The organism is Microbacterium sp. LWH13-1.2 (genome assembly GCF_038397735.1).
Taxonomy (GTDB): domain Bacteria; phylum Actinomycetota; class Actinomycetes; order Actinomycetales; family Microbacteriaceae; genus Microbacterium.
The window spans coordinates 3,035,261-3,258,947 of record NZ_CP151635.1; the positions used below are offsets into that span (position 1 = coordinate 3,035,261).

221 protein-coding genes and 1 tRNA gene (2 of these 222 cut by a window edge) are annotated in these 223,687 nt (G+C 68.5%); 97 read left to right on the plus strand and 125 right to left on the minus strand.

Going from position 1 to position 223,687, the window contains the following annotated elements:
• From MRBLWH13_RS14620 to MRBLWH13_RS14630, 3 genes are all read left to right on the plus strand, one after another.
• Positions 1–941: the 3' portion of a hypothetical protein gene (locus MRBLWH13_RS14620; protein WP_341955672.1), read on the plus strand. It extends 265 nt beyond the left edge of the window; only the last 941 of its 1,206 coding nucleotides appear in the window; its start codon lies beyond the left edge, outside the window; its stop codon occupies positions 939–941.
• 116 nt (positions 942–1,057) lie between these two features.
• Positions 1,058–1,954 (plus strand): ATP-binding cassette domain-containing protein, encoded by an 897-nt coding sequence (locus tag MRBLWH13_RS14625; protein ID WP_341955673.1) that lies wholly within the window; start codon positions 1,058–1,060, stop codon positions 1,952–1,954.
• A gap of 47 nt (positions 1,955–2,001) precedes the next feature.
• Positions 2,002–3,057, plus strand: coding sequence for an ABC transporter permease (locus tag MRBLWH13_RS14630; protein ID WP_341958324.1), 1,056 nt, complete (start codon positions 2,002–2,004; stop codon positions 3,055–3,057).
• Positions 3,058–3,154: 97 nt separating this feature from the next.
• Here MRBLWH13_RS14630 and MRBLWH13_RS14635 read toward each other — a convergent pair whose 3' ends face one another.
• Positions 3,155–6,631, minus strand: coding sequence for a bifunctional proline dehydrogenase/L-glutamate gamma-semialdehyde dehydrogenase (locus MRBLWH13_RS14635; RefSeq protein ID WP_341955674.1), 3,477 nt, complete (start codon positions 6,629–6,631; stop codon positions 3,155–3,157).
• A gap of 115 nt (positions 6,632–6,746) precedes the next feature.
• Here MRBLWH13_RS14635 and MRBLWH13_RS14640 point away from each other — a divergent pair, with 115 nt between their 5' ends.
• Complete coding sequence (locus MRBLWH13_RS14640; RefSeq protein ID WP_341955675.1) at positions 6,747–7,703, plus strand: LysR substrate-binding domain-containing protein; 957 nt, start codon at positions 6,747–6,749, stop codon at positions 7,701–7,703.
• Positions 7,704–7,834: 131 nt separating this feature from the next.
• Positions 7,835–8,422: a nitroreductase family protein gene (locus MRBLWH13_RS14645; RefSeq protein WP_042536804.1), complete on the plus strand. Its 588-nt coding sequence runs from the start codon at positions 7,835–7,837 to the stop codon at positions 8,420–8,422.
• 89 nt (positions 8,423–8,511) lie between these two features.
• On the opposite strand, the gene MRBLWH13_RS14650 is transcribed toward MRBLWH13_RS14645, so the two are convergent.
• Positions 8,512–10,734 carry an AAA family ATPase gene (locus tag MRBLWH13_RS14650; RefSeq protein WP_341955676.1) on the minus strand — a complete coding sequence of 741 codons (2,223 nt, stop codon included), beginning with the start codon at positions 10,732–10,734 and terminating at the stop codon, positions 8,512–8,514.
• 78 nt (positions 10,735–10,812) lie between these two features.
• On the minus strand, positions 10,813–12,027 hold the full coding sequence (gene coaBC, locus MRBLWH13_RS14655) for a bifunctional phosphopantothenoylcysteine decarboxylase/phosphopantothenate--cysteine ligase CoaBC (RefSeq protein WP_341955677.1): 1,215 nt from the start codon (positions 12,025–12,027) through the stop codon (positions 10,813–10,815).
• Between the two features lie 70 nt (positions 12,028–12,097).
• Here coaBC and MRBLWH13_RS14660 point away from each other — a divergent pair, with 70 nt between their 5' ends.
• Positions 12,098–12,943: an NRDE family protein gene (locus tag MRBLWH13_RS14660; RefSeq protein ID WP_341955678.1), complete on the plus strand. Its 846-nt coding sequence runs from the start codon at positions 12,098–12,100 to the stop codon at positions 12,941–12,943.
• On the opposite strand, the gene MRBLWH13_RS14665 is transcribed toward MRBLWH13_RS14660, so the two are convergent.
• On the minus strand, positions 12,892–13,866 hold the full coding sequence (locus MRBLWH13_RS14665; RefSeq protein ID WP_341958327.1) for a helix-turn-helix domain-containing protein: 975 nt from the start codon (positions 13,864–13,866) through the stop codon (positions 12,892–12,894). The two genes, MRBLWH13_RS14660 and MRBLWH13_RS14665, sit on opposite strands and share 52 nt — an antisense overlap.
• A 90-nt stretch (positions 13,867–13,956) precedes the next feature.
• Between MRBLWH13_RS14665 and MRBLWH13_RS14670 the strand changes: the two genes are divergently transcribed.
• From MRBLWH13_RS14670 to MRBLWH13_RS14680, 3 genes are read left to right on the plus strand one after another with little or no spacing between them, the layout of a single operon-like run.
• Positions 13,957–14,118 (plus strand): hypothetical protein, encoded by a 162-nt coding sequence (locus MRBLWH13_RS14670; protein ID WP_341955679.1) that lies wholly within the window; start codon positions 13,957–13,959, stop codon positions 14,116–14,118.
• 54 nt (positions 14,119–14,172) lie between these two features.
• Positions 14,173–14,673, plus strand: a complete 501-nt coding sequence (locus tag MRBLWH13_RS14675) for a hypothetical protein (protein ID WP_341955680.1) — start codon at positions 14,173–14,175, stop codon at positions 14,671–14,673.
• Between the two features lie 15 nt (positions 14,674–14,688).
• Positions 14,689–15,291 carry a hypothetical protein gene (locus tag MRBLWH13_RS14680; protein ID WP_341955681.1) on the plus strand — a complete coding sequence of 201 codons (603 nt, stop codon included), beginning with the start codon at positions 14,689–14,691 and terminating at the stop codon, positions 15,289–15,291.
• 9 nt (positions 15,292–15,300) lie between these two features.
• Here MRBLWH13_RS14680 and MRBLWH13_RS14685 read toward each other — a convergent pair whose 3' ends face one another.
• Together MRBLWH13_RS14685 and MRBLWH13_RS14690 are read right to left on the minus strand one after the other, a co-directional pair.
• A complete protein-coding gene (locus tag MRBLWH13_RS14685) occupies positions 15,301–16,506 on the minus strand; it encodes a glycosyltransferase (RefSeq protein WP_341955682.1) in 1,206 nt (401 codons plus the stop codon).
• A gap of 11 nt (positions 16,507–16,517) precedes the next feature.
• On the minus strand, positions 16,518–17,744 hold the full coding sequence (locus tag MRBLWH13_RS14690) for a glycosyltransferase (RefSeq protein WP_341955683.1): 1,227 nt from the start codon (positions 17,742–17,744) through the stop codon (positions 16,518–16,520).
• Positions 17,745–17,864: 120 nt separating this feature from the next.
• On the opposite strand from MRBLWH13_RS14690, the gene MRBLWH13_RS14695 reads away from it, so the two are divergent.
• Positions 17,865–18,455 (plus strand): hypothetical protein, encoded by a 591-nt coding sequence (locus tag MRBLWH13_RS14695; RefSeq protein ID WP_341955684.1) that lies wholly within the window; start codon positions 17,865–17,867, stop codon positions 18,453–18,455.
• A 166-nt stretch (positions 18,456–18,621) separates the two neighbouring features.
• On the opposite strand, the gene MRBLWH13_RS14700 is transcribed toward MRBLWH13_RS14695, so the two are convergent.
• Positions 18,622–20,193: a DUF222 domain-containing protein gene (locus tag MRBLWH13_RS14700; RefSeq protein WP_341955685.1), complete on the minus strand. Its 1,572-nt coding sequence runs from the start codon at positions 20,191–20,193 to the stop codon at positions 18,622–18,624.
• Positions 20,194–20,357: 164 nt separating this feature from the next.
• On the opposite strand from MRBLWH13_RS14700, the gene MRBLWH13_RS14705 reads away from it, so the two are divergent.
• From MRBLWH13_RS14705 to MRBLWH13_RS14715, 3 genes are read left to right on the plus strand one after another with little or no spacing between them, the layout of a single operon-like run.
• Positions 20,358–20,855, plus strand: a complete 498-nt coding sequence (locus MRBLWH13_RS14705) for a MarR family transcriptional regulator (RefSeq protein ID WP_341955686.1) — start codon at positions 20,358–20,360, stop codon at positions 20,853–20,855.
• Entirely contained in the window at positions 20,852–21,511 is a 660-nt protein-coding gene (locus tag MRBLWH13_RS14710; RefSeq protein WP_341955687.1) for a hypothetical protein, read from the plus strand. The genes MRBLWH13_RS14705 and MRBLWH13_RS14710 overlap by 4 nt, the downstream gene beginning before the upstream one ends.
• Positions 21,512–21,562: 51 nt before the next feature.
• Positions 21,563–22,336, plus strand: a complete 774-nt coding sequence (locus MRBLWH13_RS14715; RefSeq protein ID WP_341955688.1) for a hypothetical protein — start codon at positions 21,563–21,565, stop codon at positions 22,334–22,336.
• 47 nt (positions 22,337–22,383) lie between these two features.
• Here the strand turns inward: MRBLWH13_RS14715 and MRBLWH13_RS14720 are convergent, their stop codons facing one another.
• Both MRBLWH13_RS14720 and MRBLWH13_RS14725 read right to left on the minus strand, forming a co-directional pair.
• Positions 22,384–22,794, minus strand: a complete 411-nt coding sequence (locus MRBLWH13_RS14720; protein ID WP_341955689.1) for a hypothetical protein — start codon at positions 22,792–22,794, stop codon at positions 22,384–22,386.
• A 68-nt stretch (positions 22,795–22,862) separates the two neighbouring features.
• Entirely contained in the window at positions 22,863–25,856 is a 2,994-nt protein-coding gene (locus MRBLWH13_RS14725) for a glycoside hydrolase family 38 C-terminal domain-containing protein (RefSeq protein WP_341955690.1), read from the minus strand.
• Between the two features lie 164 nt (positions 25,857–26,020).
• Between MRBLWH13_RS14725 and MRBLWH13_RS14730 the strand changes: the two genes are divergently transcribed.
• Positions 26,021–27,052 (plus strand): LacI family DNA-binding transcriptional regulator, encoded by a 1,032-nt coding sequence (locus MRBLWH13_RS14730; protein ID WP_341955691.1) that lies wholly within the window; start codon positions 26,021–26,023, stop codon positions 27,050–27,052.
• Between the two features lie 32 nt (positions 27,053–27,084).
• Here the strand turns inward: MRBLWH13_RS14730 and MRBLWH13_RS14735 are convergent, their stop codons facing one another.
• Positions 27,085–28,395 (minus strand): glycosyl hydrolase, encoded by a 1,311-nt coding sequence (locus tag MRBLWH13_RS14735; RefSeq protein ID WP_341955692.1) that lies wholly within the window; start codon positions 28,393–28,395, stop codon positions 27,085–27,087.
• A gap of 212 nt (positions 28,396–28,607) precedes the next feature.
• On the opposite strand from MRBLWH13_RS14735, the gene MRBLWH13_RS14740 reads away from it, so the two are divergent.
• From MRBLWH13_RS14740 to MRBLWH13_RS14755, 4 genes are read left to right on the plus strand one after another with little or no spacing between them, the layout of a single operon-like run.
• Complete coding sequence (locus MRBLWH13_RS14740) at positions 28,608–29,909, plus strand: extracellular solute-binding protein (protein ID WP_341955693.1); 1,302 nt, start codon at positions 28,608–28,610, stop codon at positions 29,907–29,909.
• 3 nt (positions 29,910–29,912) lie between these two features.
• Positions 29,913–30,839 (plus strand): sugar ABC transporter permease, encoded by a 927-nt coding sequence (locus MRBLWH13_RS14745; protein WP_341955694.1) that lies wholly within the window; start codon positions 29,913–29,915, stop codon positions 30,837–30,839.
• Positions 30,836–31,771: a carbohydrate ABC transporter permease gene (locus tag MRBLWH13_RS14750; protein ID WP_341955695.1), complete on the plus strand. Its 936-nt coding sequence runs from the start codon at positions 30,836–30,838 to the stop codon at positions 31,769–31,771. Before MRBLWH13_RS14745 ends, MRBLWH13_RS14750 begins: the two co-directional genes overlap by 4 nt.
• Positions 31,768–35,028, plus strand: coding sequence for a GH92 family glycosyl hydrolase (locus MRBLWH13_RS14755; RefSeq protein ID WP_341955696.1), 3,261 nt, complete (start codon positions 31,768–31,770; stop codon positions 35,026–35,028). Before MRBLWH13_RS14750 ends, MRBLWH13_RS14755 begins: the two co-directional genes overlap by 4 nt.
• Positions 35,029–35,047: 19 nt before the next feature.
• On the opposite strand, the gene MRBLWH13_RS14760 is transcribed toward MRBLWH13_RS14755, so the two are convergent.
• Both MRBLWH13_RS14760 and MRBLWH13_RS14765 read right to left on the minus strand, forming a co-directional pair.
• On the minus strand, positions 35,048–36,256 hold the full coding sequence (locus tag MRBLWH13_RS14760) for an endo-beta-N-acetylglucosaminidase H (RefSeq protein ID WP_341955697.1): 1,209 nt from the start codon (positions 36,254–36,256) through the stop codon (positions 35,048–35,050).
• A 180-nt stretch (positions 36,257–36,436) separates the two neighbouring features.
• Positions 36,437–38,068, minus strand: a complete 1,632-nt coding sequence (locus MRBLWH13_RS14765; RefSeq protein ID WP_341955698.1) for a fucose isomerase — start codon at positions 38,066–38,068, stop codon at positions 36,437–36,439.
• 182 nt (positions 38,069–38,250) lie between these two features.
• On the opposite strand from MRBLWH13_RS14765, the gene MRBLWH13_RS14770 reads away from it, so the two are divergent.
• Positions 38,251–38,604: a hypothetical protein gene (locus tag MRBLWH13_RS14770; RefSeq protein ID WP_341955699.1), complete on the plus strand. Its 354-nt coding sequence runs from the start codon at positions 38,251–38,253 to the stop codon at positions 38,602–38,604.
• Between the two features lie 16 nt (positions 38,605–38,620).
• Here MRBLWH13_RS14770 and MRBLWH13_RS14775 read toward each other — a convergent pair whose 3' ends face one another.
• The 15 genes from MRBLWH13_RS14775 to MRBLWH13_RS14845 form a co-directional block, all read right to left on the minus strand.
• A complete protein-coding gene (locus MRBLWH13_RS14775) occupies positions 38,621–39,616 on the minus strand; it encodes a LacI family DNA-binding transcriptional regulator (RefSeq protein ID WP_341955700.1) in 996 nt (331 codons plus the stop codon).
• Positions 39,617–39,681: 65 nt separating this feature from the next.
• The gene (locus MRBLWH13_RS14780) at positions 39,682–41,379 is read right to left on the minus strand and encodes a long-chain-fatty-acid--CoA ligase (RefSeq protein WP_341955701.1); all 1,698 of its coding nucleotides are present in this window, start codon (positions 41,377–41,379) and stop codon (positions 39,682–39,684) included.
• Positions 41,380–41,441: 62 nt separating this feature from the next.
• Entirely contained in the window at positions 41,442–42,353 is a 912-nt protein-coding gene (locus MRBLWH13_RS14785; protein ID WP_341955702.1) for a dihydrodipicolinate synthase family protein, read from the minus strand.
• Positions 42,347–43,174: an SDR family oxidoreductase gene (locus MRBLWH13_RS14790; RefSeq protein ID WP_341955703.1), complete on the minus strand. Its 828-nt coding sequence runs from the start codon at positions 43,172–43,174 to the stop codon at positions 42,347–42,349. The genes MRBLWH13_RS14785 and MRBLWH13_RS14790 overlap by 7 nt, the downstream gene beginning before the upstream one ends.
• Positions 43,175–43,189: 15 nt before the next feature.
• Positions 43,190–44,275 (minus strand): mandelate racemase/muconate lactonizing enzyme family protein, encoded by a 1,086-nt coding sequence (locus tag MRBLWH13_RS14795; RefSeq protein ID WP_341955704.1) that lies wholly within the window; start codon positions 44,273–44,275, stop codon positions 43,190–43,192.
• 44 nt (positions 44,276–44,319) lie between these two features.
• On the minus strand, positions 44,320–45,177 hold the full coding sequence (locus MRBLWH13_RS14800; RefSeq protein ID WP_341955705.1) for a carbohydrate ABC transporter permease: 858 nt from the start codon (positions 45,175–45,177) through the stop codon (positions 44,320–44,322).
• Positions 45,174–46,130 carry a sugar ABC transporter permease gene (locus MRBLWH13_RS14805; RefSeq protein ID WP_341955706.1) on the minus strand — a complete coding sequence of 319 codons (957 nt, stop codon included), beginning with the start codon at positions 46,128–46,130 and terminating at the stop codon, positions 45,174–45,176. Before MRBLWH13_RS14805 ends, MRBLWH13_RS14800 begins: the two co-directional genes overlap by 4 nt.
• A 7-nt stretch (positions 46,131–46,137) precedes the next feature.
• Positions 46,138–47,388 carry a sugar ABC transporter substrate-binding protein gene (locus MRBLWH13_RS14810; protein ID WP_341955707.1) on the minus strand — a complete coding sequence of 417 codons (1,251 nt, stop codon included), beginning with the start codon at positions 47,386–47,388 and terminating at the stop codon, positions 46,138–46,140.
• 95 nt (positions 47,389–47,483) lie between these two features.
• The gene (locus tag MRBLWH13_RS14815) at positions 47,484–48,164 is read right to left on the minus strand and encodes an FCD domain-containing protein (RefSeq protein WP_341955708.1); all 681 of its coding nucleotides are present in this window, start codon (positions 48,162–48,164) and stop codon (positions 47,484–47,486) included.
• A 220-nt stretch (positions 48,165–48,384) separates the two neighbouring features.
• Entirely contained in the window at positions 48,385–49,254 is an 870-nt protein-coding gene (locus tag MRBLWH13_RS14820) for a dihydrodipicolinate synthase family protein (protein WP_341955709.1), read from the minus strand.
• A complete protein-coding gene (locus tag MRBLWH13_RS14825) occupies positions 49,251–50,906 on the minus strand; it encodes a tripartite tricarboxylate transporter permease (RefSeq protein WP_341955710.1) in 1,656 nt (551 codons plus the stop codon). The genes MRBLWH13_RS14820 and MRBLWH13_RS14825 overlap by 4 nt, the downstream gene beginning before the upstream one ends.
• Entirely contained in the window at positions 50,903–51,457 is a 555-nt protein-coding gene (locus tag MRBLWH13_RS14830) for a tripartite tricarboxylate transporter TctB family protein (protein WP_341955711.1), read from the minus strand. Before MRBLWH13_RS14830 ends, MRBLWH13_RS14825 begins: the two co-directional genes overlap by 4 nt.
• Before the next feature lie 79 nt (positions 51,458–51,536).
• Complete coding sequence (locus MRBLWH13_RS14835; RefSeq protein ID WP_341955712.1) at positions 51,537–52,505, minus strand: tripartite tricarboxylate transporter substrate binding protein; 969 nt, start codon at positions 52,503–52,505, stop codon at positions 51,537–51,539.
• A gap of 109 nt (positions 52,506–52,614) precedes the next feature.
• Entirely contained in the window at positions 52,615–53,280 is a 666-nt protein-coding gene (locus MRBLWH13_RS14840; protein ID WP_341955713.1) for a GntR family transcriptional regulator, read from the minus strand.
• A gap of 105 nt (positions 53,281–53,385) precedes the next feature.
• On the minus strand, positions 53,386–53,826 hold the full coding sequence (locus tag MRBLWH13_RS14845) for a DoxX family protein (protein WP_341955714.1): 441 nt from the start codon (positions 53,824–53,826) through the stop codon (positions 53,386–53,388).
• Between the two features lie 206 nt (positions 53,827–54,032).
• Here MRBLWH13_RS14845 and MRBLWH13_RS14850 point away from each other — a divergent pair, with 206 nt between their 5' ends.
• Entirely contained in the window at positions 54,033–54,677 is a 645-nt protein-coding gene (locus tag MRBLWH13_RS14850; RefSeq protein WP_341955715.1) for a Pr6Pr family membrane protein, read from the plus strand.
• 55 nt (positions 54,678–54,732) lie between these two features.
• Here the strand turns inward: MRBLWH13_RS14850 and MRBLWH13_RS14855 are convergent, their stop codons facing one another.
• The 5 genes from MRBLWH13_RS14855 to dnaK all read right to left on the minus strand — a co-directional run bounded on the left by MRBLWH13_RS14855 (position 54,733) and on the right by dnaK (position 60,207).
• Complete coding sequence (locus MRBLWH13_RS14855) at positions 54,733–56,142, minus strand: FAD-dependent oxidoreductase (RefSeq protein ID WP_341955716.1); 1,410 nt, start codon at positions 56,140–56,142, stop codon at positions 54,733–54,735.
• A 72-nt stretch (positions 56,143–56,214) separates the two neighbouring features.
• Complete coding sequence (locus MRBLWH13_RS14860) at positions 56,215–56,646, minus strand: MerR family transcriptional regulator (protein ID WP_341955717.1); 432 nt, start codon at positions 56,644–56,646, stop codon at positions 56,215–56,217.
• Positions 56,647–56,703: 57 nt separating this feature from the next.
• A complete protein-coding gene (locus MRBLWH13_RS14865) occupies positions 56,704–57,693 on the minus strand; it encodes a DnaJ C-terminal domain-containing protein (protein WP_341955718.1) in 990 nt (329 codons plus the stop codon).
• Between the two features lie 7 nt (positions 57,694–57,700).
• The gene (locus MRBLWH13_RS14870) at positions 57,701–58,342 is read right to left on the minus strand and encodes a nucleotide exchange factor GrpE (protein ID WP_341955719.1); all 642 of its coding nucleotides are present in this window, start codon (positions 58,340–58,342) and stop codon (positions 57,701–57,703) included.
• Positions 58,343–58,344: 2 nt separating this feature from the next.
• Positions 58,345–60,207 (minus strand): molecular chaperone DnaK, encoded by a 1,863-nt coding sequence (gene dnaK / locus MRBLWH13_RS14875; protein ID WP_341955720.1) that lies wholly within the window; start codon positions 60,205–60,207, stop codon positions 58,345–58,347.
• 179 nt (positions 60,208–60,386) lie between these two features.
• Between dnaK and MRBLWH13_RS14880 the strand changes: the two genes are divergently transcribed.
• Genes MRBLWH13_RS14880 through MRBLWH13_RS14890 form a run of 3 tightly spaced genes read left to right on the plus strand, consistent with a single transcriptional unit; the run spans position 60,387 to position 62,846 of the window.
• A complete protein-coding gene (locus MRBLWH13_RS14880) occupies positions 60,387–61,118 on the plus strand; it encodes a tyrosine-protein phosphatase (RefSeq protein ID WP_341955721.1) in 732 nt (243 codons plus the stop codon).
• 49 nt (positions 61,119–61,167) lie between these two features.
• The gene (locus MRBLWH13_RS14885) at positions 61,168–62,115 is read left to right on the plus strand and encodes an NAD(P)/FAD-dependent oxidoreductase (protein ID WP_341955722.1); all 948 of its coding nucleotides are present in this window, start codon (positions 61,168–61,170) and stop codon (positions 62,113–62,115) included.
• Positions 62,116–62,171: 56 nt separating this feature from the next.
• Positions 62,172–62,846 (plus strand): hypothetical protein, encoded by a 675-nt coding sequence (locus tag MRBLWH13_RS14890; protein WP_341955723.1) that lies wholly within the window; start codon positions 62,172–62,174, stop codon positions 62,844–62,846.
• A gap of 97 nt (positions 62,847–62,943) precedes the next feature.
• Here the strand turns inward: MRBLWH13_RS14890 and MRBLWH13_RS14895 are convergent, their stop codons facing one another.
• The gene (locus tag MRBLWH13_RS14895) at positions 62,944–63,405 is read right to left on the minus strand and encodes a DUF3817 domain-containing protein (RefSeq protein WP_341955724.1); all 462 of its coding nucleotides are present in this window, start codon (positions 63,403–63,405) and stop codon (positions 62,944–62,946) included.
• Between the two features lie 69 nt (positions 63,406–63,474).
• Between MRBLWH13_RS14895 and MRBLWH13_RS14900 the strand changes: the two genes are divergently transcribed.
• Positions 63,475–64,392, plus strand: coding sequence for an AraC family transcriptional regulator (locus MRBLWH13_RS14900; RefSeq protein WP_341955725.1), 918 nt, complete (start codon positions 63,475–63,477; stop codon positions 64,390–64,392).
• A gap of 57 nt (positions 64,393–64,449) precedes the next feature.
• On the opposite strand, the gene MRBLWH13_RS14905 is transcribed toward MRBLWH13_RS14900, so the two are convergent.
• Positions 64,450–65,652, minus strand: coding sequence for an MFS transporter (locus MRBLWH13_RS14905; protein ID WP_341955726.1), 1,203 nt, complete (start codon positions 65,650–65,652; stop codon positions 64,450–64,452).
• Between the two features lie 296 nt (positions 65,653–65,948).
• Here MRBLWH13_RS14905 and MRBLWH13_RS14910 point away from each other — a divergent pair, with 296 nt between their 5' ends.
• The 3 genes from MRBLWH13_RS14910 (at position 65,949) to MRBLWH13_RS14920 (ending at position 69,317) form a co-directional block, all read left to right on the plus strand.
• On the plus strand, positions 65,949–66,854 hold the full coding sequence (locus MRBLWH13_RS14910; RefSeq protein ID WP_341955727.1) for an RIO1 family regulatory kinase/ATPase: 906 nt from the start codon (positions 65,949–65,951) through the stop codon (positions 66,852–66,854).
• 75 nt (positions 66,855–66,929) lie between these two features.
• Positions 66,930–68,342: an MFS transporter gene (locus tag MRBLWH13_RS14915; protein ID WP_341955728.1), complete on the plus strand. Its 1,413-nt coding sequence runs from the start codon at positions 66,930–66,932 to the stop codon at positions 68,340–68,342.
• 27 nt (positions 68,343–68,369) lie between these two features.
• Positions 68,370–69,317, plus strand: coding sequence for a cation diffusion facilitator family transporter (locus tag MRBLWH13_RS14920; protein ID WP_341955729.1), 948 nt, complete (start codon positions 68,370–68,372; stop codon positions 69,315–69,317).
• 5 nt (positions 69,318–69,322) lie between these two features.
• On the opposite strand, the gene MRBLWH13_RS14925 is transcribed toward MRBLWH13_RS14920, so the two are convergent.
• Entirely contained in the window at positions 69,323–71,005 is a 1,683-nt protein-coding gene (locus MRBLWH13_RS14925) for a DUF222 domain-containing protein (RefSeq protein WP_341955730.1), read from the minus strand.
• 65 nt (positions 71,006–71,070) lie between these two features.
• Positions 71,071–71,643, minus strand: coding sequence for a MarR family winged helix-turn-helix transcriptional regulator (locus MRBLWH13_RS14930; protein WP_341955731.1), 573 nt, complete (start codon positions 71,641–71,643; stop codon positions 71,071–71,073).
• Positions 71,644–71,748: 105 nt separating this feature from the next.
• Between MRBLWH13_RS14930 and MRBLWH13_RS14935 the strand changes: the two genes are divergently transcribed.
• Positions 71,749–72,555 (plus strand): hypothetical protein, encoded by an 807-nt coding sequence (locus tag MRBLWH13_RS14935; RefSeq protein ID WP_341955732.1) that lies wholly within the window; start codon positions 71,749–71,751, stop codon positions 72,553–72,555.
• Between the two features lie 112 nt (positions 72,556–72,667).
• Here the strand turns inward: MRBLWH13_RS14935 and MRBLWH13_RS14940 are convergent, their stop codons facing one another.
• Genes MRBLWH13_RS14940 through dcd form a run of 3 tightly spaced genes read right to left on the minus strand, consistent with a single transcriptional unit; the run spans position 72,668 to position 73,926 of the window.
• Positions 72,668–72,886 carry a DUF2283 domain-containing protein gene (locus MRBLWH13_RS14940; RefSeq protein ID WP_341955733.1) on the minus strand — a complete coding sequence of 73 codons (219 nt, stop codon included), beginning with the start codon at positions 72,884–72,886 and terminating at the stop codon, positions 72,668–72,670.
• A gap of 1 nt (position 72,887) precedes the next feature.
• Positions 72,888–73,319, minus strand: a complete 432-nt coding sequence (locus MRBLWH13_RS14945) for a hypothetical protein (RefSeq protein WP_341955734.1) — start codon at positions 73,317–73,319, stop codon at positions 72,888–72,890.
• A 1-nt stretch (position 73,320) separates the two neighbouring features.
• Positions 73,321–73,926 (minus strand): dCTP deaminase, encoded by a 606-nt coding sequence (gene dcd, locus MRBLWH13_RS14950; RefSeq protein ID WP_341955735.1) that lies wholly within the window; start codon positions 73,924–73,926, stop codon positions 73,321–73,323.
• A 93-nt stretch (positions 73,927–74,019) separates the two neighbouring features.
• Between dcd and MRBLWH13_RS14955 the strand changes: the two genes are divergently transcribed.
• Positions 74,020–74,093 (plus strand) — tRNA-Gly (locus MRBLWH13_RS14955).
• A 56-nt stretch (positions 74,094–74,149) separates the two neighbouring features.
• Here MRBLWH13_RS14955 and MRBLWH13_RS14960 read toward each other — a convergent pair.
• Positions 74,150–75,289, minus strand: coding sequence for a zinc-binding alcohol dehydrogenase family protein (locus MRBLWH13_RS14960; RefSeq protein WP_341955736.1), 1,140 nt, complete (start codon positions 75,287–75,289; stop codon positions 74,150–74,152).
• A 126-nt stretch (positions 75,290–75,415) separates the two neighbouring features.
• On the opposite strand from MRBLWH13_RS14960, the gene MRBLWH13_RS14965 reads away from it, so the two are divergent.
• On the plus strand, positions 75,416–75,931 hold the full coding sequence (locus MRBLWH13_RS14965; protein WP_341955737.1) for a helix-turn-helix domain-containing protein: 516 nt from the start codon (positions 75,416–75,418) through the stop codon (positions 75,929–75,931).
• A 33-nt stretch (positions 75,932–75,964) separates the two neighbouring features.
• Here the strand turns inward: MRBLWH13_RS14965 and MRBLWH13_RS14970 are convergent, their stop codons facing one another.
• Positions 75,965–76,282, minus strand: coding sequence for a hypothetical protein (locus MRBLWH13_RS14970; RefSeq protein WP_341955738.1), 318 nt, complete (start codon positions 76,280–76,282; stop codon positions 75,965–75,967).
• Between the two features lie 107 nt (positions 76,283–76,389).
• Here MRBLWH13_RS14970 and MRBLWH13_RS14975 point away from each other — a divergent pair, with 107 nt between their 5' ends.
• The 3 genes from MRBLWH13_RS14975 to MRBLWH13_RS14985 all read left to right on the plus strand — a co-directional run bounded on the left by MRBLWH13_RS14975 (position 76,390) and on the right by MRBLWH13_RS14985 (position 80,537).
• Complete coding sequence (locus tag MRBLWH13_RS14975; protein ID WP_341955739.1) at positions 76,390–77,670, plus strand: S8/S53 family peptidase; 1,281 nt, start codon at positions 76,390–76,392, stop codon at positions 77,668–77,670.
• A gap of 96 nt (positions 77,671–77,766) precedes the next feature.
• Entirely contained in the window at positions 77,767–79,596 is a 1,830-nt protein-coding gene (locus MRBLWH13_RS14980; protein ID WP_341955740.1) for an AMP-dependent synthetase/ligase, read from the plus strand.
• A 17-nt stretch (positions 79,597–79,613) separates the two neighbouring features.
• Complete coding sequence (locus MRBLWH13_RS14985) at positions 79,614–80,537, plus strand: DUF1295 domain-containing protein (protein WP_341955741.1); 924 nt, start codon at positions 79,614–79,616, stop codon at positions 80,535–80,537.
• Here the strand turns inward: MRBLWH13_RS14985 and MRBLWH13_RS14990 are convergent.
• Both MRBLWH13_RS14990 and MRBLWH13_RS14995 read right to left on the minus strand, forming a co-directional pair.
• The gene (locus tag MRBLWH13_RS14990; protein ID WP_341955742.1) at positions 80,503–80,916 is read right to left on the minus strand and encodes a DUF2809 domain-containing protein; all 414 of its coding nucleotides are present in this window, start codon (positions 80,914–80,916) and stop codon (positions 80,503–80,505) included. The genes MRBLWH13_RS14985 and MRBLWH13_RS14990 overlap by 35 nt on opposite strands.
• A complete protein-coding gene (locus MRBLWH13_RS14995; RefSeq protein ID WP_341955743.1) occupies positions 80,906–81,274 on the minus strand; it encodes an alpha/beta fold hydrolase in 369 nt (122 codons plus the stop codon). Before MRBLWH13_RS14995 ends, MRBLWH13_RS14990 begins: the two co-directional genes overlap by 11 nt.
• A gap of 60 nt (positions 81,275–81,334) precedes the next feature.
• Between MRBLWH13_RS14995 and MRBLWH13_RS15000 the strand changes: the two genes are divergently transcribed.
• Positions 81,335–81,958, plus strand: a complete 624-nt coding sequence (locus MRBLWH13_RS15000; RefSeq protein ID WP_341955744.1) for an HD domain-containing protein — start codon at positions 81,335–81,337, stop codon at positions 81,956–81,958.
• A gap of 25 nt (positions 81,959–81,983) precedes the next feature.
• Here MRBLWH13_RS15000 and MRBLWH13_RS15005 read toward each other — a convergent pair whose 3' ends face one another.
• The 8 genes from MRBLWH13_RS15005 to MRBLWH13_RS15040 all read right to left on the minus strand — a co-directional run bounded on the left by MRBLWH13_RS15005 (position 81,984) and on the right by MRBLWH13_RS15040 (position 85,735).
• On the minus strand, positions 81,984–82,823 hold the full coding sequence (locus MRBLWH13_RS15005; protein WP_341955745.1) for a hypothetical protein: 840 nt from the start codon (positions 82,821–82,823) through the stop codon (positions 81,984–81,986).
• Positions 82,824–82,910: 87 nt separating this feature from the next.
• Positions 82,911–83,084: a CsbD family protein gene (locus tag MRBLWH13_RS15010; RefSeq protein WP_053098095.1), complete on the minus strand. Its 174-nt coding sequence runs from the start codon at positions 83,082–83,084 to the stop codon at positions 82,911–82,913.
• Between the two features lie 100 nt (positions 83,085–83,184).
• Complete coding sequence (locus MRBLWH13_RS15015; protein WP_341955746.1) at positions 83,185–83,397, minus strand: hypothetical protein; 213 nt, start codon at positions 83,395–83,397, stop codon at positions 83,185–83,187.
• 44 nt (positions 83,398–83,441) lie between these two features.
• The gene (locus MRBLWH13_RS15020) at positions 83,442–84,056 is read right to left on the minus strand and encodes a hypothetical protein (RefSeq protein ID WP_341955747.1); all 615 of its coding nucleotides are present in this window, start codon (positions 84,054–84,056) and stop codon (positions 83,442–83,444) included.
• Entirely contained in the window at positions 84,053–84,637 is a 585-nt protein-coding gene (locus MRBLWH13_RS15025) for a DUF6286 domain-containing protein (RefSeq protein ID WP_341955748.1), read from the minus strand. The genes MRBLWH13_RS15020 and MRBLWH13_RS15025 overlap by 4 nt, the downstream gene beginning before the upstream one ends.
• Entirely contained in the window at positions 84,634–85,026 is a 393-nt protein-coding gene (locus MRBLWH13_RS15030) for a hypothetical protein (RefSeq protein ID WP_341955749.1), read from the minus strand. Before MRBLWH13_RS15030 ends, MRBLWH13_RS15025 begins: the two co-directional genes overlap by 4 nt.
• Entirely contained in the window at positions 85,026–85,214 is a 189-nt protein-coding gene (locus tag MRBLWH13_RS15035; RefSeq protein ID WP_056512003.1) for a DUF2273 domain-containing protein, read from the minus strand. The genes MRBLWH13_RS15030 and MRBLWH13_RS15035 overlap by 1 nt, the downstream gene beginning before the upstream one ends.
• Positions 85,211–85,735, minus strand: a complete 525-nt coding sequence (locus MRBLWH13_RS15040) for an Asp23/Gls24 family envelope stress response protein (RefSeq protein WP_341955750.1) — start codon at positions 85,733–85,735, stop codon at positions 85,211–85,213. The genes MRBLWH13_RS15035 and MRBLWH13_RS15040 overlap by 4 nt, the downstream gene beginning before the upstream one ends.
• Positions 85,736–85,898: 163 nt before the next feature.
• Between MRBLWH13_RS15040 and MRBLWH13_RS15045 the strand changes: the two genes are divergently transcribed.
• Entirely contained in the window at positions 85,899–86,804 is a 906-nt protein-coding gene (locus MRBLWH13_RS15045) for an SDR family NAD(P)-dependent oxidoreductase (protein ID WP_341955751.1), read from the plus strand.
• Between the two features lie 21 nt (positions 86,805–86,825).
• On the opposite strand, the gene MRBLWH13_RS15050 is transcribed toward MRBLWH13_RS15045, so the two are convergent.
• From MRBLWH13_RS15050 to MRBLWH13_RS15060, 3 genes are all read right to left on the minus strand, one after another.
• Positions 86,826–86,975, minus strand: coding sequence for a hypothetical protein (locus tag MRBLWH13_RS15050; protein WP_341955752.1), 150 nt, complete (start codon positions 86,973–86,975; stop codon positions 86,826–86,828).
• A gap of 135 nt (positions 86,976–87,110) precedes the next feature.
• The gene (locus MRBLWH13_RS15055; protein ID WP_341955753.1) at positions 87,111–90,050 is read right to left on the minus strand and encodes a DUF5107 domain-containing protein; all 2,940 of its coding nucleotides are present in this window, start codon (positions 90,048–90,050) and stop codon (positions 87,111–87,113) included.
• A gap of 15 nt (positions 90,051–90,065) precedes the next feature.
• Positions 90,066–92,339 carry a beta-galactosidase gene (locus tag MRBLWH13_RS15060; RefSeq protein WP_341955754.1) on the minus strand — a complete coding sequence of 758 codons (2,274 nt, stop codon included), beginning with the start codon at positions 92,337–92,339 and terminating at the stop codon, positions 90,066–90,068.
• A 138-nt stretch (positions 92,340–92,477) separates the two neighbouring features.
• Between MRBLWH13_RS15060 and MRBLWH13_RS15065 the strand changes: the two genes are divergently transcribed.
• Positions 92,478–93,422, plus strand: coding sequence for an AraC family transcriptional regulator (locus MRBLWH13_RS15065; RefSeq protein ID WP_341955755.1), 945 nt, complete (start codon positions 92,478–92,480; stop codon positions 93,420–93,422).
• 3 nt (positions 93,423–93,425) lie between these two features.
• Here MRBLWH13_RS15065 and MRBLWH13_RS15070 read toward each other — a convergent pair whose 3' ends face one another.
• Positions 93,426–93,797 (minus strand): DUF4406 domain-containing protein, encoded by a 372-nt coding sequence (locus MRBLWH13_RS15070; RefSeq protein ID WP_341955756.1) that lies wholly within the window; start codon positions 93,795–93,797, stop codon positions 93,426–93,428.
• A gap of 70 nt (positions 93,798–93,867) precedes the next feature.
• On the opposite strand from MRBLWH13_RS15070, the gene MRBLWH13_RS15075 reads away from it, so the two are divergent.
• Positions 93,868–94,617 carry a DeoR/GlpR family DNA-binding transcription regulator gene (locus tag MRBLWH13_RS15075; RefSeq protein WP_341955757.1) on the plus strand — a complete coding sequence of 250 codons (750 nt, stop codon included), beginning with the start codon at positions 93,868–93,870 and terminating at the stop codon, positions 94,615–94,617.
• Positions 94,618–94,623: 6 nt separating this feature from the next.
• On the opposite strand, the gene MRBLWH13_RS15080 is transcribed toward MRBLWH13_RS15075, so the two are convergent.
• Both MRBLWH13_RS15080 and MRBLWH13_RS15085 read right to left on the minus strand, forming a co-directional pair.
• On the minus strand, positions 94,624–95,295 hold the full coding sequence (locus MRBLWH13_RS15080) for a GPP34 family phosphoprotein (RefSeq protein WP_341955758.1): 672 nt from the start codon (positions 95,293–95,295) through the stop codon (positions 94,624–94,626).
• A 130-nt stretch (positions 95,296–95,425) separates the two neighbouring features.
• Positions 95,426–96,070 (minus strand): aquaporin, encoded by a 645-nt coding sequence (locus tag MRBLWH13_RS15085; protein WP_341955759.1) that lies wholly within the window; start codon positions 96,068–96,070, stop codon positions 95,426–95,428.
• 206 nt (positions 96,071–96,276) lie between these two features.
• Between MRBLWH13_RS15085 and MRBLWH13_RS15090 the strand changes: the two genes are divergently transcribed.
• Together MRBLWH13_RS15090 and MRBLWH13_RS15095 are read left to right on the plus strand one after the other, a co-directional pair.
• Entirely contained in the window at positions 96,277–97,665 is a 1,389-nt protein-coding gene (locus tag MRBLWH13_RS15090) for an APC family permease (protein ID WP_341955760.1), read from the plus strand.
• Entirely contained in the window at positions 97,652–97,900 is a 249-nt protein-coding gene (locus MRBLWH13_RS15095; RefSeq protein WP_341955761.1) for a multidrug transporter, read from the plus strand. Before MRBLWH13_RS15090 ends, MRBLWH13_RS15095 begins: the two co-directional genes overlap by 14 nt.
• Before the next feature lie 7 nt (positions 97,901–97,907).
• Here MRBLWH13_RS15095 and MRBLWH13_RS15100 read toward each other — a convergent pair whose 3' ends face one another.
• From MRBLWH13_RS15100 to MRBLWH13_RS15110, 3 genes are all read right to left on the minus strand, one after another.
• A complete protein-coding gene (locus tag MRBLWH13_RS15100; RefSeq protein ID WP_341955762.1) occupies positions 97,908–99,572 on the minus strand; it encodes a hypothetical protein in 1,665 nt (554 codons plus the stop codon).
• 65 nt (positions 99,573–99,637) lie between these two features.
• Positions 99,638–100,654, minus strand: a complete 1,017-nt coding sequence (corA, locus tag MRBLWH13_RS15105) for a magnesium/cobalt transporter CorA (protein WP_341955763.1) — start codon at positions 100,652–100,654, stop codon at positions 99,638–99,640.
• A gap of 50 nt (positions 100,655–100,704) precedes the next feature.
• Entirely contained in the window at positions 100,705–101,985 is a 1,281-nt protein-coding gene (locus tag MRBLWH13_RS15110; protein WP_341955764.1) for a serine hydrolase domain-containing protein, read from the minus strand.
• Between the two features lie 89 nt (positions 101,986–102,074).
• On the opposite strand from MRBLWH13_RS15110, the gene MRBLWH13_RS15115 reads away from it, so the two are divergent.
• Together MRBLWH13_RS15115 and MRBLWH13_RS15120 are read left to right on the plus strand one after the other, a co-directional pair.
• Positions 102,075–102,389: a DUF2470 domain-containing protein gene (locus tag MRBLWH13_RS15115; protein ID WP_341955765.1), complete on the plus strand. Its 315-nt coding sequence runs from the start codon at positions 102,075–102,077 to the stop codon at positions 102,387–102,389.
• A gap of 54 nt (positions 102,390–102,443) precedes the next feature.
• Positions 102,444–103,091: a biliverdin-producing heme oxygenase gene (locus MRBLWH13_RS15120; protein WP_341955766.1), complete on the plus strand. Its 648-nt coding sequence runs from the start codon at positions 102,444–102,446 to the stop codon at positions 103,089–103,091.
• Positions 103,092–103,102: 11 nt separating this feature from the next.
• Here MRBLWH13_RS15120 and MRBLWH13_RS15125 read toward each other — a convergent pair whose 3' ends face one another.
• Positions 103,103–104,497, minus strand: a complete 1,395-nt coding sequence (locus MRBLWH13_RS15125; RefSeq protein WP_341955767.1) for an AAA family ATPase — start codon at positions 104,495–104,497, stop codon at positions 103,103–103,105.
• Positions 104,498–104,660: 163 nt separating this feature from the next.
• Here MRBLWH13_RS15125 and MRBLWH13_RS15130 point away from each other — a divergent pair, with 163 nt between their 5' ends.
• On the plus strand, positions 104,661–105,731 hold the full coding sequence (locus tag MRBLWH13_RS15130) for a hypothetical protein (protein ID WP_341955768.1): 1,071 nt from the start codon (positions 104,661–104,663) through the stop codon (positions 105,729–105,731).
• A 27-nt stretch (positions 105,732–105,758) separates the two neighbouring features.
• Here the strand turns inward: MRBLWH13_RS15130 and MRBLWH13_RS15135 are convergent, their stop codons facing one another.
• The 3 genes from MRBLWH13_RS15135 to MRBLWH13_RS15145 all read right to left on the minus strand — a co-directional run bounded on the left by MRBLWH13_RS15135 (position 105,759) and on the right by MRBLWH13_RS15145 (position 109,052).
• Entirely contained in the window at positions 105,759–107,768 is a 2,010-nt protein-coding gene (locus MRBLWH13_RS15135; RefSeq protein WP_341955769.1) for a cytochrome c oxidase assembly protein, read from the minus strand.
• A gap of 85 nt (positions 107,769–107,853) precedes the next feature.
• On the minus strand, positions 107,854–108,141 hold the full coding sequence (locus MRBLWH13_RS15140) for an HU family DNA-binding protein (RefSeq protein WP_042541574.1): 288 nt from the start codon (positions 108,139–108,141) through the stop codon (positions 107,854–107,856).
• Between the two features lie 302 nt (positions 108,142–108,443).
• Positions 108,444–109,052: a helix-turn-helix domain-containing protein gene (locus tag MRBLWH13_RS15145; RefSeq protein WP_341955770.1), complete on the minus strand. Its 609-nt coding sequence runs from the start codon at positions 109,050–109,052 to the stop codon at positions 108,444–108,446.
• Positions 109,053–109,201: 149 nt separating this feature from the next.
• Between MRBLWH13_RS15145 and MRBLWH13_RS15150 the strand changes: the two genes are divergently transcribed.
• Positions 109,202–110,029 carry an alpha/beta fold hydrolase gene (locus MRBLWH13_RS15150; RefSeq protein ID WP_341955771.1) on the plus strand — a complete coding sequence of 276 codons (828 nt, stop codon included), beginning with the start codon at positions 109,202–109,204 and terminating at the stop codon, positions 110,027–110,029.
• 116 nt (positions 110,030–110,145) lie between these two features.
• Here MRBLWH13_RS15150 and MRBLWH13_RS15155 read toward each other — a convergent pair whose 3' ends face one another.
• The 9 genes from MRBLWH13_RS15155 to MRBLWH13_RS15195 form a co-directional block, all read right to left on the minus strand.
• Positions 110,146–110,835 (minus strand): DUF559 domain-containing protein, encoded by a 690-nt coding sequence (locus tag MRBLWH13_RS15155; protein WP_341955772.1) that lies wholly within the window; start codon positions 110,833–110,835, stop codon positions 110,146–110,148.
• 370 nt (positions 110,836–111,205) lie between these two features.
• A complete protein-coding gene (rpsN, locus tag MRBLWH13_RS15160; protein WP_017829734.1) occupies positions 111,206–111,511 on the minus strand; it encodes a 30S ribosomal protein S14 in 306 nt (101 codons plus the stop codon).
• A gap of 3 nt (positions 111,512–111,514) precedes the next feature.
• Positions 111,515–111,685, minus strand: coding sequence for a 50S ribosomal protein L33 (rpmG, locus tag MRBLWH13_RS15165; protein ID WP_017203558.1), 171 nt, complete (start codon positions 111,683–111,685; stop codon positions 111,515–111,517).
• On the minus strand, positions 111,685–111,921 hold the full coding sequence (gene rpmB / locus MRBLWH13_RS15170; protein WP_042540533.1) for a 50S ribosomal protein L28: 237 nt from the start codon (positions 111,919–111,921) through the stop codon (positions 111,685–111,687). The genes rpmG and rpmB overlap by 1 nt, the downstream gene beginning before the upstream one ends.
• 179 nt (positions 111,922–112,100) lie before the next feature.
• The gene (locus MRBLWH13_RS15175) at positions 112,101–114,221 is read right to left on the minus strand and encodes an alpha-galactosidase (protein WP_341955773.1); all 2,121 of its coding nucleotides are present in this window, start codon (positions 114,219–114,221) and stop codon (positions 112,101–112,103) included.
• A 61-nt stretch (positions 114,222–114,282) separates the two neighbouring features.
• Positions 114,283–115,614 (minus strand): sugar ABC transporter substrate-binding protein, encoded by a 1,332-nt coding sequence (locus tag MRBLWH13_RS15180; RefSeq protein ID WP_341955774.1) that lies wholly within the window; start codon positions 115,612–115,614, stop codon positions 114,283–114,285.
• A gap of 88 nt (positions 115,615–115,702) precedes the next feature.
• On the minus strand, positions 115,703–116,611 hold the full coding sequence (locus MRBLWH13_RS15185; protein ID WP_228528018.1) for a carbohydrate ABC transporter permease: 909 nt from the start codon (positions 116,609–116,611) through the stop codon (positions 115,703–115,705).
• Positions 116,608–117,537 (minus strand): sugar ABC transporter permease, encoded by a 930-nt coding sequence (locus MRBLWH13_RS15190; RefSeq protein ID WP_194762285.1) that lies wholly within the window; start codon positions 117,535–117,537, stop codon positions 116,608–116,610. The genes MRBLWH13_RS15185 and MRBLWH13_RS15190 overlap by 4 nt, the downstream gene beginning before the upstream one ends.
• The gene (locus MRBLWH13_RS15195; protein WP_341955775.1) at positions 117,534–119,543 is read right to left on the minus strand and encodes a beta-galactosidase; all 2,010 of its coding nucleotides are present in this window, start codon (positions 119,541–119,543) and stop codon (positions 117,534–117,536) included. The genes MRBLWH13_RS15190 and MRBLWH13_RS15195 overlap by 4 nt, the downstream gene beginning before the upstream one ends.
• A 140-nt stretch (positions 119,544–119,683) precedes the next feature.
• On the opposite strand from MRBLWH13_RS15195, the gene MRBLWH13_RS15200 reads away from it, so the two are divergent.
• A complete protein-coding gene (locus tag MRBLWH13_RS15200) occupies positions 119,684–120,694 on the plus strand; it encodes a LacI family DNA-binding transcriptional regulator (protein WP_341955776.1) in 1,011 nt (336 codons plus the stop codon).
• Positions 120,695–120,703: 9 nt separating this feature from the next.
• Here the strand turns inward: MRBLWH13_RS15200 and MRBLWH13_RS15205 are convergent, their stop codons facing one another.
• The 12 genes from MRBLWH13_RS15205 to MRBLWH13_RS15260 all read right to left on the minus strand — a co-directional run bounded on the left by MRBLWH13_RS15205 (position 120,704) and on the right by MRBLWH13_RS15260 (position 133,187).
• Positions 120,704–121,399, minus strand: a complete 696-nt coding sequence (locus MRBLWH13_RS15205; protein ID WP_341955777.1) for a DNA-3-methyladenine glycosylase — start codon at positions 121,397–121,399, stop codon at positions 120,704–120,706.
• 5 nt (positions 121,400–121,404) lie between these two features.
• Entirely contained in the window at positions 121,405–123,195 is a 1,791-nt protein-coding gene (locus MRBLWH13_RS15210; RefSeq protein WP_341955778.1) for a hypothetical protein, read from the minus strand.
• Positions 123,185–123,988: a TIGR03943 family protein gene (locus MRBLWH13_RS15215; RefSeq protein WP_341955779.1), complete on the minus strand. Its 804-nt coding sequence runs from the start codon at positions 123,986–123,988 to the stop codon at positions 123,185–123,187. Before MRBLWH13_RS15215 ends, MRBLWH13_RS15210 begins: the two co-directional genes overlap by 11 nt.
• The gene (locus MRBLWH13_RS15220; protein WP_341958329.1) at positions 123,981–124,988 is read right to left on the minus strand and encodes a permease; all 1,008 of its coding nucleotides are present in this window, start codon (positions 124,986–124,988) and stop codon (positions 123,981–123,983) included. Before MRBLWH13_RS15220 ends, MRBLWH13_RS15215 begins: the two co-directional genes overlap by 8 nt.
• Before the next feature lie 23 nt (positions 124,989–125,011).
• Entirely contained in the window at positions 125,012–125,428 is a 417-nt protein-coding gene (locus MRBLWH13_RS15225) for a transcriptional repressor (RefSeq protein WP_341955780.1), read from the minus strand.
• Positions 125,429–125,472: 44 nt separating this feature from the next.
• Positions 125,473–126,342 (minus strand): metal ABC transporter permease, encoded by an 870-nt coding sequence (locus MRBLWH13_RS15230; protein ID WP_341958331.1) that lies wholly within the window; start codon positions 126,340–126,342, stop codon positions 125,473–125,475.
• Positions 126,343–126,347: 5 nt separating this feature from the next.
• Positions 126,348–127,202 (minus strand): metal ABC transporter ATP-binding protein, encoded by an 855-nt coding sequence (locus tag MRBLWH13_RS15235; protein ID WP_341955781.1) that lies wholly within the window; start codon positions 127,200–127,202, stop codon positions 126,348–126,350.
• Entirely contained in the window at positions 127,199–128,203 is a 1,005-nt protein-coding gene (locus tag MRBLWH13_RS15240) for a zinc ABC transporter substrate-binding protein (RefSeq protein WP_341955782.1), read from the minus strand. Before MRBLWH13_RS15240 ends, MRBLWH13_RS15235 begins: the two co-directional genes overlap by 4 nt.
• Positions 128,204–128,346: 143 nt before the next feature.
• On the minus strand, positions 128,347–130,026 hold the full coding sequence (locus MRBLWH13_RS15245; protein WP_341955783.1) for a glycoside hydrolase family 13 protein: 1,680 nt from the start codon (positions 130,024–130,026) through the stop codon (positions 128,347–128,349).
• Between the two features lie 49 nt (positions 130,027–130,075).
• A complete protein-coding gene (locus MRBLWH13_RS15250; RefSeq protein WP_341955784.1) occupies positions 130,076–130,954 on the minus strand; it encodes a carbohydrate ABC transporter permease in 879 nt (292 codons plus the stop codon).
• The gene (locus tag MRBLWH13_RS15255; RefSeq protein ID WP_341958333.1) at positions 130,954–131,847 is read right to left on the minus strand and encodes a sugar ABC transporter permease; all 894 of its coding nucleotides are present in this window, start codon (positions 131,845–131,847) and stop codon (positions 130,954–130,956) included. Before MRBLWH13_RS15255 ends, MRBLWH13_RS15250 begins: the two co-directional genes overlap by 1 nt.
• 59 nt (positions 131,848–131,906) lie before the next feature.
• The gene (locus MRBLWH13_RS15260; RefSeq protein WP_341958334.1) at positions 131,907–133,187 is read right to left on the minus strand and encodes an ABC transporter substrate-binding protein; all 1,281 of its coding nucleotides are present in this window, start codon (positions 133,185–133,187) and stop codon (positions 131,907–131,909) included.
• A gap of 146 nt (positions 133,188–133,333) precedes the next feature.
• On the opposite strand from MRBLWH13_RS15260, the gene MRBLWH13_RS15265 reads away from it, so the two are divergent.
• Together MRBLWH13_RS15265 and MRBLWH13_RS15270 are read left to right on the plus strand one after the other, a co-directional pair.
• The gene (locus tag MRBLWH13_RS15265; RefSeq protein WP_341955785.1) at positions 133,334–134,554 is read left to right on the plus strand and encodes an ROK family protein; all 1,221 of its coding nucleotides are present in this window, start codon (positions 133,334–133,336) and stop codon (positions 134,552–134,554) included.
• A 4-nt stretch (positions 134,555–134,558) separates the two neighbouring features.
• Entirely contained in the window at positions 134,559–135,110 is a 552-nt protein-coding gene (locus MRBLWH13_RS15270) for a 2'-5' RNA ligase family protein (RefSeq protein WP_341955786.1), read from the plus strand.
• On the opposite strand, the gene MRBLWH13_RS15275 is transcribed toward MRBLWH13_RS15270, so the two are convergent.
• Positions 135,101–136,015, minus strand: coding sequence for an aldo/keto reductase (locus tag MRBLWH13_RS15275; protein ID WP_309692119.1), 915 nt, complete (start codon positions 136,013–136,015; stop codon positions 135,101–135,103). The two genes, MRBLWH13_RS15270 and MRBLWH13_RS15275, sit on opposite strands and share 10 nt — an antisense overlap.
• A gap of 49 nt (positions 136,016–136,064) precedes the next feature.
• Positions 136,065–137,087 (minus strand): LacI family DNA-binding transcriptional regulator, encoded by a 1,023-nt coding sequence (locus tag MRBLWH13_RS15280; protein WP_341955787.1) that lies wholly within the window; start codon positions 137,085–137,087, stop codon positions 136,065–136,067.
• 133 nt (positions 137,088–137,220) lie between these two features.
• Between MRBLWH13_RS15280 and MRBLWH13_RS15285 the strand changes: the two genes are divergently transcribed.
• Positions 137,221–138,156, plus strand: a complete 936-nt coding sequence (locus MRBLWH13_RS15285) for a dihydrodipicolinate synthase family protein (protein WP_341955788.1) — start codon at positions 137,221–137,223, stop codon at positions 138,154–138,156.
• 200 nt (positions 138,157–138,356) lie between these two features.
• Positions 138,357–139,601: an Nramp family divalent metal transporter gene (locus MRBLWH13_RS15290; protein WP_309692128.1), complete on the plus strand. Its 1,245-nt coding sequence runs from the start codon at positions 138,357–138,359 to the stop codon at positions 139,599–139,601.
• A 15-nt stretch (positions 139,602–139,616) separates the two neighbouring features.
• Here MRBLWH13_RS15290 and MRBLWH13_RS15295 read toward each other — a convergent pair whose 3' ends face one another.
• From MRBLWH13_RS15295 to MRBLWH13_RS15310, 4 genes are all read right to left on the minus strand, one after another.
• A complete protein-coding gene (locus MRBLWH13_RS15295; protein WP_341955789.1) occupies positions 139,617–140,972 on the minus strand; it encodes a dihydrolipoamide acetyltransferase family protein in 1,356 nt (451 codons plus the stop codon).
• 123 nt (positions 140,973–141,095) lie between these two features.
• Positions 141,096–142,061, minus strand: coding sequence for an alpha-ketoacid dehydrogenase subunit beta (locus MRBLWH13_RS15300; RefSeq protein ID WP_341958335.1), 966 nt, complete (start codon positions 142,059–142,061; stop codon positions 141,096–141,098).
• A gap of 11 nt (positions 142,062–142,072) precedes the next feature.
• The gene (pdhA, locus tag MRBLWH13_RS15305) at positions 142,073–143,200 is read right to left on the minus strand and encodes a pyruvate dehydrogenase (acetyl-transferring) E1 component subunit alpha (RefSeq protein ID WP_341955790.1); all 1,128 of its coding nucleotides are present in this window, start codon (positions 143,198–143,200) and stop codon (positions 142,073–142,075) included.
• A gap of 95 nt (positions 143,201–143,295) precedes the next feature.
• Positions 143,296–144,363: a histidinol-phosphate transaminase gene (locus MRBLWH13_RS15310; RefSeq protein ID WP_341955791.1), complete on the minus strand. Its 1,068-nt coding sequence runs from the start codon at positions 144,361–144,363 to the stop codon at positions 143,296–143,298.
• 59 nt (positions 144,364–144,422) lie between these two features.
• On the opposite strand from MRBLWH13_RS15310, the gene MRBLWH13_RS15315 reads away from it, so the two are divergent.
• Entirely contained in the window at positions 144,423–144,827 is a 405-nt protein-coding gene (locus tag MRBLWH13_RS15315) for a phage holin family protein (protein WP_259161376.1), read from the plus strand.
• 64 nt (positions 144,828–144,891) lie between these two features.
• Here MRBLWH13_RS15315 and MRBLWH13_RS15320 read toward each other — a convergent pair whose 3' ends face one another.
• Together MRBLWH13_RS15320 and MRBLWH13_RS15325 are read right to left on the minus strand one after the other, a co-directional pair.
• The gene (locus tag MRBLWH13_RS15320) at positions 144,892–146,169 is read right to left on the minus strand and encodes a hypothetical protein (RefSeq protein ID WP_341955792.1); all 1,278 of its coding nucleotides are present in this window, start codon (positions 146,167–146,169) and stop codon (positions 144,892–144,894) included.
• Entirely contained in the window at positions 146,166–146,429 is a 264-nt protein-coding gene (locus MRBLWH13_RS15325; RefSeq protein ID WP_341955793.1) for a hypothetical protein, read from the minus strand. Before MRBLWH13_RS15325 ends, MRBLWH13_RS15320 begins: the two co-directional genes overlap by 4 nt.
• A gap of 230 nt (positions 146,430–146,659) precedes the next feature.
• Here MRBLWH13_RS15325 and MRBLWH13_RS15330 point away from each other — a divergent pair, with 230 nt between their 5' ends.
• Positions 146,660–147,136: a low molecular weight protein-tyrosine-phosphatase gene (locus MRBLWH13_RS15330; protein ID WP_341958336.1), complete on the plus strand. Its 477-nt coding sequence runs from the start codon at positions 146,660–146,662 to the stop codon at positions 147,134–147,136.
• On the plus strand, positions 147,133–148,515 hold the full coding sequence (gene purB, locus MRBLWH13_RS15335; RefSeq protein ID WP_341958337.1) for an adenylosuccinate lyase: 1,383 nt from the start codon (positions 147,133–147,135) through the stop codon (positions 148,513–148,515). Before MRBLWH13_RS15330 ends, purB begins: the two co-directional genes overlap by 4 nt.
• Positions 148,516–148,521: 6 nt before the next feature.
• On the opposite strand, the gene MRBLWH13_RS15340 is transcribed toward purB, so the two are convergent.
• From MRBLWH13_RS15340 to MRBLWH13_RS15350, 3 genes are all read right to left on the minus strand, one after another.
• Entirely contained in the window at positions 148,522–149,955 is a 1,434-nt protein-coding gene (locus MRBLWH13_RS15340; RefSeq protein ID WP_341955794.1) for an MFS transporter, read from the minus strand.
• 106 nt (positions 149,956–150,061) lie between these two features.
• Entirely contained in the window at positions 150,062–150,415 is a 354-nt protein-coding gene (locus MRBLWH13_RS15345; RefSeq protein ID WP_341955795.1) for a hypothetical protein, read from the minus strand.
• Positions 150,412–151,062, minus strand: coding sequence for an acyl-CoA synthetase (locus tag MRBLWH13_RS15350; protein WP_341955796.1), 651 nt, complete (start codon positions 151,060–151,062; stop codon positions 150,412–150,414). The genes MRBLWH13_RS15345 and MRBLWH13_RS15350 overlap by 4 nt, the downstream gene beginning before the upstream one ends.
• Positions 151,063–151,504: 442 nt before the next feature.
• Between MRBLWH13_RS15350 and MRBLWH13_RS15355 the strand changes: the two genes are divergently transcribed.
• Positions 151,505–152,281 (plus strand): hypothetical protein, encoded by a 777-nt coding sequence (locus MRBLWH13_RS15355; protein WP_341955797.1) that lies wholly within the window; start codon positions 151,505–151,507, stop codon positions 152,279–152,281.
• Between the two features lie 64 nt (positions 152,282–152,345).
• Here the strand turns inward: MRBLWH13_RS15355 and MRBLWH13_RS15360 are convergent, their stop codons facing one another.
• On the minus strand, positions 152,346–153,182 hold the full coding sequence (locus MRBLWH13_RS15360) for a sulfurtransferase (RefSeq protein WP_341955798.1): 837 nt from the start codon (positions 153,180–153,182) through the stop codon (positions 152,346–152,348).
• A 113-nt stretch (positions 153,183–153,295) separates the two neighbouring features.
• On the opposite strand from MRBLWH13_RS15360, the gene MRBLWH13_RS15365 reads away from it, so the two are divergent.
• Positions 153,296–154,195 (plus strand): DMT family transporter, encoded by a 900-nt coding sequence (locus tag MRBLWH13_RS15365; RefSeq protein WP_341955799.1) that lies wholly within the window; start codon positions 153,296–153,298, stop codon positions 154,193–154,195.
• 3 nt (positions 154,196–154,198) lie between these two features.
• Here the strand turns inward: MRBLWH13_RS15365 and MRBLWH13_RS15370 are convergent, their stop codons facing one another.
• Positions 154,199–155,218, minus strand: a complete 1,020-nt coding sequence (locus MRBLWH13_RS15370; protein ID WP_341955800.1) for a zinc-dependent alcohol dehydrogenase family protein — start codon at positions 155,216–155,218, stop codon at positions 154,199–154,201.
• Between the two features lie 116 nt (positions 155,219–155,334).
• Between MRBLWH13_RS15370 and ribA the strand changes: the two genes are divergently transcribed.
• The 3 genes from ribA (at position 155,335) to MRBLWH13_RS15385 (ending at position 157,044) form a co-directional block, all read left to right on the plus strand.
• Complete coding sequence (ribA, locus tag MRBLWH13_RS15375) at positions 155,335–155,994, plus strand: GTP cyclohydrolase II (protein WP_341955801.1); 660 nt, start codon at positions 155,335–155,337, stop codon at positions 155,992–155,994.
• Between the two features lie 14 nt (positions 155,995–156,008).
• Positions 156,009–156,467 (plus strand): MarR family transcriptional regulator, encoded by a 459-nt coding sequence (locus tag MRBLWH13_RS15380; protein WP_341955802.1) that lies wholly within the window; start codon positions 156,009–156,011, stop codon positions 156,465–156,467.
• Positions 156,468–156,687: 220 nt separating this feature from the next.
• Positions 156,688–157,044 (plus strand): helix-turn-helix transcriptional regulator, encoded by a 357-nt coding sequence (locus tag MRBLWH13_RS15385; protein ID WP_341955803.1) that lies wholly within the window; start codon positions 156,688–156,690, stop codon positions 157,042–157,044.
• A 137-nt stretch (positions 157,045–157,181) separates the two neighbouring features.
• On the opposite strand, the gene MRBLWH13_RS15390 is transcribed toward MRBLWH13_RS15385, so the two are convergent.
• Both MRBLWH13_RS15390 and MRBLWH13_RS15395 read right to left on the minus strand, forming a co-directional pair.
• Positions 157,182–157,775 (minus strand): ATP-dependent Clp protease proteolytic subunit, encoded by a 594-nt coding sequence (locus MRBLWH13_RS15390; RefSeq protein ID WP_341955804.1) that lies wholly within the window; start codon positions 157,773–157,775, stop codon positions 157,182–157,184.
• Positions 157,772–158,386, minus strand: coding sequence for an ATP-dependent Clp protease proteolytic subunit (locus MRBLWH13_RS15395; protein WP_341955805.1), 615 nt, complete (start codon positions 158,384–158,386; stop codon positions 157,772–157,774). The genes MRBLWH13_RS15390 and MRBLWH13_RS15395 overlap by 4 nt, the downstream gene beginning before the upstream one ends.
• A 138-nt stretch (positions 158,387–158,524) precedes the next feature.
• Here MRBLWH13_RS15395 and MRBLWH13_RS15400 point away from each other — a divergent pair, with 138 nt between their 5' ends.
• Positions 158,525–158,992 (plus strand): hotdog domain-containing protein, encoded by a 468-nt coding sequence (locus MRBLWH13_RS15400; RefSeq protein ID WP_341955806.1) that lies wholly within the window; start codon positions 158,525–158,527, stop codon positions 158,990–158,992.
• Here the strand turns inward: MRBLWH13_RS15400 and MRBLWH13_RS15405 are convergent.
• Positions 158,989–160,221, minus strand: a complete 1,233-nt coding sequence (locus MRBLWH13_RS15405; protein WP_341955807.1) for a PLP-dependent aspartate aminotransferase family protein — start codon at positions 160,219–160,221, stop codon at positions 158,989–158,991. The two genes, MRBLWH13_RS15400 and MRBLWH13_RS15405, sit on opposite strands and share 4 nt — an antisense overlap.
• A 113-nt stretch (positions 160,222–160,334) precedes the next feature.
• Between MRBLWH13_RS15405 and MRBLWH13_RS15410 the strand changes: the two genes are divergently transcribed.
• The 4 genes from MRBLWH13_RS15410 (at position 160,335) to MRBLWH13_RS15425 (ending at position 166,122) form a co-directional block, all read left to right on the plus strand.
• A complete protein-coding gene (locus MRBLWH13_RS15410) occupies positions 160,335–160,802 on the plus strand; it encodes an Lrp/AsnC family transcriptional regulator (RefSeq protein WP_341955808.1) in 468 nt (155 codons plus the stop codon).
• Positions 160,803–160,948: 146 nt separating this feature from the next.
• A complete protein-coding gene (locus MRBLWH13_RS15415; protein WP_341955809.1) occupies positions 160,949–162,487 on the plus strand; it encodes a LuxR C-terminal-related transcriptional regulator in 1,539 nt (512 codons plus the stop codon).
• Positions 162,488–162,929: 442 nt separating this feature from the next.
• Positions 162,930–165,881, plus strand: a complete 2,952-nt coding sequence (locus MRBLWH13_RS15420; RefSeq protein ID WP_341955810.1) for an LPXTG cell wall anchor domain-containing protein — start codon at positions 162,930–162,932, stop codon at positions 165,879–165,881.
• A gap of 118 nt (positions 165,882–165,999) precedes the next feature.
• Positions 166,000–166,122, plus strand: coding sequence for a hypothetical protein (locus MRBLWH13_RS15425; RefSeq protein WP_341955811.1), 123 nt, complete (start codon positions 166,000–166,002; stop codon positions 166,120–166,122).
• A gap of 24 nt (positions 166,123–166,146) precedes the next feature.
• Here the strand turns inward: MRBLWH13_RS15425 and MRBLWH13_RS15430 are convergent, their stop codons facing one another.
• On the minus strand, positions 166,147–166,539 hold the full coding sequence (locus tag MRBLWH13_RS15430; RefSeq protein ID WP_341955812.1) for a hypothetical protein: 393 nt from the start codon (positions 166,537–166,539) through the stop codon (positions 166,147–166,149).
• A gap of 131 nt (positions 166,540–166,670) precedes the next feature.
• Positions 166,671–168,143: an MATE family efflux transporter gene (locus MRBLWH13_RS15435; protein ID WP_341955813.1), complete on the minus strand. Its 1,473-nt coding sequence runs from the start codon at positions 168,141–168,143 to the stop codon at positions 166,671–166,673.
• Positions 168,144–168,469: 326 nt separating this feature from the next.
• On the opposite strand from MRBLWH13_RS15435, the gene chvE reads away from it, so the two are divergent.
• The 11 genes from chvE (at position 168,470) to MRBLWH13_RS15490 (ending at position 180,608) form a co-directional block, all read left to right on the plus strand.
• Entirely contained in the window at positions 168,470–169,624 is a 1,155-nt protein-coding gene (gene chvE / locus MRBLWH13_RS15440; RefSeq protein WP_341955814.1) for a multiple monosaccharide ABC transporter substrate-binding protein, read from the plus strand.
• Between the two features lie 65 nt (positions 169,625–169,689).
• A complete protein-coding gene (gene mmsA, locus MRBLWH13_RS15445) occupies positions 169,690–171,231 on the plus strand; it encodes a multiple monosaccharide ABC transporter ATP-binding protein (RefSeq protein WP_341955815.1) in 1,542 nt (513 codons plus the stop codon).
• Positions 171,228–172,406 carry a multiple monosaccharide ABC transporter permease gene (gene mmsB, locus MRBLWH13_RS15450; RefSeq protein ID WP_341955816.1) on the plus strand — a complete coding sequence of 393 codons (1,179 nt, stop codon included), beginning with the start codon at positions 171,228–171,230 and terminating at the stop codon, positions 172,404–172,406. Before mmsA ends, mmsB begins: the two co-directional genes overlap by 4 nt.
• Positions 172,407–172,443: 37 nt before the next feature.
• Positions 172,444–173,622: an ROK family transcriptional regulator gene (locus tag MRBLWH13_RS15455; RefSeq protein WP_341955817.1), complete on the plus strand. Its 1,179-nt coding sequence runs from the start codon at positions 172,444–172,446 to the stop codon at positions 173,620–173,622.
• Entirely contained in the window at positions 173,619–174,395 is a 777-nt protein-coding gene (locus MRBLWH13_RS15460; protein WP_341955818.1) for an ATP-binding cassette domain-containing protein, read from the plus strand. The genes MRBLWH13_RS15455 and MRBLWH13_RS15460 overlap by 4 nt, the downstream gene beginning before the upstream one ends.
• A gap of 133 nt (positions 174,396–174,528) precedes the next feature.
• On the plus strand, positions 174,529–175,989 hold the full coding sequence (gene cycA / locus MRBLWH13_RS15465) for a D-serine/D-alanine/glycine transporter (protein ID WP_341955819.1): 1,461 nt from the start codon (positions 174,529–174,531) through the stop codon (positions 175,987–175,989).
• Positions 175,990–176,087: 98 nt separating this feature from the next.
• Complete coding sequence (locus tag MRBLWH13_RS15470; protein ID WP_341955820.1) at positions 176,088–177,074, plus strand: aldo/keto reductase; 987 nt, start codon at positions 176,088–176,090, stop codon at positions 177,072–177,074.
• 31 nt (positions 177,075–177,105) lie between these two features.
• Positions 177,106–177,759, plus strand: a complete 654-nt coding sequence (locus MRBLWH13_RS15475) for a YigZ family protein (RefSeq protein WP_341955821.1) — start codon at positions 177,106–177,108, stop codon at positions 177,757–177,759.
• A 90-nt stretch (positions 177,760–177,849) separates the two neighbouring features.
• On the plus strand, positions 177,850–178,779 hold the full coding sequence (locus MRBLWH13_RS15480) for a DnaJ domain-containing protein (RefSeq protein WP_341955822.1): 930 nt from the start codon (positions 177,850–177,852) through the stop codon (positions 178,777–178,779).
• 57 nt (positions 178,780–178,836) lie between these two features.
• Positions 178,837–179,793, plus strand: coding sequence for a squalene cyclase (locus MRBLWH13_RS15485; RefSeq protein WP_341955823.1), 957 nt, complete (start codon positions 178,837–178,839; stop codon positions 179,791–179,793).
• 149 nt (positions 179,794–179,942) lie between these two features.
• Positions 179,943–180,608, plus strand: a complete 666-nt coding sequence (locus MRBLWH13_RS15490) for a histidine phosphatase family protein (RefSeq protein ID WP_341955824.1) — start codon at positions 179,943–179,945, stop codon at positions 180,606–180,608.
• 91 nt (positions 180,609–180,699) lie between these two features.
• Here the strand turns inward: MRBLWH13_RS15490 and MRBLWH13_RS15495 are convergent, their stop codons facing one another.
• Together MRBLWH13_RS15495 and MRBLWH13_RS15500 are read right to left on the minus strand one after the other, a co-directional pair.
• Positions 180,700–181,296, minus strand: coding sequence for a class I SAM-dependent methyltransferase (locus tag MRBLWH13_RS15495; RefSeq protein WP_341955825.1), 597 nt, complete (start codon positions 181,294–181,296; stop codon positions 180,700–180,702).
• A gap of 3 nt (positions 181,297–181,299) precedes the next feature.
• On the minus strand, positions 181,300–181,830 hold the full coding sequence (locus MRBLWH13_RS15500; protein ID WP_341955826.1) for a hypothetical protein: 531 nt from the start codon (positions 181,828–181,830) through the stop codon (positions 181,300–181,302).
• Between the two features lie 93 nt (positions 181,831–181,923).
• On the opposite strand from MRBLWH13_RS15500, the gene MRBLWH13_RS15505 reads away from it, so the two are divergent.
• The 3 genes from MRBLWH13_RS15505 (at position 181,924) to MRBLWH13_RS15515 (ending at position 184,765) form a co-directional block, all read left to right on the plus strand.
• Positions 181,924–182,346 carry a Fur family transcriptional regulator gene (locus MRBLWH13_RS15505; protein WP_341955827.1) on the plus strand — a complete coding sequence of 141 codons (423 nt, stop codon included), beginning with the start codon at positions 181,924–181,926 and terminating at the stop codon, positions 182,344–182,346.
• A gap of 63 nt (positions 182,347–182,409) precedes the next feature.
• Positions 182,410–183,873 (plus strand): catalase, encoded by a 1,464-nt coding sequence (locus MRBLWH13_RS15510; protein WP_341955828.1) that lies wholly within the window; start codon positions 182,410–182,412, stop codon positions 183,871–183,873.
• Between the two features lie 91 nt (positions 183,874–183,964).
• Positions 183,965–184,765, plus strand: coding sequence for an alpha/beta hydrolase (locus tag MRBLWH13_RS15515; protein WP_341955829.1), 801 nt, complete (start codon positions 183,965–183,967; stop codon positions 184,763–184,765).
• A gap of 56 nt (positions 184,766–184,821) precedes the next feature.
• Here MRBLWH13_RS15515 and msrA read toward each other — a convergent pair whose 3' ends face one another.
• The gene (msrA, locus tag MRBLWH13_RS15520; protein WP_341955830.1) at positions 184,822–185,367 is read right to left on the minus strand and encodes a peptide-methionine (S)-S-oxide reductase MsrA; all 546 of its coding nucleotides are present in this window, start codon (positions 185,365–185,367) and stop codon (positions 184,822–184,824) included.
• Positions 185,364–185,837 carry a peptide-methionine (R)-S-oxide reductase MsrB gene (gene msrB / locus MRBLWH13_RS15525; RefSeq protein WP_341955831.1) on the minus strand — a complete coding sequence of 158 codons (474 nt, stop codon included), beginning with the start codon at positions 185,835–185,837 and terminating at the stop codon, positions 185,364–185,366. Before msrB ends, msrA begins: the two co-directional genes overlap by 4 nt.
• A 151-nt stretch (positions 185,838–185,988) precedes the next feature.
• Here msrB and MRBLWH13_RS15530 point away from each other — a divergent pair, with 151 nt between their 5' ends.
• A complete protein-coding gene (locus MRBLWH13_RS15530) occupies positions 185,989–186,906 on the plus strand; it encodes a DUF808 domain-containing protein (protein ID WP_341955832.1) in 918 nt (305 codons plus the stop codon).
• 22 nt (positions 186,907–186,928) lie between these two features.
• Here the strand turns inward: MRBLWH13_RS15530 and MRBLWH13_RS15535 are convergent, their stop codons facing one another.
• On the minus strand, positions 186,929–188,278 hold the full coding sequence (locus tag MRBLWH13_RS15535) for a DUF222 domain-containing protein (protein WP_341955833.1): 1,350 nt from the start codon (positions 188,276–188,278) through the stop codon (positions 186,929–186,931).
• 70 nt (positions 188,279–188,348) lie between these two features.
• Entirely contained in the window at positions 188,349–189,101 is a 753-nt protein-coding gene (locus tag MRBLWH13_RS15540) for an NAD-dependent epimerase/dehydratase family protein (protein ID WP_341955834.1), read from the minus strand.
• A 148-nt stretch (positions 189,102–189,249) separates the two neighbouring features.
• Here MRBLWH13_RS15540 and sigJ point away from each other — a divergent pair, with 148 nt between their 5' ends.
• On the plus strand, positions 189,250–190,176 hold the full coding sequence (gene sigJ / locus MRBLWH13_RS15545; protein WP_341955835.1) for an RNA polymerase sigma factor SigJ: 927 nt from the start codon (positions 189,250–189,252) through the stop codon (positions 190,174–190,176).
• A 17-nt stretch (positions 190,177–190,193) separates the two neighbouring features.
• Here the strand turns inward: sigJ and MRBLWH13_RS15550 are convergent, their stop codons facing one another.
• Positions 190,194–191,114, minus strand: coding sequence for a serine hydrolase (locus tag MRBLWH13_RS15550; RefSeq protein ID WP_341955836.1), 921 nt, complete (start codon positions 191,112–191,114; stop codon positions 190,194–190,196).
• An 83-nt stretch (positions 191,115–191,197) separates the two neighbouring features.
• Between MRBLWH13_RS15550 and MRBLWH13_RS15555 the strand changes: the two genes are divergently transcribed.
• The 3 genes from MRBLWH13_RS15555 (at position 191,198) to MRBLWH13_RS15565 (ending at position 193,922) form a co-directional block, all read left to right on the plus strand.
• A complete protein-coding gene (locus tag MRBLWH13_RS15555) occupies positions 191,198–191,725 on the plus strand; it encodes an N-acetyltransferase family protein (protein WP_341955837.1) in 528 nt (175 codons plus the stop codon).
• Positions 191,722–192,453: a nicotinamide riboside transporter PnuC gene (gene pnuC / locus MRBLWH13_RS15560; RefSeq protein ID WP_341955838.1), complete on the plus strand. Its 732-nt coding sequence runs from the start codon at positions 191,722–191,724 to the stop codon at positions 192,451–192,453. The genes MRBLWH13_RS15555 and pnuC overlap by 4 nt, the downstream gene beginning before the upstream one ends.
• A gap of 83 nt (positions 192,454–192,536) precedes the next feature.
• Positions 192,537–193,922: an LLM class flavin-dependent oxidoreductase gene (locus tag MRBLWH13_RS15565; protein ID WP_341955839.1), complete on the plus strand. Its 1,386-nt coding sequence runs from the start codon at positions 192,537–192,539 to the stop codon at positions 193,920–193,922.
• Here MRBLWH13_RS15565 and MRBLWH13_RS15570 read toward each other — a convergent pair.
• The gene (locus tag MRBLWH13_RS15570) at positions 193,889–194,356 is read right to left on the minus strand and encodes a hypothetical protein (RefSeq protein ID WP_341955840.1); all 468 of its coding nucleotides are present in this window, start codon (positions 194,354–194,356) and stop codon (positions 193,889–193,891) included. The two genes, MRBLWH13_RS15565 and MRBLWH13_RS15570, sit on opposite strands and share 34 nt — an antisense overlap.
• Positions 194,357–194,401: 45 nt before the next feature.
• Positions 194,402–194,581, minus strand: a complete 180-nt coding sequence (locus MRBLWH13_RS15575) for a hypothetical protein (protein WP_056311101.1) — start codon at positions 194,579–194,581, stop codon at positions 194,402–194,404.
• A gap of 100 nt (positions 194,582–194,681) precedes the next feature.
• Here MRBLWH13_RS15575 and MRBLWH13_RS15580 point away from each other — a divergent pair, with 100 nt between their 5' ends.
• From MRBLWH13_RS15580 to MRBLWH13_RS15590, 3 genes are all read left to right on the plus strand, one after another.
• Positions 194,682–195,131, plus strand: a complete 450-nt coding sequence (locus MRBLWH13_RS15580; RefSeq protein WP_341955841.1) for a carboxymuconolactone decarboxylase family protein — start codon at positions 194,682–194,684, stop codon at positions 195,129–195,131.
• A gap of 105 nt (positions 195,132–195,236) precedes the next feature.
• The gene (locus MRBLWH13_RS15585) at positions 195,237–196,277 is read left to right on the plus strand and encodes an iron-containing redox enzyme family protein (RefSeq protein WP_341955842.1); all 1,041 of its coding nucleotides are present in this window, start codon (positions 195,237–195,239) and stop codon (positions 196,275–196,277) included.
• Positions 196,274–196,480: a CDGSH iron-sulfur domain-containing protein gene (locus MRBLWH13_RS15590; protein ID WP_341955843.1), complete on the plus strand. Its 207-nt coding sequence runs from the start codon at positions 196,274–196,276 to the stop codon at positions 196,478–196,480. Before MRBLWH13_RS15585 ends, MRBLWH13_RS15590 begins: the two co-directional genes overlap by 4 nt.
• Positions 196,481–196,499: 19 nt before the next feature.
• Here the strand turns inward: MRBLWH13_RS15590 and MRBLWH13_RS15595 are convergent, their stop codons facing one another.
• Positions 196,500–197,036, minus strand: coding sequence for a hypothetical protein (locus tag MRBLWH13_RS15595; protein ID WP_341955844.1), 537 nt, complete (start codon positions 197,034–197,036; stop codon positions 196,500–196,502).
• Positions 197,037–197,132: 96 nt separating this feature from the next.
• Here MRBLWH13_RS15595 and MRBLWH13_RS15600 point away from each other — a divergent pair, with 96 nt between their 5' ends.
• From MRBLWH13_RS15600 to MRBLWH13_RS15625, 6 genes are all read left to right on the plus strand, one after another.
• Positions 197,133–197,810, plus strand: a complete 678-nt coding sequence (locus MRBLWH13_RS15600; RefSeq protein WP_341955845.1) for a response regulator transcription factor — start codon at positions 197,133–197,135, stop codon at positions 197,808–197,810.
• Positions 197,803–199,134, plus strand: coding sequence for a HAMP domain-containing sensor histidine kinase (locus tag MRBLWH13_RS15605; RefSeq protein ID WP_341955846.1), 1,332 nt, complete (start codon positions 197,803–197,805; stop codon positions 199,132–199,134). The genes MRBLWH13_RS15600 and MRBLWH13_RS15605 overlap by 8 nt, the downstream gene beginning before the upstream one ends.
• Positions 199,135–199,186: 52 nt before the next feature.
• Entirely contained in the window at positions 199,187–200,470 is a 1,284-nt protein-coding gene (locus tag MRBLWH13_RS15610) for a glutaminase (RefSeq protein ID WP_341955847.1), read from the plus strand.
• A gap of 79 nt (positions 200,471–200,549) precedes the next feature.
• On the plus strand, positions 200,550–201,386 hold the full coding sequence (locus tag MRBLWH13_RS15615; protein WP_341955848.1) for a hypothetical protein: 837 nt from the start codon (positions 200,550–200,552) through the stop codon (positions 201,384–201,386).
• Between the two features lie 162 nt (positions 201,387–201,548).
• Positions 201,549–201,851 carry a hypothetical protein gene (locus MRBLWH13_RS15620; RefSeq protein WP_341955849.1) on the plus strand — a complete coding sequence of 101 codons (303 nt, stop codon included), beginning with the start codon at positions 201,549–201,551 and terminating at the stop codon, positions 201,849–201,851.
• Between the two features lie 62 nt (positions 201,852–201,913).
• Positions 201,914–202,141, plus strand: coding sequence for an RNA-binding S4 domain-containing protein (locus MRBLWH13_RS15625; protein ID WP_056311088.1), 228 nt, complete (start codon positions 201,914–201,916; stop codon positions 202,139–202,141).
• Between the two features lie 15 nt (positions 202,142–202,156).
• Here MRBLWH13_RS15625 and MRBLWH13_RS15630 read toward each other — a convergent pair whose 3' ends face one another.
• Positions 202,157–202,714 carry a dihydrofolate reductase family protein gene (locus MRBLWH13_RS15630; RefSeq protein ID WP_341955850.1) on the minus strand — a complete coding sequence of 186 codons (558 nt, stop codon included), beginning with the start codon at positions 202,712–202,714 and terminating at the stop codon, positions 202,157–202,159.
• A gap of 148 nt (positions 202,715–202,862) precedes the next feature.
• On the opposite strand from MRBLWH13_RS15630, the gene MRBLWH13_RS15635 reads away from it, so the two are divergent.
• The 3 genes from MRBLWH13_RS15635 (at position 202,863) to MRBLWH13_RS15645 (ending at position 205,435) form a co-directional block, all read left to right on the plus strand.
• On the plus strand, positions 202,863–203,759 hold the full coding sequence (locus MRBLWH13_RS15635) for an SDR family oxidoreductase (protein ID WP_341955851.1): 897 nt from the start codon (positions 202,863–202,865) through the stop codon (positions 203,757–203,759).
• A gap of 99 nt (positions 203,760–203,858) precedes the next feature.
• The gene (locus MRBLWH13_RS15640; RefSeq protein WP_341955852.1) at positions 203,859–204,644 is read left to right on the plus strand and encodes a DNA/RNA non-specific endonuclease; all 786 of its coding nucleotides are present in this window, start codon (positions 203,859–203,861) and stop codon (positions 204,642–204,644) included.
• The gene (locus MRBLWH13_RS15645; protein WP_341955853.1) at positions 204,605–205,435 is read left to right on the plus strand and encodes a hypothetical protein; all 831 of its coding nucleotides are present in this window, start codon (positions 204,605–204,607) and stop codon (positions 205,433–205,435) included. The genes MRBLWH13_RS15640 and MRBLWH13_RS15645 overlap by 40 nt, the downstream gene beginning before the upstream one ends.
• A gap of 182 nt (positions 205,436–205,617) precedes the next feature.
• Here the strand turns inward: MRBLWH13_RS15645 and MRBLWH13_RS15650 are convergent, their stop codons facing one another.
• From MRBLWH13_RS15650 to MRBLWH13_RS15670, 5 genes are all read right to left on the minus strand, one after another.
• Entirely contained in the window at positions 205,618–206,391 is a 774-nt protein-coding gene (locus MRBLWH13_RS15650; RefSeq protein WP_341955854.1) for a signal peptidase I, read from the minus strand.
• A gap of 74 nt (positions 206,392–206,465) precedes the next feature.
• Positions 206,466–207,200: a SipW-dependent-type signal peptide-containing protein gene (locus MRBLWH13_RS15655; protein WP_341955855.1), complete on the minus strand. Its 735-nt coding sequence runs from the start codon at positions 207,198–207,200 to the stop codon at positions 206,466–206,468.
• An 80-nt stretch (positions 207,201–207,280) separates the two neighbouring features.
• Positions 207,281–208,195 (minus strand): hypothetical protein, encoded by a 915-nt coding sequence (locus tag MRBLWH13_RS15660; RefSeq protein ID WP_341955856.1) that lies wholly within the window; start codon positions 208,193–208,195, stop codon positions 207,281–207,283.
• The gene (locus tag MRBLWH13_RS15665; RefSeq protein ID WP_341955857.1) at positions 208,192–208,842 is read right to left on the minus strand and encodes a SipW-dependent-type signal peptide-containing protein; all 651 of its coding nucleotides are present in this window, start codon (positions 208,840–208,842) and stop codon (positions 208,192–208,194) included. Before MRBLWH13_RS15665 ends, MRBLWH13_RS15660 begins: the two co-directional genes overlap by 4 nt.
• On the minus strand, positions 208,839–211,673 hold the full coding sequence (locus MRBLWH13_RS15670) for a hypothetical protein (RefSeq protein WP_341955858.1): 2,835 nt from the start codon (positions 211,671–211,673) through the stop codon (positions 208,839–208,841). The genes MRBLWH13_RS15665 and MRBLWH13_RS15670 overlap by 4 nt, the downstream gene beginning before the upstream one ends.
• Before the next feature lie 475 nt (positions 211,674–212,148).
• On the opposite strand from MRBLWH13_RS15670, the gene MRBLWH13_RS15675 reads away from it, so the two are divergent.
• Entirely contained in the window at positions 212,149–214,722 is a 2,574-nt protein-coding gene (locus MRBLWH13_RS15675) for a LuxR C-terminal-related transcriptional regulator (RefSeq protein WP_341955859.1), read from the plus strand.
• Between the two features lie 211 nt (positions 214,723–214,933).
• Here the strand turns inward: MRBLWH13_RS15675 and dnaB are convergent, their stop codons facing one another.
• Positions 214,934–216,307: a replicative DNA helicase gene (gene dnaB, locus MRBLWH13_RS15680; protein WP_056311057.1), complete on the minus strand. Its 1,374-nt coding sequence runs from the start codon at positions 216,305–216,307 to the stop codon at positions 214,934–214,936.
• A gap of 550 nt (positions 216,308–216,857) precedes the next feature.
• Here dnaB and MRBLWH13_RS15685 point away from each other — a divergent pair.
• The 3 genes from MRBLWH13_RS15685 (at position 216,858) to MRBLWH13_RS15695 (ending at position 220,629) form a co-directional block, all read left to right on the plus strand.
• Positions 216,858–217,880, plus strand: coding sequence for a hypothetical protein (locus MRBLWH13_RS15685; protein ID WP_341955860.1), 1,023 nt, complete (start codon positions 216,858–216,860; stop codon positions 217,878–217,880).
• A gap of 109 nt (positions 217,881–217,989) precedes the next feature.
• The gene (locus MRBLWH13_RS15690; RefSeq protein ID WP_341955861.1) at positions 217,990–219,816 is read left to right on the plus strand and encodes a chaplin family protein; all 1,827 of its coding nucleotides are present in this window, start codon (positions 217,990–217,992) and stop codon (positions 219,814–219,816) included.
• 387 nt (positions 219,817–220,203) lie between these two features.
• A complete protein-coding gene (locus MRBLWH13_RS15695; RefSeq protein WP_341955862.1) occupies positions 220,204–220,629 on the plus strand; it encodes a hypothetical protein in 426 nt (141 codons plus the stop codon).
• Positions 220,630–220,689: 60 nt separating this feature from the next.
• On the opposite strand, the gene rplI is transcribed toward MRBLWH13_RS15695, so the two are convergent.
• Genes rplI through rpsF form a run of 4 tightly spaced genes read right to left on the minus strand, consistent with a single transcriptional unit; the run spans position 220,690 to position 222,345 of the window.
• Complete coding sequence (gene rplI / locus MRBLWH13_RS15700; RefSeq protein WP_056511701.1) at positions 220,690–221,142, minus strand: 50S ribosomal protein L9; 453 nt, start codon at positions 221,140–221,142, stop codon at positions 220,690–220,692.
• A gap of 11 nt (positions 221,143–221,153) precedes the next feature.
• Entirely contained in the window at positions 221,154–221,408 is a 255-nt protein-coding gene (rpsR, locus tag MRBLWH13_RS15705; protein ID WP_042541518.1) for a 30S ribosomal protein S18, read from the minus strand.
• A gap of 50 nt (positions 221,409–221,458) precedes the next feature.
• Positions 221,459–221,971 carry a single-stranded DNA-binding protein gene (locus MRBLWH13_RS15710; protein ID WP_056311050.1) on the minus strand — a complete coding sequence of 171 codons (513 nt, stop codon included), beginning with the start codon at positions 221,969–221,971 and terminating at the stop codon, positions 221,459–221,461.
• A gap of 5 nt (positions 221,972–221,976) precedes the next feature.
• Positions 221,977–222,345 carry a 30S ribosomal protein S6 gene (gene rpsF, locus MRBLWH13_RS15715; protein ID WP_341955863.1) on the minus strand — a complete coding sequence of 123 codons (369 nt, stop codon included), beginning with the start codon at positions 222,343–222,345 and terminating at the stop codon, positions 221,977–221,979.
• A gap of 223 nt (positions 222,346–222,568) precedes the next feature.
• On the opposite strand from rpsF, the gene MRBLWH13_RS15720 reads away from it, so the two are divergent.
• A complete protein-coding gene (locus tag MRBLWH13_RS15720; RefSeq protein WP_341955864.1) occupies positions 222,569–223,267 on the plus strand; it encodes a hypothetical protein in 699 nt (232 codons plus the stop codon).
• A 78-nt stretch (positions 223,268–223,345) separates the two neighbouring features.
• Here the strand turns inward: MRBLWH13_RS15720 and MRBLWH13_RS15725 are convergent, their stop codons facing one another.
• A protein-coding gene (locus MRBLWH13_RS15725; protein WP_341955865.1) for an iron chelate uptake ABC transporter family permease subunit crosses the window boundary here: on the minus strand, positions 223,346–223,687 show its 3' end. It continues 687 nt past the right edge of the window; 342 of the gene's 1,029 nt are visible here — the last part of the coding sequence; the start codon falls outside the window, past its right edge — the gene reads right to left on this strand; the stop codon is at positions 223,346–223,348.

Consider the following 223,687-nt stretch of genomic DNA (forward strand, 5'->3'; position numbering starts at 1 on the left):
GGCTCCTCGCCCTGCTGCTGTTCGCGGGGCTCACCCTGGGAATCGTGATGCTCGTGCGTCGAGGCATCCGCACGCGCAATCTGACACGATTCCGCCTCGCGCGCTTCGCCGGAGCGAACGCGATGAGCTACTTCGAACGGATCGACGACCCGCCTCTGCCGGGGATGATCTTCTCGAGCGGATCGAGCCGGATGTCGACCGACGTGCTCCGAGGGGTCGCACCCCGGTTCGTCGAGTTCGGCAACTATCAGTACACGACGAGCAACGGCAAGCAGTCGCAGACGCACCGCTGGGGCTACGTCGCCGTCAAGCTCGACGTCCCCCTGCCGAACATCGTGCTCGACGCACTCGGCAACAACACCCTCGGCAGCACCGTCGCCGGCGCGTTCAGCGGCGATCAGCGACTCTCGCTCGAGGGTGACTTCGACCGGTACTTCTCGCTGTTCTGCCCTGCGGGCTACGAGGTCGACGCCCTCTACCTCTTCACGCCCGACGTCATGGCGCGCTTCATCGATCATGCCGCGCAGCTCGATGTCGAGATCGTCGACGACTGGCTCTTCCTCTACGCACGCCGCGAGGTGTCGACGCTCGACCCGGCGACCTGGGCGTGGCTGTTCGGAGCGGTCGGTGCGCTGCTGACGAAGCTCGACCAGTGGGCGCGCTGGCGCGACGACCGGCTGCGGCTGTCCGCGCCCGTCGCGCAGCATCCGCCCCTCCCCGCCGACGGGGCCGCGGCCCCGGTGCCCGCGGGATCCCCCGCGCTGCCGTTCGCGGCTCCGCAGGGTCTGCTCACCCCTCCTCCTCCCGGCGTCGCCCCTCCCGGTCAGCGCCTCAAGCGACGAAGCCCGTGGCTGATCGTCGGCATCATCGTCGGGGTCATGCTCGTGGTGACCATGGCCCCGTTCGCGATCGGCATCTTCTCGTTCCTGTTCCTGGGCTGAGTCGGGAAGCTCCCCCGCACGGCGGACGAGCACGACCTCGGGTGCGTGCAGATCCCCCGCACAGATCCGCCACAGGGGGGATGCCGCGGTGACGCGCCCGGCCATAGCGTGAGCGTATGACCACAGGAAAGCTCGTACTGAGCGGCATCACCAAGAGCTACGGCTCGCGGCGCGTGCTCGACGACGTCTCGTTCGAGGTGGCCCCCGGGCGTCTCACCGGGTTCGTCGGCGGCAACGGCGCAGGCAAGACCACGACCATGCGGATCGTCCTCGGGCTGCTCGGCTCCGATGGCGGCCGTGTCGAACTCGACGGCACGGCGCTCACCAGCGCCGACCGCCGCCACTTCGGCTACATGCCCGAGGAGCGTGGCCTGTACCCCAAGATGAAGGTGCTCGAGCAGATCGTGTACCTCGCCCGACTGCACGGGATGAGCAAGGCGGATGCCACGGCACGGGCGACCGCGCTGCTCACCGAGCTGGGACTCGAGGAGCGCCTCGGCGACACGATCGAGTCGCTGTCGCTCGGCAACCAGCAGCGCGCGCAGATCGCGGCAGCCCTCGTGCACGACCCCGAGGTGCTGATCCTCGACGAGCCGTTCTCGGGCCTCGACCCGCTCGCGGTCGACGTCGTGGCGTCGGTGCTGCAGTCATCTGCCGCGAAGGGTGCCTCGATCCTGTTCTCCTCGCATCAGCTCGACGTCGTCGAACGGTTGTGCGACGACCTGGTGATCCTCGCCGCGGGGACCATCCGCGCGTCCGGTTCCCGCGACGCGCTCCGCGCGCAGCACGCCGGCAGCCGGTACGAGCTGGTCTCCGCCGGGGACGCCGGGTGGCTGAGGGCCGAGCCGGGCATCACCGTCCTCGACTTCGAGGGCGGCTACGCCCTGTTCGACGCAGACGACGCCGAGGTCGCCCAGCGTGTGCTGCGCACCGCCGTCGAACGCGGCGACGTGGCGAGCTTCGCCCCCAAGCATCCCTCTCTCGCCCAGATCTTCAAGGAGGTCATCCAGTGAGCACCTCGAACAGCACCGGAACTGCCGGCACGAGCTCGCAGGCCTCGATGATCTGGCTCGTCGCCGAGCGGGAGATCGGCTCGAAGCTGCGCAGCAAGGCGTTCCTGATCTCGACGGGCGTCCTGCTGCTCATCGCGCTGGCCGGCATCGTGCTCGGCGGCTTCGCGAGCAAGAACACCGATGCGATGCCAGTGGCCGTGACCTCCGAGACGGCATCCCTCGTGTCTGCCCTGCCCGACACCGAGATCACCGAGGTGTCGGATCAGGCGGCAGCCGAGCAGCTGCTGCGCGACGAGAAGGTCGATGCTGCGGTCCTGCCGGGCGACGGTCCGACCGGCGTCACGGTCGTCGCGCTCAAGGACGCCCCGACGAGTCTCGTGTCGGCGCTGTCGCAATCCCCGACGGTCGAGATCCTCGAACCCGCGACGACCAACCCGCTGCTGCGCTACTTCATCGCGATCGCGTTCGGCATCGTGTTCATGGGAGCTGCCGCGACGTTCGGCGGCACGATCGCCCAGAGCATCGTCGAGGAGAAGCAGACGCGCGTCGTCGAGATCCTGCTGTCGACCATCTCGGCGCGCACGCTGCTCGCCGGCAAGGTGATCGGCAACACGATCCTCGCGATGGGGCAGATCCTCGCCCTGGCCGCGGTCGCGACGATAGGACTCATAGCGACGGGTCAGCGCGAGGTGCTGTCGACGCTCGGCGCCCCGATCATCTGGTTCGCGGTGTTCTTCCTGTTCGGGTTCATCCTGCTCGCGGCGCTCTTCGCCGCAGCGGCGTCCATGGTCTCCCGCCAGGAGGACATCGGCTCGACGACGACCCCGATCACGATGCTGATCATGGCGCCGTACGTGCTCGTGATCATCTTCAACGACAATCCGCTGGTGCTGACGATCATGTCGTACGTGCCGTTCTCGGCTCCGGTCGGTATGCCGATGCGACTGTTCGTGGGCGAGGCGCAGTGGTGGGAGCCGTTGCTGAGCCTGGTGATCCTGCTCGTGAGCTGCGTCGCCGCGATCGTGGTCGGCGCGAAGATCTACGAGAACTCGCTGCTGCGCATGGGCTCGCGGGTGAAGCTCGGCGAGGCGCTGCGCGGCTGATCACCGCCCCGCCCCGGACGCCCGCTCCGACGACGAAGCCCCACCCTGCAGATGTCTGCGGGGTGGGGCCTCGTCGTTCAGATGGTCGCGGACCGGTTCAGATCAGGCCGTCCGACAGGGTGGTGGGGTTGCCGAACCGGTGGTTGGTGATCGACACGGCCTGCTCGTGCAGGAACGGCAGCATCTCGACGCGACCGGCACCCGTGACGGCGTGCGACCAGACGGCGACGTCGGGGGTGCCGCCCAGGGCTTCGAACAGAGCAGACGCGTCGCCTCCGACGAGGCGCACCCGCTGCCAGCTGTGCTCGGCCTTCGCGGCGGCCTTGGCGAAGCGCTTGACCCACGCCGCATCCTTCTCGTGGGTCACGGTGATGCCCTGGGCGCGCAGCGCCTTCTCGACCCGCGACGGCAGCGCAGGAGCAGACACCGTGAAAGGGCTGCCACTGCGCAGAGCGGCGGCGACCACGCGGATGCCGTCGGCCAGAGCCGCGGTCTCCCCGATGCGCACGTCGGCGGCGACGGGACGATAGCGGAACACGTTGCGCTCGACGCCGAGGCCGGATCTGTCGCTGACGGTGCCGAACTCGGTGGTCCACGCACGCTCGTCGGCGGCGGCCGCGCGGTGCAGCCACTCGATCTCGACGGCGCCGAGGTCGGAGCCCGCGGCAGCGAGCAGGGCCTCGACGGCGGGGATCACGGCAGCGCCGGGGGCCGAGGCGGGGAGCTCTGCAGGGGCCCAGTCGCCGAGGCCGAACAGGTAGTTCGGTCCGCCGGCCTTCGCACCTGCGCCCACGGCCGACCGCTTCCAGCCGCCGAACGGCTGGCGCTGCACGATCGCGCCGGTGATGCCGCGGTTGACGTAGAGATTGCCGGCCTCGACGCGGTCGAGCCAGGTGGCGACCTCGTCGGAGTCGAGCGAGTGGATGCCCGCGGTGAGGCCGTAGTCCACGGCGTTCTGCAGACGGATCGCCTCGTCGAGGTCCTTCGCGCGCATGATGCCGAGCACCGGTCCGAAGAACTCGGTCAGATGAGTGGTCGATCCGGGTGCGACGCCGATCTTGACGCCGGGCGTCCACTGCTTTCCTTCGTCGTCGAGCCTCTTCGGCTCGACGAGCCAGCGCTCGCCCTTCTCGAGGGTCGTCAGTGCCGTCAGCAGCTTGCCGTTCGCCGGCTCGATGATCGGACCCATCTGGGTGGCCGGGTCGTCGGGCAGGCCGACGCGCATCGAGGTGACGGCGTCGACCAGCTGACGCTCGAACCGCTTCGAGTCGGCGACCGATCCGACGAGGATCGCCAGCGACGCCGCCGAGCACTTCTGCCCCGCGTGACCGAAGGCGCTGCGCGCCACGTCGGCGGCCGCGAGGTCGAGGTCGGCCGACGGCGTGACGATGATCGCGTTCTTGCCGCTGGTCTCGGCGAGCAGCGGCAGGTCGGAGCGGAACGAGCGGAACAGCTGCGCCGTCTCGTACGCACCGGTGAGGATGACACGGTCGACCTCGGGGCTTGCGACCAGGCGGGTGCCGAGGTCACGGTTGGCGAGGTCGACGAGGGCGAGCAGGTCGCGGGGAACGCCCGCCGCCCACAGCGCCTCGACCATCACGGCGCCGCAGCGCTGCGTGAGCTTCGCGGGCTTGATGACGACGCCCGATCCCGAGGCGAGGCCTGCGAGCACGCCACCCGCGGGGATCGCGACGGGGAAGTTCCACGGCGGCGTGACCACGGTCACCTTCGACGGCACGAACTCCGCACCGTCGACGGCCTCGAGGTCGAGCGCGCGCTCGGCGTAGTAGTGCGCGAAGTCGATCGCCTCCGAGACCTCGGGGTCGGCTTCGGCGATGGTCTTTCCCGCCTCGTGCGCCATGATCTCGATCAGCTGACCGCGACGGGCGGCGAGCTCGTCGCCTGCGCGGTGCAGCACGGCGGCGCGCTCTGCCGCAGGCAGCGCGGCCCACGTCGCGGCGGCGGCGGATGCGGCGGCGAAGATGCCGTCGAGCTCGTCGGTCGTCTCGACCTTGGCGAGCGCGATCGAGTCGAGACCCAGCGTCGAGTCCACCGAGCGCGCCAGGATCTCGCGACCCCAGGCTCGGTTGGCGGCGATCGCCGGGTCGCTGTCCGCCTGGTTCTCGAAGCCGTCGGTCACGGCGTCGCTCGCGGCAGCCTCAGCCGCGCGATCCTGCACGCGGTTCGACGACGGCACCGAGCGGTCGGCCTCGAGACCTGCGAGCGACCGTTCGAAGCGCTCGCGCTCGCGGGTCAGCAGAGCGGGGTTCGAGGCCAGCTCGAACACGGCCGACATGAAGTTCTCGGGGCTCGCGTTCTCTTCGAGACGACGCACGAGGTAGGCGATCGCGACGTCGAACTCGGCGGGGTTCACCACGGGCGTGTACAGCAGCAGCTGACCGACGTCCTTGCGGACCGCCTCCGCCTGGCCCGTCGCCATGCCGAGGAGCATCTCGTACTCGACGGCATCCGTCACCCCTCGCGCCTGAGCGAGCAGCCACGTGTACGCGATGTCGAACAGGTTGTGGCCCGCGACGCCGATGCGCACGGCATCCAGTCGCTCGGGCGTCATCGACCAGTCGAGCACGCGCTTGTAGTTGGTGTCGGAGTCCTGCTTGGTGCCGTAGGTCGCGAGCGGCCAGCCGTGCACCTTCGAGTCGACCTCTTCCATCGCGAGGTTCGCGCCCTTGACGACGCGCACCTTGATCGGTGCTCCGCCCTTCGCGCGGCGGGCGGCGGCCCACTCCTGCAGCTGCTGCATCGCGCCGAGCGCGTCGGGCAGGTAGGCCTGCAGCACGATTCCGGCCTCGAGGTCCTCGAAGCCCGGCTGGTCGAGGATGCTGGTGAACGCCGCGATCGTGAGGTCGAGGTCGCGGAACTCCTCCATGTCGAGGTTGATGAACTTGGTCTTGCCTGCGGCCTCAGACGTCGCAGCGAGCTCGTACAGCGGCGTGAGCTTGGTCACGACGTCGGCCACGGCCTCGTCGAACGACCACATCGACAGCTGGCTGACGACGCTCGAGACCTTGATCGAGACGTAGTCGACGTCCTTGCGGGCGAGGAAGTCGTAGGTGCCCTGCAGACGACGACCGGCCTCGCGCTCACCGAGCACGGCCTCGCCGAGGAGGTTGAGGTTCAGGCGGTTGCCGCTCTTGCGCAGCTTCGCGATCGCCGGTCCCAGCTTCGACGGCGTCGCGTCGAGCACGAGGTGCCCGACCATGGCGCGCAGCACGCGGCGGGAGATCGGCACGACGACGCCCGGCAGCTTGGGGGCCCAGAAGCCACCGGTCTTGATCGCGGCGCGGAGATACCCGGGCAGCAGCGAGGGGGTGATCTCCGACAGCTCGGCGAGCGCCCGGCCCGCGACGCTGAGGTCTTCGGGACGCATCACACCATCGACGAAGCCGACCGTGAACGCGAGGCCGTTCGGGTCCTTCAGGACTTCGGAGAGGCGCTGGGCGGCGGGCTCGACGGGGTGGGTCTCGCTCTCGGTGAGCCAGCGCTGCACGAGGGCTGCGACCTCTTCGGTGCGCGGCGTCGTGTCGGGAGTGGTGGTGTCGGCGACGACAGTCATCAGGGTGAACCTTCCGGGGGATCGCACACCCGGGATCGTGTGCGGCTCGATCATTCTCAGACGCGCGAGTAGGCTACGTCTATCAACCGATTCGAGTGATTTCTGTTCAGTGTGGATGAACGATTTCACCGCTGCGAAAGAAGTGCGGATGCTCGAGGTCAATCGACTGCGGATGCTGGTCGAACTGTCCCGTCGAGGCACCCTCTCGGCGGTCGCCGACGCGCTCTCGTACAGCAAGGCGTCGGTCTCGCAGCAGCTCAGCGCGCTCGAACGGGATGTCGGCGTCCCTCTGCTTCGTCGTGTCGGCCGCGGCGTGCAGTTCACGCCTCAGGGAAACGTGCTCGTGGCAGAGGCCATCGGCATCCTCGATCAGCTCGAGCACGCCGAGGTCGCCGTCGCCGAGTCGTTGACCGAGGTCACCGGCACCGTGCACATCGCCGTCTTCCAGTCGACGGCTCACTCGCTGCTGCCCGGCGCTCTCAACACCCTGCGGGAGCAGCATCCGGCCCTGCGCGTCGAGGTCACCGAGAGCGACCCCGAGACCGGGCTCGTCGGAGTCTCGAGCCGTGACTTCGATCTGATCCTCGCCGAGCAGTACCCCGGTCGCACTCGCCCCATCCATGCCGACCTCGACAGGGTGGTGCTCGTGCACGACTCGATCGCACTCGCGCGCAAGCCCGGGGCGGAACAGGCGACGGATGCGACCGCCGCCGACGCCACGGCCGCGCTGTGGTCGACGAGAGACGACCCATGGGTGCTCGAACCCGCAGGCACCGCGTCGCGGGCATGGGCCGAGCAGCTCTGCCGCACGGCCGGCTTCGAACCCGATGTACGCTTCGAGGTCGCCGATCTCACCGCTCATGTGCGCCTGATCCGCGCGGGGCTCGCGGTCGGCCTGCTGCCCGAGCTCGTGTGGGCAGGCGAGCCGCCGACCGTCGCACTCACCGCGCTCCCCGATGAGCCGCGTCGGGAGATCTTCTCCTCCGCCCGCCGAGTGTCAGCTGCCGCCCCGTCGATCCGTGCGGTGCGGCGAGCGCTCGCCTCCGCCGCCTCCCGCAACCTGCTCGACTGAGCCTGCTCCTGCCTCATCCACAGTCCGACGACGTCATATCCCGTCATCGGGAATATGCATTCACATGCATCTGTTGAGATCCTCGTACCCGGACGAAGGAGTCCGATCGATTCCTTCTGAAAGGCACTTCTGTGAGCACTCCCGTGATCGACCGCACCGCCCCCACCGAGCACCCCGTCCTCGACGTCCTCGCCGGGCGCTGGAGCCCGCGCGCGTACGACGCCGAGAACTCGATCGACGACGCCAAGCTGAACGCCGCCCTCGAGGCCGCTCGCTGGTCGCCCTCCGCCTACAACCTGCAGCCGTGGCGCTTCATCGTCGCTCGGCGCGGCACCGCTCTGTTCGACCAGGTCGTCGACTCCCTGGTCGAGTTCAACCAGCTCTGGGCCTCGAAGGCCTCGGCTCTGATCGTCGCGATCGCCGAGACCGAGTCCGAAGACGGCAAGGCCATCAGCCACGCCGTCTACGACCTCGGCCAGGCCGTGGCGCACTTCTCGGTGCAGGCCCACCACGAGGGTCTCCTCGTGCACCAGATGAGCGGTTTCGACCCCGAGGCCGTCCGCGAGTTCGCCGACCTGTCGCCGCGGTTCTCCGCCATCACCGTGATCGCGGTCGGCGAGCTCGGCGACGCTTCGGGCCTTCCGGAGGGTCTCCAGCAGGGCGAGACGGCGCCGCGCGTGCGTCGCCCGATCGCCGAGACGGTCATCCTCAGCGCCTGACACAGCGCCAGACACAGCAGTCGCCCCCGTCAGGGGGCACACAAGAGGGGCGGATGCCGCAGCATCCGCCCCTCTTGACGTACCCGGTTCTACTCGTCGAGCAGCTCGGCCTCGATCACATCGTCGTCTTCGCCGGATCCCAGGTCGGAATCGGGCTCCGGCGCGGTCGACGTGAGCACGAGCCCCGCGCCGTCGACCGCGACATCGACCCTCACCAGGTCGCCGTCGTGCACGCCGCCGGAGAGCAGCGCCGTGGCCAGCTTGTTCTGCACCTCGGTCTGGATGAGACGGCGCAGCGGGCGAGCACCGAACATCGGGTCGTATCCGCGCTCGGCGAGCCACGCCCGAGCATCGGGAGTGACCGCGAGCGTGAGTCGGCGGTCGCGCAGCCGGTCGTGCAGCTGATCGATCGACAGCTCGACGATCTGGGCCAGGTCGTCTTGGCTGAGCGCCGAGAACATCACGATGTCGTCGAGACGGTTGAGGAACTCGGGCCGGAACGCCTGGTGCACGAGAGCCATCACCTGCTCGCGCTTCTCATCGGGTGACAGCGTCGGGTCGATGAGGATCGGTGAACCGAGGTTCGAGGTCAGGATCAGGATCACGTTCGTGAAGTCGACCGTTCGCCCCTGCCCGTCGGTCAGACGACCGTCGTCGAGAACCTGCAGCAGCACGTCGAACACCTCGGGGTGCGCCTTCTCGACCTCGTCGAGCAGCACGACGCTGTACGGACGCCGCCGCACGGCCTCGGTGAGCTGCCCACCCTGCTCGTAGCCGACGTATCCCGGAGGGGCGCCGACGAGCCGCGAGACCGAGTGCTTCTCGCCGTACTCCGACATGTCGATGCGCACCATGGCGCGCTCGTCGTCGAACAGGAAGTCGGCCAGAGCCTTCGCCAGCTCGGTCTTTCCGACGCCTGTCGGCCCGAGGAACAGGAACGATCCGGTCGGCCGACCGGGGTCGCTGATGCCCGCCCGCGAACGGCGGACCGCATCGGACACCGCCTTGACGGCATCCTTCTGACCGATGAGGCGCTTGCCGAGCTCGGATTCCAGGTGCAGCAGCCGCTCGCTCTCACCCTGCAGCAGTCGACCGACGGGGATGCCGGTCCACGCGGCGATCACGGCGGCGATGTCCTCGTCGGTGACCTGCTCGTTGACCATGCGCCCCTCTGTCGAGACCGCGGCCTCGGCCTGCTCGGCTTCGGCGATGTCGCGCTCGAGGCGCTTGATCGTCTCGTATTCGAGCTTCGAGGCACGCGTGTAGTCGGCCTCGCGCATGGCGAGGTCGCGCTGCGTGATCGCGTCGTCGAGCTGCTTCTTGAGTTCGCCGACCCGGTTCAGCCCCTGGCGCTCGCGCGCCCAGCGGGCTTCGAGCTCGGCCAGCTGCGCTTCCATGCCCACGAGCTGCTCGCGGAGAGCCGCGAGTCGCTCTTTCGAGGCGGCGTCCTTCTCGCGCTTGAGAGCCAGCTCTTCGAGCTTCATGCGGTCGACCTGGCGCTTGAGCTGGTCGATCTCGACGGGAGACGAATCGATCTCCATCTTGAGACGCGACATCGACTCGTCGATCAGGTCGATCGCCTTGTCGGGGAGCTGCCGCGCGGGCAGGTACCGGTTCGACAGTGCAGCGGCGGCGACCAGCGCGCTGTCGGCGATCGTCACCCCGTGGTGCGCCTCGTAGCGCCCCTTGAGCCCTCGCAGGATCGCGATGGTGTCTTCCACCGTGGGCTCGCCGACGTAGACCTGCTGGAAGCGCCGCTCGAGAGCGGCATCCTTCTCGATGAACTCGCGGTATTCGTTGAGGGTCGTCGCGCCGATCAGTCGCAGCTCACCCCTGGCGAGCATGGGCTTGAGCATGTTCGACGCGGCCACCGAGCCTTCACCACCGCCGGCGCCCATCAGCACGTGCAGCTCGTCGATGAAGGTGATGATCTGCCCGTCGGACTCGGTGATCTCCTTGAGCACGCTCTTCAGCCGCTCTTCGAACTGCCCGCGGTACATCGCACCGGCGACGAGGGCCGAGATGTCGAGCGACACCAGCTCCTTGTCCTTGAGCGACTCTGCGACGTCGCCCGCGACGATGCGCTGGGCGAGGCCCTCGACGACGGCGGTCTTGCCGACGCCCGGCTCGCCGATCAGCACCGGGTTGTTCTTCGTGCGGCGCGTGAGCACCTGACTGACGCGGCGGATCTCGCTGTCGCGTCCGATCACGGGGTCGAGCTTGCCCTGGCGGGCGCGGTCGGTGAGATTGATCCCGAACTGCTCGAGGGCGGACTGCTGGTCGTCGTTCTGCGTGCTCTGTGGGCTGGGCATGGGTTCCTCCTGGGGAGACTCCTTCTGATCACTGTCTTGTTGTCATGGTCCGCAAAGTTGAGTGGACTTGACTCAAGTTTAGCGCATACTGCGCACGGCATCCAGGATCGCTCGTGCGACCGCGTGCTTAGAGCCTGACGCGGATGACACGACGGCGCCACCCCCTCCTAGGATCTCGACGGCGTTGTCCCTCTTCTCGAAACCGTGATCGGCATTCGCGAGGTTGACGGCGAGCAGATCGACGCCCTTGCGCTCGCGCTTGCGGCGAGCACGTTCCCGGCGCTCGACCGGATCCTCCGAGGTCTCGGCGGCGAAGGCGACGATCGTCTGGCCCTGCGGCGATCGGCCCTCGGCGCGCGATGCGGCGAGGGCGGCGACCACGTCTTCGTTCTCGACCAGATCGAGGCGCGTCAGCACGCCCTGCTCCTTGGTGAGCTTGTGCTCCGACACCGTCGCGGGGCGATAGTCGGCGACGGCTGCGGCCATGATCACGATGTCGGCCGCCTGCGCCGCCTCCTTCATCGCGTCGGCGAGCTCCGCTGCGGTCCCGACCGGGACGACCCTGATGGACGGATGCCGCGCATCGGCGAGCACATCGGCCGAGATGCCTGCAGCGACCACCGTCACGTCGGCGCCGCGCGCCGCGGCATCCGCGGCGAGCGCGATGCCCTGCCGACCACTCGACCGATTGCCGAGGAAGCGCACCGGATCGATCGGCTCACGCGTGCCGCCCGCCGAGACGACCACCCGAAGCCCTTCGAGGTCGCGCGGCGCGAGCAGCGCGAGGGCCGCCTCGAGGATCTGCTCGGGCTCCGCCATGCGGCCGGGTCCGCTGTCGCCGCCGGCGAGCTCGCCGTCGGCCGGGCCGACGAGGTGCACTCCGCGCGACGTCAGCGTCGCGATGTTCGCCTGCGTGGCGGCGTTGCGCCACATCTCGGCGTGCATCGCCGGCGCGAGCAGCACCGGCGCTTCGGTGGCGAGCAGCGTGGTGCCGAGCAGGTCGTCGGCGATGCCCGCGGTGATCTTCGCGATCGAGTTGGCCGTCGCAGGGGCGACGATCACCAGATCGGCCCCCTGACCGAGCGCCACGTGTCGGACGCGCGCGACGTCGTCGTGCACGCTCGTCGTGACCGGGTGCCGGCTCAGCGCCTCCCATGTCGGCGTGCCCACGAAGCGCAGTGCGTCCTCCGTCGGCACCACGGTCACATCGTGACCCGCCTTGGTCAGCAGCCGCACCAGGTGCACTGTCTTGTATGCGGCGATGCCACCCGTAACTCCGACGACGATGTTCACGGTTCGATTCTGCCCCAGCATCCGAGGCCGCGGGCCCGAGACTGCTCGACCCGCTTCTAGACTGAAACGCGTGTGCACCGTGGTGATCGATGTGGCCGGCCCCGAGACCGCGCGGCTGCTCGCGGTGCGAGATGAAGACCCTCAGCGCGAGTGGGACGCCCTCGGCGAATGGTGGCCCGACGCCTACCCCGGAGTCTCGGGCATCCGCGACCGGCGGGCGGGCGGCGCCTGGCTCGCGGTGAACCCCGCCGAGCGACGACTCGCGGTGCTCCTCAACCGCGCCGACGTCGTCGACCTCGCCGCCGACGTCGCGGTGTCGCGCGGTTCGCTCGCCTTGGAGTCGGTCATGGGCCGCTCGCCGGCCGCTCCGCCGCCCATGCACGGCTTCAACCTGCTCGAGGTGCGGCCGGAGGGAACGCGCGTGCTCAGCTGGGACGGCGCCGAACTGCGAGAGACATCGCTCGCCGACGGCATCCACATGATCGCGCACGATGACCTCGACGATCTCGACACTCCGCGCATCGCCGCCTGGCTGCCTGAGTTCCGCGCTCTGGGCGCGACCGCCGACAGCCCCGACTGGTCAGGCGCGTGGACCTCGCTGCTCGCCTCGTCCGCTCGGCTCGACCCAGAGGATGATCGGGCGATCATCCGCGACAACCGTCCGCATGGCTATCCGACGCAGTCGCTGCTGTACTGCACCGCGTCGGTCACCCCCGAGGGCGTCGACGTGGACTATCGCGCCCTCCCGAGCCCAGGACACTGGGACACTGGGACCACTGAGCGCAGCGCTCGTCACAGCGCCGTTCACGGGGCTCGTCAAGCGCTCGTTGCGCGCTCGTCGCCGCGCGGCAGGCGATCGAGCGATCAGGCCGCAGACGACTCCGACTCCTCCGCGCACGAGAAGCGCGCGCGGTAGGCCGTCGGGGTGGTTCCGAGCACCCGCGAGAAGTTCTGCCGCAGCACCGCGGCCGACCCGAAGCCGCATTCGTCAGCGATCTGCTCGAGCGACAGATCGCTGCGCTCGAGCATCCGCTGGGCGTGCAGCACGCGCTGTCGCGCGAGCCAGGCCGCAGGAGTCGCACCGTACTCGGCCTTGAACCGGCGGGCGAAGGTGCGGGGAGACATGAGAGCGCGGGCCGCGAGCTGATCGACGCCCAGGTCGTCACGCAGATGCTCGACCGCCCAATCGGCGACGGCAGCGAGCGAGTCGTTCTGGGCGACCGGGATCGGGCGGTCGATGAACTGCGCCTGACCGCCGTCGCGCTGCGGCGGAACGACCATGCGGCGGGCGATGCGATTGGTGAGCTCGGCGCCGAGCTCGATGCGCAGCAGATGCAGGCACGCGTCGATGCCGGCCGCGGTGCCTGCGCTCGTGATGATCCGGTCGTCCTGCACGAAGAGCACGTCGGGATCGATGTCGATCTGGGGATACATCTCGGCCATGACCTCGGAGTACATCCAGTGCGTGGTCGCCCGCCGCCCGTCGAGCACACCGGCGGCACCGAGGATGAACGATCCGCTGCAGATGGTCAGCACCCAGGCCCCCCGCGCCACCGCGTCTCGCGCGACCTCGAGAAGCAGTGGATCGATCTGCGTCCAGTACTCGCGGGGCAGGGGGCAGAAGATGACGAGGTCGGCCTCGTACGCGAAGGACAGGTCGTGCTCGACGTTGATCGAGAAGCCCAGCTTCGACGTCACGACGCCGGGATGCGGCGCGATGACCCGGAAGTCGAAGTTCGGCACGCCGTCGTTCGACCGGTCGAGGCCGAAAGCCTCGCAGGCGAGACCGAACTCGAACGGCGCGAATCCGTCTTGGACGATGCAGGCGACGGTCTTCATCATGGCTCTCTCCCGGTGTGGCAGTTTTCCTACGAAGAGAGTCTATTCTGCCACTCGTGGCAGATCAAGAGTGATCGTAGCGTTTCTGCCATGATCCTCCTCATCGCACTTGTCGCCCTCGCCATCTGGGCCATCGTCGCCACCGCCATCGAACTGCGCCGCGACGGACATCGTCGCGTTCCCACCGACTGGACTCGCGTCGCCGAAAGGGATGCCCTCGACCGCGCGGAGGCCGGTCACGTCTATCGGTGACCCGGAGCGAGCGATCTCCCCCATCCGACGACGCGCACGGCTACGCTCGGGAGCATGAGCGAGCCTCAGCAGCCTCCCGCGCAGCCACACGGAACTCCCCCGCAGTTCGCGGGCTCGCACTATCCGCCGCAGCCGCCGCAACCGTCACAGCCGGACACCCGCCAGCCCTACGGTGGGCAGGCGTACGCGGGGCATCCATACCCGGCGCAGCCTTATCCTGATCCACAGCGTGCGGCTTCCTCTGGCAGCTCAGGACTCGGTCGTCTCGCCTTCCTCCTCGCCGTGATCTCGCTCGGGATCGGACTCCTCGTCACGCTGTCGTTTCCGCTGATGTACCGGATGATGGGGGATCCATCAGCCATCGGCGCGTTCGGAGCGGTCGGCAACGGGCTCGTGCTGATCATCGCCGTCGTGGGGCTCATCCTCGGTCTGATGTCGGTGCGGCGACCAGGGCCGCAGATCCTCGCGGGCATCGCGATCGGCGTCACCGCCTCGCAGCTCGCCGGGATCGTCATCTCGTGGGTGTCGAACCTCTTCTACGCGTTTTCCTTCTGATCGTCCGGAGAATCGATGAGCGAGCAGCAACAGAATCCAGACCGGCCGCAGAACGACGGACAGATCCCGTATCCGTCGCAGCAGCCCGGCCAGCCCTACGCACAACCGGGCCAGCCGTATGCCCAGCCCGGCCAGCCCTACGCACAATCGGGCCAGCCGTATGCCCACCCCGGCCAGCCCTACACGCAACCCGGTCAGCCGTATGCCCGACCTGGCCAGCCGTACGCACAACCCGGCCAGCCGTATGCCCGACCTGGCCATCCCGATGGAGTCGCGGCGGCGGCCTATGCTCCGGGCCAGGCGACCGCACGCCGTTCCGGAGGCCTCGGACGCACGGCATTGGTGGTCGCCGTGAGCGCCGTGGCGATCGGGCTGCTCTGGCAGCTCGTCACCCCGTTCATGTATGCGAGCGTCGGCTTCGGCGTCGACCTGCTGTCGAACCTCGTGAACCTGGTCGTGATGGCAGGCGCAGGTGTCGCCCTGGTGCTCGGAATCATCGCGCTTCGACGCCCGGCGCCTCATCTGCTCCCGGCGATCGCCATCGGCGTGGGAGGCAGCACGGTCATCGGCACGCTCGTCGCGTGGGTGTCGAACGTGTTCTACTACCTCGGGTTCTGAGTCCGAGGATCAGCCCGCGAGCACGCGCTCGTAGACCTCGATCATCGCGGCCGTGCGCGACGACTGTCGGAACGCCTCCGAGACCTCGCGCATCGGCGTCGGTGCGGTGCCTGCGGCGATGTCGGATGCCGCACGGCGCAGCGTCTCGACGAGACCGGCCTTGCGCTGCGCCTCAGTGCCCGCGGCTCCGGGGACGGCCCAGAGCCCGCCTCCGAGCTCGGATGCGATGTCGGGGTCGCTGATCACCGACGGCGTACCGAGGGTCGCGGCTTCGAAAGGCGTCATGCCCTGGGTCTCGAAACCGATCGAGGTCTGCACGAGCGCGTCGGCCGAGGCGATGCGGGCGAGGGTGTCCTGGTAGCTGAGCTTGCCGGCGAAACGCACATTCGAGTGCCCGGCCACGGTCTTCTCAGCCGCCGCGCGCTGCGCACCGCCGCCGATGATCTCGAGCTCTGCGTCGACACCCGAGGCGACGAACGCCTCGAGGAACGGCAGCAGGCGCTTCTCGGGGCTCATGCGTCCCAGCCAGACGAAACGAGGCCTGCCCGGCGCGCGGTCCGTCGGCGCGGCGGCGAGCGTCGCCTCGCGCACGTCGTCGTCGATGCCGTTCCAGACGACGTCGACCGGGATGAACACCCCGTGCTCCTCGATACGACGAGCGAAGTGGGTCGATGGGGCGGTCACGGCAGACGCACCGCTCGCGATGCCGCGCAGGAACGCCCAACCGTCGGAGCCGCCCACCGGCGCCGCGACGCCGTGCAGCGCTCGGCGCCGCCAGAGGTTCAGCACTCCGAGCACGGGGCGATGCAGCGGGGTGACCGCGGCGATGCCGACGTCGACCCGATTGTGCAGGGTGTGCACGACGGGGATGCCGTGGCGTGCCGCGTACCGGTGCCCGATGAACGCGCCCCAGAAATCGGCCTGCACGTGCACGAGGTCGACCGGCGGACGATGAGTCATCGCGCGATCGAGGAAGCGATCCGTCGCCCGCCCGGGCCAGCTCATCGAGTACTCGCGGTCGACCGTGATCGGCACGGACGGCAGGTCGATGTTCGAGGGGTCCGCGACATCCGACGTGCGCGATCCGTGCATCTTCGGGGCGACCACGGTCACCGTGTGGCCTGCTCGCTCGAGGAACTCGCGTTGCAGCCGCATCGACACCTGCGCCCCACCGAGGGAGTCCAGGTGCTGATCGCCGAAGAAGACGATGTGCATCGCGCCTGCCTTCACTCGGGCAGGGGCTCGTCGCGGTACAGCGCCTCGAAGGTGTCGAGCGTGCGGTTGATGTCATGGATCGCGACGCCGTCGAGCGATGCCTTCTGCATACGCGCGTACTCTCCCGGCGATGCGGTGAGCACGTCGGTCAGTCGTGCGGCGAGGGCATCGGCGTTGCCGGGCTCGAACAGGTATCCGTTCTCACCGTCGTGCACGAGGTGCGGCAGGGCGACGGCATCCGCTGCGACGATCGGCAGAGCCGAGGCCATGGCCTCCATGGTCGCGATCGACTGCAGCTCGGCGATCGAGGCGATCGTGAAGACGGACGCGCGTGACAGCAGTGCCCGCAGCTCCTCGTCGGTCGTGCGTCCATGGAAGGTCACCCGGTCACCGAGACCCAGCTGGGTCGCGAGACTCTCGAGTTGCTTGCGCTGGTCGCCACCGCCGACGATGTCGAAGGTCGCGTCGAGCGCCGGGTCGAGCTTCGTCATCGCCTCGAGGATCACCTCGACCTGCTTCTCGGCGGTCAGACGGCCGACGAAGATGATGCGGTTCTTCTCGCGCGGGGCGATGACCGGGGTGTACTGGGTGCGATCGATGCCGCAGCTGACGGGGATCACGTTCTCGACGGCGACGGTTCGCTCGAGGAAGTCGGCTGCACGACGCGTCGGCGTGGTGATCGCGCGCGTCAGGGCGAATGTGCGCTTCGCGTCGCCCCAGGCCCAGCGCAGCACGAGGTCATCGACCCATTTGGGCATGGTCGTGTGGTCGAGGATGTTCTCGGCCATCACGTGGTTCGTCGCGATCACCGGGATGCCGCGCTCGTGCGCGATGCGGGCGAGGCCGCGGCCGATCACGATGTGCGACTGGATGTGCACGACGTCGGGCTGCACGCTGTCGAAGATCTTGCGCGCGTAATGCTTCACGCGCCACGGCCAGACGAAGCGCAGCCAGTCGTGGGGAGCCCACCGCACCGATGGGAGGCGGTGCATCGTCATCGGCTCACCTTCGATGACCTCGGTCTGCGCGGGCGTGCGGCGGTAGGCCACGTTCGGGGCGACCACATGCACGTCTTCTCCCCGCTGCACGAGACCTGCCGCGAGGCGTTCGGCGAAGCGGGCGGCGCCATTGATGTCGGGCGCGAAGGTGTCGCATCCGATCAGGATGCGCAGCGGGCGCTGCCCGGGGTCGGGGGCGACGTCGGGTGCACTCGTCGGATCGGAGGTAGAGGAGGACATTCTGCCTTACGGTACGGCGGTCAAAGAGCCCGATCGGGCGCTGGCCACTCTACCCGAGGGGTCTGTTCGAGCCGCCGAGGCATACCGGCATCCCTCAGCCTCACCCCCTAGCGTGGAGGCATGCGACTGACAGCCGACGCCGACCCGCAACTGTGGATCCCCGTGACGGATTCGCTCGGCTGGAAGGGCCGGCGGCACCGTAAGGCCGCCATCCGGATGCTGCTGGGGCAGGTGAACTCGGCGATCGGCGTCACGGAACGGCCGGGTTCCCGGTTCGGCGCGTGGGCGATGAGCCAAGCCGCGCCGATGTTGATGCGCCGGGCGGACGGTCGCGTGCTCGTGTGGACATGGAAGGCGGATCCGGAGTTGGTCGTCGCCATGGCCACCGCGCAGGCGCTGACGCCCGAGGTGCGGATCGCGCGCGCATCCATGCCGATGGACTACGACGACACGGTGTCGTTCTCTAGCCGGTGGTTGGGTGCGGGCGAGAAGCTCGTGGTTTCGATGCCGCCGTCGCCCGCGAGCCCTCCGTTCGCGACGTACACGTGGGACACCGGCACGCATCTGGTGACACTGACCGCGATGTGCAGCGACCGCGAGCGGTTCGGCACGCTTGACGGCGCGCTCGACGATCTGGCCCGCAGCATCCGGATCGCGGACGAACTGTCCGGAGGCGAGTCACCCGAGGTGCTCCGCCTCGGGCCTGCGTGATCGCGGTTCTACTGCCCGGCGCGCGGTTCTCCTGCCCGATGGGCGGTTGCCAGAGTTCGAACGTAGGACCTTCACTGATGCGAGACCTTCACTGATGTGAGACCTTCGCTGACGCCTGTGACGGTTGTGCTCATGGCCGTGTTCCACTCCTGACGGCTCCGTCGGGTCAGACCCGAATCGGGGCGCCCCGAACGTGTGCGTTCACCGGCAGGCTGAGTCTCGGGGTGCGCCATCGCTGCTCGGGATCCCACCATCGCGGTCCCCGCACCTGCGGAAGGCCCTCGTCCATGCGGATCTCCCACCCGGAGGATCCGAGGGATCGGTGATGCCACCAGCACAACGGCACACCGTTGTCCGTATGCGTCGGCCCACCCCGCGCATGCTCGGTGACGTGGTGAATCTCACACCACGACGCGGGAACATGACAGCCAGGGATCAAGCATTCCTTGTCGCGGGCGATGATCGCCCGCCGTTGGTGCACGGTGAAGACCCGATCCGTGGTGGTGATGCCGATGATCCGGCCCTCATCCATCAGCACCCGTTGGATGGTCCCGGCGCAGGCGACGTGCGCGGCGACCGGGACAGGGATGTGAGCACCGGATCCGGGGATCGTCGCCCAGCCGCCGTTCCCGTGGGGGCCGCCCGTTCCGGACGCAGCGTTCCCGAATGCCGCACCGGCTGCGTGCGAGCCGTGAGCGGCGAGGTCTTTCGCGTCGACGGTGACGACGAGCACCGGTGATGACCCACCAAGGGTGGGCATGTCCCTGTGGCGGGCCGCGATCGCGAACACCATCGCCAGGGCATCGTGGCGTTTCTGCGACGCGGTGCGCTCATCGAGCACGCACCGCGGATCCGAGTTGAACGGATCGGCACCCGCCCCCGCACGGGCACCCGCACCCGCACCCGCACCCGCACCCGCACCCGCGTCGGCATCGTCGCCGTCGCCGTCGCCGTCGCTGGGGGCGAAGTGGACTCCGGGCATCGGCGGGCCGTCACCCTTGGGGTTGAGGATCGCGTCCATGATCACCTGCAGTTGCGCCGCGACGTCCGGGGTCAGATACCCCCGGATCGCGTGCACACCGTCCGCCAACCGGCCGATCGTGATGCCTCGGCGACGGCGGGAGTCCTCATCCTTCGGTTCTTCCCCGTCCGGGTCGAACATCGACGCGAGATCCTCCGCAAGAGCCTTCAAGTCCTGCGCCGTCGGCGCCGGCCCAGCATCCGCATCATCCCCCTCGACGCCCGTGTCGACCCCGTGCCCGCGCGCGCACCCCGCCAACGCGACATCCGCCGCCAACCGTTGATCCACGCTGAGGCGGTCCCACACCCGCTCGATCGGGCCCGTCGCCGCGAGAAACCCCGCCACCCCGACCACGCCGTCCAACAGTGCGAGCCGCAACTCCGACCAGCGGGCCGGCATCCGCTCCCCCGCCAGACTCACCGGGCGCCGCACCAGATCGACGACCCTGTCGACCCGGGACGCACCCCGCACATCCACCCGCACCGTCCGCTGCAACAACTCATTCACACCCCGACACCCCACCGAGTGCGGAAAGTCACCCGCATCACCCGTCGCGATCGTCTCGACGATCACCGCTTCGACCCGCCGGAAGACGGCCCCGGCACCCTGCAGCACCGTGACCCGATCCGCGTCCGACAGCCCGGCGAGCGCGTCGTCGGACAGCACCGTGTCGAGGTCGGCGATGACCCGATCCAGAAGCTCCACGGTGCTGTTCATACCCCTTAGTCAACACGGGACCACCGACATTCACGACCCGAAACCACCCCGAATTATCCCAGATCAGAGGCGTATTCCGATCTCCCAGAATGATGCAGAAAAGAGCAGCGCCACCTGAGATCACATACTGTGAATACTGGTAACAATGTAGTAAGGTAACCACTATGGAACCCCTCTTCGTCGACCGCCTCCTTCAGATCGCCGATCTGTTTCAGAAGGACATGGCACGTGCGTTCGCCGGCACAGATCTCACACCGACTCGCGTGCACCTTCTCTGGGTCCTGCAGCACGCCGGTCCGTCGACCCAGCAGACGCTCGCTGCGCTCTGCGAGGTGACGCCTCGCAACATCACCGCTCTCGTGGACGCACTCGAGGGCTCGGGCCACGTCCGTCGCACCCCGCATCCCTCCGATCGCCGTGCCGTGCTGGTCGAGCTCACTCCGGCCGCAGTCGAGACCATGGCCCGGATGCAGGAGGAGCACACCCAGCTCAACGAGACGCTGCTGAACGCGATCGCCCCCGACGACCGCGCCGCGGTCGAGCGCGGCCTGACAGCCGTCGCCGCACATCTCGAGAACCTCGTCACCTCCGCAGCGAGCGCACAGACGCCGGCACAGGCACAGACACAGGCACAGGCACAGGCACAGGGCGACACCCCATGACCGAGCAGCTGCGCGACAACACCACTGACACCCCGACGCCCCTCGCGCGCGTCCTCAACTTCCTCCATCGCGCATGGATCGCCGAGCTCCGCGTCTACTCGAGCATCGCGCGTGCGATCGCCCGCCGCCCGGCGATCCCGCAGGGCGGCACCGGCATCGGCTACCACCGCCCCGTCCTCACCATTCTGTTCATCTTCATCGGGCTCTCGGCGGTGGAGATCCCGATTCTCGACCTGATCGTGCACCCCTGGCCCACCGTGCGCATCACGCTTCTCATCCTCGGCATCTGGGGAGTCACCTGGATGGTCGGCCTGCTCTGCGCGATGCTCATGCGTCCGCACACGGTGGGGCCCGACGGCATCCGCGTGCGCAGCGGTCTCGAACTCGACGTGCCGGTCAGCTGGGCCGACATCGCGTCGGTCGCGATCGATCGCCGCGTCGATGAGCCCAAACAGCCGCGCGTCACAGGCTCGGAGTATGCCGAGCGGATGCAGGACGAGACCAACATCGAGATCGAGCTCGAACGCCCGGTCGCGATCCGGCTCCCCGGTCTCGCGCCGAAGGGCGGGACGCATCGTGTCGACCGCATCAGGTTCTGGGCCGACGACCCGCGGGCCTTCCTCGACGCCGCTCGGCCGTTCCTCATGGCAGTCTGAGACGGAAGTCTGCGGTGTGAGTCGACCGCAGTCAGATGACCGGGGGACGAGATGGCTGAACCGATTCCGATGAGGACTGTCGCCAGATCGCCCCGCATCGTCGACGGCTCACGGCTCGTGCATCCGCGTGGCCGCCTTCCGACCGGGGCACTGGTACTGCTCGGGCTCCTCGCGCTTCTGCCCCTGCTGCTCGCCGTCGTCGACGACCGGTCGGGCTTCCGGCTCGTCATGCTGTCACTCGCTCTCTACGCGGGGATGCTGGTCGTCGCCCTCTCTCTCTGGGCGCGATCGCTGCGCGAACGCCTCGTGCGGATCGCGACGTCAGGCCCACTGCGCTTCACGCCTCCCGTCCGCGTCCGCGTCGCCCTCTGGCTCGTCCCCACGATCGGGATGCTCCCCGCGGTCGCGAACCTTCTCGTCCACACGCTCGGCCTCCCGACGATGGGCGGCCGACTCCTCGAGTGGGGGCCATACGCCCTCGGCCTCGTCTCCCTGGTCGGGCTCGTGCGAGAGCTCGTGACCCTGCGCACGCCGCTCGGCCTGCTCGTCGACGGACGAGGTCTGCACGGCGTGCGCGGGTCGGCGTCGATCGAGGCGTCGTGGGACGAGATCGACACCGTCGACGTCGTCGGACCGCACGGCCCGAGACTGGCGATCTCGATCGTCGGTCAGACGCCCGCGATCATCGACGCGCATCGTCTCGGCTCGGATCCGGCATCGGTCGTGAGGATCCTCGCCTTCTTCCGCGACCACCCCGAGCACCGCCCCTCCTTGGCAGACGGCGGCACGGCGATGCAGATCGTCACGGGCGAACTGCATCCCTGACGCACGACGCGCCGGCGCACCCCGGACGAGCCCCGGACGAGCCCCGATCAGTCCAGCCCGCGCTCCGCGAGCCACTGCTTCGCGACGAGCACCGGAGCCCGCACGAGCCAGGCGTCCGCGATGATCTCCGCGAGCCGATCCCTCTCGACAGTGTCGAGCTGCACCAGCAGCCCCGGGTACCCGTCGAAATGAGGGATGGAGAACAACCCATCGGGCTCCGCAGCGAGCAGCGCCGCCTTCTCCTCCAGGCTCGCCACCCGCACACCGAGCACGGGGCCGTCGGGCCATACGAGTCCGAGATCCGCGAGCTGGCGGAGGTCCACCTTGCTCGGCCCGCGCACCCAGGCGATCTGACCGCTCGGCAGCCGCCAGGAGGGCTCGCCGGTGTGACCGCCGACGCGCTCGGTCACACCGGGCAGCGCGAGAGCGATCTCACGGACATCGTCGACGGTCGCCATCCGCCCATCGTCCTCCCCTGACGCGACCCGCCACAATGGCCTCGTCAGGTCACACGGATTCCGTCGCCTCAGCGCACGATGCGCAGCGTCCGCACTTCGAACGGCCGCAGACGCAGCTCTCCACCCTGGCGCCCATCGTCGAGCGCATCCTCGATCAGCGACACTTCACGGATCTCCTGGTGCTCGAAATCGGCCACGATCGAACCCACCGCCCTCCGTCCGAGCGCCTCGTAGAGGCGCACGATGACGTCGCCTGAACCGTCATCCGCGAGCTTCACCCCCGAGACCACGATGCCCTCGCCTTCGACGGTCACGAGTGGAGCGACCTCGCGGGCGCCGTGCACGAGCGTCGCCGGGCTGTTGAGCGCGATGCCCTCGGCCGTCGCGATCGCGGCATCCGCTCCGATCACGAAGCCCACCTCGATCGCATGGTGACCGTGATCGGTGTCGGGGTCGGGGAACCGCGGCGCCCGCAGCAGAGAGAGCCGCACGGTCGTGGCGACCGCGTCATCCGACACCTCGCGCGAGGTGTCGTAGCCGTAGATCGAGTCGTTCACGAGCGCGACGCCGAAGTCCTGCTCGCGCACCAGCACGAACCGGTGCATCGAGGTCTCGAACTTCGCCGCCTCCCAGCTGGTGTTGGTGTGCGTCACCCGCGACTGGTAGCCGAACTGCGTCTCGGCCTCGGTGTGCGTGGCCTGGATGTCGAGCGGGAACGCGAGCTTGAGCAGCTTCTCGGTCTCGTGCCAGTCGATATCGTTGCGCAGCAGCACGGTGCGCTGACCGGGCGCGAGGGTGATGGTCTGCTCGATCGTCGACTCCGAGAACGACCGCGTCACGACGACGGATGCGGTGCCGTCGACGACGGAGGCCGAGATCGAGTCGACCGCGGTGAGGTCGTCGACGCTGTTGCGGTAGTACTTGTCGATGTCCCACGCGTCCCACATGTTCGGGAAGTCCTGGTGCAGCTGGAACAGGTTCGCCGCGCGCCCCTCGGCCACGGCCTCTCGGCCGGATGCCTTGTCGACGGCCGAGACGATGAGCCCCTCGGCGGAGACGAGCACGGAGACGAGCTCGTTCTCGAGCCGCCATCCGCCGGCCTCCTCCGACAGCGAGACGGATGCCGCACCCGGCGCCTCGACGAACGCGGCCCCCAGAGAGCGTCCCCCTCCCACCGAGTTCGGCACGAACCTGAGCTCGCGCTCTCCCTCGCCTGCGAGCGACCGACGTGCGGCATCCGCGAGATCCTGCGCATCCGAGAGCACAGCGGAGAGCACCTCGACGGCCTCACGATGCACCCACGCTATGGAAGTGCCGGGCAGGATGTCGTGGAACTCGTGCAGCAGCACGGTCTCCCACAGGCGGTCGAACTCGGTCTGGGGGTATGCGGCGCCGGTGCGCACGGCATCCGTCGCGGCCCACAGCTCGGCCTCGACCAGCGCGTGCTCGGCCCAGCGGTGCAGCGCCTTCGTGGCGTGCTGGCTGGTGAGGGTTCCGCGGTGCAGCTCGAGGTAGAGCTCTCCGACCCACACGGCCGGATTCGGGATCTCCGCGCGAGCGGCCTCGAAGAAGACATCAGGATGCTCCCACTCGACCCGCGCGCTGCCCTCGAGGTTCTGCAGTCGGGTCGCCTTGCCTGTCATCTCACGCGTGGTGCCTCCACCGCCGTCGCCCCAGCCCACCGGGGCGATCGACCGCGATGTCACGCGGTTCTCCTTGAACTGACGCGAGGCCTTGGCGACCTCCATACCGCTGAGCTGGGAGTTGTAGGTGTCCATCGAGGGGAAGTGGGTGAACACCTGCGATCCGTCGATGCCCTCCCACAGGAAGCTGTGGTGCGGGAACACGTTCTGCTGATTCCACGAGATCTTCTGCGTGAAGAACCACTCGAACCCGGCGCGGCGCATGAGCTGCGGCAGAGCAGGCGAGTAGCCGAAGCTGTCGGGAAGCCAGACGCCCTTCGAGCGGATGCCGAATTCCCGCTCGAAGAACCGCTGTCCGTACGAGAACTGGCGCACGAGCGATTCACCCGTCGGCATCACCGTGTCGGATTCGACCCACATTCCGCCGAGCGGCAGGAAGCGCCCCTCGGCGACGGCGGCCTTGACCCTGGCGTAGACCTCGGGCCGGTGCTCCTTGAGCCACGCGTACTGCTGCGCGCTCGACATGCCGTAGAGGAAGTCGGGCTGCTCGTCGATCAGCGTCGTCATCGACGAGGTGGTGCGGGCCACCTTGCGGATCGTCTCGCGCACCGGCCACAGCCAGGCGGAGTCGATGTGCGCGTGCCCGATCGCTGAGATGCGGTGTGCGCTCGCCTCGGCGGGGGCTGCGAGCACGCCCGCCAGGCGAGCGCGGGCATCGGATGCCGTCTGCACGATGCGCTGCAGATCGAGCACGTCGAGGGCGTCGTCCATGGCCTGCAGGATCTGCATGCGTCTCGGCGACGTCGCCGGCAGCTCAGCCTCCAGCTCGAACAGCACCTCGAGGTCGAGGGACAGCTCGAAGACCTCCTGCTCGAAGACGGCGAGGTCGATGCGGCGGGTGCGATAGAGCGGCTCGCGGGACGACGTCTGGACGTCACCCTCCTGCGTCGGCAGGAAGGGGTGGTAGTCGAGCAGCACGGGGTTGGCAGCCGCCTCGAGATACAGCTCGACGGGCTCGTCGCCGTGAGCGTCCTCGGTGATCGGCAGCCACTGGTTGCGCGGGTTGATGCTCTTGACCGGGCTGCCGTCAGGCCGGTAGACGAGCGCCTCGCACTGGAAGCCGGGCATGTTGATGTCGAATCCGAGGTCGATGACGGCCTCGACCCGGCGGCCGGCCCATTCCGCGGGCACGCGACCGGTGATCTTGAACCAGGTCGTCGACCAGGCAGGGCCCCACATGCTCGGCACGGAGGCCGGGGCGAAGTCGAGAGCCAGCCCGTCGACGGGGCTGATCGGCTCACCCGGGAGCTGGTTCACCTCGATCGTGAGGGGCACGGATGCGGAGTGGACGGCCGGGCGGATGCGCTCATCGAGCACCCGCTTGACGCGGCCGACGGTGAGCGAGGTGTCGTCATGCATGGTGTGATTCTCCGGGCTCGGCGGTGAGTGGGGCGTGGCTCGCGCCCAGGAGCGGGGCGGTCGCCGACAATGCTATCGGATTTACTAAAGCGATCTAGTAACACGCCCGAAAACCGAGTTCGGTGGCTTCCGAGCGGCTAAACCGATCAAGTAGTGTGAGGCGCATGACTTCGGGCAAACGCGTCACCATCGCGGACATCGCGCGTATGGCCGGAGTCTCGCCCGGCGCCGTGTCGTTCGCACTCAACGGGCGCCCCGGCGTGAGCGACGAGACGCGCCAGCGGATCCTCTCGATCGTCGAAGAGAACCACTGGCAGCCGAGCTCCGCGGCACGCGCCCTGGTCGGCGCCCGGGCCAACACGGTCGGCTTCGCCCTCGCACGCCCCGCCCGCTCGCTCGGGTCCGAGGCCTTCTTCACCGACCTCATCGCCGGAATAGAGTCGCGGCTCTCCGAGAGCAAAGTCAGCCTCCAGCTGCGCCTGGTCACCGACATCGCCGAGGAGATGGAGGTGCATCGGCAGTGGCGGTCGTCGAATCAGGTCGACGGCATCATCCTCATCGATCCCCGCGACGACGATCCCCGCAGCGACCGGATCGCAGCACTCGACGCTCGCGCGGTCCTGATCGGCTCGAAGCCCTCCCCCGACGGAGCAGTGCCGAGCGTCTGGATCGCCGACGACGAAGTCGCCGAGACGCTCTTCTCCTACCTCGCAGCCCTGGGGCACACGCGCATCGCCTATGTCGCGGGCCCCGCCGAACTCGAGCACACCCGACTGCGCGCCGAGGTGCTCGACCGCATGGCGGCCGATGGCATCTCGGGCGACGTGATCACCACGGACTTCTCCCCCGCCAGGGCATCAGCCGTCACTCGCTCCCTGCTCTCGGGCCGCCTGCGCCCGACGGCGATCGTGTACGACAACGATGTGATGGCCGTGGCGGGCCTCAGGGTCGCACAGGAGATGGGCCGCGCGGTTCCCCGCGACGTCTCGATCGCATCGTTCGACGACTCGGTGATCGCCGGCCTGATCAATCCGTCGATCACAGCGATGACCCGCGACACGTTCGAGCTCGGCGAGCAGGCCGCCACACTGCTGCTGCAGCAGATCGTCGCCGGGACGAACCTGCCCAGCGCTCAGGGCCCGACGCCGACCCTCACCGCCCGCGAGAGCACGGCTCCGCCGGCGGCAGCATCCTGACGACGGTTCTCCGGCGTCTGGCGACGACGTCGTCAGCCGCTGACGACGGTGTTGACGGAGCCGTAGGGGTCGACCCCGCTCGTCGACAGATCAGGACGGATGAGGCGACGGATGCCGCGCGCGGCGAGCGCTGCATCGTCGAGGGCCGTCTGCGAGGTCACGAACGCCGGGTCGAGGCCGGCCGCGCAGGCATCCACCCAGGCCTGGAAGACCGCACCCCCGGGGCTGAGAGCCGCGCGACTCACGGGCACCTCGTGCTCGTCGACGTCGACCACGATCGCCGTCTCGCGCGCTGGCGCCGCAGCGCGCGCGCGCAGTTCGGGGATCAGCTCGGCGAACCGCAGACCGAGAGGCTTGGCCGCACCGCTCTGGTCGATGAGGCCGAGCGAGTACTCCAGCTCGGGGAAGTCGCCGAGATCGCGGCTCACATCGTGCGAGCACCACCAGGTCACGCCCCAGAGGTTCTCCGTGCGCGCCGCCGATCGCAGGGTCGCCTCGAGGAAGCCGGGCATCTCGCGCTCGTCGAGGCAGTTCGACGGCGCGCCCACCTCCTGCAGCCAGATCGGTCGCTCGTGATCGATGGCGAAGGCGCGGGAGAGCTCGATGAGGTACTCGGCGTGGCGGTCTGCGGCGACCGACCTGCCGCCGTAGCGCTGAGCCGTGCCGTTGAAGATCCAGGAGTGGATCGTGGTCATCTCGCCCAGACGCGATGCGTGCGCGGGGGTGAACCCATGCCCGTCCATGTACCAGACCGCGTCGTACTCGCTGTGGACGTGCGAGAGACCGGGTGCCGCCCTCTCGGCCGCGGCGAGCAGCGACTCGATCCAGTGCCCTGCTTCGTCGGTCGTGACCGGCCATGGCGACGGGTGCGTGTGCGCCGAGAACTGGTTCGTCTCATTGCCGAGAGTCAGCCCGAGGAAGTTCGGGGCGTCGCGCAGCGCGCCGGCGAGCGTCTGCACGAGGTCGACCTGCCCGCTGAGCGCGGTCGGGTCTGTGAACATGTTGCGGTCGTGCCAGGTGTAGAGCCAGGAGGGCACGAAGTCGAAGCTCGACAGGTGTCCTTGGATCACGTCGACGCTGGCGTCGAGTCCGAACTCGGCCGCGATGTCGACCATGGCGCGGACATCGTCGATCGCCTTCGTGCGGATGAGCGTACGGTTCGGCTGCAGCACCGTCCACAGCGGGAAGACCCGCACGTGATCGAGGCCGAGCTCGGCGAGCGCCGCGAAGTCGCGCCGCACGTCATCGGGCGTGAAGTCGAGCCAGGAGTGCATCCAGTCCTTCGACGGCGTGTAGTTCGCCCCGAATCTCAGGCGAGCATCGAGAGCGCGGCGCTGCGTCATGTGTCCGGACCTTTCCGACTGAGCCCTCCAGCGAGGACATTTCGCACCACTATAACGCTTGAGCACCATATCGCTACCCGGAATACCGCCACTTGGCAGCGAGCGGAGTGGCGAGACCTTGACAGACACCGCATCCGATGGTTTCATCTGCTAAAGCGTTGTAGTCCATCTCTGTGGGCACCGCGAATCGCCCGCCTCGAGGAAGAAGCACGATGAAAGTTCCCGCACGCATTGTCGCTCTGGCAACATTCACGATCGGCGCCCTGGTGCTCGCCGGCTGCACCGGAGGCGGTGCCACATCCGGCGCATCCGGTCCGATCGACACCTCCGGCGAACTGAGCGGAACGATCCAGTTCCAGACCTGGTCGCTGAAGAACGAGAAGTTCACGCCGTACTTCGAAGACCTGATCGACGCGTTCGAGAAGGAGCACCCCGACGTCACGGTCGAGTGGCTCGACCAGCCGGGAGACGGATACCAGGAGAAGATCCTGAGCCAGGCGAACGCCGACACCCTCCCCGACGTGCTGAACCTGCCGCCGGACATCGCCTACCCGCTCGTCGCGGCTGGAAAGCTCGTCGACCTCGAGACGGCCGATCCCGACCTGAAGTCCGGGTACAACACCGGCGCATGGGACGCATACAGCCAGTACCCCGACGTCGAGGGCACCTACGGACTGCCCTGGTACCTCTCCAGCGACGCGTCATGGTGGAACCTCGCCCAGCTCGCCCCCTTCGGCGTCACCGGGGACAACCTCCCCACCACGGTCGATGAGCTCCTCGCTCTCGCCAAGGACGTCGCGACGGAATCGGGCGGCAAGGTGCAGCTGCTCTCGTCGATCCCGGCCCTCGACACCTTCACCTCCGCAGGGATGGAGGTGATCAACGACGACGGCGAGTTCGACTTCAACACCGCCGAAGCCGCCGAGATCATCGAGAAGTACGCCGACGCGTACGCGGCAGGAGCGATGCCCGCCGAGGCCCTGACCGGCGACTACGGCGGAAACGCCGAGGCCTACATCCAGCAGAAGGTCGCCTTCACCACGGGTGGCACCGGCTTCACTACCGATCTCGCCAAGGACGCGCCGGCACTGCTCGAGAGCACCGTCGCGACGCAGCGGCTCGGCATCCCGCCGCTCTATGTGCAGGGACTGAACGTCTCCGCCGACTCCGACAACAAGGAGGCCGCTCTCGCGTTCGCCGAGTTCGCGACGAACGAGGAGAACCAGGTCGCGTTCTCGTCGCTCGCCGTCGGCACGGCGCCCGGCACGTCGTCGGGTGGTGACGCCGTGGTCGAGAACATCTCGTCGTCGATCACCGACGAGAAGCAGCTGTCGGCGATCGACACCGTGTTCACCGCGATGGAGGACGCGAAGGCCATCCCGTTCCAGTGGACGTCCGACATGGCGACGTACATGACCCAGCAGATCGCCCTCGCCGTCAACGGTGAAGCCGACGCTCAGACCCAGCTCGACAAGATCGTCGAGTACGCCAACGCGAACCGCGTGGACCAGTAAGCCATGAGCGCGGACACCAGCATCCGGAGCCGGAGGAAGAGCATCACGTCCCACCGGTGGTTCACCCCGTGGCTCCTTCTCGGCCCCGCCGTCATCTGGGTGCTGGTGTTCGCGCTCTGGCCCTTCCTCAACACCGTCTTCCTGAGCTTCACCGACGCGCGCCCCCTGCGGACTCCCGAGTTCGTCGGCGGCGCGAACTACGAGCGGATGTTCGGCGACGAGATGTTCTGGAACGCCCTGACCACCTGCATCATCTACGTGGTCGTCTGCGTGCCGCTGCTCACGGTGCTCCCGCTGCTGCTGGCCCTGCTCGTGCAGAAGAAGCTCCCCGGCATCGCGTTCTTCCGCACGACGTTCTACTTTCCGGTCATCGCCTCGGTGGTCGTGGTCGCGCTCATCTGGACCTGGCTGTTCGACAGCAGGGGCATCATCAACCAGACCCTCGAGTTCCTCGGACTCGTCGACAAGCCGATGGCCTTCCTCGTCGACCGGTGGCTGCTGCTCGGCTGCGCGATCCTGCTGACGGTGTGGAAGGGGCTCGGCTACTACATGGTCGTGTACCTCGCGGCCCTCGGCAACGTCGGCAAGGAGCTGCACGAGGCCGCGATGCTCGACGGAGCAGGATCCTTCCGCCGCTTCCTCTCGGTGACGATCCCCTCGGTGCGCGGAGCGATGCTCCTGATCGCCGTGCTCATAGCGGTCTCGGCGATGAGGGTGTTCGCCGAGCTCGACGTGCTCTCCAAGAGCACCGGCGGCCCCGGCGGCTACGACATGTCGCTCGTGATGCTGATCCGTCAGGTGGGCTCCGGCCTGAACGGCAACATCGGCTACGCCTCCGCGATCAGCGTCGCGCTGTTCCTCCTCACCCTCATCCCGCTGGCCGCGATCGCCTTCATGAATCGCGAGAAGAAGGCGAAGGTCTCCGCATGACCACACTCACTCCGCCCCGGGTCGACGATGACCGCCGGCCCGACGAGCAGCCCGCTCCGCCCACGCGCGAGCGCATCTTCCGTCGCCGTGGTTCGGGAGACTTCAGCAAGCCGACGCTCGGTGGCCTGATCGGTCGCTACGCGCTCCTGCTGCTTGTTCTCGTGCTCGTCATCGGTCCGTTCATCTGGCAGCTGTCGACCTCTTTCAAGGGACCGCAGGAGAACATCTACTCGTTCCCGCCCGACCTGATCCCCCGCGATCCGACGCTGCAGAACTATGCCACTGTCGCCGATATCGTCCCGGTCTACCTGTATGCCTGGCACTCCCTGCTCGTCTCGGTCGGCACGGTGCTCAGCAACGTGGTGCTGGCCACCTTCGCGGGCTATGCGCTCGGATGCATGCGGTTCCGCGGCAAATGGATCGTCATGGCCATCCTGCTCTCGACCCTGCTCTTCCCCGGCGAGGTCACGGTCACGAGCAACTTCCTCACGATCCGCGCGCTCGGGCTCGCCGACACCCTGTGGGGCGTGTTCCTTCCCGGCGCCATCAGTGCCATGAACGTACTGCTCATCGCCACGGCCTGCCGCATGATCCCGAAGGACGTCCTCGACGCCGCGACCGTCGACGGGGCCACCACCTGGCAGCGGATCCGTCACATCGTGTGGCCCAACATCCGCGGCATGGTCTCGGTCGTCGCCATCTTCGCCTTCATCGGCGCATGGGACGACTACCTCTGGCCGCTGATCGTGCTCTCCGATCCGGCGAAGTACACACTCACCGTCGGCATGGCCTACCTGAACAGCAGCTTCTCTGTCGATCCTCGCCTGATCGCGGCGGGCACCATGATCGCGCTCGTGCCGATCGTCATCATGTTCTCGTTCACTCAGCGGTTCTTCTTCAAGGGCGTGCAGGAGGGTGCGATCAAGGGGTGAGCATCGTGCATCTCGTGCCGGCGGACGGCCCGGCCGACCCTCCCTCGTCCCGTCCGCGGGCAGGAGTGCTGCGCGGTCAGGTCTTCGCCTTCGCCTTCGACCCGTCGGCCGGTGTGCAGCGGATCGATGTTCCCGGGCTCGCAGACATGCCCGTCACGCCTGACACCGTGTTGCACTGGGCGTTCTACGCCGACGGCTCCGACGCCGCCCTCGCCCCGCACGCGGCGCTCGCGGTGACGGTCGATGTGCGCGGCGCCGACGACTCGAGGCTCGGGGAGATCGCCGCCGTGCGTGATCGGTACGACTTCCCCATCACCGCTGGCGCGCAGTTCGCAGCACGCTGGAGCCTGCCGGAGCAGTGGAACGCCGACACCGTGTCGCTGGCCCCGATGCTCAGTGACTCGGCGCCGCAGACCTCGGTCACGGTCGAGCTCGTCTTCGGCACCGCGTCACTGGCCTCAGAGCCGCACCTGCCGTCACGCGTCAGCGGCTTCGTGCAGTGCGTCGTCGACGAGATGCCGGATTCGGCTGCGGCGGAGGACACTCCTCCCGTCGAACGCGTGGACACCCGTCGAGGCACGCACTCGGGCCCGCGCTTCTCGCGCGGCAACACGATTCCTGCGGTCGCCGTTCCACACGGCTTCACGTTCGTCACCCCGGCCACCGATGCGTCAGACACGCGCTGGCCCTACCGCCCGAGCATCCATGACGACGCACCGGGGCGCCGCCTCGAAGCACTCCAGTTCTCTCATCAGCCGAGCCCGTGGATCGGCGACCGCTCGGTGCTCCAGCTGATGCCGTTCGACGGGCGCCCGCTGTCTGACCGTGCGGAGCGTCGACGCTGGATCACGCCCGGCACCGAGCGCGCCCGCCCGCACGAGTACTCGGTCGACCTCGGCGGACTGCGCGCAGAGATGACCGCGACCTCGCACGCCGCCGCCTTGCGGGTGCGCGGCGCCGAGGCCGACGCCGTCGTCGGGTTCGTGATCGATCAGCCGACCGACGAGGGGCAGCTGGAGTGGACGGATGACGGGGGCTTCGAGGGGTGGACGCCCGAGGGTCCCGCGGACTGGGGCAACGCTCCGCGCTGCTACTTCGCCGGCATCGTGCTGCGGGGCGAGGGCGACGACGCCCCGGGCCCGCATGGCACGCTCGACGACGACGGGCGAGCCCGGGTCACCGGCTACGTCGGCGGCCGAGGGTCGCTCGAGGTGCGGGTGGCGGTGTCGTTCGTGTCGGTGGAGCAGGCCAGGCGCAGCCTCACGCTCGAAGCACCGGCTGAGGTGACCTACGAAGAGTTGCGGGCGGCATCCGCAGCATCCTGGAACCGTGTGCTGGGGCGCGTGACCATCCCGCCCCTCCCCGAGGCGGAGGCTCCGTATCGCCGACTGGCGCACGACGAGCATGTGAGCCGGATCGCCGCGGCCCTGCACCGGATGCATCTCTATCCGAACACCGCCGCCGAGAACGCGGGAACCACCGACGCCCCGTACCTTCGGTTCGCCGACGTCTTCGCGGCGCGCGAGCCGTTCGGCGAGCGCGCCACCAGCGCCCCGATCGTCGATGGCGAACTCGTGGTGAACAACGGATATTGGGACACCTACCGCACCGAATGGCCGGCGCTCGCGATGCTGGATCCTGCGCTGACCGGCAGGCTGCTCGATGGGCAGCTCGAGCAGTATCGCCGCGGAGGCTGGATGGCCCGGTGGAGTGCTCCGGGATACGTCGACAGCATGGTGGGAACGTCGAGTGACCAGATCTTCGCCGACGCCGCCCGGTGGGGCGTGCAGTACGACCGCGCGGAGGCGTTCGAGAGCGGCTGGCGCAACGCCTGCGAGGCGGGGCCCGATGCGCTGCGCGGTCGCAAGGGCATCGCCCGCGGGCGCTTCACCGGATTCATCTCGTCGGACGTGCCCGAGGGCATGAGCTGGACCATCGAGAACGCCGTGAGCGATGCCGCACTCGGCCGGTTCGCCGCGCAGCTCGCCGCCGACGCGGAGCAGCACTCCGACGCGGAATCTGCACAGGATGCCGCGCGCTACCGCTCCTTCGCCCGCTACTTCGCGAACCGGGCACTGTCGTACCGCACTCTGTTCGATGCCGACTCCGGGTTCCTCCGCGGCAAGGACACCGCCGGAGACTTCGCCGCCGGCTTCGATCCGCGCCTCTGGGGCGGCGACAATGTCGAGACGAACGCATGGGGCATGTCGGTCGGTGCCGTGCACGACGGAGCCGGACTCGCGGCGCTTCATGGCGGCGGCGACGCCTTCGGTCAGCACCTCGACGCGCTCTTCTCGGAGCCCGAGAGCGCCGACGAGCGATTCGGCGGGGCTTACGGCACCGTGATCCACGAGCAGCGCGAGGCTCGGGCTCTGCGCTCGGGTATGTGCGCGATCTCGAATCAGCCCGCCCACCACATCCCCTTCATGTACGCGTTCAGCGACCGGCCGTGGCGCACCGCGGCGATCGTGAACGACCTCGCCGGCCGTCTCTTCGCGGGCGCGCACATCGGTCAGGGATTCCCCGGCGACGAGGACAACGGCGAGATGAGCGCGTGGTGGCTGTGGGCTGCCCTCGGGCTCTACCCGCTCGAGCTCGCGTCGGGAGTGCTGCGGATCGGGTCTCCCCTGTTCGACGACATCCGCGTCGATCGCGGCGACGGCTCGTCGCTTCGCATCCGCTCTCATCGCAGCGCGCCGGGCGCCCATGTGCTGCAGAGTGCGCGACTCGACGGGGTCGCGCTGCCGCGAGCCGAACTGCCCGTCGAGGCGCTCGTCGGCGACGCCGAGCTGGAGCTGGTCTTCGGCGCCGACCCTTCGGATGCCCTCGAGACGAGCGATCACGAACCGGCAGATGTCGCAGCCTGGTGTCGCGATCTGACGGCCGACCGAGCAGACGTGATCGCGTCAGCATCCGTCGTCGATGCCTCGCGTCTCTTCGACGACGGCGATCCGAGCGGTTCGAGCGGCGTCGCCCTGGCTGCCGGCGAATGGGCGGGGTGCCGCTTCACCGAGCCCCGCGCCGTCAGCGACCTCACCGTGACGATGGTCGCTGCAGCCCCGTCGTCGCGCCTGCAATGGGAGGTCATCGATGAGGACGGATGCTGGACCGCGACGCCGACCACGCACGACGCGGAGCTTGCCGCAGACCGCACCACCCCGTTCGCGCTGGCGTCACGGGCTGTGACCCCGGCGATCCGCGTGCGGGCGGAGGCCGGGGTCACGATCCGTCAGATCGAGGTCTTCGACCTCGGGTGATCATTTCGATCTCAGGGGATCACTTCGACAGGATGAACGACACCTCGGTGGTGTTCCCGGCGACGTCGACGACCTGCAGCGTGTTCGCGCCAGTGACCGCTCCGAAGGCGCCCGACTTCACGAAGTTCAGGTCGCTCCACTCGTTGTCTGTGAGATCCTTCTCGACGCCGTTGACGTAGAGCCTGTCGATCTTGCCCTCGTCGTAGAGCGTGAAGCTGACCCGCTGATAGCCGACCGCCGCATCGCCCTTCGTGAACCGCGCGCCCTCCTTGACCGTGACGGTCGGGGGCGTCGTGTCGCGGGGCGCCGCCCGATACTCGGTCGCCTCGCCCTTCAGCGCCTCGGTGATGCCCGAGAGATACGCCGACTGGTCGGTCGCGGTGAGGTTGTACGCGACATAGACGCCGTAGCCGTCGGCGACGGTGCGGGTCGCGAAGTCCGCGGCGGTGGCTGCGCTCGTGTTCGCCAGGTCGATGGCCGCAGCCCCGAGCAGACCGCGGTCCTCAAGGCCGGGAACGACGGGCGCATCGTAGGTCGGGTAGTAGGGGTTCCAGGCGTAGTCGAGCACGCTCGCGGCATCGAACAGCGTGAAGTCGGTCGTCGTATAGGTCGGGCCGATCGCGTACAGGCTGATGATCTTGTCGGGGCCGAGTCGATCGCGCAGCGCGGTGGCCAGCCATCCGAACGACTCCGCATTGGGCTGCGGCGTGCCATTGGCGCCGTAGTTCGTCCACTCGTCGTCGAAGTCGATGCCGTCGAGCCCGTAGGTCGTCACGGCGTCGGCGAGCTGAGCGGCGAACGCATCGGCCTGCGCGAACGAGGTGAAGTTCGCGAAGCCGGCACCCTGGTGGTTGCCGAGCACCGAGAGCAGCACCTTGGTGCCCTTCGCCTGCACAGGACGGATCTGCGTCTCGGCATCGTCGAGCGTCTCGGTGACCCGCTCGTTGAAGTGCAGGTATGCCTTCTCACCGTCGTAGTTGATGTTCGCAGCGAAGATCATCGCCATGTCGATGGCTGCATCGCCGGACTCGGCGAGCGTGTAGTCGGCGACGTTGGCTAAATCGTTCGAGTTCACCTCGACGTAGACGGCGAGCTTCGGGTCGACGGGCTCAGCGCTCTCGGCGGCGGCCCCCAGCGAACCGGTGAGAATGCCTGCAGCAGCGGTCGCGAACACCCCCAGCCCGGCGATGCCCTTTCGCAATCGGTGATTCCTGACGTTCTGACTCATGACGGATCGTCTCCTTCGGCGTCGTTGTCGAATCCGGCCGCACCGTCGCGACCTGCGGCCGACTATAGCGCTTAAGTACGCCATCCGGAAGAAGTCCGGTCCGACGGCCAGGAGGGGGCGGATGCTGCAGCATCCGCCCCCTCCCCCGGCCGCCCTCCGGAGTCCGCCCTCACCCAGCGGTCAGATCGTCACGTCTCCGACCAGGTTGACCTTGATGCCCATGCCCGCGAACATCGCAGCCTTGGCGATCAGCGCCTTGTCTGCCGTCTCGGCATCCGGCGCGTAGACGAGCTGAGCGTGATTGGCCTTGTGCCGGGCCATGAACTGATCGCGCGAGATGCCGTGCAGGACCACGTGCGCGATCGGCCACTCCGGGTTCGTCGCGTCCTTGCGGCGCTGGGTCTCCTCGGTCGGGAGCTCGACGACGGAGGCGCGGAAGATGTCGGCCTGCAGGATGCCGTCGGCGATGAACACGCGCGACAGCACGATCTCGCCGGGCTTCGAGACGCCGTTGATCGTGGCGCCGCCCGCGGGGAAGAAGACATGGCCCTGACGCCATCCCTCGGCGTTCTGCCACCCGCCGAGGTGCGACGCGGGGACCGAGCCCGAGATCTCGTAGACCCAGACGAACCGACCGTCGAAGTCCTCACCCCACCGCACGTCGTGCAGCGTGTTGTCTGGCACGAGGCCCATCGCGCGCCACACCCGATCGGTGACCAGCGCATCGACCGCGACGCCCTCGTCGGCCTCGTTGAAGTGGGGGAAGGCTCGGCCCTCGTGCAGCACGCGCGAGCCGTCACGGGATGTGACGGGCGGGCGCTCGGTCGAGTTGAGGATCCCCTCGGCCAGATCCGATGCCGGAACGAGGTCCTTGAGTCCCTGCTGGTACTGGATGCCGACGGCGTCGAGGCCGAAGTCGTCGGCGATGCGGAGCGCGGCGATGTACATCTTCAGCTGCCACTGCACCTGCTCGCGGGTCAGCTCGGTCTCGGCATCCTCGCCGTACCGGAACGTCATGCCCGCGTCGATCAGCCAGTCGTAGGCGGCATCCGCCTCGCCATCGGTGACGTTCAGCATCTCGGCATACAGAGCCGACTGCGAGAGACGCTCCTTGTAGATGCCGGTCTTATTGAGCAGCTCGTCGTCGAAGATCGCGTTGTACATGCCCATGCAGCCCTCGTCGAAGACGCCGATGATGGCCTTCTCGGCGAGCAGCTCTGCGGCGAGCGCCTCACCCAGCGCCTTCTCGGGGCCGTCGGGCAGCTCGGGCAGCGGACGCACGTGGGACGCGTCGTGCGTGATCGAGCCGGTCTCGGTCCACTCCACGATGCCTCTTCTGAACCACTCGTCGGTGAAATCGACCGACCAGATCGTGGCGTACGGCTTGTCCATCTTGGTGAGGCCCGCGTTCAGGCCGAGGAGTCCGACGAGGCCGGGCCAGTCGCCGGCGAAGTTCGCGACGGTGAGGATCGGCCCCTCGTGCGTGCGCAGGCCCGCGAGCACGTGGTGCGAGTACTGCCAGACCGCCTCGGCGACGATCAGCGGAGCATCCGTCGGGATGTTCTTGAAGACCTCGAGACCCATGCGCTGGCTCGAGATGAAGCCGTGGCCGGTCGCCGGGTCGACGTCGTTGGCGCGGATGACAGTCCACCCCAGGTCGTTGAAGACGCCGGTCACGCCCGCTTCGAGCTCGACCTGCACGGGCCAGCCGCCGGTGTTGGCGGCCTCGCGCAGGTCGCCCGAGGCGATCAGGTACGCGGTCTTCGGCGCGGACGCCGGTCGGGATGCCGGTGCCGGCAGGGTGTAGGTCATGACTCGCGTCCTCCTTGATCGCACGTGTTCTGCCACTGTATGTGAAATCGGTTTCAGACTGCAACCGGTCATCCGTTCTGCACTGTCGCCAACTTCGCCGACTTGTGCACACCGAGTGTGAACTCCGGCATACAGCGCGGGACCCCGGTGACATCCTGAGTTCCGCGCCGAACAATGGAGGTATGGACTTGAGCGATCCGCAGGCCTGGACGATGATCGGCATCTTCGCGAGCGCGATGCTCGGCGGCATGACCCTGATGACGACACAGTTCAGCCGGGTGCTTCGCGCCGAGATCGGGGGCCTTCGCGGCGAGCTCGGCGGCGAGATCGGCGGCCTTCGCGGCGAGCTCGGCGGGCTTCGCGGCGAGTTGCGCGGCGAGATCGACGTGCTGCGCACTGAGATGCGAGCCGGTTTCGAGGTGATGAACGTGCGGCTCGACTCCCTCGACACCCGACTCACTCGTGTCGAGGGCAAAGTCGACGACCTCGACACCGAGCTCACGCACCTCGCGACTCGGTTCTGGCGGTCTCAGTGAGGGACCGCGGGTGCTGTCAGCCCCTGGCCGCGGCGACGGCGCTGGCCGGCTGGATCTCGTTGCGCAGCACCACCGTGCGCGACGGCTGATCATCGCCGCCGATGCGCTCCAGCAGCATCCGCGCCGCCGTCACTCCCATATGACGTGCGGGCAGCCGCACGACCGTCACGGCTGTGGGCGAGAGCGTCGTGAAGGGCAGCGAACCGATCACCGCCACGCCGACCTGCGGCGGAGTCAGTCCCTGCTCGGTCAGCACCTGGATCGCTCCAACGCCGATGAGGTTGTTGCCGGCCACCACCGCGTCAGGCGGCTCGGGGAGGGCGAGCAGCTGCTCCATCGCCTCTCGCCCGCCGTCGACGCGGAACGTGGTGAACCGCTCGAGGTCGTCGAGGTCGAGATCCGGGTGCGCTGCGCTCAGCGCCTGGCGCCAGCCCGCGGCCCGCTCGGCCGCAGTGTCGATGTGCTCGGGGCCGCCGATGTAGGCGATGCGCCGGTATCCGGCATCGATGAGATCTTCCGCGGCCGAGGCACCGGCCGCCCGGTTCGCCATGACGACGCCGTCGATGTCGTAGGTCGTGCTGCGGTCGACGGCGACGACCGGCCGCCCCGTCGCGAGGATGCCGCCGAGGTCGGAGCGCTCGTCGGCGGTCGCGATGATCACGCCGGACATGTGCTCGGAGATCGCGATCTGCAGATAGGTCGCCTCCTTCTCGAGCTGTGAGTCGGAGTTGCAGAGTACGACCGAGTACCCGGCCTCCGAGGCGACGTCTTCGACACCTCGGGCCATCTCGGTGAAGTACGGGTTCTCGATGTCGGGGATCACGAGGCCGATGACCTCGGAGCTCTGCCGCCGCAGGGTGCGAGCGGTGCGGTTGGGGGTGAAGCGCAGCTGTTCGGCGGCTCGACGCACCGCCTCGACCTTCGACGCCGAGACGCTGGTGCCGTTGAACACGCGCGAGACGGTGGCCGGCGAGACCTGCGCGAGTCGAGCGACGTCGTAGATCGTGACCATCGGCACACTGTAACCGATTTCAATCGCGTCGGGGAGCTCGCGATCAGGCAGACGAGGCCCGACGGTCAGCCGGCGAGCATCCGATCCCGCACCTGGCGGCGCAGCACCTTGCCGATCAGTGAACGAGGAAGATCATCGACCGCCGTGATGCGCTTGGGCACCTTGTAGGGGGTCAGCCGGGTGCGACAGAAGTCGCGCAGCGCGCCCGAGTCGAGTGTCGCACCCTCGCGGAGCACGACCGCGGCGGCGACCTCTTCGCCCCCGCTCGCTCTCGGAAGGCCGACCACGGCGGCGGCGACCACGTCAGGGTGCGCCTCGAGCGCATCCTCGACCTCGCTGGGCGAGACGTTGAACCCGCCTGTGATGATGAGCTCCTTGAGGCGGTCCACGATCGTCACGAAGCCGTCGGCAGAGACCTCGGCGATGTCCCCGGTGCGCAGCCAGCCGTCGGCGAGCAGCACGTCGGCGGTGTCACCCGGTCGACGCCAGTATCCCTGGAAGACCTGCGGACCGCGGATCAGCAGCTCGCCGCTCTCACCCGACGGCATGTCGATGTCGGTGTCCGCAGGATCGACCACGCGGATCTCGGTGCTCGGGAACGGCACGCCGACCGTGCCGGGGCGACGGCTGCGGCCCATCGGGTTTCCGAGCGCGACGGGCGAGCTCTCGGTCATGCCGTATCCCTCGACGAGCAGGCCGCCGGTCGCCTCCTCCCACCGCTGCACGGTCGCGACCGGCAGGCTCATCGCACCGGAGATCGCGAACCGGACTGTGGAGAGGTCGATGGTCCCGCGTGACGCGGCACGCGCGAGCTGGTCGTAGATCGGCGGCACGGCAGGGAGGAAGGTCGCAGGGCTCGTGCGCGCCGCCTTCGTGACGAGGTCGAGGTCGAAGGTCGGGAACAGCACGAGCTTCGCGCCGATGCTCATCGCGAACGTCAGGCACAGCGTCATCCCGTAGGCGTGGAACAGCGGCAGCACACCGTAGAACGTCTCCTTGCCGTCGACGAGTCCTGGCACCCATGCGCGACCCTGCATCGCGTTGGCGCGCAGGTTCGCGTGAGTGAGGATCGCGCCCTTCGGGTCGCCCGTCGTCCCACTCGTGTACTGCAGCAGCGCGGTGTCGTCCAGCGAAGGGCCCTCGATGCGACGCGAGAGCGGACGATGGTCGACCAGCTTCTTCCAGGCCAGCGCGCGACGCGTCTTCGGGGTGGCTGTCAGCTTGGCCCTCGACGCCCGCGCCTTGGGTATGGGCAGTCGCAGGAGCAGCCGCTGCGGGGCGGGCATGGCCTCGGTGAGGTCGACGCTCACGATGTGCTCGACCCGCAGGTCCGAGGGGAAGTCCGCGATCGTGTCGACCGTCTTGTCCCAGACGATCGCGACCTTCGCGCCGTGATCCTCGAACTGATGCCGCAGCTCCCTCGCCGTGTAGAGCGGGTTGTGCTCGACGACGATGGCGCCGAGGCGGAGTGCCGCATAGAAGGCCACGACATGCTGGGGGCAGTTGGGCAGCACAAGTGCGACCCGGTCGCCCTTGCGCACACCGAGGCGCCGGAGACCCTCGGCAGCGCGCGTGATCTGGTCGCCGAGCTCGCGGTAGGTCGTCACCGCGCCGAAGAACTCGAGCGCCGGTCGACGCGCGAATGCGGAGACGCTGGCCGCCATCATCTCGGGCAGCGTCTGAGTCGGAGCCTCGATCTCCGCGGGAACGTCATCTGCGTAGGAGGCGAGCCATGGCCGGGATTCGTGCGGGTTGACGGACATGTCCTCCATCCTGCCCCGGGCGGCTGTGAGGCGCCCCCGCGCTGCGCCCGAGGCCGGCCCGGTCACAGCTCGGCGAGATACCCGTCCAGCGTCTCGGCGAGCCTGTCCAACCTGATGCGATCGTCTGCCGTCAGCGGTCGGAACGGCATCCGGCAGTCTCCGAGCACCCCTGCGCCGCCCGCGCTCCGTCCGGAGAGGTACTTGGCCGCCGGGAACACGTCGACCGCAACGAGTTCCGAGATGACATGGTTGATCCGTCGCTGTACGCGCTGAGCTGCCGGCAGATCACCGGCGTCGAGCAGGCTCCGAGCAGCACGGAAGAGCTCGATCTGCAGGCCGACCGTGGTTCCGATCGTGCCCCGTGCCCCCGCTGCGACAGCGGGGACGTAGACCTCGTCGAAGCCGTTGATGTATGCCTTGTCCGGGTAGGCGGCCTTCATCCGCTCGAGGGCGTACATGTTGTGCGCAGTCTGCTTGATCCCTATCACGCGCGGATCGTCGAGGAGCGCTCCTGCGGTGACGACATCGAACTCCGTGCCCGTGAACTGCGGGATGTTGTAGACGATCAGCGGAAGATCGACGGCGTCCAGTACCGCTCGGTAGTGCGCGACTATCGTCTCCGCGTCGAAGGAGTAGTAGATCGGAGGGATCATCGACAGGGCGCTCGCCCCTGCCTGTTCGGCGCGCTGCGCGAGAGCGATCGCCTCGCGCGTCGACAGAGCGCCCACATGAGCCACGACAGGCAGCCGACCCTCGGATGCGGCCACGACGGTCTCGACGACAGCTGTGCGCTCGTCAGGGGAGAGAAGCAGCCCTTCGCCGGACGACCCGCAGCAGTAGATCCCCTCGACGCCCCTCTTCGCATAGTCATCGACGAGTGCTGTGAGGAGCCCCATGTCCACCTCGCCATCCGCGTCATAGGGCGTCGCGACCGCGGCCATCAGCACGCCGATATCTGCGGCCGTGGTCACCATGCCGTCCACCCGCCGTCGACCACGAGGTTCGCACCCGTCATGTATCGGGAGGCATCCGAGAGGAGGAAGACGGCCGCGCCGTTGAAGTCCGTAGCCTCGGCCATGCGTCCGATCGGGATGCGGTCGGTGTAGTTCTTCTGGAAGGTGGCGTCCTGCGTATCGCGCCCCACGCCGGAAGGAGTGAGAGTGTTCACGCGGATCCCCTGGCGCCCCCAATACGTCGCGCAGTAGCGGGTGAGGTTGTAGAGCCCGGACTTCGCCGCGGAGTATGCGACGGGCTTCACGAACGGCACACCGGTCTCCTCCTCCCGGTAGGCATAGATGTCCTGCACAGGCGAGACCATGCCGTAGATCGAGCCGACGTTCACGATGGAGCCGGCTCTCCCCGCCGCACGCATGCGTGCCCCGGCCGCCTGGGTGACCACGAAGGTGCCCACGAGATTCACATCCACGACTTCACGGAAGATGTCGATCGGGAATTCCTCGAACGGCCCGGACACCTCCGCGGGAGCGCTCGGCTGCGTATCGAGCCCCGCGTTGTTGATCACCGCATCGGGGCAGGCCCCCCACTGCTGTTCGATGGCGTCGAGGGCCGCTTCGACGCTGGGCTTCGAGACGATGTCCATCGCCAGGGGCATCAGGCGATCACTGCCCACGAGGTCAGGGAACACCGCGTTCAGGCGCTCGGCGTCCGCCGTGCGAGACGCCACGGCTACCCGAGCGCCACGGCCATGCAGTTCACGCACGAAGGCGGCGCCGATCTGACCGAGGCCTCCGGTCACCAGGACGATGCGTTCGGCGACGTCGAAGATGTCTGTCATGAGTCGTCCTTCCACTCAGAGCACCGCGAGGCGCGCGAGATTCTCTCGGTCGTACTCCAGGCCGTTGCCCGGAGCTCGGTTCGGCACGAAGAAGCCGTTCTGCGGCAGTTGAGGCTTGATGACCCCGAGATCGGACAGCGTTCCGCCGTCGGTCATCTCTCCGAACAACGCGTTCGGCACCGCGCACAGCACGTTCGCGGTGAGCTCCATCACGAAGTGCGGGGTCATCGGCGCGCTGAACGCACGCCCGAGTGCAGCGATGTCCATGTAGGGAGTGATCCCGCCCACGCGACCGACGTCGGCCTGGATGAAGTCGCACGCATCGGCCACGAGGTACTGGTTGAACTGCTGGAGCGTGTAGACGTTCTCTCCGAGACCGATCGGGATGGGCGACCGAGCCCGGAGCCGCGCATGAGACTGGACATCGTCGACTCGCAGCGGCTCCTCGACCCAGTACAGGTTGAGGTCGCGGAAGCGGGTGACAGCCCGTACGGCCTCGCCATACGTCCAGCCCTGGTTCGCGTCGACCATCAGCGGGTATTCGCCGACCGCTTCGCGGATCTTGGTCAGGCGGTAGACGTCTTCCTCGAGGTCCGGCTTGCCGACCTTCACCTTGCCTGCCGCGTATCCGTCTGCCTTCCACGACTTCACCTGCTCGACGACCTCCTCCGCCGACAGGTTCAGGTTGATCCCGCTGCCGTAGAGAGCCACCCGATCACGGACCTGTCCGAGGAGCTTCGCAAGAGGCTCCTGATAGTGGAGACCCAACAGGTCCCACAGCGCGATGTCGATCGCCGCCAGCGCGAGGGTCGTCGTGCCACCGGGGCCGTTGTCCCGCAGGTACTGCCAGGAGTGCTGCCAGACGGCGCGAGGATTGACCTCCCGACCGATGAGCGTGGGGATCAGCTCGCGCAGGGCTGCCATCATCATCTGACCGCCCACACCGGAAGTGTGGCTGAATCCCGTGCCCACCAGACCGGAGTCGGTCGTGATGTCGGCGAGGATGATCTCGATGTGGGTGACCTTGTGGATCTGATCTCCCCATGGCCCCTTGGGGAGGGGGATCCGGGAGAGCTGGAGGTCGATGGATTCGATTTTCACGCGTGGTCCTTCCGATGTGTGCGTCGTGGATGTGGGGTGCGCGGTCAGCCCTTGACAGCACCGGCTGCGAGGCCGGCGACGAGGCGCTTCTGCACGATGAGGAAGCCGATCACGACCGGAAGCACGGAGAGCACTCCGCCCGCAGTGAGCAGATCCCAGCGGATCTGGTACTCCCCGATGAACAGGTGGAGTCCGACGGGAAGCGTTCGCGTCGCGGTCTGCGACGTGAAAGTCAGGGCATAGAGGAACTCGTTCCAAGTGAGGATGAATGCGTAGGTTCCCGCCGCGACCATCCCCGGGCGCAACAGCGGCAGCAGCAACATCCTGATCACCTGCGCGGATGATGCGCCGTCGATCTGCCCGGCCTCCTCGATCTCGCGGGGGATGGAATCGGCGAAGCCCTTCAGCAGCCAGGTCGCGAACGGCGTGGCGAAGGCGGCGTGCACGAGAGCGAGCCCGACAGTGGTGTCCATGAGCCCCATGCCGCGCAGCTGGCCCTGCAGCGAGATGACCAGGAGCACGGCAGGGAACATCTGCGCGAGCAGCAGCCCGATCATGACCGCCCCACGACCCCGGAAATCGAATCGTGACATCGCGATGGCCGCTCCGGTCGAGACGACAAGGGTGATCGGAACCGCGATCGCCGCAACCAGAAGACTGTTGCGAAGGTAGGTCAGGAACGGTGTGGTGGTGAGCAGCTCCTCGTACGAGGCTGTCGTGAATGCCGAGGGGATGAGGTTGGCCCCTGCACCCGCGAGTTCCGTACGCGGAGTCAGGGATGTCAGCAGCATGACGATGTACGGTCCGAGGACGAGCGCGAGCACGCCGATGAGGGCGATCGCGAAGCCTGTCCGGCCCGCGTTGCGTACGACGCGAACGCGTATGGGTGTCGTGGCGCTCATGAGCGGCGGGCATCCTTCCGGGTGAGGCGCACGTAGAGCGCGATGAAGACCGCAAGGAACAGTGCCTGGATCACGGCGTATGCGGCTCCGGCGCCGAAATCACTGGACTTGTATGTCGTGAGGTAGGACTCGAGAGCCAGCGTCGTCGATGACGTGCCAGGACCGCCTCCCGTGAGGATGAAGATGAGGTCGACGTAGTTCGACGTCCAGATCAGACGCAGGAGCGTCGTGATCAGGATGGTCGGAAGGATCGCCGGGAGCACGACATGTCGGAAGACACCCACAGGCCCGCATCCGTCGATCTGCGCCGACTCCTTCAGTTCACCGGAGACGCTCTGGAGCGCCGCGAGGATCATGATCGCGAACAGCGGGATGCCCTGCCAGACGTCGATCATGACGAGTGTTGGGAGCGCGGTGCTGTTCTGCGACAGGAACTCGATGGGTGCATCGACGATCCCTGCGCCGAGGAGCCACTGGTTCAGGACACCGTTGTTCGGGTCGAGCACCCACTTCCACATCAGCGCGACGAGCACGCTGGGCGTAGCCCACGGGATCATGATCAGACCGCGGTAGACGCCCCTCATCGGGAAACGGTTGTTGAGCATGAGCGCGAGGCAGAGGCCCCCGACGAGCTGAAGCATCACGGCACCGAACGTCCAGATGGCCGTGCGACCGAGCGTCGGGACGAACTCCGGCGTGCCGATCACCGCAACGAAGTTGTCGAAGCCGACGAAGTCGAGCACGCCGGTGAAGACGCTCACGTCGTTGAGTGAGAACCAGATCGAGCGGACGAGCGGATATCCGGCGAAGACAGCGACCAGCACGATGGCCGGCGCCAGCAGGACCAGCGGCGCGACCGTTCCGCGCCGGGCCCTGCGCGGCGGTCGTGCGCCCGACCGGCGCGGCGCAGGACGCCCCGTGACGACGGCCTCTGTGAGAGTTGAGCTTGTCACGTCGACCTCAGCGCAGTACGTCGGCCATCGACGTCAGCGCGTCCTGGCTTGTGAGCTCGCCCTGGAACGCCTTCTGGATGATGGGGTTCCACTCTTTTGCGGCGAGCTCGGCCACTCCGGCGAGAGCCGGCCACGTCTTCGCGGTCGGGATCGCGTCCACGGCCACCTTCAGGTTGGGGTCGGAGCTGTACGCCTCTGAGTCGATGACCGATTCCAGCACGGGGAGCTGACCCTGTGGTGATGCCGACATCTGGTCGACCTGCGCCTCCTCGGTGAGCCACGAGATCCACGCCCATGCCGCATCCTGCTTCTCGGAACCGGCCATGATGACGTTGCCGCTCATGCTGCCCAGCGTGGCGCCGGGCTCACCGTCGGCCGTCGGAATCGGGACCACGCCGAGCTTGTCGCCGAAGACGCCCTCGAGCTCCTTGAGAGAACCGGGGTGATGGATCATCATTCCCGTGAGGCCCTCGACGAAGTTGGTCTTCACATCGGCGAAGGCTGCAGTGATCGATCCGGGCGGAGCCGCTTCGAGGTCGTTGACGATGCTGAGGTAGTCCTCGTTGACACTCACAGCGGTCTCATCGTCGAGCACCACTTCCCCGCTGTCATCGACGACAGACGCACCGCCCGCGTACATCCACGCGAGCCACTGATCCTGGCCGCCCGCTCCGCCGCGCACGTCGATGCCGTAGCGACCGTCGCCCGTGAGGGCTTCGGCCGCGTCAAGGAGATCCTGCTGGGTCTGCGGTGCGTCGAGGCCGAGTGCTTCGAAGTAGTCCACGCGGTAGTACAGGTAGAGCGTCGTGTACTGGTGAGGCAGCATGTAGACGGCGTCCTCGCCCGGAATCTGCCCGGTCGCCCACAGCGAGTCGACGACGTCATCCGACGCCTCCCACTCGTCGATGTACGGGCTGAGGTCGGCGATCGCACCCTCGGGAGCGAACTGGCCGAGCCACCAGTCCTTGCTGCGTGCCGCGTCCGGACCGGTGCCGTTCATCGCCGAGGACACCAGCTGATTCTGGTATTGATCGAGCGGGATCGTCTCCAGAGTGACCTCGACGTCGTCCTGCGACGAGTTGAACTCCTCAGCGAGTTCGGTCCACGTCCCATCGGTCGCGTCGTCCTGCCACAGCCAGTAAGTGATCTCGACTGTGCCGCCTTCTTCCGTGGGTGCCGCGCCACCCGCACAACCCGCCGTGAGTGCCGTGATGCCCAGCACAGCGACTGCGGGGAGGATCCTCTTCGTGAAACGCATGATGTGTACTCCTTCGTTCATCATTCGGTGGTCATATGGACGGTGAAATCGATTTCATTACCGTCCGGCAAAATGGTCCGATATTCGGACCGGTGTCAGACTGCGAAGCCGCCCGGCACCCCGAACGCGATGTCCGGATAGCGATTGCGCACGCCGTAGAAGTGCGCGTCGAGTTCGTGCACCGCGCGGCGCGCATCTCCCGCTTCGATGGCTTCGATGATGCGACCGTGCATCGCCGCGATCGCAGGGTCCTCCTCGACGTTCTCACCCTTCGCCGACGAGAACACCGCCCAGAACGAGTGGAGGAATTCGTCGACGACAGCGTTCTGCATCGGCGCGAGCAGTCCTCGATGGAACTGCTCATCCTGCTCTGCGAAGCTCTCCCCCCGCACAGCCCGCTGCACCATCTCTTCCGAGAGCGCTCGCAACCGGGCGAGGTCCTCGACGGTCAGCCTCGGAATCACCGTCGGGAGCAGTGAGGTCTCGAGAGCGTGGCGCACCTCGAGGAGCTCTCGTGTCGCCACGTCGCGATCCGTGACGAAGCCCACCCAGCGAGTGGCGAAGTCCGCCGCACGGATACCCAGCCAGACGCGTCGAGCACCCTGTCTGGCAACGACGATGCCGAACGCCTCGAGCACGCTGAGCGCTTCCCTGATCCGCTGGCGCCCGACTTCGAGCTGTGCACCGAGCTCGGCCTCGGTCGGCAGCGGATCGCCGACCTGAACCCCTGAGGACTGCAGATGCTGCGCGAGGCGCCGATAAAGCGCATCAGACAAGTCAGGTTCCACCGGAACTTGGTTGTCTGACATATTCTGTCCACTTCGTCGTGTTTTGGCGGGGATGCCGTTGTCTTCACGCTATAGCACAGGCGAGAACTGATCAAGATGTCGACATGATTGCATGTCAAACAATAAACTTGTCAGACAAATTACGGGTTCTCCGGGACAGAAAAGGGCGGCAGGGCCTGAGCCCTGCCGCCCTTTCCGACGAACGCGTCTAACGGTGCGCGGCCACCACCTGCGCGACGGCCTGTCGCTCGGCATCCGTCGGCTCCGCGATCGCCATGCGGCAGTGCGTGTCGACGACGTCGAGCACGCGGTAGGCCTCCTTCATGCGTGCCATGTCGCCACCGATCAGCGACACGACATCGTCGACGGCGGCCTGGGCTGCGGCGATCGCGTCCGCATCGCCGGAGCGGCCGGCGTCGGCCAATGCACGGAACGGCTTCGGAGTGACGGAGGAGACCCCGGAGACGACCCCTTGCGCGCCCGAGCGGACCGCCGCGATCAGGTCGCGGTCAGCGCCGGTGTAGAGGTCGAAGTCGGCCGGGACCGCAGCCCGGTAGGCGGCGATCTCGTCGAGAGACAGTTCGCTGACCTTCGCGCCCACGATGTTCGGCAGCGCGGCCAGGCGCGTCAGCAGCTCGACCGACACCGGATTGCCGCTGCGGGCCGGGTAGATGTAGACGTAGAGCCGACCGTCGCCGACCGCCGCCGACAGCGCTTCGAAGTACTCGAAGATCGACTGGTCGGTGGCCTTCAGGTAATAGGGGGTGAGCGCGGCGAACTCGGTCGCACCGAGGCCCTTCGCGATCTCGACGAGACGCAGCGCCTCGAACGCACTCGGCTGACCGACATGCACGACGACGCGCATGCGATCCTTCAGCTCGGCCAGCGCAGCCTCGACGATCGCGGCGAACTCGGTCGCGTCGATCGCGGGGAATTCGCCCGTGGTGCCGAGGATGAACGCACCCTCGTTGCCTGATCCGGCGACGAAGCGGAAGATCGCTCGTGACCCCTCGAGGTCGAGTGCACCGTCGCTGTGGAAGGCGGTCGGCACGGCGGTGAGGATGTCGTAGCGGGTCACTTCTCGTTCTCCTTGGGGTTCTTTCGGGTCTTTCGCGGCCGCCGCGCGGGAGCGTCGACGTTGCGGACGGTCGAGGTGAGCAGATCCGGATCTGCGGCGAGCTCGCCGTGCGCCTTCTCGATCTGCTCGCGGCTCTCGGCCTGCAGGATCGAGTCCTCCAGCGAGGCGCGCTCCGCACGGGGTGTACGGGCGGCGCGGATGGCCGGCATCACGATCGAGAGCACCGCGAGAGCGAGCAGCACGATCGCGATCGGGCTCACGACCTCGAAGAACGGTCGGGTCGGGAGGATCGCCAGCGTTCGAGCCAGGTTCTCCTCGGCGAGCGGGCCGAGGAGAAGGCCGAGCACGATGGGACCCGCGGGTACCTGCATCCGCTTGAGCAGAACTCCGATCACGCCGAAGACGAGCATCGTCACGACGGTCGAGAGACTGTTCGAGGTGGCATACGTGCCGATGATGCAGAAGATCAGGATGCCGCTCCACAGGTACGGCTGCGGCACGTCGAGCAGCTTCACCATGCCCTTCATCCGGACGAGGCTCAGCGCCAGGGACAGCAGCGTCGCGACGAGCATGATGCCGACGATCGAGACGACGAGGTCGGGACGGTTGGTGAAGAGCGTCGGCCCGGGCGTGATGCCCCAGATGATCATCGAGCCGATCATCACGGCCATCACCGAGTCACCCGGGATGCCGAGCGCCATCGTGGTCGTGAGCGAGCCGCCGAGCGTCGCGCTGGACGCCGTGTCGGAGGCGGCGACGCCCTCGATGGATCCCTTGCCGAACATCTCGGGGTGCTTCGACGCCTTGCGCGCGCGTTCCCATCCGATGAGGCCTGCGATGTCGCCACCGGCCGCGGGGATGAGCCCGACGCCGAGTCCGACGGCGCCGCCGACGGCAGTGGCGCGTCCGCTCTGCTTCAGCTCCGAGCGATTCGGCCACCAGCGCCCGAGGCTCGAGATGGGGCGCACGTTCGACTTCCGGTACGTGAGCAGCTGGTCGAAGAGCTCGGCGATGCCGAAGAGACCGATGATCACGGCGATGAAGTTCACGCCCTCGACGAGTTCGAGCACCCCGAACGTGAAGCGCTGGTCTGCGGTCGCGGCGTACGTCCCGACGGTGCCGAGCATCAGACCGAAGAGGCCGGCGAGGATGCCCTTGAGCATCGACTTCGACGAGATGCCGATCATGATCGAGATGCCGAAGATCACCAGCGCGAACAGCTCGGGCGACTTGAAGTAGTCGCGGGCGAAGCTCGCGATCGGCACTGCGGCGACCGCGAAGAGCACGAGCGAGGCGAGGATGCCGACGGCCGAGACGATCGCCGAGATCGTGAGCGCGAGACCTGCACGTCCCTGTTTCGCCATCGGATAGCCGTCGAGAGTCGTCGCGATCGAGGCGGGAGTGCCCGGGGTGTTGATGAGGATCGAGGGCACCCGGTCGCCGAAGTTGGCTGCGACGTAGATCGTCAGCAGCACGGCGAGACCCTGGACGGGCTCGAGGGTGAGGGTGAAACCTGCGGCGAGCGCGACCGCCATGGTCGCAGTGATGCCGGGGAAGGCTCCGACCATGAAGCCGAGCAGGAGTCCCACGAGCATGTAGAGCAGGATCGAGATGTCGAGGAGCGAGTTCAGCCCCTCCATGAGCGCGTTCACAGCGGGATCCTCAGGAGCATGCCGAACACGACGTAGACGAACGCCGTGACGGAGGCGGAGTAGATGATCAGGCTCAGCCAGCGGCGGTGACCGTAGAGGAGCATGAGGGCGGCCATCAGCACGGCGGCGGCGATCGGGAAGACCTCGATGCGGTAGCCGAAGAGGATGACGGATCCGAGCGACCACACGGCGATGAAGGCTGAGGCGATCGCGAGGGTGAGGATGACGCGGGTCGTGCCACCCGGCTGGATGCGGTCGAGGTCCTCGCGGCCGGGAGCCGGACGCGTGATCGCGATCGCCAGGACGGCGAGGGAGATGACGACGGCCGTGACGGCGATGACCATGGGCCAGAAGCGTGCGTCGATCTGGCCGGGGAGGGCTTCACGGCGCAACGGGATCTGCGTGGTGAGGAACAGATAGCCCGCGCTGAAGGCCAGGGAGACGACCCCGAAGACGATCTCGAGCGGTCTCGACGCGGGCGCACCCTGGTGTTCGTCCTGCTCGACCCGATCGGTGTGGTCGACCGCGGGGGTGGACTCGGCGTGGGACATGGTTCTCCTTCCCTGGTCTGGCGTGCGGCGGGGACGGTGCGGGGCCGGCGATGAGACCGGCCCCGCATTCCCGGGCCGGTCAGCCCAGGAGGTCCTTGAAGAGGTCGAACTGCTCGTTCACGAAGGTGGTCCACTCGGCGGAGTCGCGGTAGACCACGAGGTTGCCGGCGTCCTTCTGGAACTGCTGGTAGGTGTCGGACTCGACGGCCTCCTTGACGGCCGCCTCGAGCTCGCTCTTCACGTCGTCCGGCAGGCCCTTCGGAGCGTAGATGCCGCCCCAGCCGCCGAAGACCACGTCTTCGCCGATCGCCTCGTCGACGGTGGGGACGTCTTCGGCATCCGGGTGGCGCTCGTCGTTCATGACGCCCAGGATGCGCACGGCCTCGCCCTGCGCGAGTGCCTCACCGAGACCGGAGACGGCGGCGACGGTCTCGCCCGAGGCTGCGGCTGCGACGGCCGTGGCTCCTCCGTCGTACGGCACGGGCGTGAAGGTCGAGTCGGTCGCATCGCCGAGGCCGATGGTCGCGGCCTCCCAGATCGAGCCGGCGCCGGAGTTGGCCACAGTGACGGCCCCGGACTTCGCCTGGGCGACCAGGTCTTCCAGAGTCTCGATGCCGCTGTTCGCGCCGACCGTGACGACACCGGGCGCGAGCATGATCTGGCCCAGAAGGTCGAAGTCCTCCGGCAGCACGTTCGCGCTCTGCGTGGTGTTGAGCATCGCGATCTCGACCGGAGCGAAGCCGATGACGTAGCCGTCCGGATCCTGCGCGCCGACGTACTCCATCGCGAGGGCGCCGGCTGCGCCCGGCATGTTCTCGGGGATGACGCTGACGCCGAGGATTCCTTCGAGCTCGGTCGCGAGTGCACGCGACGACAGGTCGGATCCGCCGCCGGGGTTCGCCTGGATGATCAGGCGGATGTCGTTCTCGGGAAAGGCGGATTCCGCGTCTTCACCCTCTTCGACCTTCGTGCAGGCCGACAGGACGAGAGCGGTGGCGGCGACGGCCGCGAGTGCGGCGGCGGCACGGGTGATGCGCGTGCGGGGCATCTTTGCTCCTCTACGTGGGTCGACCGTGTTGTCGACACCATGACCGTAGCAGTGTTGACTGTTAACAGTCAACACTTACAGGGATGACCATCGTTCAGACCGTGCGCGATCAGGTCTGGCGGTCGGCGAGCTCGCTCAGCATCCGATCGCGGGCGCCGTCGAGATGGGCGGTCAGCACCGCGGCGGCCTCCTCCGGGGTGCCGGAGCGCATCACGTCCATCAGTTTCCGGTGATCCTCCGACGACTCGTGGAGGTCGTCGTCGTGGTTGATCGTGACTTCGAGGAGCGAGGCGAACGTCGGCAGGTACTGGCTCCAGGCACCCTGCAGTCGCGGGTGGTCGGCCAGCGCGTAGATCTCGGAGTGGAACTCGAGGTCGGCGGCGACGAAGGCCGCGTGATCACCGCTGTCGGCCGCGGCCCCCATGCGCCCGACGGCGGCGACCATCGCCGCCCAGCGCGCGTCGTCATCGACCCTCATGGCCCGGGAGAGCGCCAGCTGCTCGAGCGCGCCGCGCAGGCTGTACAGCTGATCGACGTCGTCCTGCGAGAGTCCGGTGATGTACACGCCGCGCGGTCGCTGCACCTCGACGAGCTTCTCGAAGCTGAGCTGGGTGAGTGCGTCGCGGATCGGCCCTCTGCTCACCGAGAACTCCTCGGCGAGCGCCTCTTCGGTGATGCGCGCACCGCGCGCCAGCTCCCCGCGGACGATTCGCTGGCGCAGCACCTGCGCCACCTGCGCGCCGAGTGACTCCCCACGCTTGACGGTGTCTGTCACGGTGACCTCCTGTTAACTGTTGACAGGATACACACGGGCGAGACAGCAGAGGGAGCGCCTCGACGGCGCTCCCTCCCTCGACTCCCGCCGAGCACGACCTCGCGGTCAGCTGAGCCAGGCCGGCACGCGACCGCGCAGGAACGCGCCGTCGAGTGAGAAGCGCCCGGCGCCGGTGAACGCCAGCGCGAGTGCGGCGACGCCGAGCACGGCGACGAACTCGTAGCCGCCCTCACCGACCCAGAGTCCGGCGGGAAGGTGCACGGCGAAGAGGGCGACGATCATGTCGACCGCGAGCAGGATCCCGACAGGCCGCGTGAAGAGGCCGAGCGCCAGAAGGATTCCGCCGATCAGCTCGACGAACGCCACGACGGGTGCGGCGATCTCGGGCAGGGGCACCCCCATGCCTGAGAAACTGCCGATGGTTCCCGGGATCGTGTATTCGAAGATCTTCTGCGCTCCGTGAGCGGCGAAGACGGCGCCGACGACCACGCGGAGGACGAGGAGTCCGAGCGAAGTGGCGGCAGAGGGGGCGGTGGTGTTCGTCATGAGGAGGTGTTCCTTCGTGGCAGGACACCGCGCGCCAGGCGCGGAGCAGGGTCGATCCCTGCTCTCACGCTAGGAAGAGCACTTTTCCATCTCCTGAACGCGGGTCGCCGCAGCCTTCGCCCCCGCGGGCTTCCGTAGACTCGCCGGATGGCGCGATTCGCGTCGGGGAGGACGATGGGCGAAGCCGGGAAGGGGCAGGGGCGAAGGTGAGGGCACGATCGCTCTTCGGCGTGCTGCGCCTGGCCACAGCCACCGTCTGCACGGTCGCACTCGTGCATCGGCTCTTCTGGGGGCTGAGCTCGCGGACGATCGCCGGAGAGAACTTCTTCGCCTACCTCACCGTGCAGTCCAACTGCGCACTCGTCGTGGTGCTGCTGACCGGGGCGGTGCTGGCTTTCATCCGCGCCACCGATCCGCGGTGGTTCACGGTGTCGCTGGCACTCGTGCTCACCTGGACGATCACCGCCGGTCTCGCCTTCGCTCTGATCGTCTGGCAGGCGGGTCTGCGCGGCATCCGGGTCGACGTGCCGTGGTCGGATCAGGTGCTGCACTTCTGGCTGCCCGCGTGCACGGCGATCGCCTGGGTGCTCACGCCCGGGCATCGTGGAGTGCCGTGGTGGGTGGTGCCGACCGCGCTCGCATTCCCCCTCGCATGGGGTGGCGTGACACTGTGGCGCGGCCCCTCGGTGGGCTGGTATCCGTACTACTTCCTCGACCCGCGGCAGGTGTCGGGCCCCCCGGAGTTCCTGATCACCAGCGGCATCGCGCTCGCGATCTTCGCCCTGGTCGCCACCGTGATCGTGCTCGTCAGCAGGATGCGACGGCGAGGGCACGAGCGCCCCGAGGTCTGAGGTCTGCCGTCTGTGGCGGGCGGCGTGAGGGATGCGGTCTGCGGCGGGATGCCGGTCAGGCAGGCGCCGTCAGGAAGGGCGCGAGCGACGCGATGGCCGCCTCCAGCGCTTTCTGATCGTCGAGCTCGGCGAAGTCCGCCGCCGCGTCTCCCCCGACGAGGCCCACCACGACGTTCTCGCCGGTCGCCGGGGCGAGGTTGATCCAGGTGCGGATCAGGGCGTCACCGCCGACGACATGCCAGAGCGACGGGTCGACGGCGGCATCCGTCTCGGCATCCGTGTCACCCTCCGCAGGCGGGGCCGCCGCAGTGAGCGGATCGTCGAAACGCAGCCACACGGTCTCGATCCGCCCCATGCCCAGGTCGTCGATCGCGCCACGGTGCCCGAACGGCAGCGCAGGGGCGAACTGCAGCCCCTCGCTCTTGAGCACGCCGAGCGGCACCGTGATGAGCACCCGGTCGAACGACAGCGATTCTCCCGACGCGATGCCGAGACTGACCCCGGCCTCGTCATACGCGACCCGGCCGACCGGCGACGACAGACTGAGCTTGGCGCCCTCGAGCAGGCCCTCGATCACGGGTGTCAGGTCACCCAGAGGTGCGCTGTACTCGTCGGCGGGGAGGATCGGCGGGAACCAGGTCGACGCATCCGCGGCGTCGGCCCCGGACGACGCCGAGATCGCGGCAAGCAGGGCCGCGAGCCCCGGCTCGGTCGGATCGGCACCGGCCGCCGTGAGCGCATCCTCGAGCGAGGTGTCGGTCAGCCCCTGCTGGGCCGTGGCGATCGCGGCCTGCACGGGCTCGGCGGATACCGCGTCGACGTCGCCCTCGCTCGATCGCCACAGGGATCCGGCGATCTGTGCGGTGCGGATGTCGAGCGCGTTCAGAGAATCGAGCAGAGCGCCGTCGGAGGCGCCGACGAGCCAGCCGCCCAGCTGCGCAGGAAACGGCCAGGCCTTGTCGTCGACGACCGAGTGGATGCGCCCCCCGACACGGTCGCGCGCCTCGAAGACCGTGACCTGCAACCCCTCGGCGACGAGTCTCGAGGCGGCGGTCGCACCCGCGAGTCCCGCACCGATGACCGCGACGCGTTCACCGGCGTCGGCGGCGCGCAGAAGCTGCTCGGCGGCCCGCTCCCCCGATCGGAGCGCAGCGGCCATCGTGCCGGGCCCCTCCGAGTCGGTCGCCTCGCCCGACAGGAACAGGCGGCCATCGATCGGCTCGGCCAGCGCGTCGCGGGCCGTCGCCTGAGTGCCGACGGGCGTGAAGCTCGCGGCGCCGAGCGCGAAGGGGTCCGTCGACCAGGAGCTGCGGGCGAACGCCGCCGGGCTGATCGCGTCGCTCGTCGGCTTCGGTGTCGGCGAGCGGTCGGGCGTGGGTGACGGCGCCGGCTCGGGCGTGCAGGAGGCCAGCAGGACTCCCAGGACACCGGCTCCGGCGCCGATCAGCAGTGTGCGACGCGTCATCCTCATCGTGTCGCAACGATACCGCGCGCGGATGGATGCGCGGGTGCGGGGAAGATGCGATGAAGCGGGAGGTCAGTCCCGCCCGCCACCCGGGCGCCAGAGGACGACCTCTGCCGAGCGGCGCATGCGGCGGCCGTTCGGCATCGGGATGACTCCCGACGCACCGGCGGCGAACACACGGACACCGGGGCGGCTTTCTCGCTCGGCCCGCAGGGCGGCATCGAGTTCGACGACGCGGCGGCGCAGCATCCGGTTCTCATCCTCGAGGTCGAGGAGTCGCGCGATGGCCGGAAGACTCACGCCTTCAGACGACAGCTGGGCGACCTCGCGGAGCTGCTCGATGTCGCGTGTGGAGTACCGGCGCGAGCCGCCGGATGTGCGACCGGGCACCACGAGTCCGATGCGGTCGTACTGTCGCAGAGTCTGCGGGTGCATTCCCGCGAGCTCGGCAGCGACGGCGATCGCGAACACCGGGGTGTCGGCGTCCATGCGCTGGTCAGCCACAGGGGATCACCTCTTCCTCGGTGTTCGCGTTCGTCATCTGTCTCTTCCGCTGATTCTCTATCGGCGCGCTTTCGCAATGAGGTCGGCGCGCGGATTCTCGGCGGGCTCGAGGGACTGGAACTTCTCCAGCGCCTCACGAGCGGCATCGTCGAGGTGCGACGGCACCGCGATCTGCAGCTCGGCGAGCAGGTCGCCCGTGCCCTTGCTGGTCGTCACTCCCCGACCCTTGACGCGCAGCACGCGTCCTGACGGGGTGCCGGGCGCGACGCGGAGCTTGACCGTGTCGCCGCTGAGCGTGGGGACCTCGATGGTCGCACCGAGCGCGGCCTCGGTGAACGTCACCGGTACGACCACGCGCAGGTTCAGCCCTTCGCGGGTGAACACCGGATGCGGTCGCACCGCGATCTGCACCACGACGTCGCCGTTCTCCCCGCCGTCGGGCGAGGGGCGACCGCGTCCGCGGAGCCTGATCTTCTGACCGTCGGCCACACCGGCCGGGATCTTCACCTTGAACGGCTTGCCGTCGTCGCCCTGCAGGCTGATGGTCTCACCCTGCACGGCGGTGGCGAAGTCGAGCGTGGTGCGCGCCGTGACGTCGGCGCCCTTCTGGGGGCCGCCGAAGCCTCGGTACCCGCCGGACGTCTGCCCGAACCGACCGGAGCCGAACGAACCGCCCTGACCCTGGTTGAACATCGCGAAGATGTCCTCGAAGTCAGCGGACTGCTGCTGCCCGCGCCCCTGCTGCCCGAACCGGCTGAAGACGTCTTCGAAGCCTCCTGCACCCGTGCCGCCCGCCGTGAAGCGTGCGCCCGAGCCCATCGCGCGGATCTCGTCGTACTCCTTGCGCTGTTCGGCGTCAGAGAGCACCGAGTACGCCTCGCTGATCTCTTTGAACTTCGCCTCGGCCTTCGAATCGCCCTGATTGGAGTCGGGGTGATACTTGCGAGCGAGCTTTCGGTACGTCTTCTTGAGATCGGCGTCGCTGACGTCTTTCGAGACCCCGAGGGTCTTGTAGAAGTCCTTGTCGAACCAGTCCTGGCTAGCCATCGATCACCTACTCTGCGGGTACGGCGACGACGACCTTCGCGGGACGCAGCTCGACGTCACCGAGGCGGTAACCCACCTCGACGACCTCGAGCACCGTGGTCTTGTCGGCGCCCGGCGTGGGCTGCTGGAAGATCGCCTCGTGGCGCTGCGGGTCGAATTCCTCGCCCTTCTCGCCGTACGAGACGACACCGAGCCGCTCCACCACCGTGCGCACCTTGCCGGCGATCACGGCGAAGGGAGTTCCCTCGACCAGATCACCGTGCTGAGCGGCGCGGTCGAGATCGTCGAGCACGGGGATGAGGCCCTTGGCGGCCTCGCCCTTGGCGCGCTCGATCTCGACCTGACGCTGCTCTTCGGTGCGGCGGCGGTAGTTGGCGTACTCGGCCTGGAGGCGCTTGAGGTCGTTCAGCAGCGTCGACTCCAGGTCGGCGAGCACAGCGTCTTCTGCTGCGGCCTCGCCGGTCTGGGTGGCGCCGAGGATGTCGTCGACCGTCAGATCGTCGGGCGCGCCGTCGATCGGCGTCTCGTCGGATCCTTCTGCGGCCGCGGCCTCGCGCGAGTCGGGATTCTGCGGCGCGGGGCCGGATGCCTGAGCATCCGACCCCTCGCTGCGAACCTCGTCGTCACCTTCGAAGTTCTTGTCCGTCATGATTACTTCTTCTCGTCCTCGTCGTCGACGACCTCGGCGTCGATGACGTCCTCGTCGGAGGAGCTGTCATCGGCCGGAGCCTCGCCCGCGGCGTCGGCGCTCGGGGCGCCCTCTGCCTGGGACTGTGCGTAGATGGCCTCGCCGATCTTGCCCTGCGACTGGTTCAGCTTGTCGAACGCGGTCTTCACGGCCTCGTCGTCTTCGCCGGCCAGAGCCGTCTTCAGAGCGTCGACGTCGGCCTTGACCTCGGTCTTGACGTCTTCGGGCAGCTTGTCGTCGTTCTCGGTGATCAGCTTGTCGATCGAGTACGCGAGCGTCTCGGCCTGGTTGCGGACCTCAGCGGCCTCGCGGCGCGCCTTGTCTTCTGCCGCGTGCTCCTCGGCCTCGCGCACCATGCGCTCGATGTCCTCCTTCGACAGCGACGAGCCGCCGGAGATGACGATCGACTTCTCGGTGCCGGTGCCCTTGTCCTTGGCGGACACGTGCACGATGCCGTTGGCGTCGATGTCGAACGTGACCTCGATCTGCGGGATGCCACGGGGAGCCGGGGCGATTCCGGTGAGCTCGAACGTTCCCAGCGGCTTGTTGTCGCGGGTGAAGTCGCGCTCGCCCTGGAAGACCTGGATCGCGACGGACGGCTGGTTGTCGTCTGCCGTGGTGAAGGTCTCGCTGCGCTTGGTCGGGATGGCCGTGTTGCGCTCGATGAGCTTGGTCATCATGCCGCCCTTGGTCTCGATGCCGAGGCTGAGGGGGGTGACGTCGATGAGCAGGACGTCCTTGCGCTCGCCCTTGAGGACACCTGCCTGGAGGGCGGCACCCACGGCGACGACCTCATCGGGGTTGACGCCCTTGTTGGCCTCCTTGCCGGTCTCGCGCTTGACGAGCTCGGCGACGGCGGGCATGCGGGTCGATCCACCCACGAGCACGATGTGATCGATGTCGGCGACCTTGATGCCGGCTTCGCGGATGACGTCCTCGAACGGCTTCTTGGTGCGGTCGAGCAGGTCCTTGGTGAGGTCCTCGAACTTCGCGCGGGTGATGGTCTCGGAGAGCGAGACGGGGCCCGACTCGGTCAGCGACAGGTACGGCAGGTTGATGCTGGTCGAGGTCGAGGAGGAGAGCTCCTTCTTGGCCTGCTCCGCAGCCTCCTTCAGGCGCTGCAGGGCGATCTTGTCGCCCGAGACGTCGACGCCCGTGGTCTCCTTGAACTGCTTGATCAGGTGGTCGACGAGGCGCTGGTCCCAGTCGTCACCGCCGAGGCGGTTGTCACCGGCGGTGGAGCGCACCTGGATGGTCGAGAAGTCGTCGTCCTTGCCCACCTCGAGCAGCGAGACGTCGAACGTTCCGCCACCGAGGTCGAAGACCAGGATGAGCTCGTCTTCCTTGCCCTTGTCGAGGCCGTAGGCGAGAGCTGCCGCGGTGGGCTCGTTGATGATGCGCAGGACGTTGAGTCCCGCGATCTCGCCGGCCTCCTTGGTGGCCTGACGCTCGGCGTCGTTGAAGTACGCGGGGACCGTGATGACGGCATCCGTCACCGTGTCACCCAGGTAGGACTCGGCGTCGCGCTTGAGCTTCTGGAGGATGCGCGCGGAGATCTCCTGCGGCGTCCACTTCTTGCCGTCGACGTCGAACGACCAGTCGGTGCCCATGTGACGCTTGACGGATGCGATGGTGCGGTCGACGTTCGTGACGGCCTGGCGCTTCGCGGTCTCGCCGACGAGCACCTCGCCGTCCTTCGTGAAGGCGACGACCGACGGGGTGGTGCGGAAGCCCTCGGCATTGGCGATGACCTTCGGCTCGCCACCCTCGAGGACGCTGACGACGGAGTTCGTCGTACCGAGGTCGATTCCAACAGCACGTGCCATGTGATTCTCCTTTGTTGCTGAGGTTGATGTGGTCTGGAAATCCGGGGCGATCAGGGAAACCTGAGTCGCGATGACTCAACTGTACTCCGACCTCCGGATGCTGTCAAACAAAGTTGATATGAACTGGCTCAACTTTGGATTCGAGGTTCGGAATCAGGCCGTCGTGCAAGAATCCCGGCGTGAGCCAACTGCCCCTCGACATCCCCGGCCTCGCGAATGCGCGCGACCTCGGGGGTCTGCCACGCCGGGACGGCAGCGTCACCCCGCATGGCGTCTTCATCCGCTCCGATGCCCCTGATCTCGTGTCGTCCGAGGGATGGAACCTCCTACGCGAACACAGGGTCACGACCGTGATCGACCTGCGGCGACCGGATGAGCGGACGACCGGCGTGCCCGACGACATCGACCTGATCGCCGTCGATCTCGACGGGGACGAACGCGCCTTCTGGGAGCCGCTCGAGGCCGACGGCCGCTGGGGCACTCCCCTCTACTACGGGCCGCATCTCACCGATCTGCCCCATCGAATGGCGGGGGTGCTGCAGGCGATCGCGACGGCGCGCCCCGGCGGCATCCTGTTCCATTGCGCAGCCGGATGGGATCGCACCGGTCTCGTCGCGATGATCCTGCTGCGCGCGCTCGATGTGACGACCGAGGCCGCGCGCCGTGACTATGCGACCTCGTTCGCGAACGCGACCAGGATGGAGGCGCTCCGCAGCAGATCGCAGCACGCCGAGGAACGCCGAGCGGTGCTGACGCGCTTCGGCCACACACCGGAGTCCGCGTTCGCCGACGCGTACGAGTCGCTGGACCTCGAGGAATGGTCGAGGTCGGCAGGGCTCGACCGGGGCGTCGTGGTCGCACTGCGCACGTGGCGGAACTCCGTGCCCAGCCGCGGTCGCAACCCGAGTTAGGTGACCCTCAGTCGCGAGGTGGCAGACTGGACGTGACAGAAGGGCACTGATGACTGACACGGACGCCTACGACGTGCTCGTGATCGGCGGCGGCCCCGCCGGGCTCTCCGCCGCGCTGAATCTCGGACGCTCGCTCATGCGCGTGCTCGTCGTCGACGCGGACCGTCCCCGCAACGCCGCCACTCTGAACTCGCACGGCTTCCTCACCCGCGACGGGGTGCCCCCTCACGAGCTGCGGCGCATCGCGCGCGCGGAGCTCGCCGCCTACCCGAACATCGAGGTGCGCACCCGCGTGCGAGTGCTCGAACTGTCGAGAGCGGACGCCGCCGGCGGGGGGCGACGCCGGTTCACGGCGTCCATCGGTCGCAAGGACCCGACCGACATCGTCACCGCGCACTCGGTGCTGCTCGCCACCGGGCTGCGCGAGACCCTCCCCGACGTGCCCAACCTGCGCGGCTTCTACGGCATCAGCCTGTTCAGCTGCGCGGCCTGCGACGCGTGGGAGATGCGCGGGAGACGACTCGCGCTCATCGGCACGACGGGCGACCTCGCCGACCGCGCCCGGCTCATCGCACGCTGGACCGAGGATCTCACCGTCTTCACGCTCGGCGCCGACACCGTGACGAGCGCGCAGGAGGCCGAGCTGGCCGCGGCGGGCGTCGCGGTCGCGCGTCATCCGATCTCCGAACTCGTCGGCGATCGCGGCCGCATCGAGGCGATCAGGCTCGACGACGGAGCCGTCATCCCGGTCGAGGGCGGGTTCGTGCGGCCGGAGTGGGAGACCGATCTGTCGTTCCTGCGCGGCTTCGCGCCGTCGATCGATCCCGACGGCCATCTCGTGACCGACCGCTCGGGGCGCACCGACGTCCCCGGGCTCTACGCCGCCGGCGATGCGGCGATCCCCGGCCCGCAGCAGCTGATCGTCGCGGCGGGAGCGGGGGCGCGCGTCGCCTCGGTGATGGTGCAGGATGCCGTCGGCATCGCATCCGCGCACTGACAGCCCTGCCCGGAATCGTCCCGCAGGGGCGCGCAGGCCCGGCTAGGCTGACCGGCATGACGCGCATCTCGCAGGTCTCCCCGCTCGTCCGCCTCGCCGCAGCCTCCGCGGTCGCCCTGGCAGTGCTGCCGCTCAGCGGATGCCTGTACGCGCAGATCCCCGTGAACACCCCCGACGGCGACGGCCCCGACCCGGCCCCCACCGCGAGCCCGACCGAGCAGCCGTCCGGAGACCTGCCCTCGTCGCTGACCTTCGCTGCGGGGGCCGACCTGCCCGCCACGGCCTACATCCAGTGGGGAGACGGCTTCGTGGTCGACGACGGCTGGAAGATCGTCAAGCCCGACGACGGCAACGGCGGCTGGACCTACGGCACGGTCGACGACACATGCACCGCGCAGTTCTGGCAGGGGCTCATCCCCGATGTGCCGACGGTCGCGGGCGATGACAGCGTCAGCTCCGACGCGATGCTCGCCGTGATCCTGGGTGAGGCGGATGCAGCGGCCATCACACCGCTCTCGACGACCGGCGCCTTCAGCTACCAGATCGGCGGCAACACCGACGTCGAGAACCGTCAGGTCGAGGGCGAGGCCGGCGAGCGCACCTGGAGCATGGCCGCGCGGGCCTTCACCGCGACCGGCGTCGGACTCTACGTGATCGTCGACTGCACGGGTGGCGACATCGACGCGACCATGGCCGAGGTCATCGACAAGAACGCCGTCGTCGTGCAGTGACGCGCGCCGGGCGTCACTTGCCTCGGGGCGGACGTCACTTGCCGCCGGGCGGACGTCACTTGCCGCCGGGCGGATGTCACTTGCCTCGGGGCGGACGTCACTTGCCGCCGGGTGGACCGACCAGCAGCAGGATCACGTACAGCGCGACGATTCCGACGACGAGCAGGATCGCGAGCACCCACGGACGGCGCAGGAACCACCGCATGAGCCGGTCGTACCACCGGGCGTCCCGTGGGTCGGCGGTGTGCTCCAGCCGCCAGTCGCCGGCCAGTCTCCCGGTGCGGTGCAGCCAGATCTCCATGGGGATCGTCGCGTAGGGCACGATCGCGCTGACCACGGCGAGGATCGCGACGCCGAGGTGCCAGCGCTGGTTCAGCGCGACGAGCACGGCGGTCGCCGCATACGCGAGGAACACGAAACCGTGGATGCCGCCGCCCACCGTCACGACGATGCCGGGCGCACCGACGGCACGGGCGATGATCGCCGAGATGAGAATGGTCCAGGTGATCGCCTCGGCGATCGCGAGGACTCGGAACAGGCGGTCGGGTGTGCGGAACACGGGACTCCTCGGGTGGGGTCCTTCCAGAGTATCCGGAATAGCTATGAGCCCCTGGGCGTTGCCGAAGGCATGGTGACCGTCGATTCCGCAGCCCTCGGGCACGTGCTCGACTCCGTCGACCTGCGGGTCGGCATCGCCCGACGCGTGCCGCTCGCCGCCGGAGGGATCCTGCCGATCCCCGCAGGCTCTGCCACCCTCGTGTACATCGCGGACGGCTCGGTGCACGGGCATCCGCCGCTGACCACGGGATGCCGCCTCGACGTCGACCGAGCAGCGCAGATCATCGCAGTGGACGATCGACCGCTGCACGCGAACCTGGTCGCCGGAGATGCGTTCCTCACGCTCGGGCGCGCGTCGATCGCCCTCGAAGCCGACGGGGTCACGGACCTCGTGGTCGTCGACCTGGAGTTCTCGGACAGTGCCGCGATGATCGCCGCGCTTCTTCCCGATCCGATCACCGTCATGTCGTTCGCAGCGCTGGAACCCGCAGCCGCCGCACTCGCCGGCAGCATGGGTCCCACCGATCCCGCCACGTGCCCCTCACGCCAGGGCGATCCGGTGATCTGCCGGATGATGGCCCAGACCGTGCTGCTCTCCGTGATCCGCGCGTGGGCGGCGAACGGCTGCGCGCCGGCAGGCTGGCCCTCCGTGACGAAGGATCCTTTCCTCGACCGCGTGATCGACGCGATCCACGAGCAACCAGGCCGCGACTGGACGGTCGAGCGCCTCGCGAGCGTCGGAGCCATGTCGCGCTCGGTGTTCGCCGAGCGCTTCCGCGCCGCGATCGGCCGATCGCCCGCCGACTACGTCACCGAGGTGCGCGTCGACGCGGCGAAGCGGATGCTGGGCTCCGGCCGATCCGTCAGCGAGACCTCACGCGAGCTGGGCTATGCCTCGGACGAGGGATTCAGCCGCGCGTTCCGCCGCCGCACCGGGCTGACGCCTTCGGCCTGGCGTGCGGCGGAGCTGACCGCGGTTCCCGCCTGAGGCCGCCGGCCCGCGAGCGGGAGACGAGGCGACGAGCGAACGAGCGAACGAGGCGACTCAGACGAGCGCCGCCGCCGTGTTCCTGCGGTTCGACATTCCGAAGAGCACGGCGCCGACCAGCAGCGAGATCGCCCCGAGCACATAGACGAACTCGACGTCGAGGGTGTCGACGAGCAGACCTCCGAGACCGGCCGCGATCGTGATCGCTCCCTGGAAGCCGACCACGACGAGGCTGCCGCCGGCTTCGAGGCGGTCGGGGGTGCGATGCCCCACCCAGGTGTTGATCACGAGCAACCACGACGAGAAGAAGAATCCCCACACCAGCACGACGATTCCGATGCCGAGGACGGACCCGGAGAGGAAGATCATCGACAGCACCGAGGCGGCGATCACGAGCGGGGCGAACACCGCGAAGAACGCGAAGGTGCGGTCGATGAAGAATCCGAGCCCGAGGTTGCCGGCGAGGCCGCCGACGCCGAAGAGGGCGAGCAGCAGGATGATCGTCGACGGCTCGACCTCGGGGATGCGCTCGAGCGCGAGCCGCACGTAGGTGTACGCGAGGAAGTGCCCGAGCACCACGAGCACGTGCCCGACCATGCCGAGCCCGATGCCGGGGCGACGCAGGGTGTCGACGAGCAGACGGATGCTCGACGCCTGCTCGGCAGGTACCGACGGCAGCATGAATCGCAGCGCCACCGCGAGCACCACCATGAGCACGCCGGCGATCGCGAACACCGTCTGCCAATCGACGATCTCGCTGAGCATGACGCCGAGCGGCACTCCCGCGACCGTCGCGAGCGAGACGCCGGCGGAGGTGAACATGACCCCTCGCCCGAGGTGCTCGGGGCCCGCGAGCCGCACGGCCACCGTGATGGACATCGCCCAGAACGCGCTGATCGCCGCTCCCAGTAGGAACCGTGCGAGCAGGACGATGAGGAGGTTCGGCGCGACCGCGACGATCAGATTGGATGCGGCGGCGGCGAGCGCCATCCAGATGAGCAGCGACCGACGGTCGAGACGGGGGAAGATCAGGCCGACCGTGGGGGCGACGATCAGGCCGACGAGAGCGGTGACGGTCACGGTCTGCCCGGCCTGGCCGGGCGTGACACCGAGCGCGTCTGCCATCTCGGTGAGCACGCCGTTGGGCAGGAACTCCGCGGTGACGAGCAGGAAGCCCATCAGCATCAGCACGATGAGCCCGCCGTAGCGGATGCCCTCGGTGCGGGCGGTCGTCACGGGTACGGGCGCGGTGGTGGTCATGCGTCAACACTCGCAGTCGCGGGGATGCTGCACCCGACGCTGCGTCCACGGCATCCGACCATTCGTCCGGACCGCGCCCGGAGCACCGGACCGGCCCTGGGAGTCAGTCGATCGGGTCTGGACACGATCCGCCCGTGACCTCTAGGCTCGACGACGCGCCGGGGTTCTCCCGGAAGGTCTCAGCGAGAGGAGTGGATGACATGAACGCATTCTCTGTCGCGCCCCTCGCCGACATCCTTCCTCTCGAGGCCGCCCGCTCCTGATCCGCGGTGGCCTCCTTCTCTCGGAGCCACACCGTGTCTGATCTCTTCGCTTCTTACGAAGCATCCTCGTCCCGTCTCTCCCCCGCCCCTTCGTCGACCGGGTCGGCGTTCGACGCCTCTCCCTTCGAGTCCGTCCCGACGTTCGCCGATGTCGAACCCGGCGACAACCAGCGATGGAGCACATGGCCGGCGGTCACCCCATCGGAGCGCGGCCCCCTGCCGTGGCCTGCCTGGGTCGTGACGAGCGCCGGCGCGCTCGACACCGAGCTCGGCATCCTCAAGACCGGCAAGGAGGCCGATGTGTTCCTGCTGGAACGGGCGGTGCCGGACGACGCCGCCCAGCGCACGTTGCTCGCCGCCAAGCGCTATCGCGGCACCGACCACAGCAGCTTCCACCGCTCGGGCGTCTACACCGAGGGTCGCAGCACCAGGAACACCCGCGACACCAGGGCGCTCGCCAAGAGGTCCGAGCACGGCCGGGCGGTCGCCGCCGCGCAGTGGTCGTTCGCCGAGTTCGATGCGCTGTGCCGAATGTGGGAGCTCGGCGCGCCCGTTCCCTACCCCGTGCAGGTCAACGGCACCGAGCTGCTCATGGAGTTCGTCGGCGACGCGAACGGCGTCGCCGCTCCCCGACTCGCGGCGGTGCGCAGCGACCGCGCCGCGCTGGCCGATCTGTACGACCAGATCGTCGACCTGATGCGCATCTTCGCCGCGGCCGGCTTCGCGCACGGCGATCTCTCGGCCTACAACCTGCTCGTGCACGACGGCCGGGTGCGGGTGATCGACCTGCCGCAGATCGTCGACATCATCGCCAACCCGCAGGGCCTCGATCTGCTGCATCGCGACTGCGTCAACATCTGCGACTGGTTCACCCGCCGACGCGTCGAGCGGGACGCTGAGGAGTTGTTCGCCGAGATGCTCGCCGCGTCGTACGCGTGAGGTCGGCAGCTGAGCAGGAGGGATCGCGCGGCGCGCCGTCACCGTCCGTTCATCCCACGACGCCAGACTTCGAGCATGAGCGAATCCCCGCAGAGCGGCGCGGTGCCCGAGCCCGCTGCGACGGCCAACAGCGGCGCGGTCGGAGTCATCGGCCTCGACCTGCGCGGCGAGACACCGGCCCCCAAGAAGCAGGTCTACTCGTGGGCGCTGTGGGACTGGGCGACGCAGCCCTTCAACACCGTCATCCTCACCTTCATCTTCACCGCCCTGTACCTCACGACCGAGGCGTTCCTGCCGGCGTCGATCGCGGGACTCGACGCGAAGGACCCGATCCGCGAAGCCGCCGAGGCCGACCTCGCCTCGGGGCTCGGCCTCGGGTCGACGATCGCCGGAATCGCGATCCTCCTGATCGCACCGGTGCTCGGCCAGCGAGCGGATGCCGCGGGCCGTCAGAAGCTCTGGCTCGGGATCGGCACCGGCGCGCTCATCGCCTGCATGCTCGGCCTGTGGTTCGTCGAGCCGGCACCGGCGCTGTTCTGGCTCGGCGTGGCGCTGATCTCGGCCGGATCCGTGTTCGGTGAGATCGCCGCCGTGAACTCGAACGCGATGCTCATCGGCATCGCGAATCCGAAGACCGTCGGACGCATCTCGGGCCTCGGCTGGGGCTTCGGCTACATCGGCGGCATCATCGCTCTCGTCCTCGTCGTCGTCTTCTACATGCTCGACTGGTTCGGCCTGCCCGAGGACGGCGGCCTGCCGTTCCGCATCATCGCCGTCGGCTGCGCGATCTGGGCGATCGTCTTCTCCATCCCGATCTTCCTCAACGTGCCGGAGCCCTCGCTCGGACGCCCCGAGCGCAAGGTCGGCTTCTTCGCGTCGTACGGGCTGCTCGTGAAGGACGTCACGGGCCTCTACCGCAACTCCGAGACCCGTCAGACGTTCTGGTTCCTGCTGTCGAGCGCGGTGTTCCGCGACGGACTCGGCGGCGTCTTCGCGTTCGGCGCGGTCATCGCCAGCCAGGTGTTCGACTTCGCGTTCCTCGACCTCGTGATCTTCGGCATCGCGGCGAACCTCATCGCCGGGGTCTCCACCATCATCGCCGGACGCTACGACGACCGCTTCGGCCCGAAGCGGATCATCCTCATCTCCCTCGCATCCATGGTGATCGCCGGCCTCGCCGTGTTCTTCCTGGTGGATGCGGGCACGATCGTGTTCTGGATCGGCGGTCTGCTGCTCTGCGCGTTCGTCGGCCCCGCCCAGGCGGCGTCGCGGTCGTTCCTCGCCCGCATCACCCCGGCCGGGCGCGAGGGCGAGATCTTCGGCCTCTATGCCACGACCGGGCGGGCGGCGAGCTGGATGGCATCCGGCGCGTGGACCCTGCTGATCGTGCTCTCGGGGTCGACGTCCTACGGCATCCTGGGCATCGTGATCGTGCTGATCGCGGGCTTCCTGCTGCTGCTCCCGGTGAAGGCGACGCAGAACGCCTGAGCGCGTGGCGGGGAGTAGCCTGACCGCGTGACGGTCATCATCGCTTTCCTCGCCAACGTCCTCGTCGCGATCGCCAAGACGATCGCGGCGGTGCTCACGTCTTCGGCGTCGATGGTGGCGGAGGCGGCTCACTCGTGGGCGGATGCCGGTAACGAGATCTTCCTCCTGATCGCCGATCGCCGCGGCGCCCGCGCGAAGGATGAGCGGCACCCGCTCGGCTACGGTCGCGCAGCGTTCGTCTGGTCGCTGATCGCCGCGTTCGGGATCTTCACCGCCGGGTCGATCGTGTCGATCATGCACGGCGTGCAGGAGCTGTCCGAGACCGGACCTGTCGAGAGCCCCGCCGTCGCGTACACGGTGCTCGGCATCGCGTTCGTGCTCGAGGGGGCGTCGTTCACACAGGCGATGGTGAAGTCTCGACGGCTCGCGCGTGAGCGCGGATCGTCGACCTGGGACTATGTGCTCGACACCAGCGACACGACCTTGCGCGCGGTGTTCTTCGAGGACATGGCTGCCCTGATCGGTCTCGTCCTCGCCGCCGGCGCGATCGCGATGCATCAGATCACCGGGGTCGCCGCCTGGGATGCGGTGGGATCGATCCTCGTGGGAATCCTGCTCGGTGTCGTGGCGATCATCCTGATCGGACGCAACATCGCGTTCCTCGTCGGCTCGAACGCGTCGCCGGCACTGCGCGACCGCGTGGGACGTGCGCTGCTCGGTTCGCCGCAGATCCAGCGCCTCACCTACCTGCACATCGAATACGTCGGACCGAACCGCCTGTTCATCGTCGCCGAGATCGACCTGGCCGGCGACGCCCGGGAACACGATGTCGCCCGACGGCTGCGCGAGATCGAGCAGCAGATCGAGGCGCACGAGGTCGTCGAGACCGTGGTGCTGTCCCTCTCCGTCGACGACGAGGAATCGCTCGCCTTCGGCACAGGCGCAGGCACCGGCGCGCCCGTGCGGCCGTCGTAGCCACGTCATCCTGCGTGCGCGAAGAGAGGCGGACTCTGCGCCTGTCTCGCCCCGCGCGTTCGCCTCGACTCTCGCCGCTGTGTCGAAGAGCTGAGTCGCGGGGTGCGCCAACGTTGGTCGGGGTCCCACCATCTCGGACCTCTTACCTGCGGGAGACCGTCGTCCATGCGGATCTCCCACCCCGAGGTGCCCAGGGATCGGTGATGCCACCAGCACAACGGCACACCGTTGTCCGTGTGCGTCGGCCCACCCCGCGCATGCTCGGTGACGTGATGGATCTCGCACCACGACGCCGGAACATGACACCCCGGGATCAGACATTCCTTGTCGCGCGCCACGATCGCCCGGCGTTGATGCACCGTGAACACCCGATCCGTAGTCGTGATCCCGGTGATCCGACCCTCCTTCATGAGCACCCGCTGGATCGTTCCCGAGCATCCGACGTGCGCGGCGACGCTCACCGGAAGCTGTCCCCAGGCACCACTGACACTCGCGCGCCCGGTGCCCGTCTCGAGGTCCTTCGCATCGACAGTCACAACCAGCACCGGACCCGCACCGCCGAGCGTGGGCATGTCCCTGTGGCGGGCGGCGATCGCCAGTGCCGCGGCGAGAGCATCATGCCGTTTCTGCGCGGCCGTGCGGTCGTCGATGACGAAGCGCGGATCCGAATTGAACGGATCTTCTTCGCTATCGCGCTGGTCAGCATCGCCCTCGTCGGCATCGCCCTCGTCGGTATCGCGCTGGTCGGTATCGCCCTGGTCAGCATCGCCCTCGTCGGCATCGCCCTCGTCGGCATCGCCCTCGTCGGCAGCGCCGTCGCACTGAGTGAACACAACGCCCGGCATCGGCGGTCCGTCGCCCTTGGGGTTGTTCTGCGCATCGAGGATCAGTTCCAACTGCGCGGCGACCTCGGGCGTCAGATACCCCTTGATCGAGCGCAATCCGTCGCGCACCCGCCCCAGAGTGATTCCCCGTCGGCGAGCGGGCTCGTCGCCGGGTCCGTCTCCGTCGGGGTCGAGCAGCGCGACCAACGTTTCGGCAAGCAGCTTCAGCTCTTCGAGAGTGGGCGCCGGACCCTGAACGTCGTCATCGGGGCCGCCGTCGGGATCGGGTCTGAGGCCCCGTGCCGCCCGGGCAAGGCACATATCGGCCTCGAGCCGATCATCGACGCCGATACGATGCGACACCTTCTCGAGTGGTTCGGTCGCCGCAAGCATGCCCGCGACTCCGATCGCGCCGTCGAGCATCGCCTCTCTCAACGCCGGCCAGCGCGCGGGCAGTCGATCGCCGGACACCAGGTTCACGTTCCGTCGGACGAGGGCGACGACCTTCTCGAACCGTGACGCCCCGCGCACGTCTGTCAGCAGGGTGCGCTGCAGCAGTTCATTCGGTGTGCGGCAGCCCGTGGAATGCGGGAAGTCCACCGCATCGGTCGAAGCGATCGTCTCGACCATGACGGCCTCGACCCGCCGGAACGCCGCACCGGCCGCCTGCAGCACCTCTACCCGCTCAGCGTCGGACAACCCCGCGATCGCATCGTCGGACAGCACCCGATCGAGGTCGGCGACGACCTGATCGACAAGGATGCGAGTGCGGGATGACATGCCTCCATCCAACTCGGGGCCGCCGACATTCGAAGCGCGGAACCAGTCACTTTTCGACCAGATCAGAAGCATATTCTGGAACACCGGCGCAGCGTTCCGGAATGCCGATCGCGAACGCCACCGCGCCCAGCGAGACCGCGATAGAGCGCTCAGCTCTCCCAGTTGTCGGCGAGCTTGTTCAGCAGCGCCGCGAGCTGCTCGCGCTCATCTTCGGTGAACGCCGCGAGCGCCTTGCCCAGCGCTTCACGCCGCTCGCCTCGCATGCCTCGAGCGACCGTGCGCCCCTCATCCGTGAGCGCGATGCGCGTGCGTCGCGCGTCGTCGGGATCCGCTTCACGCCGCACGAAACCGTGCGCGACCCCCTGCTGCACGAGGCGCGAGGCGCGAGGCTGATCGACGCCGATCGCCGCACCGAGGTCGCTCACGCTGAGGGGCGCGGATGCCGCGGCGAGCGCCTCGAGCATCCGCATCCGCGCCGGCCCGCCGAAGCGTCCGGACGGGTCGTTCATCCACGGAGGCATGCCGGAATGCCCTGAATGCGCGTGACCACGACCATGATCGTGGCCACCCTGCTCGAAGTGATCAGGATGCGGGCCGCCATGCCAGCCGTGCGGCCCGCCCATTCCGCGGGGGCCGCGACCGCGTTCACCAGGACGGCGTCCGCGCAGACGGGACAGGGCGCGGGCGATGGCCTCGGCGGGATCGTTCTCTTCGGCGCTCACCCGTCGATTTTACATGCGACTTGACATGTATCGATACTGCATGTCACACTACATATACATGCATAGTGACAAGCACATGCTCCATGACATCTAAGGAATCACCCCATGAACACCTCTGACATTCAGAACACAGACACCACCCCCCGCCCGTTCGGCTTCTGGATCAAGGCGGTCGACCGCCTGATGGCCTCCGAGTTCGCCTCGGCCTTCGAGGGCGAGCAGGCGAGCCGCCGCGACTGGCGGATCCTCAATGTGATCGATGACACGGCCCCTGCGCGCCGCCCGCTGAACGCCCACAAGCTGCGCGACCTCGTCGAGCGCGGATGGGTCGTCGCCGACGGCGACGGCTGGACGCTCACCGACGACGGCCGCGCCGCCAAGGAACGCCTCGGCGGCATCGTCGACGGCATCCGCGCCAAGGTCACGGACGCCGTGAGCTCCGAAGACCTCGCCACCACGCTCGCCTCGCTCGAGCAGATCGCCCGCGCATTCGGCTGGGACGAGGAGACCCCTCTTCCCCGTGGACACGGCCGTCGCCACGGCTCCGACCCTCGCGGATTCGGACGCGGCTTCGGACGCGGGCACGGCTTCGGCCCTGGCTTCGGCCGTCGCCACGGCCGACCGTTCGGACGCGGTCGCGACTTCGGCTCGGACTTCGGTCCGGGTCGCGAGCACGGGCATGAGCACGGTGCGGATGCCGAGTTCGGCGCCGACTCCGACTTCGCGGACCGCGCGTGCGCGCACCGCGGACACCGCGGGCACGACCGCTTCGCCGACGAACACCGCGGCCACGGGCACGGCTTCGGTCCTGGCCACGGCCACAGCCACGGCGACCACCGCGCCGCCCGCGCGGCGCAGCATGCCTACGAGCGCGGCTTCGACGCCGGGTTCTCCCGCGGTCGCGACGCCTGATCGCATCCGATCACCGGAACGCCCCGTCTGACCCCGGTCAGGCGGGGCTTTTCTGTGTGCGCACGGGTGAACGGCGCTCTTTCAGAAGGGACCCGGTCGTGACCCCGGTGCGTCACCGGCCCCGGACATCCTCCGGCCGGAGCAGCCCTGACGCACCGAGTATCTCCACCCCGAGCAGGTGCCCGTCGCGATCGAAGTCGAGGATCAGCTCGCCGGATATTCCGTCGGGCAACGCCACCGGCACCTGCCGCGCCGCCTCGCCGGGCCGGATCGGCCGCCCGATCGTGGCGTAGGCCGCGTCGACCTCGGCGTCGTATGTCAGGTCTCCCACGTCACCCGGTCCAGGATGCCGAAACGGCTGCGACAGAGGAGGAATCGACGGCCGACAGCCCGAAGGTCGTGACCCCGAGGTAGATCGCGCCGATGATCGCCGCGGCGAGGAGCAGCAGCAGGAATGCGAAGATCACGAAGGTCAGTGCGCGGTATCCGCCGGACGTCGGAACCTCGGGGGCGACCGACGGCTGAGCCCAGTCGTCTGCGACGGGGGCGGGCTGGTCGCCCGTGAGGATCGCCGGCTTCGGCCGAGTCCGACGGGTGGCCGGGAGCATCGCCTCGGGCGGAGGCGGAGGGATCACGACATCCGGAACCGACGATTCGGGCGGAGGCGGAGGGATCGTCGCATCCGGAACCGCGCCCGCGAACGGAGGCGGCGGGACGACAGCATCCTCCGACGGATCGTACGGATCTTTGCTGTCACCGCTCATGTCAGCCCCCTGCGGCTCCGACGTCGGTCGTGCCGACGTCCGTCTTGTGGAAGTTCTGGAACGACCGGGAGGCCGTAGGCCCGCGCTGCCCCTGATAGCGGTTGCCGTACGGGCCGGAGCCGTACGGGTTCTCGGCCGGAGAGGTCAGGCGGAAGAAGCACAGCTGGCCGATCTTCATTCCCGGCCACAGCTTGATCGGCAGCGTGGCGACGTTCGCGAGTTCGAGCGTCACGTGCCCGGTGAAGCCGGGGTCGATGAACCCGGCGGTCGAGTGCGTGATGAGGCCGAGGCGACCGAGCGACGACTTGCCCTCGAGACGCGCCGCGATGTCATCGGCCAGCGAGACCTGCTCGAAGGTCGCACCGAGCGCGAACTCGCCTGGGTGCAGGATGAACGGCTCGTCGGGGTCGACCTCGATGAGCCGCGTGAGCTCCGGCTGATCGACCGACGGATCGATGAACGGGTACTTGTGGTTGTCGAAGAGACGGAAGTAGCGGTCCAGGCGCACGTCGATGCTCGACGGCTGGATCATCTCCGGCTCGTGCGGATCCAGGCCGATGTGGCCGGATGCGAGTTCTGCTCTGATGTCGCGGTCGCTGAGAAGCACGGCCCCAGCCTAGTTGCCGTACGCGGCCGACACTTTGGCCATGACGGATCAGACCGGTAGGCTGGCGTTCACCCGCTCCTCGGATGCAGGTACGGGGCTGTAGTTCAATGGCAGAACTTCTGCTTCCCAAGCAGATAGCGCGGGTTCGATTCCCGTCAGCCCCTCCATATGTGACGCCCCGCTCACTGTTCCCGCAATGCGCTTGGACACCCCCATGGATCCATCACGGGTTCGTCGGTGGGTGATCGAGGGTGACCACGAGCTTCCGTGCCGATACGCCGCGGCGAAGGGTGTCGATGGCTTCTTGGACGGCCGAGAGCCCGTGTCCTGCGATGTGGGCCTCCGGGTAGAGGCGGTGGCTGCCCGAGGCGAGAGCGGCAGGGAGATACCCGCCCCACACGGCCGGACCCACGGGAGAGGCGGCGATGGCGCTTCCCCAGATGAATGATGCCCTGATGCCGCGAGCGCGACTGCGCACCTGCAGGAGCGCCGTTCTCATTCCGAGCGTCGCAAAGAGGCGGATGCGGGCGAGGGAGAAGCCGCCGCGGCGGGGCTGTTCGTAGAACGAGACGGGAGGGCTCGCCATCGCGATCCGCGTGGCGCCGGTGGCGCGCGCGATCCTCAGGCACGGGTCGGCCGATCCCACGGCGACGGCGAGGATCCCCGCCACCGCGGAGCCGCCGACGGCTTCGACGATCCGATTCGCCGCTTCCGGGTCGCGATAGTCGAAGGCGGATTCTGCTCCCAGCCGCCTCATCCGGTCATGGTTCTTCGCAGAGGCTGTCGTGATGACGCGATAACCGGCCGCTCGGGCGAGTTGGATCGCATTGCCTCCGACGGCTGTCGCGCCGCCCCAGATCACCACGACCTCATCGCGATGCGCCGCGTCTCCGAGACGGGAGTAGTCCAGTCCCAGCTGCTCCTTCTCGAACAGTCCGGCCGCCGCTGTGGACACCGCCAGCGGCAGGACGGCGGCATCCTCGAAAGCGGTGGTGGCCGGCAGAGCGGCGGCCAGGCTCGCGTCGACCGCGACATAGGTCTGGAAGCCGCTCTCGGAGACGGCATCCCGCCCCTTCTCCAGGCCCATCGCGTACGCCACGACGCGGTCTCCGACGACGAAGTCGTCCACGCCCGCTCCGGTGTCGACGACCACGCCCGCGACGTCCTCCCCGAGAATCACCGGGTAGCGCAACCATCCGTACATGACGGTGCCGTTGGATTGGATGATCGCATCGAGCGGATTCACCGCCACCGCATGCACCTCGAGCACGAGCTGCCCCGCTCCTGGCTTCGGCATCGGGGCATCTCGGATCGTCAGGTCCGCATAGGCGGAATCGATCCACGCCGCAGTGTTGTCGCTCATCTTCTCCTGCTCTCCCAATCCGATGACATTCCGTGTCATCACAATCGAGCTTACGACAGTTCGTGTCATCATTGCTGTATGCCTCGTTGGTCACCGGATGCTGCATTGCGGTTGGAAGCTGCAGCGATGAACCTGTTCACCGATCAGGGGTACTCGGGAACCACGGTTCCCCAGATCGCCGAAGCGGCGGGACTGACCACGCGGACGTTCTTCCGCCACTTCTCGGACAAACGCGATGTGCTGTTCCTCCGAGATCGCGAGTTCCCCCGAGCGGTGAGCGACTCCATGGAGTCCATCCCGCACGAACGCGGCGGGACGGCGACCGTGCGCGCTGGCCTCGCGGCCGCATGCCGCGGCCTCCAGGACTGGCGAGAGCAGATCGCACGTCGACGCGGCATCATCCGCAGCGAACCCGCGCTGCACGAACGCGATCTTCTGCGCAGTCACTACCTCGCGCGCGCCATCGAACGGTCACTGCACCAGCGCGGCATCGCCCCTGAGAACGCACATACCTTGGCCGCCCTCGCCGTGACCTGTTTCGACCTCGCGATGGACCGATGGCTGGAAGGCCCCTCTGATCTCTCACTCGAGGATGCCCTGACTGCGGTGTGGACCGACATGCAGGGATGGATCAACGGGTGACATCGCCGACTGGAGCGAGCAGGCTTCAGCGCGTCACGCGCTGATCGAGGTCAGAGGCCTTCCCACCGAGGTTCCGGGTTCGACACAGGCGTCGGCTTGGACGCTCGCCGCATCCAGCAGAGCCGTCTGCAGCGCCTCCGTCGCCGCCACCGAGAGTTCGGCCGTCGCTGTCGGCGGGATGGCTGACATCTCATCGGGAGCGACGGTGAAATAGTCGCCCAGGTCTGGGCCGGTCAGCTCGTAGACGGCGGGGTACACCTGCACCGGCTCCGACCGGGAGTTCGCGGACACTCCGGCGACATCTTTCACGGCCAGCCCGAGTTCGGTCCCGCCCAGATCGACCTGCTCCACACCCGTGAGGGAGACACAGCCGTCACCTCCGCGGTGTCGGCCTCATGCGCGTTCGTCGACCATGACGACCATGACGCCAGCCCGTGACATCTAGGCTGATACCCGGCATGACCCGGGGGGAAAAGATGATGGCGAATCGCGCACGACGATGGATCGCGGCCGGAGCAGCACTGGTGGCATTGGCGACCGCGGCAGTGGTTCCGAGCGCGGCATCCGCGCAGGACTTCTCCGGCGGCGGGCCCAACTGGTACATGGACGCGATGAAGATCGCGCCGATCCACGAGGCCGGCATCACCGGCGAGGGTGTGACGATCGCGGTGTTCGACGGTGGTCTCTACCTCGACGCGCCGACGCTGCAGGGCGCGGACATCGAGGTCCCCGACTTCGATGGATGCCACGACCCGCTGGATTATGCGCCGACCCAGTACGAGGAGTTGAAGCACGGCACCTCGGTGACGTCGCTCATCGTCGGCAACGGCACGTCCGATAGTGGCGAAGGGCCGAAGGGCATCGCACCGGAGGCCCACATCTTGTACTACGGAGCGCTGCAAGGCGGGGACAGCCTGGGTCAGTCTCCATATACGTGCAAGGCCCCGTTCGAGGATGTCCTTGACGATGCCGTCACCCGCGGGACGGACATCGTGACGATGTCTGGCGGCTCGGCGAAGCTCGCCGAAGAACTTTCCGAAGGCGCGTACGAGAGCGTCGCGAAGGCCCTGAGGGCCGGGGTCGTCATCGTCGCAGGCCTGCCCAACGACGACACCGTATGGACATTCGAGTTGGACGAAGGCAACGGGGTCATCAATGTCGCCTCGGTCGACGCCACCGCTGCTCCCGCGAAGAAGAGGTACTCAGAGGAGGACATGGCCGACCCGAACACCGACGTCACGGCCCCCGGAATCGGTGTCGCGGGCGTCGGGTTCAACGACACGTGGGGCATGACCACCTGGCAGGGAAACTCCGCAGCGACACCCCTCGTCGCGGGGCTCATCGCTCTCGGCATGCAGAAGTGGCCCGATGCGACAGCCGCGCAGCTGACCCAGTCACTCATCCGCAACACCGGATCGAACCCCCATGAGCTCGAGCGGTCCGACAGATACGGATACGGGATCGTCAACGCCACCCGGTTCATCGCCGAAGACCCGACGCAGTACCCGGACGAGCACCCCCTCTTCGTAGAGGAGCGCTCTCCGTCCTTCGACGCGGTCTACAACCCGCCTTCTCCGACCCCCACCCCGGAGCCGGTCGCGGCCCCGCAATCGGAGCTGCCGATGGCGCTGGTCAGCCTGGCGCTCGTGGTCGTCCTCGCCCTCGCCGCCGTCGCTGGCGTCATCATCCTCATCGTGGTCGTCGTGAAGCGCAGCCGTCGGGCGCCTGACGCCAGCTGACACGAGGCACGCCTCTCGTCTGCATCCCATCCGATTCCTCCTCGGCTCCGAACAGGTGCAGATGGGCCCGTTTCCGCGCGCCCGAGAGGAGCCCCGATGATCGAGTCATCGACCCCGCCGCTTGCAGACCTCGACGGGTACCGCAACGTCACCGACCTGCTCGTCGCGCGGGTCACCGCAGCTCCTGACCACGTCGCCTTCGAGGTCGCGGGTGCGGATGCCCGAGGCCCGTGGCGCCCGATCACGACCCGGGAGTTCTCAGACCGGGTCCGCGCACTGGCGAAGGGCTTCATCGCCGCGGGGATCCAGGCCGGTGACCCGATCGCCATCATGGCGCCCACCCGCTACGAGTGGGCCGTCGCCGATCTCGCATCGTGGTTCGCCGGCGCCGTGGTGGTGCCGATCTACGAGACCTCTTCTCCCTCACAGGTGAACGCCATCGTCGCTGACGCCGGCGTGCGCCTCGCCATCGGCGGCACCGCTCAGCACGCGGCTCTCCTCGAGGCGGCGCTCGCACAGAACGGCGGGAACACGCTCGGCGCGTGGACGATGGATGCCGCGGCATCCGGCACTCTCCCCGACCTGATCGCGCGCGGCATCGACGTCACGGACGACGAGCTCGAGGCACGCAGGACGTCGGCCTCGCAGGACGACCCCGCGACGATCGTCTACACCTCGGGCACCACGGGCGAACCCAAGGGCGTCGTGCTCACTCATCGGAACTTCCTCGGGCAGGTGCTCAACATCGCCGCCGCGTACCACGAGATCGTGAACGAAGACGGGAACACCGTCATCTTCCTGCCGCTCGCGCACGTGCTGGCGCGCGGGCTGCAGCTGATCTGCCTGGCCAGCGGCATGCGCATCGCGCATCTCTCCGATCCCTCGACGGTCGTCGCCACCCTCGACACGCTGCGCCCGACCTTTCTGGTCGTCGTGCCCCGCGTGCTGCAGAAGATCCAGGCGGCCGCCGGCGACAAGGCCGCTGAGAAGAAGCTCTCGGCGGTGTGGGCGAAGGCCCGCTCGACGGCCATCGCCTGGGGCCGCCGTGCCGAGCGCGTCGACGCCGGCCGCCGTGTGCCGAGAGACCGCGGGCTCACCCTGCGCCACCGCTTCTTCGACGCCCTCTTCTACCGGCGCCTGCGCACAGTGATGGGCGGGCGCGTCGGATACATCCTGTCGGGCGGAGCCGCACTCGACGCCGAGCTCTCGCTCTTCTTCCGCGGCATCGGGGTTCCCGTCATCGAGGGCTACGGCCTCACCGAGACGACCGCACCCCTCACCGGCAACCTGCCCGGTCGCATCGCCTCCGGCAGCGTCGGCTCACCACTACCGGGCCTCACCGTGCGCATCAGCGACGAGGGAGAGGTGCTCGCCCGCGGTGTCGGCGTCTTCGCCGGGTACCGGAACCCGGCTCACGACGAGGATGCCTTCGTCGACGGCTTCTTCCGCACCGGCGACCTCGGGCGCCTCGACGACCAGGGCAGGCTGATCCTCGACGGCCGCCTGAAAGACGTGATCGTCACCTCGAACGGCAAGACGATCGTGCCGACCCGCTGGGAGAGCGCCGTCGAAGCCGATCCGCTCGTCTCGCACGCCGTGATGGTGGGCGAGGGAAAGCCGTACCTCTCGGCGCTGCTCGTGCTCGACCCCGAGCAGACGCGGGCGTGGGCGGGCACCCAGGGCACCAGCATCCCCACCGTCACCCAGCCCGACATCCGCGAGGTCACCGACCCCGCGCTTCGCGCCCACCTGCAGCGTGCCGTCGACGCCGCGAACGCGCTCGTGGCACGCAGCGAGCAGGTGCGTCGCTTCAGCGTGGTCTTCGCCGACCTCGAGGACCGCGGGCTGGTCACGCCCACCATGAAACTCAAGCGGAGCGTGGTGCTCGATCGCGCCGGCGCCACCGTCGAAGACCTGTACCTCTGAGAACCGGAAAGAACACGATGTCCTCCCCCACCCCCACGAAGCCCAAGTCCTCGCGCTCCTCGCTCATCGCGATCATCGTCGCGCTCATCATCGGGGCGCTCGTCGCGCTTGCCGGCAGCCAGGGCGGCGCGACGCTCGGCGGCATCCCGCTGTTCGCCCTCGCCGTCGCGGCGGCGTATGCGATCCAGATCCTCGCCTTCATCCCGGCGATGATCCTGCGCACCGAGCGGTTCTTCGACCTCACCGGCAGCCTCACATTCCTGGCGATCTCCGTGGCCCTCGTACTGCTGACGCCCGCGCCGGACGCCCGCAGCTGGATCCTCGCGGCGATGGTGATCCTGTGGGCCGCACGCCTCGGATCGTTCCTCGCCATGCGCGTGCACAAAGCAGGATCCGACGGACGCTTCGACGAGATCAAGGGCTCCCCCGTGCGCTTCCTGCAGGTGTGGGTGATCCAGGGCGCGTGGGTGTCGATCACGGCAGCAGCGGCGTGGATCGCGATCAGCACGGATGCCGGCGCGCGGGCCCCCATCGGATGGCTGACCGTCGTCGGCATCATCGTGTGGGCACTCGGCCTCGTGATCGAGATCGTCGCCGACGCGCAGAAGTCGGCGTTCCGTGCCGACCCCGCGAACAAGGACGAGTTCATCCGCACCGGCCTGTGGTCGCGCTCGCGCCACCCGAACTACTTCGGCGAGATCGTGCTCTGGGTAGGAGTCTTCCTCACCGCCGCGCCCGTGCTCACCGGATGGCAGTGGATCGCGATCCTGTCGCCGCTCTTCGTGATCCTGCTGCTCACGCGAGTCAGCGGCATCCCGCTGCTCGAGGCACGCGCCGAGAAGAAGTGGGGCGACCGCGCCGACTACATCGAGTACCGCAAGCACACGCCGTCGCTGATCCCGCGGCTCACGCGGCCTGCCGTGCGCGAGAGCGCCGCCTGAGAATCAGATCGCACGCGGTCACGACGGCCGCGCCCACCGCATAGGCGATGAGGTCTCGCGCGTCGAAGCCTGCACCCAGCACCAGCCGCACGGGCCAGAAGGCCTCTGCCCACACTCCGGGGAGCCCCGTGAGCTGGAACACCTCGATCAGGGTGCAGACGACGACTGCGGCTGCGCCGATCACCCAGGAGGCGGCGCGCGCGAACACTGTGGCGATGACGAGGTACATCATCACGGCGTAGAGCGCGTCGCCCGCGAAGTCCGCCACCGGGCCGCTGCCGAGCAGGTGCACGGCGAGCCCGGCCACGACCACCAGGACTGCGGCGATCAGAAGCCGTCGGCGACGCGTGCGCACGGTCGTGTTCCGTTCAGAGCACATCCGCGAGGATTCCGAACACCCGCTCGGGATCCTCCAGGTGCATGTCGTGGTGGACGCCCGAGATCCGCCGGATGTCCCACCCTTCGCGTTCGAGCCCGGCCGCCATGGCATCGGGCAGCACGTTGTGCAGTCCCTGGGTCAGCGACTCCACGACGTCGTCGGCGAGTTCGCCCAGTGAGTACGACGACGCGCGGTCGCTGCGCCCATGCCCCCGAAGATCGACCGTCGTCACGGGGTATCGCCCCGTGACGAGCATCAGATCGAGCAGCGGCTGCCACGTCGTGCCGTCGGCTCCGAGACCGTGGATCAGCCCGACATGGTGCTCGCCTGAGCCGGAGGTCGCCGTGTGCAGCTGCATTCCGTCATTGTGTCATCCGACGTTCTCGTCGCAAGCGGCCGCAGCGATACGCTGACCGGCATGAGTGAGAACGCGACGCCCGACCACCTGACACTGGCCTCGTTCGACGCACCGAGCTCGGCAGCGGCCCGCGCCGCTCTCTCGCTCGCCACGCAGTACCACTCCCCGACCCTGCTGAATCATGTGCTGCGGTCGTGGCTGTGGGCCGAGGCGTTCGCGATCGTCGAGGGTCGCTCGGACATCGACCACGAACTCCTCTACGTCTCCGCCGTGCTGCATGACATCGGCCTGGTGCCCGAGTTCGACAACGTCTTCCGCTCATATGAAGAGTCCGGAGGGCACGTGGCCGTCGCGCTCACCCGGGGCGCCGGATGGGACGAGCACCGTGGCCAGCGCGCACTCGAGGTGATCGTGCGGCACAACTGGCCGGCCGTCGATCCCGACCTCGACGTCGAGGGATACCTGCTCGAGATCGCGACCGGTCTCGACATCTCCGGCGCGCGGCCCGATGCGCTTCCCGCATCCTTCATCCGCGAGGTGCTCGACGTGCACCCGCGTCTCGACCTCGCTCAGGAGTTCGGCACCGGCGTCGTCGACCAGGCGGCACGCAAGCCGCACACGGCAGCGCACCGGCTGGTCGAGGGCGGCGTCGTCCGCAAGCTGGCGGACAACCCGCTCGGCTGACGCAGCGGGCTCGTCCGCGCGATCGCTACTCCTCGCCGCTGTCGAGGAAGACTCCGACGCGGTTGCCGTCGAGCACGAACTGGAGCGCGACGGCTGCGGGATAGCGCTCGTGCAGCTGCTCCGGCATCTCCTCGTCGATCGGGACGACGACCTCGGCCGGGAACGCACCGATGCTGCAGGCCGCGTACATCGGGCCGCTGATGGACGAGGATCCGTCATCCGCTCCCTCGTCCGGCACATCGACCGTCCTCACGACCGAGATGCAGCGGTTCTCCGACGAGCGGTCGCCCGACTCCGAGACCCACCCCGGGCTCTCGAAGACCGTCAGACCGAAGAACTCGGCGGCCGCGACGTCGGTCTCGGCCCCGAACCACCCCGGGGGCACCGCTCCGGTGCGCGACAGTTCGAGCGTCTCGATCTGCGGCGCCCCGGCCGACGACGAGACCGACGGCAGAGACGTCAGCGCGAAGGTCACAGTGGCGGCCACGGCAGCGGCCGCCACGACCGATGCCACCCACAGCGGCATCCGCCATCGCGCGAGACGCGACCGCCAGTCGGTCGGCGATGGGGCTTCCTCGCTCGCGGCGGGGTCGTCCCACAGCGAATCGTCACCCAGCCTGTCGATGAGGTCGTCACTCGCGCGCGAGTCGTCGACGGCCGGGATCACGACCTGCAGCTCGGTGGCTGTGGCAGGGGCGTCGAGAGCGGTCGCCCCGCCCGCTCGGAGTCGGGCGGATACCGCCGCGCGCGACGACTCGAGCTCCTGCAGCCGGCGGAGGGCAGCGGGGTCGGTCGCGATGTCGGCGTGAGGGCCGTACGCGCGAGCCCGCAGCTCCCGCAGTTCCTTCTCGGCACCGGCATCCATCCCGGCATCGTCTCACGCCGGCCTCCGCGCACACAGCAACGGGCGGGTGGAGGTGTGAATCACCCTCCACCCGCCCGCGCCGGGGTCTTACTTCTTGAACGCGTCCTTGACGTTCTCGCCGGCCTTCTTCGCGTCGGCCTTGACCTGGTCGGCCTTGCCTTCGGCGGCGAGCTTGTCGTTGTCGGTCGCGTTGCCGATCGCTTCCTTCGCCTTGCCGGCGATGTCCTGAGCGGCGTTCTTGATCTTGTCATCGAGTCCCATGAGGAGCTCCTTTCGTGAGGGTGATCGTTGACGGCGGGAGGATTCCCGACGTCTTATCGCCGTTGCTCTTCGCGACCGACGATAAGTGTGTGGACGGGTGTCAGCGGCGCACCTTGTCGAGCGCCTTCTCCGCCGCCTTGGCCGCCTTCTTGGCGGTCTTGGCTCGTTCCTTCTTGGCTTTGGGGTCGTTCCACATCCGTACGAGCTGATGCCGGACCGACTCGCCCTTGTTCACCTGCACGGTCGCCGATCGGCTGCCCAGGATGTAGGCGACGAAAGCCACGGCGCCGATGAGGAGGATCTTGTTTCGCATGATGCTGGTTCCTGCTTCCTGAGAGTGAGTCCGACGACCGGTGTTCAGGACAGTCGACGCTGGTCGTGGGCGAGACGCGCACGGAGCCCGGTGTGGACCGAGACGTAGGTCTCGGTGTCACGGCCGGTCAGGGTGGCGAGGTTGGTGAGGAGACGGTCGATGTGATCGACGAGCTCGCGCGGGTCCGTGTTCTGCCGCGGCGTGACCGCCACGTGCAGCACCGGGGTGTTGCGGATGTCGTTCGCCGTGACCTGGGTCGAGAGGATCTCGTCCCTCGTCGCGAGCGAGTTCTTCACGGCATCCGACACGAAGGACTCGGTGACGGTCACCCGACCGAGCGGGTTCTGCGCACCCGTCGAACGGAAGGCCGTCTTCGAGCGGCGTCCGGCGATGCTGGTGAGCGCGAGGATCAGCAGGACGACGACCACGAGGATCGCTGCGACGGCGCCGATCCCGATCCACGAGAGGCTGCCGCCGGCGATGGCGGTGGCGGCGATCGCCTGGTCGAGCCAGGAGCGGGCGTCCTTGCCGGCCGACGTCCAGATGTCCGTCGCGGTGGGCCAGCTCATGATCGCGATGCCGACGGCGCCGAGGGCCAGGAACAGCAGCCCGATGATCAGCAGCAGCACGCGGTTCAGCGCGCGGTTCGTGTTGTTCACAGCTCGTCCTCCTGCTCGGTGGGGCGCTCGATGCGCACCCGGGTGCGCACGCTCCTGGTGAGCCGGTACGTCTGCAGCTCGGCTTCGGCGGCGGATTTCACCGCGCCCTTGTCGAGCGGGATACCGGCGCCGGGGCGCACGGTGACGTCGACTCCGCGGTGGCCCACGCCGACGGTGATGTTGTCGCGGGAAAGGCCCGTCTCCTCCGAGAGGTGCTGGGCGAGGGCGCTCGCGATCACGCCGTTGTCGACGACGACCGCGCGGTCTCCGGCATCGAGGGTGTGCTTCGACAGGCGACCCGGTGTGAGGGCGAGCACGAGGAAGACGACCCCGATGAGGGCGAGCACCACGCTGCCGGCGATCACGAGCCCGGCGGGCTGCGCGGTGGGCAGACCGACCAGCCATCCGCCGGCCGCGGCGGGACCGAGCAGGAGGGCGGGCTGGGCGGCGAGGCTCAGCACGATCTCGAGCCCGATGTACGCCAGGGCGAGGATGAGGAGGATGACCGCCACGAACATCGCGACGGTGCGCGGCGAATGCGTCTCGCGTCGGACGACGCGACGAAGAACCGGGGTGCTCATCGCACTCGTCTCCTCTCGGGGATGGTCGCACCGGTGATGGTGAGGTTGATGCGGGTGACGTCGCGTCCGAGGACGTCGGTCAGGTTCCGCTGGAGCTGCTCCTGCAGCTGACGGGCCCGATCGAGCACGGGGACGCTCTGGGAGATCGCGACGGTGTCGTCGAGATCCGGGACGGGAAGCGGTGTGGCGATGCGCACCGCGATCCCGCCGGGGTGTTCGGTCACGTCGACCTTCACGTCACCGCGAGGGACACCGATCAGGGTTGCGGACGCCTGTTCGGTGACCGTGCGGTAGACGCGTTCTTTCACGTCGACGCGACCAGGGACGGTGGCCTCGGTGGCGGCCCCGACGGGGCCGCCACCGGCGGCGAGGTGCTGGTCGGCGCGCATCAGGAGGTACGCCGCCCGGTGAAGGCGTCCGCGAGACCGCGGACGTCGAGCTTGCCGGAGGCGATCCGACCGATGAGTGCCCCGATGCCGGCGAACAGAGCCATGAGCAGGAAGCCCCAGAATCCGAACATCAGCGCAGCGAGGGCGAGGAGGGCACCGATCAGGGCGCCCGTGGTGGTGGGGGTCATGAGACGCGCGACTCCTCGTTCTCGTTGCTGTCGTCGCCGGGCACGTGCACGTCGTTGACCTCGACGTTGACCTCGACGACCTCGAGGCCGACCAGGCGGCTGATGGCTCCGGCGACGGCGGCGCGGACGTTGTTCGCGACCTCCTGGATGGGAGCGGGGTACTCGACGACGATGGTCAGGTCCGCGGCGGCCTGCGTCTCGCCGACCTCGACCTTGACGCCCTGCGAGAGGTCGGTGGCGTTGACGGCGTCACGGATGGCGCCGAAGGCGCGTGCGCCGCCGCCACCCAGTGCGTACACGCCGTCGACCTGACGGGCGGCGATGCCTGCGACCTTGGCCACGACGCCGTCGGCGATGGTGGTCTTGCCCGCGGCATCCGAGTCAGCGGGGATCCGCGACGTCGAGAAGCTGGAGGAGCGATCCACGCGCGAGGTGGACGCTGCCGGCTTGGGCGCGGCGGAAGTCTGTGCCAGTTCCTTCTCGGCGGGGCTGGCGGAGGTGTTCTGATCCTGAGTTGCCATGACATTTCCTTCGTCTCACGTGGTGCCGGCTGCGAGACCTGGTGGCCTCACCGGGAGCGTGTGTCGGTCGCTCACAGATAGGACGTGCGGTGGCACGGATTCGTCACAGATCCGTCGAAGATTTCTGCCGAGGGGCCCTCGAACGCGGCTTAGGTTGGAGGACATGACCTCCTCTGCGACGGGAATCCCCGACCTCCATGGCCGCACGATCCTCGTCACGGGGGCGAACGCCGGCATCGGGTACTGGTGCGCCGAGATCCTCGCCGCACACGGCGCACGGGTGCTGCTCGGATGCCGGTCGTCCGAGCGCGCAGAGGTCGCCGCTTCGTCGATCCGCGCTCATGCGCCCGGCGCGGACCTCGGCATCCTCCCGGTCGATCTCGGCTCTCTCGCGAGCATCCGAGCCGCGGCCGCCTCGCTCGACGAGCGCGTCGACGCGGTGATCTGCAACGCGGGGGTCAAGGCAGCGGATCGCGACGCGCGCACCGTCGACGGACTGGATCTGATGGTGGGCACGAACTTCGTCGGGCACTTCGCCCTGCTCGCACAGCTCGGGCACGTGCTCGCCGACGATGCGCGGGTCGTGGCCGTCGGCTCGCTCGCGCATCGCTTCGCCGACATCGATCCTGCGACGCTCTCAGAGCCGTGGACCGGGGCCTCCCTGCGTCAGTACGGCCGCTCGAAAGCGGCCCTCATGGCCTTCGCCTTCGAGCTCAACCGCCGCTGGCGTGGCACGGCGCGCTCGGCGCTGTGCGCGCACCCCGGCTATGCCGTGGATCCGCTCACTCCGCATCGAGACGGACTCGCCGACGTCTCGGCCGCGGCGCGGGCGTTCGCCTCACTGAGTCGCGCGCTCGTGCAGGGAAAGGATGCCGGGGCCGCGCCGATCGTGCACGCGGCCGTCGCGGCCGACGCCACCGGCGGCGATTACTGGGGCCCAGGCGGTCTGCTCGAGTTCCGCGGAGCGCCCAGGCGGGTCACCGCGAGCGAGCAGGTGCGCTCGGTCGACGTGGGGGCCGAGCTGTGGGCCGTCGCCGAGCACATGACCGGCGTGCGCTTCACTCTCTAGCCGTGCGGCTGCGGAGACCTGCTAGTCGTCTTCGAGGACGTATGCTCCCGAGGCGTCGGTGAACAGTCCGGTCTGACCGGTCTTCGCCGCGCGCACGAAGGCCTCGACCCACGGGAAGCGGGCGACGAACGAGTCGACCGACCACACCTCGTGATTCGCGGAGTCGTTCATGTGCTCCTCGGACTCGAGCCCTGTGACCGACTGCAGGTCGCTGCCCGTGAACGTGATCCAGCGGGGCGGATGCTCGGCATGCGGCTTCGACAGGAAGACGGGGGCATTGCCCGCGAGCCCCGGAGACGAGGCGGCTCAGCTGCGCGAGAACAGCAGCAGGTCGGGCAGGCTCGTCGCGAAGTAGTCGATCTCGCCGTCGGCATGCCGCGCGACCGGCGGCGTGTACGCCGGTCGCGCCTCGCCGAGACTGAGCGGCGGCTCCCCCTGCGGCAGGCCGAGGGCTTCGCGAGCCCGATCCCAGGCACCGAGCACCTGGCCTTCGCCGCCCTCCCACGGCTGGAAGACGCGGCTCTCGAGAAGGGCGAGCGCCTCCGCGGCGGATCCCGTCCTCACCAGGAGATCGGCGTAGGCGATGACGAGGTCGTCGCGGGAGGCGACCACCTCGAACCGGTCGGCGAGACGCGCCAGCCGCTCGGTGTCGGTCTCTCCGAGTCGCACCGCCAGCTGGTCGCGCTCGAAAAGCAGCCGCGCATCGCTCGGGTCGAGGGCCACGGCCCGTTCGTAGTGCGCCACGGCGCGGACATCGTCGTGCGCCACGTTGTAGCTCGCCAGGCCGGCGTTGCGATGCACGATCGGATCGTCGAGTCCGCTCTCGATCGCCCGCTCCCACAGCGCGAGAGCCTCCTCGCGCCTCCCCGCGTCGTACAGCAGGGCACCCAGCAGGCTCGCCGCCACCGGGTCGGGCTCTGCGGCGAGCGCCGCAACGAGCGCATCGTGATCGTCGAGCCCTGCGGGGAAGGTCCAGCGCCGATCCGAGGCCCTGGCCTCGGCGCGCTCGCGCGCGGCATCGTCGGCGAGGCCGAGCCGGTCGAGGATCGCCGCACGGTGGTAGCGGGCGAGCGGTGCGACGTTGCCCGCCGCGCTCGGCCGCACGCGGGTGGCATCGTCGAGCACCGACAGCGCGGCATCCGCCTCTCCGGCTCGCGCGAGTTCGCCGGCCACGTCGAGGAAGGTGCGACCGTCACCGGGCAGAGCACCCGTGTCGAGGAATCCGAGCAGCGGGTCGAGGGGGTCGTCGCCGCGCAGCCGCCGGAGAGCGGCCTCGGCATCGGCACCTCGACCCAGTCTCCTCAGGAGCACCACCCGCAGCGCTCCTCGTCTGCGGTCGTCGGAGGCCACGGCATCCAGCTCGTCGAGATCGTGCAGGGCCGCGGCGTGGTCGCCCGCGTGCGCCGACTGACGCGCCATCTCGAGCCCTGCGGGCGCGACGAACGCCGCGTCCCAGAATGCCTTGGCGAACGCGCGGCGGGCAGCCGCAGCGTCGCCTCGACGCTGCTCGACCAGGCCGAGCAGATAGAGGGCGTCCGCGTGCCGGGGGTTGGCGTTGCGGGCGTTGATGCGCGCGAGCGCACGGGAGAGCAGCTCCTTCGCCCGGTCGTAGGACCCTGCGCGGTACGCGAGCTCGGCGAGGCCGGTGAGCACCCGGGCGTCGGAGGGATCGCGGCGCAGCGCCTCATCCCAGTACGGCAGGGGCGAGCGGCTGGGGTGCCGGTACTGCACCAGGTGCAGGCCGATCAGGTAGAGCTCGTCGGTGCTGTCGACGTCAGCGGGTGCGGGCGGTGCCGAGGCGGTCCACGGTTCGTCGTCCTCGTCGGTCGACGCGTCGTGCCAGGTGACGAGAGTCGCACCGGATGCCGCCCGCAGGGTCACGACGATGCCGTCGTGAGCCCGGACCCCGGACTCCACCTGCCAGACGTCTCCCGGAACCAGGTCGGCCGTGTGATCCGACAGCAGGATGCCGTCGGCGTCGCGGATCTCGAGACGCGCGCCCGCCTGCGGCGACGTCACCGCCGCCTTCACGACGATCGCGCCGTCCCTGTCGACGTGGATCGCGGCCTCGGCGGACGCCTGATGCGCGACGCCGATCCCGGGGATCGGGTACCAGTACTGGCTGAACCGCTTCGTCTCTCCCGGAGCCAGCCAGGTGAAGTCCGGCTGGTTGTCGGTGTAGACGCCGGCCATGAGCTCGACGTAGGGTCCGTCTGCGTCGGTGAGCAGTCGGTCCCACGCGTGCCCGAAGGGTGCATCCCCCCAGGTCCACTGCTTCTTGCCCGGCGCGACGCGGCGGTCTGCCCAGTGCACGAAGCCCGCCTGGGCGTCGTGGTCGTACCCGCCGAAATACTCGTGCTCGGTGTCGACGATCATGTACGACGTCGGCACCGGGATATTGCGGTACCAGTCGATGCGGTCGGCACCCGGGTCACGGCGGGCGCGCTCCCGGTAGTCGACGCCGTAGTACGGACGGTCGGCCTGCGGGTAGCCGGTGAGCGCGCGACGCGCGTGGTCGGCGACGTGGCGCACATCCTCGGGGAAGAACGACTGGTACTGATCGTGCACGCGCACGGCGACGTTGGCCCACCAGAGGAATGTCTGCGCGAGGCTCGTGCGGTTGTGGAGCCTCACATCGACCCGCACGGTCGAGCTGTTCGCGCCCACGTGGATGCCATGCGTGCCGCGCATCCGGGCGAACGGGTCGTGATCGCTGCACCACACCGTGACGCTGCCGTCATCGTGGCGCTCGATGGTCGACTCGACCGGCAGGAAGGTCGCGGGACGGTGATGCTGGGGCCAGTTGAACTCGACCCCGCCGCTCATCCACGGACCCGTCAGACCGACCAGGGCGGGCTTGATGACGTTGTTCCGGTAGAAGAAGTCGTATCCGGTCGTCTTGTCGTAGGCGACGTGGATGCGTCCGCCGAGCTCGGGCAGGATCATCAGCCGGAGGTAGGCGTTCTCGATGTGCACGGCGTTCCAGCGCCGACGCACCGGAGTCGACGCGACCCGCTCGACGAACGGCAGCGGATACACGCGGCCGCTGGAGCCCTGGTAGACCCGCTGGTCGAGGTACATCGGATACGTCGACGGGGCGTCCGGCTCGTACGTGTCGATCTCGACCGTCTCGTACCAGGCGACCGCGCGCCCGGCATCCAGATCCGCTTGCAGCGCGGCAGGGACCTCGGGAAGGACGAGTTCCGCGTGGGAGCGGCCGACGGGGGTGGTGGCGTGGGTGGGCATGATCTGTTCTCCTCCTCAGAGGGCCGAGGTCCAGCGCGACGACACGATGTGCTCGACACGGACGACCGCCCCGAGGCTCCCGGCCGCATCGACGCGTTGGCGGACCGACGCGTCGAGGTCGATCACGCTGTGCGCCGCGATCGGGGCGATGTGCAGGGTGAGATCGGCATCGGGGGAGATCTCGGTGATGTCGATGCGCCAGGCCAGTCCGTCCCAGAACCGATCCCCGATCACGACTCCGTCCGCGCGGAGCTGCGCGACGTCGCCCTTCCAGTCGACGACGAGCTCGATGAGCTCTCCCCTCGAACGGTCCTGCGCCTCGGGGAGCACGACCCGCCAGACACCGGCCACCTCCTCGAACTGTCCGTCGTCGGGCGCGGCCGACCGGCCCATCGACTCGCCGTAGCGCGCGGGGGCATCGCGCACGGGGCGCAGTTGCTCGATCGTCAGTCGGGTGGTGCCGGGGTGCGCGTCGGTGTGCAGCGCGAGCGGTGCGAACTCCTCGCCGCTCCACACGAGCGCGGTCGGCTCGCGCTCCGCGCGCACCACGAGGTCGCCGGACTCGCGCCACACGGCATCTGTCGAATCCACGAGGTCGGCGCCGAGGTACCAGAGGCGCTCGGCTCTCTCCTCATCGACGACCAGCACGCGCAGGGCGCCGTCGACCACGAGGACGTCGCCCGGGGCGAGATCGAGCGCCGCCGCGGCATCCACCTCGATCCCGCGAAGGAGGGCGCGGGATCCCGCGCCCAGCTGCAGACGAGCGCCGAGGCCGTCGTGCACACGGAGGACGACCGTCGGCACCGCACCGTCGACGATCCCGGCGACGGATGCCGTGGCCCACTCGAGCCGCACCCCCGCGACGTCGATCCGCAGCGGCCAGCGACCGATCACCCCGCTCGGGATGTCGATCGGACGGTCGGGGACCACCAGCTCGCCGTCGGCGAACGGGATGCGGAACTGCACCGCGGTCGAGCCCGAGAGGGGCTCATGCGGTTGATGGGTGTTCACGAAGAGGAATCCGCTGGTGCCGTCTGCGCGCACCGCCCAGCGCAGCGAGTCGAGGTCGTGCACATCGACGGGGGCGTCGTCGGGGAGCGAGCTGAACGTGTCGGCGAGGCGCGGGCCGAACGCGGCGAGGAAGGCGTTGTGGTCGCGGAGCACGCCCAGGCTCGGGCCAGGGCGACCCGTGGCGCCGAACGCGGCCTGGAAGTCGTAGTCGAAACGCGGCAGGTCGTTCGGATACCCGGTCACCAGGCTCTCCTGCAGGCCGTCCTCGGGGTTCACCCCGCCCGCATACATGTAGAAGCCCTGCCATGCCGAGCCGTTGCCGATCTTCACGTTCGCGAGGGCCGCGATGTCCCGAGCGCGCGCGATCGGGCGCCGGTGGTACGCGGTGGCCATGCCTCCGCCCAGCTCGCACGTCGACGGAGGGAACTCCGGATCGACCGGCCGGACGACGATCTCGGTGCCCTCCTCGCGGAAGTCACCACCGACTCCCGGGTCGTCCCAGACGTGCGTGAACCGGAAATGGTCGCGGAAGCTGTCATCCCAGGTGGATCCCTGTCCCGCCCAGAACCCGTCGGCATACCCGCTGTAGAGCGGGAAGACGTCGTGGGCCGGCAGCACGGCGCCGCCCCAGCCCGTCGCCGTCCACAGCGGTGCCGAGAGCCCTGACTCCTGGGCGATGACTTTGAGCGCGGCGATGTGATCGGGCTGGTCGTGGAGCTCGTTCTCGAGCTGGATGCCGACGATCGGCCGATCCGGACCGCAGAACGGGCGCACCTGCTCGGCGATGCGCCCGTACCAGTCGCGAACCAGAGTGAGGTACTCCGGGTCGTTCGTCCGGGCGCGATCACCGAGTGCGGTGACCACCCAATCCGGATGACCGCCGTTGCGGACCTCCCCGTGGCACCAGGGCCCGATGCGCAGGATCACGTCGATGCCCACCCGCTCGGCGGTCTCGAGGAACGCCGCGACATCGAGGTCTCCGTCGAATCGCACCCGGCCGCGTTCGCGCTCATGGTGGATCCAGAACACGTACGTCGACACCGAGGTGAGTCCGGATGCGACGAGGAGCCGCAACTGCTCCTCCCACCGCCTGCGCGGGATCCGGCTGAAGTGCAGCTCGCCGGTCACCGGCACCGTGGGAGTCCCGTCGACCTCGATCCACCGACTCGTCAGGCGCAGCCGCTCGTGCGGGTCCTCGGCGTTGCTCATGGCCGGTGCGACGAGCGGGGGCCGATCATCGCGGAGGCGGATGGTCCGAGGAGTCGACGTCGCGGTCATGGTTCTCCTTCGAAACGGGTGGCGGGCGCTCTCGAGAGACTACGGCCGGCCGGCGAGGAGCGGAAGAACGATTCTCCGTCACGATATGGACGAAACGATGCTTGGCGTGCCGCAGCGATCCATGGAAGAGTTCCATGGATGCGATCGCCGATAGACGAAACGCCGATCAGTCCGAGGAGGGATGCCGCCGCCGTGTACGTGCATGAGGGATTCCTGGGCCAGCGCCTCCGGGTCCTTCCTCGCCCGGCCGTGCGCGCGGCGCAGAGCCAGCCCATCGTCCGGCGACTGCTGGTCACGGATGTGGGCTACTTCCCCCGCGCGGCACAGCACGGCCGGGTGCGCGCCGCGGGCGCACCGGAGACGATCATCATGGTCTGCACCGATGGCGTCGGCTGGGTCGAATGGGAGGATGGCGAACCCGTGCGGGTCGAGCGCGGGTCGGCCGTGGTGCTCCCCCAGGAGGTCCGTCACCGTTACCGCGCGGACGACGACGATCCCTGGACGATCTGGTGGGCGCATGTGACCGGTTCGGACGTCGACGACTTCGTCGACACGATCCTCGGCGAGGGACGCGGCCCGATCGTCGAGCTCCACGACGTCTACGCCGTGGTCGAGTCCCTCGACGAGGCACTCAGCGCCCTCGAGAAGGACGAGACGCTGCCCATGCTCCTCACCGCGGCCGGAGCAGCATGGCGGATGCTCGCCGCGATCACCTCCAGCGCACTGCGGGGCACGGCGGCCACGAGCGACCGCATCCGACAGGTGCAGGACTACCTGCGCACGAACCTGGACACGGCGTTCTCCGTGCCCGAACTCGCCGCGATGGCGGGCCTGAGCCCCTCGCATTTCTCGGCCCTGTTCCGCGGCTCCGTGGGCACGTCCGTCAAGGACTACCTCAAGCGCCTGCGCAGTGCGCGGGCGCGGGAGCTGCTCATCACCACGTCGTCCCCGATCTCCGAGGTCGCGCTGGCCGTCGGATATGACGATGCCCTGTACTTCTCACGCCAGTTCCGATCGATCAACGGGGTGAGCCCCTCGGAGTTCCGCCGGCAGGCGGCATCCGAACGCGTGACGCGCATCTGACGCCTAGGCGGCCGTACCTCCCCGCACCGGGATCTCCTCGATCGAGCGATACACGGGCAACCCGCGCTCGAGGGCGATCTCGACGTCCTTGTCGGCGCCGGCGGACTCGCCGGCCAGGCGCAGCACGGCATCGCAGTGCTCCAGCAGTCGGCGGGCCGTCTCGTACATGACGTCGCCGTCGGCGGCATCCGCATCATCCATCCCTCGGAGGATCGGAAGAGCGACCCATTCTCCGATCATCGGCACGTGTCCTCGGCGGTGGATGGGGGCGGCGGCCTCTTCGAGGCGCTCGAGGTTGCGGGCGATCAGGGCGGGGTCGCCGCCCGTTCCGGAGCGGTAGGGGCCGGCGATGAGAATCAGAAGTGGAGTTGTCATGGAGAAGACTGTAACGTTAACCGTGCAAGAACGTGCAACTTCGTAAAAGAATGAGCAGTGAGGGAGTCGGATGCTGGGCGCACAGCGCAAGGACCACCTGCGGGAGATCCTCCGCAGAGACGGCCGCGTGATCGCGAAAGACGTCGCCCTCGACCTCGGCGTCTCCGAGGACTCGATCCGACGGGACCTTCGAGAACTCGCCGATGCCGGCGAGATGGTGCGTGTCTATGGCGGGGCCCTGCCGGTGCCGCCCGCCGACAGACCCGTCGATCAGCGCGCCTCGATCGCGACGGACAGCAAGGAGCGGGTCGCCCGTCGCGCTGTCGAGCTGATCGCCCCGGCGTCGACGATCGTGCTGGATGCCGGCACGACGACCCTGGCGATGGCCCGGATTCTCCCCCGCGGCGCCGACCTCACGGTCATCACCCCGAGTCCCGCGATCGCCCTGGCTGTGGCCGAGCACTCCGACGCCCGCATCGTGATGATCGGCGGCGAGCTCGCGCGCTTCTCGATGGTCGCGAGCGGTCCGCTCGCGATGGAAGCCGTGCAGCACCTCGCCGCCGATCTGTTCTTCCTGGGGGTGACGGGCATCGACGCGGTGCGCGGCCTGACCACCGGCAACCTCGACGACGCGGTCACCAAGCGGGCGATCGCCGCCCGCTGCGCGCAGACGTTCGTCCTCGGCAGCGAGGAGAAGATCGGCGTGACCTCACACTTCCCCGTGCTCGATCTCGACTCCGTCGCGGGCGTCGTCGTCGACCCTCGCGATGCGAATCCCGTGATCCAGGAGCTCGCCGAGCGGGCGTCCGTACTGCGCTGACGGGCGTCAGGTGATCGTTGCCGCGACGATCGTCGGCGTCATGATGGCCACCATCGCGGCGGTGATCGCATCGTTGACGGCCTTCGCGACGGCATCCCCTGCGGCCGAGCCTGCAGTGAGCTCCTCGATCCGCCGCTTGAGGTCGCGTGCGGACATGCCTCCGCACTGGTCGCGCAGGATCCCGTGGGCGGCGTTGAGGTTCTGCAGGATCGAGAGCAGCGCCAGATCGGCCTGAGTCGGCGCCCCCGTGCCGGCGATCACGGCGGCGAGCCGCGAGCGCAGCACCGCCTCAGGAGCTGGGTCCGACTCGGGCGTGCGGGCCGACCCCCACCCGAAGAAGCCGCGCTCTCCGCGGATGAGCACGCCCTGCACGACCAGCGACTCCACGACGACCTCGAGCGGATCGAGCTTGGGGCGGGCGACCAACGACTGCAGGCGCTTGCCGCTCAGCGGCACGAGGCGCGCGAGCGTCGCATCGAGGATCGGATTGCCCGTCGGCTCGGTCGACACGACCTCGACGGTCGGGTTCTTGCCCTCCGAGACGACGACGCGTCCGTGCAGGGCGAGGTCGACGATGACGGCGGCGATCTCTCCGTAGAGGCGGTTCACGCTCACGGCACTCTCGACGCGACCATCGGGCCGGAGAAGCAGCATGTGGAGTTCTTCGACGATCAGCATGCATCCACGCTATGACGGAGCTTCGCGACTCGGCATCCCCCGGACGGATGACTTCGGATGCCGCAGCTCGGCGCTCCCTGACGCACGAATGCCGCGCCCTCGCAGAGGACGCGGCATTCGATGAACAGGGTTACGCGCCGATCTTCTTCGCGTCGTCCGTGTTGAGCAGACGGAAGAGCAGGGCCGCGATGACTGCACCGACGACGGGAGCCGCGATGTAGAGCCACAGCGAGGCCCAGTCGAAGTAGCCGCCGACCGAGAGGCCGAGCGCCACGGCCGGGTTGAAGCCGCCGCCTGAGATCGAGCCGACGGTCGCCGCACCGATGAACACGGTGGCACCGATCGCGAGGCCGTAGAACGAGTTGCCCTCGGTGTCCTTCGAGGTCGCGGTGTTGAGCACGACCCACACGAGGATCAGCGTGAAGAGGGCCTCGACGAAGAACGCCGGGCCGACCTCGACGACCATGGCCTCGCCACCGGAGGGCCATACCGCAAGGCTGGCCAGGGCGGCGAGCGCGCCACCGACGAACTGCGCCACGAGGTAGGCGACGAGGTCGACGACGCTCAGGCCGCCGCGCAGGAAGACACCGACCGAGACGGCCGGGTTGAGGTGAGCGCCCGAGATGTGACCCGTCGAGTAGACGAGCACCATCAGGGTGAAGCCGATCGCGAGCGGGGTCAGCGGGCTCTCGCTGTTCACCGCGGCGATGATGCTGAGGACGAAGAGGAAGGTCGCGAGCGCTTCTGCGAGCGCCTTGCGAGGAGTACCGGTCATGTGTGCCCTTTTCTGAGAGATGGCGAAGGCGACCCCCGCCCGCCACCGCACTCCAGCCGACGCACCTTCCGTTTCGCGACCGAATATAGCGACGGCGAACCACCCCGAGACGCGCGCCGCGCGGATTCTCTGTGAAATTCCTGAACGCGACGTCCACGGGTGTCAACCCCGTCGCCAGCAGGTCAGCTGCTGCCTAGGGTTCGATGATGACCTCCGATACCGCCCAGACGCAGGAGGAGCCCACCCGGCTGCGTCGTGCCATCACCGGCCCCCTCCTGTTCGCCTTCATCCTGGGCGACGTGCTCGGTGCCGGCATATACGCCCTCATGGGGGTGCTCTCCGAGAAGGTCGGCGGGATGCTGTGGGCGCCGCTGCTGCTCGGGCTGCTCCTCGCACTGCTCACCGCCGGGTCGTACGCGGAACTCGTCACGAAGTATCCCCGAGCCGGCGGGGCGTCGGTGTTCGCCGAGCGCGCGTTCCACAGCCCTGTCGTGTCGTTCCTCGTCGGGTTCAGCATGTTGGCGGCCGGCGTCACGAGCGCGGCCGGTCTCGCGATCGCCTTCGCCGGCGACTACCTCGGCACGTTCTTCGACCTGCCGACCATCCCCGTCGCGATCGTCTTCCTCGCCGTCGTGGCCGCGCTCAACGCCCGCGGCATCCGCGAGTCTCTCGGCGCGAACCTCGTGATGACGGCGATCGAGCTCAGCGGCCTCGTGATCGTGATCGCCGTCGTCGGCGTCTTCGTGGCCGGAGGCGGCGGCGACGCCTCGCGACTCACGCAGACCCCCGAGGGCACCCCCGCGGCCATGGCCGTGCTCGCCGGAGCGGTGATCGCGTACTACTCCTTCGTCGGCTTCGAGACCTCGGCCAACATGATCGAAGAGGTCAAGGACCCGCGCCGCACCTACCCGCGCGCCCTGTTCGGCGCGCTGTTCACAGCCGGCGCGGTCTACGTGCTCGTAGGGGTCGCGAGCTCGATCGCCCAGCCCGCATCCGAGTTGCAGGAGTCGAGCGGTCCGCTGCTCTCGGTCGTCGAGGCGGCGGGCGCGAGCATCCCCTCCTGGCTGTTCAGCCTGATCGCCCTCGTGGCCGTCGCGAACGGCGCGCTGCTGACGATGATCATGGTGAGCCGTCTGACATATGGCATGGCCGAGCAGAACCTGCTGCCGTCGGTGCTCGGCCGCGTGCTGCCGAACCGCAGGACGCCGTGGGTCGCGATCCTCACCACCACCCTCGTCGCGATGGGTCTGACGCTGGTCGGAGATCTCGCGACGCTCGCCGAGACGGTCGTGCTGCTGCTCCTGTTCGTGTTCCTCAGCGTCAACGTGTCGGTGCTCGTTCTGCGGCGCGACAGGGTCGAGCACGACCACTTCCGCATCTGGACCGTCATCCCCGTGCTCGGCATCGGCTCATGCCTCCTGCTCCTGACACAGCAGCGCCCCGTGGTCTGGCTGTTCGGCGCCCTCCTGCTCGCGATCGGCGGAGTCCTCTATCTGCTCGCGCGCTGGAGCCGAAAGCGCGCCGCATCACGCGATCATTCGACCCACACCACCGAAACCCCCGATTCCCCGAAGGAGAACCATGAGCACGCCTGACCAGAACCCCGACGACGCCATGACGAGCGAAGAGAAGCGTCACGACCAGCTGACCGCAGCGCCGGATGCCACCGAAGCCGACGCCGCACCTCGCATCGAGGTCTCGGAGCACGACGGCAACACGCGCATCGACATCGCTCCGGATGCCGCGGTGCGCCCGGGCCCCGGCCCCGGCGTCGAGACCGACGACGAGACCGCCGTCGAGACCGACGACGAGACCGAGCCTCAGGAGTAGCCGGCGATCACGAGCGCGAGGCAGTGCGGCGGCGTCGGACAGCCGCGACGATGCTGGCCGCGGCGCCCGCGAGCACGAGCATCCCGCCCAGCGCTGCTGCCCCCGAGCTGTCGGCGCCGGTCACGGCGAGCGCACCGCGTGACGGATCCGTCGGAGTCGTGGACTCCGGCGGCGCATCCGCGATGACCTCGTGCGCGAACGACTGCGGTGCGGTCGCGACGGCACCGCCGCGCGCGCCGGGGCTCTCGGCGGCGACGTCGACGTCGATGACCGTTCCCCCCACACGCACGAGCGCGGTGAACGACACCGTCACGGCTTCGCCGGGTGCGAGCGCGCCGACCCAGCGCAGCACGCTGCCGTCGAGTCGTGCCTGCCCGATGCTCGCCTGGAACGCGCCGTCGATTCCCGCCGAGCGCAGCAGCGAGGCGAGGTCGGCGGTCAGCGTGGCATCCGCCAGCGGCACGTTGCCCGTGTTCGTGAGGGTCATCCGGTAGCGGATGCGATCGCCGGTGTGCACCTCGGCACCGGAGTCGGGTTCGGCCGAGGCCTCGAGAGCGAGCCCCGGCGCGGCTGCGGCTGTGACCGCGGTTCCGGCGGTGCGCCCGGCATACAGCAGCAGGGTGCTCTTCTGCGTGGAGTGCGAGGGATCCCGGGACGCATCGCTGACCGCCCCGACCGCCGAGTACAGGGCGACCTGGCGAGCCGCTTCGGGAATGGCGGGGTTGTCGACCGGGAACCACGTCGACTCGCCCGTCGCGTCCCTCGTGGAGGAGAGCACGTAGAACGCCCCCTGCTGCGGCGCAGGGATCGTCGCGCTGACGATCGGCTGGCCGTCGAGAGTGTCGTCGCAGTTCACGGTGTAGTCGACGCCCTCGGCCAGCGGCGTCCCGCCTTCGATCGGCACGTTCACGGGGCCGGGATCCTCGGCGAACAGGCGCAGGGTGGTTGCCGAGCAGTCCGCGACCGAGGCCCCGAACGGCGGCATCTCCTCGGTGCCGGCCGCGACCCATTGCCCGCCGAAGTCCGCGGCAGTCTCATCACCGATCGCCTTCGCCTGCACGACGAACCGCGCAGGCGACGTCGCGGTCGCACCGCTCACCCAGTGGCCGCCCGTGCGCTGGTACAGGTCGACCGCCGTGCCGTACGGCACATCCGAGCGGAACACGGCCCCGTCGCTCTCGAACTCCGCCGAGTAGACGCCACCGGCCGCATCGAGGATGCCCGAGCCGACGACCTGCAGGAAGAACGTGAACGAACCGGTGACGCTCACGGCATCAGCGGCAGCCGGGGTGAACGTGCCTCGCACGAGCTCACCGGCCGCCCCGGATTCGGCGACCGTCACATCGACGAGTGGCGCCCCGCCCACGGCATCCGTCACGGTGGCATCGGTCGAGAGCACCGCTCGGGTCCCGGCGGGGGTGCGGACGTCGAACGTCTCACCGGCGCTCGCGAGCTCACGCTCGAACTCGACCGCCACCGCCAGGAAAGGCAGCGCAGCCGACGGCACCAGGGGGTTGGCTGCCTCATACGGGGCGACCGAGACGGCGGTCACGGGCGACGGCGAGGCGGCGGATGCGGGGGTGACACCGCCCCCGAGCAATGCGGCGCCCAGGACTGCGGCGAGGGAGAGCACCGCGGCGATGCGGTGACGGGGACGACGTTCGACGGGCACAGCAGGTCTCCAGACACATCGGCGGGGATGGCCCCAGCGTATCCGCGAGGTCGCGCCCGGAGCGGCTAGAGCCAGCCCTTGCGCTTGAAGACCCAGTACAGGCCGAAACCCATCCCCACCATCAGCGCGATCGCCATGGGGTATCCGAGGGCCCAGTGCAGCTCGGGCATGTGGTCGAAGTTCATGCCGTAGACGGTGCCGACGAGAGTCGGCGCGAACAGGATCGCCGCCCAGCCCGAGATCTTCTTGACCTCGTCGTTCTGACGGATGCTCAGCTCCGTCATCCGCGTCATCTCCTCGTTCTGCCGCCGTGCGACGATCGTCGACTCGACGGTCAGCGCGTTGTCGAGCACGGTGCGGAACGTGTTCGCGCGCTCCGAGACGCGCAGCGTGTGGTCGAGCACGTCGCGCAGGTATCGCTGCAGCTCCTCATCGACCTGATACTTCGCAGAGCCGCGCAGCAGGGCATCGAGCATCCCCGCCAACGGCTGCACCGCGCGCTGGAAGTCGATGACCTCGCGCCCCAGCTCGTAGATGCGCTGCGTCGCGTCGACCCCGTCTTCGAAGAGCTGGCTCTCGATCTCGTCGATGTCGTTCTCGAGACCCGCGAGAACCGGCGCATACTCGTCGACGACCTCGTCGAGGATCGCGTAGAGCACGGCCTCGGGGCCGAGCTTCAGCAGCGCGGGGTCGCCCTCCAGACGACGACGGACGCGTGCCAGGTCAGGAGACTCCGCATGCCGGATCGTGACGACGAAGTCTTTGCCGACCAGCACGTGGATCTCGCCGAACTCGACCTCTTCCGAGGCATCGAGATAGCGAGCCGAGCGGAGCACCATGAACAGCACGTCGCCGTAGCGCTCGAGCTTCGAGCGCTGATGCCCTGACAGGGCATCCTCGACGACGAGGGCGTGGATGCCGAACTCGTCGGCCACCTCGCGGATCTCGGCCTCACTCGGACGGTACAGCCCGATCCAGCTCAGTCCGCCGCGCTCTCGCATCGCCTCGAAGGTCTCGCTGAGGCTCCGCGGGTTGTCGGTGCGCACACCGTCGACGTAGATCGCGTTGTCGATGATCGCCATCGGCTTCCCTTCCGTCCGGTCGGGCCGGGCCGCGGCTCGACGCCCCGGTCTCAGCCCTCAGCGGGTGCGACGCAGGGGATCGCCGATCCGGCGATGGCCTCGTGGTACTGCTCGGCGGTGAACGGCAGACCGAACTCCGGAGCGGTCTGCCCCTCGGCCGCCGGCGCCTTCGACGCGATGGCCGCGAGCTCCCACGCGAGGTACGCGGCGGTCGTGCCGCCCGTGGTCGAGTCGTTCAGCGACACTGCGACCGTGAACCCGGTCGCAGGATCCGAGTAGGCGGCGGTCTGGTATCCGGGAGTCCATCCGTACTGACCGATCATCGAGCCCACGAGGACGGCCCCGCCGGTGGCCTGCAGCCACGACGGCGTATCGGCAGCGACCGGGAGCGGGCTCGCGAATCGGTCCGGCGCCTGCTCGGTGCGCAGCGTGGCCTCGGCCTGCGCATAGCGGCCGAGGTCCTCGATCGTCGACACGGCTCCGGAGTCGGTGAACCCGGAGCTCGACGAGAGCGTCGTGATGTCGACGGGCGCAGCGCAGTTGTAGCCGCCCTCGACGGGCGAGAGGTAGTGACCGTTCATGACCGGCCCGGTGGTCGAGGGGGGCGCGGCTGCGGCAGCCGGCAGCGATGTGTTCGCGAGACCGAGCGGCTCGGTAACGTACTCGGCGATCAGCTCGGATGCAGTCATGCCGGAGGCGCGCTCGAGAGCGAGGCCGAGCAGCAGGTATGCGGTGTCGGAGTTCGAGTACGTGGTGTGCACGGCTCCTCGCGGAGCACCGAGACCGTAGGAGGCGAGCTCGAGCGGAGCCCACACACGCTCGGGGGTGTTCATCCACGCCGACTTCGCCACGGCCTCGGACGAGCCCAGGCCCGCCGTGCCGTTGCACAGATCGAGCAGGGTGACGTCCTGCAGGTTCGGGACACCCGACACGTAGTCCGGCACGGGGTCGTCGAGGTCGACGACGCCGTCATCGACCAGACCGTAGAGCACGTCGCACGTCATGAGGCGTGTCACGTCGGCGACGCGGAAGGCCATGTCCGTGCTGATCTCCTCTGCCCCTCCGGGCTTCTGGGTGCCCACTCCGGTCACCCAGCTGCCGCTCCACGGAGCCCAGACGCCCACGACGGCACCGGATGCGCCGGAGGCCGTCAGCGCGTTCGCGACGGCGGCCTCCATCGCGGCCACGGTGTCGTCCGGCAGGGCGCCGTCGACCTGAGCCGGTGGCTCGTAGCTGAATTCCGGCTCGGATGTGCATCCGGTGAGGACGAGCCCGAGCACGGCTGCGCCGGCCGCTGCTGCGCGGAACCTGCGCGACGAGAGAAGCTGCATGAAAGGGGACCCCCGGAAGACGTGTCTCCCGAGTCTAGAACGCCGTTCCTGAAAGATCGCATCGGCGGGGCCCGTTTAGGGTGATCATCATGCCCCACTCCTTCGATGCCGACGTCGTCTCCGCGATCCTGCGCCACATGAACGGCGATCATACCGACGACAACCTGCTGATCACGCGCGCCTTCGCACCCGCGGACGGCGGCGAGATCACGGACGCCGTGATGACGGGCCTCGACGGCGACGGCGGGGTGTGGGAGATCACCCGCGAGGGGCTCTCCTCCGAGGTGCGCGTCGCGTGGCCGTCAGGTCCCATCAGCGAGCGGCCCGCCGTGCGCCGAGAGGTCGTCGCACTCTACGACCTCGCCTGCGAGAAGCTCGGGGTGGAGCCGCGTCCGCACGCGTGACGCTCCGAGATCATGGGGTTTCGCCGGAGGTAAGGCAACCCTTACACTGGGCACATGTCCGAGATCATCTCCTTCTCCGCCGCGCTCCGCGAGCGCTCCTCCAGCTCGCACTCGCGCAGCGAGGGCGCAGGCTTCATGTCCGACCTGCTCAAGGGCGAGGGCTCGCGCGAGGACTACATCGCGCTCGTCGCACAGCACTACTTCATCTACGAGGCCCTCGAGTCGGCGGGCGACCGCATGCGTCAGGACCCCGTGGCATCCGTCTTCATCAGCGACAAGCTGACCCGGCTGCCTGCGCTCGAGGCCGACCTCGAGTTCCTGCTCGGCGCCGACTGGCGCGATGACATCACACCGCTCCCCACCACGCAGCGCTACGTCGAGCGCATCCGCCAGGTCGGGGCGACGTGGGCGGGCGGCTTCGTCGCGCATCACTACACGCGCTACCTCGGCGACCTGTCGGGCGGCATCTTCATCGGACGCGTGATGGCGCGCCGCTTCGGTTTCGAGACCAACGGCATCGGGTTCTACCTCTTCGACGACATCGCCGACCCCTCAGCCTTCAAAGACGTCTACCGCGAACAGCTCGACGCTGCTCCGTGGGACGACGCCGAGCGCGAGCGCGTGATCGACGAGGTCCTGCTCGCCTACCGCTTCAACACCGAGCTCTTCGAAGACCTCGACCGCGCTCGCGTCGCAGCCTGAGAGGTCTCGCCTCAGCCCTTGCCGACCTCGGGGGTGGATGCCGCGAGCCACGCGTCGCGCATGAAGCGGCGCACGTCCTCGTCGACCCGGATGTCGCTCGGGCGCAGCGCCCTCGACAGGTAGAGCCCGTCGAGGGAGGTGAGACGCGAGAGCGCCACATAGGTCTGCCCCGGCGCGAAGGCCCCGGAGCCCAGATCGATGATGGCGCGGTCGTAGGTCTTGCCCTGCGACTTGTGGATCGTGACGGCCCACGCGAGACGCAACGGGAACTGCGTGAACTCCGCGACCACGTCGCGAGACAGCTTCTTGGTGCTCGGCTCGTACGAATAGCGGAACCGCTCCCAGACCGCGGGGTCGACATCGACCTCTTCGCCGTCGATCTCGACGCGCACCGTCTCGCCGAGGATGCGGACGACCGTGCCGATCGTGCCGTTCACCCAGCGGGGAGGCTCGCCCGACATCGACGTGTCGTTGCGGAGGAACATCACCTGCGCGCCGATCTTGAGCTTGAGCTCTGACTCGGCCGGCAGCGAGGCCTCGCCCTTTCCGAACTCGCCGCTGACCTCTGCCCGCGCCGTCTGCTCCTTGCCGGGGAGGGCGGCCAGATGTCGACTGTTGATCGTGTTCACGATGTCGTTGCGAGTGGCGAGCGTGATCATCGGCACCTCCCCCGGCTCAGGGTCGGGGGGCGTGCGAGCGCCCTGCGTGTTCAGCACGCCGGCGATCTCGGCGGTGACCCGCCCGTAGCGCACGGCGTTCAGCATCGCCTTGAATCCGTCATCCGACTGGCGGTGGATCTGCACGAGCTCGCGCACGTGCAGCTCGGCCCTGGTGTCGACGGCGAACAGTCCGCCGTCGTCGTCGGGAGCCTCGCCACCGGCGGCTCCGGCCCAGACCTTGGCGTCGAAGAACCAGAACGAGCGGTAATGGTCCTTCACGTAGCGCAGCTCGTCGCCGCGCGGAGGAACGGGGGCGAGCTGATAAGGATCGCCGAACATGACGATCTGCACGCCGCCGAAGGGGATGCCGCGCTTGCCCCGCGCCTGCCGGAGGGAGCGGTCGATCGCGTCCATGAGGTCGGCGTTGACCATCGAGATCTCGTCGATCACGAGCGTCTCGATCGCGTTCAGGATGCGACGGGTGTTGTCGTTCTGGTCGATGTCCGAGTCGCCGATCAGACCGATCGGCAACCGGAACAGCGAGTGGATCGTCTGCCCCTCGACGTTCAGTGCGGCGACGCCGGTGGGAGCGCAGATCGCGATCTGCTTCTTCGTGTTCCACGAGAAGTACTGCAGCAGCGTCGACTTGCCGGTGCCCGCGCGCCCGGTGATGAACACGTGCTCACCGGTGTCCTCGATCAGCCGGAACAGCTCTTGCTGCTCTTCGGACAGGGCGGGAAGCGACACGGATCTCTCACACGGGACGACGGCGGAAAGCGCACGCGGAACACGCGCTCCCCCATGCTACGTGGCGCTGCGGCCCGGCATCCGACGGACACAGCCGAACGGGCCCGTCACACAGCGACGCCATGCTCGGCTCCGTCCCAGGCCGCCCTCCTAGACTGACGCCATGCAGCAGGTCGAGACGAAGGCGCCCCGGCGTTCGCGCCTCGTCGCCGACCTCGCGCTGCTCTCGGTCATCGGCCTGTTGCTCGTCGCCGCTCTCGGTGCCGGCGGGGCGACTCTGTACCGGCAGTTCTACGGGCCCTCCGCGTTCGTGGTGCGCTACCTCGACCTCCTCTCGGAGGGACGTGCGGCAGATGCCCTGCGCATCCCCGGCGTCGCGGTCGACCGCGAGACGCTCGAGGCCGCGGGCATCGGCGCCACGGCATCCGAGGCCCTGCTCCGGCACGCCGCGCTCGCGCCCCTCACCGACGTCGAGGTGGTGTCCGAGAAGTCCGACGGCGACAAGACCGCCGTGACCGTCTCGTACAAGGCCGCCGAGCACTCGGGAATCACGACCTTCACGGTCGAGCAGGACGGCTGGGCCGGGGTGACACCGAACTGGCGCTTCACCGCCAGCCCTCTCGCGGTGATCGAGCTGACCCTGCGCGGCGCGGACCAGTTCGCGGTGAACGGCTTCGAGGTCGACCGACGGCAGGTGTCGTTCGCCGGCGCCGATGCTGCCCCGCTCGACCCGCTCCCGCTGCTCGTCTTCACTCCGGGGCTGTACTCGGTGACCGTCGACACCGTGATCTCAGACTCCGACGGTGTCGGCGTCCTCGCCGACACCCCGCTCGCCACGACGCCGGTCGACGTGCAGACCACGCCCACGGCCGACTTCGTCTCGGTCGTGCAGCAACGGGTCGAGGAGTTCCTCACCGCGTGCACGTCGCAGCAGGTGCTGCAGCCGACCGCCTGCCCGTTCGGGCTGCAGGTCTCCAACCGCATCGCGTCGCTGCCGGAGTGGTCGATCGCGAACCAGCCCCAGGTCACGGTCGTCCCCGACGGCGGACACTGGAAGATCCCCCCGACGGATGCCGTGGCGCACGTCGAGGTCGAGATCCGATCCTTGTTCGACGGCTCCGTGCAGGAGGTGTCCGAGGACGTCGCGTTCCAGGTCAACGGATCGATCACGATCCTCCCCGACGGGTCTGCCTCGATCCGTGTCGGATCGCCCGACGAGGAGTCGACCGGCTGAGCTGCCGGCTGAGCCGCCGCGCTCGGGTCAGCGTGCCTGGCGTTCGGCCTCGCGCTGGTCGCGCTCGGCCAGAGCCGCGAGCTTCGCGTTGTACTCCTCGAGCTCGGCCTCACCCGTGCGATCCGCATGCCGGTCGCGGCGCTTCTGCACCTTCGTGTCGTCGCGGCTCCACTGGATCGCCACCGTGATCGCCAGGATCAGAGTCGGGATCTCACCGATCGACCAGGCGATGCCGCCGCCGATGTACTGATCCTCGAGCGGAGAGGGTCCCCAGGTCCGCCCCATCGAGCCGAACCAGTCGGCGACCATCAGCCCCTCCTGCATCATGATCGCGATGCCGAAGAAGGCGTGCATCGCCATGATCGCGATCAGGGTGATGAGACGGCCGGGGTACGGCAGGCGGTACGGCACCGGGTCGGCGCCGATCAGGCTCATCACGAACAGGTAGCCCGAGATCAGGAAGTGAGCGACCATCCACTCGTGGCCCAGGTGCTCGAACATCGACCAGCGCACCAGGTCGGTGAAGTAGAAGGCCCAGAGCGACAGGATGAAGATGCCGGCCGCGACGAACGGATGCGTGACCACCCTCGAGAACGGCGAGTGCACCGCCCACATGATCCACTCACGGCCGCCACGGGTGCCGTCGTCGCGCTTGTGGATCGCGCGCAGCGCCAGGGTGATCGGCGCACCCGATACCAGCAGGAGCGGGATCGCCATCGACAGCATCATGTGCCCGAGCATGTGCACGCTGAAGAGGTACTCCTGGTAGGCGTTGATCGGTCCACCCGTGACCCACACGAGCATCAGCATGCCCAGCACCCAGAAGATCGTGCGGTGGATCGGCCAGTGGTCGCCTCTCAGCCGCAGGCGACGAACTCCGGCGAGATAGAAGAACAGGCCGAAGCCCGCGGCGACCAGCCAGAGCACGTCGATGTCCCACGCCGTGAACCAGCGGTCGATCGTGAACTCCGGCGGCAGCGGCGAGCGGGTGAGGTTCTCGGCCGGCGTCTGCACGAAGGCCGCCTCCTCGCCGGTGGGCGGAGGTGTGCGCGCGAGCGCGGCGGCGGCACCGGAGGCGAGGCCCATCAGCGCGACCTCGCACAGCACCAGCATCCAGAACCAGCGCGAGGCGTTCGCCCCCTCGAGACGAGGGATCAGGCGGATGCGGTACCAGGCGCCGAGCAGACCCATGGCGCCCAGCAGCGCCACCTTCGCGAGCAGGATCATGCCGTACGGTGTCCACAGCTGCGAGATGTCGCCGAGGGCGACGAACGAACGGGTGAGTCCCGAGATGGCGACGACGGCGAAGGCCGCGATCGCGAGACTCGAATAGCGGCTGACGAGATGCACGGTGCCGATGCCCGACCGGCCGCGCAGGATCACGACGAGCAGCAGACCGCCGAGCCAGACGGCGGCGCCGATCGTGTGCAGCAGGATCGAGTTGACCGCGATGTTATGGCCGGACAGCTCACCCGAGTGCCCCTGCGTCGCCAGGGGCAGGAAGGATGCCGCGGCCAGGAGCGCCGTGATGAGGGTGGGCGTCCAGGTGCGCCACGCGAACGCGAGCACCGTGATGACCGAGCCCATGATCGTGGTGATCAGCCACGACTGTCCGAGAGGCAGCTCCAGCAGGAACCGGCCGAGCTGCTGGCCGAACTCGCGCTCGGCGCTCAGCTGCGGGTTGAAGGCCGCCATGAAGGTGAAGAAGCCGCCGATGCCTGCCGTGACGGTGAAGACGGCGGCTCCGATCGATGCCGTGTTGAGCGCGAGGTCGAACGACTTCTCCTCGCTGCGCAGCGCGAAGAGGGCGAGCACGAGTGAGCCGAGCATCGCCGCCGAGGCGATGTTCATGACGAGCTTGACGATCGGGGTGGCCCACCGCACGAATGGACCGGGGTCCTGCAGCAGCAGCGGCGCCGCTCCCCCACCGAACGCGAGGGCGATCAGCACGCCGATCAATGCGGCCGCGAGGAGGATGCCGATGCCGCCCGCGCGATACGCGGAGCTGGTCGGGGTCTGCACGGCGCGGGCACTCACACCACAAGCCTAAGCCGCCCCATCGGGGAGAACGCACGAAGGCCGCCCCCGACTGATCGGGAGCGGCCTTCGAAGAGGTGCGGTCTTACTTGACGGCAGCCTTGAGCTTGGAACCAGCGGTCACCTTGACGCGGTGGCCGGCCGGGATCTTGATCTCGGCGCCGGTCTGGGGGTTGCGGCCCGTGCGAGCTGCGGTTGCGACCTGCTCGAACGAGATCCAGCCCGGGATCGAGACCTTGCTGCCCTTGGCAACAGCGTCGGAGACCGAGGAGAACAGCGCGTCGAGGACACCGGAGACGGTGGCCTGGCTCTGGCCGGTGGCGGAAGCGATGCTCGCGACGAGCTCGGTCTTGGTGATGGACTTGTCAGCCATGTCATCCTCCAGCGACGAGGTTCCCGTCGCATCGTTGGTGTTCGGGGGGCTGATGCCCTCCGTTGGTCGAGTGACCGCCTTGAATGTACCAACCACCACCCACATTTCCGCGTCATTTCGCGGGTTTTGGGCTTTTCGGCGGCGTGTCGTGGTGCAGAAGTGACGAATGTGACTCGTGTGGCGGCTTATCCGGCCCTCGAATACCGCCGTTCCGCGGCTCATGGCGAGTCGGCGACGGGTCACCCTCGTCGACTTCGAGCTGCGCTGCGCTTCGCGAGAAGCAGTCCCGAAGGAGGAGTGCGTCAGCGCGGGCGGTGGGACTCGACGACCGAGCGGGCGGTGCGCTCGAAGGCCGGAGCGACCCGGTCCTCTCCGTCGAGGTAACCCCCGACGAGGGCCGCATCGCGCAGCAGCACGAGCGAGGCCGCGACCTCGGCGGGGCCGTCGAGGCCTGCCAGCTCGGCAACGCCCTGCAGGGTCGAACGGAACCACTCCCGGTGCTCCTCGATCAGCTGGCGCACGGCACCCTCGGCATCCGGGTACTCCGCCGCCGCGTTGATGAACGGGCATCCGCGGGTGTGCCGGAGGCGGATGTCGGCGGCGATGCCGTCGATCACCGCGTCGACCAGCTGGGAGGGGTCGGCGACCTCGGCCCCGGCTTCGGCGAACATCGCCCGCAGCATCTGGTCTTCATTGCGCAGGTAGGCGAGGACGAGATTCTCCTTGCCGCCGAACTGCTTGTAGAGGGTCGCCCTGGTGACGGCGGCCTCGTCGATGATCCGATCGACGCCGACCGCGTGTATCCCCTCTTCATAGAAGAGCCTCGACGCGCTGTCGATCAGCCGGGTGCGGGCTGCGCTGGGCCGCTTCGGAGCGTCGGTGGTCGTCGTCGTGCGAGTGGTGGTGTCCATGGTGATCCCTCTCATCGTGTCATCCGAACCCCGGGTTTCGAACCTCGACTTGAGAATTGTCGGGAATAGGTTGCAGTAGATAGAACGTTCGGTCTACTATCAGCGTAACGCACTCGCACCGGGCGGGGGCAGAAGAAGGAGAAGAGACAATGAGCAGCACCGAGAAGACCCCGATCGTCCTGATCCACGGACTCTGGATGACGCCTGCGAGCTGGAACACGTGGGCAGAGCGCTTCCGCGCACAGGGCCACGAGGTGATCGTCCCGGGATGGCCCGGCATCGACGACCGGTCGGTCGACGACATCCGCCGCGATCCGTCGGCACTGAAGGGCATCGGCCTGAAGCAGATCGCCGACAACTACGAGCGCATCATCCGCGCACTCCCCGTGAAGCCGATCATCATGGGCCACTCGTTCGGCGGCGTGCTCACCCAGATGCTCGCCGACCGCGGACTCGGCGCCGCCTACGTGGGCGTCGCCCCCGGACAGACCGCCGGCGTGACCGCACTCCCCCTCTCGACCCTCTGGACCGGCACGCCGATCCTCTCGAACCCCTTCGGACGCAACGGCGCCAAGCCGCTGTCGAAGCGCCACTTCCACTTCACGTTCGGCAACGACCTGTCGCGCGCAGCATCCGATGCACTCTGGGAGGAATACGCCGTGAACTCCTACAACAGGGTCTTCTTCGAGGGCGTGACCTCGGTGCTCGACGAGAAGGGCGGGGTCACCCACGTCGACTACTCCCGCGCCGACCGCGCCCCGCTGCTGCTGATCGCCGGCGAGATCGACCACGTCGTGCCGCCGACCATCGTCCGCGCGATCGAGAAGAAGTACCGGTCGACCGGAAGCCCCGCGGTCGTGGAGCGCAAGGAGTACGCCGGCCGCACCCACCGCCTCGTCAGCCAGGACGGCTGGGAGGAGATCGCCGACTACGCGCTCACCTGGGCGGTGGCGCACGCGACAGCATCCATCGCCTGATGCCGGGGCGGTTCGCCCGAATGGGCGGAGAACTCCTCGATGGGCGGATGCGTGAATCGCTATCCTCCGCCCAACGCGGAGAAGTCCGCCCAACGGGGCGCCTCACCCCAGCCGGACTATGCAGCGAGGTGGAGACGCTGGGCTACAGCGGCCATGATCGTGTTCTGCACAGCCGGCCACTGGTTCATCAGCTGGTCGTAGCTGATCCGGATCACGTGGAATCCACGCAACTTGAGCTCCGCATCATGGGCGATGTCGCTCGACCGCTGGGGCCCGACATGGTGACCGCCATCGATCTGAACCACAAGCCGTTCTCCGATCAGGAAGTCGACGTGATGCCCGAACACCCAGACCTGCGGGATGATCGGCAGGCCGAGTCTACGGAGTCTGGTGCGGAAGATCGTCTCGGTGCCGGCGTCGGCGAAAGGCCGCGCATCCTCCAGCAGTCTGCGCGCCGCGGGAGGCAGAGGCGCGCGCGAAAGCACATCGACATCGACCGTGTGCGTTCGCAGCGCGGACTCCCAGGTCGCGAGCGCATCCTCGTAGGGCCGGCAACGGGCGACGAGAATCAGCGCGTTCTCGATCGAATCCTCGAGCTGATCCGGATCCCGCGGGAAGATCGGGCTGCTCCAGTGCACGACGCCGCGAACAGAGTTGGCATGTCCTGACTTCGCCGGGGCCGCCACATGCGTCTCTCGATGCGAGGTCACCCACAGCCCCTTGCGCTCCGCCAGCGTGACGCAGCTGAGCATCACTCCTCGCTTCGCGGCAGCGACGAGCATCGGATCAGCATCACGGAGTGCCACCCAGCCCCTGCATACCGACATGACCGCCCCACTCCGAACAGCCTGCTTGACCGCGTACTCCGTGGCACCGGATCGGCGCAGCGTTCGAATGCGGGCGATCCCTTGCCCCGCGGCCAGAGACCGTTCGACATCCATTCGTCGATCATGCCCAGCGCACAGCATCCTGCGCGGGCGCATCCCGCCCGTTGTGGGCAGGATTGCCCGCGTCCCACATGTGCAGGAGAACCCGTCGGGAGGAGAACGCCGCGTCTGGCGGCGGATGCTGCGCGAAGAGTCCGCCCAACACGGAGAAGTCCGCCCAACGAGGCGGGCACAGCGAAAGGGGCGAGGATCCGAAGATCCTCGCCCCTTTCGGCTTGTCTGCTGAGACTTACCAGCTCGACTTGGTGACACCGGGCAGCTCGCCACGGTGTGCCATGTCACGGAAGCGGACACGCGAGATGCCGAACTTCGTGAGGACACCGCGGGGGCGGCCGTCGATGACGTCGCGCGAACGCACGCGAGCCGGCGACGCGTTGCGCGGCAGCTTCTGCAGGCCGACGCGTGCGGCCTCGCGGGCCTCGTCGGTGGCGTTCGGGTCGACCAGGGTCTTCTTCAGCTCGGCGCGACGCTCTGCGTAACGCTCGACGATGACCTTGCGCTGCTCGTTGCGAGCGATCTTGCTCTTCTTAGCCATTGATCAACGCTCCTCTCGGAATTCGACGTGCTGACGGATGACCGGGTCGTACTTCTTGAGCACGAGGCGGTCGGGGGTGTTGCGGCGGTTCTTCTTCGTCACGTACGTGTAACCCGTACCTGCCGTCGAGCGCAGCTTGATGATCGGACGTACGTCCTGAGCCTTCTTGGCCATTAGAGCTTCACACCCTTCGCCTGGAGGTCCTTGACCACGTTCTCGATGCCGCGGACGTCGATCACCTTGATGCCCTTGGCGGACACGTTGAGCGTGATCTTACGACCGAGCGAAGCGACGAAATAGGTCTTCTTCTGCACGTTCGGGTCGAAGCGACGCTTCGTCCGGCGGTGCGAGTGCGAGACGTTGTGACCGAAGCCGGGAACAGCTCCTGTCACCTGGCACACTGCTGCCATGATGTGACTCCTTCTATACCGTGGGGCCGGACGGCCTCACCCAAGATCCCTTGTCTGCGCGCCACCCCGCATCGCCGATCTCTCGGTGGAAGAAGGGGAAGCACGCGAACTACGCACAGGAGTGTGCGCAGACAAAGAGTCAGTTTAGCATGGCCCCGAGTCAGACCCGAACGACCCGGTCAGACCCGAACGGCCTCGAGCAGCAGCGCCGCTCCCGGCGCGAGCAGTGGCAGGGGCACTCCGACCGACTCGAAGAACGCGCCGGTGGCCTCGACGCCGACATCCAGCCATGCGGGGTCTGCGACCTGGTGACGCGACACCCCACCGAGCTCCTCGCGTACACGCAGCCGGTACCGCTCCCCCGGCTGCAGTCCGGGGATGCGGGTGCGGGGCGTGAAACCGTCGACCGAGGCACCCAGACGCACCCACGCGAAGACACCCCGCGAACCATCGACTGCGACCACGCCGTGCAGCAGGGTCTCGTCGTCGACCTCGTCACTGCGCACGGTGAAGCCCGCGTGCAGCAGCGGCCGCAGCTCGCGGTACAGCGCCGTCCAGCGCGTCAGCGCCGCGCGCTCGTCGTCGGTGCATCCGGTGATGTCCCACTCGATGCCGGCGTGACCGAACAGGGCCGTCGTCATGCGGAAGGGCAGAGATGCCGCGCGGTGCGTCGTCTCGGCGATCGGCGGCCCGACGTGCGAGCCCACGACCTCCGGCGGCACGAGCGTGCCGGTCCACCGCTGGATGCGCTGACGCTCGATCGGGTCGTTCGAGTCCGACGCCCACACGCGCTGCGTGCGCTGCAGCACACCGAGGTCGACGCGGGCGCCACCGCTCGCGCAGGATTCGATCTCGAGTGCCGGATGCCGCTCGCGCAGCGCGTCGAGCAGGGCATAGAACGCGATCGTCTGGGCGTGCACCGACGCACGGCCGGTGTGCGACGACACCGCCGCGTGCAGGTCGCGGTTGTGATCCCACTTGATGAAGTCGATGCCGACCTCCGAGACCAGGGCATCGAGGCGTTCGAGCAGGTAGGCCGCGGCATCCGGGTTCGCGAGGTCGAGGACCTTCTGGTGGCGCCAGGTGGGCGAATCGGGGGATGCCTGCAGCACCCAGTCCGGATGCCGTGCGGCGAGGTCCGACACCGGATTCACCATCTCGGGTTCGAACCAGAGCCCGAACTGCATGCCGAGAGAATGGACGTGCTCGGCGAGCGGGCGCAGTCCGTCGGGCCACTTCGCGTCGTCGATGTACCAGTCGCCGAGTCCTGATCGGTCGTCGGGTCGACCGCGGAACCAGCCGTCGTCGAGCACGAACCGCTCGACGCCGACGGATGCCGCGGCCTCGGCGAGTTCGACGATCTTCGCGGGGTCGTGATCGAAGTACACCGCCTCCCACGTGTTGAGCACGAGCGGGCGAGGCGCCGCAGGGTGTGCGGAGAATGCGCGGACCGTCTGATGCAGGCGCGCGGACACCGAGTCGAGTCCGCTCTCGCCATAGGTGAGGAACACCTGCGGCGACACGTAGGTCTCCCCCGCCTCCAGCCGGATCTCGCCCGGCAGCAGCAGCTCACCTCCGCCGAGGACAGCGCCGTGCACACCGGCTCCCTCGGGCAGCCTCTCGACCCCGACTTCCAGGTCGCCGCTCCATGCGACGTGCGCCGTCCACAGCTCACCCCGACGGAAGCCGAACCCGTCGGTGCCGACCGCCGTCAGGTACGGGGCATCGTGGCCGCCACGACCGCGGCGCACCTGACGCAGGTGGGCTCCATGGCGGAGGGCACCTCGCTGCGGGTGCCGCTCGCCCGTCCAGCGCCCGGTGTGGTCGAGCACCTCGGTCGCGTGCGCGGGGATCGGCAGGAGGATGCGCGAAGCAAGCAGATCCAGCGGCTCAGCATCGGCAGCGGTGCTCGTCACCGACAGCTGCGCGGTCAGCACGCCGACGGCATCCAGCGAGAGGTCGAGCACCACGGAGGCACCGGCCGCGGTATCCGCGAACTCCGCCCGCAGCGACGTCGCCGTCGATTCCCACGCGACCGACCTCAGCAGCGGAGCGCTGTGCAGACCACCCCGGTGCCAGGCCAGAGCCGGTGCGCCCGACCACCCGTCGGCCTCGACGGCCAGCAGCGGGAAGGTGCGCGGCGCGTCGAACGAGCTGAACGTCACCGAGCCGGTCGACGATCCGGCGAGCGCCTCGATGTCGGCGCCGTCGAGCGCCGCGCCCCAGTGCAGCAGGCGCGCACTCGTCGTGTCGATGACGACGCTCACGCCGGCCGAGGTCAGGTGGACGAGTTCGCTCATTGCCGCTCCAGACGAAAAGGGAGGCCCGCCCGTGAGCATACGGGCGGGCCTCCTGCGGGTGTTACTCCTTGACGGGGATCGACGCGGCCTTGAGCGCGTCGACGGTCGCCGTCTGACCCTTCTCGATCGCGTCGAGCAGCGTGCCGCTGCCCGAGACCGCGGCCTTGAACCCGTCGGACACATCCGAGTAGGTCTGGGTCATGGTCGGGCCCCACGCGAAGTCGGGCGAGACCTGGGTGGCGGCGTCGGCGAAGACGTCGTAGATCTTCTGCCCGCCGTAGAACTCGACGCCCTCGGCGTAGACCGGAAGGTCGAGCCCCGCTGTAGTGGCCGGGTAGAGGTTGGCCGCCTCGGCGAGCGCGGTCAGCGCCTCATCCGACGTGTTGAGCCACAGTGCGAACTTCGTCGCCTCGTAGAGGTGCTCGCTGCCCTTGAGCACGGCGGTCGACGAACCGCCCCAGTTGCCGGCGGCGGATCCGCCCTCTTCCCACTGCGGGAGCGGTGCGACGGCCCAGTTGCCCGCCGTGTCGGGTGCGCCGCTCGAGATCGAGTTGGCACCCCAGACGGCGGAGTTCCAGGTCCAGACCTGACCGGAGTTGTAGGCGTTGTTCCACTCGTCGGTCCAGGCGGGAACCGTCGCGACGAGGTCGTCGTCGAGCATGCTCTGCCAGAAGTCCGCGACCGTGGCGGTGGCGTCATCGGCCATCGAGACCGTCCAGCCCTCGTCGTCGCTCGAGAACCACTGGGCGCCGTCCTGCCAGGCGAAGCCCGCGAACTGGTTGATGTCGGACTGCGAGAAGTTGGTGATGTATCCGCCGAGGTCGCGGATCTTCACGGCTGCTTCGCGGTACTCGTCCCACGTGGTCGGGATCTCGATGCCGTTCTGCTCGAACAGGTCGGCGCGGTAGAACAGCGCCATGGGTCCGGTGTCCTGCGGAACGCCGTAGACGCCCTCGGTGCCGAGGGTGACCTGTCCCCAGGCCCAGTCGACGAACTGGTCCTCTGCGGCGACCACGTCTTCGCAGGCGCTGAGGTCTTCGAGGCCGTCCTGCACGAGGAAGTTCGGCAGCGCGTCGTACTCGATCTGACCGAGGTCGGGGGCGTCGCCCGCCTTGAGCTGGTTGAAGAAGTTCTGGTACGTGCCGCCGTTGCCGTTGGGGCCGGTCTGCACGTCGACCTGGATCTCGGGGTTGGCCTCGTTCCAGATCTCGACGACGTCTTCGATGCCGGGGATCCAGGAGGTGAACTCGAGCGTGACGTCGCCGTCGGCCGGGGTGCACGAGGCGGCGTCGCCGCCGGTGCCCGAGCTGTCTCCGCCGGACGCCGAGCAACCGGCAAGCGCGAACGCCGAGATGGCGATGACAGCGGCTGCCTTCATCTTCGAATGCTGCATTTCGATCCTTTCGTGGATGCGATGGGGGTGGTGCGGGTGGGTGGTGCGGGTGGTGCAGGCCGTCCGGGCGATCCGGTCGGCCGCCTGCTCACTTCAGGGCGCCGGCGCCCAGTCCGTTGCGCCAGAAGCGCTGGAGCAGGAGGAAGGTCACGATCAGCGGGATGACCGACAGCAGAGCGCCGATCAGCACGAGACCGCGGAGTTCGGGCAACTGGTTCAGCTGGTTGTTCCAGTTGTAGAGACCGAAGACGACGGGGAAGAGCTCTTCGCTGCGCAGCATGATCATCGGCAGGAAGAAGTTGTTCCAGATGGCCACGAACTGGAACAGGAACATCGTCACCAGCGCGGGGGTCATCAGACGGATGCTGACCGTGAAGAACGTGCGGATCTCGCCCGCGCCGTCGAGGCGGCTGGCCTCGAGCAGCTCGTCGGGCACCGAGGAGCTCGCGAAGATCCGCGCCAGGTACACCCCGAACGGACTCACGATCGACGGCAGGAAGACCGACCAGAACGTGTTGGTCAGCTGTGCCTGACTGAAGATCAGGAACAGCGGCAGCGCGAGCGCGGTCGCAGGCACGAGCACGCCACCCAGCACGATGTCGAACATCAGGTCGCGACCCGGGAAGCGGTACTTGGCCAGCGCGTAGCCGGCCATGGCGGCGAGCAGCGTGGCGATGGCACCACCGAGCGCGGCGTAGAGCACCGAGTTCAGCAGCCAGCGCAGGTAGATGCCGTCGCGGTAGGTGAACAGCTCGGCGATGTTGTCGAACAGGTGGAAGTCGGCGAACCACAGCGGAGCCGTGGTCAGGATGTCGCCGGTCTCCTTGCTGGACGCGACGAGCAGCCACCACAGCGGCAGCAGGAAGTAGACCGTGAACACGGCCATGATCAGCATCGCGGCGGTGCGCGAGATGCCCGATTCGCGAGCGGCCTTTCCGCCCGTGGCGGTGCCGCGCTTCGACGCGCGACCCGGGGCGACGATCGACATGGTGCTCATGCGTTCTGCTCCTTGCGCTGCATGTACTTCATGAAGCCGAACGACAGCACGAAGGTCGTCACGGCGAGCACGACCGAGAAGGCCGCCGCCAGGTTGGTGTTCGGGATGGATGCCGTGGCGTAGACGGTCATGTTCGGGGTGAAGGTGCTGGTGACCGCGGAGCTGAACGACCGGAACACCTGCGGCTCGGCGAGCAGCTGCAGCGTGCCGATGATCGAGAAGATCGCGGTCATGACGATCGCCGGGCGCACCAGCGGGATCTTGATCGACCAGGCGATGCGCCACTGGCTCGCGCCGTCGAGGCGAGCCGCTTCGTAGAGCTCCTGCGGGATCGAGAGCAGCGCCGAGTAGATGATCAGCATGTTGTAGCCGACGTAGACCCAGGTCACGACGTTCGCGATCGACCACAGCACCAGGTCGGCGCCGAGGAAGTCGATGTTCTTCGTGATCGCGGTGAACGGCGACAGGTTCGGCGAGAACAGCGATCCCCACATGATGGCGGCGATCACGCCGGGCACCGCGTACGGCACGAAGAACGCGAGACGGAAGAAGCGCTTGCCGCGCACGAGCGGCGAGTCGAGCAGCAGCGCGAAGACCAGGGCCAGGCCGAGCATGACCGGCACCTGCACGACGCCGAACATCAGCATCCGCCCCATCGAGGCCCAGAACGCCTCGTTCTGGAACACGAGCACGTACTGGGTGAGGCCGCCGAACACCTCTTCGGCCTTGCCGAAGGTGCCGTCGCGCTTCACGACCAGCAGCGACTGCCAGAACGCATAGGCGATGGGCACGACGTAGAACAGTGCGAAGAGCACGCCGAACGGCACGAGGAGGAACGCGATCGCGCCCTTGTGCGGGATGCGGCGGCGGCGACCGGGCGCCGGGGGCGCCGAGCCGACCGCCGGAGCGGTGAGCGTGGTGGTCATACATCCTCCTTGATGATGCGGACTCCGCCGGCCGGGACGAAGCCGGTGGCGGGTGCGTCGGTGACGAGGTCGTGCCCCGTGGCGACGACCTCGGCGCCGGAGTCGCCGTGATTGATGACGAACAGGTAGCTGCCGTTCTCCCCCGAGCGCCGGACGATCTCGACGTCGCGGCTCGCCCCCGTGTGCGTCGCGATGCCCGCGTCCGAGGCGAGGCGGGCGATCAGATCCCGGTAGGCGATGCGGTCGGGCTGCGTGGCGACGAACCAGGCCGCACCCTTTCCCGCCTCGCGACGGGTGAGCGCGGGGCCGCCTGCGGCGGGGCCGTCGGCGAACGACGCCACGGTCTCGGCATCCGTCGTCTTGAGTCGCTCGGCCCATACCGATCCGCTCGTGCCGTCGGTGAGGAACACGGTCTCCCCCGGACGCAGGGGCGCGAACTCCTCCGAGCGGATGCCGAGCAGGTCGCGGAACGCGCCGGGGTATCCGCCGGTGCGCACCCGGTCCTGCTCGTCGACGATGCCGCTGAAGAAGGTGATCAGCGCGGTCGCGCCGTTCTCGACGGCGCGGGCGATCGCCGCGGCATCCGCATCGCTGATGAGATGCAGCGCCGGGACGATGAGCAGTCGGTAGCCGTCGAGATCGCCGCCGGGGCGCACGACGTCGGTGGTGACACCGGCATCCGACAGCGCCGCGTGGGCGGCGTGCACCTGGCCGAGGTAGGTGAGCGCCTCACTCGGGCGGCCCTCGTTCTCGGCGGCCCACCAGCTCTCCCACGAGAAGAACAGCGCGGCGTCGGCGGCGACGCGGGTGCCCGCGACCTCGCCGAGGCGCTCGAGCAGCCCGCCCAGCTCGACGACATCGCGCCACTGATCGGAGTCCTCACCCGCGTGCGGCACGAGGGCCGTGTGATACTTCTCGGCACCCTGGGTGGACGCCCGCCACTGGAAGAAGCAGATGCCGTCGGCACCGCGCGCGACGTGCGCGGCGATGTTGCGCTGCAGTTCACCCGGGGCCTTGGCGAGGTTGTACGGCTGCCAGTTCACGGCACCGGTCGATGTCTCCATCAGCAGCCAGGGCGCACCCTGGGCGAGACCGCGGGTGAGGTCGGCGGCGAACGAGAGCTCTTCTCGGGCGTCGTCGAGGCGGCGATCGAGGTAGTGGTCGTTGGCGATCAGATCCATGTCGCCCGCCCACGTCCAGTAGTCGAGGTTGCGGATGTGCGCGGTGACCATGAAGTTGGTCGTGACCGGCACGGCGCTGCGCTCACGCAGGATCGCCGCCTCGGCGCGGTAGAGCGCGAGCTGCTCGTCGGAGCTGAAGCGCTGGAAGTCGAGGATCTGACCGGGGTTGCGCAGCGACAGCGCCTGAGCGGGCACGCGCACGTCGTCGAAGTCGCTGTAGCGCTGGCTCCAGAACGTGGTGCCCCACGCGCGGTTGAGCGCGTCGATGTCGTCGTAGCGGTCGCGCAGCCAGCCCCGGAACGCCTCGGCGCTCGTGTCGCAGTAGCAGAGAGCGTTGTGGCAGCCCAGCTCGTTCGACACATGCCAGAGCGACACGGCGGGGTGGTCGCCGTAGCGCTCGACCACGCGGGTCACGACCTCGGCGGCGTAGGCGCGGAAGATCGGCGAGCTCGGGCAGTAGCCCTGGCGTCCGCCCTGCTGGTAGACCGTGCCGTCTTCGCCGACCGGGAGGATCTCGGGGTGTGCGGCGGTGAGCCACGGTGCGGGTGACGCCGTGCCGGTGCCGAGGTTGATGCGAATCCCTGCCGAGTGCAGCAGAGCGATGATCTCGTCGAGCGCACTGAAATCCCACACTCCCCTGGCCGGGTTGATCGACGACCAGCCGAAGATGTTGATCGCCACGAGTCCGACGCCCGCCTGCTGCATGAGCCGCACGTCGTCGGGCCAGACGCTGCGGTCCCACTGTTCGGGGTTGTAGTCGCATCCGAAGACGAGGCCGCGCCCTGCGGAGAGGGTGGCGATGCGGTCGGACACAGCGGCGGCCATCGGTGACGCTCCTTTGCGGTTCATGTGTGCACGTGCACAGCTCGCGGCATGAACGCAGCGATCGGGATTTCTGTGAACGTGCACACATCGTCGCATGTCGTGACGAATCTCGTCAAGTCCGGGTCGCTAGGCTGTGGATCATGAGCACTTCCGCCCGTCGTCGCAGCACCGTGCACGACGTGGCGCGCGTAGCCGGGGTATCGAGGGGAACCGTCAGCCGCGTCATCAACGGCGGCTACGTGTCGGATGCCGCGCGCACCGCCATCGAAGACGCGATCCGCGAGGTCGGCTACGTGCCGAACACCGCCGCGCAGAACCTCGTGCGCCAGCGCACCCAGGCCATCGCGTTCATCGTGCACGAGCCGCACGCGCTGTTCCTCGAGGACCCCAACATCGGCGCGATCATGCTCGGCACAAACGAGACGCTGTCGGAGGCGGACTACCAGATGGTGTGCCTCGTCGTTGACTCGGTGCGAGACACCGAGCGCGTCGCTCGCTACCTCAACGGCGGCTTCGTCGACGGCGCCGTGATCGTCTCGGCGCGAGCGCAGGACCCCATCACCAAGGCCGTCATGCGCCTCGACCTGCCGGTCGCCTACGTCGGCCACCCGCCCGACGTGGACGCCGCCTGGGTCGGCGTCGACAACCGCGGCGCCGCGAAGGCCGTGACCTCACGCCTCCTGGCGACGGGGCGCACCCGGGTCGGCATGATCGCGGCCGCGCTCGACCGCGACTCGGGCACCGACCGTCTCGCGGGCTTCACCGACGCGCTCGGCGACGCCTTCGACCCGACTCTCATCGAAGAGGTGCCGCTGTACTCGTACGCCGACGGGGCCGCCGCGATGACGCGACTGCTCGCGCGCGTGCCCGACATCGACGGGGTGTTCGCCGCCTCGGATGCCGTCGCCGCCGGCGCCATGTGGGCCCTGCGCGAAGCGGGCCGACGCGTTCCGGAAGATGTGGGCGTCGTCGGGTTCGACAACAGCACCTGGGCCACCCGCACGACCCCGCAGCTCTCGACCGTCGACCAGCCCGCGCAGGGGCTCGGCGCGGCCGCCGCGGCATCCGTCCTCGCGCAGCTGCGCGACGATCAGCGCCCGCGGGCGGGCATCATGCTGCCGACGCCGGTCGTGTGGAGAGACTCGGCCTGAGCGCAGGCCTCACCCGCGCTCGGCGGACGCCGCCTGCGCCCCTCTCCCCCAGCGGAACGGCGAGACAGTCGGGTCGCCGGCGATCCAGAAGCGCCACGGGAACGCCGCGGTGCCTGCGATTCCCGCCACGCCGACGCGCGGCCCGGTCGCGACATCGGCCACCGGGTCGTCGCGCAGCCACAGCTCGGCGCGGGCGCCCTCGAACTCCTGGCCGGTGATCGCGTCGATGCCGTCGTGGATCGGGTGCCGCAGCCCCACCGCCTGCCCGAATCGGCCGGGGCCCCTGGCGAGATCCCGCAGTGCCGTTGCCGTCAGCGGGCTCGTGGCGCGGCGGCGCACGGCGACGGCATCCACTCCGGACACGACCTCGCCCGCGCGCATCAGGATTCCGCCCGCCTGACCGTCCGGCCCGCACACGACGTTGACGCACGAATGGATACCGTGACTCAGGTAGACGTACAGATGCCCCGGCTCGCCCCACATCGTCGCATTGCGTGCGGTGCGGCCCATGCGTGCATGCGAACCCGGGTCGGCCTGGGTTCCGGTGCCATGCCCGTGATAGGCCTCGACCTCGGTGAGCCGGAGGCGCACCTCGGAGCCGGCGACGACCGTGCGCAGCTCGGCCCCGAGCAGCAGCGGGGCGACATCGACCGCCAGCCCGCTCAGCTCGGCGCGGGTGGCGCGGTGCAGCGGATCCGACGACATGGCGTCTAGAACTGCGGAGCCGTCTGGCACCATGAGGCGTCGAAGCCGGTGAGCGCCACGATCTCGTCGCCGGTGCGCAGGTCGAGCAGGTGCGTCTCGAGGTTCTGCGGCAGAGGCAGCAGCATCTGGTCGTAGGGGTTGTCGGCGAGATCGGGAGCGATCACGACCGCGGCGTACTGTCCACTCGGCGAGGCGCACGCCTGCAGGATCGAGTCCGTCGAATCGACCTCGAGCAGTGGCGTCGCCTTCCCGTCGTCGTCGACCCGCACGACGGCCTGCCCCGTCGGCATGCCGTCGGCAGCCCGCGCGACGACGTGACGCAGTGTGCCGCCCGGGAACGGCGTGATCGTCGTCGCCGTGCCGTAGTCCGGGTCGGACGCCTCGAGCGGCACCTCGGTGCCGTCCGTGAGATTCAGCTCGACGACAGTGCCGTCGAGGCGCTCCACGATGGCCGTGTACGTGCCTCGGGAGACGCCCTGGATCGTCGTCGCGAGCCCGAGCGACTGCACACCGGCATCGGTCGAGCGGTCGACGAGCGACAGCGCGCCGTCGAAGTCGATGAAGAGCACGGCGGCGCTGTCCGGCACGAACTGCCAGACGAAGATGTTCGCCTCCTTGCCGCCGACCTCCGTGACGACCGGCTCGTCGTCGCCGCTGAGCGACTGGGTGACGAGCACGCTCGCGCGCCCCTCGGTGTCACTGAGCTCCTTGTCGGAGTAGCTGTAGCCGACCAGGCCGCCGCGGTCCGAGACCTGGATCGCGCCGACGTAGCCGACGCCGGGGAGCGGCAGCTCGCGCTGGTTCTCGCCCTCGCGGTCCATCACGAGCAGCTTCGAGCCTTCGTCCTCCTCCAGCGAGACGACGAGCTGCGTCGACGTCGCTCGGAAGTCGTTGATGCTGTCGGCGGCGAACACCGGCACGGCCTCCTCTCCCGAGAGGTCGGTGCGGAAGATCGTGTCCTTGCCCTCGACGTCGCGGCGCAGCAGGAAGATGCTCGACGCGGGAGTCGAGAAGCTCGTCGTGAGAGTCGCGGCAGGTCCGCCTCCGGCGCCCACCGCGTCGGCGATGCTCACGGTGTAGTCGGTGTCGTCGTCGAGCGGCACGGTGAAGCGGATGCCGATGCCACGGCCGGCCGCGTCCAGCGTGAAGGGAACTGCGGGCTCGACCGTCACCTGAGACTCGTCGATCGCGGCGAGCGACTGGTTCGCCGTGAGGATGACGCGACTGCCCGAGGTCTCGATGGCCTCGGTCGGGTTCACCTGCACCTCGGTGATGCGCGGTCCCTGAGTCAGGCTGACGGCGCCGAGTCCAGCGCCGACGAGCACGAGGATGCCGAGCACGGCGCCGAGGGCCAGGAGGAATCGGCGGTCGCGAGGCGAAGCAGGCTTCTCAGGCTTCGGCTCCTTCGCCGGCCTGGGCTCCTTCGCGGGCTTGGGCTCCTTCGCGGGCTTGGGCTGCTTCGCGGGCTTCGGCGCTTTGGCTGGCTTCCGCTTCTCACGTGCCGGGGAAGACTCGTCGGTCGTCGAGGGAGCGGAGGCCACATAGTCGGTCGAGGAGTGGGCCGCGAACGTGGTCGTCGAGTCGGCATCCGGCGGGACGAAGGTCGAACGCGTCGGCCGCTCGTCACCCGTCGGGCGGGCCGCGGGCCGCGCTTCGTCTCGGTCGGCTCCGCCGTCCTCATCCGACGCGGGAGCCGCCGCGGCCGCCGCGGCTGCCTCGGCCTCGCGGGCGGCGCGCATCTCGGCGCGTGTGCGGGGCGCCGGCGGCACCTCGGGGCGCTCGTCGTCAGTACTCATACGGGTCCTGCGGCTCGTCGATCGGCGTGACCGAGTTCGGCTCGACATGCAGCGATCCGTCGGCATCCGCCTTGATGGTGCCCTCGACCTCGACCCACTGGCCGGTGTCGAACTCGCCCGCATCGATCGTCACGGGCAGGGTCGCCGGCTGCGCGTCGATGACGCAGTGCGTGATGACAAGGCGCGTGAGGTTGACCTCGTCTGCATCCGTCGGGGTGACGAATCCGGTCAGCGTGACCGTCTTGCCGTCGTAGGCGGCGGTGTTGGTCGCCGTCGCGAACACGCTCGCCCAGTCGCCCACGCCGAAGGTCGAGGTGTCGGCGACTCCCAGGGTCACGTCGTCGGCGCCCGCGAACAGCGCGGTCTGCTCGCCCACGCGGGACATCGCGAGCTCGACCGACAGCGATGCGGGCGGCAGCACGAGAGCGGCGACGACCACGCCGGAGGCGATGACGCCACCGGTCACCGTGCCGGCGAGGGCGAGGGTGCGGCGGGGCCCGGCCGGTGCATCCGCGTCGTGGGCATCGCCGTGGTCGTGTCCGTGATCGCCCTCTTCGCCCAGCGGCAGGGTGCACGACCAGATGGCGCCCGCGAGAGTCACGACGGCTGCCGCGCAGGCGAACCACACCGACTCGGGGCTGATGTAGAGGTTGAGGCGGCCGGTGAGGCCGAGTCCGAGAGTGACCACCGAGATGACGGTGGCGAGACCGATGCCGAGCCAGCGCGAGCCGAGGGCGCGGGCGCGGGAGGGCTCGTGAGCGGTGTGCGTGCGGGTGTGGCCGTGCTCAGACAAAGACGTTCACCCCGATCCCGATCGCGAAGGCGGCGAGCAGCACGACGCCCACGATGCCCACGAGCGTGCGGGTGGTGAAGGTCGTGCGCATGAGGGCGAGCATCTTGACGTCGACCAGCGGGCCGACGAGCAGGAACGCCACGAGCGCGCCGGAGGAGAAGGTCGAGGCGAACGACAGCGCGAAGAAGGCGTCGACGTTCGAGCAGATCGCGACGGTCATCGCGAGTGCCATCATCGCGAGGATCGACAGCACCGGGTTCGACCCGATCGCCAGCAGCACGTCGCGAGGGATCAGCACCTGCACGGCCCCGGCGAGCGCCGAGCCGATCACGAGCGCGGGCATCACCGCGCGCAGCTCGACGAGGAACTGCGTCAGGCTGCGGCGTACCGGGGTGCCCGGTTCGTGCGTGACGCGGTCGCACGTGTCGATGAAGCGCTGCGTGAGCAGCGAGTCGGGCGAGGGGTGCCGGCTGTAGATCCAGCCGATCAGGTTGGCGATCAGGTAGCCGCCGATGAGACGCGCCACCAGGATGCCGTCATCGAAGCCGAAGGCCGCATGCGTGGTGAGAATGACGATCGGGTTCACGATCGGGGCCGCGATCAAGAAGGTGAGCGCCTCGGCGGGGGCGAGGCCGCGCATCATCAGGCCGCGGGCGAAGGGCACGTTGCCGCACTCGCACACCGGTATCAGCATGCCGAGCAGCGACAGCACGGCACGGCGGGCCCACGCGCGCTTCGGCAGCCAGCGGTGGATGACGTCGGCCGGCAGCCACACCTGCACGACGATCGACAGCAGCACACCGAGGATCACGAACGGCAGAGCCTCGATCAGCACGCTCAGCGCGAGCGTCAGCCCGTCCTGCGCCCTGCTCGGCAGGCTCGCGGTGAAGAGCGTCGGCAGGAACCGGTCGACCAGGAACAGGGCAGCCACGATCGCGGCGCCGAGGCCGACCCCGATCCACGGCGAGCGCGGCGATCGGGAAGGTCGGTGCGCATGCACCGTCCGTGGAGCGGCCTGGGTGGTCACGCGTTCGCTGCCTCTTCGGCGTCCCGCTTGTTGGTGCAGGAAGCGCACAGGCCGAAGATGTCGACGACGTGCGCGGCATCCGTGAATCCGTGCAGAGCAGCGGTGCGATGCGCCCACTGCTCGACGTCGGTGGCCTCGATCTCGACCGTGAGCCCGCAGTTGCGGCAGATCAGATGGTGGTGGTGACCCTGGGTCGTGCAGGCGCGATAGAGCGCCTCGCCCTCAGGACTCTGCAGCGAGTCGGCGTCGCCGGCGGCGGCGAGCCCGGCCAGCGCACGGTAGACCGTGGCCAGCCCGATGCCGGTGTTGTCGTCGCGCAGAGAGGCGTGCAGGTTCTGCGCGCTCACGAAACCGCGCGCGTCGGCGAGAGCTTCGCGCACGCGTTCGCGCTGCCAGGTGTTCCGCTGAGCCATACCGACGATTCTAGGCGCGCCGCCCTTGCCGGGCCCTGGGAGCGTCAGGTGCGCACGCGGCGCACACCGCCGCGTGCGCGCTGGACGATCCAGCACACGACGTAGATCGTGAACGACAGGGTGGTGATGTACGGGCTCACCGGCAGGGTGCCGGCGAGCGCGAGCAGGATGCCGCCGACGGCCGACACGAAGCCGAACAGCGCGGCGAGCAGCGGCACGGCCACCGGCCCCGCGGTGATGCGCATCGCCGCGGCGGCGGGGGTCACGAGCAGTGCCATGACCAGCAGTGCGCCGATGATGTGCACGCTGACCGCGACGATCAGACCCAGCAGCACCATGAACAGCAGGCTCACCGCACGCGTGGGCACGCCGCGGGCCGCCGCCGACTCGGGGTCGAGCGAGTCGAAGCGCAGCGGGTTCCACATGAGCAGCAGTCCGAGCAGCACGACGATGCTGATGCCGAGCAGCCAGCCGAGGTCGGGGCTCGAGACCGACACGATCTGCCCGGTGAGCAGGCTGAAGCGGTTGGCGCTGCGCCCGTCGTAGAGCGAGAGGAACAGGATGCCGAGGCCCAGGCCGAACGGCATGAGCACGCCGACGATCGAGTTGCGGTCGCGGGCCTTGGCCCCGAGGACGCCGATCAGGATCGCGGCGACCAGCGCGCCGCCGAGAGAGCCGACCACCACGCTGCCACCGAACAGCAGCGCCGCGGCGGCACCGGCGAACGACAGCTCGCTGACCCCGTGCACCGCGAATGCGAGGTCGCGCTGCATCACGAAGACGCCGATGAGTCCGCCGACGATGCCGAGCACCGCTCCCGCGACGATCGAGTTGGCGAGCAGGGCGACGAGCTCGCCGTAGTCCTGGAACGAGAAGACGTCGCTCCAGTCGACCGTCTGGACGATGCCGGTCATGACGTTCACGCGGCACCTCCGTGGTCGTGGTCGTGCGCATGCTCGTGGTGGGGCTCGGCATCCGGCACTCCGACGACGACCAGCCGGTCACCGGCCCGCAGCACGAACACCGGGGTGCCGTAGAGCTCGGTCAGCACGCGTGTCTGCAGCACCTCTTCGGGCGTACCGAGCACGAAGCGGCCTCCGGCGATGTAGAGGATGCGGTCGACGCGGCCGAGGATCGGGTTGATGTCGTGCGTCACGAACAGCACTGCCGCACCGCGATCGCGACGCTGGCGATCGATGATGTCGGTGACGGCGACCTGGTTCGCGAGGTCGAGGTTCGACAGCGGCTCGTCGCAGAGCAGCAGGCTGGGCTCGTCGGCCAGGGCCTGCCCGACGCGCAGTCGCTGCTGCTCACCGCCCGAGAGCAGTCCGACTCGGCGGTCGGCGTAGTGCGACGCCCCGACCGAGGCGAGCAGCTGGTCGACCTTGGCCCTGTCGCCGCGGTGCGGAACAGGGAAGCCGAAGCGGCTGCCCTGCACCCCGAGCGCCACCAGATCGCGGGCCCGCATGCTCGTGTCCGGGGCGAGCGAGCGCTGCTGCGGGATGTAGCCGATGCGCGGGTTGCCCTTGCGCACCGGTCCGCCCGCGACGGTGATCTCGCCCGCCGACAGCGGCTGCAGGCCCAGGATGCTGCGCAGCAGCGTGGTCTTGCCCGAACCCGACGGCCCGAGCACGGCGATGAACTCACCGGGCTCGACTGTGAGGTCGAGGCCCGACCACAGCTCCCGGTCACCACGCTGGAGGGCGGCTCCCCGCACCTCGAGCACGGGGTTCGACTTCTCGGCTCCTGCCCGCGCGTCGGCGGCGGCGCTCACGACTGGAGCGCGTCGGCGAGGCTCTGGATCGCGTCACTCATCCACTCAGAGTACGACGATCCGTCAGGAAGCAGCTCCGTGAAGGCGACGACGGGGATGCCGGCAGCTGTTGCGGCATCCTCGACGCGCTGCGTCTCGGCACCACCGGTCTGCGCGTTCGTGAGCACGGCCGCCACATCTCCGCTCTCGACGACGTTGAGCGTCTCGAGCAGGGTGGCGGGGGCGACATCGCTGCCCTCCTCGACCGATTCGGCGAAGCCCTCGGGCGTGACGTCGGTGAGTCCGGCGGCCTCGGCGAGGTAGCCGGGCACCGGCTCGGTGATGATCACGTTCGCGCCGGCGGCATCCGCCTTGAGCGTCTCGAGGTCGGCCTCGAAGCCCTCGAGGTCTGCGACGATCTCGTCGGCGTTGGCGGTGAAGTCGGCCTTGCCGTCGGGGTCGAGCTCGGCGAGCTCCTCGGCGATCGTCTCGACGACGTGGATCATCGTGTGCGGGTCGAACCAGACGTGCTCGTTGAACCCCTCGATGTGGTCGTGGCCCTCGTGTCCTTCTTCGCCCTCGGCGTGCTCTTCACCCTCGGCGTGGTCGTGCTCCTCCTCGGCCGCTCCTTCTGACTCGTCGGAGTGCCCCTCGTTGCCGGGGAAGTCATGCGAGAACTCGACCGCGGTGATCACGTGCGGGTCGCTGGCATCCTGCAGCAGCGTGTCGATGAACGCGTCGTAGCCGCCGCCGTTCTCGATCACGAGGTCGGCCTTCTGCACGGCGAGGCGATCGCGTGCCGAGGCTTCGTACGAGTGAGGGTCCTGGGTCGCCGAGGTGATGATGGAGGTCACGTCGACGCGGTCGCCGCCGATCTGGGCCGCGAGCGAGCCGTAGACGTTGGTGCTCGCGACGACCGTCACCGCATCGCCGTCGCCGCCCGCTGCGGGAGCGGCGGAGCATCCGGCCAGCGAGAGCGCGGCGACGGATGCGAGGGCGAGGGCGACGAGCGGCTTCTTCATGAGGCCACTCTACGCGCTAATGAGAACCATTATCAAATCAGCATGAGGTGACCCGTTCTGTCACGCCGCGCTCGCTCGCTCGCTCGACGAACGGGAGACCACCCGGTCGTCGAGCGAGGAGCGCAGCGGCGAGACGAAACGCGTCAGCCGATCAGACCTGGCGCGATCCACACCGTCGAGTCAGCCGGAACGGCACCGTCTGCGACAGCGCCGAGCACGACATCCGCGGCGTCCGCCCCGAGATCGAACGGCTCGGTGCCGAAGTTCGTCACGATCTGCCAGCCGTTCGGGCGCGCGAAGCGCAGCACGTCGGCGCGACCCGTCTCGATCCACTCGAGGCGCTCCTCGGTCTGCAATTCGCGACGCAGGCGCAACGCCTCGCGGTAGAGCGACAGCGTCGACGACGGGTCGGCCTCCTCGACATCCACCGCGTATTCGGCGAACCATTCGGGTTGCGGCAGATGCGCGTCGCCGGCGCCGAAACCGAAGGACTCACCGGATGAGGTCCACGGCAGCGGCACGCGGCATCCGTCGCGACCGAGGCCGTCGAACACCGCGCCGCGGAAGAACGCAGGATCCTGGCGCTGGTCGGGGCCGATCTCGGCGACCTCCTGCAGTCCGAGCTCCTCGCCCTGGTAGAGGTAGGTGCTTCCCGGCAGCCCGAGCAGCAGCAGCGTCGCGGCGTGCGCCCGACGCAGCCCCGCCTCGCGATCGAGCTGCTCGGCGGGACCGCCGGCGGCGACCCACTCGACGCCCTGCTTGACGCCCGTGCGCCCGGCCATCGGGGTGAGACCGTAGCGCGTCGCGTGGCGCGTCACGTCGTGGTTCGACAGCACCCACGTCGTCGACGAGCCGGTCGCATCGGACTGCGCGAGGTTGTCGGCGATGATCGTGCGGAACTGCGTCGCGTCGAAGTCGGCGACGAGCAGGTCGAAGTTGAACGCCTGCCCGAGACCCTCGGCCGAGGCGTACTTGGCGCGACGCTCGGGAGTGCTGACCCACGCCTCGGCGACGGCCGTGCGGGGCGGGTCGTACTCGTTGAAGACCCGACGCCACTCGGCATAGACCTCGTGCACATCGTCGCGGTCGTGCAGCGGGTGGTTGCCGTCGTGCGGCAGCAGCTCGAGTTCGGCGGTGCTGGGCAGCGGCTCGCTGAGGTCCTTGGTGAGCATGTGCGCCACGTCGATGCGGAAGCCGTCGACCCCCCGGTCAGACCAGAAGCGCAGTGTCTTCAGGAAGTCCTCTCGCACCTCGGGGTGATCCCAGTTGAGGTCGGGCTGCTCGGGGGCGAAGCTGTGCAGGAACCACTGACCGTCCTCGACCCGCTCCCACGCCGAACCGCCGAACGCGGCGGTCCAGTCGGTCGGCGGCTCCGACCCGTCGGGCCCGGAACCCTCGCGGAAGATGTACCGCTCACGGGCAGCCGAGCCGCGGCCTGCGGCGAGCGCCTCCTGGAACCATTCGTGCAGATCCGACGAGTGGTTCGGCACGATGTCGACCACCACCCGGATGCCGCGGTCGTGCAGCGCTGCGACCATGTCGTCGAAGTCGTCGAGCGTTCCCAGCCGCGGATCGACGTTGCGGTAGTCGGCGACGTCGTACCCTCCGTCGGCGAGCGCCGACGGGTAGAACGGGCTCAGCCACACCGCGTCGATGCCGAGCTGCTGCAGGTAGTCGGCACGCGAGACGATGCCCGGGATATCGCCGAGTCCGTCGCCGTTCGCGTCCGCGAAGCTGCGGGGGTAGATCTGATACACGGCGGCCTGTCGCCACCATGCTGCCGTCGTGTCGTCGCGGGTCTCGGTGAGAAGCGCATCGGTCATGAGGGGTACTGCTCCTTCGTGTTGCGGTCTGGGGTGTGTGCGGCGCGGGTCAGCCCTTGACGGCGCCCTGCGTGACGCCGTCCATGACGAATCGCTGCGTGAACAGGTACGCCAGGATCGCCGGGGCCATCGCCATCAGGTACGAGGCGAACGACACGTTGTAGTTGTTGCTGAATTGGGTCTGGAAGAGGTTCTGCCGCACCGGGAGGGTCTGCATGGCCGGGTCCGAGATGATCAGCGACGGCATCATGAAGTCGTTCCACGCGTAGAGGAAGGCGAAGATGCCGACCGTGGCGCTCATCGGCGCGAGCAGCGGGAAGATCAGCTGCCAGAACGTCTGCCATGTGCTGGCGCCGTCGATGCGGGCGCTCTCCTCGAGCTCGATCGGGATCGACCGCAGGAACGCCGTGAACAGCAGCACGCTGAAGCTCAACTGGAACATGGTGGCGAGGATGATCACGCCGAACGGGTTGTCGAGTCCGACCCAGCCGGTCAGCTGGATCTGCGGCAGCGCCACCACCGGGAACGGGATGAACATCGCGGCCAGCAGGTAGAAGAACGAGTAGCGGAACAGGCGGTGATCCCAGTTGCGCACGATCGCGTACGACGCGAATGCGGCGAGCACGATGGTCGCGATGACGGTTCCGGCCGTGACCAGCAGCGAGATGCCCGCGCCGACCGGGAACTTGGTGAGGTTCCACGCCTCGACGAAGCCGTCGATGCTGAACGGAGCCGGCAGCGAGAAGGCGTTGCCGTCGACCGCCTGGCCCGTGGTCTTGAAAGCCATCGACATCGTCACGTACAGGGGAAGCAGCACCGTGACGGCGCACAGGATCAGGATGATCGTGCCCGACCAGTTGACGCGCTCCATGCGGACCCTCGGCTTCTTGCCCGAGGCGGGGATGGTGGTGAGTGTCTGCGTCGACATCAGAGTGCGTTCCTTCCGCGGGTCAGCGAGAGCTGCAGCAGGGAGATGAGCACGGCGACGATGAAGAAGATCGTCGCGTTGGCCATCTGGTAGGCGTAGTCGCCGCCGTTGAAGCCCGCGATGATGGTCATCGCGACGCTGCGGGTGGCGGTGCCGGGACCGCCGTTGGTGAGGCCGACGATGATGTCGTAGGCGTTGAGGAAGCCCTTGAACCCGAGGATCACGTTGATCACCACGTATCCGGCGACGAGCGGCAGCGTGATGCGGAACAGCTGCTGCCTCTTGTTCGCCCCGTCGATGCTCGCCGCTTCGTAGACCTCGCTCGGCACTGAGAGCAGACCTGCGATGTAGATCAGCAGCGTGCCGGGAACCGCCTGCCACGCGGTCACGATCACGATCGCGACCCAGGCGAGATCGGGGTTGGCGAGGAGGCTGGTCGACAGCCACGGGATGCCGGTGGCGGCGCCCGCGGCCGGGATCGAGTTGGAGAAGAGGAAGTTGAAGACGTAGGCGATGATGATGCCCGAGATCACCATCGGGATCACGAAGATCGTGCGCAGCCCCGTCTTGAAGCGGATGCGGGAGGTCAGCCCGACCGCGAGCAGGAACGCGATCACGTTGACGACGATCACCGTGGCGATCGAGAAGCCGAACGTGAACAGGTAGCTCTGCAGGATGGCCGGATCGCTGAACATCGCGATGTAGTTCGTCAGACCGCTGAAGCTCCACTCCCCGATCCCGATCGAGTCGGTGAAGCTGAAGAAGATGCCCATGACCGCGGGCACGGTGATCGCCAGGGTGAAGATCACGAGGGTCGGAAGCAGGAACAGGTAGTAGATCGGCTCGACGCGCCCCTTGCGACGACGGAGCTGGCGGCCCTGCCCCGTGACGATCGAGGTCGTGTCGGTGGTCGGGCTGTTCGGCCGCGTCACATTCGCGGCTGCGGTGGTGCTCACGGTGCGGACTCCTCTGTCTCGCCGGCTGCCGCATCGTCGGTCTTGGGGATCGGTGCGCGGAAGGCGATGCGAGCCCAGTCCGCGTCCATCGTGCGCAACGTCGATGTGGTCGAGGCGCCGAGCACCATCGCCTGCGCGTAGTTCATCACCGGGATCGTCTTCGGCACGAGCACTGACGGGCCCTGGTAGATCTGCCCGTTCTCGTAGTACTCGATCATCCCCTCGATCCGGGGATCATCCGGGGCCGGTGCACCCTTCGTCGGGGTGAAGCCGAGCTGCGATGCGTTGTACGCCTCGATGTTCTCGGGCAGATAGAGGTACTCGAGGAACTCGCGTGCCGCCTCCTGGTGGTTCGATCCCTCGGGGATCATCGCGCCGAGGTCCATGTTCACGCGCACACCGAGGTCGGCCGGATCATCGGTCATCGGCAGCGGGAACGTTCCGAGCTCGAGGTCGGGCGCGGTCTTCGCGATCTCGCTGAACGCCCAGGGACCCTGCATGTACATCGCAGCCTCGCCCTTGCTGAACGCGAGGTTGCCGTCGCCGTAGCCCCGGCTCTCTGCGTCCTCGTTCGTGTAATCGTTCGCGAGCTGCATCATCTGATCCATCGGCTCGGCGAAGTCCTTCTCGAACGAGACCGGCGAGTCCGGGCCGACCGCGGCACCCTCGTCGGCCATCGCGTCGAAGAACTCGATCGTGTCGACGGATCCTCCGATCGAGTAGTCGTACCACCCCTGGCCGACGGTCCAGTCGTCCTTGAACGTCGCGTAGAACGGGTCGATCCCTGCGTCCTTCAGCTGGTCGCAGACCGCGATCAGCTCGTCCCAGGTCTGCGGGACCTCGAGCCCCTGGGCGTCGAAGATCTCCTTGTTGTAGATGACCGATGCCGCCATCACCGAGTACGGGAGGGCGCTGGTGCGGCCCTCGCACGACCCGTACTGGTCCATGAGCGGCTGCAGATCGTCGCGGACGGATGCGGCGGCGTCGGTGTCGGAGAGATCGGTCAGGGTGCACCGCTGCACGAACCGCGCGATCTCGTAGTTGTAGTTGCCGAGGATGAGGTCGGGCGGGTTGCCCCGCACGAAGCTGGCCGAGATCACGTCCGGACCCGAGGTGTCGATCTCGACTCGCACGTCGCTCTGCGACGAGTTGAACTGGGCGACGAGATCGGTCATGAAGCCGATCGCCTCACGCTTGTTGAACGTGAAGCGGATGGTCTCGGTGCCACCGCCGGGTGCGCAGGCGGTGAGGGCGGAGCCGACGAGCGCCAGCGCCATGGCAGCACCGGCCACTCGCGCGACGGAGGGGGATTTCACAGACACCGTTGTCCTTTCGTCCTGTAGATCCGCAGACTAAATCTAGTGAGCGAATTTACTTCGATGAACGGTACTGTCTCATGTGAACGAGAGTGAGGTCAAGACCCGTGACAGAAGTCTCCGCAGGTCTGGGCACCGGGCGAGCCAGCGTCGGCGCCGTGCTCGACTTCGCCTGGGCGGCGGGCGAGTTCACCGCCACCGACGTCATGGCCTCGACGTCTCTGACGCGCTCGACGGCCATCGACGCGATCGACACCCTCGTCAGCGCCGCCGTGCTCCGTGAGCTTCCGAACGCGAGGGCCGCAGGCAGCTACCGCGCAGGGCGCCCCGCGCGACGCTTCGTGCTGGCATCCGATCTCGGTGTCGTGCTCGGCGTGGACGCCGGTGACAACCATGTCGCCGTCACCGTCTCCGACCTGCTCGACCGCACACTCGTGCACCACCGCACGGACATCGACTCGACCGAATCGGCGGCGGCGCGGCGCGCGACGGTGCTCGGCCAGATGGAGCAGGCGCTCACCGAGGCGGGTGTCTCGAAGGATGACATCCTCGCGATCTGCGTCGGCGTCGCCGCTCCCGTGAATCGCGCAGGGGTCTCTCCCCCGCATCCCGACGGCTTCTGGGAGCGCACGAACCCGGGCCTCGCCGACGCACTGGCTGGCTGGGCGCCGGCCGTCGAGATCAAGAACGACGCTCAGCTCGCCGCGATCGCCGAGGGCTCGGTCGGGGCCGCAGTGGGATGCCGGGACTACGTCGCGCTGCTCGCCGGCGAGCGCTTCGGCGGGGGCGTCGTCGTCGACGGCCACGTGCTGCACGGCGCGCATGGCGGCGTCGGCGAAGGCATCGTGTTCGACCACATCGTGGGCGTGGGATCGGCCTTCGGCCTGAGCTACGCCCTGCAAGACGAGGTGCGTGCCGCCGTCGCGAGTGGCGAGGTCGACGCGAACTCGCCGATCGGACGCCTCGCCGACGACGACCGCGTGGATCCGCGCGTCGTGCTGACAGCCGCCGCGTCGGGCGATACCGATGCGCTGCTCGCGACCTCGCGCGTCGGCGCCACCCTCGCTCGGGTGGTCGGCGTTCTGGGAAGCATGTACGACCCGGCGCGCGTGATCGTCTGCGGCGCAGTCGCCGAGAGCGTCGCTCCCGTGATCGCCGCCGCGCGCGAGGTCGTGCCGACCGAGCTGCACCTGCCGGCGCCCGAGATCCTCGCCTCGACGCTCGGCGCCGAGGTCGTCTCGATCGGGGCCGTCACCACCGCCCGCATGGCCGCCCGCGAGGTGGCCGTGCCGCTGCTGGCGGAACGGCGACTCAGCGCGGTGAGCTGACGCCGTGCGAGAACCAGAGCCGCAGCGCTCGCCTTCATCGATCGAGGTGCTCCTCGATCCTGATGCCGAGGCCGCCGTCCGTGCCGAGTGGGATGCCCTCGCCGCCCGCGGCCTGTCGAGCCTCGCGGGGCACACCTCGGCGAGCAACCGCCCACATATCACGATGGTCGCGCGCGTCGACCTGGCACCGCGGGACCCGGATGCTCTCGCCGGCATCACGTCGTTCCCGATCACGCTGGGCGCTCCCCTGCTCTTCGGCTCCGGGGATCGCCGCGTACTCGCTCGGAGCATCGTGCCCACCTCGGAACTGCTCGCTCTTCGGTCCCTGGTCCTCGCCGCCGTCGGGCCGGGCGAGGACGCCCCGCACACCGCACCGGGCGAGTGGATGCCGCATGTCGCGCTTGCCCGCCGGTTGCGCGTCGCCGACCTCGCGGAGGCGCTCGATCTCATCGGCGGCGATATCCGAGCTCACGCGCGCAGCGTGCGGCACTGGGACCCCGCCACCGCGCAGGTCACGACCCTCGCGGTGCTGAACGGCGACAGCGTTCAGGCGTAGTCGCTGTCGTCCACCGGCGAAGGCGCCGGGCCCAGGCTCTCGATGGCACCCCACAGTCCGTCCGGGACCTCCGCCTGCACCAGCTCGTCGAGCTGCTCGCGACGATGCGGTGATGACACCCCGACGACGGTCGAGTCGATCAGCGGCGATCGCAGCGAGTAGTGCAGTGCCGCAGCGGCCATCGACGTTCCGTGCTCCGCACACACGCGCTGCAACCGCTCGGTCCACTCCAGCAGCTCCTCGCCGGCGGGCCGATAGGCGTACTTCGCACCCGAGTGCGGCCCCTTGACGAGCAGTCCCGAACCGAAGGGCGCAGCGTTGAACACGGCCATGCCACGTGCCTTGGCGTCGGCGAACACGGGCTCAGCCGAGTGATCCACGAGCGTGAATCGGTTGTGGATCAGCACGGCGTCGAACACGCCCGTCTCGACGTACTTCGCCATCAGCGGGACCGGAGCTGCCGCCACACCGATCGCATCCACCACGCCGGCGCTGCGGAGTTCGATGAGCCCCTGCACCGCGCCCCCGATGGAGATCGACTCCTCGAACGTCACCGAGTAGGGGTCGTGCAGGTGCAACAGCGGAAGCCGGTCGACCCCGAGGCGGGCCGTCGTCTCCTCGAACGAGCGGAGGACGCGGTCTCGGTCGAACACGCCGGTCTCAGGATCCTGATCGACCTTCGAGATGACCCGCGAACCATCCGCCCCCAGCTCCCTCAGCGCGATGCCGAGGACGGCCTCCGAGCGACCCGAGGAGTAGTTGTTCGAGGTGTCCACGAAACCGTGCCGGCTCGTGAGCAGGTCGATGGCGACGTCGACGGCAGCTCTCTCCTCGGCGGACCCCGGCTCCGAGTGCCGGCCGAGGCCGGAGGTCCCGAGGGTGATGGGCGTCGGTTCGATCTTCATCTGTCGATGTCCGTTCTGGTCGGGGCGGGTCCTCACGGTTGAGGAGGAACTATGAGATCCGGCTCGTGGAGGCCCGCGGAATGAGCGACGGGAGAGCGCGCTTTATCGGGACGCCCGCCGGCTGCGGGCTGAGCAGCTGGTCCAGCGCTGTCGTGGCGATCTGGTCGAAAGGTGTCGCCACCGAGGTCAGCGGTGTCGGAAGACGCGACGCGAGTGGAATGTCGTTGTAGCCCACGATCGAGAGGTCCTGCCCGGGGAGGATACCGAGGTTGCGGGCGGCGCCGATGATCCCGATGGCGAGATTGTCGTTCGCGGCGAAGATCGCCGTCGGGCGAGCCTCCGGACGCAGGAGCGCGTACCCGGCCTCGCTGCCGGCGTCGACTCCGTAACCGGTGGAGATGACTCGGCCGTCCGGCAGGTCGATGCCGGCTTCGGCAAGCGCCTTCTGTGCACCGCGGAGCCGGTCCTGGCCGCTCGAGGTGAACCACGGGCCGGTGACGACCGCGATGTCGCGGTGGCCGAGGTCGAGCAGGTGGCGGACTGCGAGGTAGCCGCCGGTCTCGTCGTCGCCGAGCGCCGAGGGGCTGACGCCGTCGGTGCGGAGCACGAGCACGTGCGGAATGCCTCGTTCACGCAGCGACGCAGGAAGGGAGTCGTCGATCCGCGCGGTCGCCAGGATCAATCCGTCGACGCCGCGGTCGAGCAGAGTCTCGGTGGCGCGGCGCTCAGCGTCTGCGTCATCGCCGCAGGTGGCCACGACCGCGAAGTACCCCTGGCGGCGAGCGGCGCGTTCGATGGCTTCGAACATCAGCGCCATGACCGCGTCGGTGAGACGCGGGACGAGGACCCCGATGGTTCCGGTGGCGCCTCTGCGGAGGTTGGAGGCGAAGACGTTGCGGCGGTAGCCCAGGCGTTCGGCGGCGGCTCGCACCTTCGTGGCAGTCGCGGTGCGGGAGGGCGCCCCGCGGTCGTCGAGGATGCGGCTGACGGTGGAGATGCTGACGCCCGACTCTTGGGCAACGTCGCGCAGGGTCACCACGGATCGCTGCTCGGGAGGTCCCTCGAGTTCCATTGCGCCGCTTTCTCTCATTCGATCTATTGACATCCTCTCGCGATCTGCGCATACTTGCAATCGTTCTTGCAAACGTTCCCGAGAACGATCCCAACACACGACCAGATCCCTCAACGAGGAGAAGGAGATAGAAATGGTTCTCGACCTTCGCGGACTCAACCCCGCCCCCGTCACCCCGTTCACCGAAGACGGTGACGTCGATTACGCGGCCATTCAGCGCCTCGGCTCCTGGCTCGGCTCCGTCGAGGGTGTGAAGAGCCTCGTCGTCCTCGGCCACGCCGGTGAAGGCACGTTCCTGACCGAGAAGGAGCAGCTCGACGTCATCCGCGCGTTCCGCGACTCGGTGAACGACGAACTGCCGATCATCGCCGGCATCACGAAAGAGGGCAACCTCACCGCCGCGCTCGAGGCGAAGGACGCCGCCGAGGCCGGCGCGAAGGGCGCTCTGGTCTACCCGTCGCACGGATGGCTGCGCTTCGGCTTCCAGCCCGGCGCCCCGCAGACCCGCTACCGCGCGATCTGGGAGGAGTCGGGCCTGGAGGAGATCCTGTTCCAGTACCCGGACAACACCAAGGCGTCGTACGACCTGGACACGCAGCTCGAGATCGCCGGCCAGGAGGGTGTGAACCACACCAAGAACGGCGTCCGCAACATGCGCCGCTGGTACACGGAGATCCCGGCGTTGCGCGCCGCGTACCCCGATCTGCAGGTGCTGTCCTGCCACGACGAGTACCTTCTGCCGACCATGTTCGACGTCGACGGGCTCCTCGTCGGCTACGGCAACATCGCCCCCGAGCTGCTCGTCGACCTCATCGAGGCCGGCAAGGCGCGTGACTACGCCGCGGCGCACGCGATCCACGAGCGACTGCTGCCGATCACCAAGGCCGTGTACCACCGCGGCTCTCACATGGAGGGCACGGTCGCCCTGAAGTGGGGCCTGGTCAACCGCGGCATCCTCGACCACGCCACCGTCCGCGAGCCGCTGCTGCCGCTCCCGGCAGGGGCAGACGCCGAGATCGCCGCCGCGCTCGCCTCGGCCGACCTCAGCACGGTCACCGTTCCCGCCTGACCGGTTTCGGGGCGGCGCACGAATCGGGCGCCGCCCCCACCCCGACCTCTGCCGCGAATGCGATGCGGCGCCTAGTCAACGACGACTACCTGCCCCGCAGGCCTCCAACGAAGGAGTACCCCATGAGCACTGATCGCACGTCCCGCACCCGCCCGCCGGCAACCCCTGGCACTGGACACGGCCGTATCTCCACTGAGACAGTGAGAACCATCGTCGAGTCCAACCACACCCGCCGCACCTTCTGGAAGCAACTCGCCCTCATCGGCCCCGCCTTCGTCGCCGGCGCCTGGCAGTTCGGGCCCGGCAACCTGACGACGGCCATGAACGCCGGGTCGCTCTACGGATACGCCCTCATCTGGGTCATCATCGTGTCCACGATCCTGATGATCTTCCTCACCGACATGAGCGTCCGCCTCGGCATCCGGACTCCGATCTCACTGATCTCCTCGATCAAGGAGACCCTCGGCGGATGGGTCGGCGTCGTCGCCGGCTTCGGTGTCTTCCTCATCACTCTCTGCTTCTCCGTCGGCAACGCCGTCGGCTCCGGCGTCGGGCTCTCGATGCTCGTTCCGGGCACCTCCCCGGTGATGTGGACGATCATCTGCACCCTCGCCGTGGGCACGATCCTGTTCCTCAAGGGCATCTACGGAATCGTCGAGAAGATCCTCATCGCCATCGTCGCGCTCATGGCGTTCTGCTTCATCGCCTCCGCCTTCGCCTCGAACCCCGACTGGGCCGCCGCCGGTTCCGGCCTCATCCCGGTCGTCCCCGAAGGATCGTGGCTGCTCATCATCGGCCTCGTCGGCACGAACTTCTCGATCAACGCCGCCTTCTACACCTCGTACGGCACCAAGGCCCGCAAGCGCACAGCCGAGGAGTATCGAGACATCACCGTCGTCGACACCGTCCCCGGGATCATCGCTCCCGGCATCATGACCGCCCTGGTGATCATCGTCGCGGCAGCCGTCCTGCATGACACCGGCACCGACGCCCCGGCCGGCTTCGCCGGTCTGACAGCGATCTTCGAGCCCATCGCCGGCCCGGTCGGAACCTGGATCTTCGCACTCGGCTTCTTCGGGGCCGCCTTCTCCTCGATGATCCCGAACTGCATCGCCGGCGGCACCATGCTCTCCGACGCCCTCGGCCGCGGAGCATCCGCAGACACCATCACGGCGCGCCTCGGCAGCGGATTCATCCTGCTCTTCGGCATCGCCATCACGCTGATCTTCTCCGGCACCTCACCGGTCGAGCTCATCGTCCTGGCTCAGGCCCTCACCGTGCTGTTCGCCCCGGTCCTCGCGGCGCTGATCATCGTCATGGCCAACAACAGGAAGCTCATGGGAGATCTGCGCAACAAGTGGTGGCAGAACCTCCTCGGCCTCGTCGGGCTCATCGCCGTCCTCGCACTCGGCATCCGACTGGTCATCAGTCTCGTCGGCGCGTAGGGCGGCGTCTCGTAATCACTCCACGAGCAGTGCGGGCTCCTCGAGAACCGATGCCACGTCGGCGATGAACCGGCTCATGCCGTCGCCGTCGATCACGCGGTGGTCGAAGGATCCGGCGACCGTGGTGACCCAGCGGGGGCGCACCTCGCCGTCGACGACCCACGGCTTCTGGCTGATCGTGCCCATGGCCACGATGCCCGCCTCGCCGGGGTTGATGATCGGCGTGCCGGCATCCATCCCGAACACCCCGATGTTGGTGATCGTGATCGTGCCGCCCTGCTGGTCGGCCGGGCTCGTCTTGCCCTCGCGGGCGGTGAGCGTGAGTCGGTTGAGAGCGCGGGCGAGATCCTTCATGCTGAGGTCCTGCGCGTCCTTGATGTTCGGCACGAGCAGGCCGCGGGGCGTGGCCGCGGCGATGCCGAGGTTCACGTAATGGCGCACCGAGATCTCGGCGCCGCCCTCGGTCTCGATCCACGCGGCGTTCACCATCGGAGTGCGACGGGCGGCCCAGATGACCGCGCGAGCCATGATCAGCAGCGGCGAGACGCGGATGTCGGCGTAGTCAGGTGATGCCTTGAGGCGCTTCACGAGCTCCATCGTGCGGCTCGCGTCGATCTCCTTCCACACGGTGACGTGCGGGGCGGAGTACGCGCTCTGCACCATCGCCGACGACGTGGCCTTGCGCACGCCCTTGACCGGGATCGACTCGGTGCGGTCATCGGACAGGGGGGCGGATGCCGGCACTGCCGACACTCCCCGGGCGAGGCCCGACGGGGCGCTCTGCGGCGCGGGCACGGTCTCTTCGCGCACCGCACCCCATTCGGGCGTCTCGATGTTGCGGAACACGCTGGCCTGCTGCGCGTGGGTCACGACGTCGTCGCGGGTGACCTCCCCGTCGGCGCCGGTCGGCACGACGGTCGTGAGGTCGACGCCCAGATCGCGGGCGAGCTTGCGGATCGGGGGCTTGGCGATCACACCGACCGACGAACGCACGGGGCGCTCGGCCGGGCGCTTGCGGCGGGACGTCGCGCCGCCTCCGGTGCCGTAGCCGACGAGCACCGAGCCGCCGCCCTCTTCGGGTGCGGGCGCTTCGGCGGTCGCGATCTTGCCGGGGCCGGCATCGTCGCGAGCATCCGTCACGAACGTGATGATCGGGGATCCGACCTCGACCGTCGCGCCCTCGGCGGCGAGCAGCTCGCCCACGACGCCGGCGTGCGGCGAGGGCAGCTCGACCAGCGACTTGGCCGTCTCGATCTCGCAGATCACGTCGTTGATGGCGACGGTGTCGCCGGGCGCGACCTTCCAGGCAACGATCTCGGCCTCGGTCAGGCCCTCGCCCACATCGGGGAGGTTGAAGTTCTGGGTGCTCATGTGCGGTCCTTTCGGAGAGTGCCTCGTTCAGAACTCAGCACGAACGCGGCAGAAGTGACCCGCTTCGCGCGGACCGGCCAGGTCTCGTCTGATTCTTGCTGAATTGTGAACATCGAACGAGGGTCAGTAGGCCAGCGAACGGTCGACGGCCTCGAGGATGCGGTCGGCATCCGGGAGGTAGGTGCCCTCGAGTTTCGCGGGCGGGAACGGAGTGTCGTAGCCCGAGACGCGCAGCACGGGGGCTTCGAGTGCGTAGAAGGCGCGCTCCATCACGGTCGCCGCCACCTCACTCCCGATGCTCGTGAAGCCGGGTGCCTCCTGCGCGTAGACCATGCGTCCGGTCTTGCGCACCGAATTCAGGATCGGCTCGTAGTCGATGGGCGACAGCGAACGCACGTCGACGACCTCGCAGCTGGTGCCCTCGGACTCGGCGAGCGCCGCAGCCTGCAGCAGCGTCGTGACCATGGCGCCGTGCCCGACGAGGGTGACGTCGGAGCCCGTGCGAACGACGCGCGACGAGTGCAGCGGAGCGGCCGACCCGTCGAGCTCGACCTCGCCCTTCTGCCAGTAGCGGCTCTTCGGCTCCATGAAGATCACGGGGTCGTTCGACGCGATGGCCTCCTGGATCATCCAGTAGGCGTCGTTGGGTGTCGACGGCGCCACCACGCGCAGACCCGGGGTGTGCGCGAAGTACGCCTCGGGGCTCTCCTGGTGGTGCTCGACGGCGCCGATGTGCCCGCCGTACGGGATGCGGATGACGATCGGCAGGCTGAGCTTGCCCTCGTGCCGGTTGGTGAGCTTGGCGAGCTGCGTCGTGATCTGGTCGAACGCGGGGAACACGAACCCGTCGAACTGGATCTCGATCACGGGGCGGAACCCTGCCATCGCGAGCCCGATCGCGGTGCCCACGATGCCCGACTCGGCGAGGGGCGTGTCGAGCACCCGCTTGTCGCCGAAGTCGCGCTGCAGGTGCTCGGTGACGCGGAAGACACCGCCGAGCTTGCCGATGTCCTCGCCCATGAGCAGGACCTTCGAGTCGTCCTCCATGGCCTTGCGGAGGCCCGCGTTGAGCGCCTTGCTGAGAGGCATCGTCTCGAGAGTCACTTGCCGTCCCCTTCGAACGATGCTTCGTACTGCCTGTGCCAGGCCTTCTGCTCCGCGATCAGAGGATGCGGCTCGCTGTAGACGTGGTCGAAGATCTTGTCTGCGGTCGGCGGTCCGAGCTCGACGCTCCGGGCGCGCAGATCCTCGGCGGCGTCGGCTGCCTCGGCATCCACGTCGGCGAAGAACTGGCCTGCCGCTCCCCTGTTCTCGAGGAACGCCCGCATCCGGTCGATCGGGTCGCGCTGCGCCCACGACTGCTCTTCGTCGGAGCCGCGGTACTTCGTGGGGTCGTCGCTGGTGGTGTGCGCCCCGAGCCGGTAGGTCACGGCCTCGATGGCACGCGGGCCCTTGCCGCTGCGCGCCTCGTCGAGTGCAACGCGTGAGACGGCGTAGCTGGCGAGCACGTCGTTGCCGTCGACCCGGACGCTGGGGATTCCGTAGCCGGAGCTGCGCTCGACGAGCGGAACGCGCGACTGCGTCGACACCGGCACCGAGATCGCCCAGTGGTTGTTCTGCAGGAAGAAGACGGTCGGCGACTGGTAGCTGGCGGCGAACACCATCGCCTCGTGCACGTCGCCCTGGCTCGACGCGCCGTCGCCGTAATAGACGATCACGGCTTCGTCGGTGTCGACGTCACCGGTTCCCGAGCGGCCGTCGAAGTTCAGTCCCATGGCGTAGCCGGTCGCGTGCAGCACCTGCGAGCCGAGCACGAGCGTGTAGAGCCGGGTGTTGCCGTTCTTGGGGTCCGTCGGATCCCAGCCGCCGTGCGAGACTCCGCGCATCAGCTTGATGATGTCGACGGGGTCGACCCCGCGGATGCGCGTCACGGCATGCTCGCGGTACGACGGGAAGATCGTGTCCTGAGCGCGAGCGGCGCGAGCGGAGCCGACCTGAGCGGCCTCCTGGCCACGGCTCGGCGGCCACAGCGCGAGCTGCCCCTGACGCTGCAGGTTCGTGGCCTGGGTGTCGATCGCGCGGATGCCCACCATGTCGCGGTAGAACTGCTCGAGCTCGGCGTCGCTGATCGCCTCGATCAGCGGCAGGTACTGCTCAGCAGCCGCGCTCGGGGTATAGCGGCCGTCCTGATCGAGGACGCGGACGAGTTCAGTCTCTGACGAGGTCACGGTGCCACGCTACCGCCGCGCGCATGCCCGGTCACGCATACCTAGGACGTCCTCGCATCTGCCGGGAACCCGGAGAAATGGCGGGATGGAGCCCCTCAGCGGAGGGTCGAGGCGACGTCGAGCACACGCGCCACGGACTCTTCCTCGCCCACCGAGATGCGGATGCCGTCGCCCGGGAAAGGACGCACGATCAGGTCGGCAGAGACGAAGGCCGCCGCGACCTCGACGGTGCGCTCACCGGTGGGGAGCCAGACGAAGTTGGCCTGCGAGTCGGGCACGTCCCAGCCCTGCCTCCGGAGTCCCTCGAGCAGGCGCGTGCGGCGCTCGACGATCACTGCGACCCGCTCGAGCAGCTCGCCCTCGGCATCGAGACTCGCGATGGCCGCGTTCTCGGCGGCGGACGTGACCGACAGCGGGATGCCGGTGGTGCGGGCGGCATCGAGGACCTTCTCGTGGCCGATCGCGTAGCCGATGCGCAGGCCCGCGAGCCCGTAGGCCTTCGAGAAGGTGCGCAGCACCACGACGTTCGGATGCCGTTCGAACACACGCTCCGCGAGGCCGTCGACAGCGCCGGGGGCGGTGACGAACTCGGCGTAGGCCTCGTCGAGGATGATCAGGACGTCGGTGGGGACGCGCTCGACGAAGGTCGCGAACTCGTCGCTCGTGATGATCGGGCCCGTCGGGTTGTTCGGCGTGCACAGGATGATCGCACGGGTGCGGTCGGTGACGGCATCCGCCATCGCGTCGAGGTCGTGGCGACCGTCGGCCGTGACCGGCACCTTCACCCCGGTGCCGCCGGCGACGAGCGGCAGACTCGGGTAGGCCTCGAACGAGCGCCAGGCGTAGACGACCTCGTCGCCGACCGACACGGTCGCGAGGATCAGCTGCTGGAGGATCGACACGCTGCCCGCCGCGACGTGCACCTGGTCGGGCTCGACGGCGTAGCGCGCTCCGAGCCGCTCGCGGAGCCTTCCTGCGGTCGCGTCCGGGTAGCGGTTGATCGGCGTCGTGTGCTGCAGAGCGGCGGCGACCGAAGGCAGCGGCTCGAAGGGGTTCTCGTTGCTCGAGAGCTTGAAGGCGTCCGGCCCCGCCTGCTTGCCCTGGCGGTACGGCGCGAGGGCGGCGATGGCGGGACGGATGCGCGGCAGGATCGGGTCGGTCACAAGGATGAGTCTAGATTCCACCGGCCCTCTGGCGGAGCGCATGGGAGACTGGGCTGACTATGCGTTTCATCATCCGAGTCGTCGTCAACGCGTTCGCCCTCTGGGTCGTGACGCTGATCCCCGCCCTGCAGGTGCAGATCAAGGCGTTCGCGCCGGGTGAGACCCTGCAGCTGGTGCTGACCCTGCTCGCGGTCGCTGCGATCTTCGCGCTCGTGAACACGATCATCGGCACCGTCGTCAAGATCGTCGCGTTCCCGCTGTACATCATCACCCTCGGCCTCATCGGGTTCGTGATCAACGGCTTCCTGCTGTGGCTCACCGCCTGGATCACGAGCGGCTTCGGCTGGGGCCTCACCGTCGGCAGCTTCTGGTGGGGCGTGCTCGCCGCGTTGATCATCTCGCTGATCAACGGCGTCTTCGGCTTCATCCTGCGGCCGCAGAGCAAGAAGCAGCGCCGCGACTGACACATACCCGCTCGCGGGCGGTCCGGGGCTCGGGGCGGTCCCGGGCTCGGGGCGGTCCGGTCGATCACCCGACCCGCTCTGCGTGGTACTCGGTGCGCTCGATCACCTCGGCCTGGTCGAGCTCCCTCCAGAACTCATCCGCCGCGTCGATCCGGGGATCGTTCGAGGCGTCGGCCTCCTCCGCGGTCTCGATGTACGTGTCGAGGTGGTGCGCGTCGACAAGCCAGTCCTCGAGGGTGTCGCCCGGGTTGCCCTGGGTCGAGATGACCATGCTGTCGGCCGATCCCGTGCCCTCGGGAGATCCGCCTCCCGCGAGCGCCGGGACGGGGTCATCGGTGTGTCTGATCTGGATGATCGTCTGGTCGTCGTCGAGCGTGGGCTCGACCGGGCTCCCGGCGGTGATCTGCATCTGCACGTCGTAACCGCTCTCCATCGCGAGGTGCGCGGTGATCATCCCCGATTGCGAGTGCGCGACGACATCGACCTCATCACCGGGCTGGGCACCCGCCGCCTCGAGCGCATCGAGGGTGGCCTGGTACGACGCGGCGTCCTGCTCGGTGTAGAGCTCGACGTTGGACTTGAGATCCCACGGCTCCTTGCCTCCCCACCCGATGGTCTGTGTGCCCTTCAGATAGGCGACGTATCTCGTGCTGCCGTCGGCGAAGGAGTACTTCTCGACAGCGATCTGAGCCCCCGAGGTGACCGGCATGCGCCCCAGCGCTCCCGCGATGCCCGTCGGCGCACCGGTGGGCGTGGACGTCTTCACCGGCGCGACCGAGACACGATCGGCCGCGCCCTTCAGGGTCTCGCCGGGGAATACCTTGCCGAAGCCCGCGGTGAGCCCCACCAACGCCGCAGTGCCGAAGACGTCGTCGTAGAGGGAGGGCGTCACGATGTTGCCGACCAGCCCCTCGAAGCTCTCCGCGCGCCACTGGGTGATGAGATCCTCGGCAAGGCCCGCGATGCGGTCATCCGATGCCGCCAGCCGATCGGCACGCCGCATCAGTCGCTGCGCCGTGCTCGGATCGGTCTGGGAGAGCATCTCGGCCTCGGCCCGCAGTTCGACGTACTCGTAGGTGTCGGCCATGAGCAGCGTGGATGTGGCGGTCTTCTCGCACTCCGAATGAAGACGGGCCACGCGCTGCCCCGACGACCACAGCTCGACCGTGTCGACCTGCGCGCTGAAGCCCGGAGCGTCGAGGATGACCCGATAGGCGCGCATGAGCGCGGAGCGCGCATCGTCGTAGCGCGAGGCGACGCCCTCTATGCGTCGAGCGACGTCTCGCAGCGCGTCGGGGTCGACCGCGATGGCCCCGCCGTGATCGATCGTCAGCCCGGTCATGAGATCTCCGCCCGTTCGGCCTCTGATTCGCGGCTGCGCGTCGCGGAGGCCTCGGCACGGGTGCCCACCCGCAGATGGTCGAGCGACTCCTGCATCGCGCGCACACCGTCTGAGTGCCAATCGGTGTCGGAGGCGAGGACGGCGAGCGCCGCACGGACATCGTCGAGCGCATCGACGGCGGTGCCGAGAGCGGCCAGCGTCTGGGCTTTCGCCCACGCGGCGTCGGCGGCGCCGGTGGGTGCGAGTGCAAAGGAGTACATGCGCTCAGCATCCGCGATCCGCGTCATCTGTGAGGGTCGACGATCGCCGTGACCGCGGCGATCGTGAGCAGTTCGCCGCGATCGTCATCCGTGCAGAACGAGACCGTTGCAGCCGTCGTCACGACGCGGGCGTCGCGCGATCGGTCGGCGACCGGCAGAATAGGACGGTGACATCCCCGGATCCCTTCCGCGTGATCTTCGTGTGCACGGGGAACATCTGCCGCTCTCCGATGGCCGAGGTGGTGTTCCGCGAACTCGCGGAGCGGCAAGGGCTGGGTTCGCGCATCGTCTCACGCAGCGCCGGCACGGGCGACTGGCATCTCGGTGAACGTGCGGATCATCGCACACTCGACTCCCTCGCCCGCCGTGGCTACGACGGCTCGCTCCACCGCGCGAAGCAGTTCACGTTCGCCTCGTTCGCGGAGAACGATCTGGTCGTCGCCCTCGACCGCACGCACGAGCGCATCCTGCGTGAATGGGCGCGCAGCGAAGATGAGGAGGGCAAGGTCACCCTGCTCCTCACCTTCGACCCGGAGGCGTCGAGCCAGGACGTGCCCGACCCCTACTACGCCGGCGCCGAGATGTTCGATTCGGTGCTCGGTATGATTGAGACGGCGACTCGCGGGCTGTTCCGCCAGCTCGAGCCGGCTCTTCGCCAGCCCCGCACGCCCCGCACGCCCGGGGCCCGATCAGGAGGACTCCCCTGACTTTCCAGCCTTCGCTCCCGCCGCAGCCCCTGAGCCCCCTCGACGGTCGCTACCGCGGCGCCGTCACCGGCCTCGCCGACTTCCTCTCGGAGGCGGGCTTGAACCGCGCCCGCGTCGAGGTCGAGGTGGAGTGGCTGATCGCGCTCACCGACCGCTCGCTCTTCGAGACGAGTCCTCTGTCGGACGCCGACAAGGAGCGGCTGCGCGCCCTGTACCGCGACTTCGGACAGGCCGAGATCGACTGGCTCGCCGAGAAGGAAGCCGTCACCCAGCACGACGTCAAGGCGATCGAGTACCTGGTGCGCGACCGCCTGAGCGCGCTCGGCCTCGACGGCATCGCCGAGCTCACGCACTTCGCCTGCACGAGTGAGGACATCAACTCCGCCTCGTACGCGCTCACCGTGAAGCGCGCGGTCGAAGAGGTCTGGCTCCCCGCGCTCGACGTCGTGATCGCCAAGCTCCGTGAACTGGCCGCCGAGCACGCGGACGCCGCGATGCTCTCCCGCACCCACGGACAGCCGGCCACCCCGTCGACCATGGGCAAGGAGATCGCCGTCTTCGCGTGGCGTCTCGAGCGCGTGCGCGCCCAGATCGCGGCATCCGACTACCTCGCCAAGTTCTCGGGCGCGACCGGCACCTGGTCTGCGCACCTCGCGGCCGACCCCGACGCCGACTGGCCCACGATCTCGCGTGAGTACATCGAGGGTCTCGGTCTCGGCTTCAATCTGCTGACCACGCAGATCGAGTCGCACGACTGGCAGGTCGAGCTCTACGACCGCGTCCGTCACGCCGGCGGGATCCTGCACAACCTCGCCACCGACATCTGGACCTACATCTCGCTCGGCTACTTCGCACAGATCCCCGTCGCCGGTGCGACCGGCTCGTCGACCATGCCGCACAAGATCAACCCGATCCGGTTCGAGAACGCCGAGGCGAACCTCGAGATCTCGGGTGCGCTGCTCGCATCGCTCGGTCAGACCCTCGTCACGAGCCGCCTGCAGCGCGACCTCACCGACTCGACGACGCAGCGCAACATCGGCGTCGCATTCGGGCACTCGCTGCTCGCGATCGACAACCTGCGCCGCGGACTGAACGCGATCTCGCTCTCCCGCGACGTGCTGCTCGCCGACCTCGACGTGAACTGGGAGGTCCTCGCCGAGGCGATCCAGACCGTCATCCGCGCCGAGGTCGTCGCCGGTCGCTCGTCGATCACCGATCCCTACGCTCTGCTCAAGGAGCTGACCCGCGGACACCGCGTCGGTGCCGAGGATCTTGCGGCCTTCGTCGAAGGACTCGAGATCGGGGATGCGGCGAAGCAGCGCCTGCTGGCCCTGACCCCCGCGTCGTACACGGGCATCGCCGAGCAGCTCGCCAAGTAGTCGCCGCTAGGGGCGGGGCTCGCCGGAGTGCGCTCCGGCGGAGTCGCGCGGCATGAACGCCGCGGCGACCAGGGTCAGCACGGCGACCACGGCTGCCGCGATGAACACCCAGACGGATGCCGAGATGATGGTCGCCGGGTCCTCGGGGCCGGCGCCCTGTGCGATGACCGAGTTCGAGATCGCCCCGAACACCGCGACTCCGAGCGCGCTTCCCGCCGACCGGGCGAAGGCGTTCATGCCGGTGACGGCTCCGCGCTCGCCCCAGCCGACCGAGGCCTGGGCGGCGATGAGCGTCGGGGCGGCGCTCCACCCCAGACCGAAGCCGAGCACGAAGGCGACGGCCGCTATCGAGAACGGGTTGGGCCAGGGCGACACCACCGCGAGCGCGATCGCCGCGATCGCCGTTATCGACATGCCCGTGAGCGCGGTGCGGCGGAACCCGATCCGCAGGTACAGGCGCCCGGAGTTCGCGGCGGCGAGCGGCCACCCGAGGGTCAGGGCCGCGACGGCGAGTCCCGACAGCAGCGGGGCGATGCCGATCGACCCCTCGAGGTAGGCGGGTGCGAAGCTCGTGACGCCCGTCATCAACGCACCGATGCCGAGCGACACGATCGTGGTCGTGAGGATGAGCGGCCGCGCGGCCAGTCGCAGGTCGACGATGGGCTCCGCGGCCCGCCGTTCGACGAGCCCGAACGCGATCAGCGCCAGGGCCCCGAGGCCGAAGCAGATCGCACTGGGCACGGAGAGCCAGGCCCAGGCGTTGCCGCCCTCCAGCATCCCGAGGATGAGACCGGTGAGTCCGATCGTGAGAAGGACCGCTCCGGCGTAGTCGATGCGGTGCCGCTGAGTCTGCTTCTCTTCGTGATATTTGCGCAGCAGCATCCACCCCGCGATCAGGCACAGCGGGATGTTCACCCAGAAGATCCACCTCCACGCGTCGAGCTGGGCGAAGATCCCACCGAGGGCAGGGCCGACGACAGACGAGATCGCCCAGACCGAGGCGATGTAGCCCTGCACCTTCGCGCGCTCGGCGACCGTGTAGATGTCGCCGACGATGGTCATCGACATCGGCGCGACCGCCCCGGCGCCGAGCCCCTGGACGATGCGGAAGATGATCAGGGAGGTCATGCTCCAGGCGAATCCCGCGAGCACGGACCCCAGCAGGAAGAGCGCGATGCCGAGCAGGATGATGGGCTTTCGCCCCACGGTGTCGGCGAAGCGCGAATAGATCGGCACGCTGACGGCCTGCGCGAGGAGGTAGACCGAGAAGAGCCACGGGAACTGCTGATAGCTGCCGAGATCGCGGACGATGCTGGGCACCGCCGTCGCCAGGATCGTCGCGTCGATCGCGATGAGTCCGGTCGCGAGCATGAGCGCACCGAGCACGGGACCGCGGGTCGAGCGGAGTCCGATGGAGGCGCGATCGATCGAAGCAGTCACTACAGGCACAAGCGGCCGGGCACGGGGACTATTCCGGACGGATGCCGGAGATTCCTGCGCCCTACGTCAGGGAAGCGACGCCGCGCATCACGAGAGGCGGCGCGAGTCAGGAGGACGCGCTGCGACCGGGCTTGTCGGAGTCGGGTTCGTCAGGCGTCTCGGGGTCGAAGAGCACCGGACGGTCGACCGTCTTGGTGACATCGGCCGGGTCGACCACGAGGATCAGCATCGCCAGGAACAGCAGGGTGACGATGAACGCGCCGCCGCCGACCACCAGGCCGAGAGCGATCGGGGTGAGGCCGTCGTAGCTGCCGTTCGCGATGGCGGTGTTGACCCGGGCGGTGAAGGCTCCGGTCGACACGAGCGTCACGACCGCCGCGAAGACACCGCAGCCGAGGGCGATGCCCAGCAGGTGCAGGGGGCGCAGGATGTCGCGCCGGGTGGGCTTGTCGTCGCTCATCGGTCTCCTCCGTGCCCGGCAGGGGCAGGGTCGTTCTCGGTGGATGCGGAGTCGGCGACGGCGTCGACGCGCTTCGGAGTGAGCCCGGCGATGCCGAGGAAGACCGCGACGATGGCGGCGTACCCGCCGAACATGCCGACGCCCAGGATGATGCCGGTGAGCTCGAACTCACCTGCGCCCTCGATCGCATAGGGCTGCACGAAGCCTGCGGGGATCGCCAGCAGGAGCACGGCGAGCAGCAGACCGAAGGCACCCAGGGCGATCGAATCACGTGCCGTGGGGTCACCCGTGCGTCGCGCGCGCAATCCGACGACCAGCTCGAGGATTCCGGTGGCGACCGCCCAGGCGATCACGACGACGAAGAAGACGTCGTCGGTGCGCCAGGCCGGCACTCCCGCGGTCATGCCCGCGGCGAAGCCCAGGATGGCCAGGACCACCGAGGGCCAGCGCTGCCCGGCGGGGAACACGAGCCAGGCGGCGACGATCATCACGAGGGCCGTCGTCAGCACGAAGCCGCTGAAGACGGAGAGACCGACGGCCGCGGAGTGGTCGGGCGAGAAGGTGATCATCACGGCTGCAGCAGCGGCGAAGAGCGCGCGCAGCAGCTGAAGGTGACGCACGGTGAACGCGCGGGCAGGGGCAGACATGACGATCCAGAGTCCTCCGGGGTGTTCCTCCCAGTCTACGCGGGGGCGCGGAGTGGGCGCGGACGCCGGGGAGAGAGGTGTTCGCGGGGCCCGATGGATCTCCCCAGATCGATCATCAGGCCCCGCGACAGAACGCGGCGACGGGGGCGACACCGCGTTATAGGCCGATCGGTCGTGAGGTCGGGCACCCTGCCCACGACTGTTCTGCCCAGCTGACCCCAGAAATAGCATCTCGTCCCCTACGCGATGCTGGTGTGGTCGTATGCTCACTTTAGGGCTCGATTCTTCACATACCGGAGGGGGTGCTGTGATGAGTATGGAAAGTGGCATTCGCCGGTATGCCGATGTATTTGCAGCGTCCTTCCGTGACGCGATCAATGCACGTGGATTGACTTTGGCGAGGCTGCACGAGCAGCTGCGCGCCCGGGGCAACAGCGTGTCGATGGCGACTCTCAGTTACTGGCGCTCCGGCGCTCGTCGACCGGAGGGAGCGCAGTCGATGGCGGCGCTCGGCGATATCGAGCAACTGCTGCACCTCGAACCCGGCTCGCTCACCGCGCTGCTCGGCACCACGAACCGCACCGGCCCTCTCGGTCCCAATCAGTTCCCGCTCGACGAGCAGGAGCTCGAGGAGGCGGTGAAAGAGGCCTTCGCCGCCCTCGGCGCCGAGTACCCTGACACCTCTCGCGAGCTGACCACGCATTCGGTGACGGATGTGGATGCCGACGGCAACGTCGCGTACTCGATCACGCGCAGCATCGTGCAGTCCACCGTCGGCACGGTCGCCTCGATCCCGTTCCTCGAGATGACGCCAGGCGTGAGCACCCCCGCCCCGATCATCGATGCGGTGGCCGGCGGCCGGATCGCCGCCCGCTACTCGCATCCGAACGGCGAGGTGCACGGCGTGCTGTTCGAGCTCGACGTGCCTCTGACCGCTCCGAGCACGTCGATGGTGGAGTGGTCGGTCAGATACCCACCCGGCTACCCGCCGCAGCGTGAGACCGGCCACGCCGTCGCTCGACAATGCAGGGAGCTGCTGGTGTGGACCAGGTTCCACCCCGATGCCCTGCCCGATCGCATCGAAGAGCGCGCCGAGACCCCGACCGGCGTCAAGACGACGGAGCTGTCGCTCGAGGGCCGCAACTCGGTGCATCAGGTTCGTCGCGCCTTCGGTCCCGGACTCCTCGGAGTCTCCTGGACCTACGACGACGGACGCTGACTCCCGCGGGCGGCGCTGCTCGGCCGTGCGATGCCCAGTCGTGTGATGCCCAGTCGTGTGATGCTCAGCCGGGCTGTTCTCCGACGGCGACCGCGCGCCCCGGAGTGTTGGACCACTGGCTCCACGATCCGGGGAAGACCTTCGCCTCGATACCGGCCTCGTCGAGGACCAGCGCGGTGTGGGCGGCCGTGATGCCGGAGCCGCAGTACGCAGCCACCGGAGTCCCCTCGGTCACGCCGACGGCCGCGAAGGTCGCCTGGAGGGTGTGCACGTCGAGGATCTTGCCCTCGGGGTTCAGGTGAGCAGCCATCGGCAGGTTGAGCGCACCGGGGATGTGTCCGCCGATCGGGTCGAGCGGCTCGTGGTCACCCCGATACCGCTCGGGAGCGCGCACGTCGAGCAGCACTCCGTTCTCGGGGAACGACGCCGCCTCGTCGATCGAGATCGCGTCGGCACCGATCTCGTCGAGGACGACGTCGCCCGGCTCGACCTCGACGTCGTCGGTCGCGACCGGCAGACCGGCCGCCGTCCAGGCGCGGATGCCGCCGTCGAGCACGCGCACGTCGACGCCGCCCTGTCGCAGCAGCCACCAGGCGCGCGAGGCGCTGAGCCCCTTCGCATCGTCGTAGGCCACGACCAGGTCGCCCCGGTTCACACCCCATCGGCGCGCGGCATCCTGCAGCGTCTGCGTGGAGGGCAGTGGATGGCGCCCCTCTGAGGGCTCGCCGTGCGTCGCCAGTTCGGTGGAGAGCGGAACGTAGACGGCTCCGGGGATGTGGCCCCCGAGATAGTCGGCGTGACCGTCGGGGCGGTCGAGTCGCCAGCGCACGTCGATCACTCGGACCGGCGTCTCGGACGCCCGCAGCTCGCTCAGTTCGTCGACGCTCACGAAGTTGCTCATGAAGCGAGGTTATCGAGTCCACCCGACGCTCACGGCCACCGGCGCCACATGCCGTCACGGCGACCGTCGATGACGGCGATAAGCTCATCCGGGCCGCGTCGAGAAAGGACCGCATGTCCACTCGATTCCGCTGGATGAGCCTGCGTCGGCAGGAGGTCGCCCTGATCGCCGTGACGGCGGTCTGGGGCAGCACCTTCCTGCTCGTGCACTGGGCGATGCAGCACTCCGGACCCTGGTTCTTCGTCGGCATCCGGTTCCTGGTAGCCGGCCTGATCAGCGTCGTCATCTTCCGCAGGGTGCTGCGAGGCATCCGCTGGCGGGACATCGGTGCGGGCGTCGCGATCGGCGTGATGATCTACCTGGGCTATGGCCTCCAGACCGTGGGGCTGCAGACCATCGACTCGAGCACGTCGGCGTTCATCACGGCGATGTACATCCCGCTCGTCCCGCTCGCCCAGTGGGCGGTGTTCCGCAAGCGCCCTCCGGCCATGGCGTTCGTGGGTGCGGGCCTCGCCTTCCTCGGGCTGGTGCTCATCGCCGGCCCCGACGCGTTCGCGCTGACACTCGGGTCGGGCGAGATCCTCACCGTGATCAGCACCCTGCCCATCGCGGCCGAGATCATCCTGATCAGCGTGTTCGCCGGCAGGATCGACCTCGGCCGGATCACGATCATCCAGCTCCTCACCGCGGGAGTGCTCGGCATCCTGACGATGCCGGCCGTCGGCGAGGGACTGCCCGAGTTCTCGTGGATCTGGGTCGGCTGCGCGATCGGGCTCGGTGCGGCGAGCTGCATCATCCAGCTCACGATGAACTGGGCGCAGAAGTCGGTCTCGCCGACCCGCGCCACGATCATCTACGCGGGCGAGCCGGTGTGGGCGGCCGCGATCGGCCGCATCGCCGGCGAGCGCCTGCCCGTCACGGCGCTGATCGGCGGCGCACTCGTCGTGCTCGGCATCCTGGCCAGCGAGCTCAGACTCGTGCGCCGCCGTGAACCGGCGCCGACGGCGGAGTAGCGATCAGACGGTGAGCAGCACTTTGGTGGCGCGGCGCTCATCCATGGCGCGATAGCCCTCGGCGGCCTCCTCGAGCGGGAGCGTGAGGTCGAACACCTTTCCGGGGTCGATCTTTCGGTCCCAGATGAGCTGGATCAGCTCGGGGAGGAATCGGCGCACCGGAGCCGGTCCGCCGTGCAGGTGCACGCCCGAGAAGAAGAGCTCCTCGCCGGGCAGCGCGACGTCGTGCGAGACGCCGACGTATCCGACGTGACCGCCGGGGCGGGTGGCGCGGATCGCCTGCATCATCGACTCCTGCGTGCCGACGGCCTCGATCACCGAGTGCGCGCCGAGTCCGTTCGTGAGCTCCTTGATGCGGGCGACGCCCTCGTCTCCGCGCTCCTCCACGATGTCGGTCGCGCCGAACTCGCGCGCCAGCGCCTGGCGGTCGGCGTGCCGGCTCATCGCGATGATCCGCTCGGCGCCGAGTTCACGCGCGGCGAGGATGCCGAGCAGACCCACCGCTCCGTCACCGACCACGGCGACGGTCTTGCCCGGGCCGACCTCTGCCGCGACGGCGGCGAACCAGCCGGTGCCCAGCACGTCGGATGCCGCGAGCAGCGACGGGATCAGATCGGCGTCGGGCTGCCCCGGCGTCGCGACGAGCGTGCCGTCGGCGTGCGGGATCAGGGAGTACTCGGCCTGGGTGCCGAAGCGTCCCATAGGCACGACATGCACGCAGCGGGACTGGTAACCGGCCTGGCAGATCTCGCAGGTGTTGTCGGACGCCATGAACGATCCGACGACGAAGTCGCCGACCTTCACGGTCTTCACGTCGGCGCCGATCTCCTCGACGACGCCGACGTACTCGTGACCCATCGGGTCGTGATCGACCTCGTTCGCGCCCCGGTAGGGCCACAGGTCGGATCCGCAGATACAGGTCGCCGCGATCCGGATCACGGCATCGGTCGGACGGGTGAGGGTCGGCTTCTCGCGGTCCTCGACGCGAACGTCGCCGGGGGCGTACATGACTACTCCACGCATGAGTGGTGCTCCTTCGGTCTTGTGACTCCAGTCAACTCCCGATCTCGCGTGCTCGGGAGGTTCTGAGAGAACTCCTTTCACGGGAATAGACTTCGGCGCCTGGCGTTTCACCTCACATGATTGAAACTTCAACCGTCGTTCCGGTCGCCTCCGAGCGCACGCGTGTGCGCGTGCCGATGCGCTTCGCCGACGGATTCTCCACCACGGCCGATGTCGTCACGTTCGACGGGTTGATCGACGGCCGTGAGCACCTGCTGCTCGGGCTCGGCGATTGGAGGGCGGCCATGGAGCGCGCGGCCGACGGCGGCGACGCACCCCTCGTGCGCCCGCACAGCGAATGCCTGACCGGCGACGTGTTCGGTTCGGAGCGCTGCGACTGCGGTCCGCAGCTGCGAGAAGCCGTCGAGCGCATCGCCGAGGAGGGCGGGTTCCTGCTGTACCTCCGCCAGGAGGGCCGCGGCATCGGCCTGTACGCCAAGCTCGACGCGTACGCGCTGCAGGACGCAGGGCTCGACACCTACGAGGCGAACGTCGCCCTCGGCCGCGGCGAGGACGAGCGCGACTACACGGTCGCGGCGCAGATGCTGAACACGCTGGGCGCAGACAGCATCCGCCTGCTGAGCAACAACCCCGACAAGGCGGCGCAGCTCGAGTCCCTCGGCATCCGCGTCACCGAGCAGGTGCGCACCGGTGTGCACCTGTCGGATGCGAATCACCGCTACCTCGAGGCCAAGCGCGACCACACATCGCACACGCTCGATCTCTCCGCCGCGTGATGAACGCGCAGGTGATGAACGATCGGCGCCTCGACGACGACGAGATGCAGACGTGGCTGCCGACCATCCGGTTCGTCCAGCTGCTGCCGCAGGTGCTCGACCGCGCGCTGAAAGCCGAGACCGGACTCAAGCACGCGCACTACGCGATCCTCGTGACGCTGGCGGGCCAGGACGACCGTGCGATCCCGATGACGGAGCTCGCGCAGATCGCCGGTCTCAGCCGTTCGCGGTTGAGCCATGCCATCGACTCGCTCGAAGAACGCGGCTGGGTGACGCGCACCTCGTGCAGCAGCGACAAGCGCACTCTGACTGCAGCGCTGACGGATGCCGGTCGCGAGCTCCTGCGGGGGGCTGCCCCCGTGCACGTGGCGCAGATCCGCGAGCTGATCTTCGACCCCCTCACCCGAGCCGAGCGGGAGCAGCTCGGCGCGATCGCGGCCAAACTGCTCCCCGGTGTGACTGCGGCCCTCTGACTCGGGCTTCGGGGCGCAGAGGGAGTGCCCACCAGTACCTCCCTCCATCCCGCGAGGGGGCGTACCGTCGAAGACATGGACACCCGCAACGAGGTGCGAGCTGGTCGGCCACCGATGTGGCCGGCGCGAGCCCGGCGGAGCGCGCGGAGGCCTGAGCCCGGGCTTTCTGCTCTGAGCAGAACCTCTCGAATCCGCAGACGACGGCGGATTATCGTGAGGCATGGCCGACCTCGTCCCGTTCTCCCGTGCTCCTCGTCCTGATCGTCCGCGGCCGTTCGAACCGGAACCGCTGTGGCGCCACATGCTGGGCGATCAGCTGCGGCGCCGACGACATGCCCGCGACGAGACGCTGACCGAGACCGCCGAGAACGCCGGAGTCTCACCGCAGTACCTCTCGGAGGTCGAGCGAGGACTCAAGGAGCCGTCGAGCGAGATGATCGCCGCGATCGCCGGAGCCCTCGACACCTCGCTCGTCGAGCTGACGAGCACCGTGGCCGACGACCTGCGTCAGGCCGCGGCGGCCCCGGCATCCGCTGCAGTGTCGGCGTGGCGCGGGGCCTTCGCCCTCGCCGCCTGAGCCGTACGCGCCCTCGCCGCTCTCGCCTCCCCCGCGTCGGCCGCGGTGCGGGGTCAATAGTGCATCGGATCCGGCCGATTGGGATGCGTTATCGACCCCGCACCGCGAGCGGGATGCGTTTTCGACCCCGCACCGCCTCAGACCGCCCGCTCCCCCCGGACGGTGTCGATCAGCCCGTAGTCCAGTGCAGCGGATGCCGTGAAGACGCGATCCCGATCGGTGTCGGTGCGCAGCTCGGCCAGGGTGCGCCCACTGTGCCTGGCGAGGATCGACTCCATGTCCGCCCGCACGCGCACGACCTCATCGGCCGCGAGGATGAGGTCGGGGATCGCCCCGCGAGACTGTCCGGCGGGCTGATGCAGCACGATGCGGGCGTGGGCGAGCGCGGCACGCCGGCCCGGGGCTCCGGCGGCGACGAGCAGCGCGGCGGGCCCGATCGCCTGCCCGACGCAGGTCGTCGCGACCGCGGGACGGATGTGCTGCATCGTGTCGTAGATCGCGAGCGCCGCCCCCGGATCGCCGCCTTCGCTGTTGATGTAGAACTGGATGCCGGAATCCTGACTGTCGGCATCCAGATGCAGCAGCTGGGCGATGAGCGCATTCGCGACACCCGCGTCGATGCCGGTGCCGAGATAGATGACCCGCTCCGCGAGCAGGTGCGAGTAGACGTCCATCACGCGTTCGCCCCGCGGATGCTGCGCGATGACGTTCGGGATCGTGTAGCCGCTCATGCGCTCGCCCCCAGTCCGACGCGGGCTCGTCGACGCGGCATGAGATCCGCGAGGGAGGCGACGATCTCGTCGATGAACCCGTAGTCCTTCGCCTGCTCGGCGGTGTACCAGCGGTCGTGCAACGAATCCTCGAAGACGCGCTCCACGGGCTGCCCCGTATCGACGGCGATCAGCCCGAGCACGGTGTCGCGCATGTGCCGCAGATCATCGGCCTGCGTTTCGATCTCGCCCGCCGATCCGCCGATGCCCGCAGACCCCTGATGCATCAGGATGCGCGCATGCGGCAGCGCCCTGCGCTTGCCGTTCGCTCCGGCAGACAGCAGGAACTGCCCGGCGCTGCAGGCGAGCCCGAGCGCGAGGGTGGACACGTCGTTCGGCACCAGGGTCATGAGGTCGCGGATCGCGAGCATCGACGGCACGGAGCCGCCGGGCGAGTGGATCCAGAGGGCGATATCGGTCGTCGGATCCTCGGCCGAGAGGGTGAGCAGCTGCGTCATGAGCAGCGTGCCGTTGTCGTCGTCGAGGGCGCCGTCGAGCACGAGCACGCGCTCGTGGAACAGGGCCCGTCTGGCCTCGGGGCCGAACTGCGGGATGGGGGTCTCTTCGCTCATGGCCTCAGCATCCGCCACCGGGACCGTGCGCGGGGCGGTATCCGCTCGAGGCAGATCCGCCTGAGGCAGATCGCGCGTCGACCTGCACGGATGTGCACGCGTAACACCCCCGACTCACGACGCTCCTACCCTCGAAGCATGGCGAAACAGCAGACACCCGAGTGGCAGTGGTCCGAAGACGGCATCAACTTCCGCACGCGCAAATGGGTGAAGCCGGAAGACCTCAATGCGAACGGGTCGCTGTTCGGCGGCAGCCTGCTCAAGTGGATCGACGAGGAGGCTGCGATCTACGCGATCGTACAGCTGGGCAACTACCGCGCCGTGACCAAGCACATCTCGGAGATCAACTTCGAGGCCTCGGCGGTGCAGGGCGACCTGATCGAGATCGGCCTGCAGGCGACCCACTTCGGCACCACGTCTCTGACCATGCGCGCGGTCGCCCGCAACATGATCACCCGCAAGCGCATCCTCACGATCGAGAAGATCGTGTTCGTGAGCCTCGATGAAGACGGCTCACCCACTCCGCACGGATACAAGGAGATCACCTACAACCGCGATCGGATGCCGACGGAGCGCATCGCCACCGGCACGATCCGTCTTCCCTAGGATCCGGTCAGCCGCACGGCGGACGGCATCGCGGCGACGACCGCGTCCTCCGCCCGCGACAGCGCGGTGAACGCCTGCGCGAGGTCGGCGATCAGGTCGTCGACGTTCTCGAGACCGATCGACAGTCGCAGCACATCAGCGTCGGGGCGTGCCTCCGCGGGCACAGGCCGGTGGGTGAGCGCTGCCGGATGCTGAATCAGTGAATCGACACCGCCCAGCGACACTGCGTGCGTGAACAGCGACGTCGACGAGGTGACAGCGGATGCCGCGGCATACCCGCCCCGCATCCGCATCGCGATCATCGCCCCGGTGCCGCGCATCTGACGCACGATGACGCCCTCCGGGTCGTCGTCGAGTCCTGGGTAGAACACCTCGGCGACCTCCGGGCGGTCGATCAGCCACTGCACGATGCGGCGAGCGCTCTCCTGCTGCGCGCGCATGCGCACAGGAAGGGTCGTGAGCCCCCGGTGCAGCAGGTAGGCGCCGAGCGGGTGCAGCAGCCCGCCGGTCACCGCGCGGACTCGGCGGAGCGCCTCTGCGGTCTGCTCGTCGCAGGCGACCGCACCGGCGATCACGTCGCCGTGCCCGCCGAGGTACTTCGTGGCGCTGTGCAGCGACATGGCCGCACCGTGGTCGATGGGGTTCTGCAGCACGGGTGTGGCGAAGGTGTTGTCGACCACCACCGGCACGTCTCCCGCTTGCGCCACCACCGCGGCGATGTCGGCGACGTCGAGGGTGGGATTGGCGGGGGTCTCGACTACCACCAGGCCGGTCTCCGGGCGGATGGATGCGGCCACCTCGGCCGGGTGACAGAAGGTCGCCTCCACACCCAGCAGGCCGGAGCCGAGCAGGTGATCGGTGCCGCCGTAGAGGGGGCGCACCGCTACGACGTGGTTCTTGCCCGCCGCCGGGCCGTGCGCGAGGATCACCGCGGTCATCGCCGCCATGCCGGATGCGAAGGCTACGGCGGCGTCGGCGTGCTCGAGCTCGGCGAGGGCATCTTCGAACCGCGCCACGGTGGGGTTCCAGAGTCGTGCGTAGACCATGCTGCCGTCGGCAGGCGGACGCCCACCCGTCGCCATCGCCTCGTACGAGTCGCCTCCGCGCTCGATGTCGGGCAGCGGGTTGGTCGTCGACAGGTCGATCGGCGGTGAGTGAACTCCGAGTGCCTCGAGGTCTGAGCGGCCGCTGTGCACGGCGACGGTGTCTGGATGCAACGGTGCAGTCATGCCTGCCACGTTGCCCGAATCACGATCTTTCCGCAGAAATTCGACAGCATCCGTCGGATTCTGGCTCGTTCTCGATATTCTGAGCAAAGAGGCAATACCAGGAGGTGGGGGCATTGGCGAAAGCACAACTCGACGAGACAGATCTCGAGATCCTGGCCGCGCTGACCCGCGACGCCGAGATCACCAACAAAGCCCTGGCCCACCGGGTCGGTCTCGCCGAGTCGACGTGCGCCCACCGCGTGCGCGCCCTGCGTGAGCGCGGGATCATCCGCGACACCCGCATCCGAGTCGACGGCGCGACCCTCGGCCTGCCGCTGCAGGCGATCATCAAGGTGCGCCTCGCGAATCACACGGGCCCCAAGGTCACCGCGCTCTTCGACGCGCTCGCGGCCATCCCACGGGTGCTGCAGGTTTTCCACGTCGCGGGGGTCGACGACTTCCTCGTGCATGTCGCGGTGCAGGACGCCACCGCCCTGCGCGACATCGTTCTCGAGCACATCACGGTCCACCCGGTCGTGCGCGGCACCGAGACGCAGCTGGTGTTCGAGCTCCGCGACGGCTCCGGTCTGCTCGCGCACTGAACGGATCGTGGGCGCACGGTTGACTCAGCTCAGGAACTCAGCGGGCTGCTCAAGTCGCCGGGCATCCTCACCGGCTGGCGGCTACCGTTGACGCTGCACCTGCCCTTCAGCACCAGGGCAGAAGCTCTGTGTGGGAGGACAGACTGATGAGTGAACCGATCGACATCGTCGAATCGCTTGTGAAAGCGCAAGAATCGGGCGAGTGGGACCGCGTGCTAGAGATCCTCCGGGATGAATGGAACCCCCTCTCGCAGGACGCCCCCGAGATCCTGCTCGACGTCATCGCAGCGCTGCCTCCGCAGGTAATGGCTCAGAACTCGCGGCTCCGATTGGCCGAGGAATACCTGCGCCGCGCGCTCGATCGCCGACCTCGAGGGCGCGCTTACGCCGACATCATCACCGACGACCCGGAGGCTGCGCCGGTCGACCGTCTCGCGGCGTTGACGGGACGCATCGCCGCAGCACGAGGAGCCGGCCGCCATCGCGATGCCGTCACGGCGACAGATGCCGCGGTCTCGACGTTGCGCCGCATGCCCGTGGAAGTGATCCCGACGTTCGCGAACGCGCTGCCCGAGTTCCATTTCCACTGGGGGCTTTCTTTCCTTCTCGTCGGCCGTTTCGAGGACGCACTGGAACAGTTCGTCCAGAGCCATGATTGGGCTGTATCCGTCGGCAACCGCATGGTCGACGCCCGCTCCGTCGGCGCGCTGTCCCTCATTCACGCGCTCCACGGGCGTTGCGGACAGGCCGAGGAATGGCTGGCGAAGCTCCCACCGATCTCCGACGATGCCTGGTGGGCGGACGACGCCGTGATCCCCAGTCGTCTCGCCGAGGCGATCATGCACACGGAACGTCTGGAGCCCGAGGCCGCCCGCATGGTCCTGTCGTCCATAGACATTCACCTGTCGCTGGACTTCTGGGGTCCGTACTTCGCACTTCGCGCGTTTCTCACACCCGATGACCCTGGTGATGCGCAGGCGCTGCTCTCGGAGTTCGACGCCTTCGTGGGCGGGCTCGCCCCGGACTACGCGAACATTCCCCTCAACGCCGAATACACGAGCATCACTCGGTATCTGCTGCTCCAGATCCTTCACCAGTCAGACCGAGCCTCGAAGATCCTTGGCGGTGTACGAGTGGATGTGGAGTCCAGCACGGTGCGGCAGACAGGTGCCACACTGCACGCGCTCTGGTTGCTGAAGCTCAACCGCGATACCGAGGCCCGCACGATAATCGCACCCCTGTTACACGCATCCAGTGCGCAACCACGTGTCCTCATACCGGCCCTGCTCATCGCGGCCGAAACCGACATCGTCAATCATCGCGACGCACTTCTGCGGCGCGCGGCGGCGCTGGCGGTGTGGAACCGCTGTTATGCCGCACTGGCAGTGGGTGCGGTCAGCACGCGACAATGTCTCGCCGATCTCGTGCGGGCTCGGGGCGAGGATAAGATCGCTGACCGTCTGCTCACCGTCGTCGAGAATGCGCCCATCGCAGGTGCAAACGCGCTCACCAGGCGCGAGAACATGATCGTGCGCGCCGCGATCGCTGGACGTTCGAATTCTGAGATCGCCGCGGACCACCACGTCAGCGTGAATACGGTCAAGACTCACCTGCGCACCGCCTATCGCAAACTCGGCGTGTCCAACCGTTCTCAGTTGGAGCAGCTCTTCCAACTCGGCCGTTGAAGCGACTCCTGATCGGAGACGCGGCTGCGTGATGTGGCGCGAGTGCGCAGCCGCCGGGGTGAGTTTTTCGTGAGAAGGGTGATCTTCGGTTCCTGTGGGTTAGCTGAGATCTCGGACGCTGGAAGACTCGGTCCGACTCACACGTGAATGGTCATCTGCACGCAAGAGACTGCGATGTCGCGGCACCGGGTCCAGCTCGCCGGTAGCGCACCCACTCTCGTTGTCGTGAGTCGACAGGGCCTGTCCATCCGGGCGGGCGGGGAGGGAAAGAAACGTGTCTACCTATCGTCGAGCGCGATCGCGCTCATCATCTCCGAGGCGGGTGGGGCGGTCCATCGCCGCCGCTCTCGGCCTCTTGGCTCTGGCGAGTGCTTCGCTCGTCAGCGTCACGACTGCCGCTCAGGCAGCGCCTGGTACGCCTGGAACACCTCAAGCCAACTCGGTGGTGTTCCAGGAGAACTTCGAGAACGGTCCCGGCACAGCTCCCCAGCTGTTGAATGCCTACACCGGAGCCGGCGGCCAGACCTACACGGCCGACCAGGGGTGGCTGACGGGCTGCAACGGTGCCGTCGTCAATTTCAACATCCCCTACACGTCGCTCGGCAACTGCGTCTCTGCCAACAGCTCCGCGAACCTGCGTCAGCTCGCATACGCGCTCGGTGCGCACAGCGGCTCGGGGAATCCGGCAGCCAACAACGCCGTCGCGGCATTCACGGAGAACGACCCGGGGGTCAACGCGGTCGAGTTCCAGACGGTCAACAACATCCCGCTCGCTCAGGCCTCCGGGCGGTTCCTCACGTTCAGCGTCGATACCGCTGCCGTGAACTGCCAGGTGTCCGCGCCGCTGTACCAGTTCGCCTTCCTCAACGAAGGCGGCGCGGCGACCAACGTCGGCGGACAGCTGAACGCCTGCACATCAGCGTCGACGGTCACCGCACCGGCGGTCGGCCCGCTCGCCGCGCGCGCCGTCAACGTAGGTACGTACACGTCGAACGGCTCGGTGCTCTTCAGCGGCTCGACACTCGGCATCCGCATGACCAACGCCAACGGCTCCGGCGTAGGAAACGATGCGGCGTTCGACAACATCCGCATCCTCGATGTCACCCCTCAGCTCGACAAGGCCTTCAGCCCGGCTTCCGTCGTCGCCGGTGAGGTATCGACACTCACCCTCACCGTGACGAACACGGCAGACCTGGCGGCGAAGAACGGATGGTCGCTCACCGACGCCCTGCCTGCCGGACTCACGATCGCTGATGGTGCCGCCGCGACCACCTGCCCTGCCGGCGTCGTGAACGCACCGGTCGGTGGCACGTCGATCACGGCCTCCGGCAACCTGGCCGCCGGTATGGCGTCGTGCACGATCACCGTCAACGTCACCTCACCCGTCGCGGGCTCGTTCACGAACGGCCCCGACAACATCACCAGCACGGGCCTGAACCCGCCTGCTGACTCCACCGTCGTGTTCGACGAGCAGGCACCGGCGATCCGTGTCGTGAAGTCGGCCACGCCGACCTCCGAGGAAGAGTTCACGGTCGGCCAGGAGGTCACGTACTCCTTCGTCGTCACCAATACCGGAAACGTCGCGCTCACCGACGTCGAGGTCGATGACACGGGATTCACCGGCACCGGAGAACTCTCGCCCATCGTCTGCCCGGCAGGCGCAGCGAACCTCGCACCTGCCGCGTCCGTGACCTGCACCGCGACCTACACGGTCACGCAGGCCGACGTGGACACGGGGTCGATCACGAACACCGCGACCGCGACCGGCACCCCGCCCCAGGGGACCCCGCCGGTGTCTCCTCCCTCAGAGGTGACCATCCCGTCGGTCGACCCGGCCCCCGCGCTCTCGATCGTCAAGAGCTCCGATGTCGAGACCATCAGCGAAGCCGGCGAGACGATCACGTATTCGTTCCTGGTCACCAACACCGGAAACGTCACGCTGAACGACGTCACCGTGACCGAGCCGGACTTCTCGGGCACCGGTGAGCTCTCGGCGATCACGTGCCCCGCGGGCGCTGCATCCCTCGCTCCCGGCGCAGACGTGACCTGCACCGCGACGTATGTCGTGACGCAGGCCGACGTGGACGCCGGCGAGATCAGCAACACCGCCTCTGCGACGGGCACCCCGCCCAACCCGCTGACCCCGCCCCCTGTCACGCCGTCCAACGAGGTCGTGGTCGAGGTGCCGCCGGCACCCGCTCTCGAGATCGACAAGACCGCGAACCCCACGACGATCACCGCGGCGGGCCAGACGATCACGTATTCGTTCCTGGTCACCAACACCGGAAACGTCACGCTGAACGACGTCACCGTCACCGAGACGGACTTCTCGGGCACCGGTGAGCTCTCGGCGATCACGTGCCCCGCGGGCGCTGCATCCCTCGCTCCCGGCGCAGACGTGACCTGCACCGCGACGTATGTCGTGACGCAGGCCGACGTGGACGCCGGATCGGTGACGAATGCGGCTACCGGCACCGGCACCCCGCCGAACCCGCTGACCCCGCCGCCGGTCTCCCCGCCGGACGAGGTCACGGTCGACATCCCGCCGACCCCGGCAATCACCGTCGTGAAGTCGGCCGATGAGGCCTCGCAGGCCGACATTGCGCTGGGACAGGAAGTCACTTACTCGTTCCTTGTGACCAACACCGGAAACGTGACCCTGACTGATGTATCGGTCGTCGAGGGGGACTTCTCCGGCGCTGGCGATCTTTCAGCGATCATCTGCCCCGAGGCCGCGGCATCGCTGGCTCCCGGCAATCAAGTCACCTGCACCGCGACCTACACCGTCGTGCAGGCAGACGTCGATGCCGGCACCGTGACGAACTCCGCCACGGCAACCGGCACGCCGCCTACGGGTCCGAACCCCGTATCACCGGAGTCTGAGGTCACCGTTCCGAGCGCCCCGGCACCGGGACTGAACGTGGTGAAGACCGCGAGCATCGACCGCGCTACGGCAGTCGGGCAAGCGATCACGTACTCGTTCGTCGTGACCAACACGGGCAACCTCACCCTCACGGATATCGTCGTGAACGAGAGCGGCTTCACCGGCACCGGAACACTGTCGGCAGTAACCTGCCCGGCTGGTGCGGCGTCGCTCGCGCCCGGCGCGCAGATCACCTGCACGGCGACGTACACGGTGACACAGGCCGATCTGAACGCCGGCACGATCCGAAACATGGCAACGGCGGGTGGCAACACCCCCGGCGGTGACCCGTTCACTTCCGACCCGTCCGTCGTGACCGTGGAGACTCCGGGAACGCCTCTCGCCGTCACCGGCGGTGAAGTCGCCACCTGGGTCGCAGTCACCGGACTGGCACTCCTGGTCGGCGGTGGGGTCATGCTCCTGATCCGTCGGCGACGCACTGCAGATTCAGTCGGTCAACTGGCTGACTGATGGCATCAGCACTGTGCGGTGCGCGCATATCGCGCGCACCGCACAGTGCTGTCTCGAGCGCACTTTCAGGCGCGACGGGAGGAGCCACCGAGACGACGAGATCTCGCCGGTCGAGTTCGTGCCGGAGCTGCCCCAGACGGTCTCGGGCACGATCCGCCGGGTCGAATTGCGCGCCAGAGCGGCCGAGCGCACGACCTCGGGCGACGAGGCCGCGCAGCACCGCGACCGCGACTGCCGCTGAGGTCGCGCCGCTCTGCCGGCGAGCTCAGCCTGCGAGTGCGGGCTGCGAGCCGGTGCTCGGCGCCGTCGTCGTTCGCGGAGCCTGCTGGGTATCCGGCGCATCGGCAAGAGCCTGTGCCCGTGCGGTCCGCGCTGCCTGACGCCCCGGTTCCCCGGCACTCACGATCGCGCGAACCACGGCGCCGATCACGAGCATCGCGACGAGCGCGACACCGGACACCAGCAACGGAGTCCACTGACTCGCGAAGGACGCCGTGAGGCTGAGCATCGCACTCGGGATCCACAGGCCCACCGCTCCGCCGGCGAGCCCTCCCGCAGCGCGCATGATCGCGACTCCGGCGACGATCGCGCACAGAGCCGCGATCACGGCTCCCACCACTCCGATCGGCACCAGTATCGATGCCAATTCGTCTGCCACTCTTGATGACGTCATCACGACCCCCCGGTCAAACGGAATCTCCGCACTACCAACACTACGAAGTGTCGGCATACCGGGCATCCATCTCAAGGATGATGTTCCGCAACCGTGACGCCTGGTTCAGCGGGGCTTCAGCGGCGCTTCAACCTCGCGAAACGCGACGCCTTGATCACCCGCACCGGCTGGGTGACGAGCGCATCGACGACCATAGAGCCGTCGGTCGGTCCGATGATCGCCATGGTCGATGTCTCGGTCGACTCGACGGGGTCCACCGGCATGCGGCCGAGGTCGCGGTGGGCGCGCACGTACGCGGGGACCAGCAGGGCGATCGCGCCGAGCCAGGCCAGCGGGTTGCTGAGCGCCACGCCCTCGAAGCCGATCATCGCGCCGAGCACGAGAGCCGCGCCCACGCGCATCACGAGTTCGACCACCCCGGTGACCGTGGGGATGAGCGTGTGGCCGAGTCCCTGCAGCGCGCCGCGCAGCACGAACAGCACGCCGAGCGCCCAGTATCCGCATCCGTTGATGATCAGCATGAGGTGCGCGAGCCTGACGACCTCGTCCGACCCCTCGCCGACGAACAGCCGCACCATGGGCGTCCCGAACGCGATGATCAGCGCTCCGAGTGCCACACCGGCGGCGATCGCCATCCAGGTGCCCTCGATCACTCCGCGGCGGATGCGGTCGGGGCGACGTCCGCCGAGGTTCTGCGCCGCGTACATCGACGACGCGAGCCCCAGCGACGAGAGGAAGGCCACGGCGAGACCGTCGACCCGCGACGCCGTCGTGTAGGCGGCGACCGCCTCGGAGCCGAGAGTGTTGAGTGCGACCTGCACCACGAGCGTCCCGATCGCGATGATCGATGCCTGGAAGCCCATCGGGAGTCCGAGGCGCAGGTGCTCCCGGAAGTCCTCGCGAGTGACCTGCCAGTCGGCACGGCGCAGGTGCAGCATCGGCAGGCGGCGACGCACGAACTCGAGGCAGAGCGCGACCGAGACGGCCTGGGCGACGACCGTCGCGAGAGCCGCTCCGCCCACTCCCCACTCGAGCGGGCCGACCATCAGGATGACGAGACCGACGTTGAGCGCGCACGACACCGTGAGGAAGATCAGGGGCGTGCGCGAGTCGCCGATGGCCCGGATGATCGCCGAGAGGTAGTTGAAGAACATCGTCGCGCTCGCGCCGATGAAGCTGATCTGCGTGAAGACCGTCGCCTCGGGCATGAGCTCCGCCGGCGTCTGCAGCAGAGCGAGCACGGGTGCGGCGATCAGCGGCGCGACGATCGTCAGCACGACGCTCGTGATGCCGGTCAGGATCACACCGGTCGCGACCGAACGACGCACGGCCGCGCCGTCGCCCGCGCCGAACGCCTGGGCGATCGGGATCGCGAAGCCGCTGGTCAGGCCCCAGGCGAAGCCGATCAGCAGGAAGAGCAGGCTGCCGGTGGCACCGACGGCCGCGAGGGATTCGACGCCGAGATGGCGGCCGACGACGACGGCGTCGGCGAACTGGTACATCTGCTGCACGATGTTGCCGAGCAGGAGGGGGATCGAGAACGAGAGGATGACACGCCACGGGCGGCCCGTGGTGAGAGAGGTGGCCATGAAGGAAGCGGCTCGCAGGACTGGGGGATGATCGGGGGTCGAACCAGGATATCGAATCGATTCGGTTCCGCGATAGAGCCGAATGCGACTCGTGTGACACGGGCATGTTGACTTCGAAACTCGAACGTAGAACGCGCGTGGTATCCATGGGTTGACGTCAACAGCAGCCAGGAACACGAGTCCTTCCGGAAATCACGAATTCATCACAAACTCTTGACTTCGAGACTCGAACTCAAGGAAGGTATCTCCGGAGCGAGTCCCGAAAGCCTGGGATTCCGACTCGGGGCGATGACGCCCGCGACCCATGCACAGCGAAGGAGCTCGTGATGAAGAAGAAGTATGCACTGGCCGCACTCGGCTTGGTCGGGGCACTCGCCCTGGCTGGCTGTGGCGGTGGTGGAGCAGGCTCGACCGGCGGATCGTCAGGATCCGAAGGCGCCGACAAGGGAGACATGCTCATCGGCGTCTCGATGCCGACCGAGACGTCGGAACGCTGGATCGCCGACGGCGATGCCGTGCAGGCGGGGCTGGAGGATGCCGGCTACCAGGTCGAGCTGCAGTATGCAGGAGACGACATCCCGACCCAGGGACAGCAGATCGACCAGATGATCACCAAGGGCGCCGACCTGCTGATCATCGCCGCGATCGACGGGACCGCGCTGTCGTCGCAGCTGGATGCCGCAGCGGCCGCCAACATCCCCGTGATCTCCTACGATCGCCTGATCCGCGACAGCGAGCATGTCGACTTCTACGTGACGTTCGACAACTACAAGGTCGGCGTCCAGCAGGCGACCTCGCTGCTCGTGGGCCTCGGCGTTCTCGACGCCGACGGCAAGGAGACCGGTGAGAAGGGCCCGTTCAACATCGAGCTCTTCGCCGGGTCTCTCGACGACAACAACGCGCACTTCTTCTGGCAGGGCGCGATGGACACGCTGCAGCCGTTCATCGACGACGGCGTGCTCGCCGTGCCCTCCGGACAGGTGGAGATCGAACAGGCCGCGACACTGCGCTGGCAGCAGGAGACCGCGCAGAAGCGCATGGAGGACCTGCTGACGTCGACGTACGGAAACGGAACGACGCTGGATGGAGTGCTGTCGCCGTATGACGGCCTCTCTCGCGGCATCATCACCGCGCTGCAGGGCACCGGTGGATTCGGCGCGACGATCGCCGACGGCCTGCCGGTCGTCACCGGACAGGATGCCGAGATCGCATCCGTCTCGCTCATCGACAAGGGCGTGCAGTTCTCGTCGATCTTCAAGGACACGCGCAAGCTCGCCGAGCAGTCGGTCGTCGCCGCTGAGGCGATGCTCGAGGGCGACGAGCCGGAGGCGAACGACACGGAGACCTACGACAACGGCGTGAAGGTCGTGCCCTCCTTCCTGCTGCAGTCCGACATCGTCTACAAGGACAACATCACGTCCCTGCTGGTCGACTCGGGCTACTGGACGCAGGCCGAGGTCGACTCGGGCGTCTCCGAATAATCTCCCTCGGGGCGTGCTGCCGAACCGGCGGCACGCCCCGAATCCTCACGAAAGGAGATCGGGTCATGACGACACCGATTCTGCAGATGCGGGAGATCGAGAAGAGCTTTCCCGGTGTGAAGGCGCTTCAGGGCGTCAGCCTCGACGTGAACCGCGGCGAGATCCTCGCGATCTGCGGCGAGAACGGTGCGGGCAAGTCCACCCTGATGAAGGTGCTCTCCGGTGTGTATCCGCACGGCACCTACGACGGCGAGATCGTCTACGAAGGCGAGGTGGCGGCCTTCGGCGCGATCAACGACTCCGAGCAGAAGGGAATCGTGATCATCCATCAGGAGCTCGCGCTGATCCCCCATCTCAGCGTCGCCGAGAACATCTTCCTCGGCAATGAGCGCCGGGCGAAGAACGGTCTCATCGACTGGGACCGCGCGAACGCCGAGGCATCCGCTCTGCTCGCGCAGGTGGGCCTGGATGAGAATCCGACGACTCCCGTCGCGCAACTCGGCGTCGGCAAACAGCAGCTCGTCGAGATCGCCAAGGCGCTGTCGAAGAACGTGCGCCTGCTGATCCTCGACGAGCCGACGGCGGCACTGAACGACACGGACTCCGCACACCTGCTCGATCTGCTGCGCCGCCTGCGCGACGACGGCATGACGTCGATCATCATCTCGCACAAGCTCAATGAGATCTCCGAGATCGCCGATCGAACCACCATCATCCGTGACGGTCGGTCGATCGAGACGCTCGACATGAAGGATCCCGCCTCGACGCAGGAGCGGATCATCCGCGGCATGGTCGGCCGCGACCTCGCCCACCGCTACCCCGAGCGCACGCCGAACCTCGGCGAAGAGGTGCTGCGCATCGAGAACTGGTCGGTGAGCCATCCCACACAGCCAGGCAGGATCATGGTCGACGACGCCTCTCTGAACGTCAGGGCGGGTGAGGTCGTCGGCATCGCAGGCCTGATGGGCGCCGGACGCACGGAGCTCGCGATGAGCGTGTTCGGCCGCACCTACGGCCGCCACGCGCGCGGCAAGGTCTTCGTGCGCGGCAAAGAGGTCAACACGTCGACCACGAGCGCGGCGATCCGGGCCGGCATCGCGTACGCGACGGAGGATCGCAAGCGATTCGGCCTCAACCTCATCGATGACATCCGCCACAACATCACGATGGCCTCGTTGAGACTGATCAGCCCCGGCGGCTGGATCGACGCGAACCGCGAGCTGCAGGTCGCCGAGCAGTACCGCGCCGAACTCAACATCAAGACCCCCAGCGTTCTGCAGCTCGTCGGCAACCTCTCCGGAGGGAATCAGCAGAAGGTCGTGCTGAGCAAATGGATCCAGACCGCACCCGACGTCCTGATCCTGGACGAACCGACCCGCGGAATCGACGTGGGCGCCAAGTACGAGATCTATACGATCATCAACCGCCTGGCTGCAGAGGGGAAGGCCGTGCTCGTGATCTCCTCGGAGCTCCCCGAGCTCCTCGGCATCTGCGACCGCATCTACACCCTGGCCTTCGGGAGGATCACCGGTGAACTCCCCGCCGCACAGGCCACCCAGGAGAACCTCATGCACCTCATGACCCTTGAAAGGACGGCCACGCGATGACCGGCGTCAGCAACCTCTTCAGCCTCGCGACGCGGAACCTCCGCCAGAGCGGCATCCTGGTCGCCTTCATCGCGATCGTCGCGTTCTTCGCGATCTTGAACCCGACGTTCCTGTCGCCGGGCAACCTCACGAACATCGTGCTGCAGTACTCGTACATCCTGATCCTCGCGATCGGCATGGTGATCGTGATCATCGCCGGGCACATCGACCTGTCGGTTGGCTCGGTGGTCGCGCTCACCGGCGCCACGGCCGCAGTGATCGTGATCCGCGGACAGCAGCCGTGGTGGGTGGGTGTGCTCGCCGCCATCGCCGTGGGGCTTCTCGTCGGCGCCTGGCAGGGATTCTGGGTCGCGTACGTCGGGATCCCGGCGTTCATCGTGACCTTGGCCGGCATGCTCCTGTTCCGCGGTCTCACCTTCATCGTGCTCAGCAACGTCTCGCTGTCGCCCTTCGGCGGCACCTACTACTCGATCGCGAACGGGTTCATAAACGGGCTGTTCGGCGGCTACGGGGTCGACGTGTTCACGCTGGCGATCTTCGCGATCGGCGTCGTCGGCTACGCGGTCTGGCAGGTGCGAGGCCGACGCTCGAAACTCGCCCACCAGCAGTCGGTGGAGGCTTTGGGCTGGTTCGTGGCCAAGATCGCCATCATCGCCATCGTCGTGATGTGGTTCGGATACCAGCTCTCCATCAGTCGCGGCCTGCCGTTCGTGCTGATCATCCTGGCGGTGCTGATCATCGCGTACTCGGTGATCACCCAGAAGAGCGTCTTCGGCCGTCACGTGTACGCGATCGGCGGCAACCTGCATGCAGCCCTCCTCAGCGGAGTCAACGTCCGCAGGGTCAACTTCTGGATCTTCGTGAACATGGGACTGCTCGCCGGCATCGCCGGCGTGGTCTTCTCCTCGCGCACGAACGGCGCGCAACCGGGCGCCGGCAACATGTTCGAGCTCGATGCGATCGCAGCCTGCTTCATCGGCGGCGCAGCTGTGACCGGCGGCATCGGCCGGGTCGGCGGCGCGATCGTCGGCGGACTGATCATGGCCGTCATGAGCAATGGCATGCAGTTGATGGGGCTCGACCAGGCCACCCAGCAGGTCGTCAAGGGTCTCGTCCTGCTGATCGCGGTCGCCTTCGACGTGTGGAACAAGCGTCGTGCCGGAGCCAGCCGTTGACCGCGATGACAGCGACGACGCGCGATAAGCTCCCGCTATGAGCAGATGGCCCGCGGGATCCCAGTCGGGGTTGCGCGAGGCCAACACGGCGAAGATCGTCGACGCGGTCAAACGCTTCGGCGGGCTCACCCAGGTCGAGCTCGCCGAAGCGACCAACCTCTCGACGGCGACCGTCTCTGCGATCGTCAAGGAGCTCGGCCTCTCCGGTCTCATCGAGACGCACCCGACCTCGCGCAGCGGCCGCCGAGCCCAGCTCGTCACGATCGCACGCAGAGCCGGACTCGTCGCGGCCGTGCAGATCGGCAGCCGCAGCATGAGGGTCCGCCTGTCGGATGTGGGCCAGGATGTGCTCGCCGATCGGTCGATGCCGTTGCCCGTGGACCATGCGGAGGACACCGTCCTCGACCGCATCACCCTCCTGATCATCGACATGCTCGGGATGATCGCCGCAGACGCCGATGACCTGATCGGCGTCTGCATCGCCGTGCCTGCGCCGATCGACCCCGCAACGGGCCTGATCGCCTACCGCGGAGTGATGCGGCGATGGGAGGATCAACCGGTGGCCGAGGTCGTCCAGCAGCGCATCGGGTGCTCTGTCCTCGTCGAGAAGGATGCCAACCTCGCGGCCCTCGCGGAGGCCACACTGGGCACGGCGCGCGACGTGCAGGACAGCATCTTCGTGCACGCCTCCTATTCGGCGAGCGCCGGAATCGTGTTGAACTCGCAGATCTACCGCGGGCGCTCCGGCACCGCGGGCGAGATCGGTCATGTACAGGTGGACCCCGCCGGCTCGATATGCGCGTGCGGTCAGCGGGGCTGCCTGGAGACGGTCGTCGGCGCCGAGGCCATCACAGCGCCGCTGCGTGCGACGTTCGGCCAGGTGACCTTCAAGGACGTCATCGCCCGAGCTGCCGGTGGTGACCCCGGAAGCGCCAGGGTCGTCGCCGACGCAGCCACCGCCCTCGGACGAGTCGTGGCCGCCACCCAGCAGGCACTGGCAGCCGAGGTGATCACCGTCGGCGGCGAACTCACCGAAGCCGGGCCCATCTTCCTGCTCCCGTTCGCTGCGGCGGTCCGCGACAATGCCCCCGACCCGCGGATGCCGCGCCGCGACCCCGTGCCCTCCTCGTTCGGCAGGGACGCAGTGCTCGTGGGGGCCACCATCCACATCCTCCAGTCGACGGATCCGTCACAGCTGCTCGAGGACCGTTCGTGAACATCACGGCGGCGCAGGCGGAACCGTTGCTGACCCTGAGAGGCATCTCCAAGAGATTCGGTGCGGTCGAGGCCCTCACCGAGGTGGACTTCACCGTCAACGCTCGGGAGGTGGTCGGCCTCATCGGTGACAACGCCGCCGGCAAGTCGACTCTCGCGAAGATCATCGCGGGAGCGCTGACACCCACTTCCGGGGAGATCCACCTCAACGGCGAACGCGTGGACATCTCGACCCCGGCCGAGGCCAACCGGCTGGGAATCGCGACCGTGTTCCAGGATCTGGCCGTGTGCGAGAACCTCGATGTCACCGCCAACGTGTTCCTCGGACGAGAGTTGAAGACTCCGAGCGGAATGCTCCGCGAAGGCGAGATGGAACAGGCGACCCGACAGGCGCTCAGCGACCTCGCCGCTCACATCCCCTCGATCCGCTCCCCCTTGAACACGCTCTCCGGCGGTCAGCGGCAGGCGGTGGCGATCGCCCGGACGCTCATCAGCCAGCCGCGCCTCGTCGTCCTCGACGAACCCACGGCGTCGCTCAGCGTCGCTCAGACCGCTGACGTCCTCACGCACATCGAGCAGCTGCGCGAGCTCGGACTGGGCGTCGTGTTCATCAGCCACAACATCGCCGATGTGCAGGCTGTCTCCGACCGGGTCGAGGTGCTCCGCCACGGACGCAACAACGGCTCCTTCGCAAGCCAGGACGCCGAGTACTCCGACCTCATCGCCGCGATCATCGGGACCTATCGCGGGCCGGCACCTGCACCGCAGCACTGAGCCCGCAGCGGGTCCCGGATCGATGTCAAACCAGGATATCGAATCGATTCGGTTAACTGCCATCCCCGATCGGCAAGTACGGTCGGAAGGATGCCGCAGCGGGTCGCGGCACGGAACACCGGAGGTTCGAGCGATGACGACACAGAACACGGAAGGAACCGTCGGGGTGGGCGGAGCCGCCGACGGAGACGAGCAGCACCTGAAACGGGCGCTCAGCAACCGGCACATCCAGCTGCTCGCGATCGGCGGAGCGATCGGCACCGGCCTCTTCATGGGCAGCGGCAAGACGATCTCGGTCGCCGGCCCCTCGGTGATCTTCGTCTACATGATCATCGGCTTCATGCTCTTCTTCGTCATGCGGGCGATGGGCGAGCTGCTGCTGTCGAACCTGAAGTACAAGTCCTTCAGCGACTTCGCGAGCGATCTGCTCGGGCCCTGGGCGGGGTTCTTCACCGGCTGGACGTACTGGTTCTGCTGGGTCGTCACCGGAGTGGCCGACGTGATCGCGATCGCCGGCTACACCGACGCGCTCTTCCCCGGCATCCCGTTGTGGATCCCCGGGCTTCTCGTGATCGTCATCCTGCTCGCGCTGAACCTGCCCACGGTCGCCGCCTTCGGCGAGATGGAGTTCTGGTTCGCGCTCATCAAGATCATCGCGATCGTGGCGCTCATCGTCACGGGCCTCGTGATGATCTTCACGGGCTTCCAGCACGACGCGGGCACCGCCAGCTTCTCGAACCTGTGGTCGCACGGCGGCATGTTCCCGCACGGCTTCATGGGCTTCGTGGCCGGCTTCCAGATCGCCGTCTTCGCGTTCGTGGGCGTCGAGCTCGTCGGCACCGCCGCCGCCGAGACCAAGGATCCCGAGAAGAACCTGCCCAAGGCGATCAACGCGATCCCGATCCGCATCCTGCTCTTCTACGTCGGTGCGCTCGTGATCCTCATGGCGGTCACCCCGTGGACCGAGTACGTCGCCGGCGAGAGCCCCTTCATCGCGATGTTCGCCCTCGCGGGTCTCGGCATCGCGGCCACAGTCGTCAACCTCGTCGTGCTGACCTCGGCGATGTCGAGCGCGAACTCGGGCATCTACTCGACCTCGCGCATGGTGTTCGGCCTCGCACAGGACGGCGACGCCCCGCGCATCTTCGGCCGCCTGTCGAAGCGCCGCGTGCCGCAGAACGCGCTGTTCCTGTCGTGCATCCTGCTGCTCTCGGGCGTCGTGCTGCTCTACGCGGGCGAGGACATCGGCACGGCGTTCGACATGGTCACGACGGTCTCGGCCGTGTGCTTCATGTTCGTCTGGACGATCTTCCTCTGCAGCTACCTCGTCTACCGTCGCCGGCGCCCCGAGAAGGTCGCGGCCTCGACGTTCCGGATGCCGGGCGGCATCGTCATGGTCTACGTGGTGCTCGCGTTCTTCGTGTTCATCGTGTGGGCGCTCACGACCCAGCCCGACACCCTGACCGCCCTGCTGGTGACGCCGATCTGGTTCGTGCTGCTGCTCGTGGCGTGGATGTTCGTGCGCAGGTCGCAGAACCATCTGACGCGGCATGCGAAGCACATCGCGTACCTGCGCGACGACTCGGCGGAGTAGTCGCCGGCGGAACGGCAGATGCCTGTGGGAGGTTCCGGCAGGGCCTCCCACAGGCACGCGAGCGGGCGTAGCGTCGGCCCTGACGAAAGGGATTCGACATGCACACTCGCACACTCGGACAGGGACTCGAGGTCTCGGCAGTCGGCCTCGGCTGCATGGGGATGTCGCAGAGCTACGGCCCGAACCCCGGCAGCCGCGACGAGATGATCGCCGTGCTGCGTTCGGCACTCGACCACGGAGTGACGTTCTTCGACACGGCGGAGGTCTACGGACCGTATGTCAACGAGGAGCTCGTGGGCGAGGCCCTGGAGCCGATCCGCGACCAGGTCGTCATCGCGACGAAGTTCGGCTGGCGCATCGAAGACGGCAAGAGCGTCGGTCTCGACAGCCGGCCCGAGCAGATCCGGCGCGTCGCCGAGGAGTCGCTGCGGCGCCTGCGCACCGACGTGGTCGACCTGTTCTACCAGCACCGCGTCGACCCCGACGTTCCGATCGATGACGTCGCAGGCACCGTGGGCGAGCTGATCTCCGAGGGCAAGGTGCGTCACTTCGGACTTTCCGAGGCATCCGCGTCGACGATCCGCCGCGCGCACGCGGTGCAGCCGGTCACCGCGCTGCAGAGCGAGTACTCGCTCTGGACCCGCGATCCCGAAGACGAGGTGCTGCCCACCCTCGCCGAGCTCGGCATCGGATTCGTGCCGTTCAGCCCGCTGGGCAAGGGGTTCCTCACCGGGACGGTCGACCAGACCACCTCCTTCTCGGACGGGGACATCCGCAGCACCATCCCGCGCTTCAGCGAGGAGAACCGGGCCGCGAATCAGGCTCTGGTGAGTCACGTCACGGCTCTCGCGGAGGCGAAGGAGGCGTCGTCCGGCCAGATCGCGCTGGCCTGGCTGCTCGCCCGCCAGCCGTTCATCGTCCCCATCCCCGGCACGAGGCGCACGTCTCGCATCGCCGAGAATGCGGGGGCGACGGCCGTCGCGCTCTCCGCCGACGAGATGGCCGATCTCGACCAGCTCGCCGCCCGCGTCGGTGTGCAGGGTGACCGCTACAACCCCCAGCAGATGTCGTTCGTCGACCGTTGAGCAGGCGCCGACGCTGGGTAGTCTGAGGCGGATGACTCCGCCCCGCAGCTACCCGGCGACGATCGCCGCGCCCGTGGAGCACGAGCTCGTCATCAAGAAGTCCCGCTTCATCGCGACCGTCGAGCCGGTCGGCTCGGTCGAGGAGGCGGATGCCGTGATCGCGCGCCTCCGCAAGCAGTGGTGGGATGCCCGACACAACTGCACCGCGATGGTGACCGGTCTGCTCGGAGATCAGGCGCGGTCATCCGACGACGGCGAGCCCTCGGGAACAGCCGGCGTGCCCATGCTCGAGGTGCTGCGCCGCCGCGAGCTGACGGACGTCGTCGCCGTGGTCACCCGCTACTTCGGCGGGGTGAAGCTCGGCGCCGGCGGGTTGGTGCGGGCGTACTCCTCGGCGGTCTCGGAGGCCCTGGACCTGGTGACGCTCGTACGGCGGCAGTCGCTCACCCGGATCACGATGGACGTCGCCCATGCCGACGCCGGGCGCTTCGACAACCTGCTGCGCGACTGGGTCCTGCATCACGGCGCGACGCTCGGCGAACCTCGCTACGGTGCGCTGGCGACGCTCGAGGCCTGGGTTCCGGCAGACGAGCTCGACAGGCTCGCGGACGACATCGCGGCGGCCTCCGCCGGAGCCGTCGTGCCGGTGATCGGCGGCGAGCGCATCGTCGACGTGCCTGACTGACCCTGACAGCCCACGGCTGAGTCGGACCGCCACGGCTGATCCACAACAGCAGCCGGATATTCTGGATGCCGCGATCTCGGAAGGAGAGCGATGTTCGACAGCCCGCTCTCGGCCTCTGCGTACGAGATCCTCGGCGTGGACCCGTCGGTCGACGATGTCGAGCTGCGGCGCGCCTACCGGCTCCGCCTGCGTGAGTCGCACCCCGACACCGGAGGCGACGCCGCCGTGTTCATCCAGGTGCAGCGCGCGTGGGAGCTCGTCGGCACCGCCGAGAGCCGCGCCGCCTACGATCGCCGCAGCGGCACGCACCCCGGCATGCCGTCGGAGCCGGAGTGGACCGGATGGCGTCCGCAGTCCGCCACCCGCACCGACACACGCCCCCGGGCACGCTCGTACGGCCATCCGGGCGGCTGGCGACGCGAGCGCTACCTCTCGCTGATTCGCGAGTGGGCGGGGCGGGGCGTCGAGGTTCCCGATCCGTACGACCCCGCGCTCGTGCGCTCGGCACCGCGAGACCTGCGACGGCTGCTCGCCGATGCGCTGGCCGAGGAGGCGACCGCCCGCACGGTGAGCGCTCTCGGCATGGGCTTCACCGTCTGGCACGACGTCGCCACGGGTGCGGATGCCGACGACAAGCTCGACCACGTGGTGCTCAGCCCGTCGGGCCTGTACGGCGTGATGTCGGAGGACTTCGGCGGGGTCGTCGGGTTCCGACGCGGTGAGATCACCGGGCCGAGCCTCGGCACCCGCGCGCCCGTCACCGCCGCCCTCGCTCGCATGCGCACGGTCGCCAAGGCCGCGCGCGTGAAATTCGGCGGAGTGATCATCGTGCTCCCCGACGACGACCTGGCGCAGGCCGTCACCCCCCTCGGCAGCAGCCGTGGGGTGCCGGTCGTCGTCGTGCGGCGCAGTGCGCTCTCGATGGTGCTGCGCCAGGGAGTCCCCGGCGCGCGTGCGATCGGCGGCAACGAGCTGTTCGACGTGCGCACACGACTGCAGCAGACCGTCACGTTCGTCTGAGAGATCCGCGCCGGACAGGGACTCCCGGCCCGGGGTCGACCGGAGTAGCCTGCACGGATGACGACGACCGAGGCGACGATGTCGTGGCTGCTGGATGCTGATCCGGCCGTGCGCTGGCAGGTGGAACGCGACCTGCTCGGCGCCGAGGATGCCGTGTGGCAGGCGACGCGCAGCCGAGTCGCCACGGAGGGATTCGGGGCCGCGCTCCTCGCCGCTCAGGACGCGGACGGACGCTGGGCCGGTGGCGCGCACTTCCCCGGCGGCTTCTTCGAGTCCGACGAGGCCGAGCAGCCCGGACAACCGTGGACGGCCACGAGCTGGTCGCTGAATCAGCTGCGGGAGTGGGGCGTCCCCGCGCAGGCTCTCGGCGACACGGCTGAGCGCCTCGAACGCAACTGCTGCTGGGAGTACGACGACATGCCCTTCTGGGGCGGCGAGGTCGACGTGTGCATCAACGCGTTCACCCTCGCGAACGGGGCATGGCTCGGAGCCGACGTCTCGCGACTCGTGCGCTGGTTCCCCGAGCACCGACTCGACGACGGGGGCTGGAACTGCGAGGCCGAAGAGGGAGACTCGGTGCGATCGTCGTTCCATTCGACGCTCAATGCACTGCGCGGGATGCTCTTCTACGAGCAGTCGACCGGCGACACATCGCTGCGGTCCACCCGGCACGCCGGCGAGGAGTACCTCCTGCGGCGGCAGCTGGTGTTCCGCGCCTCCACCGGAGAGCTCGTCGATGGGTTCGTGACCCACTTCGTCTACCCGAGCAGGTATCGGTACAGCGCTCTGACGGCGCTCGATTACTTCCGCGACGCGTCACGCACCGACGGAACGGCTCCCGACCCGCGGATCGAGCCCGCCGTCGAGCTCGTGCGCGCGGCGCGCCAGGCAGACGGGACCTGGCTCCAGGGCCCGCCGCTGCCGGGACGGACCTGGTTCCCCGTCGATGTCGCCGAGGGCGACCCGTCGCGCTGGCTCACTCTGATCGGCACGCGAGTCCTCGACTGGGCCTAAGGACGCGCCTTCTCCGACGCGTGATCCATCACCCGGACGTGACGGCTCGCCCTTCTTTCGAATCGCGCACCTTGCAACTGACGGGGATGCGTTCTTGCAAAATGCGCGATTCGAAAGTCTGGAGACCTGGCGCGGGCTACGGTTGCGATGTGCCTGCGATCCCCGAGTACGACCCGCTTCCCGACCGCCCCGCGCCCGACAACCCTTCGGGAAAGCTGGTGCTCCTGCGCCACGGTGAGACCGAGTGGTCGAGGGCGGGCATGCACACCGGACTCACCGACATCCCGCTCACGGCGCGGGGCGAAGACCTCGCCCGCGGTGCCGGACAGCTGGTCGCCGACTACGACTTCTCGCTCGTGCTGTCCTCGCCGCTCGCGCGCGCTCGACGCACCGCCGAGCTCGCAGGTCTGCACGCGGAGGTCGATCCACTGCTCGTCGAATGGGACTACGGCGGGTACGAGGGCCGCACCACGAAGGACATCCGCGAGGAGCTCGGCTACGACTGGAGCGCATTCACACACGGAGTCATCCGCGGCGCGACGCCCGGCGAGACCGTCGAGGAGGTCGCGGCTCGTGCCTCGCGAGTGCTCACGCGGGTCCTGCCTGCCCTGGCCGACGGCGATGTGGCACTCGTCGCGCACGGCCACTTCCTGCGCATCCTCACCGCGGTCTTCCTGCGGCTCGCTCCGCGCTTCGGCGCTCAGATCACACTGGATGCCGGATCGGTGTCGGTGCTGAGCTTCTACCGCGAGCAGCCGGCGATCCTGACGTGGAACTACGGCCTCGAGCTGCCTCTCGCGCCGTCGGAGTCCTGACACCGAAGACTCATCGCTGCAGGGTGCGATCTGCGGTCGCGAAGAACGCATTCTGCTCCGGGAGCGAACCGGATCGCGCTTCGGCGTGTCTTCACCGGGTGCTGCGGACGACGTACCTCTCGTCCTCCGTAGGACCGCCCCAGTATGCGTCGTCTTCCAGCAGCCGAAGTTCCACGTCACTGTGGACCTGCTCCACGAGCGGGACGCACTCGGAAGCGGGTAGCCCCACTCCGTTGCTCCACAACCCCTCGACCAGGATCAGCACGCCGCCCGGCACGAGCAACTCGCTCCATTTCGCCAGAGCTGCAGAAGGGTCGGGCATCGCCCACAGCACGTGTCGACAGAGAACCGCATCGAAGGTCGCGGCCGGCAGTGGCGGCACCGCCGCATCCGCCACGGTGAAGATCGGCCGCGGGTCGACCTGCGCGGTCTTCTCACGAGCTCGTCGGACCATCTCCGGAGAGAAGTCGACGCCATGAAGGAGGTGCTGACCTTCGACGGCGAGGAGAGTCGAGAGCGTGCCAGTGCCGCATCCGAGGTCGGCGACGCGGCGTCCCGGCGGCCCGATCATCGGAAGCAGGAGATCGGCCCAGGCACGGCGGACACCGGGGTCTCGAAGACCGTGGTCCGGGGCTTCGTCGAACGTCTCGGCCTCCCGGTTCCACAGCGCCCTCATGTCGTCGGCCATCGCTCAGCTCATCCGCTGCAACGACAGCGCGTGTACCGTGGGGGCGCCCTCGAGAACGAGTGCGAACCGAATTCCGGTGCGAGCATTCGTGACGTCGAAGGCGATCGTCTCGTTCGCGCACACGACCGGTTCTGCCGGCTCTTCCTCGTCCAGTTCGCTTGTCACGAGAGTGATGGTGCCGTCACCCCTGCAGGCGAACTGAGCCTGGTACGACCCCGGCGGGAGTGACGTGAAGGACGTCACGTCGTGGGCCGAACTGTTCTCGCTCATCCACCCGGAGAAGCCGAAGACGTATCCGTCGGCGTCTCCGCTGGGAACGGCAGTCTTCGCCCAGTCGGCGATCTCCTCGACCGCCACCGGGAGCAGCGCTTCATCGGCCTCGGCGTCCGGAGTCGCGATCGGCGCGGGGCTCGACGCCGAGGCGGAGGGCGACGGGGACCCCTCGCCCGACGCTGAGGGTTCGCCACTGCATCCGGCGAGCGCGACGCCCGCCATCAGGATCAGCCCCACTGCTGCCGCTCTTGTCGTAGACATCCCTTCACGCTACGTGCACGTGTGCAGGATGCAACCCGCGCGGCCGACACGACATTCTTTTGAATTACTCAAAAGAGACGCTAGAGTCGAGACATGGAGACAGAACTCGACTCGGCACTTCGCGGTGCCGGGCTGCGTGCGACCGCGGGCCGCGTCGCCGTTCTCGAGGCTCTGGAATCCATGGCCCACACGGATGCAGAGCGGGTCTTCCGCGCCGTCTCCGAAGTGCTTCCGACGACGTCGATCCAGTCGGTGCACAACATTCTCGCGGACCTGACGACGGCGGGCCTGCTCCGCCGGATCGAACCGGCAGGCTCCGCTGCGCTCTACGAACGGCGCATCGACGACAACCATCACCACATCGTGTGCACCCAGTGCGGTGCGATCGGCGATGTGGACTGCGTCGTCGGCGAAGCGCCGTGCCTCACCCCGTCTTCGGCGGGGGGATTCACCGTCCAGACAGCCGAAGTGACCTTCTGGGGCCTGTGCCCCAGTTGCCAGAACGCCGCGCAGTAGCATCCGACGTCGCTCCCGGGCACCCGGGATGATCGTCGTGCCTGTGCGCAGAAGGAGAAGAAGATGACCGATCCATCGACCACGCCCGCCACCACCACCCAGACGGGCACACCTGTCGCGAGCGACGCCCACTCGCTCACCGTCGGAGCAGACGGACCCACCGTCCTGCACGACCGCTACCTCGTCGAGAAGCTCGCGTCGTTCAACCGCGAGCGCGTGCCGGAGCGCAACCCCCACGCCAAGGGCGGCGGAGCCTTCGGAACCTTCACCGTCACCGAGGACGTCTCGGCCTACACCCGTGCCGCGGCCTTCCAGCCGGGCGCCGTGAGCGAGACGCTGCTGCGCTTCTCGTCGGTCGCCGGCGAGCAGGGTTCGCCCGACACCTGGCGCGATGTGCGCGGCTTCGCGCTGCGCTTCTACACGTCCGAGGGCAACCTCGACATCGTCGGCAACAACACTCCGACCTTCTTCCTGCGCGACGCCATGAAGTTCCCCGACTTCATCCACTCGCAGAAGCGCCTCGGCGACTCCGGTCTGCGCGACGCCGACATGCAGTGGGACTTCTGGACCCTCTCTCCCGAGTCCGCCCACCAGGTCACGTACCTCATGGGAGACCGTGGCCTGCCGCGCAGCTGGCGCCACATGAACGGCTACGGCTCGCACACCTACCAGTGGGTCAACGCCGCAGGCGAGCGGTTCTGGGTGCAGTACCACTTCCTGTCGAAGCAGGGCGTCGAGGCGATGAGCGCCGAAGAGGCCGAGAAGCTCGCAGGATCGGATGCCGACTACTACCGTCGCGACCTGTTCGACGCGATCGCCAGCGGCGACGCCCCCTCGTGGGACGTCTACGTGCAGGTCATGCCCTACGACGAGGGCAAGACCTACCGCTTCAACCCGTTCGACCTGACGAAGACCTGGTCGAAGAAGGACTACCCGCGCATCAAGGTCGGCACGTTCACGCTCGACCGCAACCCGCAGAACTTCTTCGCCGAGATCGAGCAGGCCGCCTTCTCGCCCGGCAACCAGGTTCCGGGCACGGGCATCTCGCCCGACAAGATGCTCATGGCCCGCGTGTTCGCCTACTCGGATGCTCAGCGCTACCGCATCGGTGCGAACTACAACCAGCTGCCGGTCAACCAGCCGCACGCGGCCGAGGTGCGCAACTACATGCACGAGGGCCAGATGCAGTACAAGTTCAACCCGGCCGAGCACCGCGTCTACACGCCCAACTCGTACGGCCCGGCCGGCGGCCCGACCGCCGACCCTGCCGCGGGTGTCGAGGCGAGCTGGGAGTCGGATGGCGAGCTGATCCGCGCCGCGGCGACCCTGCACCTCGATGACGACGACTTCGGTCAGGCGGGCACGCTGTACCGCACTGTGTTCGATGACGAGCAGCGCGCGCGCTTCCTCGACACGCTGACCGGGCAGGGACAGGCCATCACGATCGACGCGATCCGTGAGCGCTTCTTCCAGTACTGGACGAACGTCGACGCATCGCTCGGAGAGGCTCTGCGCGCTCGCTTCTGAGTCGCATCCGCTGATGACCGAGACCCATCGTCCCCTCGGGGCCGGTGGGTCTCGGCGTATCCGGGCATCGCAGAGGAGGACAATGGATGCCGTGGCTGTTCCCCTCTCCGACCTGACCAACATGCCCGAGCCCCAGCAGGTGCACGCCGCTGACGGCACACGCCTCGCGACGTACACCTGGGGCGAGTTCGACGCCCCAGTGGTGGTGGTCGTGCACGGATTCGCATCGAGCGCCCGCGACACCTGGGTACTCACGGGGTGGGTGCGCGAGCTCACCAAGGCCGGGTACCGGGTACTGGCCCTCGATCAGCGCGGCCACGGGCTGAGCGAGAAGCCGCATCAGGCTGACGCCTACGGCATCCGCACGCTCGCGACCGATGTCGAGACGGTCATGGACACGTACCTCGTCGACGAAGCCGTCTATGTCGGATACTCGCTCGGCGCGCGAGTCGGCTGGGAGGTCGTGCGCGATCTACCGCACCGCATCGGACGCGCGGTGCTCGGCGGGGTGCCGGACGGCATTCCACTGGCGAGGCTCGATCTCGACCAGGTACGCACATACCTGGCCGACGGAACGCCCGTGTCGGACCCGACGACGCAGAACTACATCACCCTGACCGAGCGCGTGCCAGGCAACGATCTCGGTGCGCTCGTGGCACTGGCCGAGGGGATGCGGTCGTCACGGACGATCGACCCCGATCCGTCGAACGCCCCCGCGAGCCCGATCCTGTTCGCGACCGGGTCGAAGGACGCGATCATCGAGGGCTCTCGCGCTCTCGCGGCAGCTGCCCCGCAGGGTCGGTTCTTCGAGATCCCGGATCGCAACCACTTCAATGCTCCCGGGTCCCGCGCGTTCAAGGAAGCCGCGCTGGCGTTCCTGTCGGAGGCCTGACCGCAGGCACGAGAAGAGCCCTCCGTCTCGAGGTGACGAAGGGCTCTCGGGGTGAGTCAGACCGTCGCGTTCTCTTCGCGCTTCGGCAGCACCCATCCCGCGCGCGGGAAGTGGCAGGTGTAGCCGTTGGGGTACTTGATCAGGTAGTCCTGGTGCTCTTCCTCCGCCTGCCAGAACGGCCCGGCGGGCTCGATCGTGGTCACGGCCTTGCCCGGCCACAGGCCTGAGGCGTCGACGTCCGCGATGGTGTCGCGGGCGACGGCCTCCTGCTCGGGGCTGAGCGGGAAGATCGCCGAGCGGTAGCTCGAGCCGACATCGTTGCCCTGACGGTCCTTCGTCGACGGGTCGTGGATCTGGAAGAAGAACGCCAGGATGTCGCGGTACGTCGTCTTGGTGGGGTCGAAGACGATCTCCACAGCCTCGGCGTGACCGGGGTGGTTGCGGTACGTGGCGTGGTCGTTGCTGCCGCCGGTGTAGCCGACACGGGTGTCGAGCACGCCGGGCTGGCGGCGGATGAGGTCTTCCATGCCCCAGAAGCAGCCGCCCGCCAGCACGGCGGTCTCGGCTCCGGGGGTGCGGGTGATGTTTCCGGTGTCGGTCATGACTGCTCCTCAGAGGTGGGGGTGGTGGTGGGGAAGAGGTGACGGTAGCGACCGTACCCCTCATCTTCCAGGCTGTCAGCCGGGATGAAGCGCAGGGCGGCGGAGTTCATGCAGTATCGGAGGCCTCCTGCATCGCGGGGCCCGTCGTCGAAGACGTGCCCGAGGTGGCTGTCGGCACCGCTGGATCGCGCCTCGGTGCGCGTCATCCAGAGCTTGCGGTCGGTGCGCGTGGTCACGGCATCGGCCTCGATGGGCTTGGTGAAGCTCGGCCATCCAGTGCCGCTGTCGAACTTGTCGGTCGACGCGAAGAGCGGCTGGCCCGAGACGACGTCGACGTAGATGCCGTCGTCGTGGTTGTTCCAGTACGCGTTGCGGAAAGGCGGCTCGGTGGCATCCTCCTGCGTCACCTCGTACTGCAGGTGCGTGAGGTCGCTGACCGCCGCGGGGTTCTTGCTGTACTCGTTCGACATGATCTGACTCCTTGTCCGACGCGGCTGGCTGCAGCGTCATAGAGAAGAACCAGCGGCGCCCCGGATTTGGTCCCGCAGGACTGTGAGCGCGCTGTGAGTTTGCGCTCAGTCGATAGAGTTGCTCCGCCACACACACCACAGGGAGACCCACATGTCGGTTGGACTGCTCGCCGTCGTCGATGACATCCTCAGCGCGGCGATGAAGGCCTCGGCGAAAGCCGCGGGCGTCGTGATCGACGATGCCGCGGTGACCCCGCAGTACGTGCAGGGCATCACACCGGCGCGTGAGCTGCCCGTGGTCGCGAAGATCGCGCTCGGTTCGCTGGTCAACAAGTTCGTGATCATCATCCCGATCGCGCTCGTGCTCACCGCCTTCGCACCGTGGGTGCTGCCGTACCTGCTGATCCTCGGCGGTGCCTATCTGTGCTTCGAGGGCGCCGAGAAGGTGCTCGAGTGGTTCGGTGTGCAGCACGGTCACGCCGATGAGGGCGCCCGCGACGAGAAGAAGCTGGTGCTCGGCGCCGTGCGCACCGACCTCATCCTCTCGACGGAGATCATGCTGATCTCGCTGGCGAACCTCGAGGCCGGTCTCGACATCTGGACGACCCTCGCGATCCTCGCGGTGATCGCCCTGCTCATGACGGGCGTCGTCTACGGCGCCGTGGCCCTGCTCGTGAAGATCGATGACATCGGTCTGAAGATGGCCAAGAACCCGGTCGCACGCGTCCGCCACACGGGAATGCGGATCGTGCGCTCGATGCCGGCGGTCTTCCGCTTCATCAGCATCCTCGGCACCGTGGCGATGCTGTGGGTCGGTGGCCACCTGCTGCTCGTGAACCTCGGCGAGGTGGGCGTGCACTTCGGCGAGGACATCCTGCATGCCATCGAGCACGCGCTCGAGCCCCTCGGCGGAGTCATCGTCTGGATCGGCGACACCCTCTTCTCGGCCATCGCCGGCCTGATCGCCGGTCTGATCATCGTCGGGATCATCCTGGGCATCGGCCGCGTGATCGGCAAGAAGCCGAACTTCCACGAGGGCGAGGAATCGCCCGCCGACGTGCACGTCTGAACCGCGCACCACGGAATCGACGTCAGGCAGCGATGTCATAGCGGGCCCGGCCCCCGAGGCGCGGAGTCCTCGCGAGATCGATGCTTCGCGGCGGGATCAGCCATACCCGCGCCGCGGCTCCGGTTCCCTCGATGCGGATGTCCCACCCGTTGTCGTGGATGCGATGGTGACACGACTCGCACAGCAGTACGCCGTTGTTCAGGTCGGTGGGTCCGGCGTCTCGCTGCCACCACCTGATGTGGTGCGCCTTGGTCATCTGCGGCGGGAGACCGCACATGGCGCATCCGCCGTCTCGCTCGACGAGTGCCAATCGCTGCGCCCGGGTGAACAACCGCTTCTCCCGCCCCCAGTCGAGGATCTCCCCCGCTGATCCGAGAACCACCGGGATGATGCCGCCGCCCGCAGCCATGCGACGGCAGGTGCTGACGCTCACCGGCTGGTCGCTGCCGTCGATCGTCGCGCTGCCCTCGCCCGACGTGAGCTGGTCGAGGTTCACGCGCACCACCACTGTCGCACCCGATGCGGGCATCCCGCCGTTGTCGCAGGCGATCGCGTGCTCGCAGATGGCGGTCAACGCATCGGCCTGGATCGTCGCGACCGAACGGCGATCGGCATCCGGCGCGCCAGGGTCTGTCGCAGTGATCCGCGACTGAAACGACGCCGCCACGTAGGCCTGGATCGCGGCCTTGACCGGCGCCCCCGAGGCGATGTCGGTCTGCAGCACGAGGTGAAGCGAGCCGTCGCGCTCGAACATCGTCAGGGAACGGCGGTCGCGGGCCTCTCGCTCTCTGGGCGCGACGCCGTCTGGGTCGAGCCAGGCTTCGGCACGGGCCACCAGCTTGCCGACGTCGGCGAGGGACATCCCCGCTGCCCTGCCGACGAGGAGACGCTCGGCCTCTTCGACCCGAGCCGACCCCACCTTGAGTCGGATCCGCTCGAGCAGGCTGACGATGAGCGCGGCGGCCGCGACGGAGATCTCCCCTGCGGCGAGCGCCGACGCCAGCGCCGGATACCGCGCGGGCAGGACCTCACCCAACAGATTCGTCCGCGGCGCCGCTGCCTGCCCCACCGCGATGAGTCGCTTGGCGTCGCCGGCCGACCCACCCGTGTTCGCGGCGATCATCGTCGCAGCACTCCGGTATCCGTGCTGCTTCGCGACCCCGTCAGGGCCGAGTTCCGACCGCGACTCGTGCGCGATCGTCGCCGCGAGCTCGGCGTGGAGACCGTCGAGGCATCGCTGCGCCTGGCTCACCGCACGGTGCGCGTCGAGCAGCTCGATGCGCGAGAGCTCCGCTGACCCCCCGGCGTCGCCCCAGACGTCGCCGAGGCGCTCGAAGGCCTCGAGAAGCGGCATCAGGCGGGATGAGGGCATGTCTCCATTTTAGAACAGATGTTCGAATCTCGAGCGAGATGCCGGAATCCGCTGGAGCAGGAACCCGAGCTCATGAAGGCAGGTGGTCGTCGCCCCGCAGCCACTCATCGAACGTGACCCGACCCTGCGTCGCATCCGCCCCTCCGCGCAGCGCTCCCGACGCCAGCCCTCGCCCGTAGGCGCCGGGCAGCCGCACTCCCAGCACCCGCCGGCGCACTCCGTCGAACGCCAGCTGCCTCCGGGCGAGATCGACCAGGACCTCATCGCGCGGCCCGACGAGATCGCGCGCACGCCCGGCCGGCGCCCCCTCGGCGACACGCACCAGATGCTCCCCGACCTCGCGCGCAGCCACCGGCCGCATGAGCAGCTTCGGCAGCACCGCCACCGGGCCGGACATCCCCGACAACAGCTGCCCGGCGAACTCGTGGAACTGACCGGCCCTCGCGATCGTGAACGGCACCACTCCTGCGTCCACCGCGCGTTCCTGTGCCAGCTTGCCCGCGTAGTACGAGGCGTCGATGCCATCGATCCCCACGATCGACAGGGCGACGTGGTGCGCGACACCCGCACGCGACTCCGCCGCCAGCAGATTGCGAGTCGCCGTCTCGAAGAACTCCACCGCCTTCGCAGCCGAGAGCGTGGTCGTGTTCGTGACGTCGATGACGGCATCCGCCCCCTGCAGCCGCTCGACCAGTCCCGCACCGGTGAGCACATCGGCTCCGGCTGACCGCGACAGCACGACCACCTCGTGACCTGCCGCCCGCGCCGCCTCCACGGCGTGCCGACCGACGACCCCTGTTCCTCCTGCGACCGCGATCCTCATCCGATTCCTCTCCGCTCCGGGGCACACGTCCACGCCCTCTGCACCAGATGACGAACCAGCGCCCGAGAACGTGAGGCCTCACACTCCACCCTGCTCCGTCGTCGTATCCTGCGAAAGCACACTCGCACCCGCATCCGAAAGGCACCCCATGGACGACGAGCTCGACGACGTCTTCCGCGAACGGCGACGCCTGCTCGCCCTCGGGTATCGGATGACGGGAACGCTGACGGATGCCGAGGATGTCGTGCAGGAGACGTACCTGCGGTGGTACCGGCTCACCGAAGCCCAGCGGGAGGCGATCGCGAACCCGGCAGGCTGGCTCACGACCGTCGCGGGCCGCGTCGCCCTCGACCTGCTCGGCTCGGCACGTCGTCGGCGCGAGCAGTACGTCGGCCCCTGGCTGCCGGAGCCGGTTCCGTCCGAGCTCTTCGCCGGAGTGATCGGATCGCGCACGGCATCCCCGCCGGAGGATCCACTCGATCGCATCACCCTCGACGACGACGTCTCCACCGCGCTGCTCGTCGTGCTCGAGGCGATGACTCCGGCTGAGCGGGTGGCCTTCGTGCTGCATGACGTCTTCGCCGTGCCGTTCGACGAGATCGCCGAGGCCGTGGGGCGTTCTTCCGCCGCGGTGCGGCAGCTCGCGGCATCCGCCCGCCGTCATGTGCGCGAAAGTCGCGCGGTCGCGGTCCCTCGCGATGAGCACGACCGCGTGGTGCGGGCCTTCCAGCAGGCGACGCGCACAGGCGAGGTCGCCCCGCTGCTGAAGTTCTTGGCACCAGACGTCGAACTGCGCAGCGACGGAGGTGGCGTGGTCAGCGCCGCACGCAAGGTCGTGAGCGGTGCCGACAACGTCGCGCGCTTCCTGCTCGGGATCGCGACCAAGAACCCGCACTTCACCGCGGAGGAGCGACAGTTCGGCGACGGGCTCGGCCTGGTGTTCCGCGACGGCGAGAACGTGCACTCGGTCATGAATCTGCACGTGGAGGCGGGTGTGATCACCCAGCTGTGGATCGTGCTCAATCCCGCCAAGCTCACCTTTTGGCGATCCCCCCGCCAGGAGACCGCGGAGTGAGCGCCGAGAATCAGCCGTCAGCGACCCGACCCAGCGTCGTCTGACACAGCGTCGTCTGACACAGCGTCGGTGACAGCAGCAGCCGCGATCTCGACGAGCCGCTGATCGCTCCTCTCCTCATGCGCCGTGATCGTGACGACCGCGTCCGCGGCATCGTGGATGAAGACGTACTGCCCGTACCGCCCGTCCAGACGCCAACCGACGCCCGGCCCACGCCACGCGGCCAGCCCGTAGGAGGAGTACAGGCCACCCGCCCCCGACGCGACCCAGTGGGAGTGCATCCGACCGACCCAGCGCTCCGACACGATGCGGTCGTTCCCGAAGCGGCCTCGGTCTCGAAGCACGCGTCCGATCCGAGCCAGCTCCTCCGTGCGGAGTTCGAGCCCGCTTCCGCCCACGATCCATCCGAGCGGACATCTCAACCACTGCGGGTTATGGATGCCGAGCGGCTGGAACAGACGGGGCATCAGCCAGTCCCTGACATCGCCGGCGACTGCACCGAGCATCCTCATGGCGACGTAGGTGCTGGCATCCGAGTACTGGAAGTGCTCGCCCGGGCCTCGGCTCGGACGAGCGAGCATCTCCTGGGCGAGGTCGGGCCAGGGCACCTCCTGATCCCCGAACCATTCGAAGTCGATTCCGCTCGTCATCGAGAGGAGGTGCTCGAGGGTCACCGCCTCCGCGCCCGAGCCGATATCAGAAACCCCGAGAGCATCGACGGCTCGGGTGTCCAAGGACAGGATGCCTTCGTCGACGGCGATCCCCGCTGCGAGTGCGCTCACGCCCTTGGACACCGAATACAGGTTCACCCGATCGTCGCTGCGCCACCGGTGCTGGGCGGATTCATGACCGACGAGCACGTGGAGTCCGTACGCCGCCAGCTGCTCCTCGTCGATCGCACGGACGATGTGGTCGCGGACCGTTTCAGCGAGAGACATGACGCCAGTCTTCCGCACTCCCCCGCCCCGGCATCCTGCTACCGTCGTCCAGTGCGCACCCGAGCGCAGATGCAGGAGATCCGATGAGCGACCACCAGATCCGGGATGCCGAGACCGCCGACGTCGAGGCGATCACCGCCATCTACAACGACGCGGTGCTGACCACCACCGCCATCTGGAACGAAGAGGCCGTCACGGTCGACGACCGCACCGCCTGGCTCGCCGAGCGCACCGAGCGCGGCTACCCGGTGCTCGTCGCGGTCGATGACACGGGTGTGCTCGGCTACGCGACCTTCGGCGACTGGCGCCCGCACAGCGGATATCGGCACACCGTCGAGCACTCGGTCTACGTGCGCGACGGCCAGCGGGGTCGCGGCATCGGCAAGGCGCTCATGATCGAACTCATCCACCGTGCCCGCGAGCTGGGCAAGCACGTCATGGTCGCGGCGATCGAGAGCAGCAACACCGGATCGATCATCATGCACAAGCGGCTCGACTTCATGCAGGTCGGGCGCATGCCGCAGGTCGGTGCCAAGTTCGACCGCTGGCTCGACCTCACCTTCCTGCAGCTCGTGCTCGACGAGCGCCCCTTCCCGGACGAACTGCAGTGAACCCGCTGCTCTGGCTGGCCGACGCCTTCAACTCGCAGTGGGTGCTTCCGGGCGGCCAGGTGCTGCTCATCCGCGAGGTGGTCGGCAACGTATTCGGCCTCGCGAGCGCGCTCGGCGGCATGCAGCGCAAGATCTGGGCGTGGCCGGTGGGCATCGTCGGCAACCTGCTGCTGCTCACCGTGTTCCTCGGGTCGATCCTGAATCCCGACCACGAACTGCCGCATCTGCTCGGCCAAGCCGGTCGTCAGGTCATGTTCATCGTCGTGGCGATCTACGGCTGGGTGCGCTGGCGGCAGGCATCGGCCGACGGCGGCCGGGTCACCCCGCGGTGGGCGCCCAACAGCGCCCGCATCGGACTCGTGCTCGTGATGGTCATCGGCACGATCGCCCTCACTCCCCTGTTCCGCGCGCTCGGCTCATGGGAGCCCGTCTGGGCGGATGCGTGGACCTTCGTCGGATCCCTGCTCGCCACCTACGGCATGGCGAAGGGCTGGACGGAGTTCTGGCTCATCTGGATCGCCGTCGACGTCGTCGGCGTGCCGCTGCTGTTCAGCTCGGGCTTCTACGCCACAGGCCTGATGTACGTGTTCTACGGCGTCTTCACCGCGGTCGGGTTCGTGGTGTGGTGCCGCGCGCAGGCGAACGCGAAACCCCAGGTCGAGACGATCATGCCCGACCCTCGACCGATCACCTCCACTGTCAAGACCGTCGACGGCGACCGGGGCTGACCGGGCCGGACTCGACCGACGAATGTGTCGCCCCGTGTCGCGGGGGCTGACACGGGGCGCCTCCCCGGGTTTTGCTTGACCCCATGACCCGTCAGATCCGCTTCAACGCCTTCGACATGAACTGCGTCGCCCACCAGTCGTCCGGTCTGTGGCGTCATCCCGACGACCGCTCGCGCCAGTACAACACCATCTCGTACTGGACGGATCTCGCGAAGCTGCTCGAGAGCGCGACCTTCGACGGCATCTTCATCGCCGACGTGCTCGGCACCTACGACGTCTACGGCGGCACGAACGAGGCGGCGATCCGCAACGGCGCCCAGGTCCCCGTCAACGACCCGATCCTGCTGGTCAGCGCCATGGCGGCGGTCACCGAGCATCTCGGCTTCGGCATCACCGCCGGCACCGCGTTCGAGCACCCCTATCCGTTCGCACGGCGCCTGAGCACGCTCGACCACCTGACCAACGGACGCGTCGGCTGGAACGTCGTCACCGGCTACCTGCCCAGCGCCGCGCGCAACATGGGCCAGCACGACCAGCTCGCGCACGACGACCGCTACGACCACGCCGACGAGTACGTCGAGGTGCTGTACAAGCTGTGGGAGGGATCGTGGGAAGACGACGCGGTCGTCGAAGACCGCGAGCGCGGCGTCTTCACCGACCCGTCGAAGGTGCACCCGATCGGCCACGAGGGGAAGCACTTCAGCGTTCCCGGCATCCACATCTCCGAGCCGTCACCGCAGCGCACCCCGGTCATCTACCAGGCCGGAGCCAGCCCTCGCGGTGTGCGCTTCGCCTCGGAGAACGCCGAGGCGATCTTCGTGGCCGCGCCCTCGAAGGAGGTGCTCGCCGGCACGGTCAAGCGCATCCGCGACGCACTGGAGGATGCCGGTCGCGACCGCTACGACGCGAAGATCTACACGCTGCTCACCGTGATCACGGGAGCCACCAGCGAGGATGCTGCGGCGAAGCACGCCGAGTACCTGTCGTACGCGAGCCCCGAAGGCGCACTGACCTTCATGTCGGGCTGGATGGGCGTCGACCTGTCGCAGTACGCGGAGGACGAACCGGTCGGAAACGTCGAGTCCAACGCGATCCAGTCGGTGCTCCAGCACCTGAAGGAGGAGGCCGACCTCGGACGCGAATGGACCGTCGGCGACTTCGGCCGCCACAATGCGATCGGCGGCCTCGGCCCGACGATCGTCGGTTCGGGCGTCGAGATCGCCGACGAGCTGCAGTCGTGGGTCGCGGAGACCGACATCGACGGCTTCAACCTCGCCTACGCCGTGACCCCCGGCACCTGGCAGGACGTTATCGAGCACGTCATCCCGGTGCTCCGCGAGCGCGGCGTCTACCCGAACGAGTACACGCCGGGCACGCTGCGCAACAAGCTGCAGGGCAAGGGCGACCGCGTGCAGGACACGCACCGCGCGGCCCGCTATCGGATCGGCTCGAGCGTCCCGGTCGCCTGATCGGAGCCGTCGGGGCGCTCGTCTCCGTCGCTCGTCGACGCCCGCTCGGGAACGAGCAGCGCGATGCCGAGCAGCAGGCTCACTCCGAGCGCGACCATCTCACCGATCGCCGACTCGACGGACATGTGCTCGAGATGCAGCGCGTGGTAGGCGAAGTGCAGAGTCCCGAACACGGTCCAGGCGAGGCCCAGCACGCGGAATCCGATCGGGTCGCGCCAGACCAGTCCGCCCGCGCTGGCCGCGGCGAGCGCGAGATACATGGCGCCGACATCTCGTATCAGGTGCTCGTTGAAGGGACCGTCTACCGACACCCACGCCCCGAGAACGCCGGGGAACGACTCGTAGAAGCTCAGTGGCGCGAGGTATGCCCAGCCGCCGACGAACAGACCGAGCAGAGCCGAGAACGCGAGGGCGAGGGTGTGGAGTCGTCGCATACCCCTATGACGAAACGCGACCGCGGAGTGTGAGGTCGAGCGGGCTCACTCGGCCTTCGAGCTGAACAGACCGCGCAGCACCAGGAAGACGACGACCGCGACGACGAGCACGATCGCGAGCTTGGCGATGAACCAGAGGATCGAGAACAGCGCGCTGACGATCCACCAGGCGATCACCACGGCGAGGATGACGCCGACGATGGTCCAGAGCGAGTTCTTGTTCATGAATCCAGCCTAGGCGGCGAGGGCACGTCACAGATCCGGATGCTGCGGCGTCAGTACTCATGGAGGCGCATTCGGCGCCCTCGTGAGTGAAGGAGACGACGTGACGCACGTCAACATCGGCAAGGTCTACGCAGCCCCGTATCAGGCGATGCTGGAGTTCGCCGGCAAGGCCGCAGAGGCCGGGACGGATGCCGGGCTCTCGCCGCTGCTCGTCGAACTGGTCAAGGTACGGGCGTCGCAGCTCAACGGCTGCGCCTTCTGCCTCAAGATGCACTGCGCCGACGCGGTCAAGGCCGGCGAGACCGCCGACCGCCTGGCCGTGCTCGCGGGCTGGTGGGAGTCGCAGTACTTCTCGGCCGAAGAGCAGGCCGCGCTGCAGATCGCCGAGAACGTGACTCTGATCGGCGACCACGGCCGCCTCGCGGACCGCGGAGTCGACGTCGAGGGCGTGCTGACCGAGAAGCAGATCGCGGCGGTGACGTGGCTCGCCGTAGTGATCAACAGCTGGAACCGCATCGCGATCAACAGCCACTACCCGGTGCACGGCTGACCGCAGCAGGACACGGGGCGGATGCTGAGGCATCCGCCCTTTCGCATCCGATGCGCTCCCGTCAAGACCCTTCACGGGTGGGCGGATCGGGGCGAGACTGCGAGCATGTCTGCACCGGCCCTCACCCCTTCCGCCCTCCATGGCATCACGCCGCGCGGTCCGCTCAGCGACGCCGTCATCCGCCGACTGACCGGTGGCGACGTCGACGATCTCGGTGCGCAGGCCGAGGCCGCACTTGCGGCGAGCGCCGACGTCGTGCGCGATGACGACATCCAGCTCGCCCTCTTCGTGCTCTACGCGTCGTCGTACGGTTCTCTTCCCGACCTCGACCCGACCCTCGAGTGGGACACCGCGCTGATCGCGACGCGGGGGCTGCTGGAGCAGGCGTTCGAGCGCGCTCTGCGTGCCACGGTGCCGATGCCCGAGCTCCCCGAACCGACCGTGGATGCCGTCGGACGAGCGCTGTTCGCCCTCGCGGATGCCGACACCGGGCCGAGCCTGTCGCGCTATGTCGCGAAGAAGGCGACGGACGAGCAGATGCACGAGTTCTTCATGCAGCGCTCGATCTACACGCTGCGCGAAGCCGACCCGCACTCCTGGGCCATCCCCCGTCTCAGCGGCCGGTCGAAGGCGGCGCTCGTCGAGATCCAGTCCGACGAGTACGGCGCAGGGCGGCCCGACCGGGTGCACGCGACGATCTTCGCTCGGGCCATGCGCGGCGCCGGACTCGACGACGCCTACGGAGCCTACGTCGACGACGTCCCGGCGATCACGCTCGCCTCTCTCAACTCGATGTCGATGTTCGGCCTCAATCGGCGCCTCGTCGGAGCCATCGTCGGCCATCTCGCGGCATTCGAGATGACGTCGTCGATCCCCAATCGTCTGTACGCCGACGGCCTGCGCCGCCTCGGCTTCACCGAGGACGTGACCGACTACTTCGACGAGCACGTCGAGGCGGATGCCGTGCACGAGCAGATCGCGGCGCGCGACCTCGCAGGCGGGCTGGCCGAGGACCGACCCGATCTGCTCGCCGACATCATGTTCGGCGCAGCCGCGTGCCTGACCGTCGACGGCTGGGCGGCGGGGCACATGCTCGACTCCTGGACGCGCGGCGAATCGTCGCTGCGACCGAGGGCGGATCGATGAACGCGCGCGAGGATGCTGTGACGATCACGGCCTATCCCGACGGTCCGCTGCTCGTGCGCGGCGCCGCCGTGCTGGAGACCTCCGACGGCGAGCCGATCGAGGTCACGCGCCGCACGGTGGCGCTGTGCCGCTGCGGTCTCTCGACGATCAAGCCGTTCTGCGACGGCACGCACAAGGCCGCCGGCTTCCGCACGGATTCGTGATCGTGCGCCGGCCGGTCGTTCAGTGGCCGACCGCCGGCAGGCAGCCGCCGTCCATGATGACGCCACCGATCTCGACCGTGAGCACGGCGGCAGAGACTTCGCCGAAGACGCAGCCGCCCGCAGGCGCGGCAGCGCCGAAGGCGACGGCCCGCTCATCGCCGAGTGTCTGGATGTCAGTGAGGCCGGCAGCCGCGATCGCGTCCTCCACGGCAGAGACAGTCACGTCTCCTGAGGTGCGGAGAGTCTCGAGCGCCGTCCGGACCTCGTTCGCCGGCGTCTCGGCTGCGGCTCGGCTGTCTTCTGAGATGTCCACCCGATCGCGGTAGCGCTCGTTCTGGGCCATCGCGTCGTCGGGATCGTACGGCGCGCACTCCGGCGGCAGCTCGACGCCCTCGACCTGCGGGCAGGCCGCGGTCGGGGTGGGCGATGGTGATTCGGTCGGCGCGGCCCCGAGGGGCGCAGTGCCCGCCGTCGCGCATCCCGCGAGCAGCGCCGTCGCAGCGATGACGAGAAGCAGACGCGTGCTTCTCGACCTGTCCCCCCGGATTCCGGTCATGCCTCATGCAACCACAGGGGCGCGTGCGAGCCAAGCCTCCCTGCGCGTCCGCCCCGCTTCAGCGCGGATTCAGCGTGCGCCCGCCACACTGGAGGAATGCGGATCCTGGTGGTTGACGACGAGGTGCGGTTGGCCGACGCCGTCCGCCGGGGGCTCGAGGCCGAGGGCTTCGCGGTCGACGTCGCGAACAACGGCGTCGACGGGCTCTGGCGTGCGCGCGAGACCCGGTACGACGCGATCGTGCTCGACCTGATGATGCCCGGCATGAGCGGGTGGAAGGTGTGCGAGGCGCTGCGCGCGGAGGAGAACTGGACGCCCGTGCTGATGCTCACCGCGAAGGACGGCGAGTGGGATCAGGTCGAGGCCCTCGAGACCGGCGCCGACGACTATGTGACCAAGCCCTTCTCGTTCGCGATCCTCGTCGCCCGCATCCGCGCCCTGGTGCGCCGCGGCGCCGTCGCCCGCCCTGCGATCCTCGAAGCCGGCGACCTGAAGCTCGACCCCTCGTCGCATCATGTCTGGCGCGGCGAGACGCCCGTGACCCTGACCGCCCGCGAGTTCGCCGTGCTCGAATACCTGATGCGCCACCGGGGTCAGGTGCTGTCGAAGCGCACGCTGATCGAGGGCGTGTGGGACGACGACTTCGACGGTGACCCGAACATCGTCGAGGTCTACGTCGGCCATCTGCGCCGCAAGCTCGACAAGCCCTTCGGTCGCGAGGCGATCGAGACCATCCGCGGTGCGGGCTACCGATTGGCGGCCGACGGTGGCTAGCCGCCGCGGGAAGTCGGTGCGAGCGCGGACGACCCTCGGCGCGACTCTCGTCGTGGCCGCCGCCCTGTTGATCGGTGCGTTCTCGTTCTACGGCATCCTGAGCTCCAGCATCCATGCCAGCGCCGAACGTGCCGCCGAGCAGCGACTCGACGAGCTGACCGAGCGCCTGGACGGCCCGGGTGGCGGCCCCGGCGGGGGCCGAGGCATCGACACTCTCGACGACGAGATCGTGCAGATCATCGGAGCTGACGGATCCGTGCGAGCAGCGAGTGAGGATGCGCGGGACGATCTCGGATCGAGCGCGCTCCCGATCGCGGACCACGCGCTCACGGTGACGATCGACGGCACGCCGATGCTGGTCGTCTCAGACGACCTCGAGAACGACGACACTCTCGTCCTCGCCGTCTCGATCGAAGACGGGGACGAGACCCTGTCGACTGTCGTGGTGCTGCTCGCAGTCGCCGTTCCCCTCCTCCTCGTGCTCGTCGCGGTCACGACGTGGCTCGTCGTGGGCCGAGCTCTCAGACCGGTCACGCGCATCCGCCAGGAGGTCGACGGGATCACCGCCGAGCATCTGCACAATCGGGTCGAGGTCCCCGCGTCATCGGATGAGATCGCGGCGCTCGCGATCACCATGAACCGGATGCTCGATCGCCTCGACGCCTCGGCGACGGCCCAGCGCCGGTTCGTCTCGGACGCGTCGCACGAGCTGCGCTCGCCCCTCGCGACGATCCGCCAGCACGCCGAGCTCGCGCAGGCGCATCCGGCCACGACCAGCATCGGCGAACTCGCGGAGGTCGTCTCCGACGAGGGGCTCCGTCTGCAGGGAATCGTCGAATCCCTGCTGCTGCTCGCTCGACTCGACGAGGGCGGCGGCACTCACGACGAGGCCGTCGATCTCGATGACCTCGCCCTCGGCGAGGCGCGGCGACTGCGTTCACGCGGCATCGAGGTCGACAGCTCCGGCATCCGCGCGGCCCGCGTCGAGGGCGATCCGCGACTTCTCGGTCAGCTGCTGCGCAATCTCGCCGACAATGCCGCGCGGCACAGTGCCGGCCGCGTGGCCATCAGTGTGATCCCGCAGGATTCGTGGGTGTTCGTCACCGTCGAGGACGACGGAACGGGAGTGCCGCCCGACGAGCGCGAGCGCATCTTCGAGCGCTTCGTCAGGCTCGATGAGGCCCGCAGCCGGGATGCCGGAGGCAGCGGCCTCGGCCTGGCGATCGTCCACGGCATCGCCACGGCCAGCGGCGGAACCGTGTCGGTCGACGCCTCCCGGTGGGGCGGCGCCCGGTTCGTCGTGACACTCCCCCTGTCGGTCTGAGCCGACCCGGCGGCCGGGAGCCACGGCAGCGGGGCGTGGGAGCATGGTGGACATGCAGACCCCCATGATCGACTACCTCAACCTGCTGCTCGAGTCGTGCGGGGAAGATGCCGGTGAGGTCGCCTCGTACATCCCCGAGCTCGCCCACGCCGACCCCGATCGGCTCGCGATCGCGGTGGCGACGCTCGACGGCGAGATCTATGTCGCCGGGGATGCCGACGTGGAATTCACGATCCAGTCGATCTCGAAGCCGTTCACGTATGCGCTCGCGATCGCCGACCAGGGCCTCGACGGCGTGCTCGAGCGGATCGACGTCGAACCCTCGGGAGACGCGTTCAACGAGATCTCCCTCGAGCCCGAGACCGGTCGCCCCCGCAACCCGATGATCAACGCGGGTGCGATCGCCGCGCACGCGCTCGTGCAGGGCGCCGATGCGGATGCTCGGACGGAGCGCATCCTCGACCTCTACAGCCGCCTCGCGGGTCGCCGGCTCTCGATCGCAGAGGACGTCTTCGAGTCCGAGCTGGCATCCGCCGACCGCAACATGGCGCTCGCGTACATGTTGCGCACGGTCGGCACTCTCGATGCCGACCCCGCCGACGTCGTGCGCGGCTACACGAGGCAATGCTCGGTGTCGGTCTCGGTGCGCGACCTCGCCCGCATGGGGTCGGTGCTCGCCGCCGGGGGCCGGACGTCAGACGGTGAACAGGTGATCGACCCCGCCATCAACCGCCAGGTGCTCAGCGTCATGACCACGTGCGGAATGTACGACTCGGCGGGCGATTGGCTCACCTCGGTCGGGATCCCCGCCAAGAGCGGCGTCGCGGGCGGCCTGATGGGGGTGCTGCCCGGTCAGGTCGGCATCGCCGTGTTCTCGCCCCGACTCGACCCGCACGGCAACAGCACCCGTGGTGTGCGCATGTTCGAGCGCATGAACCACGATCTCGGCCTGCACCTGATGACCTCGACGGACGTGGCCCGCTCCGTGTCGCGCCGGGTCGAGCACGACGGCGCCCCCGTGCACGAGATCGCCGGCGACCTGCACTTCATGGAGGCCGAGCGCGTGCTGCGGGGATTCGCGGAAGAGCCCGAGGGCGACGACCCCGTGATCGTCGACCTCGACCGGGTGCAGCGCGCCAACGACATCGCCAAGCGGATGCTGCTCGAAGGCGTCCGCCGCCTGCACCTCGACGGACATGACGTGCGGATCGTCGACCCGTGGGGCGTGCTCGGCAGTGCGGAGACCGGGACGGGCGAGCTTGTGCACGGCGAGCAGGCGCACGGAGGCTACATCCCCGCATCCTTCCCCGACGTCGCGAGCGCGATCCGCGGTTGATTGATATGTCGGCTCCTTCCTGAAGATCGCTTCAGGAGGCTTCAGGGTGGCTTCAGCGCCCCCGCGAGAGCATCGAGACATGAACGACAAGAACCCGACCCCCGACCAGACGCCCGAGAACATCCCGTCGAACCCGACCCCGCCGGCGCCGCCCGCACCGCCCGCACCTCAGGCGACTCCCGCTCCGGCATCCGAGGCGGAGACCGTCCCCGTCGCACCGCTCGCCGCTGACGCGACGGCCGCTCCGGCAGCCCCCGCCAAGCCCGGACGCAAGCGCGCGCTCCTGATCGGCGGCGGAATCGCCGCGGCCGTCGTCCTCGTCGGAGGCGGCGTGGCCTTGGGCGCTGCCGTCGGCGACGAGTTCGGTGACGACGACGACCGCCCGTCGGTCTCCGACGGCCCGCGCGGAGATGCGGACGACCGTGGAGGCCAGCCCGGCGACGACCGCGACGACGATGGCGACCAGCAGGGCGCACCCCAGGGCGGTGGCCCGGTGACCGACATCGGCACCGATTCGGCCGACGATCTCGTCGCGATCGCGGATGCCGCCCGTGGAGCGGCCGAGGGCGATGTCACGTCGATCGACGCGAAGCGCGACGGCACGTGGGAGGTCCAGCTGACCGCCGCCAACGGAAGCGAGACCGAGGTGCGAGTGGATGCAGACCTCGCGGCCACCGTCGTCTCGACCGAGCAGGACGACGACGACTCCGCCCCTGCCCACACGCTCGACGAGGCGGCCATCCGCGCACTCGTCGACGCCGCGCTGGCTGAGGCCGACGGCATGATCACCGACCTCGACGCCGACAACGATGAGGTCAGCCCCTACGACGCGTCGGTGCTCACGAGCGACCGCCGCTCGATCGACATCGACTTCAGCGCCGACTTCGCCGTCGTCGGCACCGACATCGACGACTGAACGACCCGCGTCGTTCCTCGAGCCGTCGGCCCCACGGGGTCGGCGGCTCGACGCGTCTGCGACGAGTTCGGCATTCTCGCATCATGATCCGTCCACCGCGCAGTCTCTCTAGGTGGGTACGGTCTCGATCGCAGACCGCAGATGCTGTCGTCAGGGGAATCCATGCCGGTCACGGTGCACACGAACTTCCACACTCCCGCGCAGGCGGACTCCGTCGTGCGGGTGCTGCAGCAGCTCACGACGGAGCTGAAACACGTCGAGTGGAGGGTCTGCGATCACCGCTCTGTGTCCTTCAGCACACGCCGGACGCTGTTCGCGGGGCCCGCCGACGTGAGGGTCGTCGCGACTCCGATGTCCGAGGGCGGATCCGACGTGCGGATCGCGCTTCAGTCGCCGACCCGTCGCCGGACGACCTCGACGGCGGCCGACCGGCTCAGCCAGCGGATCCAGCGGGCGCTCGGCTGAAGTCGAGCCACTGCGAAGATCCCGCGCCCGGCCGACCTCATCCGGCGGCTACGATTTCAGTCATGACGAATTCCGGCCGAATCGACGACGTCTCCATCGGCGGAGAGATGATCCGCCTCGGCCAGTTCCTGAAGTTCTCGGGGCTCCTCGACTCCGGCGGCAACGCCAAGGAGGTCGTGATCGACGGATTCGTGAGGGTGAACGACGAGGTCGATCGTCGCCGAGGCCGTCAGCTGCACGACGGCGACCTGGTCACCTTCGAGGGCCGAACGGTGCGCGTCCGCCCCTGACGCCGGACTTTCCGGTCACCGCCGCGTCGCGTAGCGCAGGAACATCACACCGCTGCCGAACCGGCGATCCTCGAGCAGTTCGAGGTCGACGTGCACGCCCTCGGGAAAGAACGGCCTTCCCCCGCCGACGATCCCCGGACCGATGAACAGACCGAACTCGTCGACCAGTCCGGCCCGGATCGCCTCGCCCGCGAGCGTCGGACCGTCGACCGTCAGATCACTGTCGGACTCGGCCTTCCAGCGTTCGACCACCTCGGGGTCGAAGGAGCGCTCGAGACGGGTGCGCTCACTCGAGACCTCCGCGAGAGTCGTCGAGAAGACGACCTTGTCGGCAGCCTGCCACACGCGCGCGTAATCGATCCCCACCTGCGGCTGATCGGGTTCGAGGTGCGCGGTCTCCCAGTAGACCATCGTCTCGTACATGCGCCGCCCATAGAGGTAGGTGCCGACATCGGCGAACTGTCTGTTGATGAAGTCGTGCAGCTCCTCGTCGAGCGCCCAGTCGAACCCGCCATCGGGCCCGCTGACGTAGCCGTCGAGCGACGTGATCATGGAGTAGATGAGTCGGCCCATGCGGCGAGGCTACTCCCGACCGTCGAGCGGATCGACCCCTTCCCGGTTCCTTAGCGACCAGTCCCGCGAGGCGCAAGGCGCTGGTCGAGATCGCGATGTCGACGCACGCTGGAGGCATACCCCAGACCCGCTACCGAGAGGAACCCCCATGTCTCGTGACCAGTACACCTTCGTCAATCCCGCCGAGCTCTACTCCGACATCGAGCCCGAGAAGCAGCACACGCCCGAGCCGGGGCTCGACGCAGATCTCGCCCCGAAGGCCGACCTCGGCGAGGACAGCTACCGCGGCACCGGCCGCCTGACCGGCCGCAAGGCGCTCATCACCGGCGGCGACTCCGGCATCGGAGCGGCCACCGCGATCGCCTTCGCCCGTGAGGGTGCGGATGTGGCGCTCTCGTACCTTCCGGCCGAGGAAGAGGATGCGGCGCGCATCGCCGGAATCCTGCGCGACGCCGGCGCCACCGTGGCGCAGATCCCCGGCGATCTGCGCGACCCCGAGTACTGCCGCACGCTCGTCGCCGAAGCGGTCGGAGCGCTGGGCGGCCTCGACATCCTCGTCAACAACGGCGGCAAGCAGGTCTATCAGGAGTCGCTCGCCGACATCACCGACGAGCAGTTCGATGACACCTTCAAGACCAACGTGTACGCGATGTTCTGGATCACGAAGGCGGCGCTCCCGCACCTTCCGGCAGGTTCCGCGATCATCAACACGACGTCTATCCAGGCGTACTCGCCCTCGGACATCCTCGTCGACTACGCCTCGACGAAGGCGACCATCAACGCGTTCACGAAGGGCCTCGCACAGCAGCTCGCGCCGAAGGGCATTCGTGTGAACGCCGTGGCGCCGGGTCCGATCTGGACGCCGCTGCAGCCCAGCGACGGACAGCCGCAGGAGAAGCTCGAGGAGTTCGGCGAGAACACGCCGCTCGGCCGCATGGGTCAGCCCGCCGAGCTCGCCCCCGCGTACGTGTTCCTCGCCTCCGCGGAGTCGAGCTACGTCGCCGGCGAGACGCTCAACGTCAACGGCGGTATGCCGACCCCGTGAGCCGAGAAGTGCGAACGCCCCGCCCGAGACGATCGGGCGGGGCGTTCGTGCGCGCGGCACTCCTTCGCCGATGTCAGCGCCGCAAGGCAATATGTCGGTATGGCAGATGGATACGACCACGATTTCCTTCCGACGCCCATTCCTCTGCCGCAGCCGACGCAGGATGCGACCGAGCTGACCTACCCGCGCTTCACGGTGCTGCTCGACACTGCCCGCCGCCTGGCGGTCGTGACGGGTGTGAACATCGACGGAGCGCTGCTGCGCGATCTGCCGCGCACCGGCGAGTGGCGTCTCGACCCCCGGGTCGCCGCCGATCTGCAGACCGGCCCCGAGGTGTACTCACGCAACGACCTCGACCGCGGACACCTCGTGCGACGGCGCGACCCGGGCTGGGGCGATGTCGCCGACGCCCGGGCGGCGACCGAAGCCACGTTCTTCTATCCGAATGCGGCTCCGCAGGCGGCCGGGTTCAATCAGTCGAAAGAGCTCTGGCTGGGTCTCGAAGACCATGTGATCGAATACGCCGAGACCACCGATCAGTGCGTCTCGGTCTTCACCGCGCCCGTGCTGGCGGACGACGATCCCACATATCGCGGCATCCGCATCCCCCTCCGGTTCTGGAAAGTGGCCGCGTGGCAGGGGCCCGACGGCCCGGCATCCGCCGGTTTCATCCTCGACCAGACCGACCTCGTGGAGACCAGCCGCGGCCTGCTCGCCGCGCCGCCTCTGGGTGCCTTCCGCACGTTCCAGGTTCCGGTCGCCGAGATCGCACGGATCACCGGCGTCGACGTGGGGGCACTCGGCGACGCCGATGTGCTGCGTCGAGGGAGCATCCGGCCCACGGAGTGGATCTCCCTGACCTCCTCGGACGACATCGCGCTCTGACCGTCGGTCTGCCGACTCAGCCGAGCGCAGTCCGGGCACACCCGGTACCGGCCGACATCGTGCCGCGTCAGATCGGTCCACGGCTCCCGTCTGCCGACGGTTCTCGAGCAGTCGTCGCACCGGCGCCGAGGACGGGCGACGAGGAGCAGGCCGAGCAGCATCAGCAGCCCTGCGGCGATTCCGAACAGCAGGAGGGAGCCCGCACCGGTGGCCGCCAGGCGCTGGGGTTGCGCATCGACATCCCCCGACATGGTGGCGACCACGTCGAAGGCGAGTTCGGTGGAGGCGGCACCCCCGATGCGATGCCGAGTCGTCTCCGCCCGAAGCTCGAATCCGATCTCCACGCTCACCGTCTCACCGTGAGCGACCTGAACCTGCGCGATCTCCACGACGCCCACCGATCGGTCACGCAGCGCGGCGTAGGGCTGCGTCCCCTCGATGCCGCCCACGTTCCAGAACAGCTCGACGTCGTCGGCGAGGTCAGGGTTGCGGGCTGCCTCGGGAATGACCTCGCCGAACCGCAGCGACACCGCCAGGTCGGCGCGAGATGGACCGGTGTTCGTCAACAGCAGCGTGCGTCGTGTGCGGTCACCCGGCGATGCGACCCGGTCGCCGACGAACGAGGCCTCGGCGGTGGAGTACGAGCGACCCGACCAGTCCAGGTGCGTCGCCTCGCCGTCCCAGGTGGCCGTAGTGACGGCGCCCCAGGAATCGGCTCGAACGTCGGATGCCGCCGCCGGTGCCGCGCCCGCGGGGCCGCCCGTCGCCGCGATCCGGCCTGGCTGGACTGACGGCGACGCGGGCAGGACGCCGGCCGCCGAGAGCACGCCTGCCAGGGTGAACAGGAGGACCAGAGCGAGGATCCACGAGACGAGCGACGCTCGACGGTTTCGCCGGCGAGAGTCGGCGAGCACGTCGTCGAGGACTCCGGATACGGGGTACGCAGTAGAGGCGGCGGGGTGCGGGTGCGACATCACTGGTCTCTCTCGGGATTCGTCGTGGTCGGGAGCAGTTCGCGGAAGGAGTCCTCGTCGACAGGCGGCAGTCGCAGTCGCGCGAACTGGAGTTCCCGCTCGCGGATCGCGAGCTCGCGTTCGCGGAGATCGAGTTCCCGGACCCGCAGCTCGTCGAGCGACGGTGCAGGAGCGGATACCGCGGCGCCCCCACCCGACCCCGAAGTCAGGATCACGCGTGTCCGCGGCTTCCTGAACGTGCTCCAGAGGCCGTAGCCGAGCAGACCGGTGCCGAGAACGATGCCGAGCATCAGGAGGTTCTCCGACACCCACTGCCGCACCCATCCGAGCGCGGGGAGGCTGTAGAGGAAAGCACCTCGCACCTGCTCGGGCGATACGGGGGCGTCCTCCGCCGAGTTGGCATCGCCCTGGGTGATGAAGCGGCAGTCGGCGCCGTCGTCGAACGCGCCGACGGTCTTGCCCACGACCCGGTGGGTGATGAGCGCCGGATTCCCGGGCTCGGGTAGGTAGGTGACGATGTCGCCGACGCCGATCTCGGTGCACACCTGATCGGGTGCGACGCCTCGCACGGCCACGATGTCGCCCGGCGCGAGGGTCGGCTCCATGGAACCGGTGAGCACGGTGAGCGATGACCCTCCGGCCACTCGCGGCACCACGACGAGTGCGGCGATGAGCGCGATCACCGTCACGACGAACGCGAGCGACACGGCTCGCCCGGCGATGCGCCAGGGCGATTCGTACCAGCTCTTCTGGATCCTGCCGGCGGTGCGCATGCGTCCGTCTCTCATCGGTGGGGTGGTGTTCGCAGGAGGCGCCCCGGTCGCGGGGCGCCTCCCGACCGGGGTGCTTAGAACTGCTCTCCGGTGTCGCGAACCTGCTCGAGCCTGAGGTTCAACCCGGCGAGCGTGTCGGTCAGCGTGACGTCGGTGCGGTCGGTGACCGTCGACGAGAAGGTGCCGTAGACGACGACCGTCAGGTCCTCCGTGGTCGCGGCCATCGGGAGCACCGTGATGCCGTTCGCGTCCTCGAGGCCGGCATCCTGTCCTGTCTGCGGTGCCGACAGGTAGAGCAGGGTCGCATCTGCCGTGACGGGCAGAGCGGTCTCGGTCTGCACGAGGGCGCCGTCCTGGTACACCTCGTACGTGTACGTCATGCCGCTGATGTCGTACTCGTTCAGCGCGGAGCCCTCGAGCGCGAGTCGACCGACGAGGTTGTCTCCCTCGAGGGTCACGTCGGCCGAGAACGAGGCCGCGACCTTGTCGCCGGGAACGATGCGCCAGGTCGACGCGTCCGCCGGGGAGAGCGCGTGGCCGAGCTGCGATCCGTCGGTACCGGTGACCGTGGCGGTCGCGTCGTCGCGGTCTGCGGACACGTCCCAGAAGGTCGTGTCGGCGGTCTGCACGACATCGAGGTCTCCAGCGGTGATCTGTCCTCCGCTGAAGCCGTCGGTCGCGGTCCACAGGGCGAACGTCGAGCCGCCCGCGAGCAGGGCTGCGGCCCCGCCGGCGACGAGCAGCAGTGCGCCGCGGCGCTTCTTCCTCTCTTCGGTCACGACGATGATCTGGGGGTTCTCGGTACTCATGCGAGTGCTCCTTTGTGATGGTGGTCGGGTGTGGCGCGGCAGGACCTCGGGTCCGGCCGTCGGGATGAGGACCTCGGGTGCTATCGCGTGGCGTGATCGCCGGGAGCGATGGCGGGGTTCGCGTTGGTCACGCGGGGGTCGATGCGGATCACGAGGTCCGGTTCCCCTGCGGGATCGGGGTGCACGGTCCCGTTCCACGACGAGTCGTCGCGCGACAGGGTGCCGTCGTCACCGATTCCCTCCGCCCACGCGATGTGGTCGTAGACGCCGATGGCCTTGAGCGATGCCGGGAAGGCGACTGCGGCCTCCCAGGTGTCGAAGTCCCGGTTCTCGCTGCCGTCCACGGCGATCCCGTGGGCGCTCGCCTCCGAGGCGTACAGCCCGTCCGTGCGGTGGTTCCAGAGCATCGCGACGCACCAGGTCTGGCTGATCTGAACGCCCGAGGGATTGGCGGCCGGCTCCTGCAGCGTGCGATCGACGGCGTCGGTCAGGTGGACGTTCGCCCCGGCTTCGCCCTCGAGCCCCTCGGGAGCGTCCGGGATCACCGAGCAGTCGTCGCCGAGGCCTGCCGGATAGATCCGGACCGTCGAGTCCGCCAGGAGCGTGCCGTCCTCGGCGGCACCGTCTATCAGGTCGGCGGTGCGTCCATCACTCCAGACCTGAGGGCCTATCGTGATGTCGTAGTCGAGCCCGGCGATGCCGAGAGCGGCTCCGGTCACGTGGAATCGCCGGATCACCGGTTCGGTCCTCAGACCGCCCTGATCGAGCACCGTGGCGATCTCACTGCCGGGCACGGTGATCTCCACCGGCTCACCCGACTCCGACAGCGCCGTCTGCGACTCCGCAGATGCTCCGAAGGTCAGCGCCCCCGTGCGCATCTCGGGCACGACGACGGCGTCATTCGTGGTCCACAGCGCGTTCGCAGTGGAGACCGAGCCGACGGTCATCACACCGGCGATCGCCGCGGTGAGCGAGAGAACCGCACGCCGCCTCATGATCCGGCCCCGCTTCCACGCACCTGGTCGAGACGCACGATCAGGTCGCCCGCCGCCCAGATGCTCGCGGCGCTGCGCACGTCGTCGTCCGTCCAGACGTAGTCGCCTCGCACCTCGACCCTCACGATCACTGTCCATCGGTCGGTCTCGCCCTGCGGCGAACCCACGAGACCGGGCACGGCCAGCGGCCCGCCACCGGGAGCCCCGGTGGCGACGACATCGCCCTCGGCATCCTCCACGCGGAGCGTCACCGCGATGTCGCCCGCATCCACCTGCGCCTGCACGTCGAGGGGGGACGCGAATCCGACGCTCAGCGCACCGACCAGGTTCTCTCCGCACAGATAGGTCTGGAGCGGCTGGGCGATCTCGATCACGTCGCCCGGCATCGTGAAGAAGTCGCTCGGGGTGCTCACCAGCTCTCCGGATCGGGGCTCGGTCACCCCCGGGGTGATCTGCTGCCACGACGCGGGCTCGGTCGTCATGGCCAGATCCCCCGCACGCCACAGCGACCCCGAGAACGTGTCCTCCGACGACCACAGGGCGTACGTGCCGGCACCGATCGCAGCGACGGTCAGTGCCGCGACGGCGACGGCGCTGATGAGGAGCGTCGCCCTCCTCGTGCGAGGCGGCGTGTCGACCGCGGTCATCGGCGCCACCCCTCAGCGCTGCCGTTCGAGAAGATCGTTCCGCACGCGGCGACCTTCTTGCTGTCACCGACCGCGAGCTGCGGGATCGAGCCGATCAGGCCGCCGGTGCCGAGACGCAGGTCGGAATCCGTGACGAGGATGTCATGCAGGTTCGTGACCCAGTCGTCCGCCGATCGGTTCGTCACCGTGTACACGAAGCACACGGCCTGCCCGTCGACGAGCCTCGACCCGGTGAGCACCGGAGTGCCCGTCTGCTCGATCGTCGCGGGAGTCGAGGCATCGGTCACCGCGGCGAACGCGCGCTTCTCGATGTCGATCGTCGGATCGGTGGCGAACAGGAACGGTGTCACCGACGGCACGACCAGCCCGTCGTAGTTCGTGTCGCTCGACGCGACGGTCGCCGCGATCGTCGCCCTCGTGTTCGCCCGGACATCCCCGGCACTCGCCTTCACCACGATCGGCTCGGTCGAACGGCCACCGGGGGCGATGACCGGTGAATCGGTCGACAGGTGGACGCCGTTCTCGGAACCCACCGCGTCGACCTGCGACGAGAACGTCACCGGCGATGTCGGCACCGGAGCGCCCGCGCGGAGCATCAGGGCATACGTCTTGCCTTTCTTCTCGCCTGTCACGAGGGTGAAGCGGGGCGCCGTCACCTGCAGCGGGTTGACGAACGTGATGCCGGCGTCGACCGAGGTCGCGGCCAGGAGATTACTCAGACCAGAGGTCGAGGTCACGCTCCCGGCAGCGATGCCCGCGGACACCGCGGCCGAGTCGTCGACCCTGGCGACCACCTCGAACTGGAGACCGTTCTTGCCGGCGACAGGCGTCACCGAGACGACTCTCGGGTTGATCCGTGCCGCATCGAGGGTGTCCGCCGTCGCGGTGGCTGCCAGCTGGACATCATCGGGGGTGACGGTCGAGGGATCCAGCGGCAACGACGACGTGAGCAGGTAGCGGAGGTCCCGGCTCATCGTGGGGTCGTTCTGACCTGCCGCCTGCTCGAGCGCGAGGATCGGCCGGCAGTTCCCGGTCACAGCGACCGTGCGGCTGAACTGCGACGAGGTGAGCTGGGGCGTGGTCTCGACGTGCGTCTGCACGCGCACGAATCCCGACACGTCGCCGGTCGTGGCGTTCACGGCCTGCGCGGAGGCGGTCGCAGTGGCGGCGGCGAGCGGTTGCGGGCCGACGGGCAGCGCCACAGCGACCGATGCCGTGGCCGCCGTCACTCCGGTCACACGCCCCAGGTAGATCTCGGCGGTGCGATCGGCCGTCCAGTACACGTCGAGCGAGACGGGTCCGGTGGGGATGTTCTGCCCGGTCACCGGTCTCTGCACGGCGAACTCCGCCGGGCAGGTCCCTCCGGTGAACCCGACTCGAGGCGTCGCGACCAGCGCGGTGCTCGAGGGAGCGGCGACCACGGCGGCGGTCGACGCCGGGAACCAGGTCGCCACCGACAGGTTCGAGTCCGAGCCGTTGTCGACGAGGAGCGCTCCCCCGTCGGCGGTCTCTTCGCCCGTGGCCGGCCTGCCCTGCGAGCCCGATCGCGTTCCGAAGGTGTTCCCCGAGACCGTCGTCAGACCGCTGCGCGAGAGTCGGATGCTGGAGTCGTATCCGTCGATGAAGTTGTCGGTGATGCTGAGTCCGCTCGGCACCGTGCCGCTGCGGGTCAGGCCATCCCAGCGGATAGCGATGCTCTGCCCCGAGGCCGCGCGCACGATGTCGTTGCGCGAGATCCTGTTCTCGCCGGTGAGTGTGCCCGGTGGCAGGGTGATGAACGCGTACTCGTCTCCCGACCCGTCGCCGGTGGAGTTGAGGAACTGGTTGCCCGAGATGGTCAGATTCGACAGCCGCACGCCCGAGCTGCCGCCGTTCGAGAACTTGAATCCCGTGGCCCCGTTGAGGTTCTTCACCACCGAGTCCTGGAACGAGAAGCCGTCGAGAACGACGTTGGAGTCACGCGGCGAGAAGGTCGTCAGGTTGGTGCGGCAGCCGGAGCCGTCTGACCCGTTGCACGTGCCTCCGGAGGTGTAGTTCACCGTGACGCGCGAGATGGTGATGTTCTTCATCGGCGTCGTGGTCGTCGCATTGAACAGGAACAAGCCCGAGGTCTGCTGGCTCTCGTGGAAGAACCCCTGCAGCGAGTAGTCGCTGACCGAGATGTCACTCGCTCCTTGGCGATACACGACGAAGCGCTCGGGATAGTAGTTCTCCCTGGTGACGGTCGAGCCCCCGGTGAGGCTCACCCTCTTGGCCTGCTCGCCCATCACGATCGACGTGCCACTGGAGAGGATGTTCGTGAAGTTCTTCAGGACGACGTCCGGCCCGGCCACCTCGAACGCCGCCCCCTCCACCGACTCCGATGTGGGGATGATGGAGAGGCGGTTGTCGAGATCGATGGTCACCGGTGCGGTGATGCGATAGAAGGCACCGTCGTCCCAGCTCGACACGGCGGACGTCTGCATCCAGTTCGCGGCCGATCGGGTCATGACCGGGCGGATGGTTCCGCTGAGACCGGGCTGCACGCTGATGACGACGGCACCCGGCGCGCCCTTCAGGGCGTTCGACTCCTCGAGCGCCGCGCGGAGTGTGCAAGTGCCCGCAGCGGTCAGGCACACGCCGTCACCGGGTGTCTGATCGATTCCGGAGAAGGCGGTGCTCGTGATCACGAGCTCGTGGCTCGGAGCCGACATCGCCGGCCCCGCCACCACGACGGCGCCTGCGATCAGGCCGAGGCATGCCGTGATCGCGGCGGCGAGACGCACGCGCCGTGCCGCTCGGCGTCGGCGCCGCAGCGTTCGGCGGCCTGGTGATCGAGGGCTCTCGCTCACGGTTATCGTCTCCATGCGTTCGGGCGCGCGCTGATGTCACGCTGTTTCTCGGGTGGGGTAGGACCGCGGGGCACGATGTGCGCAGATGGGCGGTGACTGTAAGGATGCGGCCCGCAGCCTGCCGGAACCCGGGATTCCGATCCCGTCAGCACTCGGCCGCGTCGATCTCAGTGGCCGTCGTGGTCGGCTACGTAGTGCAGGCTCGCGAACCTGAGGATTCCGTGTCGCGGATGCTCAGTACCAGCCCTCCCAGTACTGCACCGCGACGAAACCTCTGCCACGGCGCGCTCGGAAGTACGCAAGCTCGGCGCTCGCCCCGCGTAGGCGGCGTGCTCACCGTGATCATCCGGGGACTCGGCGCGACAGGATCAGAGCTGGCGGGGCGGCCGTATCGGCCGCCGCCGGTGCGCCTATCTCTGCGGAGTCCAGGAGAGTACGTTTTGCATAGGTACAGCACGTGAGGAGGCGAGAACTCATGGTGGTCGGTCGCGAAGAGAGTCTCGCCGCAGCAGTCGACCTGATCCAGGCAGGCGTCAGCATCGATGTCGTCGGCAGTCGAGGCTCCGGTCGCAGCGCGTTCTTCAAGGCACTGCGCGCCCGAGTGGAGCAGGACGAGTGGACCGTGGTCTCGGTGCGCGGGATCGCCTCGCTGCGCCAGCATCCGCTCGCCGCTCTGCACCTCGCAGGCATCGGCGCGACCAGCACGCAGCGGCCCGGTCCGAATCTCCATGAGACGGCCGACCAGCTGCGGCAGGCGCTCCGCGCCTCGCGTTCGGTGCTGTTCCTCGACGACTGGGACGACCTCGACGAGTCGTCGTGGGGTGTCGCCGAGTCGGTGCGGCGCGAATACGGGGTGCCGATCGTCCTGTCGCGCCTGCAGGGTCTGCGTGCCAGGCACACACCGAGCGGTCTTCCCGCGTCGACGCTCGAGCCGTCGTACGTGATCGACATGACTCCGCTGCGCTTCGAAGAGATGGAGACGGCCCTGGAGACGTACCTCTCGCACCCGATCGAGGCGACCACGATGAGCCGGATCTTCGCGAAGTCGGGGGGAAACATCGGTCTCGCGCTGAGCCTCGTCGATGCGACCATCCGAGAACAGCGTCTCGTGCTGCGCGGCGGCGAATGGACCGCGACCAGAGACCTGTGGAGCAGCGGTCTGCGCGCCGTCCTGGAGGCGCACCTCGAGAGCCTCGACGATGCGACGCGCGATGCCCTCGAGATCATCGCGATCGTGGGCGTCGCCGATATCGACACGGCCAGCCAACTCGTCGACTGGGGCACGCTGGAGCTTCTCGAGGAGCGCCGGATGATCACGTTCATCCCCAGCGGTGACCGGCAGCTCGTCGCGGTCATGCCGCCTCTGCTGGTCGAGTTCTTCCGGCACGAGCCGCTCACCGCACGACGCACGCGGCTCACGGGGCAGATCGTGCGGCAGCTGAGCACGCCCGAATCGGTCTGGTCGGTGCTCACCGACTCGCAGTCCTCCCCGACGACGGCGAGCGGTCAGGATGCCCTGTTCGTCCGTCTGCTGCAGGAGCGGGCACGAGCACGTCGCATCGTCACGGCCGCCGAATGGGAGGCGAACCCCACCGCGGCCAGTGCCGTCCGCTATATCCGCGCCCTCATGCACACGCACACGGCGAAGGTGAGGGATGTGATCACCGAGATCCTCTCGTCTCCCGATGCCCGATCGGGCGATGACGCGAGTCGCGCCGAGTTCGTCGCCCTCGAGGCCGAGTGGACCGCCTACGTCGACAACGACCTCGAGCGCGCTGTCGCGCAGCTGCAGGAGAATGCCTCCACCGTCGGCATGCATGCCGGGATGCTGCGGGCGGTCGAGGTGCAGCTGTTCGCGAACCTCGACGCGGTGCCCGATGACTTCAGCAGTCGCCTGGAGGTCTCGGACGAGCTTCCGACCACGGTCAAGCTGCTGATGTTCGAGACGCAGATGAGTGTGCTCGTCAGTCTCGGTCGCTTCACGGATGCCCTGCGGGTGTACACGCTCATCGAGGATCTCGAGATCGAAGATCAGCGGCACACCCCGCGGGTGCTCCTCGGGATGGCTCTGTTCGGTCAGGGCGACGCGAGCGGAGCTCTGGACGTGCTGCAGCGCGGCTTCGACGAGGCGCACGGATACCTCGACATCGACGCGGTGCGCGCCTTCGGCACCGCCGCGGCACTGTGCCATCTGGCGTCAGGAGACCACGCGGCGGTCGACGACCTGCTCGAGGTCATCTTCTCCGCCGGTGAGCCCTCGCCCCTGCCGCCCGGCGTGCAGCTGTCACTGCTGGCGATCGCCGCTGTCGTCGCCATCCGCCGGGGTCAGCTGACGACCGGCGAGCGGCTCGCCGCCGACCTGGAGCAGCTCGGAGCAGAGGACGGCCCTCTTCCCGGGCAGAGCCGCGCCTGGCCCCAGGTGCAGCTGCTCGCCTTCGACGGGAACACGCAGAAGGCGGCCGAGCTGCTGGCCCGCTCGGGTGAGGCCCTCTGGAATCGCGGCGCGCGCGTGGCAGGTCTCACCGCCGAGCTCTCGGCAGTGGAGCTGGAGCCGACGCCGGCCCGACTCGCGGTCGCTCTGGCGCACCTGACGGAGGTTCCTGAGGCCGCAGGGCTCGCCGCCCAGGCCGCCTTCGTGACGGCGCTGGTAAACCACGACCCTCGCGCGATCCTGGCCACCGCCGATGAACTGGATGCTCGGGGGCTCACCGGAACGTCGCTGTCCGCCTGTCGATTCTCGCGCACCTGGTATTCCGAGGCCGGAGACGAGGAAGGGCAACGGCACGCTCTCGAGCAGGAGGAACGGATCCGCGCGCGGCACGCGGGGAGGCACTTCGATCTCGCACGGTTCGGCGCGACGGCGGTCACCCTCACCGATCGCGAGAAGGAAGTGGGACGCCTCGCGGCGAGCGGGCTGTCGAACGCCGAGATCGCCTCCCGCCTGGTGCTCAGCGTGCGCACCGTGGAGAGCCATATGCACCGGATCATGCGCAAGCTCGACGTCTCGAACCGCCGAGGGCTTCGCCGTCACGCCGAGGCGCTCGCCTGATTCCCGACCTCCGTGCCCGCCCCCGGCATACCGGTTGACAATGGGTCTTGCGCGAGGCGTTCGCTGGTGTCACGCTTACGTCACAGCTCTGTCGCGCTGTAACGCGACAGCTGGGGTGCCGCCCATATGACGGCATCGGATGGGGCGCCCTTTCTGCCGCCTCCCCCGTGGTGGGGGCGTCCCGTCCATCCCCCGCTTCAGCGGTCGGCGGTCAGTTGAAGTCGCCGCCCGGCGCCATGTCGTGGAAGCGCGAGTAGTGGCCCTGGAAGGCCACGGTGATCGTCGCGGTCGGACCGTTACGGTGCTTGGCCACGATCAGGTCGGCCTCGCCCGGGCGCACGTCCTTGTCGTAGACCGAGTCACGGTGCAGCAGGATGACCATGTCGGCGTCCTGCTCGATCGAGCCGGACTCACGCAGGTCGCTGATGGCGGGCTTCTTGTCCTGGCGCTGCTCGGGACCACGGTTCAGTTGCGAGAGTGCGATGACCGGAACCTGCAGCTCCTTCGCGATGAGCTTGAGGCTACGGGAGAACTCCGAGACCTCCTGTTGACGGGACTCGACACGCTTTCCCGAGGTCATCAGCTGCAGGTAGTCGATGATGACCATCCGCAGGCCCTCGCGCTGCTTGAGCCGACGGCATTTGGCGCGGATCTCGACCAGGGTCATGTTCGGGCTGTCGTCGATGTAGAGCGGCGCGTCGTTGATGCGCCCTCGGGTCGCGGCGACCGTGGTCCAGTCGCGAGGATCGAGGTTTCCCTTTCGCATGTTCTGCAGCGGGATCTGGCCCTCGGCGCTGAGCAGACGCATCGCGATCTCGCTCTTGCCCATCTCGAGCGAGAAGAAGACGGAGGGAAGGTTGTGACCGATGGAGGCCGCGCGCGCGAAGTCGAGTGCGAGCGTCGACTTACCCATGGCGGGTCGAGCGGCGACGACGATCATCTGCCCGCCGTGCAGACCGTTGGTGAGCTCGTCGAGCTCCTTGAAGCCCGTCGGGACGCCCGTCATCGATCCGTCGCGGCCGCTGGCGGCCTCGATCTCTTCGAGCGCGGCGTCGACCGCGATCTGCAGCGGGACGTAGTCCTCGGTGGTCTCGGAGCCCGTGATCGAGTAGATCTCAGCCTGAGCGTTGTTGACGAGGTCGGTCGCGTCGCCCTGCCCGTCGTAGCCGAGCTGCACGATGCGGGTGCCGGCGTCGACCAGACGGCGGAGGATCGCACGCTCCGAGACGATTCCCGCGTAGTAGCCGGCGTTCGCCGCGGTGGGGACGATCGAGGTGAGCGTGTGCAGGTAGTCGGCACCGCCGGCGCGGCTGAGCTCGCCCGTCTTGATGAGTTCGTCGGTGACGGCGACGACGTCGGTCGGCTCGCCGTGCGAGTAGAGCGAGAGGATCGCCTCGAAGATGAGCTCGTGCTTGGGGATGTAGAAGTCGGCGCCCCTCAGTGTCTCGATGACGTCTGCGACCGCATCCTTCGACAGCAGCATTCCACCGAGCGCGCTCTGCTCCGCGAGGAGGTCGTGCGGAGGGGTCCGCTCGGGCGGACGCTTGCCGCCGAGGCGATCCTCGGAGATGTCAGCGATCGACACAGTGTTCCCTTCGATGCGACGAGCGTGATGAGGCGGAGCTGCAACCCGGGTCCTGTGCTGCGCCGTCGCGGCTTTCGAAGCCCTCTGTGCAGCAAACCAGGTGCTTCCGACATCGGGTCGCTCGACCACGCTACGAGCGGGGGTTTTCGGTCGCAACACTGCCTGTGGATAACTATGTGGAAAGCGTGCGAACAAGTCCGGAGAGTCTGTGCAGAACACATGTGGATAACCCGGTGGACTACCTCTGATCAGACTTTTCTTTAGCTATCTGAACTGGGCTTTTTAGTTTCCCCACCCTGTGGATGAGAAAGTGCTTCAACTGCGCATTGAAGGTTCGCGCGATCCGGTGCGGGATGTGTAGAACCTGGGGAAAGTCAAGCCGAGATTTCACCGGGCGCGTCACACGACGCAACGCCCGGAAATGTGCGCGAGATGTCGTCGTCTTCGAGCAGATCCCTCTAGACACGCCCGAATACCGGGAGTATCGTCACCCCCAATCGACGCGACGTGCGTCGGACGAACGATCGTCTCTCGGGGGAGGGAAGTCGACGTGAACGCTCAGGCAACCCGGCGCGGCCTTCCGGCCATCGCCCTCTGGGGTGGCATGGGCGCGCTCGCGTGGGCGGCGATCACCGTCCTCACCGGAGGATCCGCCGCGCATGCCGACGAGGGCTCCGACGCCCCCCTGCTCGACGGAGTCACGTCGCTCGTGAGCCAGACGGTCTCGTCGGTGGGCGACACGGTCACCGCAGTGACCTCGCCGATCGTCACGCAGGTCGTGAAGCCGGTCGTCACAGAGGTCGTCGCACCCGTCGTGACCCAGGTGGTCGCCCCGGTGCAGCAGGCCGCTCCCCCGGTCGTCGAGCACGTCTCCGATACGGTCACTCAGGTCCCCGTCGTGGGGCCCGCCGCCGCTCCCGTCATCGAGGCGGTCACCGACACCGCACAGGCCGTGGTCACTCCGGTCACTGATCTGCTCACCGAGGCTCCGGTCTCTCAGATCGTCACCCCGGTGCAGGATGCTCTCGCAGCCCTCCCCGGTGTCGGCCGTCTGATCGAGGAGCTCGGCGTCGACACGCTGCTCGACGACGTCGTCGGTGTCGTCGATGCGACGACGGACGTGGTGGGCGGAGTGGTGGAGAACACCGTTCCGCCCGTGCTCGTCGCCCTCGACCCGAGCCGCTCCGAGAGCGGTTCGGCGCTCCCCGGTCTGGACTCCCTGGGCTTCGATGTCTACAGCCGCGCGGCCTCGACGCCTCAGGCCATCACTGCGCCCGCACGTGCGAAGGCGGCCGCTGACTCCGCAGCGTCCGCTCTTCAGCCGGTGGCTCTCCCCGCTGCCCCGGATACGAGTGCGTCCGGATCCGATGAGACAGCGCCCGTCGAGGCGCCTGTCGGTGCCCCCGCCGCTCCTGCCTCCTCCGCCGGTTCCGGCGGAGCATCCGCTCTCTCCCACGCGCGTCTCAGCGACGTGGGCGTTCCTGCGTTCCGTGCTGTGGAACGCACCCCCGGTGCACCCGACGACGTCCTGCCGACGTCTCTGGTCGCCGACACCGACGTCTCTCCTGACTGACGGGTTGTCCGGTCGTTCCTCGTGAACGACAGATGCCGTGCTGCACGCGCACATCTTCTTTCGCGCGCACCCATCCAGACCCACCCAACTCAGTCAGGAGAAGGTCATCATGCGTACTTTCATCAAGCGGGCCCTGTGGGGCACGCTTCTCGCCGGCGGGATCACCCTGCTCGGCGCGACGGCCGCCAATGCGGCAGACACCTCGGGAGAAGACGGTCTTCTCTCGGGCACTCAGGCGGTTGCACCGATCTCGGTGCCCGTCACGATCGTGGACAACGCGGTCTCGATCCTCGGGAGCTCCTCCGCTCAGCCGGCCCCCGCACCTGCGCCCGCCCCGGCCCCGGCTCCGGCGCCCGCTCCGGCTCCCACCACGAGCGGCGATTCCGGCACCGCATCCGGCACCCAGGCCGTCGTGGACGTCACGGTGCCCGTGACGGTGACCGGCAACGCGGTCACGGTGCTCGGCGACTCGTCGGGCACTGCGGCTCCGGCAGCGCCGGCCGAGGCTCCCCAGGCCCCGGCACCCACCGCTCCGGCGCCGTCGATCACGACCAACGGCGTCGACGGTCTGCTGTCGGGCACCCAGGCCCTGCTGCACGTCGACGTCCCCGTCACCGTGTCGGGCAACTCCATCGCAGTGCTCGGCGAGAGCGAGACTCTCGGCCAGGATGCCGCAGCACCGGCCTCCTCGAGCGCACCGACGAGCGGCTCCGTCGCCCCGACCACGTCGGGTGATGACGGCGTCGGCAGCGGGACGCAGGTCACCGCACCGGTCACGGCACCCGTGAACGTCTCGGGCAACGCCATCTCGGTCCTCGGAGAGAGCTCGGCGACGGGCGGAACGGCTTCGTCTTCGCCGGCGACGTCACCCGCCACGACGACCGGCACTTCCGGTGACGACGGCATCCTCGGCGGCAGTCAGGTCACCGCACCCGTCGCCGCACCCGTGACCGCCACCGGCAACGCGATCTCCGTCCTCGGAGAGAGCGCCGTCACCGGCGGAACCGGAACCACCGCACCCGCTGCGGGCGGCACGACCGGCGGCACCACCACCGGTGACGACGGCATCCTCGGCGGCACCCAGGTCACCGCACCCGTCACCGCACCCGTGACCGCGACCGGGAACGCCATCTCCCTCCTCGGAGAGAGCGCGGCGAACGGCGGAACGGCTCCGGCCACTCCCGCCGCTCCGACGGCCCCCGCGACGGGAGCTGCAACGTCCGGCGATGACGGGGTCGGCAACGGCACCCAGGTCACCGCACCGGTCACCGCACCCATCGCCGCGACCGGGAACGCGATCTCCGTCCTCGGAGACAGCGCCGTCACCGGCGGAACCGGAACCACCGCACCCGCTGCGGGCGGCACGACCGGCGGCACCACCACCGGTGACGACGGCATCCTCGGCGGCACCCAGGTCACCGCACCGGTCACCGCACCCGTGACCGCCACCGGCAACGCGATCTCCGTCCTCGGAGACAGCGCCGTCACCGGCGGAACCGGAACCACCGCACCCGCTGCGGGCGGCACGACCGGCGGCACCACCACCGGTGACGACGGCATCCTCGGCGGCACCCAGGTCACCGCACCGATCGCGCTTCCGATCACCATCGGCGGCAACGCCATCGCCGTGGTCGGCGACAGCACGGTGACGACCCCGGGCACCACTCCGGGAACCGACCCCGGGACGGACCCGGGAACGGGCCCCGGGACAGACCCGGGCACCAACCCCGGAACTGACCCCGGAACCACGCAGGGAACCGCCTCCGGCATGACGCTCACCGCAGGTCTCACCAGCGGCGGTGCGGTGACCGCGGCCGGATCAGCGCAGGGACTCGCCGCCACCGGCGGCTCGTCCTCGCTCGGATACGCCGCGGTGGCCGCGCTCCTGCTCCTCCTCGGAGCCGGAATGCTGCGCCGTCGCCACGTGACGGCGTAGCCAGACCCCGGCGGTGTCGTCATCCTCGGGGGAGGAGATGCGGCACCGCCGGTGTGCGGATCCCGTGACGCGGTGAGCAAGGGTCCCCAGCCCAGCCCGCGGTCTGCGATGCCGCACAGTTCACGGATGCCCCGCGTCCCCAGCGCGGGGCATCCGTCGTGCCCTCGTTCGCGATTCGGACCAGCCGCGGAGGATCGCCTGCCTAGACTCGCTCGGGGAGGTCACCATGCAGATCGATCACCGTCGTCCGGCACGCGCGCCTCGGCCAGCGCCAAGACATCGGCGATCGCACGCTCGCACGACCCCAGCCGCGGGGCTCCCCCGGTGACCCTCAGCTCGAGACGTCTGCGGTGGGCGGTCAACGGCGCTCGGACGTTCGATGTTCCGATGGATGCGACTCGCACGGTTCTTGCCGAGATCGACCGTGCGGTGCGGGCCGCGCACTTTCGACCGGATGCGCCGTCACACGACTCGGGTGCGCACGCGGTCTATCGACGAGGATCAGCCCTGGGCGATGTCCTGATCGGGGGCAGCGGCCTCTCAGCACTCACGACCCGGCTCGGTCCCCTCTCGGTGCACGGAGCCATCGTCGTCTGGCTCGGTGAGCACGGCCCCGATTCCGCTCGGGTGATCATCTCGCTGGTGGCGGGCTCACACGTGGGTGGCGACTTCGTCGATGCCGTCGAGGATGTCTTGCGCCTCATCCATTCCCGTGGAATTCCCGTGGAGGATGCGGGGTGGTCACGTGCAGCCGACGTCGATCGAACGTCGCCCGCGAACCCTCGCCGAGCCGCAGAGCTCGGTCTCATCTGACCCGCACACGCAGAACGCCCCCTGTCCCGAAGGACAGGGGGCGTTCGAGAGCGTCGCGCCTTACTTGGCGGCGACGACCTGCAGGGTGATGACTGCGGTCACGTCGTCGTGCAGACGAACCGTGGCCTCGTGCTCGCCCGTCGTCTTGATCGCCGACGGGATGTGCACCTTGCGCTTGTCGATCGAGCCGAGACCTGCGGCTGCGACAGCATCCGCGATGTGATCGGTTTTGACCGAACCGAAGAGACGACCCTCGTTGCCGGCCTTGACGGCCAGGCGCACCTTGGTGCTCTCGAGGGAGTTCTTCAGGGCCACGGCCTCGTCGCGGTCGTGGATCGCACGCGCCTGACGAGCAGCCTGGATCGAAGCGACCTGCTTTTCGCCACCGCGGGTCCACGCCGTAGCGAAGCCCTGGGGGATGAGGTAGTTGCGGGCGAACCCGTTCTTGACCTCGACCACGTCACCGGCGCTACCAAGCCCGGCGACCTCGTTCGTGAGAATCAGCTTTGCCATCTCGTTACCCCTTACCGGCCGGCGCCAGCGTAGGGCAGGAGTGCCATTTCGCGTGCGTTCTTGATCGCGGTGGCGATCAGACGCTGCTCCTGCACCGAAACACCGGTGATACGACGGGCACGGATCTTGCCGCGCTCCGAGACGAACTTACGGAGGGTGGAGACATCCTTGTAATCGATGACTCCGACCCGGATCGACTTCGCGGGAGCGGTGGGCTTGCCACCCTTCCGCGGCTTGCGGCGGTCGCCGCTCGACTTTCCAGCCATTGTTTTTCCTTAGTTTTGAGACAGATGCCGAAGCATCCGGAGATCCTGTTTCAGAAGGGGGTGTCGTCGCCGAAGCTGCCCGGAGTGCTCCAGGCATCGGCGCTGGTCGACGAGCCGGGCGTGGACCACGGCTCCTCCGACACCTGCTGCTGCTGAGCGGGGCGCGACTGTCCGCCGCCACCGCCGCCGCCACCGGTCGAGGCCGCACGGGTGACCTGTGCAGTCGCGTACCGAAGCGAGGGGCCGATCTCGTCGACCTCCAGCTCGATCGCGGTGCGCTGGTTGCCCTCGCGGTCCTGGTAGGAGCGCTGACGCAGACGGCCCTGCGCCATGACGCGCATGCCCTTGGTCAGCGAACCCGCCACGTGCTCGGCGAACTCACGCCAGACCGACGCACGGAGGAACAGCGCTTCGCCGTCCTTCCACTCGTTGGCGGCGCGGTCGAAGTTCCGAGGCGTCGAAGCGATGGTGAAGTTCGCCACCGGCAGTCCGTTCTGCGTGTAACGCAGCTCGGGGTCGGCCGTGAGGTTTCCCACCACGGTGATGACTGTTTCGCCGGCCATCGGACTCAGGCCTTCGCAGCCTTGGCGGCCTTGCGGGCAGCCTTCTCTTCAGTGCGCTTGGCCTCCGAAGCGACCATCGCCTGAGCTTCCTCAGAGCGAAGGACCTTCGTACGCATGATCTGCTCGTTCAGCTTCAGCTGACGGTCGAGCTCCTGCGTGGCCTCGCTGGTGGCGGTGAAGTTGACGACGGCGTAGATGCCCTCGTTCTTCTTCTGGATCTCGTAAGCCAGACGGCGCTTGCCCCAGATGTCGACCTTGTCAATCGAGCCACCATCGTTGGTGATGACCTTCAGGAACTTGTCGAGCGTAGGGGCGACCTGGCGCTCGTCGATCTCGGGGGTCAGAATGACCATGAGTTCGTACTGGTGCGTCACTTACCCACCTCCTTCGGACTAGAACGGCTTCCGGGACTTTCCCGGAAGCAGGAGGGTGTGTGCACGTCATCCGCCGAGCCACCCGAGTGGGTGCCTGATGGCAGACAACCTTGACAGTCTAGCGGAGAAAACTTCGGACTGCCCCCACACGCATTGGCCCAGAGTTGGCATGCTGGTATTCGTGCGTGCCGACAGGCACGACGACGACCGAAGGGGGAACGCCATGCGCGTGAACAAGTGGGGTGTCGGCGTCATGCTCGCCGCCGCCGTAGTGCTGACCGGATGTACCGCAGGTTCTGACGAGCCTGCCGAAGACAAGCCCACCTCGGCTGCGGAAGAGACCACCGCACCCGAGTCCGACTGCCCCGAGCTGACCGAAGGCGCGACCGTCGACGGTGCGGCCCTGGGTGCCTGCATCACCGAGGCGATGACCGACACCGCCGGGTACGCCGCCAAGACCAGCATCCTGGGCATGGACACGACCGCCCGGTACAACCCGGGAACGGATGCCGTCGAGACGATCACGCCCATGGGATCGCTGATCGTGATCGGTGACGACGCCTGGGTCAAGACCTCCACGAGCGAGTGGCAGGTCGCAGACCCCAACTCGAGCGATCCGATCATCGCCGCCCTCAGCAGCGGTGCGCAGACCGCCGCCGACACCGACCCCGCGACCGCCGCAGGCGCTCTGACCGGCGACTTCACCGTCACCGGCACGGGCACGCGCCTGGGCCAGGACGTCTACCTCCTGACCGGCACCTCCGAGGCGCAGGGCGTGGCCGTCGACGTGACCTTCGAGGTCACGAGCGACTATGTGGTGCTCGCCACCACCGGCACCACCGAGGCCGCCGGCCAGACCATCGAGACCTCGCTGGAGATCACCGAGTGGGACGTCGAGCAGGACATCGTCGCACCGCTCTGATCCACGAGCAGACACTGCGGGCCGGGGCGATCGCCTCGGCCCGCAGCGCGTTCGGGAGCCTGATGCCGGCCCCCGCACTCACAGCGGGCGGCGGGCCATCCGCACGACGAGGTAGATCAGGTACGCGCCGCCGAGCACGAGCGTGACCACGCCGACCGGCAGCGCGTGCTTCGGCACGGCGTTCTGCGCGATGATGTCGGCGAGCGAGAGCAGGGTCGCCCCCATCAGTGCGGTGGCGACCAGGTGTGCCGGGCCGTTCTTGACGATGAGTCGGGCGAGGTGGGGCGCGGCGAGCGCGATGAACGCGACAGGTCCGATGACGGCGGTGACCACACCGGTGAGTCCGACCGCGATCGCGACGAGTCCGGTCTTGGTGGCCCCCATGCGCCCGCCGAGACTGGTGCCGATGTCGTCGCCGAG

Excerpts from the sequence above, each read along its gene's own strand:
- MRBLWH13_RS14625 (WP_341955673.1), top strand. The coding sequence starts at position 1,058 with ATGACCACAGGAAAGCTCGTACTGAGCGGCATCACCAAGAGCTACGGC.
- MRBLWH13_RS14630 (WP_341958324.1), top strand. The coding sequence starts at position 2,002 with ATGATCTGGCTCGTCGCCGAGCGGGAGATCGGCTCGAAGCTGCGCAGC.
- MRBLWH13_RS14635 (WP_341955674.1), bottom strand. The coding sequence starts at position 6,631 with ATGACTGTCGTCGCCGACACCACCACTCCCGACACGACGCCGCGCACC.
- MRBLWH13_RS14640 (WP_341955675.1), top strand. The coding sequence starts at position 6,747 with ATGAACGATTTCACCGCTGCGAAAGAAGTGCGGATGCTCGAGGTCAAT.
- MRBLWH13_RS14650 (WP_341955676.1), bottom strand. The coding sequence starts at position 10,734 with ATGCCCAGCCCACAGAGCACGCAGAACGACGACCAGCAGTCCGCCCTC.
- MRBLWH13_RS14665 (WP_341958327.1), bottom strand. The coding sequence starts at position 13,866 with ATGAAGACCGTCGCCTGCATCGTCCAAGACGGATTCGCGCCGTTCGAG.
- MRBLWH13_RS14670 (WP_341955679.1), top strand. The coding sequence starts at position 13,957 with ATGATCCTCCTCATCGCACTTGTCGCCCTCGCCATCTGGGCCATCGTC.
- MRBLWH13_RS14675 (WP_341955680.1), top strand. The coding sequence starts at position 14,173 with ATGAGCGAGCCTCAGCAGCCTCCCGCGCAGCCACACGGAACTCCCCCG.
- MRBLWH13_RS14680 (WP_341955681.1), top strand. The coding sequence starts at position 14,689 with ATGAGCGAGCAGCAACAGAATCCAGACCGGCCGCAGAACGACGGACAG.
- MRBLWH13_RS14685 (WP_341955682.1), bottom strand. The coding sequence starts at position 16,506 with ATGCACATCGTCTTCTTCGGCGATCAGCACCTGGACTCCCTCGGTGGG.
- MRBLWH13_RS14690 (WP_341955683.1), bottom strand. The coding sequence starts at position 17,744 with ATGTCCTCCTCTACCTCCGATCCGACGAGTGCACCCGACGTCGCCCCC.
- MRBLWH13_RS14695 (WP_341955684.1), top strand. The coding sequence starts at position 17,865 with ATGCGACTGACAGCCGACGCCGACCCGCAACTGTGGATCCCCGTGACG.
- MRBLWH13_RS14700 (WP_341955685.1), bottom strand. The coding sequence starts at position 20,193 with ATGAACAGCACCGTGGAGCTTCTGGATCGGGTCATCGCCGACCTCGAC.
- MRBLWH13_RS14705 (WP_341955686.1), top strand. The coding sequence starts at position 20,358 with ATGGAACCCCTCTTCGTCGACCGCCTCCTTCAGATCGCCGATCTGTTT.
- MRBLWH13_RS14710 (WP_341955687.1), top strand. The coding sequence starts at position 20,852 with ATGACCGAGCAGCTGCGCGACAACACCACTGACACCCCGACGCCCCTC.
- MRBLWH13_RS14715 (WP_341955688.1), top strand. The coding sequence starts at position 21,563 with ATGGCTGAACCGATTCCGATGAGGACTGTCGCCAGATCGCCCCGCATC.
- MRBLWH13_RS14720 (WP_341955689.1), bottom strand. The coding sequence starts at position 22,794 with ATGGCGACCGTCGACGATGTCCGTGAGATCGCTCTCGCGCTGCCCGGT.
- MRBLWH13_RS14725 (WP_341955690.1), bottom strand. The coding sequence starts at position 25,856 with ATGCATGACGACACCTCGCTCACCGTCGGCCGCGTCAAGCGGGTGCTC.
- MRBLWH13_RS14730 (WP_341955691.1), top strand. The coding sequence starts at position 26,021 with ATGACTTCGGGCAAACGCGTCACCATCGCGGACATCGCGCGTATGGCC.
- MRBLWH13_RS14735 (WP_341955692.1), bottom strand. The coding sequence starts at position 28,395 with ATGACGCAGCGCCGCGCTCTCGATGCTCGCCTGAGATTCGGGGCGAAC.
- MRBLWH13_RS14740 (WP_341955693.1), top strand. The coding sequence starts at position 28,608 with ATGAAAGTTCCCGCACGCATTGTCGCTCTGGCAACATTCACGATCGGC.
- MRBLWH13_RS14745 (WP_341955694.1), top strand. The coding sequence starts at position 29,913 with ATGAGCGCGGACACCAGCATCCGGAGCCGGAGGAAGAGCATCACGTCC.
- MRBLWH13_RS14750 (WP_341955695.1), top strand. The coding sequence starts at position 30,836 with ATGACCACACTCACTCCGCCCCGGGTCGACGATGACCGCCGGCCCGAC.
- MRBLWH13_RS14760 (WP_341955697.1), bottom strand. The coding sequence starts at position 36,256 with ATGAGTCAGAACGTCAGGAATCACCGATTGCGAAAGGGCATCGCCGGG.
- MRBLWH13_RS14765 (WP_341955698.1), bottom strand. The coding sequence starts at position 38,068 with ATGACCTACACCCTGCCGGCACCGGCATCCCGACCGGCGTCCGCGCCG.
- MRBLWH13_RS14770 (WP_341955699.1), top strand. The coding sequence starts at position 38,251 with ATGGACTTGAGCGATCCGCAGGCCTGGACGATGATCGGCATCTTCGCG.
- MRBLWH13_RS14775 (WP_341955700.1), bottom strand. The coding sequence starts at position 39,616 with ATGGTCACGATCTACGACGTCGCTCGACTCGCGCAGGTCTCGCCGGCC.
- MRBLWH13_RS14780 (WP_341955701.1), bottom strand. The coding sequence starts at position 41,379 with ATGTCCGTCAACCCGCACGAATCCCGGCCATGGCTCGCCTCCTACGCA.
- MRBLWH13_RS14785 (WP_341955702.1), bottom strand. The coding sequence starts at position 42,353 with ATGGTGACCACGGCCGCAGATATCGGCGTGCTGATGGCCGCGGTCGCG.
- MRBLWH13_RS14790 (WP_341955703.1), bottom strand. The coding sequence starts at position 43,174 with ATGACAGACATCTTCGACGTCGCCGAACGCATCGTCCTGGTGACCGGA.
- MRBLWH13_RS14800 (WP_341955705.1), bottom strand. The coding sequence starts at position 45,177 with ATGAGCGCCACGACACCCATACGCGTTCGCGTCGTACGCAACGCGGGC.
- MRBLWH13_RS14810 (WP_341955707.1), bottom strand. The coding sequence starts at position 47,388 with ATGCGTTTCACGAAGAGGATCCTCCCCGCAGTCGCTGTGCTGGGCATC.
- MRBLWH13_RS14830 (WP_341955711.1), bottom strand. The coding sequence starts at position 51,457 with ATGTCCCACGCCGAGTCCACCCCCGCGGTCGACCACACCGATCGGGTC.
- MRBLWH13_RS14835 (WP_341955712.1), bottom strand. The coding sequence starts at position 52,505 with ATGCCCCGCACGCGCATCACCCGTGCCGCCGCCGCACTCGCGGCCGTC.
- MRBLWH13_RS14845 (WP_341955714.1), bottom strand. The coding sequence starts at position 53,826 with ATGACGAACACCACCGCCCCCTCTGCCGCCACTTCGCTCGGACTCCTC.
- MRBLWH13_RS14855 (WP_341955716.1), bottom strand. The coding sequence starts at position 56,142 with ATGACGCGTCGCACACTGCTGATCGGCGCCGGAGCCGGTGTCCTGGGA.
- MRBLWH13_RS14865 (WP_341955718.1), bottom strand. The coding sequence starts at position 57,693 with ATGGCTAGCCAGGACTGGTTCGACAAGGACTTCTACAAGACCCTCGGG.
- MRBLWH13_RS14870 (WP_341955719.1), bottom strand. The coding sequence starts at position 58,342 with ATGACGGACAAGAACTTCGAAGGTGACGACGAGGTTCGCAGCGAGGGG.
- dnaK (WP_341955720.1), bottom strand. The coding sequence starts at position 60,207 with ATGGCACGTGCTGTTGGAATCGACCTCGGTACGACGAACTCCGTCGTC.
- MRBLWH13_RS14885 (WP_341955722.1), top strand. The coding sequence starts at position 61,168 with ATGACTGACACGGACGCCTACGACGTGCTCGTGATCGGCGGCGGCCCC.
- MRBLWH13_RS14890 (WP_341955723.1), top strand. The coding sequence starts at position 62,172 with ATGACGCGCATCTCGCAGGTCTCCCCGCTCGTCCGCCTCGCCGCAGCC.
- MRBLWH13_RS14900 (WP_341955725.1), top strand. The coding sequence starts at position 63,475 with ATGGTGACCGTCGATTCCGCAGCCCTCGGGCACGTGCTCGACTCCGTC.
- MRBLWH13_RS14905 (WP_341955726.1), bottom strand. The coding sequence starts at position 65,652 with ATGACCACCACCGCGCCCGTACCCGTGACGACCGCCCGCACCGAGGGC.
- MRBLWH13_RS14915 (WP_341955728.1), top strand. The coding sequence starts at position 66,930 with ATGAGCGAATCCCCGCAGAGCGGCGCGGTGCCCGAGCCCGCTGCGACG.
- MRBLWH13_RS14935 (WP_341955732.1), top strand. The coding sequence starts at position 71,749 with ATGAACACCTCTGACATTCAGAACACAGACACCACCCCCCGCCCGTTC.
- MRBLWH13_RS14945 (WP_341955734.1), bottom strand. The coding sequence starts at position 73,319 with ATGAGCGGTGACAGCAAAGATCCGTACGATCCGTCGGAGGATGCTGTC.
- MRBLWH13_RS14960 (WP_341955736.1), bottom strand. The coding sequence starts at position 75,289 with ATGAGCGACAACACTGCGGCGTGGATCGATTCCGCCTATGCGGACCTG.
- MRBLWH13_RS14965 (WP_341955737.1), top strand. The coding sequence starts at position 75,416 with ATGAACCTGTTCACCGATCAGGGGTACTCGGGAACCACGGTTCCCCAG.
- MRBLWH13_RS14975 (WP_341955739.1), top strand. The coding sequence starts at position 76,390 with ATGACCCGGGGGGAAAAGATGATGGCGAATCGCGCACGACGATGGATC.
- MRBLWH13_RS14980 (WP_341955740.1), top strand. The coding sequence starts at position 77,767 with ATGATCGAGTCATCGACCCCGCCGCTTGCAGACCTCGACGGGTACCGC.
- MRBLWH13_RS14985 (WP_341955741.1), top strand. The coding sequence starts at position 79,614 with ATGTCCTCCCCCACCCCCACGAAGCCCAAGTCCTCGCGCTCCTCGCTC.
- MRBLWH13_RS14990 (WP_341955742.1), bottom strand. The coding sequence starts at position 80,916 with ATGTGCTCTGAACGGAACACGACCGTGCGCACGCGTCGCCGACGGCTT.
- MRBLWH13_RS14995 (WP_341955743.1), bottom strand. The coding sequence starts at position 81,274 with ATGCAGCTGCACACGGCGACCTCCGGCTCAGGCGAGCACCATGTCGGG.
- MRBLWH13_RS15000 (WP_341955744.1), top strand. The coding sequence starts at position 81,335 with ATGAGTGAGAACGCGACGCCCGACCACCTGACACTGGCCTCGTTCGAC.
- MRBLWH13_RS15005 (WP_341955745.1), bottom strand. The coding sequence starts at position 82,823 with ATGGATGCCGGTGCCGAGAAGGAACTGCGGGAGCTGCGGGCTCGCGCG.
- MRBLWH13_RS15010 (WP_053098095.1), bottom strand. The coding sequence starts at position 83,084 with ATGGGACTCGATGACAAGATCAAGAACGCCGCTCAGGACATCGCCGGC.
- MRBLWH13_RS15015 (WP_341955746.1), bottom strand. The coding sequence starts at position 83,397 with ATGCGAAACAAGATCCTCCTCATCGGCGCCGTGGCTTTCGTCGCCTAC.
- MRBLWH13_RS15025 (WP_341955748.1), bottom strand. The coding sequence starts at position 84,637 with ATGAGCACCCCGGTTCTTCGTCGCGTCGTCCGACGCGAGACGCATTCG.
- MRBLWH13_RS15030 (WP_341955749.1), bottom strand. The coding sequence starts at position 85,026 with ATGCGCGCCGACCAGCACCTCGCCGCCGGTGGCGGCCCCGTCGGGGCC.
- MRBLWH13_RS15035 (WP_056512003.1), bottom strand. The coding sequence starts at position 85,214 with ATGACCCCCACCACCACGGGCGCCCTGATCGGTGCCCTCCTCGCCCTC.
- MRBLWH13_RS15040 (WP_341955750.1), bottom strand. The coding sequence starts at position 85,735 with ATGGCAACTCAGGATCAGAACACCTCCGCCAGCCCCGCCGAGAAGGAA.
- MRBLWH13_RS15045 (WP_341955751.1), top strand. The coding sequence starts at position 85,899 with ATGACCTCCTCTGCGACGGGAATCCCCGACCTCCATGGCCGCACGATC.
- MRBLWH13_RS15050 (WP_341955752.1), bottom strand. The coding sequence starts at position 86,975 with ATGAACGACTCCGCGAATCACGAGGTGTGGTCGGTCGACTCGTTCGTC.
- MRBLWH13_RS15055 (WP_341955753.1), bottom strand. The coding sequence starts at position 90,050 with ATGCCCACCCACGCCACCACCCCCGTCGGCCGCTCCCACGCGGAACTC.
- MRBLWH13_RS15060 (WP_341955754.1), bottom strand. The coding sequence starts at position 92,339 with ATGACCGCGACGTCGACTCCTCGGACCATCCGCCTCCGCGATGATCGG.
- MRBLWH13_RS15065 (WP_341955755.1), top strand. The coding sequence starts at position 92,478 with ATGCGATCGCCGATAGACGAAACGCCGATCAGTCCGAGGAGGGATGCC.
- MRBLWH13_RS15070 (WP_341955756.1), bottom strand. The coding sequence starts at position 93,797 with ATGACAACTCCACTTCTGATTCTCATCGCCGGCCCCTACCGCTCCGGA.
- MRBLWH13_RS15075 (WP_341955757.1), top strand. The coding sequence starts at position 93,868 with ATGCTGGGCGCACAGCGCAAGGACCACCTGCGGGAGATCCTCCGCAGA.
- MRBLWH13_RS15080 (WP_341955758.1), bottom strand. The coding sequence starts at position 95,295 with ATGCTGATCGTCGAAGAACTCCACATGCTGCTTCTCCGGCCCGATGGT.
- MRBLWH13_RS15085 (WP_341955759.1), bottom strand. The coding sequence starts at position 96,070 with ATGACCGGTACTCCTCGCAAGGCGCTCGCAGAAGCGCTCGCGACCTTC.
- MRBLWH13_RS15090 (WP_341955760.1), top strand. The coding sequence starts at position 96,277 with ATGACCTCCGATACCGCCCAGACGCAGGAGGAGCCCACCCGGCTGCGT.
- MRBLWH13_RS15095 (WP_341955761.1), top strand. The coding sequence starts at position 97,652 with ATGAGCACGCCTGACCAGAACCCCGACGACGCCATGACGAGCGAAGAG.
- corA (WP_341955763.1), bottom strand. The coding sequence starts at position 100,654 with ATGGCGATCATCGACAACGCGATCTACGTCGACGGTGTGCGCACCGAC.
- MRBLWH13_RS15110 (WP_341955764.1), bottom strand. The coding sequence starts at position 101,985 with ATGCAGCTTCTCTCGTCGCGCAGGTTCCGCGCAGCAGCGGCCGGCGCA.
- MRBLWH13_RS15115 (WP_341955765.1), top strand. The coding sequence starts at position 102,075 with ATGCCCCACTCCTTCGATGCCGACGTCGTCTCCGCGATCCTGCGCCAC.
- MRBLWH13_RS15120 (WP_341955766.1), top strand. The coding sequence starts at position 102,444 with ATGTCCGAGATCATCTCCTTCTCCGCCGCGCTCCGCGAGCGCTCCTCC.
- MRBLWH13_RS15130 (WP_341955768.1), top strand. The coding sequence starts at position 104,661 with ATGCAGCAGGTCGAGACGAAGGCGCCCCGGCGTTCGCGCCTCGTCGCC.
- MRBLWH13_RS15140 (WP_042541574.1), bottom strand. The coding sequence starts at position 108,141 with ATGGCTGACAAGTCCATCACCAAGACCGAGCTCGTCGCGAGCATCGCT.
- MRBLWH13_RS15145 (WP_341955770.1), bottom strand. The coding sequence starts at position 109,052 with ATGGACACCACCACTCGCACGACGACGACCACCGACGCTCCGAAGCGG.
- MRBLWH13_RS15150 (WP_341955771.1), top strand. The coding sequence starts at position 109,202 with ATGAGCAGCACCGAGAAGACCCCGATCGTCCTGATCCACGGACTCTGG.
- rpsN (WP_017829734.1), bottom strand. The coding sequence starts at position 111,511 with ATGGCTAAGAAGAGCAAGATCGCTCGCAACGAGCAGCGCAAGGTCATC.
- rpmG (WP_017203558.1), bottom strand. The coding sequence starts at position 111,685 with ATGGCCAAGAAGGCTCAGGACGTACGTCCGATCATCAAGCTGCGCTCG.
- rpmB (WP_042540533.1), bottom strand. The coding sequence starts at position 111,921 with ATGGCAGCAGTGTGCCAGGTGACAGGAGCTGTTCCCGGCTTCGGTCAC.
- MRBLWH13_RS15175 (WP_341955773.1), bottom strand. The coding sequence starts at position 114,221 with ATGAGCGAACTCGTCCACCTGACCTCGGCCGGCGTGAGCGTCGTCATC.
- MRBLWH13_RS15180 (WP_341955774.1), bottom strand. The coding sequence starts at position 115,614 with ATGCAGCATTCGAAGATGAAGGCAGCCGCTGTCATCGCCATCTCGGCG.
- MRBLWH13_RS15185 (WP_228528018.1), bottom strand. The coding sequence starts at position 116,611 with ATGAGCACCATGTCGATCGTCGCCCCGGGTCGCGCGTCGAAGCGCGGC.
- MRBLWH13_RS15190 (WP_194762285.1), bottom strand. The coding sequence starts at position 117,537 with ATGACCACCACGCTCACCGCTCCGGCGGTCGGCTCGGCGCCCCCGGCG.
- MRBLWH13_RS15195 (WP_341955775.1), bottom strand. The coding sequence starts at position 119,543 with ATGGCCGCCGCTGTGTCCGACCGCATCGCCACCCTCTCCGCAGGGCGC.
- MRBLWH13_RS15200 (WP_341955776.1), top strand. The coding sequence starts at position 119,684 with ATGAGCACTTCCGCCCGTCGTCGCAGCACCGTGCACGACGTGGCGCGC.
- MRBLWH13_RS15205 (WP_341955777.1), bottom strand. The coding sequence starts at position 121,399 with ATGTCGTCGGATCCGCTGCACCGCGCCACCCGCGCCGAGCTGAGCGGG.
- MRBLWH13_RS15210 (WP_341955778.1), bottom strand. The coding sequence starts at position 123,195 with ATGAGTACTGACGACGAGCGCCCCGAGGTGCCGCCGGCGCCCCGCACA.
- MRBLWH13_RS15225 (WP_341955780.1), bottom strand. The coding sequence starts at position 125,428 with ATGGCTCAGCGGAACACCTGGCAGCGCGAACGCGTGCGCGAAGCTCTC.
- MRBLWH13_RS15230 (WP_341958331.1), bottom strand. The coding sequence starts at position 126,342 with ATGACCGGCATCGTCCAGACGGTCGACTGGAGCGACGTCTTCTCGTTC.
- MRBLWH13_RS15240 (WP_341955782.1), bottom strand. The coding sequence starts at position 128,203 with ATGAAGAAGCCGCTCGTCGCCCTCGCCCTCGCATCCGTCGCCGCGCTC.
- MRBLWH13_RS15245 (WP_341955783.1), bottom strand. The coding sequence starts at position 130,026 with ATGACCGATGCGCTTCTCACCGAGACCCGCGACGACACGACGGCAGCA.
- MRBLWH13_RS15250 (WP_341955784.1), bottom strand. The coding sequence starts at position 130,954 with ATGTCGACGCAGACACTCACCACCATCCCCGCCTCGGGCAAGAAGCCG.
- MRBLWH13_RS15260 (WP_341958334.1), bottom strand. The coding sequence starts at position 133,187 with ATGGCGCTGGCGCTCGTCGGCTCCGCCCTCACCGCCTGCGCACCCGGC.
- MRBLWH13_RS15275 (WP_309692119.1), bottom strand. The coding sequence starts at position 136,015 with ATGAAGATCGAACCGACGCCCATCACCCTCGGGACCTCCGGCCTCGGC.
- MRBLWH13_RS15280 (WP_341955787.1), bottom strand. The coding sequence starts at position 137,087 with ATGGAACTCGAGGGACCTCCCGAGCAGCGATCCGTGGTGACCCTGCGC.
- MRBLWH13_RS15285 (WP_341955788.1), top strand. The coding sequence starts at position 137,221 with ATGGTTCTCGACCTTCGCGGACTCAACCCCGCCCCCGTCACCCCGTTC.
- MRBLWH13_RS15295 (WP_341955789.1), bottom strand. The coding sequence starts at position 140,972 with ATGAGCACCCAGAACTTCAACCTCCCCGATGTGGGCGAGGGCCTGACC.
- MRBLWH13_RS15300 (WP_341958335.1), bottom strand. The coding sequence starts at position 142,061 with ATGCCTCTCAGCAAGGCGCTCAACGCGGGCCTCCGCAAGGCCATGGAG.
- MRBLWH13_RS15315 (WP_259161376.1), top strand. The coding sequence starts at position 144,423 with ATGCGTTTCATCATCCGAGTCGTCGTCAACGCGTTCGCCCTCTGGGTC.
- MRBLWH13_RS15320 (WP_341955792.1), bottom strand. The coding sequence starts at position 146,169 with ATGACCGGGCTGACGATCGATCACGGCGGGGCCATCGCGGTCGACCCC.
- MRBLWH13_RS15325 (WP_341955793.1), bottom strand. The coding sequence starts at position 146,429 with ATGTACTCCTTTGCACTCGCACCCACCGGCGCCGCCGACGCCGCGTGG.
- MRBLWH13_RS15330 (WP_341958336.1), top strand. The coding sequence starts at position 146,660 with ATGGCCGAGGTGGTGTTCCGCGAACTCGCGGAGCGGCAAGGGCTGGGT.
- MRBLWH13_RS15345 (WP_341955795.1), bottom strand. The coding sequence starts at position 150,415 with ATGAGCGACGACAAGCCCACCCGGCGCGACATCCTGCGCCCCCTGCAC.
- MRBLWH13_RS15350 (WP_341955796.1), bottom strand. The coding sequence starts at position 151,062 with ATGTCTGCCCCTGCCCGCGCGTTCACCGTGCGTCACCTTCAGCTGCTG.
- MRBLWH13_RS15355 (WP_341955797.1), top strand. The coding sequence starts at position 151,505 with ATGGCGACTCTCAGTTACTGGCGCTCCGGCGCTCGTCGACCGGAGGGA.
- MRBLWH13_RS15360 (WP_341955798.1), bottom strand. The coding sequence starts at position 153,182 with ATGAGCAACTTCGTGAGCGTCGACGAACTGAGCGAGCTGCGGGCGTCC.
- MRBLWH13_RS15365 (WP_341955799.1), top strand. The coding sequence starts at position 153,296 with ATGTCCACTCGATTCCGCTGGATGAGCCTGCGTCGGCAGGAGGTCGCC.
- MRBLWH13_RS15370 (WP_341955800.1), bottom strand. The coding sequence starts at position 155,218 with ATGCGTGGAGTAGTCATGTACGCCCCCGGCGACGTTCGCGTCGAGGAC.
- ribA (WP_341955801.1), top strand. The coding sequence starts at position 155,335 with ATGATTGAAACTTCAACCGTCGTTCCGGTCGCCTCCGAGCGCACGCGT.
- MRBLWH13_RS15380 (WP_341955802.1), top strand. The coding sequence starts at position 156,009 with ATGAACGATCGGCGCCTCGACGACGACGAGATGCAGACGTGGCTGCCG.
- MRBLWH13_RS15385 (WP_341955803.1), top strand. The coding sequence starts at position 156,688 with ATGGCCGACCTCGTCCCGTTCTCCCGTGCTCCTCGTCCTGATCGTCCG.
- MRBLWH13_RS15390 (WP_341955804.1), bottom strand. The coding sequence starts at position 157,775 with ATGAGCGGCTACACGATCCCGAACGTCATCGCGCAGCATCCGCGGGGC.
- MRBLWH13_RS15395 (WP_341955805.1), bottom strand. The coding sequence starts at position 158,386 with ATGAGCGAAGAGACCCCCATCCCGCAGTTCGGCCCCGAGGCCAGACGG.
- MRBLWH13_RS15400 (WP_341955806.1), top strand. The coding sequence starts at position 158,525 with ATGGCGAAACAGCAGACACCCGAGTGGCAGTGGTCCGAAGACGGCATC.
- MRBLWH13_RS15405 (WP_341955807.1), bottom strand. The coding sequence starts at position 160,221 with ATGACTGCACCGTTGCATCCAGACACCGTCGCCGTGCACAGCGGCCGC.
- MRBLWH13_RS15415 (WP_341955809.1), top strand. The coding sequence starts at position 160,949 with ATGAGTGAACCGATCGACATCGTCGAATCGCTTGTGAAAGCGCAAGAA.
- MRBLWH13_RS15435 (WP_341955813.1), bottom strand. The coding sequence starts at position 168,143 with ATGGCCACCTCTCTCACCACGGGCCGCCCGTGGCGTGTCATCCTCTCG.
- chvE (WP_341955814.1), top strand. The coding sequence starts at position 168,470 with ATGAAGAAGAAGTATGCACTGGCCGCACTCGGCTTGGTCGGGGCACTC.
- mmsA (WP_341955815.1), top strand. The coding sequence starts at position 169,690 with ATGACGACACCGATTCTGCAGATGCGGGAGATCGAGAAGAGCTTTCCC.
- mmsB (WP_341955816.1), top strand. The coding sequence starts at position 171,228 with ATGACCGGCGTCAGCAACCTCTTCAGCCTCGCGACGCGGAACCTCCGC.
- MRBLWH13_RS15455 (WP_341955817.1), top strand. The coding sequence starts at position 172,444 with ATGAGCAGATGGCCCGCGGGATCCCAGTCGGGGTTGCGCGAGGCCAAC.
- cycA (WP_341955819.1), top strand. The coding sequence starts at position 174,529 with ATGACGACACAGAACACGGAAGGAACCGTCGGGGTGGGCGGAGCCGCC.
- MRBLWH13_RS15470 (WP_341955820.1), top strand. The coding sequence starts at position 176,088 with ATGCACACTCGCACACTCGGACAGGGACTCGAGGTCTCGGCAGTCGGC.
- MRBLWH13_RS15475 (WP_341955821.1), top strand. The coding sequence starts at position 177,106 with ATGACTCCGCCCCGCAGCTACCCGGCGACGATCGCCGCGCCCGTGGAG.
- MRBLWH13_RS15480 (WP_341955822.1), top strand. The coding sequence starts at position 177,850 with ATGTTCGACAGCCCGCTCTCGGCCTCTGCGTACGAGATCCTCGGCGTG.
- MRBLWH13_RS15485 (WP_341955823.1), top strand. The coding sequence starts at position 178,837 with ATGACGACGACCGAGGCGACGATGTCGTGGCTGCTGGATGCTGATCCG.
- MRBLWH13_RS15495 (WP_341955825.1), bottom strand. The coding sequence starts at position 181,296 with ATGGCCGACGACATGAGGGCGCTGTGGAACCGGGAGGCCGAGACGTTC.
- MRBLWH13_RS15500 (WP_341955826.1), bottom strand. The coding sequence starts at position 181,830 with ATGTCTACGACAAGAGCGGCAGCAGTGGGGCTGATCCTGATGGCGGGC.
- MRBLWH13_RS15505 (WP_341955827.1), top strand. The coding sequence starts at position 181,924 with ATGGAGACAGAACTCGACTCGGCACTTCGCGGTGCCGGGCTGCGTGCG.
- MRBLWH13_RS15510 (WP_341955828.1), top strand. The coding sequence starts at position 182,410 with ATGACCGATCCATCGACCACGCCCGCCACCACCACCCAGACGGGCACA.
- msrA (WP_341955830.1), bottom strand. The coding sequence starts at position 185,367 with ATGACCGACACCGGAAACATCACCCGCACCCCCGGAGCCGAGACCGCC.
- msrB (WP_341955831.1), bottom strand. The coding sequence starts at position 185,837 with ATGTCGAACGAGTACAGCAAGAACCCCGCGGCGGTCAGCGACCTCACG.
- MRBLWH13_RS15530 (WP_341955832.1), top strand. The coding sequence starts at position 185,989 with ATGTCGGTTGGACTGCTCGCCGTCGTCGATGACATCCTCAGCGCGGCG.
- MRBLWH13_RS15535 (WP_341955833.1), bottom strand. The coding sequence starts at position 188,278 with ATGCCCTCATCCCGCCTGATGCCGCTTCTCGAGGCCTTCGAGCGCCTC.
- MRBLWH13_RS15540 (WP_341955834.1), bottom strand. The coding sequence starts at position 189,101 with ATGAGGATCGCGGTCGCAGGAGGAACAGGGGTCGTCGGTCGGCACGCC.
- sigJ (WP_341955835.1), top strand. The coding sequence starts at position 189,250 with ATGGACGACGAGCTCGACGACGTCTTCCGCGAACGGCGACGCCTGCTC.
- MRBLWH13_RS15550 (WP_341955836.1), bottom strand. The coding sequence starts at position 191,114 with ATGTCTCTCGCTGAAACGGTCCGCGACCACATCGTCCGTGCGATCGAC.
- MRBLWH13_RS15555 (WP_341955837.1), top strand. The coding sequence starts at position 191,198 with ATGAGCGACCACCAGATCCGGGATGCCGAGACCGCCGACGTCGAGGCG.
- MRBLWH13_RS15565 (WP_341955839.1), top strand. The coding sequence starts at position 192,537 with ATGACCCGTCAGATCCGCTTCAACGCCTTCGACATGAACTGCGTCGCC.
- MRBLWH13_RS15570 (WP_341955840.1), bottom strand. The coding sequence starts at position 194,356 with ATGCGACGACTCCACACCCTCGCCCTCGCGTTCTCGGCTCTGCTCGGT.
- MRBLWH13_RS15575 (WP_056311101.1), bottom strand. The coding sequence starts at position 194,581 with ATGAACAAGAACTCGCTCTGGACCATCGTCGGCGTCATCCTCGCCGTG.
- MRBLWH13_RS15585 (WP_341955842.1), top strand. The coding sequence starts at position 195,237 with ATGTCTGCACCGGCCCTCACCCCTTCCGCCCTCCATGGCATCACGCCG.
- MRBLWH13_RS15590 (WP_341955843.1), top strand. The coding sequence starts at position 196,274 with ATGAACGCGCGCGAGGATGCTGTGACGATCACGGCCTATCCCGACGGT.
- MRBLWH13_RS15595 (WP_341955844.1), bottom strand. The coding sequence starts at position 197,036 with ATGACCGGAATCCGGGGGGACAGGTCGAGAAGCACGCGTCTGCTTCTC.
- MRBLWH13_RS15600 (WP_341955845.1), top strand. The coding sequence starts at position 197,133 with ATGCGGATCCTGGTGGTTGACGACGAGGTGCGGTTGGCCGACGCCGTC.
- MRBLWH13_RS15610 (WP_341955847.1), top strand. The coding sequence starts at position 199,187 with ATGCAGACCCCCATGATCGACTACCTCAACCTGCTGCTCGAGTCGTGC.
- MRBLWH13_RS15615 (WP_341955848.1), top strand. The coding sequence starts at position 200,550 with ATGAACGACAAGAACCCGACCCCCGACCAGACGCCCGAGAACATCCCG.
- MRBLWH13_RS15620 (WP_341955849.1), top strand. The coding sequence starts at position 201,549 with ATGCCGGTCACGGTGCACACGAACTTCCACACTCCCGCGCAGGCGGAC.
- MRBLWH13_RS15625 (WP_056311088.1), top strand. The coding sequence starts at position 201,914 with ATGACGAATTCCGGCCGAATCGACGACGTCTCCATCGGCGGAGAGATG.
- MRBLWH13_RS15630 (WP_341955850.1), bottom strand. The coding sequence starts at position 202,714 with ATGGGCCGACTCATCTACTCCATGATCACGTCGCTCGACGGCTACGTC.
- MRBLWH13_RS15635 (WP_341955851.1), top strand. The coding sequence starts at position 202,863 with ATGTCTCGTGACCAGTACACCTTCGTCAATCCCGCCGAGCTCTACTCC.
- MRBLWH13_RS15640 (WP_341955852.1), top strand. The coding sequence starts at position 203,859 with ATGGCAGATGGATACGACCACGATTTCCTTCCGACGCCCATTCCTCTG.
- MRBLWH13_RS15650 (WP_341955854.1), bottom strand. The coding sequence starts at position 206,391 with ATGCGCACCGCCGGCAGGATCCAGAAGAGCTGGTACGAATCGCCCTGG.
- MRBLWH13_RS15655 (WP_341955855.1), bottom strand. The coding sequence starts at position 207,200 with ATGAGTACCGAGAACCCCCAGATCATCGTCGTGACCGAAGAGAGGAAG.
- MRBLWH13_RS15660 (WP_341955856.1), bottom strand. The coding sequence starts at position 208,195 with ATGAGGCGGCGTGCGGTTCTCTCGCTCACCGCGGCGATCGCCGGTGTG.
- MRBLWH13_RS15665 (WP_341955857.1), bottom strand. The coding sequence starts at position 208,842 with ATGACCGCGGTCGACACGCCGCCTCGCACGAGGAGGGCGACGCTCCTC.
- MRBLWH13_RS15675 (WP_341955859.1), top strand. The coding sequence starts at position 212,149 with ATGGTGGTCGGTCGCGAAGAGAGTCTCGCCGCAGCAGTCGACCTGATC.
- MRBLWH13_RS15690 (WP_341955861.1), top strand. The coding sequence starts at position 217,990 with ATGCGTACTTTCATCAAGCGGGCCCTGTGGGGCACGCTTCTCGCCGGC.
- MRBLWH13_RS15695 (WP_341955862.1), top strand. The coding sequence starts at position 220,204 with ATGGATGCGACTCGCACGGTTCTTGCCGAGATCGACCGTGCGGTGCGG.
- rplI (WP_056511701.1), bottom strand. The coding sequence starts at position 221,142 with ATGGCAAAGCTGATTCTCACGAACGAGGTCGCCGGGCTTGGTAGCGCC.
- rpsR (WP_042541518.1), bottom strand. The coding sequence starts at position 221,408 with ATGGCTGGAAAGTCGAGCGGCGACCGCCGCAAGCCGCGGAAGGGTGGC.
- MRBLWH13_RS15710 (WP_056311050.1), bottom strand. The coding sequence starts at position 221,971 with ATGGCCGGCGAAACAGTCATCACCGTGGTGGGAAACCTCACGGCCGAC.
- MRBLWH13_RS15720 (WP_341955864.1), top strand. The coding sequence starts at position 222,569 with ATGCGCGTGAACAAGTGGGGTGTCGGCGTCATGCTCGCCGCCGCCGTA.